We start from the raw sequence: 225,879 nt of genomic DNA on the forward strand, positions 1-225,879 counted from the left end.
CACAGCGCCCGCGCCTCCACCGGCCAGCGCTTCGCGGTGGCGGACCGGCAGGACGACTGGACGGCCATCTGGTACCTCGGCCAGAAGGCCTGGTTCCACAACCCGCCCTCCGACCCCACCGCCGTCCCCGCCAAGGGCCCGCTGGTAACTCCTCTCAGGCCGAGGACCAGGGTGTACGGCCGCGCGTTCCCCGAGCAGTCCGCCTACAAGCTGGCGTCGTACCAGCCGCTGGCCCCGCTCCAGTACAAGATCGGCCCCGGCCAGACGTACACGGTGGGCGACACGATCACCGGCTCCTACTACGCCGCGGGCGCCTTCAGCCCGGCCAAACACGTCACCACGACCGGACAAACCCGCTACTACCAGATCCAGCTCGGTCACCGGGTGATGTTCGTCATGGCCAAGGACGTGCGCCTGATCCGCTGAATTTCGCCCCGCGGGCCACTCAGTGCGCACGGGCACTCCAGGAAGACGATATGGTTTTCCCGTAGCCCGGCGCACGTCGCCCTGGGTTAACGCGGAAGTGGCTCAGTGGTAGAGCATCACCTTGCCAAGGTGAGGGTCGCGGGTTCGAATCCCGTCTTCCGCTCGGAGCAAGACTCCAGGGTGGAGTGGCCGAGAGGCGAGGCAGCGGCCTGCAAAGCCGTCTACACGGGTTCAAATCCCGTCTCCACCTCGGCGACCGGCGGACCCCTCGGGATCCGCTAAAGTAAAGGCAGCACCACGCGGAAGTGGCTCAGTGGTAGAGCATCACCTTGCCAAGGTGAGGGTCGCGGGTTCGAATCCCGTCTTCCGCTCTGAGTTTCTAACTCAATATGGACGATTAGCTCAGCGGGAGAGCGCTTCCCTGACACGGAAGAGGTCACTGGTTCAATCCCAGTATCGTCCACCACAATGAGAAAACCCCCGGTCGCGACCAGCGCCGGGGGTTTTCTCCTGCTCGGGCTTGAGCATGGTGCCGCGCTGACTTCGATCCTGCGAGTTGATCAAATCGCGCTGTTGGAGGCCCGCCCCGCCCGGGGTGACCCCCGGGCGGTCGGTGGTCGGTCATTGGGCCGAGCCTGGGCCACGTCCGCGCCGGCCCGGCTCAGCCGCCTGCTGCCCCTCACCCTGAAGATGAGCTCCCGTCATAGACTCCCGCGGACCACGTTCCGGGCCTGGCGCCCAGGTCGGCGGCCAATTCCAGGGCGACGTCGTACCTGACCAGCTCCTGAGCCACGTACCTGCCGTCGCAGGTTCCCTTCCGCTTGTCGACCACGGCGCAGCCGTCCAGTGACGCCTGTCCGATGAGTTCGGTGGGAGGGAAGACCCACACGCGGATGGACTGGCGCCCGGCCGACCATGTGGACGGGAGCGAACCCCGGTCGTAGGCGTGCCGAGCCATGCCACCCTGGCACCGGCTGACCTGCCCCGCGCGGCTGCCCTCGACGGCCGTGACCACCCACGACTGCGGGTCCGCGCAGGTGACGACCACAGTGGTGGCATGGCTGGCCGGCTTGACCTTGATGTCCATTCCGGTCGCGGACATCGAGGTGAGCACAGCCCCGATCCTGGTCAGGCCATCGATACTGGCCGGCAGATCGGGCACGCGCGACGGTGCCGCGGAATCCACGCTCGACGAGGTGACCGGAGCGGCAGGGGTCGTCGCCGTCCCGGGCAGCGTCCAGATCACCACGGTCGCTGCGGCCCCCGCCAGCGCCGCGCCCGCGCCCCATCGGGCAAGCCTGCCGCGCCTGCCCCTCCGTACGATCTCGGCCACGTCCACGTCCCCTCCGGGTCCGTACGCCGTGCGCTCGGCGAGCAGCTCGCGCAGGTCGTCTTCGGTATGGTTCATTGCTCCACCTCCATCAGCTCGATCGCCGGTTGCACCCGCAGCCGCGCCAGCGCCCGCCCCAGCTGCGTCTTGACCGTGCCCAGCGAGCAGCCGAGCACGTCGGCGCACTGCGGCAGCGTCAGGTCCTCGAAGTAGTGCAGGACGATGACCGCGCGCTGACGGTCCGACAGCCCTCTGATCGCCGTCCAGAGCGCGTCCTTCTCGCCGAGCTCGCCGGCGAAGTCGCCGCGGGCGGTCGTGTCGGGAAGCGACTCCGTGGGCACTTCGCCGCGCCATCGTCTGCGCCACCAGGAGGCGTGCGTGTTGGTCAAGATGCGATAGACGTACGGGTCGGGATCACCCTCGATGCGCCGCCACACCTGCCAGGCCCTGGCCAGCGTCGTCTGCACCAGGTCCTCGGCCGTGCCCCAGTCACCTGTGAGCGCATAGGCGGTACGGCGCAGCCGCCCCGACCGGGCTGTCACATACTCAGCGAATCCTTCCATCACCGATCACTACTCGCCGGGGAGCCCGAACCGGATGACAGCCGCCACAGGGATTTCTCACCGTGCCTGCGCCATCGCCGTACGGTGGCGACATGCCAGGGGCCGTGACGATGATGCCATGTGGCGATGGCGGGGCGTACCGGCGAAACTCACCGCCGCTCCCCGGGCACCGAGCTTGTCAGCCCGACGTGCTCGGTGCCAGGTTCGGCCGAGGGCGCCCTCGCCGCGATGAGTTCCGGCCTGGTCGCGGGTCTGTTCCGGTGACCGTCGTTGGGCGTCTTACGACGCGCCCAGCATGAGACACCACGGAGGACACTATGACGACCGCGCTGCCCGGCCGCCCGCCCATCGTCGACCTGGCCACCTGGCAGGCCGCCCGGGACGAGCTCCTGGTCCGGGAGAAGGCCCACACCCGCGAGGGCGACGCCATAGCCGCGGCTCGCCGCCGGCTGCCGATGGTGGAGCTCGACGGGACGGTCGAGGTCGTCGGACCCGACGGCCCGGTCCCGTTCCTGGACCTGTTCCAGGGCCGCGACGAGCTCGTGGTCTACAAGCACATGTGGTACGACGGCGCGCCGCACCAGGGGCAGTGCGAGGGCTGCACCACCACGGCCTGGCACCTGAAGGACGCCGTCTACCTCAACGCCCGCGGCGTCTCGTTCGCCATCCTGACCACGGGCCGATGGGACGAGGTGGCCTCCTACGTCGAGTTCATGGGCTACACCCAGCCCTGGTACTCGGTGCGCGGTGTGGAGGAGCCGGTCGGCGGCAGCATGGGGTACCTCACCTGCTTCCTGCGCGACGGCGACCGCGTGTTCCTCACCTACTCCACGACGGGCCGTGGCAACGAGCGGGTCAGTGGTTCCTTGGGCCTGCTCGACATGACGCCCTACGGCCGCGGCGAGGCGTGGGAGGACAACCCCGAGGGCCGGCCCGAGGGGCGCGGCCCGTCCTGGAGCTGGCGCTCGGACGCGGACGGGAATGCCGTCTGGGGCCCGACCAGCCGCCCCGTGCCGCAGTGGACCCGCCCCGGCGCGACCCCCGCGCAGACCCTCGGCCGGCACGACCACCACCACTGACAGGCCTTCGTCGCCGACGTCGGCGTCAGGTGCCGGGCGGAACCTCCGGACGGTGCGAGGCCCAGCCCGCGCGCTCGGTCGGTGGGGGTCGTCCGGAAGGTGCCGGAAGGTGAAGGACTCCTGCGGCGGCGCAGGAGTTTCACCTGTTCGCGGTAGGTCATACGTGGGAGCAGCCGTTGCCGGCCGGGGCCAGCGTGGCCAGATAACCTCGGAAGACCACGGTCATCTCCCCGTTCCGGAACACCTCCGCAAGCGTGCGGTGACACCAGTCGCGCGCTTGCTCGGCGCTGTCGTCCCCGCGTGCGATGGCGCTGTCGACGTTGACCTCGCCCAACACATAACGGAGGTAGTCGTCGAGTGACATCTGTATCGGGATCTCAATGTCGGTGTAATCGAGCAGGCGCAACCCCGTCCCCTCCAGACGCAACGCCTGTACGACCAGCGGCCGCCATCCGGATACTGATGGAAACCGCTGCTGGAACGACTTGAACCACGTCGCCAATGCGTCGCCTGTCCGCGAATACCGGCCTTGCGAGAAGTCGTACAGAAGAAAGGTTCCTTCTGGAGTCAGTACGCGGGCCACCTCGGCAAGGGCCGACGAAGGATCGGTGTAGTTCAGCGAACCGGCGGCGGCGACCAGGTCGAACGACGCCGCGGCGAATGGCAGCCCTTCCGCTGCGCCGAGGACGAATCGAGCGGACGGCGCGACGGATCGTCGGTGCGCAAGCATCGCCGGGACCGGCTCCAAGCCGATCACATACTCGGCCAATGGTGCGAGCGCGGCAGTGGACGCGCCGGCACCGCATCCGATATCCAGTGCTCGCCCGACCGGGCGCTTCAGGCAAGCCGACTTGAGAATCTGCTGATGCACCGGAGGCCGGTCGAAGGCATAGCTTGCGGCCAGCCGTTCGCTGTCATAGACGCTCTTCATGGCTCCTCCGAGATCGGCATCGGATAAGCAAAGGATCACGCCGCATGCCTTTGAACACGTGGCTGCGGCTGGGCGGTGCTTACCCCCGGACGCCCTCACCTTCCGAGAACGCCGGGCAGTACTGCCAGACGAATTCCAGCCACGGCGGGGCCACCCCCGTGAAGTGCGCCCAGGTGCCCGGTTCCGCACCGGGGTAGTCACCACTCACCTCAGAAAGGAACGTCAGCGTGAAGCCTTCCCGGATCAGGCTGTTGACTATCCGGCTCAGCGTCTGCCTGTACTCCCTGGGTTCGCGGATTCGGCGGCCGGTCTGCTTACGGTCGTAGACCCAGGCCTGGTCGGGATAGCTGGTCGCGGCCTCGTCCGTGTAGGAGTGCTTCAGCGTGTAGCCCTCCCCGTTCCACGAGTGGTGAGTGAGCCCGGAGAAGAATGGGTTCGCGCACATCAGGTAGTAACAGCCGCCTTCGTCGACGACTCTCGCGACCTCGCGGAAAACGATCCGGGAGTCCGGGACGAAGGTCAGCGAGTACGGATGCCAGACCAGATCGAACGAGGATTCGTCGAGGGCCGACAGGTCCCGCATGTCCCCTTGGATCGTACGGATGCCGACGCCGTAATGCTCGGCGGCCAAGCGGTCCCGCTCCAACTGCCCGGACGAGATGTCGAGAACCGTCACGTCGGCTCCGAGCAGAGCGAAAGCCGCAGACTGCTGCCCGCCTCCTCCCGCCAGGCAGAGCACCTTCCGGCCCGCCAGGTCGCCGGCGATGCCCAGCCTATCCAGGCCCAGATAGGCCTGGGCCTTCTCCGCGTCCAGGTCGAGCATGGGACGGGTGAACAACGCGTCCGCCGCCACAAGGGCTTCCCAGCGGTCCTCGTTGTAGTGGTAGACCTCGTCCTGCACGGTAGAAACCCTATCTGTCGCCCAACGGCCGGGACGAACCATATTCGGCCGGGCCTTGCTTGTCGCGGGTAACAGGCGTCAACGTGGCTCGCGCCTCGTGTCTTCATCGGCGACGGCGAGGTGATCGTGCAACTCGGCATGCCGGAACTGGTAGACCGGTCCGGCAGCGCGCAACAGCCCGAGGCGGTGGGCATCATCGAGGAAGGGCATGAGTCGGCGGGGTAGCCGGCGAAGCATGGCCAGCCGGAGAACGGCAATGGTGAAGACCAGCCAAGCATGATGCTTGCCGGTCACGAGTCCGCCGGCGAGTCCGACGATCAGCCCCTGCAGGAATCCGGATACGAATGCGTCCCTGGAGCCCACACTGGACGCGTATGCGGGCACGAACACGGCCCCGAATATGAGCGCCGTCACCAGTCCGGAAAAGATTGTCTTGACGAAGGTGAGTGCCCTGTCAGCGCCCCACGTGGAGACAGCACTGCTGGCAGCGCGGGTCAGGGCAGGTCGCTCCGCCATGGCGACGAGCCCGAACGCGATCCCACCCGAGACCGCAAACAAGACTCCGTTAACGATGGCACTCGCGAAGGCCTCTTCCAGAGAAAAAGACCGGGCGGCGAATAGGAGCGTATAACTTGGCAGAACAGAGAATCCGAAAAAGAAACCTACCAGAAGGCCGAACCAGGAGCCGAAGAAGATCTGACTTCGGATGCGATGAGCGCCGGCTGACATTCTCCTCTGGAGACGAAGGTGGACACATCCAGGGGTGTCCTTGAACCATCCCTTGGCAAAGAGGCAGGAGACGACCCCGACCGGGAGCCCTGCAAGTAGCCCAAGGACGACCGCGGCCATGATCCCTGGGTACAGGTTCCAATAGGACCAGAGCCCGTACAGAAGTCCACTCAGCAGCCCTGTGACCATCCCGACCACAAGCCGCACTGCACCGGGTCGGAGGGTGTAACCGGCCAGGCGCCACCAGGCGAGGTCGCGGGAGTCACGGGTGAGGCGGGCGAGATAGGTCAGCCAGCGCCTCACTTGGTCGGGATCCCATTTCCGGTGAGGTCTGAAGGGCTCCGCGGGATCGTCCGACGGCAGGCGCGATGCGATAAGCGCGGGGATGAGCTGATCAAAGAGATGGGCACGCAGTGAGGGCGGATCCCGCAACCGGAGGTCGTGCAAGATCGGACCCGGGTCGCGTCTGGCAAGGATGTACGTGGCATGGATCAGCCACAGGCCCAGCGGGGTGGAAGCGATGCCGACCAGCGCCGGCGCGGCCTCCTTGCGTAGCGCTGCGAGAACCTCCGTCCAGGTGGGCCTGGGCTTGGGAGGAAGGCAAGCCTCCAGGTAATCGGCGGCCACATCGGGGGTTAGTGGCTGAGGTTCGATGACCGCCGCCGCGGTGAGAACATCCTCGTTCGCCTCGACCGCCTGCCTGAACTCGGTGGAGCGGCTGGTGAGGATCAGCTGGTCGGACTCGTCCATCGAGCTGTTGAGCGCGGCCAGCATCTTGGTGCGGGCATTCTCGGGCAGTTCGTCCAGCCCATCGAGTACGGGCAGAATCTCGCTGCCCTCCGCCAGGGCACGCGGCGCGTCCGAGCCGGGCTTTTCTGCGCGTATATCCGGGTAATCCATGCTGAGGCACTTCCCCAGCCAGTCGTGGAGCCGTGGGTAGGTTTCGGTGTCCCAGCGGGCCGCTGACAGGAATACCGGGACGGGCTCGTCCGGCTGGCGGGTCCGGATGAGTTCGCGCAACAGTTGCACCGCCAGAGTCGTCTTCCCCGAGCCCGGGCCGCCGAGAATCACCAGGCGTCGACATCTCAGCGCACGGAAGCCGCTGGTCAGGTGGGCGATGTCGGCGCCCTGGCCGCTGAACGCCAGTACGCCGCCGGCGATCAAACGGGGATGGTCCATGAGTTCGTCGTGTTCGGTGAGCCGCCAGGGGACGGGGATCGGGTGCGGGTCGCCGAGTGACCGCAGGGCGGCCTCGTGCTTCCACTGTGCGCCCACCTGCCGCGCCAAGATGTCCTTGACCCGTTCGATATCGCCGGTGGCCAGGGGCAGGGCCCGCTTTACTGCCTTCTGCCCCACGGCGAAAAGCACCTTCGCTGCCGAGAGCAGGAATCCGACCACCGCTACGATCGTCACTGCCAGCTGTACGTTTTTCAGCGAGACAACAGCGATCCAGATCATCACGGCGACCAGTGCCACGCCTGCCACGAGCGCCGCGGCCCGCCACCGAGAGCCCCATTGGCGTCCCATAGTCCCATCCTGCGAACGGTCGGCGTCGCCGCGTAACTGTGCGGCCCCAATCGAAAGGTTGATCATTAGGAAAGAGTCGCGCTCTGGTTCACGCGCAGGCCACGGCCGCCACAACCGGTGACCGGCTCGGCACGGTGTCCTTGCGGTCAGGCGTCCCCGGTCTGAGGGCCGGGGCGAGGCGAGCGCGGCTTCCACCAGACGTTCAGGTCAAGGAACTGCTCGCACTCCGCCGGAAGGGGTACGGACGGCCAAGATCGACGTGAGGTGTATGCACGCCGGATGAACTGTGCCTGAACGCTGATGATCTTCCGTGGCGGATGCCCGGCCCATGTCCCTAGCCTTGGCGATCATGGACTTACTGGATGAGTTCGTGGCGGTGCGGGAGACCGCCACCGCCTCGAACGGGCTGGTGACCGTGGAGGTGGACGGCACCTCCGACCTCACCGGGCTGAAGCTCGACCCGCGAGCCCTGCGGTTGCCCGCGGCCGAGCTGGCCGAGGCGATCAGGGAGGCGTTCGGCCGGGCCCGTACGGCGGCCCGGCAACGCGCCACCGAGGCCATCCCGGAAGTGCTGAAGCAAGACTCGCTGGAGCTGAACAGCCTGATCGACAAGGTCAAAGCCGACGCTCAGGAGGGCGTGAGCGAGCTCCTGGCCACCGTCAACGAGCTGACCCAGCGGCTGGATCGGTTGAAGCGGCAGTGAGCGAGAGGTTCGACGGGATCCTCCAGGTCGCCTCCTCGCGCCGTACGAACAGCAGGTTCTGATGGGGCTGGAACTGCCGGAAGCGCTCCGCCCACTGGTGCCGCTGACCGGTCACACCTGGACCGACAGCGACGAGGTGGGCCTGGCCGGCGCCGGTATGCGGCTGGCGCGGTTCGGCGACGACTCCACGCGCACCGCCGCCGAGGCCGACGACCTGACCAGCTGGGTCCGCAGCCGCAACGACAGCGAAGGGGTGCGGGCCTTCCACGACGACTGGCGAGACGAGACCGGCCTGGCAGCCGAGGGAGAGTCGGTCTCCGGGACGACCGTGCTCATCGGGCTCGCGTTGCTCGCCGCCGCCGTCATCGTGATCGTTTACAAGCTGACAGTCCTCTACTCACTCATGCGACTGGTGATGCGGCTGTCGGCGACGATATTCCTGCCGGGCGCCGGAGCAGCGGCGTACGAGGCCGAGAAGATCGTGGCGACCAGGCTACGCGGCACCTTCGGCGAGATGTTCACGCGCATGGTGCTGCGTCCGTTGGTCAAGGCGAGCGAACGCCTCGGCGCTCCCATGGCGCGAAAGCCGGGGCGGTGGCCGGCGTCCTTCCACGGCGACCGCCTGCACGCCGCCGCACGCCGTGTCGACCTCGGCAAACTCGGCGTGTCGAACCCGGTGTGGCGGACCGATCGCCGATTCCTGTGGCGCGGCGACGATCGACACCCCGACGAGATCTTCGAGAAGGGCTTCCATCCCAAGGGGGACCGTGTGACTTTGTCGATGCACCAGGATCAGCCCTATGACTCCGCATTCGTGTCGACGACGAGGAGCCCCAACTTGGGCCTCCTCCGCCAACAGGATTACCGGTACCTCATCGACGCTCCCGGGGGCCTCAACCTGAACCGGACGTTGCGGAGGAACAAGCTTCGGAACGGTTATCCGGACGAGCGGGAAGTAGCCTTTCCCGGCGGCATCGACCGCCGCTACATCGTCGGCGCGCAGGAGGTCCGGAGGGGTCGCGGCACCTACCGCAGGTTCATCCCCAATCCCCACTACGACCCCGGGAGCTGATCGCCGATGATGGAACCACCCCCGATCAGCGACGAGTTGCGTGCGGCGGCCCTTGCGAACCCCGGCCAGTGGCTCTACGTCATCGACGAGTATTTCGACCCCGAGGGCGAGGTGCCGCCGTTCGGCGTGGCGGGCGCCTGGCAGGTGGACGAACTCGGCCAGATAGCAGAGTTCCGCCCAAATCCGAACTACCGCCCTTCACCCCTCACCCTCGGCTACCCCGAACCGACCGACGAGCTGGACGCCGCGATCCAGCTCGGCTCCGCCGGCTACCTCGACGACGGCGAGATCGCCCCTCTCTTCCTGGACACCGACGTGCTGACCGGCGTCGGTGACGATGACCGCATCCCGCTTTTCGGCGACCACGGCGACAATGGCGACCGGGCCGCGCACGCGTACACGGCCCGGGATCACCTTCCGGCGACGCTCCCGGAAGGCGTACGAGAGTGGCGCGGCATCCGCGGCGGCGATTTGGTCGCCCTGCTCCCCCCAGGGGCCGGCGTCGCGATCAACCCCGCCACGTTCGGAGTCCACCTTCCGCGCGCCGATTTCGACCGGCTCCGTCCCTGATCACGGGCCCGCGAGGGGTCACAGCATGCGTTCGACGGCCTCGGACGACTGCTCGGACACGTGCTCGGCGCCCCTGTGGTTGCCGGACATGATCAGGACCTGCTCCGACACGGTGCCGTACCCGTCGGCGACGCCATGCCCCTTAGCGAACAGCCGCTCGACGAGGTCCTGGTAGATCGGTCCGGCCTGGGAGCCGAACTCGCCGCTCCCCCACGGGTCCTCCGCGGCGGACAGGTCGGCCTGCAGGGCCGTCACCTGGTCGCGCAGGGTGTCGGACAACCGGCGGAATTCTGAGACCGCCGTGGCGAGATCGCTGTACGAGACGTCCACCTCGCGCATGGCGACACCTCCCGGGCCCTGGGGACTGATCAAGTCTAGGGGCCTGTGGGGGCCGAGAAGTACCGAGAAGTTCCGCCTCCCCGTCAGGCGATCATGGGGCGAAAGCGTCCTGGAAGGGCGCCCGAGCGGAGCGAGGAGGGCTTCACGTTCGCCACCGTCGCCTCCGACCTCGTCCACCTCGAACAGGCGGCCGCCGCGCACCTGAAGGCCGCCAGGGACGGCTGAGGGGTCAGGGCCAGGTCCTCGCCTCCGCCTCGAACCGGTCGCTCTCCGCGGGCAGCACGCAGAGCAGGTGCCCGCCGGGCGCCCGCAGGATGCGGCACTCCTGCCACCGTGACACCTCCGTCGCGCCGAGCGCCAGCAGCCGCCGGGTCTCGGCCTCGACGTCGTCGGTCTCGATGTCGAGATGGAGCCTCGGCGCGTCGTCCACCGCCTGGACCGCCACATCCAGACCGGGAACGGCACCGTGCAACGAGGTGAACTGCTCGTACCCGGGAAGCGGGTGCGCGCTGGCCCCCAGCGCCGCGGCCCAGAACGCCGACGCCTGCTCGGCCTCGGAGGCGGGGGTGTCGATCAGAAGGGCATAGACCCGGCTGCGATGCATGTCGATCATCCTAGCCCGGGAGAACCTGTCCGAAATGTCGCCTTATGCGAAGTTTCGAATGCTCTGTGTGCATACACGGTTTATGTACGGGTAGCGCCGTTGCAGTGGCTCCTCACAGGAGGAAACCGTGGACATCAACATAGGCCAGGGCATCACGGATGCCTGGCGGCAGATAGCGACGTTCGTTCCGAAGCTGGTCGCGTTCCTGGTCATCCTCATCATCGGATGGATCGTGGCCAAGGCGCTGCAGAAGATCGTCGACAAGGTGCTCGAGCGCGTCGGCTTCGACCGGGCGGTGGAGCGCAGCGGCGTGCGGCGCTGGCTGGAACAGAGCAAGTACACCGCCCGGAGCCTGCTCGCCAAGATCGTCTACTATGCGATCCTGCTGGTCACCCTGCAGCTGGCCTTCAGCGTGTTCGGGCCGAACCCGATCTCGTCGATGCTGAACAGCGTGGTGGGCTGGCTGCCCGCGGCCCTGGTCGCCATCGTGATCATCGTGGTGGCGGGCGCGATCGCCATGGGAGTCAGGGACATCATCGCCGGTGCGCTCGGCGGGCTCACCTACGGTCGCTGGGTGGCGACCGCCGCGGCGGTCTTCATCTGGGCGCTGGGCATCATCGCCGCGCTCAACCAGATCGGGGTGGCCACCACGGTCACGACTCCGGTGCTGGTCACGGTCCTCGCCACCGTCGGCGCGATCGTGGCGATCGGCATCGGCGGCGGGCTCGTCCGCCCGATGCAGCAGCGCTGGGAGCGCTGGCTGAGCCGGATCGAGCGGGAGGCCCCGCAGGCCAGGGCGCACGCGGAGGCGTACCAGCGGGGGCGTGAGGACGCCCGCACGATGGCAGGGGAGCCTGTAAGCACCACCCCGGCGACCCCGGGAGCTCCGGGCGCTCCGACCGCCCCGAGCACCCCGCCGCGCTCCGAGATGCCCCCGGACTGAACCGTCTCCCCGCCTGACCCGGGCGGATCGGTCAGGCGGGGAGGCCGTCTTCCAGGAAACCCGCTTCGCGGGCCAGCCAGCAGACCGCCGTCAGCCGGAGCGCCGCCGCGTCCGGCTCGCCGGTGAAGATCCAGTCGCGCTCCCGCAGCTCGTCGAGGAAGCCCAGCAGGTAGTCGCCCAGGGTCTCCCGGTCCAGCGGGATGGCGTCGCGCAGCACCGCCGCGTGCTGGTCGACCGCGGCGACCAGGCCGGGGTCGCCGTCCATCCGGGCGAGCTGGGCATCGCCCAGCGTGTTCATCAGCCAGCGCAGGGGCGAAACCGCCCAACCCTCCTCAAAGACCACCAAACAACCTTAAAGCATCCCCCAAGGTCAGTGGCCCTCCGCGTCGATGTCGGCGAGCGTGCGGCGGGCCACCGCGAAGGCGGCGTTGGCGGCCGGAACCCCGCAGTAGACGGCCGTCTGGAGCAGCACCTCCTTGATCTCCTCGCGCGTGAGCCCGTTCCGCAAAGCCGCGCGGACGTGCATGGCGAGCTCCTCCATCTGCCCCCTGGCCACGAGCGCGGTGAGCGTGACGCAGCTGCGGGCGCGCCGGTCCAGGCCGGGCCGGTTCCAGATGTCGTTCCAGGCGTAGCGGGTGATCAGCTCCTGGAATTCGCGGGTGAAGTCGGTGGTGGCGGCGACCGCCCGATCGACGTGCGCGTCCCCGAGCACCTCCCGCCTGGTGCGCATGCCCGCCGCGAAGGCGTCCTCGGCCGGCTCGTCGCTGCGCAGGTGGCCCAGGAGGGCGGCGGTCACCGCGTCGGGGCGCTCCACGTTGGCCAGGTGCGAGGCCCTGGGCACCACCGTCAGGGACGCGCCCGGGATGTCGCCGGCCAGCGTGAGCGCGTGGTCGAGCGGCGTGGCCGGGTCCTCGGAGCCGGCGATCACCAGCGTGGGCGCGGTGATCTCCCCCAGGCGGCCGGTCAGGTCGAAGGCGGCGATGGCCTCGCAGCAGGCCGCGTACGACTCGGCGTCCACCTCCACGAACCGGTCGAACACCCCCTGGCCGTCGAAGCCGGGGGTGAACCAGCGGGTCCTCAGCGTCGGCACGAGCGCCGCGAGGCCCTTGCCGCGCACCAGCGCCGCCCGCTCCAGCCACGGCCCCGGCTCGCCGAACTTGGCCGACGTGCAGCACAGGACCAGGCTGCGCACCCGGTTCGCAGCTTTGACGGCGATGGTGGAGGCGATCGCGCCGCCGAGCGAGACGCCGCCGACCGCGAACCGCTCGTCCCCGACGAGCTCCAGCACGGCCCGCGCCAGGTCGTCGATGGTGAACCCGGCCGCGGCCGGGGCCGAGCCGCCGTGACCCGGCAGGTCGTACCTGAGGACCCGCCAGGACTCGGTGAGCGCGGGGAGCTGGGGCTGCCAGATCTCCACCGTGGTCCCGAGCGAGGGCCCGAGCACCAGCAGCGGCGCACCGGCCGGGCCGTCGATGCGGTGGTGGAGTTTCACGGTTGCTCCCGGTAGGTGGCGAGGATGCGATCAACGAGCTCGGGGGCCGCCCCCAGGTAAGCCGCAGGATCGAGCAGGTCGGCGTGGTCCTGCAGCGGGCCCTCCGCGGACAGGGCCTCGTCGAGCGCTTTGCGGTCGAGGTGGGCGGCCAGGCGCTCGGCGAGCAGCCGGCCGCCGGTCAGCTCGGCGTTGGCCCGCATCCGGTCGGGGAAGACCCGCAGCCCGGCCACCAGCTCGGCGGCGGTCTCGGCCGCGCCGCCCGTCAGGCGCAGCGCCTCGCGCAGGGGCAGCCACTCCGCCTGCCAGGCCCCCGCGGCTCGCTCGTGCTCGCCGACCTGCCCGAGGATCTGCGCGTACGCGGGCACCTGGAACGCGGCCGACCGGACCAGGACGGACAGGGCGGGATTGCGTTTCTGCGGCATGGCCGACGAGGAGCCGGCCGACGACTCGGCCACCTCCCCCACCTCGGTCTGGGCCATGAGGACGATGTCGGTGGCCGGTTTCCCGAGCGCGCGGGCCGTGGCGGTGAGCGCCGCGCCGAGCTCGGTGACGGGAGAGCGCTCCGCGTGCCACGGCATCGGGGGCGCCGCCAGTCCGATCTCCTCGGCGAACACCTCGGCCAGCAGCAGCGCCGTGCCCGCATCGGCACCCCGCACGCCCGCTGCCGGGGAAGACGCACCCGCGTGCTCGGCGAACGCGGCCAGGGTGCCGGCCGCGCCGCCCAGCTGGGCCGGCAGCCGCAGCTCCCGGAGCCGGGCCCGGGAGCGCATGAGACCGGCCAGCCACCCCGCCGCCTTCAGCCCGAACGTGGTCGGCACCGCCTGCTGCCCCAGCGTCCGCGCGGCCATCACCGTGTCCCGATGCCGCTCGGCCAGCTCGCTGAGATCCCGCATGATCGCGCTCAGATCGCCCACGATGCCGCGGATCGCCCGCGTGGCCACCAGCATGGCGGCGCTGTCCAGGATGTCCTGGCTGGTCGCCCCCCGGTGCACGGACGACGCCGCGCCCGGCACGGCCCGCCGCAGGTCGGCCACCAGGGGCACGACCGGGTTGGCCGACTGGCGGGCCCGCCGGGCCAGGTCGGCCGGGTCGAGCACCAGCGTGGCGGCCGTCCTGTCGATGGCCGCGGCCGCCTCAGAAGGGATGAGGTCCAGCCGTGCCTGGGCGCGGGCGAGCGCCCCCTCGGCCTCCAGCATGGCCCGCAGCCAGGCCGCGTCCGAGGTGATCGCCTCCGCCCGCGTCCCCGCCCAGACCGGGGCGAGCAAGCCGCCGTCAGAACCCACGCGGTCCACCTCCTCAGTCAAGCCATCATTCACGGCAGGCCCACGTAGTTCTCGGCCAGGGTGGTCGCCGCCGCCTCCGACGAGGTCACGTAGTCCAGGTACGACAGCTGCAGCCGCCGCGCGTACGGGTCCTCGTCCTCGAACGTGTGCAGCAGCGTCGTCATCCACCACGAGAAGTGCTGCGCCCGCCACACCCGCTTCAGGCACGCGTCGGAGTAGCCGTCGAGCAGCCCGGTCGAGCCGTCCGCGAAGTACGCGGCCAGTGCCTCGGTCAGCACGCGGACGTCGGCCACGGCCAGGTTGAGCCCCTTGGCGCCGGTCGGCGGCACGATGTGGGCGGCGTCGCCGGCGAGGTAGAGCCGCCCGTACTGCATGGGCTCGGCCACGAACGCCCGCATCGGCGTGACGCCCTTCTCCATGATCTCGCCGGTCGTCAGCGTGAAGCCGGGCACGCTCTCCAGCCGGGCCTTCAGCTCGGCCCAGATGCGCTCGTCCGGCCAGTCCTCGACCCGCGCGTCCGCCGGGACCTGCAGGTAGAAGCGGCTGACGGTGGGCGAGCGCATGCTGTGCAGGGCGAAGCCGCGCTCGGTCCTGGTGTAGATCAGCTCTTCCGACGAGGGCGCCACTCTGGCCAGGATGCCCAGCCAGGCGAAGGGATAGTCCCGCTCGTAAACGCTCAGAACGCCCTCCGGGATGGCCGGCCTGGACACGCCGTGGAAGCCGTCGCACCCGGCGATCACGTCGCAGTCGAGCCGCTCGCCGCCGAAGGTCAGGTAGGGCCCAGAATCCAGCTCGGACTCCAGCGAGTGCGCCTCCACGTCCGTGACCTCGAACCTGATGTCGCCGCCCGCCGCCAGCCTGGCCGCGATCAGGTCCTTGACCACCTCCTGCTGCCCGTACACGGTGATGGACCTGCCCGGCACGAGCTTCTCGAACGCGATGCGGTGGCCCGCGCCCCCGTACCTGAGCTCGATGCCGTGGTGCGGCAGCCCCTCGCGCAGCAGGCGCTCGCCGACGCCCGCCTCGACCAGCGTGTCCACCGTGCCCTGCTCCAGCACCCCGGCCCGCACCCGCCGCTCGACATAGTCGCGGCTGCGCTTCTCCAGCACCACGGAGGTGATGCCGCGCAGGTGGAGCAAGTGGGAAAGGAGCAGCCCGGCGGGGCCTGCCCCGATGATCCCGACCTGAGTTCGCATGAGGGAAGCATCCTGCCTCGACCGCTCTTGGCCGAGATTCTCCTTCCACTCAGTGGAAGAATGGCTCCATGGCAGGCGGGGCCCGGGAGGGCGGGCGCTCGGTGACGTCCAAGGTGCTGGCCATCCTGGGCGCGTTCGACTCCGCCCATCCGCAGCTCACGCTGACCGACGTGGCCCGGCGCAGCGGGCTGCCGCTGAGCACGGCGCACCGGCTGGTCGCCGAGCTGGAGGAGTGGCAGGCGCTGAGCCGCGCGCCCGACGGGCGGCTGCGGGTCGGGCTGCGGCTGTGGGAGCTGGGCCAGCTCGCGCCCGGCCGGCTCCACGACCTGGCCCATCCGTGGCTGCAGGAGCTGTTCGCGACCACGCGCGAGAATGTGCACCTGGCCGTGCGCGACGGGCTCGAGGTGCTGTACGTGGACAAGGTGTACGGCCGGCGGGCGGTGCCGATCGTGTCGCGGACGGGCGGCCGGCTGCCGATGCACCCGACGGGCGTGGGCAAGGCGCTGCTGGCGTACGAGCCGGACTGGTTCGTGAAGTCCTACCTGGCGCGCAAGCTCGAACGGCCCACCCCGCACACGATCACCGAGCCGGGCCGCCTGGCCAGGGAGCTGGCCGTCGTACGGGCCCAGGGGTACGCGCTGACGTACGAGGAGATGACCCTGGGCACCTGCTCGGCGGCGGCGCCGATCCTGGTGGACGGGCGGCCCGTGGCGGCCCTGGGCATCGTGCTGTCCTCACGGCGCGCCCGCGAGCTGCCCCAGCTGATCGACCCCCTGCTGAGCACCGCGGCGGCGATCGCGACGGCTATTCCCCCAGCCGCTGGATCCGGTCCTTGAACAGGGTCGTGGCGATGGCCGCCTTGTGCGGCTGCCCCTTGAGGAACGCCTGCGCGAAGCTCTTCGCCTGCTCGTAGGTGACCTTGGCCGGCATGGGCGGCTCGTTCGGGTTCACGTCCACGTCCACCAGCGCCGGGCCGTCGTGCGCGAGCGCCTGGCCGATCGCCATGGCGACGTCCTCCGACTTGGTGACCTTGGCCCCGAACCCGCCGCACGACCTCGCCCAGGCCGAGAAGTCGGCCTCCGGCTCCGGGAAGCGCACCCCGTGCTCCGGGTAGCCGAGCACCATCTGCTCCCACAGGATCTGCCCGAGCGAGTTGTTGTTGTTGATGATCACCTTGACCGGCAGCCGCTGCTGGACCGCCGTCAGGAACTCGCCCATCAGCATCGTGAACCCGCCGTCTCCGACGTACGCGATGACCTGCCGTCCGGGGTAGGCGTGCTGCATGGCGATGGCGTACGGCAGCCCCGGGGCCATCGTCGCCAGCGTCCCGGACAGGTAGAACTGGCGCTCGCCACGGATCGTCCAGTGCCGGGCGGCCCAGGTGGCGATGGTGCCGCTGTCGCAGGTCATGATGGCGTCGTCGGTGGCGAGCTCGTCCACGATGGACACGACGTACTGGGGCGCGATGGGATCCCGGTCCGGGTTCTCCAGAGCGTCCATGTCCGCCCGCCACTTGTCCATCATCTCCTGATATTTCCGCAGGTGGGCGTGGCGGTCCCGGGCGGTGAGCAGCGGCAGCAGCGCCCGCAGCCCCTCCTTCGCGTCGCACACCACGGGCACGTCGGTCGCGATCCGCGCCCCCGCCCTGGTCGGGTCCGCCTCGAACTGCACCACCCGCGCCTGCTCCGGCAGGAACTTGGAGTAGGGGAAGTTCGTGCCGACCATGAAGAGCACGTCGGCCTCGTCCATCAGCTCCTCGCTCGGCCGGGTGCCGAGCAGCCCGATCCCGCCCGTCGTGTACGGCGAGTCGTCCGGGATGACCGCCTTGCCGGGCAGCGTCTTGGCCACGGGAGCGCCGAGCGCCTCGGCCACGGCCAGCACCTCCTGCCGGGCGTGCAGCGCCCCCTGCCCGACGAGCATGGCGGGGCGCCGGGCGTTGTTGAGCACCTCGGCCGCCCATTCGACATCCTCCTGGCGCGGCAGGCCGGACGGGCGGAGGTAGAGCGGCGCGGTCTCCGGCAGCCGCGCCGGGGTCACGGCCCGGTACGGGGCCATCCCCGCCTCGGCCACCTGCAGGTCGTTGGGCAGCGTGAGATGGGCGACCCCGCGCCGCGCGTAGGCGGTCCTGATCGCCAGGTCCACCAGCGAGGGCAGCTGCGCCGGGTTGGTGATCATCATGTTGTACTCGGCCACGTCCTCGTACAGCCGGTCGAGGTGCACCTCCTGCTGGTAGCCGGTGCCCAGCACGGACGTCTCCTGCATGCCCGTGATCGCCAGCACGGGCACGTGGTCCAGCTTGGCGTCGTAGAGGCCGTTGAGCAGGTGGATGCCGCCGGGCCCCGAGGTGGCCAGGCACACGCCGATCCGGCCGGTGGCCTTGGCGTAGCCGGTGGCCATGAAGGCGGCCGCCTCCTCGTGGTGGACGAGGACGAAGCGCACCCGGTCACGGTGGCGCCGCAGCCCTTCCATGATGCCGTTGATGCCGTCGCCCGGCATGCCGAAAACGGTGTCGACACCCCACTCGGCGAGCCGCTCTACCAGGGATTCCGCTGCGATTCGAGCCATGGGAGCCGCTCTACCCCGCTTCGCAGGTCGCAGACGCTTTTACCAGATTCCTTGTCATTTCTAGGCATTCGCGGGTAGAGGGGCGTCATGCGCATTCTGGTCACGGGAGCAACGGGCACGCTGGGCGGCGCCCTGGTGCCCGCGCTGCTCAGGTCGGGCCACCGGGTGCGGGCGCTGAGCCGTACCAAGCGCGAGACCCGCGGGAACGTCGAGTGGATGTGGGGCGACCTCGTCTCCGGCAACGGCCTCGCGGAGGCCGTACGCGACGTGGACGTCATCGCGCACCTGGCCACCGGCGGCCGAAAGGGCCGCGGCGCCGTGGACGTGGCCGGGACGCGCAAGCTCGTCGCCGCCGCCCGCCAGGCGGGGTACCCGCACCTGCTGTACGCCTCGTGCGTCGGGGCCGACAGCGTGGCCAGCGGCCACCTCCGGCACAAGCTGGAGGCCGAACGGCTGATCTCGGAGAGCGAGCTGGGCTGGACGATCCTGCGCTCCACCCACTTCCAGCAGACGCTCGACCGGCGGCTGAGCGACTTCGAGTCGCTCCCCGTGCTCGCCGTGGACCGCTCGATGCCCTGGCAGCCGGTCCACACGGGCGAGGTGGCGGCCCGCCTCAACGAGCTGATCGCCGCGGGCCCCGCGATGGACGAGATCGAGTACGGCGGCCCCCAGGTGCTCAACACGGACGAACTGGTCAGGACCTGGCTGGAGGCCAAGGGCCTGCACCGCCCCTGCCTGCCCGTGCGCTTCCCCGGCAGCCTGTACGCGGCCCAGCGCGCCGGCGAGCTGCTGACCGACGCCGAGCCCAAGGGCCGGATCACCTGGCACGACCACCTCTTCCCGCAGCCGGTCGAGGTTTCCGACGACTTCGCCTCGGAGCACACCGCTTCGCCCACCAGCCCCGCCAACCAGCCGGAGCAGGACCCCGACCTGCACGTCTACGGAGGCGACGAGGGCTACGAGCGCCCCACCCGCGGCTGACTCCTTTACGTAGTCGTTACGTAACGCCCCCTTGATGGGCATTCGGCTACCTATGTACGGTCCTTTCATTGCCACTTAACAACTTGTTCAGTGCAGCCAATCGAGAGGTTCGATGACGGAGTCGGAGAACGCCCGCTTGGGTGCGCGAATCCGCGCCTACCGCAACATGCGCCGCATGACCGTGCGCGCACTCGCGGCGGAGGCCAGGGCGAGCGCGAGCTTCATCAGCCAGCTGGAGCGCGGGCAGACCAGCTCCAGCATCGGGATGCTCAGGCGAATCGCCTCGGCTCTCGGGCTCACGGTCGCGGATCTGTTCAACGAGGAGGACGAGGTCGGCCACCGGGTGGTGCGCCGCGACGCGCGTCCGGAGCTGCACACGGCTCCCGGCACGCGCAAGTTCCTGATCTCCCAGCGCCCGCTCCAGAACGTGGAGGTGTACGCCGGGGAATTCGATCCGGGCTCGTCCACCGGGGACGAACCGTACACCCACGGCGACTCCCAGGAGATCTTCCTGGTCATCCGCGGGCGGATCACTCTCTGGCTCGGCCCCAACGGCTCTGCCGCCGCACACGTGCTGGAGCCCGGGGACACCGTGGAGTACCGCACGTCGGTCCCCCACCGGATCGTCAACGAGAGTGACGAGACCGCCGAGGTCCTCTGGGTGGTCGCCCCACCTACTACATCCTCCTGAACCCCAGCTATACCTGCAACAAGGGGGTAACCCATGCCGAAGCACCCAGCGCGACTGGCCGCCATGGCCGGCGTCGCGGCTTCGCTCCTGCTCGCGACCGCCTGCGGAGCCGGCTCTGCGGCGCCCGCCTCGATCGACCTCGGGTCGGGACCCGCCAAGTCGGGCACGATCAAGAAGGACGCCCTGAGCGGCCTCAACATGACCTTCGTCTCCTACGGAGGCGTCTACCAGGAGGGCCAGCAGAAGGCGGCGGTGGACCCGTTCGCCCAGGAATCGGGCGCCAAGATCCTCCAGGACGGCCCGACCGACTACGCCAAGATCAAGGCCCAGGTCGACTCCTCCAACGTCACCTGGGACGTGATCGACGCCGACTCCATCTGGGCCGATGCCCAGTGCGGCAAGCTGCTCCAGCCGCTGGACTACGCGATCATCGACAAGTCCAAGGTCCCCGAGGGCCTGTCCGGCCAGTGCACCGTCCCGGCGATGCAGTACGGCATGGTGCTCGTCTACAACAAGGACAAGTTCGGCGCCAACCCGCCCAAGGGCTGGAAGGACTTCTTCGACACGACGAAGTTCCCCGGCAAGCGCGCCATCTCCGGCAACCCCGGCGACTCAGCGCCCGGCCCGTTCGAGGGCGCGCTGATCGCCGACGGCGTGGCGCCAGACCAGCTCTACCCGCTGGACGTCGACCGGGCGACCAAGAAGCTGCAGTCGGTCCGCTCCAACCTGGTCTTCTGGAAGACCGGCGCCGAGGCCCAGCAGCTGCTGGAGTCCGGCGAGGTGGACATGGGGATGGTCTGGAGCGGCCGGGCCTACGCCGCCGTCAAGAACGGCGCGCCGTTCCAGATCGCCTGGGACCAGTGGATGCCGATCATGGACTCGCTGGCCGTGCCGAAGAACGCCAAGAACCCGAAGGCGTCGATGGCGCTGATCAACTACTACCTGGGCGCTCAGCAGCAGGCCAAGCTGACGGAGCTGACCTCGTACTCGCCGATCAACACCGACGCCAAGCCGAGCCTCGACCAGACCGGCCAGGCGTTCCTGACCACCGCTCCGGGCGTCCCGGAGAAGGCACTCAAGATCGACTCCAAGTGGTGGGCCGAACACCAGCCGGAGATGATCGAGAAGTGGTCGGCCTGGCTCGGCGGCTGATCGCGGATGGCCTCCACCCTGCAGGCGGTCGCCCCGCCCGCCGCCGCCAGGCAGCCGGCGGACCCTGAGCGCCGCCCGGCGCTCCTGGTCCTGCCGGCGCTGGTGGCGCTCGCCGTCTTCTTCCTGTTTCCGCTGATCTCGATGGTGATCAGCGCGTTCACCGATCCGGTGCCCGGTCTGGGGAACTTCACCTGGTTCTTCAGCGAGTCCCAGAACCTGCGGGTGCTCGGGCGCACGTTCACCACCGCCCTGTGGGTGACGGTGGTCGCGCTGATCCTGTCGTATCCGTACGCGTACGCCATGACGATCGCCGGCACGCGGGCCAGGGCCGTGCTGACGCTGCTGGTGCTGGTGCCGTTCTGGACCAGCCTGATGGTGCGGACCTTCGCGTGGGTGATCCTGCTGCAGGACACCGGCGTGGTGAACGACCTGCTCGGGACCATCGGGCTGGGTCCGTTCAGCCTGATCCGCACCCAGACGGGCGTCGTGATCGGGATGGTGCAGCTGCTGATGCCGTTCATGGTGCTGCCGCTCTACGCGGTGATGAGCGGGATCGACCGGCGGCTGCTCACCGCGGCGGGCAGCATGGGAGCGCGGCCCGTCAAGGCGTTCCTCGACGTCTACGTGCCGTTGTCGCTGCCCGGAGTGTCGGCGGGGTGCCTGACCGTGTTCATCAGCGCGCTCGGGTTCTACGTCACGCCCGCGCTGCTCGGCTCCCCCACCGACGCGCTGCTCTCCCAGCAGATCTTCACGCAGGTCAACGGCCTGCTGAAATGGGGGCGCGGCGGCGCCATGGGCGTGGTCCTGCTCGGGCTCACGCTGGCCATGATCGCGCTGCTGGCGGTCACGCTGCGCCGCGCCGGGAAGAAGGTGACCGGATGAGCGCCCGGGTGGGACGCGGGGCGCTGTGGGCGTTCTGCGCGCTGGTCGGCGTCTGGCTGGTGGCCCCCGCGCTGATCGTGGTGCCGCTCAGCTTCACCTCGAAGGCGTCGCTCAAGTTCCCGCCGGACGGCTGGTCCACCCGCTGGTACGAGCACTTCTTCGGCGACCCGGCCTGGATGTCGGCCCTGTGGACCTCGCTCGAGGTGGGCCTGCTGGTCACCGTCGTCGCCACCACGCTCGGCACGGCGGCGGCGCTCGGCCTGACCCGGGCCAGGATGCGCGGGCTCGCGCTGGTCCAGGGGTCGATGCTGGCCCCGATGATCGTGCCCGGGGTCGTGCTGGCCATCGGCGTCTACGCCGTGTTCCTGAAGCTGCAGCTCGTCGGGACGCTCATGGGCTTCGTCATGGCGCACACCGTGCTGGCGCTGCCGTTCGTGATGATCCCGGTGACCGCGTCGCTGAGCGGGTTCGACCGGCGGCTGGAGAGCGCGGCGGCCAGCCTGGGCGCGGGCCGCTGGACCACCTTCCGCACCGTGACGCTGCCGCTGGTCGCCCCCGGCGTGGCCGCGGGCGCGCTGTTCGCGTTCGTCACGAGCTTCGACGAGGTGGTCGTCTCGCTGTTCATCCAGAGCCCCTACCTGCAGACCCTGCCGGTGAAGATGTACGCGAGCGTCACCCGCGAGACCGACCCGACCATCGCCGCGGCGGCCACGATGATCATCGTGCTGACCACGAGCCTCGTCCTGATCGCCACCTTCTTCGTCGCCAGGAGGTCACGTGCCCACCAGTAACGATCTCGCCGCCCGCGGCGCCGGCATCGAGCTGACCGGACTGACCAAGCGCTACGGCGACTTCGTCGCCGTGGACGACGTCTCGCTGTCGATCAAGCCGGGCGAGTTCATCACGCTGCTCGGGCCGAGCGGCTCGGGCAAGACGACCACGCTGAACATCATCGCCGGCTTCGACCACCCCACCACCGGCGAGCTGACCGTGGACGGGACCGCCATCGCCGCGACACCCGCCCACAAACGGGACATGGGCATGGTCTTCCAGCACTACGCCCTGTTCCCGCACATGACGGTCGCCGAGAACATCGCGTACCCGCTCAAACAGCGCAAGGTGCCCAAGGCCCGCCGCGCCGAGCTGGTCGCGGCCGCGCTGGCCACCGTCCACCTCGGCGAGTACGGCCACCGCTACCCGCGCGAGCTGTCCGGCGGCCAGCAGCAGCGCGTGGCCGTGGCCCGCGCCATCGTCTACAGCCCGCGCGTGCTGCTGATGGACGAGCCCCTGGGCGCGCTGGACAAGAAGCTGCGCGACTGGCTCCAGCTCGAGATCAAGCGCATCCACGGCGAGCTCGGCACCACGTTCGTGTACGTCACGCACGACCAGGACGAGGCGCTGGTGCTGTCGGACCGGATCGCGGTCTTCAACCGCGGCCGCATCGAGCAGGTCGGGCCCGCCGAGGAGCTGTACGAGCGACCCGCCACGCTGTTCGTGGCCCGCTTCCTCGGCGAGTCGACGATCCTGCGCGGCGACGTCACGCCCGACGGCATCGGCGTGTGCGCGCGGCTGCTGCGGGCGCCCGGCAGCCTGCCCGGCGGCCCGTCCGACAGCCTGGCCAACAAGGCGGGCGCGCTCGTCGTACGCCCGGAGCGGCTGGCCGTGCGCGAGGCGGGTTTCTCCCCCGATTCGGAATGGAACGCCCTGCCGGCGACCGTCACCGGCGAGATTTACCTGGGCTCCAGCAGGAAGCTGGAGCTGAGGCTGCCCGACGGCTCGTCCGCGCTGGTGCGCGAGCAGGCCGGCAGCCTCAGCGACGCCCGTGGCGGCGACGAGGTCACCCTCACGTGGCGCGTCGCCGACTCCGTCCTGCTGCCCGACTCGCCCGATGTGGAGGCTGTGCTCACGTGAAAGGCATCCCGCTCACCAAGGACTTCGCCAACGGCGGCGTCTCGTTCTGGTACCGGCAGATCGGCCTGCCGGACCGGCGTCCCCCGCTGCCGGGGTCGCGCTCGTACGACGTGGCCATCGTCGGCGGCGGCTACACCGGCCTGTGGACCGCGTACTACCTGAAGAAGGCCGAGCCGGGGCTGCGGATCGCGATCCTGGAGAAGGAGTTCGCCGGGTTCGGCGCGTCGGGGCGCAACGGCGGGTGGCTGTCGGCGGAGTTCGCCGGGTCGCGCAAGCGGTACGCCAAGGCGCGCGGCCGGCAGGCGATGATCGACCTGCAGCACGCGATGTTCCACGCCGTGGACGAGGTCATCGAGGTGACCCGCGAGGAGGCCATCGACGCCGACATCCACAAGGGCGGCCTCGTCCACGTCGCGACGAACCCGGCCCAGCGGCGCCGGCTGCGCGCGGAGCTCGATGACCTGCGTACCTGGGGGTACGGCGAGGGCGACCTGCGGCTGATGGACCGCGACGAGCAGCGCGAGCGCGTGCAGGTGGCCGGCACCCTGGAGGCCACCTACTCGCCGCACTGCGCCCGTATCCAGCCCGCCAAGCTGGCCGTCGGCCTGGCCGAGGCGGTCGCCCGGCTCGGGGTGGACATCTTCGAGGACACCACGGTCACGAAGATCATCCCGCGGCGGGACGGCAGCCAGGCGGCGGCGGTCACCACGCGCGGGGCGGTCACGGCGGACTACGTCATCCGCGCCACCGAGGGCTTCACCGCCTCGCTGGCCGGGCAGCACCGGCAGTGGCTGCCGATGAACAGCTCCATGATCGTCACCGAGCCGCTGCCGCCCGAGGTGTGGAAGCACATCGGCTGGCAGGGCAACGAGCTGCTCGGGGACGAGGCGCACGCCTACATCTACGCGCAGCGCACCGCCGACGACCGCATCGCGATCGGCGGGCGGGGGGTGCCCTACCGGTACGGCTCGCGTACCGACGTGCGGGGCGCCACGCAGCCGCAGACGGTCGCGCTGCTGTGGCGGATGCTGGTCAAGCTCTTCCCCGCGGCGGCGGACGCGCGGATCCAGCACTCCTGGTGCGGCGTGCTGGGCGTGCCGCGCGACTGGTGCTCGACGGTGCACCTGGACCACGCGACCGGCCTCGGCTGGGCGGGCGGCTACGTCGGCAGCGGCGTCACCACCACGAACCTGGCCGGCCGCACCCTGCGCGACCTGGTGCTGCGCCAGGACACCGAGCTGACGGCCCTGCCCTGGGTGGGCCGCCAGGTGCGCCAGTGGGAGCCCGAGCCCTTGCGGTGGACGGGGGTGCAGCTCATCTACGCGCTCTTCCGCGCCGCCGACCGGCAGGAGAACGACCACGGCACCACGACGTCGCCGTTCGCGCGGCTGGCGAACCTGATCTCCGGCCGCTGACGCGTCTCCCCTGGAGCGTGCTCAACGCTCCGGGGACCCGGCGCGCGCTCAGGGCTCCCCTGGCCCGGCGCCGCGCCAGGGGTTGTAGTCGACCTCCAGCGGCTCCTGCGGCGGCCGCTCGGCCTCCGGCACGTGCTGGAGGTTGACCCGGATGCGATACCACACGCTGCTGCGCCCCCGCATGCCGTCGACCAGCACGTCGGCGGGCTCCAGCCGGGCCGCGACCGCCGGATGGCGGGCCTTCCACCGCTCGAACCCGGCCAGCGCCTCCTCCTTGTGCTCCGCCCGCGCGATCTCGATGACGGGCATGGTCTGCTGCCGGCCCCCCGTGCCCTTGGGCGGCTTGGGCGCGGGCCCGAGCTCCTCGGCCAGCGCCAAGAGCCCGTCGAGCGAGCCCGGGTGCAGGTCCATGTCCTCCCACGGGTCGCCGGCCTCGGCCAGCCGCTTGGCCACGGTGTCGATCGTGAACGCCTCGGGGCGGCAGCCGGGCACCTCGTCCCACGTCAGCGGCGTCGAGACCCGGGCGTCGGGCACGGCCCGCACGGAGTAGGCGGAGGCCACGGTGCGGTCGTAGGCGTTCTGGTTGAAGTCGACGAACACGCCGTGCCGCTCCTCCTTCCACCACCGGCTGGTGGCCAGCTCGGGCGCGCGCCGCTCGACCTCGCGGGCCACCGTCTCGGCCGCCTTGCGCACCTTCGCGAACGGCCAGCGCCGCTCGATGCGGGCGTAGACGTGGAACCCTCGCGAACCGGACGTCTTGGGCCAGGCGACCAGCCCGTGATCGGCCAGCACCTCACGCGCCACCTGCGCGGTGGCCAGCACGTCGGCCCACTCGACGCCCGGCACCGGGTCGAGGTCGATGCGCAGCTCGTCGGGCCTGGACAGGTCGTCGGCGCGCACCGGATGGGGGTTGAGGTCGACGCACCCGAGGTTGACCACCCACAGCAGCTGGGCCAGGTCGGTGCAGACGACCTCCTCCGCGCTCAGCCCCGAGCGGTATTTCAGCTCGGCCACCTCGATCCAGTCGGGCCGCTTGGCCGGGGCGCGCTTCTGGAAGAACGCCTCCTGCTCGATGCCGTGCACGAACCGCTTGAGCACCATCGGCCGCCCGTGGACGCCCCGCAGCGCCGCCTCGCCCACGGCCTGGTAGAAGCGGATCAGGTCGAGCTTGGTGTGGCCGGACTGCGGGAAGACCACCTTGTCGGGGCTGGTGACGCGGACTTCGTGACCCGCGACCTCGATGTCAGGCATACGGTCACGATACGCGGGGCCACCGACAAGGCTCGGAGCACCGGTGCGGCGGGCGCCAAAGCTCAACGGGCGCGAAGGCTCAGGGTGCCAGCTCGGCGCGGCGGGCCTGGCTGCGCGACTCCAGGTAGGCCAGGCCGAGCTGCCGGTGCCTGGCGATGGCCGCCCGGTTGTGCTCGAGCGCCTGCTCCGTACGCCCGAGCCGGAGCGCGAGCTCGGCCAGCACGTCCTGCACGCAGCCCAGGGCCGCGCTGCCCGTGCCCAGGACGATGGGCTGGTCGGCGATCGGCAGCAGCCGCTCGTACATCTCCCCGGGGTCGGGGGTGCCGAGCTGGGCGGCCACCAGACCCCAGACCGGGAAGAAGAAGTCGGCCGACCAGTCCTCCCGCAGGTCCACGCCCCACCGCCCGAGGAGCTGCCGCGCCTGCTCGGTGCGGCCGACGTCCAGGGAGGCCAGGATGGCGAGCGGGCGCACCATGCTCATGAGCGGCTGATCGCCCGCGGCCACCAGCTCGTCCAAGAGCTCCGCCACCCGGCCCTGGCCGCGCCGGCAGGTGTAGAGGACGCCGAGGCGGCGGGCCTCCTGGCCCCACAGGCTCGCCCCGAAGGAGATCTTGGGGAAGTGCTCGGCCAGCGCCTCCGCCTCCGCCCATCGGCCGTGCAGGGCGTGGTCGGCGGTCTGCGCGACGCGGACCATGGCCTCCAGCTCGGGCCGGGCGACCTCGTGCAGCAGCTGCTCGCAGCGGGCCAGGTCCCTGCTCCACTCGGCCAGCTCGCCCGCGCGCAGCAGGCACGCCATGCGCAGCACCCGCGCCACCAGCCTGGCCTCCCTGGGCAGGCCGGGAATGGCCAGCATCTCCTCGGCCGCCGCCAGCCGCTCGGGGTTGCGGCCGGGTACGAAGCTCGCGATCACGTAGTTGTTGAGCGCCCTGGCCAGCAGCATGGGGTCGCCGGAGCGGCGGGCCAGGCCGACCGCGTCGAGCGCCAGCCGCTCGCCCTCGGCGCGCCGGGGGCCGTAGTGCAGCTCGATGCCGAGCGTGCCCAGGAGCGCGGCCCTGGACCGGTCGTCGAGGTCGCCCGCCAGGAGGTCCTCCAGGATCGCGACCATGTCCTCGTCCACGATGCCGTACGGTCGCCAGTTCCACACCGACAGGCCGCCGAAGACCGAGACCGCCGCCACCAGCGCGTCCCGGTCGCCGAGCCGCTGGGCCTGGGCGACGGCCTCGGTCAGGTCGCGGTAGGTGCCTTCGGCGTCGCCCGTGGTGCGCCGGGCCTGGCCCAGCTCGGTGAGCACGCGGCAGCGCTCGGGCGAGTCGCCGGGCGGCAGGTGGTCGAGCGCCAGCTCCCACAGCTGCACGGCCTCCTGGTAGCCGTGGCGTTCCGCGGCCTGCGCGGCGGCCCGGGTGGCGTACGTGACGGCCTTGGGCGCGCCGCCCAGCCGGGCCGCGGCGGCGAAGTGGCCGGCCAGGATCGCCGGGTCGGCGCCGGGCAGGGTCTCCAGGTGCCCGGCGGCCCGCAGGTGCAGGCGGGCGCGGTCGAGCCGGGTGAGGCCCTGGTCGAGCGCCTGCCGTACGAGGGCGTGGGAGAAGCGGTAGTCGGCGACCCCGGCCGGCATCTCGGCCAGCAGCCCGGCGGCCAGCGCGGGCTCCAGCCGCGACATGACCTCCTCGACGGGGCGGTCCACGAGGGCGGCCAGCAGGTCCAGCTCCACCTCCCGGCCCGCGACCGCGGCGGCTCTGAGCAGGTCCCGGGTGGGCTCGGGGAGGCGGGCCAGGCGGCGTTCGATGACGTCGCGGGCTCCGGGCGGGACGAGGTGGCGCTCGCGTTCGGGCAGGCGGAGCAGCTCCGTCAGGTAGAACGGGTTGCCGCCCGAGCGGTCGAGCAGCTCCTGCGGGTCGGCCGCCACGTCGCGCAGGCGCAGGTAGTCGCGCACGCCCGAGGCGTCGAACGGCGCCAGCGGCAGCCGGCGGCCCTCCCTGGCCAGCGCGCCCAGGGTCTCGCGCAGTTGCTCGGGGTGGTCGCCCGGCTCGGGCCTGAGCGTGGCCACGACGAGCGCGGAGGTCCTGGCCAGCTCGCCGGCGACGTGGCCGAGCAGCTTCAGCGAGGAGGCGTCGGCCCAGTGCAGGTCCTCCAGCACCACGAGCAGCGGGCCGGTCCGCAGCTCCGCCAGCACGGCGTCGTACAGGTCGAACAGCTCGGCCTGCGGGGACGGCGGGATCAGGCCCGCGCGGGTCCACGGCCAGAACGCGGGGGCCGTGCCGCCGTCGAGGCAGCGGCCCCACTCCACCCGGAAGCCCCTGGCCGTGGCCAGGTCGGCGACGGCCCTGGCCAGGCTCGTCTTCCCGATGCCCGCCTCGCCGGTGACCAGCGCCAGCCCGCCCCTGCCGTGTCGGGCCCGCGCCAGCAGCCCCTCCAGGACCCGCAGCTCGCCCTCCCTGGCCACGAGCCTGTCGGACCCCGGCCCTGCGGGAACGGGCGCGGGAGCGGGGTCCTGGATGTGCGCCGGGTTGAGCTTGGGGCCCGGGTCGAGCTCGGGCGCCTGCTCGAACACCGCCTGCTCCAGCCGCCTCAGCTCGGGCCCCGGCTCGATGCCCAGCTCGTCGGCGAGCAGGGCGCGCACCTTGCGCAGCGCCGCGAGCGCGTCGGCCTGGCGGCCCGCCCGGTACAGCCCGAGCACCAGCAGCCCCCATGCCCGCTCCCGGTACGGGTGCGCCTCCGTCAGCGCCTCCAGGTCGGGCACGCTCGCCTCTCCGAGCGCCAGCCGGGCCTCCAGCCGGTCCTCCTCGGCCACGAGCCGCAGCTCGTCCAGCCGCGCGGACGCCGCCGGCGCCAGATCGGGGAACTCGGCCAGCGGCTCCCCCCGCCACAGCGCGAGCGCCCTGTCGAGCGTCCGCGCGCCCTCCGCGTGCCGCCCCTGCCTGACCAGGCGCGCCCCGTCGGCGGCCCACGCGGCGAAGCGGCCCACGTCCGTCTGGCCGGGCGTGACGTCCAGCACGTAGCCGGGCTCGCGGGTGAGCAGCACCCGGGGCGGCGTGCGCGGCTTGCGGTCCGGCTCCAGCACCCGCCGCAGATGCGAGACGTACGCCTGCAGCGTCGCCGTGGCCTTGGCCGGCGCCTCCCCCGCCCACAGCTCCTCGATCAGCCGGTCGAGCGGCACGACGCGGCCGGGCTCGAGCGCCAGCCTGGCCAGGACCGCCCGCTGCTTGCGGGTGCCGAGGTCGAGCCGGTTGCCGTCGCCGTCGTCCACTTCAAGCGGACCGAACAGTCTGAACTCCACGAACCCCAAGTCAACCTCAAATACTTCCCAAGTGCCGAAACGCATGCTTGATCCATGAACGAACTGAAGAACTTGACCACCGGCCGCGTGCTCCTCCCCGGCGACGAGGGTTTCGACGAGGCGCGCAGGCCGTGGAACCTGGCCGTCGACCAGCGGGTGCGCGCGGTCGTCGAAGCGGCCGACGCCGACGACGTGGCGGCCGCGGTCGGCTACGCCCGCCTGCACGGGCTGGCGGTGACCGCGCAGCCGAGCGGCCACGGCGCCTCCGGCGACACCGAGGGCACGATCCTGCTGCGGACCGGCGGCCTGGGCGGAGTGGAGATCGACAACGGGGTGGCGCGCGTCGGCGCGGGTGTGAAGTGGGGCGAGGTGCTGGCGGCGGCGAGCCCGCTCGGGCTGACCGGCCTCGCGGGCAGCTCCCCCGTGGTCAGCGTGACCGGGTACACGCTGGGCGGCGGGCTGAGCTGGTTCAGCAGGAAGTACGGCTTCGCCGCCGACAGCGTGCGGGCCTTCGACGCGGTGGACGCCGGGGGCCGGCGGATCCGGGTGACGGCCGAGCGGGACCCCGAGCTGTTCTGGGCGCTGCGGGGCGGCGGCGGCGACTTCGCGGTCGTGACGGCGATGGAGTTCGACCTGCGGCCCGCCCCCTTCCTGTACGGCGGGCGGATCACGTGGCCGATCGAGCGGGCGCCCGAGGTGCTGGCCGCCTACCGCGAGGTCACCGCGACCGCGCCGGACGAGCTGACGGTCTGGTTCGACCTGCTGCAGATCCCCGGCGGGCCGGGGTTCGTCATGATCGACAGCACGTACCTGGGCCGGGACCCGGGCACGCTGCTGCGGCCCTTCGAGCTGATCGGCGGCGCACTCAGTGACAACCGGCGGCTGCTGCCGGTCGCCGAGCTGGGCTCCATCTGCGACGAACCCACCGATCCCCAGCCCGGCACCAGCCGGTGCGAGCTGCTGACCGGGCTCGACGACCAGGTGGCCGGCGTGCTGCTGGGCGAGCCGATCGACCCGATGATCAGCGTGCAGATCCGGCACCTGGGCGGCGCGCTGTCCAGGCCCGCCGACGGGGGCGGCGCCGCGGGGCACCTGGACGAGCCGTACCTGATCTACGCGATCGGCGCGCCCACCGAGGCCACGGCCGAGCGCCTGGAGCGGCTGGGCAAGGCGCTGGTGCCGTTCAGCAGCGGGCGCAGGCCGTACACGATGCTGCACGGTGGCGAGCAGGCCGCGGCGGCGTTCCCGAGCGAGTCGCTGGCCCGGCTCCGCGACCTCAAGCGCTCCCGCGACCCGCACGGCGTCATCCGAGCCAACTTCCCCGTGCTGGCTTGACCCTGCTCAGAGGCCGGTGAAGTCGCCGTGGCGGCCCGCGCCCGCGGCGAAGCGGGCGGCGCCGCCCACCGCGTCGGGCAGCGAGACGAGCCCGTGGCGCAGCTCGTTCCGCATCGCCTCCTCCTCGCCCAGCCCCTCCTGCTCCAGCGCCGACAGCCGGTCGCCACGCAGGCAGGTCTGCGGGAAGCGGGCGATCTCGCGGGCCAGCTCCTCGGCCTGCCGCCGGGCGGTGCCGGTCGGCACGAGCCGGTTGGCCAGCCCCCACTCGTACGCCTCCCGCCCCTCGACGGGCCGGCCAGTGAGGATCATGTCCATCGCCCGGGAGGCGCCGACGAGGCGGGGCAGCCGTACGGTGCCGCCGTCGATGAGCGGCACCCCCCACCGGCGGCAGAACACCCCGAAGACCGCTCCCTCCTCGGCCACCCGCAGGTCGCACCAGAGGGCCAGCTCCAGCCCGCCCGCGACGGCGTGCCCGGCCACGGCGGCGATGACCGGCTTGGACAGGCGCATCCTGGTCGGGCCCATCGGCCCGTCGCCGTCCTCGCCGACGTGGTTGTCGAGCGCCTTGAGGTCGGCGCCGGCGCAGAACGTGCCACCCTCGCCCCACAGCACCGCCACGGCGGCATCGGAGCCCTCGAAGTCACGGAACGCGGTCACCAGCGCGTCGGCCGTCTTGCGATCGACCGCGTTACGCGCCTCCGGCCTGCTGATCACCACGGTGGTGACCGGTCCCTCGCGCTCCACGCGTACGGTCATGCGGCCCTCCTCGGGGAAACGTGCGGATATTCCTCGGGGACCTGCCGAGCGTACGCTCATGCGACGGCCCCTGCCAGCAGCGCGCCGAAGTGGTCGCTCGCAGGCACATCATTGCGACGCAGCGGGCCCTGCTCGGCGCATCGGCTGGAGTGCGGGCGAACAGTCAGTGGCTGCCGAGATGCTGCAGGCGGACAGGCTCCATCAAAGCAGTCTTGGCGCCCTCGAAGTCCGCCAGACGGATGGCGACGGTCGCCACCGCCAGCCGTTCGGGGAGCACAGTCGCGAATTTGAGTCCTGTGACGGCCCGACGATCGACGTCGGGGAGAACGAGAAGTTCTCCGTCGCCGATGCTCGTCCTCGCCGCCTTCCAGACAGCCGGGGTGAGGTCTTGGCGGAGTCGTACCGCGAAATCGGTCGGCCGTTGTACCGGGTCGGCGATCGAAGGCAGCGTGGCGGCCAGAGTCGCATTGGCACGGTAGCCGGCCCAGGTCCACCAGCGCACATCCAGGCCATTCCTGGTGATCAGAGTTCCGCCGGGGTGCACGATGGCAGGGGCTTCTTCGCGCCAGTCCGCCAAGCAGGCCTGCGCCCGGCGGGTGAGCGACACCGGTGGGTCGGCGCCGAGCAGGACCTCTCGCATCGCGCGTGTCAGGGCGAACGGCAGGCCCGCGACGCCGCTGCCGGTCCACTTGGCCACTCCACCGCGGTCAGCCGGTTCGACGAAGGCTCGTTTGCGGGTCCAGTCGATGAAAGTGACCCGCCAGCTCTGGCCGCCCAGCAGCAGCAGGCGCGGGCCTTGCCGTTCTTCGGTCAGCACCGAGACATCGACCTGCCCGATCTCCCGGCGCCCGGCGAGTACGGTGAACTGAGGAGGCGCGGTGAAGGACGCGGTCAACTCGATGAAATGCCGTCTCCCGAACCGCTGCTCGGCCTCGGGACCGACGAACAGCATCCCGCCATCCTGGTCGAGGAAGCCGGTGTTCACCATGTGACGCAGGATGGGCGCAGCCGACCGGTCGAAGGGCGCCAACCCGTTCCATTCGTCTTCCCACAGCCGGTCCCCGATCCGGTGCTGCTGAAGAGCGACGGCGAGAATTTGCTGCGCGACCAGATGACGCGGCTCGGGTGGCGCACTCACCGGTTCCACCCAGCCGCGTCCCCACAGCAGCAGCAAGCCGGCGGCTTGCAGGAAAGCGTCCCTTCTGGTCGCGAGAAACAGGCAGTTGCGCACGCTGCCGGCGCGCCGCCCGGTGCGGCCGATACGCTGCAGGAAGGACGCGACACTGGCAGGCGCGTCGATCTGGATGACCCGGTCCAGGTCGCCGACGTCGATGCCGAGCTCGAGTGTCGAGGTCGAAACGATCACACAGTCGCGTGCTTCGGCGAAGGCCTGCTCCGAGCGGGCCCGTTCTTCGGCCGACAATGAGGCGTGAGAGAGGAACACCCGGACCTCGCGGGCGCTGAGCGCTGCCCCGAGTTGTTCGACCTGGCGCCGCGAGTCGCAGAACACCAGGCGTTTCTCGCCCCGGTGCAGCGCCGCGATCAATTTTGCCGCGTTGTCCAGCGAGCCGACGTAGTCGAGTTCGACCTCACCGGGAGGGTGACCTGAGGGCCTCGCTTCGGGCGCTACGACACGGCCGGTCCGCTTTCCGGCGCCTGCTCCCTGGAGCCAGGTCAGGAGCTGTTCGGGGTTGCCCACCGTGGCCGACAGCCCGATCCGCTGAATCGGGTGGCCTGCCAGCCGCTCCAGCCGCTCCAGTACGGCCAGCAGATGCCAGCCCCTGTCATCGGCGGCAAAGGCGTGGACCTCGTCCACGACGACCGCCCGGATCCGTCCGAGGAGTTGACCGTGATCGGTCTTCACTCCGATCAGCATGGATTCGAGCGATTCGGGAGTGGTCAGCAGGATGTCCGGCGGATCCGTCCTGATCCGTTGCCGACGCGACTGGGTGACGTCTCCATGCCAGACACCGGCTCGACGCCCCAGCCACTCGGCGTACGAGCCGATCCGCGGGGACAGGTTGTTGAGCAGCGCTTTCAGCGGACACAGGTAGAGCACCGACAGGCCGGTCCACCCGTTCCGCTCCATCGCCGACAGCAGGGGGAAGCACGCGGCCTCTGTCTTGCCCCCGGCGGTCGGGGCGAGCAGGACGGCGTCCTCGCCGTCCATCAGCGGTGTGATCGCGGCACGCTGCAACGGGCGCAGATCCGGCCAGCCGAGGGTGTTGACGACATGGTGCAGGACGACCGGATGAAGCCGATCCGCCACGTCCGTCATTCGACGTCCAGGTCGACGTCGTCCGCCGCGGCCACGAAATTGCGTTCGGTCTCGGTCAGCTCGCCCTTGGCCAGTGTGAGCCGGTAATGCAGGCGCGGGTCGAAGTCGTCGAACTGGTCGATGCGGTCGAGCACGTCCCCCACGAGCTTCTTCAGGAACAGGCGGGGCGCCACGCCGACCTTGCCCCCGAGCGCTCCGCCGACCGCGGACGCCAGGTCTGCGACGTAGGCGTCATCGGCTACCGTCTTGATCCGGTCCGAGGCGCCCGCGGCGTACAGATCGCGGATGGTGATGCCGAGGTCGACCAGCGACTCCAGGGTGAATCCGGGCAGTCTGAGCTGGATCGCGCGCGGGTTGTCGAAACGTGGATCGGTGGTGAAGTCGGTCGCCAGCCGCTGAGCGAGCGGAGCCAATCGCTGGACGCCCTGCTGGCCGTCGTAGAACGCCGGGGTGCCGGTGATCAGCAGGTACAGGCCCGGGAACCGGCCGGAGTGCACCTCGTCGATGAGTTGCCGCAGCGCGTTGAGCGCCTTGTCGCGGGCGTCAGACCGCACCCGTTGCAGGGTCTCCACTTCGTCGAGCACGACGAGCAGGCCGGGGTGTCCGCTGTCTCTCAGCACGGTGAGCAACCCCTGCAGGAATCCGAGCGCCCCGAAATGGTCAAGGTCTCCCCGCACGCCGGCCGTGCGGCGGGCCGCCGCGGCGACATGCGGCTGCCCGCCCAGCCAGGCCAGGATCGCGGCGGCGGTCGCTTCGTCACCTGCCAGCGACGCCGCCCGGTAGCCGCGCAGCGCCGTCGCGAAGGACGGCGCCTGCCTCGACACCTCGGCCAGCCGGGCCTCGAGCAGCTTCTCCACTGCTGCGGACAGCTCATCCTCACTCGCGCCCGCCGCCAGCGCGTCCTCTTCGAGCGCGTAGAACCAGGCGTCCACGATGGATCGCAGGGCGCTGGGCGGGAAGCTGGCGGTGGAGATCCGCTCGGTCAACCGCCGGTAGACGGTCTCCAGCCGGTGCAGGGGCGTCTCGCTTTCAGAGATCTGGATCTCCGAAACGGCGAAGTTACGCCGTTTCGCCCGCTCTCCCAGCCATCGCGCGAGGAACGTCTTGCCCGAGCCGTACTCACCGCGGACGGCCTTGAACACCGATGCCCCGGAGGCACAGGCGTCAAGCTCGGCATCGAGGGCCGATTCGAATCGGGCCAGCCCGGTGGCGAGCAGGTCCAGACCGCTTTCGGGTACGGCACCGCGCCGGAGCGCGTCGATCACCGCGCGCCGCCGCGCGCCGCTCACCTGTGACAACCGACCGTTACCCATCCCCTCAGTATCGTGCCAGCTCGAACTGCTCCTGGAGCAATCCGGTGTTCAGACGCAGGGTCCGCCCGTCCGGCAGCGTCTCCAGCACCTGCACGCCCTCATAGTTGAGCAGCTGACGCAGCACGGCTGCGAAGCCGTCGGCACGCGCGGTCAGGTAGCCGACGCGCTGGGCGAGCGCGGTGGACGGCAGCGTGCCCGAATCGAGCAGCACCAGGATCGCCGATCTGACCTTGTCCATGGGCGGCTTGCGGGCCAGCAGATTCACCTGCTCGTTGAAGATGTCCGATGCGAGAAGGGCTTCGACGAGCATGTCGTCGGCCGACCTCAGCTTGGGGGTGAGCAACGTGTCCTGCCCGCCCGCTTCCAGCACCACATCGAACAACGCGTCATGGGTCGGCTGCGGGACCTTCGTACGCTTGGCCGGCTTCTTCGGTTGGGGAGCCGTCGGCGGAGTCACCGCGGATGGGGTCGCCGCCGGTTGCCGCAACGACCACCAGCTCGGATGCTGGTCGCCGAGTTCCCTCCATCCCTTGGGAGGTTCGGCGCCGAACGGCAGGAAGGCCAGAACCGGAATGGTCACCTCGGCCGGCGAGGCACCGCCGTGGTAGCCGGCCTTCTGCGAGGTGTAGCGGGAGTCGGCGTCCCACAGAGCCACGATCGCGCCATCGGTTTCCGGCCACACCACCCGCGGCCCGGACAGCAGAACCTCCGCATCCAGCAGGTTGCCGCCTGGCCTCCGATGACGGGCTGAGTCGACGGCCTCGCCCACGGCCTTGGCGCCATGGCGGTCCACGACATGCCCATGATCGCTTGTCATGATCACTGCCATGCCCTGGTCGGCGGCAGCGCGGAGCAGCTCACGCAGCATGCCGATCTGGTCGAGCCGCCAGGCGCCGTCGCCGAGCTTCTGCTCCTTGGCGAGCCGGTCATCGATGGTGTTCAGCACCACGGCGACATGGGTCTGCGGGTCGGCGAGCGCGTCGGCCAGCGCGGGACCGAAGGAATCGCCGGCGGTGCCGCCACGCAGGTCGTCCTTGTGGAAGACGGCAGCCGGCGCTCCGCCCCAGAACCGGTGGGCAGGAAACAACCGCTTCTCGTCCGCCTGTGTCCCCCTCATGAGCTTGCCCGCGAAAAGAGACGTCCGCGACACGGCGGTCAGCGTGGGAAGTGCGGCGGCCATGGCTCGGCGTCGCGGCTTGTCCTGAGCGTCGGCGAGGGGATCGTATTCGGCCCAGTGCCTGCGTAGTTCCTCACCCAGCTCGCAGGCGATGGCCGCACTCATGCCGTCCAGCACCAGAAGGAGGATCCGGCGTCCGGTCTTGGCGGCCACCACCGGCCGGACGACCCGGTGCAGGAAGGTCTCGACGGTCAGCATGGAGCCGGGGTCGGTGCCGGCCGAGGTCCAGCCGGCCAGAGCCGTCGCGAATGAACGGTCGACGGCGTGCCGCCGCTCGCGTACGCGGACGCCCAACGTGTCGTAGACGGCCTTCACCGACGGCTCAGGGTCCCCGCCGGATTCGAGGTGCTCCAGGGCCTGGTCCACCCAGCCGGTTTCCGTGACGTGGCGTTGTACCGCCGCGGCGACGGTCTCCGTCTCCTCGGCGGGGTCGGTGGCCAGCCACTGCGTCAGCCGCTGTGCCATCCGCACGCGATCGATCCGTACCCGCGCGTCCGCATCGGCCGCCAGCCGATGATCGTCCAGTTCCTGCATCGCTTCCGCGATCGCTTTCGGTTCCTCGCTCGCCAGGGCCAGGCCGGCCTGTGCGAAGCGCGCCTTGAGCCCCGAAGCCAGGATGGGGCTGGCCGCCGCCTGTGCGTCCGCGCCGAGCCGGTGGCTCAGTGCCTCGGCTCGATCCAGCACCATGGTGGAGATCCGCCGCGCGCGGCGTGCCCGCTCCTCGTCCGGGTCGCTACGGCTGACGCCGAGCAGCACGGTGACGAACTCCTCGCACGCGCGCCCGAACGCCATCGCGAGCACGTCCAGCGCCTCGCCCGCGGCGGGCGGATGCTCGCCGAACCACCTCTCGGCCCGCCCGCGCCCCCGGTGGCTCTGCGCATCCGCTTCCGCATGCTGCCAGAGGGCCGCGCACACCAACCCGAACGGCACGGCCTCGGCACCATGCTCGGCAGCCACCAGGGCCCGGAGCGCTCTCCCCGCCGCCCCTGCCTGATCGTCCTCACCGAGGAAAGCAGCCAGCCCATCCCGCTCCGGCGCGCGCAAGGCGAGCAGTGTTTCCGGGCCTCCGGAACTGAGCGACCACGACAGCAGGGCGTAAATGTCCAGGTTGTCGCCGAACAGCTGGTCATGATCCGTTGCGTAACGCCCGAGCCGGAGCCGTCGGGTCGCGAGTTCGGAAAGCGCGACCCGGCGGGGGAGCAAGCCTCCGGCCACCTGCGGCCAGCCCCCGGGCGGGGTGGCATCCAGGAGCGCTTCCGCCGCCCAGTTCGCCTCCTGCAGCCCGGGATCGATCCCGTCCGCGCCGAAGGCCTGCTGCACCACGTTCCACCGGTCGACGGCCTCGACCCGCTGCTTGTGCACCCGGGCGAGGATCGCCGGATCGAGCTCGGACTGTTCGCGATCGGTCAGCACCACGAGCAACGCGGGAGCCTCCTCGCCCGCGCCCAGGTGGTCCAGGACGAGTTCGTGCACGGCGAGCGGCGAGACCGCGGTCGCCACCCGCGCCCGCTGCCCCGACGCCCACGTCACCTCGGCAGGGCCATCCCATTGAGGGTCGGACCGCAGCACCACGACTCGGCGCCCGCGCTCCAGCGCGGCCGGCAGGGAGGTCTGTGACGTCAGGTACTGGGTGACGGTCGAGGCGCTCAGCCGTACCGTTCCCGGCGTCGCGCTGCCAAGGACGCTCATCAGTCCACGACCCGCCAGGTGATCTCGACGGCGGTGCCCGGCGGCAGGGCGGCCAATTCCTCCCGGAGGTCGGCCACCGCCCTGGCCGCAATCGTGCGCCGACTGCCAGACCTGCGCTTGCCCTCCACCGGCACGGGCGGGTGGCTGCTGCCCCCGGCCAGATCGACGTTGTCGGGTCCGGGCACGGGCGGCTGCGGCTTGGGCGGAGGCGGCGGGTCGGCCTGGTTGCGCTTGATCAGCGCGGTGATCTCGCGTCTGGTACGGTCCAGCGCCTCGATCAGGTCGGCCGTGCGCTGATCCGCACGGGCGACGCCGCGCAGGGACTCGAGCAACGCGTGGCCTTCCGTACCCTGCCCTGAGGCGAGGTCCAGCGTGTCCCATGAGGCCGCGGCCAGCGCCTGGGCCACCGCATGAGCCTTCGTGATGGAGGTGCCGTACCGATCCGGGCTCACTGGCCCGAGGTCGACGCGAGCGAGCGTCTCGATCGTCTTCTTCGCCGACGTGGCCCCCGCCCCCGCCCGTCCCGTGGCCACCAAAGACTTCAGCAGGTCAAGCGACTTTCGGGCGATCATCAGACGTCCCGACTCGTCCGTCTCGTCCAGACCGAGGAAGGCGGCATGCTGCTCCAACTGCTCGACCAGGGTGGTGGCGGCCTCCTGCTGCCTGCGGGCAGCCTCCAGGATCTGCCGGGCGAACTGGTGCACCATCCTTCCGCGGCGTAGCGTCGGCGCCTTCTCCCCGAAGATCGCCGCGAATCGCTCTTGCGCGGTGGCCCAGTCGTGCTCTCCGGGAAGCGGCTGGCTCCGCAGGGCGTCACCCTGCTTGATCTGGGCGAGCTCGGGCGAGGGATCGAGCGGCACTCCGCCGCGCACCCACACCCTGTCGTCCATCTCGGCAAAGGAGGCGGCGACCAGGTTGGCCAGGAATGGCTCCAGACCCATGGGGTTCGGTCTGTCCATCCAGTCTGTGAGGTGGATCAGGCTGAGGTCGCCCGTGACTCCCTCGGTCTGCGCCATGCGCCGGAAGTGGTCCGCCCAACGCTGGGAGAGCTCGAAGTACGCCTCCTTCTGCTGCCCAAGGCCCAATGGACCGGCCACCCGCTCCACCAGCTTGCGTTCCTTGGCGGGGACTTCGGCCTGGTTGTCACGGGCTTCCGCCGCGGCCCGGACATAGGTGAAGACCGTTCTGGCGTCCGCCGGCTTGACGGGGACCCTGCTGCCGTCCGGGTCGAAGTCCGGGTGGGCGGGAAACTGCGAGGCCAGTGCCTTGGCCACGATCTCCCTGAGGGCCTCGTGCATCGACTGGCCGAGCGAGAGCTTGAGACCATGGACGTCGCGCAGGGACATGAGGTGCTCGTCGAACCCTCCCTCGACGTCCGTCTCCATCTGCATGGCCAGGCCGTACGCCTGCTTGAAGGCGGGCTTGAGGTTCTTGAGCAGCGCCTCCAGCTGGCTCTCCAGCAGCCCCTTCGCCCTGGCCCGGTTGTCAGGGCTGAGATGAGCGGCGTACTGCGTGGCGAACCGGTTGTCGTCGGCGAGGGCCTTGTCGATGATGACCAGGCGCTTGAAGTCGTCCATCCGCTGGGCCGACAGATGGCAGGGGATCCAGGCGAGGGTCCTGGTGCGCTCGCGCTGCCGCTCAGCGAGACGTTGCAGCCGGTTGACGTCTTCTCTGGGCCCGTAGCCGTTCTCGTCGAACGGCAGGTCGACGACGATCCGCCACTGGCCGTCCACCTGCGGTTGCAGATCGTGATCGAGCAGTTCGTCCTCGTCGGCGATGTTGCCGAAGACGACCTCGGCCGTGCGGCTGGAGCCACGCCAGACGAAGCGCAGCTCGTCGGCGCCCAGCCGGGCGTCGCCGTGGTCGATGCCGAGCTCGTCCATGAGCAGCTTCTTGGCGAGCGCGATCCGGTTGCCGGGGTTGTTGTTGACCGCCGCGTTGGCGATGACCGTGTCGACGTCGATACCCGTGAGCTCCAGCCGGACACGGGCGGTGGGCCCCGTGCCGGACTGCTTGATCTCGGGGAAGCGGGCCGCCCACTCCGTCACCTTGTTGGCGATGATGCCCACCTCGCTACCAGGGATCGGCGCCGTCACCGAGCCGTGGTTGAGCGCGCCGAGGCGGCGGATCGTCAGGTCGCTCAGCGCCGACGCGCTCGGCGCCAGCGCCGACAACAGCAAGGTGCAGACAAGCTGGTTGTCGCCGATGAACACCTTGCAGCGCTGCGCGAGCTGCGGGTCCGCGAGGGTCTCGGGACGGTGCAGGAACTGCTCGACGTCGTCCTCGGTGACGCCCGCGGAAGACAGCAGGTAGGGCCGCATCTTGCCCCTGTACAGCTTGTCGGCGGCCTCGAAGACCACTTTCAGGCTGTCGACGAACGGCTTGTCGCCGCCGTCGGCGATCACCGGGTAGAGCTCCCCCACGGGAACGAGCTGGCCCAGCCGGAGATCGTCTCGGTGGTCGGCGAGCAACTGGCCCATGAGCTTCAGGCCTGTGCGAGAACGCTGCAGGGCCGAGGAGATGTGCACCAGAGTGTCCATGAAAGCGGGCGAGAACGGGTAGGTGAGCCGGAAGGACTCCTCGTCCGCCCCTGTGGTGCCCTGATCCGAGCCGAGCAGGGTGTCCCACACCTGCGGGCCTATCTTCTTGGTCAGTGCGAACGCCGCATCGACCAGGTGTTCCTTACCCGGATCCGCCTTGAGCAGGCGGGAATGCGCGATCTGCGGGAGGTTGCGATCCTCCAGAGCGATCTTGTCGAAGCGTCCGGAGGCCAGGCTCAGCGTGTCCTGGATCGACGCCTCCGCCGCGCCCGCGTCCAGCTCTTCACCGACCAGCTCCCGCAGGTCGCGCTGGCGCGCGATGAACGAGACGACGGGGATGGCCCGCCGCTCGTCACTGCCCTCGACGAAGTTGGTGATCTTGCTGGCTTCGCGGGCGACGAACTTCTGGTCGTGGATGAGCGTGGCGAGCCAGAGGATCAGCTCGTCCAGGAAGAGGATCAGCCCGTGGTAGCCGAGAGACTTGGCGTGCTGGGCGATCACGGACAGGCCGGCGTCCAGGGAGATGAAGCCGTGCTCGTCCTCGGCCGCGTTCTGCGCGAAACCGGGGAGCAGGCTGGTGCTCGCGTCGTGAACCAGCTTGGCGCGCAGTTCCGCCGGGGTGGTGGGATGCACCAGGTTCAGGGCGTCGCCTCCGTCGTGCGACTCCTCCGCGGCCAGCGCCTGGTCCAGCAGCTCGGAAGTCCAGGCGAAGGACTCGCCCCACTCGTCTTCCTCGCTGTCGACCCCACCGCCCAGGCCGTTGATGACGGCGTCGTCACCCATCTTCGCCCGCATTGCCCGAATGTCGGTGAAGAGGGAGTCCGTCCGGTAAACCTGCGGTGTGGGCGCCTCGGGATGCAGCTTCTTGATGTGGCTGACGTAGCCGCCGAGCACCCTCTGCTCCATGGCCTTGGCACCCAGCATGTGGTAGGGCACCAGCAGGAACTTCTTGCCGTCGTTGACCAGCCACTCATGCTTGGTCAGCACCTTGTCGAAGTCGCCCATGGCGCGGGCGGTCTGGTTGCCGCTGAGCAGCGCGTACAGCACGGCCATGAAGTGCGACTTACCAGCACCGAACGATCCGTGCAGGTAGGCCGCCTTGGACGTGTGCCCGTCCAGCGCCGCCTTGATCAGGTCCAGCGCCTCTTCGAAGTTCTTCTGCAGGCGCTCGGTGACCACATAGTCCCTCAGCGCATGCTCGGCGCCCTCCGGAGTCACCGCCTCGGCCAGCCGCAGCACGAAGTCTGAGGTGGAGATCGACTCCTTGATGTCGATCACATCGCGGAGCAACGGCTGCTGGGCCATGGGGGTGCCAACCTCTCCTTCGCTGCTGTTCACGAGTCTTCCCTGATCGCCGCGCACCAGGTCCGCACGAGACACGTCCACGTTCGGCAGTGCCCTTTACCTGGCATTTCGCCACGGTCATCAGCCAACTTGCGCTTGACGAGGACCCGTACGGTCACTGATACTGAGGGCGTCCGAGAGGACGCTAACACTTCTTTGCCGGACGTAGGGGCCGGTGGTTACGTGAAAGCTGAGGGCGGGTCCTGAGGACCCGCCCTCAGTCGTATGCGGACCGCTCATGGTACGAGCCGGCTGGAGATGGCCTGCACGAGCGGGAACCCATCCGGCATGGAGCCCGCCGCCACGGCCACGTAACGTTCCCCGATCCCGCCCCAGTCGTTCCTGGGCAGCCGCACCAGCACCGTGGAGCCATCGGGCAGGAGACCCTTGGCCGCGCCCGTCCCGGGGACGATCCCGGTCACCTCGACGAGCATGGGGGCCAAGACCGGCGACTCGCCAGGCGTCGGTGCGTCCAGTCCGCCCACCAGCCGCAGACTCCGTCTGGCGTGCTGGACGAGGATCTCCCGCCCGACGCGCATGTTGTCCACGGGGATCTCCAGCCGCTCGATCACCCCGTCGGCCAGGCGGATCTCTGCCCTGGTAGGGCCGATGCGACCGCTGACGACCGCCGTCATCAGCTCGGGAGAGGGACCAGCCGACCTCGTGCCGGCCAGCGCGAGCTCGGGCAGCTCACGCCGCCACTCCCCCGCATCGACCCCCGCCGGGTACAGGGAATGGACGCTGCCACGGGCCGGAGCGCGCCCGCCGAACTCGGTGAGCGACGCGATGCCCTGAACACCACAAGAATGTCGAAGCCGCACCAGCTCCACCCCGGAGCGATGGACCGTTCCGACCACTGTCCAGGAGTAGCACCGATCCCAGCGGCGAAACGCGAAGTCGGCCACCTTGTCCCGGAGCCCGTGACCGAACATTCCACCCATGCCCGTCATGGTGCGCAGCGCCGCCTGACCGAGCAGCAGCCAGTGGTCGAGCCGGCGGTCGTGCACGGTGGAGGAGGCCGCGGCGTAGACCGGGACGCCCAGGTCGTGTGCGAAGCCGAACATGGGAATGAGATCGGCGTCCTTGCTGAGCAGCACGATCGCCCGCGCGGGGGAGGCCGCGTGCCGAACCGCGTACGCCTCGTCGGCGATCGCGCGGGCGCACAGCACGTCGACCTGCTTCTCCTCCATCGGGCCGTAATCGTCCCGCAGGTAGCCCTCCGCGACGACGCCCCCGTCCGCCCTGATCCGCTCCGCGAAGTCGCAGTTGATCTGCAGAGCCGTGCTCATCCGGGAGCCGCGTGCCGCGTTGCCCTGCGACCGGGTGGCCACCGCGGCGATCACCTTCTCCACCGCGAAGCCGTACGCGGCCAGCGCTTCGCGCACGCCGGGAACGCTGGGGTAGCGCGGCTTGCCGAGAACTTCCTTAGCCTGACCGGCGAGGTTGCGGCTGTCGATGATCACGGACGCCGGGACCGGAGTGTGAAAGGAGATCAGACCGCTCATTCCCCGCGCCCCCAGCCAGTCTTTACCGCAGCATCAACGACTCCAAAGCAAAATAATAACAACCTCCCCGTGACTCACGTCACAACACCGCGCCTGGGCCGAGCGTAGTCGGTTTGCATGCGACACATGCATGAAAAGCATTATGCTTGCATTATGGATGCCACCTTGCAGGTCAGAGGACTGGATACGGAAGTGGTCGCCGAGCTGAAAGCGCGGGCCGCGCGTAAGCGCATGTCGCTGTCTGCGTATGTGGCTGACATCCTTACCGAGGTCGCCGCCACTCCCGCTCCAGACACGATCAGAGAGCGACTGGAGTCTCTTCGGTCGCTCGGCGGCGGGGCAAGTCACGACGACGTCGTGACCGAGATACGGAAGATCCGCGAGTCGTGATCGTCATCGACAGTTCGGCGCTCGTCGAGGCTCTGGCTGGAGATGCTCCCGCGGACGAGCTGCTCGTGCGCATCGCCGAGAACCGGCTCCACATCCCCTACCTGCTCGACTACGAGTTCCGCAACGCCATGCGCAGCCTGCTCCTCGGCGGGAAGATCAGCGAGGCTCGCGCCGAGGGAGCACGGATCGTCAAAGCGGGCCTGCCCTTCACCCGTCACGCCGACGACGTGACCGCCGACCGCGCCTGGGACCTACGAGCCAACTTCAACGGTTACGACGCCACCTACGTCACCCTTGCCGAGGCGCTGGACTGCACGCTGGTCACCACGGACGAGAAGATCTACAAGGTGGCCCGCAAGTACATCAACGTCGACCTCTGCTGATCTCTCGATCGGTTCAGCCGTGCAGCTCGCCCAGCGCTCCGTCACTTCCTCGTCCGGCTGCCCCGGACCGGCCTGGCCGGGCCCCATGCGCGCAGGTCGTCCAGGGCGCCAGTGCCCCTGACGGAAATTTCTCACTCAATTCATAGACCGAACGCATAACAGGGCCGCTGGGGCGACGCAGAACATCCTCTGGGTCCGATACAGGATCCTCGACAGAGATCGCTTCTTCGTACTGCCGCTAGACTGACGATCCAAGACGACGCAAACCACATGGTGCCGTCCGGCTTGCTCAGCACGGCCGGGCGGCACCACTCGGCTGAATCGGATTCGCGATGCAGCATATGGAGCACCACTATCTTCTGCTGGTGTCGGAGTGGTTTGCCGACTCCATGAGCCTCACCTTCTCCCGCGGCTTGGACATCGACCGAGTGGCGGCGGCTTTCGGCGACCTCGGCAAAGGCCATTACCACACTTATCCAGAGGCGGTTCAGGAGGGCTACGAGGCGTTCGAGGCAGCCGGCGGTATCGGGTGCACGGCCATCGTAGGTGAATTGGGCGCGTGGACCGTGACAGTCGAACCCTACGGTTACCAGGGCAACCTCTGGCACGTGCTGCGGCAACTGTCGGAGCCCGACAGAGCGATCAGCGTGTACTGCGGGCACGCAACGTACAATTTGAGCTACGTCGTAAAATCCCAAATGATCGCGGACCTCAGACTGTGGAATTATTCACAGAGGTCGGCCGGGGAGAGCAGCGAGCTGGACCCATATTTAGAAGGACTGGACTTTCCCGAAGATGATCATATTGTCAAGGCGTCCGCTCTTGCGCTGTGCGAACGCCTCACCGGCGAGCGTCTCGACGACGACTGGCTGAACCGTAGGCATCGCTGGTTGATATGGGAGGATCTGAACTGAGCTTGCCTTTCAACCGGTGCGGCGGGGTTTACGCAACGCCTCCACAAGAACACGACAACAACGTCTGCGTAACTGACGCAGGGCTGATGCGTTTTCACGTGGTGAGACCGAGTAGCTGAAGACCGTCGTCGGGGTGGCTGCGGTAGTGGTCGGTGGCAGCAGCGATGTTGGTCCAGCCGATCAGGCGGGCCAGGCCGATAGCCAGGTTGCGGAGGCTGGCCATGATCCGGGGTGCGGTGCCGGTGCGGACGCGGGAGGCGTCCTCGGAGTAGGTGACGTCGCGGATGTGGTGCAGGGCCTCGATGTTCCAGTGTCCGCGGATCAGGGCGGAGAGTTGGGCGTGGGTGACCCGGCCGAGTGGGAGGCTGGTGACGGCGTAGATCGTCACGATGGTGGTCTTGCCGGTGCGGTGGTCGATGCGGCGGCGTTTCACCTAGATGGCCTGGGCGACGTGGGGGAAGGGCAGTCCGGGGCGGACGGTGCAGATCTTCATGCGGCGGATCTCGCGGCGGCCATGCCCGGTCTCGTCGGTGCGGTCGTTGAGGATGGCCTCGCGCCAGGGCGAAGCCTTGAGCCGGCGGTGCACGCACGAGCCTGCATGTCCACATAAGCAGCTACATCACTCGCCGGGACCTTGTTGGCTTCGCCCGTCCGGGCGGCTGAATCAGGCCCGCGCCGTCGGCCATATCTGCATTGGAGAGCATTTCAAGCATCCGCACCGATACGACATCTTTTCGAGGTAGCGACTCACATCCTGGCCGTAACGCTGGAGCAAACGCGATGCCACGAACGGAATCACTTCTCGGATCGGCGCGACTACCGAGAATGGCTAGGAGTTCTTAACACCGCTTCTTTGAGCGCTTAGGATGGTTGCGTGTGTAGCGCTTCGCGCGTTCTTGTTTGTACGCCTGATCGATGGTCCAGATGTAGTACCACTTGCCGTCGCGAAGTGTCCGGGCGCTGTTTTGACTGATCGCTTGGACAATGCTCCAGAGTCCACCGGTGGCTCCCATGACTCCCAGTGCAGCGGTAAGAGCTGGACCATACACGGCAGTGAGTGTCGCTCCCGTCGTTCCCAGTACGGCGCCGGTCGCGGCGAGCGCCCTAGTCCTCTGGATCTTAGCCATCTCGGCCTGGCATTCTTGGATCTGCTCCCGGATCTCCAGGCCAATTTTGGTCAGGGCTACTTCGGTCTGAACGGCGTCTTGGGCTTGGTCGAGCTCAAGGAACTTCTTGCGTAGGTAGGTACGGAAGCCCTCATAGGATCCGAATTCCTCGATAGTGATCTTACTGAAGTCTCGAAGTCCTACACCGTCGATGAATGGCAGCTTGATCTCTAAGATCGGTCGGACGAGTCGGCTTTTGACGGGCCCTTCGCCTGACGCCTCGATCGCGCGTCGTCCTTTGAGGAAAAAGTCAACCGCCTGAGCCTGATGGATCGACCTGGCCTTCCCGGTAGGGCGTCCATTCCTTACCTGCTGGGTGCGAAGGCAGTAGTTGGGTAGGTACCACGTCAGCCCGGCTTGCAAGAGGGGTTCGGCCTGCAGAATCCAAGTCCCAAGCTGCGCCAGATCGAGCGTTCTGATGCCGAAGTAGTCCTCGTGCCACTCTCGTCTGGGCTCTTCGCGGACTGCTACGTGGGCGAGCATCGATGGCGGTACATCGGCCACATTGATCCCTGAGAGATCGGGTTTGCCGCCCAAACGCCTCCCCTTGGCATCGTAGCGGATTCCGGTCTTCCCGATCTCGTGATACTTTCCACCCCGACTGTCTGATAGGAGGAGAGTGTCGGAGATGAGCGAAACGCGCTTTGTGATAGAGGCGAGGTCGCTCCCTTCGAAACCGAGACTCACGTCGAACTGTTGTTCGCTGAGTGATCTCATGCCTCGCAACGTTGCCGCGCCCTGGTCCCAGAAGTAGGTCGCGTACTTTCTTGCCACTTGTTCCGGTTGGTCACCTTGGTGCACGCTGCGAAAGAATTGTTGCATGTGCCCAGCTATGACCCCATCCTGGATTGCCCGCCGCCTCCATAGCCGCATTTGTTCATCGTACGTCTTTGATCTCTCTGTGGCATGCCTAGTTCAATTGCCGCCGACCGACTCTGGCTCGGTGAGGGATCAACCCAGAGCTCCGTCACTTCCTGGTCCGGCTGCCCCGAACCGGCCTGGCTGGGCCCCATGTGCGCAGGTCATCGTCTGTCAGGCCGTGCTCCTGCTGGATCTGCTGACGGTAGGCGGCGAAGAATTCCGCAGGCGACCCGCTGTAGGCGATGTCGAACTCGTTGTGCCACTGGTAGAGCCACGGTTGGAGTTCGAGCAGGCCGGCGAGGAACGGTTTGATCTCCTCCGCCGTCATGGGGTGGTTGGTGAAATAGGTGGCCAGGGCTTGGGCCTGCTCCCTGTGGTCCCATCCGGCCCAGCCGTAGAGGCCAGGGGTCTGGGTGTTGGTGTCCCCGTAGGAGATGAAACGCTCCTTCGGCACATCGAGCTTGCCGCGCGCCGACCAGTAGGAGGAGCGCAGGAAGTCGGCGGAGGCGTACTTCGGCGGCACCGGGATGGAGTCGCGGATCTGCTTCTTGGTCTTGACTTTGGGATCGTCGGAGAACTCGGGCGCGGCGTCCTCCTGGCGCTGCAGATCCCAGACCTCCTCCCAGTCCTGACGCTTCTTCAGGCCGCTCGGCTTGTAGCGGAGCGCGGCCAGGAAGGGCACGTGCTCAGTGGAGATCAGGTCGGTGACGACCGCGAGGAGGTCACGACGTGGCGCGTAGATCGCGGCGACGGAGACGAAGTCCTCGTCGCGGGACAGGGTGTCGGCCAAGCGGGGCAAGGTGAGGATGGCCGGCTGACCGTTGTCGTCGAACCAGAGCTCACGCGCCTCCATCCGGTCCAGCAGCCAGGAACGCAGCGCTTTCTCCTGGAGCACGTCCCAGCCTTCGGTGGCCCAGCGGCGCTTGTACTCGGGACGCTCGATCATGCCGATCGCGCGAGAGGACTTGATGGCGTCGATCCGCTTCTGGACGACTTGCTTGTACGGCTCGGGCCAGTGCTCTGGGATTTCAGGGGCCCGAACGTAGCCGTGTCCCTTGAACCAGCCGTCCGTGGCTTCACCCCTGGCGACTTTGCGGGCCAGCACGATCTCAAATGCACGTTCGCCAAGCGCAATGTCGGGCACGCTCTCCTCCAGCGCGCGCAAATCCTCGGGATGCAGGCTGTAGAGCGCGTAGACCTGCCAGTCCAACTCTTCTTGAAGTGCGACCATGCGACGACGGATGACTTCCCATCTGGCTTTGGCTTGTCGCAATGCGGCTGTTGTGGGAGTCCCGGCAGCAACAACCGCGGTGGGCGCTGTCACCGCGAGTTCCTGTGCGAGGGCGTCGATCGCCGTCGCCAATTCGGTCGGATATTTGGCGGGCACCGGGAATTCCTGAAGCTTGGTGCCGGTGAACTCATAGTGAGTCATCCACGCCTCGGACACCCAGCGGTTGCCGCCGCCGCTGTTGTTGTCCATGCCGCCTTTGGCCTGGCTCACCATCTTGAGCCAGAAGCCTGCCGTGGAGCTATTAAGGAGGCCAAGCAGGCGCAAGTGTTCTTCTTCGGTCGCCCTCTCCCTAAGCTTGATCACCGGTGCAGATTGCTTGAATACCTTTCCGCCCCGGTCCAGCACGAAGTGGTTCAATCTAGACACGAACGAGAACGCGATCGACAGCGGCGCCTGGAACCGCTTGGGGAAGAACATACTGTGGTCGAACCAACGCAGTCCCCGCTCCTGCGGCGTCTGACCGAAGTCCACTCGGCGTTGGAGGACGATCCGGTTCGGCCACAAAAAGCACGGCTCCAGTTGCGTCAGATCCCGCGCCATTCCCCTTTCATCATAAGGAAAGAATGTGACCACGGGCGCATCGACTACGAAATCCCTAACTCCGTCACCCAGAACCACGGGAACGCAGCCCAAATCTAGCGATCGCGTCCTAGCAGCGACCGCAGTCAGATAAAAGGCATCGTCGAGCCCTGTATGGGTGGTCCGTCCGACTGCCTCGCTCAGTGCGCCCAGCCGAGCCGACGACGCTTGGTTCAACTGCTCGACCATCTCCAGACCACCGTCGGTCAGGATCCATGGCTGCTTGCCGAGATATCGATCTCGTCCAAGGTCTTCCACCGATACCCATTGGCTAATCGATCCAGGTTGGTCGATTTGATTAACGATGGCACTCCAGACTGGTCCATCTTCGCCATTCTCTGGGATAGATAGCTCATCCTGAATCCTACGCACCGTTCGCACTCTTTCGGCCCGTAGACGCCCAGAGCGTCGTGTGCCAATAAGGATGACCGTCGGCGTACCATGTCCGGGGATGTAAGCGCCTGACGTGTCGATGACTTCAGTAAGCTCAATTTTTTGGGCGAAAAACTCTTCGATCAGCTTAGTGCCGAACTCTCGCTTCATGAAGGAGTTGGCGGTGATCTGCCCAACCATGCCAAAGCCACGCCCGTCGGCGTCACCCCGCTTGGCCAATTCGAAGAACCGCTGCGCAAACGGCACCGAGAGTGCGTAAGTCCCCGCGCACGCGTCATACAGGTCCCGGTAGAGCTCGTTGAGCTTCTTGTCCTTCACGGTGACGTACGGCGGGTTGCCCACCACCACGTGATAGCGGGCAGACTCCAGAATGCGCGGGTGCTCGTGCACATCCTCAGTCGAGTACGCGAAGTCAGCGAGAGCGTCCTCCCCCTCTTCGCCGTCGATCACCAACTCCAGGCTGCCCTGGCCGAGCTTGCCCGCCAGCCCCATCACGGTCTGGCGTGCCTTGATCAACGAGTCGCCGACGGCCAGATGGATCGGCCAGTCGTACTTGGATGTCTCCTTCATCGTCCGCATCCCGGCAGCAGCCATCGCTGCGATCAGCAACCGGAACCGGGCGATCGCCACCGCGAACGGGTTGAGGTCCACCCCGTGAACCGAGTCCAGCGCCAGCCTTACCCGCTCGTAGGGATCCCGGTGCCCCTGGTGCTCGCCATACAGCTTGACCAGCCGCCGGAACGCGCCGAGCACGAAGTGCCCCGACCCGCAGGTCGGGTCGATCATCTTCAGCTCTTCGTACCCGAACTCCCGGATCGCGGGCTCCATCGTCCGGTCGAGGATGAACTCCTCGACGAACTCGGGCGTCTGCAGCAGGGCATACGTCTTCCGCGCGTCCTCGGACATCCACTGGTAAAGGTCACCGAGGAATCGGGTGTCCCACCCTTCGGTGCCATCCTCATTCAGCGGATCGGCGAAGTCGTGGACCAGCGTGCCCGTCTCGTCTCGCCGCCGCCAGAACTCGACGAGGTCCCGCGCACCGTCGTGCGAAATCGGGATGTGGAAGAGCGGGTTGTGCCTGCGGTTGAACAGCAGCGCGCCGGCCTGCCCCTCACCCAGCTCTGCGAAGGCCTTCTCCAGCCACCCGCGATACGTCGGGTCAGGGTCCTCCTCGACATACGCCTCATAACGGGCCTGGGCGAACTCTCGCCGCTCAGTATCGGGAGCAGTCACATAGGGCTCGGCAATGAGCAGGTTGTCCTCGCAGAAGCGCACGAACACGGTGCCCAGCACCCATGCGACGGCGACCTGCGTGATCCGCTCGTCCAGCCAGGAGCTCCACGTCGCAGCGGTCCGCCCCAGCTTGCGCGCCTCGTCGTACTCGGCCCGCAGCCGAGCCCCGACCTCGGGCAACGCCTTGACCTGCTTGGCGAGGTCGGTCTCTACCGCCTTGACCTGGCCCTTGAGGTCATCCCGCAGCAGCTCGCTGTCGATCAATTCGCCTCTCCCGCTCCCAAAAGCCCGCCCCGGTGGGCGTTGCGCACCCACGAGTCGGGCAACTCGATCCACTCCCCCAGCCCCGCCTGGTGAGGCACGGCCACCGCCCCGAGCCTGGGCTCCCGTGCGGGGTCGCCCTGCGGGCACAGCAACCACAGCCCTCGCCGGCCGAGCCGGGCGGCTGCCGCCAGCCGGTCGAGCACGCCCATCGCGTCGTACCGGGCCAGGACCGCGGCATCCGTTAGCAGCACCGGCCCGGAGCCGGAGTCGAGCATCGTAACGATTCTCGGCTCGACCCGCCCCCACGCGGTGCGGACGTACTCGGCGAACTTCAGGGCCGCCCTGCTGCCCGCCTCGGCGACGTCGGCCCGCAGAATCGTCTCCCACGTCGGCTTGGTCCCCGGCGGAACCAACTCGTGCATCGTTTCCAGGAACAAACTCGTTACCGACACCACCTGTGCGCCGAACCGGCTGCCCGACAGCTCGTCGGTGGCGATGGGGCTCAGCACGGCCCGTACGGTGAGAGCCCGGAACCCGTCGCGCCCGGCCGATGTCGTCAGCCGCTCCTCAGCTCGCAGCGCGTTGGCCATCAGCGGGTCGTCAACGTAGCGGCCGGCAGCGCTCAGCCGTGTCACTTGCCGCCAGGCGCCGACCGTCTGGTAGCTCGACTCCGGCGTCGTGCGGGCGGGAAGGTAGCGAAGGGTTTTGGTGTCCTCGCGCGTGGAGAGCACGAGGCCGAAGCCGGCGTCACCGAGGGCCTTGGTAAGCCGACCCCCAGTGGGCAACTCCGGCTTGCCCTGGTAGGTGATCTCCGGGAAGCGGGCGAGAACCCGGTCGTGGATCTCCGCGACCGTCAGCCCCGGCTGGCGCTCGTCCGGCATCCCCGGGATCAGACGCACCAGGCCTGCCTGCGTGAGCCGTAGCGCCCGCACCAGGGACAAGTCACGACGATAGATCTCCAGCCGTGGTGTGACGGCGGCATTGCGGGAAGCGCCGGCCGCCACGGAGACCATGCGGCGTTCGTCCCAGTCGATCGTGCCGGGCGGCAGCGTGATCGCGCCCAGCTCGCTCAGCACCAGGGCGGCGGTGGGGAGAGTGTCGAGCTCGGCCAGCCGATCGGCGACCTTGCCGAGACGCTGCGCGTAGTCGAGCAGGCCCGGTGCGGAGGGGGTGTCGGGTCCGTCGTCCTCACCCACCTCCAGCGCCAGCAGGCCGGCGCCCAACACCTCGTCCTTGGCGGCGCGGTTGGGCAGATGCCGGAACTGGCTGCCCGCGGGATCGAGCTGCTCGATCTCGACCACTGCCCGGATGGCGGCCAACGCCAGGGCCCGGCGCCGCTCGCGCCCCTGCAACCGAGTGCCCCGCCGTACCACCAAAGCGTCGGCGATCTCCGCGGCCGAGGCGACCCGTCCCAGATCGGCCAGCAACTCCAGGATTTCCTCGCGGAGAGTGGCGATGACCGGGAGTTTCTTCCAGCGCAGCCGCTGGACTTTGAGCATTTGCGGGATGCGCCCCGTGCTGAGCCCGAGCGTTACGGCGACGTCTTTCTGCTTCGGCCAGACCCCGACTCCTGAAGGCAGCTCGCCGCGCTCGTTGGGGAGGCGCAGGAGCAGCCGTACCATCTCCACCTCGTTGCCGTTGGCGCCGCCCCTCTTCAGCTCGGGCACCAGGAGCGAGGCGAGGGTGTCGAGGCTGACCGAGCGGAGGCTCCGCTGCGGGAGCAGATCCGCGCTCCCGTCAATGGCCAGGCTGTCGACCAGGGCGGCTTCCGCCTGGCTGACTTGTTCCAGCTCCTCGTCGGCCTGGCGGCGGCCTTCCGGGCTCAGCGGGGAGACAGGGACGGCGCGCAAGCGCTCTCCCCACTCACGCAGGCGGCGCTGGATCTCGCTGCGGGTCTTGGCGCCCAGGCCAGGAGCGTTGACGAGGCCACGTTGGCTGAAGTCGAGCAGCTCACCGACGGTGGTGATGCCCAGGCCGTAGAGGAACTGCTCGGCGGCCGGGGTGAGGCCCGCCGCCGACAGGTGGGTCTCGCGGGCGACGGCAGCGGCGATCAGATCGCGCTGCTCCGCTGCGGATACGGGCTCGGCTTCGTCGATCGTCGCCGGTGCAGGCCGACTCGTGTCGGGGTGCTTGGAGGTCCGCGAGACAGGGGCGGCCTCAGCCAGGTCCAGGAAGATCTTCTTCCAGGCGTCCCGCATGGGCTTGAGCTCGGGGAAGCGCTGCGAGACATCACGGTTGAGCGCCTTGCGGAAGAAGGCCGCCAGTCCGTCGCGGACAGCAGGGTCGAAGGCGTCGACGGCGACCGTCGGGGAGGGGTGCTCCTCCGGGTCGGTCTGGCGGGGCGAGACCTTGCCGTCCCCCCATTGCGGAAGCTCACCCGAAGCCATCTCATGGAGAGTCGCAGCCAAGGCGTAGCGCTCGGCATGTGCGTCGTAGACCGACCGGGTCAGCGTGCCGATGAAGGGGTCGAGGTAACCGTCGGTCCCTGCCTCGACCTCCTGGACCGGGTAACCGGCCAGCGAGAAATCGATCAGCACCAGCTCGCGGGTGCGGTTGGGGCGCACTCTGATCGCGATGTTGTCCGGCTTGATGTCCCGATGCCAGACGCCCTCACCTTCCAGGAAGTCGACGGCGCCGAAGAGATAGTCGCCAAAAGCCTCCAGCTGGTCGATCTGGAGCCGTCCGCCTTCACGGAGTTGCCGCGCGACGGTCTCCTCCCTGCGGCGGCTGACGGTGCCCGGCTCCGGGACGGCGGGGTCGCGTTCGTCGCCGACATATTCCAGGGCGAGCGTGGTACGACCACCGACGATCAGCGGCTCCTTCTCCACGAGCTGGATGACGCGGGAGTCGGCTCGTAGCCGTCTCATCACCTCGGCCTCGCGAATCAGCACCTCACCACGGCCGTCCGACAGGGCCACCTTCAGCACGGCCAGGCCGGCTCGGGCCTTGCCGTGGAGGTCGTGGACGAGATAGGCACGACTGGTCGAACCGGTGCCAAGCCTCCTGCGCACCTCCCAGCGTCCGCCCAGGACATCACCTGTGACGGCTTCCAGCGGATCCTTCTCCTGAGCCTGGAGGCCAGCGACGTCGGCCGACCCGGCTTCCGGCGCGGTCAGCGAGTCCTCGACGCATTCCAGCATCTCCAGGAACTCGTCAACCGACGAAAGCCGCTGGCTCGGCTGGTAGGCCGTGGCCGCCTGCACCAGCTCGTCGATGTCCTGCGACAGGCCGTCGACCACCGCGCTGGGGCGCAGCCCCTCTCCTGTTTCGAGCTGGGCCAGCACCTCGGCCTGGGTGGCCGCCGGTGGCCGGTCGGTGGCCAGCAGGTAAGTGATCACACCGAGCCCGTAGACGTCCAGGGCGATCGAGTCAGGCTTCTGCGCGGTCAGCTCGGGCGCGAGGTAGGGGTCGGAGCTCTCCGCCACGTGCATCGTCGACAGAGCGGTCGGAGCGAACCTCGTCCCGCCCTGCGACTGTCCGCCGCTGCGGTGAGCGATCTGCCAGTCGGAGATCTCCAGCCGAGGCGCGAGCCAGGCGGCCTCCTCACCGATTGCCTGTCCTTCTGGCCCTCGGTTGCGTGGAATCACATGGATGGAGTGAGGAGCGAGAGCGCGATGGTGGATGCGGCTGGAGTGCGCCGAGCGAATGGTCTCCGCGAGCTGTCGCACCAGAGACATCCGGGCCAGGATGTCGAGCTTGTCGCCGTACTGGACGAGGTATTCGTCCAGGCGCAGCGTGTGGGGGTGATAGTCGAAGATCAAGGCCGGGCCGGCCGAGTGCCCGGACGGGTCGTACTGCTTCAGCTGGACGACCCCGGGGTGCGTGAAGCGCCGCAGGACGGCGGCCTCCCGGCGGGCCGCGTTCTCCACGGACTGGCGGATCGACGCGTCCGAGCCGCGCTCGCGGAGATAGATGCGGACTCTCGCCAGCTCGGGCAGCTCGCTGTGGCGTGCCAGGTAGTCCGCCCAGGTAGGGCCGGTGTCGAAGGACTTGCGCTCAAGAAGGAAGGGACCGACCTTGTATTCGGCGTCGCTCCGCCGGATCCCGATTCTGTCCAGGGAGCCCTTGATCTCACGCGAGTCGGTGAGAGTGATCCTTCGCTGCTCGTAGCGAGCGGGCTCCTTCAGCATCCGCACCAGTTCGTCGATCTTGTAGACGCCGTTCTGGTCGTTCGGGGACAACCGCACCTGCAGCGACGGGTCCGTGAAGCAGACCGCCGCGCCGACCCAGACGCGTTTGCCGTGCCTGCCCAGGAGAGACGCGAGCTCCTTGGCCTTCTTGTCGGTCAGGTGATACGGGTTGCCGTGCGGCACCCGGCGGCCGTTGGGTGTGGTCTGCACCCAGGTGCCGTTCTCGGTGCTGACGCTGCCGTGCCAGTCCTTCAGCTCGATCAGGTGAACGCCGCCAGGGGTGACGACCAGCAGGTCTACCTCGCGGACGTGTCCCGCCTGAGCGGTGAAGGTGAAATTGGACCAGGCCCGCCAGGGCTCGGAGTCGGGCAGCTTCTCACGGATGGCTTCGAGGCCACGACGCTCATGGTCGAACTCGGACTCGGTGACAGTGGTCCACCGGCCTTCGAGCATGCGCTGACTCCGATTGTCGATGTGCCTCATCGGCCGCCCAATGGGGCCGGATCGTCGGAGAAAGCTTATCGGCGAGGTGCGACAAAGAAGGGCCTCGCGATGGAACCTCCTACTCTTACATCTCCCCGGCCTGACGACGAGCGAAAAGACAAAGCAGGACCATGCCTCACGTATCGCGGGTCCCGCGTCGCTTCTTTCGAGCTGCGGGCGCCGTGTACGGCTCCGTGCCATGCACGGTGAGTCGCCACACGCCGGACCCTCTCTGACTGGCTGCGCTGCACATCGATGGCGGGCAGGCTTTTGTCAGCTCGACGCGCTCCTCGATCTTCGACTCTGCAGGCATCAGAAACCTCTTATGAGCCGGCATGCATGTGAATCTTCGCCCATACCTTGTGGCCCACCTCGTCGTTGCCTTCATAGCCGACTTCGTCTGCGATCGCGGCGACGAGGGCCAATCCCCGGCCGCACTCCGCGTAGGTCCGGCACAGTGGACCGAGGCGAGGGACGCCACCCCAACCGCAGTCATATACCGCAATGGTGATCACGTCGGTCGAGCGGGCGATCTCGACGATCAAGGTTCCATGAGGGCGACCACTCGCGGTGTGCTGGATGGCGTTGGCGGCGAGTTCGGCGACGACCTGTTCGGCGTCGTCCTGGCAGGAGGAATCCGTCAGGAGGTACCGGGTGAAGTGGCGAGCGTGAGGGATGTGGTCGGGAGCACCGGGAAATGTGCGTCGCCAGGTCAGACCTCCAGGGTTCAGGTCGATCATCGCGTCGACGAGCGCGCGCTGGGCAGCTCCCGGCTCGCGTTGCTTGGGGACGAACACAGTGGCGGCCGCAGTGGTCTCGGGCATCGGTTCCTCCGTGGGCATGTCAGAGGTTTGTTCGGCATCAATACGCTGCTCGTCGGGCACACCACGTGGAGCCCCACGAGAGCTTCATGGATGACGCGCACAACATCGGCGCTCACATCCGCGTGACCTTTGTTTCTACTAAAAGAAGCCGACTCAACCGCTCGTTCTTGACGCCGCCATCGTAGCGCACATCCACATGGTTCACCATGGTGAAGTATGGGTCTTCATGGGTATCTTCGGTTCTGCACAGTGATCTACCGTCCCGTCGTGATCGAGTGGCGTCTCAACCAGCCCAAGTGGGTCCAGGTGGCGAACATCATCAAGGAGAGGATCGCCGCGGGCGACTACCAGGTAGATACGCCAGTGCCCAGCGAGCACCAAATCGTGCAAGAGTTCGGCATCGCTCGCGGCACGGCCCGCAAGGTTCTGCAGCGACTCCAGGAGGAAGGTGTCATCTACTCCGTTCGGGGTCTGGGCTCCTTCGTCTCGCCCTCACAGGAGGATGGTCGGTGAGATTCAGGCGAGATTGCACTTCCCACCTGATCGAGGCGGCCTCTCCCCGGGCCACCTCGGTGGCGTACGGCCCAGCATCTGACGCGCCTCGTCCATGATCGCCTACCCAGAGGCTCGGGCACGGATGCCGAAGTGGGCGAACGGCGCGTCGAACTGTATGACGGTCAGGCCAGTCCAGACCTTGCGGGAGCGGAACATGAGACAGGGCTGACCGACGCCTTCGTCGATCTGCTCGCTCGCCGGCCCGGCGGTTTCACTTCGGCTTGTCCAACAGGAGGGGTTTGAGCTGGCGGAAGAATTCGGTCGCGTCCGCGAGAGAGTCCCGGCCTGGCGCCCCTTCCATGATGTTGACGGTGAGAAGACGCTTGTAGTCGGGGGTCCATCCGTAGACGAAGGCGATGGTCTCGTCCTGGGCGTTCTTTCTCCGCGCCGCGAAGCCCGGCCCGAGTTCATCGGACAAGTCCTTCCCCCGGGTGGACAGCTTGGTGTTCTCCAAGTCTTCCGCGTCGTTTGGAGATGGGTCGAACACTTCGATCAAGAGGCCTTGGGTTTCTTCGGTGTCGGATTTCTCGCTCACAGTGCACGACTCGAAGCTTCGACCCATGTCCATCTTCGTCCCGAAGGCCTTGTAATCATTGAGGCCGGTTGCGATCTTGATGGCATTTGCCGAGATCAGGTCGCACTCTCGCGGGGTGGCGGTCACATTACCGAGTGGCCGGGTATCCGGCGGCGGAGCGGGAGGAGATGTGCACCCTCCCACCTGAACAAGGATTACAAGGACGGGGAGCACTAATGATCTAAGTCTCATGAGCCATGTCCGGAATAGTATTTTTCTGCGCCCCTGAAGCCAGCCTCGATGGATTCATCCGGACGACCGAAGACGCGACCCGTCTCATTCAGATTCAACCACTCCTCGTAAGCCTCGCGCTCGTCGGCATTCATATCGGCCCAGGACTTGATCTCCCCGTTCACCAAGAAGTGGCCTTTCGAGCCCGGAGAGAAATCCTTGTAGCGGTATGGGTGCGTCTTGGCGGGCACGGATCCGTCCCCGAACAGGCCGTGGCGCATCATCGTGGCCGCCGTGAGATCGGTGAACATGTGCTTGGCCGCTCCCATCGCGGTGTCCGCGTCCTGGCGAGCCTGGTCCTCGTGGCTGGACTTGATCTTTCCGAAGATCGCGCTCTTGGCCTCGTCGACCAAGAGCCCGACGAACTTCCCCTGCGGCCCCGGGGCCAGCCCCACGACCTTCTCCGTCATCTCCTTGAAGGCGGCGACGCGTGCATCGTTCTCCTTCGCCTCTCCGATCTTGGAGATATTGGCGGCATCGGCGATCACCCAGGTCGTCATGCCAAGGCCGCGCGTCGCCCTGGAGAATTCCGCGCCTCCGCTGCGGCTCATGCGCTCTTCGAGGATGTCCTGCCGTGCGGCGTCGAGTTGCTTTTGGGTGGCCTCCGGGTGCGACTTCCGCCATTCCGCGAAATCAGCGTCGACCTCCTTCGCGACCTTCGCAGCCAACTCGTCCAGCACCTTGGCGGAATACAGTCCGTGCGCGGCGGCCACGCTCTGAAACGCGTCGTCGTCTGCGAACGCCCATGTCATCGCCTTCTTGACCTCTGACGCATTGAACTTGGCACCGTACGGCCCCGCGCCTAGCAGGTTCTTGTCCGGGTCCGCTTCTGTCACCACGGCCGGCGTTTTCTCGCTGAAGGACTGGAGATCGCGATGCAGATCCCCGGTGTATTGGGCCAAGATCTCGCCGAGGTTGCCACGGGTATTGGGAAGATTCTTCTGGACCTTGGCATCGCTCCAGAAGTGAGCCGCCCACGAGGCGATCAGGGCGGACTTGTAGCCGCGCGAATTGCCCGGCGGCAGGTCGTGATCGCGGAATTCCGTGCTGGCCGCCTCGATGGCCCAACCGAGATCCTTGTCAGCGTCGCCATCCCAGTGGTGCTGGCGCATCAGGTAGGCCAGCGGCTTTCGCTGCGGGTCGGTGAAGAAGTCCTGGGCGACGGCGGGATGGTGGGCGAGTGCCACCAGGGCCGTGCCCATGGGGCTGAGGTCGCCGGGCGAGATGTCCTTGGGGCCGGGCTTCGCCCAGACGTCTCGCGGCAGGCTCGGGTCGGGCGGATGGGCCACGTCCTTGTCGTACAGCTTCCGGACCACCGTGAGCAAGAACGAGTGGTCGAACTGGCCGTCCTGAAGCAGCCTTTTCACCGCGAACGCGTCCTGCGGGTTCTCGATGCCCTCGACCAGTTGATCGGCATAGTCATCGGCCGGCTTCATCGGGCCCACCCCGCGTGAAGCCGTGCCAAGGATCTTGCTGAGCATGGTCAGGAGCCTGTCCTGGGTCCGGACGTCGCGTTGGTCCGGGCGGCCCGACTGCGGGAGGCCGACCCCATACACCTTGTTGATCAGGGCCTTGAGCTCGCGCGGCGGTATTTCCTTGGCGAAGGCGATCGCGAAGTACGGATCGTTCTTGTGCCGCTCGATCTCGGCCACCGTCTTGGCGTCGAGCGAGTGGGTCCTGATCTGTTCCCGTAGCTCTGTGGCCAGGGCCTTGGCCGAGGCCGCGCCCTCGGCGGGGGACTTCGACAGCCAGTCGGATTCGTTGGCCCAGAGAATGCCGGCCTTGCCGGATTTGCGATCGGGTTCGGCGAGTATCAGGTCGAGACGGCCCTGGAGCGCGGGAATCTGCTCGCTCATCTGCCGGCCGATGGCATGGGCCGGGCCGTACAGCTCGACACCCAGCGCGGTCACGGCCCGCTCCACCTGGAGACCGACGTCCGGGATAGTGCCGCTGACGCGCTTCATGCCGTTGATCAGTTGCGTCATCAGCGTGGGGTTGATGCCGACCATTGAGCTCATCGAGGAGCCGCTCCCTTGCCCGGCCCGGACGGCTGCAAGGAGTCCAGCACAGACATGGCCCGCGTGAACAGGTCCTTGAAGCCCCGGTCCCACGCGCGCAGATCGGCGGCGAGCCTGTCGCCCGCCTCACCCTTGAGCGCGCCGTCATCGACCAGGCGAACCAGCGCGATCACGTCATTCGCATGCTCATCGCGTAATCGTTCGATCTGACGCCGGGCGGCGTCAATTTCTTCCTTTGTCGCCATCATCGCCCGATCTCGTGGAGGTGGGAGATACCGGGGTCGATGGCATGGTAACTACAGGGAAGATTGGGTTAAAGCGGAATGCCGCATACTCAACGAGATGGCTATAGATGGGAGACCATGGCCGCCAGTAGCTGGATACATATCTCACTTGCATGTACGTCCGAACCATTCGCGAGTACATGCCCGAGCAACCGTCCCCGACCCGAGGTCGTGCCGATCCTCGAAGCCGCCGATTGAGGGTCAGCGGGCTGTCACGAGCGAAGGGCGCCATTGCGCATACCGCAGTATGCTTGATTCATGGCGGATACGACACGCATCACGGTGACGCTACCGAGTGACCAGGTTGCTGAGCTCAGGAAGCTCACCGACAACGTCTCCGGCTATGTCGCCGAGGCGGTGGCACGTCAGCTGCGGCATCAACTCCTCGGCGCCGACCTGCTGAGTTACCAGGAGGAGCATGGAGAGTTCAGCGAGGAGGAGCTGACTCAGGCCCGCTCCAGGATATTCGGGGCGGCAGGCCTCGATGGTTCAGCGGGCGCGGCGTGATCGAGCACGTCGAAACCGTCGTCCTGGACTCCCAAGGGGTCTCCGCCTGGATCGCACAGGATCGCAAGATTCTCGCCATGTTCCAGGTTTTCCAGACCATGGGCGCCGATTTCGTCATCGGCGCTAACACCATCGTGGAAGTCAGCCACACGCGGGTGAACATGCCTCGACTGCACTGGGCGCTCTCCCGCGTCAAGGTCGAGCCTGTAACCGAGAGTGCGGCGAAGGCGGCTGCGAAGCTGCTCAAGGGAGCAGGTCTGCACGGCCACAAGTACGCGATCGACGCGACGGTCGCCGAGGTGGCACTGCGCCAGCCGGGCCCGGTGGCCATACTGACCTCCGATGTCGACGACATGGCCCGACTGTGCGGCGACCGTGTCCGGCTCATCGGCATCTGAGCTCATCGGCCTGTCTAGTCGGAGATACGGCTAGTTGTGGTACCCGGTGGGGAGGTCTGGTATGCCGAGGGCGGCCAAGAGTTGGAAGAGCACGTCCTCGGCGAAGACGCCTTTGGCGTCCAGGGCGGTGGTTACTGCGGCGGGGTCGGGCGTGAGGCCGGCTTCTCTGGCCCATGCGAGGGCTGATGGTGCGGCTGCGGAGCCGGGCGGCCCCGCAGCCGTGTAGAGGCGGTCGAGCGCCGCTTGGCGGCGTCGCTGGTACTCGGCGGGGTCCTCGGCATGATGCTCGCCGTTTTCGTCCCAGGACTGGGCCGGTCCGTCGGCGGGCAGCGAACGCCAAGTGATGCCGTCGGCCATGAGCCAGCCGCCCCAGTGGCCGGCCACGGGGCTGCGGCCGAGGAGCTGGACGCCCTCACTGTGCTTGATGACGGCTGCCAGGACCGGGTGTCCTGCCTGCTGCATCAGCCCTGTGAGCAGGCCGTCCCAGGCGTGGGGAAGGGTCGGCGAGTCCCAGCCGGCGGGGCCGCGGTCGACCTGCACGGCACGCCATCGGTCCGGTCCCTGCCAGTGCCAGCTGGCGTTGGCCGCCGATTGCCGCAGTGCCGGGAGCCCGGTCAGCGGCTGGTTCGCACGCGCCACGATGTAGGTGCCCCAAAAGCCCATGTGCGCCCTCCAGGTCTGCCCGGCATGCCCGCCTGATGAGTCAGCGCTGGCCGTCAGCTGAAGGACTCACATTCGTGGTCGAGGTCCACGACCATCGCCTGACGGTGACTATACCATTACGCTAAGTTGACATGGCGGGCGTGTTGCGGATCAGCGGACGGACACTGGCTGCCCGGCTCCAGACAGCGCGGCGCTGTTGCCGGCGTGTCGAGCCGGCGTTGGCAACGGGACCTCCGATACATCAGGAATCCGCCAAGATCGCCCGAGCCCAGAGGTCCCGTTGCCCGCTGATTCTGCCATCAGTGTCATTGTCCGTACCATCCGGTCGGTCGCCGTCCGGCCGCGAGGTCACCGTTCTGCGTGTGTGACAGGTGCCTGAGTCTCCGATAAGAGCGTGGCACTGCATCAGCCGGGCCTTGTGGCCATTCTGACCTCCGATGTCGACGGCATGGCCCGGCTGTGCGGCGACCGTGTCCGGACTCATCAGCATCTTGCCCTGCCGACGGAGCTGAACGAGATGTGAACTACTGGCGCGTGAGGAGACCCGACTCGCATAGCCGGTTGAAGGCACCCCCGATATCGCTGGGGGTGAAGAGCCGCTGCTTACGAGAACTCCAGGCGGCCATCTCGCTCACAAGAGCGCCGTGGTCGGCGACCACTCCCGATTTCGAGGCCAGATACTGAACGGTCGCCAGCAACTCCATGCCCTCGGGATACTCGTAACCCACGACAGCACGGCGGACCGACTCCCATGCTCGCTCAAACGCCAGATCCTCGGCAACGGCTGCTTCCGCTGCAGCGGCTGCTTCCGGCTGAACCTGAAGCACGGCTCTTGCGCCCAGAGTGCCGTCCCCGTAACCGAGAAGGTAGTGGCCCTCCATGGCCGCCAGTTCCTGGTTGAGCCGGACGGAGAAGGGGCCGTAAATGTGTGGAGTGAAGCGCAACCCCAGGTCCAGCCCGGCGCACTGGACGAGATAGGGAATCTTGTGCGCCTCCAGCAAGGACAGTCGGGGCGTCATCGACACGCCGGACTCGAAGGCAAGAGCCACGTACCTGGACAGGGTGGCGATCAATCTACTCCGAGCGGGTGTGAGGTGGGGCTGGTCTGCGCCCGTCACCATGTCCCGTGGATGAGGCGTTCCCAGCCCATAGAGGCGGACGTCCACGTCAAGGCTGCCAAGCTTCTCCAGGATCAGTGGGCGCACAACGGACCATTGCAACCCTCCATTCCCACAGCCGAGGGGAGGCACGGCGACGCTCCGGATCTCTAGATCGACGAGGAGGCGTGCCAGGTCGTCCAGGCCGGCGACGATGTCGTCAAGCCGGGAGCGTTGCCGCCAATGACGCTTGGTCGGGAAGTTGAGGACCCAGCGATCCGTGCCCGCGAGCCGCACGGGAAAGATCTTTCCGGGTCGAAGCTCGCCACGAGCGCAAGCCTCGGCGTAGGTGGCGAAGACCTCCGGGAACGCCCGCTTGAACTGAAGCGCTATGCCCTTGCCCATGACACCGACCAGGTTGACCGTGTTGACGAGCACCTGAGCATCATCGCGCAGCAAGTTACCGCTGACTTCCCTGATCACTTCAGTTCACCCCCTCACCAATTATCCCTGATCGAATGTGTTTTCGATACCGTTCTAGAAGTACCAGTGTGCTCTGACCTCCGCGGAAGGACGATGCCCCAGACCTTCGAGGGTCTTGCGGGCGACCGCGGCCACGGACTCGGTGTGAGCGTACACACGGGAGAAAACCATCCACGGCACGCGCTCATGAACCAGTAGTTCGGCCATGCGGCGTTGCACACGAGACCCGTCCTCGTCGGTGTTGGCCCAGTACTCCGCCTCCATGAGCGCCCAATCTATATGGGTGGCCAGTTCACGCTGCGTGGTAGTGAACCGTGCAGTGGCGAGTGCCGCGTTTCGATCACTCGCCACCCAGGCAAGGTTCGATGCGGCAATCGCCGAGAGCCGGGTCACCAGGTAGACGAGGGGCGTTTGCCCCTGGTCGTAGCCACGGACCCCACCGCTGTTGATCCGGTACAGCATGGGCGAGCGCGGAGCGAAGTAGAAGGGTACGTAATCGGCGACCACACCCAACGGACCCAAAGGGACCGACCGTGTTCTCCGAAGCTCCTTGATCCCCTGCTCAGCACACTCTACGACCAGTGGCGGCTGAAGATTGTCGGCCACCAGCCCGGTCCGGGCAACGCTCCCCAGATTGTCTACGTGGGTGAAGTGCAGCAGCCACGGATCTTGCACGTCCATCATCGACCAGCAGCATAGCCTTGGCCCGTCGAACCCTGCTGCCGGTTCATCTGTCAGGCCCTCAGATGGTTCGCCGTACCAATGCTCGTGTGGATCCAGGTTGTCAGAGCGTGACAGCTCCCGAAACGAGGTTGTCGAACAGCTCCGAGCCCTCCTCCGGGCGGTCGATGCCGCGCAGCGGGCCGTGATCCGCGAGGTGGGTCTCGGCGTAGAGGCGGGCCACCAGCGCCTTGCGGCCGTCGTCGAGGCCCCACGTGGCCTGGTCCTCCAGCAGGGCGGCGGCGTACACGTCGGCCATGAACTGCGCCAGCGGATACAGCCGCTCCTCCGCCACCGCGGGCTCCAGCGCGGCCCACGCCGAGACGGCCTTGGCGAGGTCGTCGATGCGGGCGTGCACCAGGTCGGAGGTGGCCAGGTCGCGCAGGCGGTCGAGGAAGGGCAGGTGGGCCTGCTCCTTCACCATGGCCCGCCGGACGTCGAGGCAGAGGATGTTGTCGCCGCCCTCCCAGATCGGGTTGACCTGGGCGTCGCGCAGGAGGCGGGCCACCGGCCACTGCTCGATGTAGCCGTTGCCCCCGTGCACCTCGATCGCGTCGCTCGCCGCCGTCACGCCGAGCCGGGCGGCGCGCAGCTTGATCAGGGCGGGGGCGATGCGCAGGCGGGGGCCGGCGAGGCCGTCGAAGGCGAGCGCCTGGGCGGCCTCGACCTCGACGATCAGCTCGCTCAGCTTGCGGCGCATGAGCGGCTGGTCGATGAGCGGCCGCCCGAACGCCTCGCGGGACCGGGCGTAGCAGATCGACTCCACGAGCGCGCGCCTGGCCACGCCGACGCCCATCATGGCCACGCCGAGCCTGGAGGCGTTGGTGAGCTTCATCATGGTCCCGAGCCCGGAGCCGGAGCCCTCTCCCGAGAGAGGGAAGGCCTCCGCGTCACTGAACTCGACCTCCGCCGAGGCGACCGAACGGGTGCCGAGCTTGTCCTTGAGCCGCCTGATCCGCACGCCGTTGCGGCTTCCGTCCCGCCGGTCCCACAGCACGAGGAACGGCGACACGTTCCCGTCAGGGCGCCTGGCCAGCACCACGAACGCGGATCCGTTGGCGTTGGAGGCGAACCACTTGAAGCCCGTCAGCAGCCACGCGTCGCCCGCGGGCTCCGCCGTGGCCTCCAGCGCGGCCAGGTCGGAGCCGCCCGTCCGCTCGGTGAACATCTGAGCGGCCTCGCCGGAGTAGTAGCCGTTGGCGAAGATCTCCCGCACCCGATCGCGTACGTCCTCGGGCGCGTACTTCTCGGCGAGGGAGACCACCATGTCCCCTCCGGTGCCGAGCGCGCAGCCCATCCCGATGTCGGCTTGATCGAGCAGGTACGTCCAGGCGGCGGCGAGCGCGGCCGGGTTCGCCCCGTGCGCCCGGGCCTCGGCGGCGAAGGACGGAGAGGTGAAGTTGTCCTCCATGAGCGCCCGCCGGGCCGCGTGGAACGACGGCGGCATGACGACCTCGCTGACGTCCCTGCCCCACTTGTCGTACTTCTCCAGCCGCGGCGGGTTGCGGTCGGTCTCCTCGGCGCACTCGGCCACGAGCCCGCCCATCAGCGCGCCCAGCCGGTCCAGGCGCGGCTCCGCCCAGGCGAAGCCCTCGCCCAGGTGGCGCCGCATGAGCAGGCGCAGCGTGGGATCGCAGGTCCACCAGTTGCGCCCGGCGGCGCCCTGGTAGCGCTCGGTGGCGTAACGGTCGCTGCGGTCGAAAGGTTCGATGAGATAGCGCCCCATACTCGCGAGTGTTACATATACTCGACACGCGATGGAAGAGCGTAACACCCTGAGTGCCAGATCGGCCGTGCTGAGCGCGCTGCTGGGCAGCCACCCGCCCCGGCTGCCGGCCCGGCAGCTGGTGCGCATCGGCGCGCTGTTCGGCATCGCCGAGGGCACCGTACGGGTGGCGCTGTCGCGCATGGTCGCGGCCGGCGACCTCCTCCAGGACGGCCGCTTCTACACGCTGTCGGAGCGGCTCGCCGAGCGCCAGGCCAGGCAGGACGAGAGCCGCGACCCGCACACCAGGCCGTGGGACGGCACGTGGGAGGTCGCCGTGGTCACGGCGGAGCGGCGCGCGCCCGCCGACCGGGCCGCGTTCCGGGCCATGATGACCGCGCTGCGCCTGGCCGAGCTGCGCGAGGGCACCTGGATGCGGCCCGCCAACCTGGTGCGCGCGTGGCCGGAGGCCGTCACGGCGCAGTGCACGCTGATCGACGGCCGCCCGCACGACGACCCCACTCCCCTGCTGTGGGACCTGGACGGCTGGGCGGCCGAGGCCCGCAAGCTGGAGCGGGCCCTCGACCGCACCTTTGACCGGGCCGGCGGCCTGGCCGAGGGCTTCCTGGTCTCGGCCGCCGTGCTGCGCCACCTCCTGGCAGACCCGCTGCTCCCGCGGGAGCTGCTGCCGACCGGCTGGCCGGGCGCGGAGCTGCGCGCCCGCTACGACGACTTCGACCGCCACTACCGCGAGGTGCTGTACGAGCACCTCAAGGACTGAAAACCGTTAGAGGGGCACGCCGAAGATGATCCGGCGGTTCCTGAACTCGGTGACGCTCCACAGCTTGCCGCCCTGCACCGTCAGGTCCTCCGGCCCGATGGGGAACCCCCGCGTCTCCAGCTTGCCGTCGGTCTGGACGAGCAGCTTGCCGTTGGCGTTCGCGCCGGCCGCCTGGCTCAGGTACCACTTGCCGCCCCACGAGATGGCCCCCTGGATCTTGGGCTGTCCCATCACGAAGGCGTCCTCGGGCTCGCCTCCGGCCAGGCCCAGGGGCCAGCGGCCCACCCAGCCGCCCGGGTCGTTCTCGCGGTACTCGCCGGTGACCAGCCGCGGCGTGCCGCCGCTGCGGTCGATCGAGACGAACGAGAAGAGCGGCCCCGGCTTCGCAACCTTCCAGAAGTCGGTCTGCGGCATCACGTACCGGTAGCCGAAGGCGTGGAACTTGCCGCCCTGCCGCCCGACCCGCGTGGGGTCGCCCAGGTCGTTCTGGGCGGTGCGCAGGTCGAGCACGTGCTTCAGGTCGAAGACGCGCAGCCCCCGCTTGGTGTCGGCGATGTAGACCAGGTCGCCGTCGCACGCGATGCCGCCCGCGTGGATGTTGATAGGCCCGTACGAGCCATCAGGTTTCGCCTCGACCAGCAGCGCATGCTGATATTTCAGGGTTTTGGGGCTGAGAAAGGACACCCTGATGCCCCGCTCACCCACCTCCGGCTTGAAATACCAGGATGCCAGAAACGCCGGCACCCCGATGGAGCCCGACTCGTCCGAGCAGGTCAGCCCCTGCGGGTACCAGTCGACCGTGTCCTGGTCCTTGACGTCGAACGCGTACCACTCGGACGGTTTCGGGCTCATCGCCCCGAGCGCGCCCGATGCCCCCTTGCGGGTCGCCATCCTGTTCGCCTGCGCCAGCACCGCCTCGACACCGGCGCCGCCGATCTCCCCCGCCAGCTTCGCCGCCCCTTCGGCCAGGTCGCCCGTTTCCCTGCGCAAGGCGAAAGGTGCCTTGTTCGTGGGTACCATCCCCGTTGCCGCCATAACTTCCTCGCTTTGCCGTCCCTTGACCTAGTTTGACGGACGGAGTGCGAGAGAAGTTTGCCTTCAGGGCCACAAATGCACCGGAAGCCCCGACAGTGACAGCTCACGGTAACGCTGTACGAGTCGTTCCCGGTCGCCCTGGAAACGTTCCAGAGCCTCCCGCTGCCAGGCCGCGCCCGTGCGGCGCAGCCGGGTGCGCTGCGCGATCACATCCAGCGCGCCGTCGGCGTCCGACGGCGTCACCCCCGCCGCGAGCAGCCCCTCCCGCGCCTCGGGCAGCAGGCGGAGCACCAGGTCGGCGGCCTCGAAGTCGACGTCGGAGCCGGGCCAGGAGAGCTTGGCGTCCAGCCCGTCCATGGCGGCGCGGTAGAAGTTCTGGTACGCCTCCCCGAACCGGAAGCCGGTCAGGTCACGCTCCGCCTGCGACAGCGTGAGCCCGAGCAGGAACGCGGTGTTGGCCGCCATGTCCGCGCACGACGGGCCCGCCGGCAGCGCCCGCATCTCGATCCGCAGGTGACCGCCGTCGGCCGGGTCGTAGACGGGCCGGTTCCACTGCCAGATCGTGCCCTGGTGCAGCCGCAGCTCCGGCACCTCGTACGGCTCCGCGTCGTCCCTCAGATCGGGCACCACGGGGTCGTAGTCCCGCACGTACCGCTCGAACAGCTCATACGCCCCCTCACGCACCCAGTCGGAGCCGAACGTGACCCGCCCGTCCCTGCGCTCGCGCCGCTGCACGTCCCGGTCGTCGGCGGCCTCCTCCATCAGCGCGATGCGCGTCTCCTCCCACAGCCGCCTGCCGAGGAAGAACGGCGAGTTCCCGCAGGCGGCCAGCACCGGGCCGATGGCCAGCTGGGCGGCGTTGAACAGCCGGGCGAAGCGGTCGGGCGGCGTGCGGATGTGCACCTGCCAGGAGGTGTTGGCGCTCTCGAGGATCACGTCCTCCACCGACAGCTCCAGGTCGTCGATCTTGACCAGGAACGGCTCCAGCCGCAGCCGCCTGATGCCCCTGCTCATGGCCCGGTAGCGGTTCTGGTCGCTCATCGCGCCGACCGTGAAGTCCTCGGCGTCGAGCGTGGGCAGGATGCCGATGGGCAGCGCGCCTCCGCCCTCCACCGCCCCGTCCACCTTGACGATCGTCTCCTGCACCTCGCCGCTCAGCCGCTCGAAGGGCCGGCCGGCCAGCGGCGTCGGGGTCAGGTTCACCTCGATGTTGTAGCGGCCCAGCTCCAGCACCACGCGGGGGTCGCCGAGGGCTTCGAGCACCTGGCTGTTGCGGGGCAGCGGCCGGCCCCGCTCGTCGATCAGGAAGAGCTCCAGCTCGGCCCCGACCGTCGCCGGGCCCTGGCCGAAGCCGGGGGTGGCGAGCAGCTCGCGCAGGACGCCGAGCTGCTCCCGGATCCGCTCCCCGAAGGCGGCGTACTCCGCCTCGGAGAAGCGCTCCTTATCTAGATCTCGTCCCATCACCCCCTTCTGTCCTATTCACCAGGCTTGACACCTCACCAATGGATAGATCCCCTGTCCTCCAGGAACGCCCCGGTAGGGCCGTCGGCGTCGAGGGTCGCGAGCCGCACGGCGATGGCCGCGCCCTGCTCGGCGGTCTGGAACCCGCTGTGCCCGTTGAGGTCGGTGGCGCAGTAGCCGGGATTGGCCGCGTTCACCTTGATCGGAGTGTCGATCAGCTCCTTGGCATAGCTGACGGTGACCATGTTGAGCGCGGTCTTGGAGGAGTTGTAGGGCATGATGTTGACGTCCCAGAAAGGGCTCTCCCGGTCCATCGCCATGGTCAGCGAGCCCAGCTCGGACGTCATGTTCACGATCCGGCCGGCCTCCGACTCCCGCAGCAGCGGCAGCATCGCGTTGGTGACCGTCACCACGCCGAACACGTTCGTCTCGTAGACCTCCCTGAGCACCCCGGCGGGGGTGGCGCTGGGACGCGGGTCCATGAAGCCGCCGGTGATCCCGGCGTTGTTCACCAGGATGTCCAGCCGGCCGTACTCCTGCTCGACCCACTTCGCGGCGGCGGCCACGCTCGCCTCGTCGGTCACGTCGAGCCGCATGTACGGCTGCCCCAGCCGCTCCGCGGCGGCCCGCCCGCGCTCCTCGTCACGCGCCCCCACGATCGTGGTGACACCCTGCTCGGCCAGCAGCCGCGCGATCTCGTAGCCGATCCCCTTGTTGGCGCCCGTGATGAGGGCAATCTTCGTCATGCGTCCACGTTCGCCCAGGTCACAGCGAGTTCGGGAGAGGTCTGGAGAGGCTGGTATCACCGGTACCACCCAAGCGCGGCCGGACATCACTGAGGATGGAGGCATGAACCGCGACGAACTCGCCGACTTCCTGCGCGTCAGGCGCGCCCGTGTCACCCCCGCCGAGGTGGGCCTGCCGGGCGGCGAGCGGCGCCGCACGCCGGGCCTGCGCAGGCAGGAGGTCGCGCAGCTCGCCGGCATGTCGATCGACTACTACATCCGGCTGGAGCAGGGCCGGGGCCCGCACCCGTCCAGGCAGGTGCTCAACGCGCTGGCCAGGGCGCTCATGCTGGGCCGTGACGAGCGCGCCCACCTGCTCCACCTGGCCGGACACGCGGTGGAGACGCCCCGGATCAGGGAGGACCTGCCCGAGAGCCTGCTGCACCTGATCGGGTTCATGGAGGAGGTCCCCGCGTACGTGCTGGACGCCAGGTACGACATCCGCGCCTGGAACCCCCTGGCCAACGTGCTCATGGGCGGCCTCGACACCGTGAGCCCGGACGACCGCAACGTCATCCGCTGGGTCTTCATGTCCCCCCACATCGCCGAGTATCTCAGCGACGAGGAGAAGGGCCGCTTCGCCCGCTCCTCCGTCGCCGACCTGCGCGCCGCCGCGGGCCGCTACCCCGACGACCGCAAGATCCAGGCGCTGGTGGCCGAGATGCTCGCGCTCAGCCCGCACTTCGCCGAGCTGTGGGCCAGGTACGAGGTCGAGATCCGCAGGGAGCAGCGCAAACAGGTCACGCATCCGCTGGTCGGCACCATCGACGCGATCTGCCAGGTCATGCCCGTGCCCGACCGCGACGACCTCCGCCTCGTCCTCTACACCACCGAACCCGGTTCGCCCTCCCACCAGGCCTTGCGCGACCTGCGGCAACTGACCCTAAGCTCATGAGATGCGAGCGGTTGCGTTTGACATCTTCGGCGGTGAGCTCGACGTGCGCGAGCTGCCCGACCCATCCCCCGCCCCGCACGGAGCGGTGATCAGGGTCGAGGCGACGGGGCTGTGCCGGTCCGACTGGCACGGCTGGCAGGGGCACGACCCCGACATCAAGATCCTGCCCCACGTGCCGGGCCACGAGCTGGCCGGCGTCGTCGAGGCGGTCGGCTCCGACGTGCGCGGCTGGCTGCCGGGGGCGCGGGTGACGGTCCCGTTCATCTGCGCCTGCGGCTCGTGCCCGTCGTGCGCCACCGGCGACCAGCAGGTGTGCGAGCGGCAGACGCAGCCCGGCTTCACCCACTGGGGCTCGTTCGCCGAGTACGTGGCCATCGACCACGCGGACGTCAACCTGATCGCGATCCCCGAGGACATGGACTACGCCACGGCGGCCGGGCTCGGCTGCCGCTTCGCCACCGCCTTCCGCGCCGTGGCGCAGGTCGGCGAGGTGCGGCCGGGCGAGTGGGTCGCGGTGCACGGGTGCGGCGGCGTGGGCCTGTCGGCCGTGATGATCGCGACGGCGGCCGGGGCCCGCGTGGTGGCCGTGGACATCAGCACCGACGCGTTGCACCTGGCGGAGCGGGCGGGCGCCACGCACTTCGTCAACGGTTCGGCCGGGGACGTGGCGGCCCAGGTCAGAGAGCTGACCAGGGGCGGCGCCCACGTGTCGATCGACGCGCTGGGCAGCCCGCAGACCTGCGCCGCCTCCATCGAGAGCCTGCGCCGCAAGGGCCGCCACGTTCAGGTGGGGCTGCTGCCGGGAGGGCCGACGCCGGTGCCGATGGGCCGCGTGATCGGCCATGAGCTGCGGCTGCTGGGCAGCCACGGCATGGCCGCGCACGCGTACCCGCCGATGCTGGAGATGATCAGGGCCGGGATCCTCCATCCCGACCAGCTCGTCACCCGCACGATCGGGCTGGCCGACGCCGGCAAGGCGCTGGCCTCGATCGGCTCGGTGCCGGGCGTCACGATGATCACTCCTCGAGTTCCACTCTGAGCGTCCTGAGCACGAGCGCCAGCATGGTGTAGTGGGCCACCAGCACGACCAGCTCGATCCGGCCCGGCTCGTCGTAGCGGTCGCAGAGCGCCGTCCAGGTGGCGTCGGTCAGGTCGCCGATGGAGTGGAGGTCGTCGGCGACCTGGAGGATGAGCTGGTCCTCGACCGGCCAGAGGGCGTCCGGGTGGCTCACTGAGGCGATCTCCAGGTCGGTGAGCCCGGCCGCGCTGCCCAGGCGCGCGTGGTGGGCCCACACGTAGGCGCTGCCGGTGTGGTAGGCGGTGCGCAGGATGGCCAGCTCCCGGTCGCGGGCGGGCAGCGTGCCGTCGAGCAGCGCGCCGCCGAAACCCAGCCACCCCTTGTAGAGCGCGGGGTGGCGGGCCAGCGTGGTGAACACGTTCTGCGGGTTCGCCTTCGTGAAATCGTCCCATTCTTCGGGCGGGAGGGGGCGTACGCGTGGTTCCATGTCCATGACCATTCCACAAAAGCGCATGTTTGGCCTGACGGTTATTTGGCAGGACTTTTCACATCCGGGTCAATAAGTCAGGATTAGGAAGCCCGCAGACGTTGCAAGCCGGCCGACCGCAAGGACGCATGGTGATTCGAACGTTGCTCGCTGAGGACATGAACCTGGTACGCGGGGCGATCGTGGCGCTGCTGGCTTATGAGGAAGACATCGAGGTCGTGGCCGAGGTCTCCAGGGGAGATCGCATCCTGGCCGCGGCCAGGGCCACCCGGCCCGACGTCGCCGTCATCGACATCGCGTTACCCGGCAAGGACGGGCTCACCGCCGCCGGCGAGCTGCACGCGAAGCTGCCCGAGTGCGGGGTGCTCATCCTGACCGGCGTGGGCACGCCGGGCCTGCTCAAGCAGGCGCTCGACGTGCACGTACGGGGCTTCATGGCCAAGGACGCCCCGCCCGACCGGCTGGCGGACGGGATCCGCCGGGTGGCCGAGGGAGAGCGGGTCATCGACTCGGAGCTGGCCATCGCGGCCATGCGGCCGCCCGAGGCGCCGCTGACGCCGCGCGAGCTGGACGTGATCGGGGCCGCGGCGGACGGGGCGTCGATCGGGGAGATCGCGGCGTCGCTGTTCCTGTCGGAGGGCACGGTACGCAACTACCTGTCCAAGACGACGGCCAAGCTGGGTGCCCGCAGCAGGATCGACGCCATCCGCATCGCCAGGGAGTCAGGCTGGATCTAGGCCGATCACCTCCAGGCCCGTGTGCGCGGCCAGGAAGGCGAGGGCGTCCGCCGCCAGCGCGACCGACCTGCTGGCCGCCCGCGCGCCGTGGCCCACGTCCGGCTCGTGCCGGAGCAGGATCGGCCGGTCCCCGCCGGCCGCCCACTGCAGGGCGGCGCACATCTTGCGCGCGTGCATCGGATCGACCCGTGTGTCGCCCGCCGAGACCGTGAGCAGCGTCGCCGGGTAGTCCGTCCCCTTTCTGACGTGGTGGTAGGGCGAGTAGGCGAGCAGCCAGCCGAGCTGTTCGGGGTCGTCGGGGTCGCCGTACTCGCCGGTCCAGGAGGGGCCGAGGCCGCCGAGGTGGTAGCGGGCCATGTCGAGCAGGCCCGCCGAGCACACCGCCGCCGCGAACAGGCCGGGCCGCTGGGTGAGGGCCGCGCCGACGAGGAGGCCGCCGTTCGACTCGCCCCAGATGCCGAGCTGCCCGGGGGTCGTCCAGCCGTCGGCGATGAGCTTGCCGGCGGCGGCCGCGAAGTCGTCGAAGACGTTCTGCTTGCGCTCCAGCATGCCGTCCCGGTGCCACTCCTCGCCCTCCTCGCCACCGCCTCTGAGGTTGGCGACGGCCAGCACGCCGCCCGCCTCGACCCAGGCCAGGGAGTCGGCGGCGTAGCCGGGTCGCAGGGGGATGCCGAAGCCGCCGTACCCGGTGAGGATCGTGGGACGGGGGCCGCCCGCCGACGGGCCCGCCACCACGACCATGCGGACGCGGGTGCCGTCGGCCGAGGCGTACTCGATGTGGTGGCTGCGCACGGCGGGCCGGCTCACGCGGCCCGGCGGGGCCGACCAGAGGGTGGTCTCGCCGGTGCGGACGTCGTGGCGCCAGACCTCGGAGGGCGTGACGGCGTCGGTGTAGGCGAACCACGCCTCGGAGCCGCCTCCGGGGCGCGAGGTCAGCGAGGCGATCGTGCCGCTGCCGGGCAGCGGCACGGAGCCCAGCCGCTCGCCCGTGCGGGCGTGGTGGACGGCGATCTCCCCCACGGCGTGGCGGGTCCGGGCGACGAGCAGCCGGTCGCCGTCGAGCACGGTGAACGCGCCCAGCACCGCCTCCGGGTCCTCGGGGATCAGCTCCCGCCACGCGCCGGGCTCCGCCGGATCGGCCACGCAGAGCCTGCGCCGCGGCGCGTCCCGGTCGGTGACCAGGTAGAGGCGGCCGTCGCAGGCCACCGCGGCGGCCAGAGCGTCCGGTACGGGGCGGGGCTCGCCCCGGCCGCCCGGCTCGGCGAGCCAGAGCGAGCCGCCGGCCGAGATCGTCAGCCGGCGGCCGTCGGCGCTGATCTGCACGCCGTACCGGACCGGCCCTCGCGTGAAGACGGGGACGTCCGCCGCGTCGCCGATCGTGTGCAGGTAGACGCCCTCGTGGAAGCGCACGTAGTAGAAGGCCGCGCCGCCCGGCAGCCAGGCGACCGCGGAGTAGCGGCAGCCGCCGATGGGCCCGTCCACGACGGCCCCGGTGCCGACGTCCCTGACGTACAGGTCCGCCTTCTCGTCGCCCCGGCGCGAGATCTGGTACGCCAGCAGGCGCCCTTCCAGGTCGGGCTGCCAGTCGTCCAGGGTCGTGAGGCCCGTGGGATCGAGGTCCATGGGGTCGAGGACGACGCGGTCGCCGCAGTGGAGGACCGGGTGTTCCTGGGAAGTGGTCTGGCGCAGGTGGAAGCTCCGGTCGCCGCGCCAGACCGGCGGGGTGACCAGGCCCGTCTCCCTGAGCTCGGTGAGCCGGGCGAGGAAGCGCTCGCGCTGGGGCAGCCGGGCGGCGCTGTCGTGCCACAGCCGGTCCTGCTCGGCCAGCCAGGTCTTGGTGGCGGGGTCGTCGGGGTCTTCGAGCCCGCGGTACGGGTCGTCGATCTCGCCTGGCGTCGAGCTGCCGGGGAGGCGCTCGGCGCGCGGATACTTGTCCAGAAATTTCATGACACGGGCTCCGGGTGCCAGTGGCCGGCCAGGTCGGCGTAGAGCGGAGAGGTCCTGATCAGTTCGTCGTGGGTGCCGGTGGTCACCCGGCTTCCGTCCATGAGGAGGATGCGGCGGGCGCGCAGCGCGGAGGTGAGGCGGTGCGCGACGACGACGAGCGTGCCGCCGCGCCGCGCGAACGCGGTCTCCGCACGTGCTTCGGCGGCGGGGTCGAGGTGGCAGGTGGCCTCGTCGAGGATGACCAGGGGGGCGGGGGTGAGGTAGGCGCGCACGAGCGCGATGAGCTGGCGCTGCCCGGCCGACAGCGCCGCCGGGTCGAGGCGGGCCTCGTAGCCGCCCAGCTCGTCCACCAGCTCGCGGGCGCCGACGGCCGTGACGGCCTCGTCCAGCTTCCCGGCGAGATCGGGGGCGTCCTGCGTGCCGAGGGCGATGAGGTTCTCCATGAGGGTGCCGCGGAAGACGTACGCCTCCTGGGGGATCAGCACGCGGGCGGCGGGGTTGAGCCGGTCGGCGGGGACGCCGCCGACCAGCGCCTCGCCCGTATCGGGCTGGAGCATGCCGCTGACCAGGGCCGCGAGCGTGGACTTGCCGGCGCCGCTGGGCCCCACGACCGCGAGGTGGTCACCCTCGGGGATGGTGAGGTCCAGGCGGTCGACGACGGGGGCCGAGTGCGGGCCGTACGCGAAGGTGACGGCGGAGAGCCGCACGTCGCAGGCGCTGGGGCGGATCCGGGGCCGGGGCGGCCCGATGGACGGCCCGATGGGCGGGGCGGACGCGGCGATGCGGCCGAGCGTGGCGGCCAGCCGGATGCCGCTGACGCCGAGGCCCTGCACGAGGCCGCCGAGCGCGGGGGCCAGGGACTGCGTGACGTACGCGAGCGTGCCGGCGATCACGCCGGGGCCGAGGCCGCCGTCCAGCAGCCGCGGGGTGCCGGCCAGCACGAGAACGACCGGCAGCCAGCCGCCCACGGCCAGGGCCGCGGTGCGGGCGGCGGTCACCCGGGCGAGCGCGCGGGCGGCGGCGGCCTGCGCGCGGACCTGGCGATCCAGCCGCGCGGCCACGGGTTCGCGCAGGCCGCACGCCTCGATGTCGCGCAGGCCACCCGCCGTGGCCGTCATCTCGTCGGCCAGCCGTTCGTCGGCCAGCAGGAACGCCCGCTGCCTGCGTGCGAGGGCGGGCAACGAGGCCAGGAACAGCCCGAGCCCGATCGCGAACGGCGGCAGCACGAGCGCGAGCGCCTGCGGGGCCAGCGTCGCCAGGCCCAGCACCACGCCGGCCACCGTGAACACGAACCCCCTGACGGTCGTGACCACGGCCGCGAAGGCGTCCCTGGCCAGCTCGACCTGGAGCGTCGCCCTGGCCACCGCGGCGCTGTCGCGGCTCGCGCCCCGGTTCAGGGTCCCCTCGACGACGTGCGTCAGGAGGTCGTCCCTGAACGGCTCCGCCACCGCCGCGACCCCCAGCACGACCTGCCGCGCGGCCACCGCCCCGACCAGCCACGCGACGCCGAGCGCGGCCAGCCACGCCAGCCCGGTCGCGGGTTCGGCCCTGGCGAACCCGTCCTCGATGGCGCGGGCGACGGCGTGCCCGATGAGGAACGCGGGCGCCGCCTCGAGCACGGACCAGAACCCGATCGCGGCCAGCCGCCGCGGCTCCCGCCCCAAGGCCCGCCAGAACACACCCCGCGCCGCCTGCCGCCGTCGGACGAGCGCCTTCATGGTGTCGCTCCCTGGAAGACGGCGCGGTAGGCCGGGTCGCGCCACAGCACGTCGTGCGGCCCCCGGGCGCGCACCCTCCCGCCCTCCAGCCAGACGACCTGGTCGGCGCGGGCGGCCGTGGCGAGCCGGTGGGCCGCGATCAGCCGGGTACGGCCCCGCCGATCGGTGGTGAGCGCCCGGCCGACCTCGCGCTCCGTCACGGTGTCGAGGCTGGAGGTGGCGTCGTCGAGAACCAGCAGCCGCTCCCCCTGAGCGAACGCCCTGGCCAGGCCGATCCGCTGCCGCTCGCCACCGGACATCGGGGACTCGCGCAGGGGTGTGCCGTAGCCGAGCGGCAGCCGCCGGACGAACGCGTCCGCGCACGCCGCCTTCGCCGCCTCGACGGCAGGAGGCCCGGCGGCCGTGGTGATGGCCTCCGCCACGGTCTCGCCCACCAGGACCGGGCGTTCGAAGGCGTACCCGATGGCCCTGCGCAGCTCCTCCCGCGACAGCTCCCGCAGCGGGACCCCGTCGAGCAGGACCGTGCCGCGCTCCGGGTCGGTCAGGCGGCCTGCCAGGGCGGCCAGCAGGGACTTGCCCGCGCCGGACCGCCCGACGACGGCGGTCACCGAACCCCCGGGCAGCGTGAGGTCGCCGACGGTCAGGCCGTCCACCGCCACGCCGCGGAACTCGACCGTGCCCCGACCGGGCGGGAGTGTCCGCGTGCCGTGCGCGACGGGGGCGAGTTCGAAGATCTCGGCCACCCGCCCGGCGGCCGCCCGGGCCCGGGCCAGCCCGCCGACGTAGCCCAGAGAGGTGCTCAGGGACGCCCCGAGCACGGCGTAGCGGGCGGCGGCGTACAGCTCCCCGACCGTGAGCCGGCCGGAGGCGAGCATGAACCCCCCGACGATCAGCACCGCCACCTCCAGCAGCGGCACCACGAGCCCCGACTGGACCGCGGCCCCGGCGTTGGCCCGCCACAGCGACATGCCGTGGGCCCGCAGCCGGGGCAGCGGCTCCAGGACGCGCCGCGCCTCCTGGGCGGCGGTCCCCGCCGCGGCGATCGTGCGCGCCCCCTCCATGGCGTCCACGAGCCGGGCGGCGATCTCCCCCTGCACCTCCTGGTACCCGCCCGAGATCACCGTCGTCGCGCGGAGGAAGGCGCGCAGCACGAACAGGATGACGACGATGCCCACCCCGAGCGTCAGCGTCAGGACGGGCGCGATGAGCGTGAGCGCGACGAGCGCGCCCGCCGTGGGCACGAGCAGCGCGAGCGCGCCGGTCACCGTCTCCGGGGCCCGGCCCGCCTCCTCGGCGTTCAGTCCGGCCCGGGTGACCAGCTCGCCTTCCGGGAAACGCCGGGTGGCGGCCGGCCCGGCGCCGAGCACGTGGCGCAGGACGCCCAGCCGCAGCCTGGCCGCGGCGAACGCGCCGCAGGCGCCGCGGGCCCAGACGCCGAGGCTCTCGCAGAGCACGACGGCGGCGACAGCATACGCAGAGAGCGCCAGCCAGGACGAGCCGTCCGGCCGGCGCAGGACGAAGGCGTCCACGGTGCGCCCGACGAGGTACGGGACCGCCAGCTCACCGGCCGCGCCCACGAGCGCCGTGACGGCCAGGACGGCGGGCCAGGGGCCGCTACGCCGTACCGTCCCGATCACCAGCCGGTCACCCGCTAGCACCCGATGCCTCCTTGAAGTCGGCGTCCCCGCGCCGTGTGACACGGCGCGGGGACTGATATAGCGATCAGTGGCAAACCGCAACGCTGAGGTTGCTGGGCTTGCCCGAGTGACACGAGAGAACCGTCAGCGTGCTGCCACCACTGGCGACATCGCTGGCCGCGGGCGCCTCGAGACCCTGCAGGTCGAGAAGTACCATCCGTTACACCTCCTTCCGTGACTCGTAGGGGGCGGGCCGCCCGGGAGCGGCCGCCAGGAACGGCAGGTGGCCAGGCTGGTCGCCCAGGGCCGTGCCGAGGGCGAAGAGCACGCCCGCCGTTCCGGTCGCGAAATCCATGGAGAGGCGCAGCAGCTGGTCGCCGGGGAACGCCAGTCCCCCGCCGTACGGCAGCGCGTGCCATCTCAAGCCCTTGATGTGCTCCCGCGGGTCGCCCGCGCGGGCCGCGAGCATGCCCGCCCGGCCGGTGAACAGCCCCGACTGGACGAAGAAGCCGGCGTGCCCGGCCAGCCGCAGCTCGGCCAGCGCCGTCGCGAGCTCCTCGTCGTGGTGGTGCGCGAGGTAGCGCTCCAGCACGAGGGCGATGCCGGCCGACCCCTCGTCCAGGTACGGCAGCACCCGCCAGCCCTGGTTCACCTGGAGCGAGCCGTCCGCGGCGTGCCGGCAGCGCCGCAGGTCCTGCCGGAGCGCGGTCGCCGCCAGGTCGAGCAGGGCCCGGTCGCCGGTGCGCTCGTACGCGTGCAGGAACAGCAGCGCGGGCCCCGACGAGCCGTACATGAGCCCGGCCCTCGGATGGGGGCCGCCGCTGAGCTCGGGGACGGGTTCGGCGAGCCGCTCGGCGCAGATGTCCACGGCGCGCAGGGCGAGGTCGGCGCGGCCGAAGTCGAGGAGGTTCAGCCCGATGCCGGACAGACCGGAGAACAGCGCCGACTCCATCCGCTCCCATTTCTCGCGCAGGCAGACGTCGACCAGCTCGTGCGCGTGCTCGTGGTGTCCGAGCAGGCCCAGGACGTACGCGATGCCGTGCAGCCCGTCGTACAGGCCGAGCCCGGAGCCCTGGACGGGGCGCAGCGCCCGGTCGCGTAACCAGCGCTCGTACTCGGGGAACGGCCCGAGGCCGGCCCGGTGGAGCGCGAAGAGCACGCCGGCCGCGCCGTAGGCCAGGTTGAGCCCGCCGCCCGGCCGGAACTGGGCCACGTCGCCGGGGAAGAGCCGGTCGTCGCGCGCGGGCGTGGCGCCGGCCACGATGGCCCGGCACATCGCGTCCCGCAGCTCGGGCCAGGTGTCCGGCATGATCACGGGGTCGCCGTCCCCACCGATGGCCGCGACGGCGGCGTCCACCGTCGCCTCCGGCACGGGGAACGTCTCCTTGACGATCTTCCCCAGCTGGGCCGCCTTCGCCCGGTGCAGCGGCAGCATGATCGTGCACTGCGGCGCGAACAGGCCGAGCCGCAGGCAGGCCAGCGCGTAGCGGTCCACGTCCACGCCCTGGCGGTCGGGGGGCGCGATGAAGGCGGGATGGGCCAGCGCGGCGCGGGCCCCGTCCGCGACGAGGGTGGCGACCTCGTAGTCGATCAGCGCCACCCGGCCCTCGGCGGTCAGCAGGATGTTGTCCGGGTGCAGGTCGCCGAAGACGACCCCGCGTTCGTGCAGCGACTCGACGGCCCGCTCCACGCTCTCCAGCGTCTCGACCGCCCACGCCGTGTAGTCGGCCAGGTCCGGCTCGGTGCGGTCGGCGCGGGTCAGCGGGTAGCGCTGCACGAGCCGCCGCTGCAGCGGCGTCCCGTCCACGAACTCCTGCACGAGGAACTCGTGCTCGCCCAGGGCGAAGTAGCCGAGCAGCGCGGGCACGGCGGGCAGGCCGTCCAGGCGCCGGAGGATGTCGCGTTCGTGGCGGAGCCGGGTGAGGGCGTCGCGTCCGGCCGCGTCGAGCCCGGCGTGCGGCCTGGCCTCCTTGAGCACGACCCGCTCCTCCGTACGCGTGTCCCGCGCGAGGTAGACGCCGCCGCCGTTGGAGAAGTGCAGCACGCTCTCGACCCGGTACGGCAGCCCGGTCGTCGTCACGGCGTTGCGCGCGGCCAGATGCGGCTCCAGGAACCCGGGCAGCGTCGTCCACGGCGGCACCGAGAACGTCGCGCCGCGCACGTCGGGCACCAGCCGCCCGTCGCCGTCCTCGACGGCCAGCACGCGCTCGCCGGAGCCGGACAGGCAGTGCCGCTCGGCGAACCCGCCGTACCTGACGAACAGCGGGCCGGCGCCGTAGCGCAGGTCGCTGAGGATGTACGGGCCCTCGACGCCGCGCAGCAACTCGTCGAGCTCCTTCAGGACGAGCTCCAGTTGGCCCTCGTCCCTCGGGTAGACGGTGATCAGCTTGCCGCTGGACGCCCGGGAGGCGGCCTTGGAGTTGACCATGATCAGGACGGGGGTGCCGCGCAGGAACTTGAACGCGATCCGGCGCTGCAGGCAGTAGTCCCACACGGCGGCGATAGCCTGCTCGGCGTCCTCCACGCGGGCGGACACGTGGATCTTCCAGCCTTGGGCGGGCAGGGGCGGCTCGTTGTCGGGGGCGTAATAGCACCACGTGTCGGTCAGGGCGGTGGACCAACCGTCGGGCAGGGGTTCACGCAGGATGGGAAAGTCGGCGTCTTCGGCCGTGCCGTGTTCGAGCGAGTCGTAGAAACGCGGATCCACCAGGCAGTACAGCTCGTACTTGTCCATCTGGCGCCGACCTCCAAGGCGTTGTCCCTTAGAGATTGCCGCCGGGGAGGCGATTCGGTCTAGTTACACGCAACAACACCAAAATATGGTTATTGAAATTGCATTTGTGTGTTTTTCACAATTGGCTATTTCTTTCGTGGAACGTACGCACTGAAGGTGAACTGCCCGGTCCGGGAGGAGGTGGCCTCGAGCCAGCCGCCGAGGCCGGAGACGCGTTCGGCCAGGTTGAGCAGGCCCTGTCCCGCGTCTCCCGGGCGGCGCGGCGGGCGCACGCCGTCGTTCCTGATCGTCAGGCGGACGAGCTGGTCGCGTTCGAGGAGCTGGATCGAGCACTGCCGGGCCTCGGCATGTCTGAGGACGTTCGTGACACCTTCACGCAGGGCGTGTGTGAGCGCCTCCTCCACATCGCCCGGGAGGTCGGGGCAGGACATCTTGATCTGGCAGCGGACCCGTACCGACTCCAGGAGCGAGCGCGCCGAGCCGAGCTCCGCCGCCAGGGAGGAGCTGCGCAGGCCGTGGGCGACGGCCCGGACGTCGGCGGACAGGCTGCGCAGCAGCTCCAGCGTCTCGGACGACTCGTCCCGCGCCCGCCGGTCGCCCTCGGCCACGAGCCGCTCCAGGAGCTGCGCCTTCAGCACCAGGACGGTGAGCCGGTGGCCGACCAGGTCGTGCAGGTCACGGGTGAAGCGGCGGCGCTCCAGGGCGACGGCCTTGCGCATGACCTCGGTACGCGCCTTCGTCAGCCGCGTGACCTGCCTGCCCAGCGTCACCAGCGCGTACTCGACCAGGCCGAGCACCGGGCCGGCGAGCGCCCAGGCGGGATCGATCATCGCCCGCTCCGGCGCGGCCAGGATCACCGGGCCGCAGGCCAGGGCCAGCGCCACCAGCACGATCGAGCGGATCCGGGCCGCCATCACCAGCAGCGCGCCCGACAGCAGGGCGCACACCGGGGTCCACGCCGCGCCGAACACCGTCAGCGGCAGGTACGTCAGCCACGCCTGCACGGCCACGATCCACCACGAGCCCGCCCGCCGTACCGGGGTCTCCATGATGAACCTGACGTGCAGCGTCAGCAGGACGAACAGCGTCACCCCGCCCGCGATCCCCATCCCTGACCGCACCAGACCGAGCTGGACCGGCACCGTCACGCCGACCATCCCCGCCGCCAGCCCGAGGCCGCCCAGCCAGCCGGGGTTCTTCAGTTTGGAACGTGCCCACGACAGGAGCGCACGGTGTGTGGCTTCCACCTCACCCCCGGTATGCGGTTGGGCGCCGGATGCGGCCGTGTCGCGAGAGCCCGCCCGCCGTTGTCTCGCTTCTCCCTAATCGACCCGATTGGGCCCGCCCTGTAAAGGTCATTTCCGCTTTTGGCCACCCATGACTTCCCGTCGGACCCCCGGGTAACCAGACCAATCCGGCTCCTGCCCCTCGTCACCGTCCAGCCTGCCCGCAGACCACCGCAATGCCGCCCCTATGGTGGGCCTATGGATTACACCCGACTTGGCAACACCGGCTTGAAAGTTTCGAGGATCTGCCTGGGCATGATGAGCTACGGCGACCCCGCCAGGCAGGAGTGGGCTCTGGCGCGCGACGAGGCCGAGCCGATCATCCGCAGGGCAGCCGACGCGGGCGTGACCTTTTTCGACACGGCGGACGTCTACAGCCAGGGTGCGAGCGAGACCGTGACGGGCGAGGCGCTGCGCGCGATCTTCCGCCGTCGCGAGGATTACGTGCTGGCCACCAAGGCCTACTTCCCCATGGGCAAGGGCGCCAACGACCGGGGCCTGTCGCGCAAGCACATCCACGCGGCCGTTGACGCCTCGCTCGATCGGCTCGGCACCGACTACGTGGACCTGTACCAGATCCACCGGTGGGACGACGAGACTCCCATCGAGGAGACCATGGAGGCGCTGCACGACGTGGTCAAGGCGGGCAAGGCCCGCTACATCGGCGCGTCGAGCATGTGGGCCTGGCAGTTCTCCAAGGCGCAGCACGTGGCGGAGAAGAACGGCTGGACGAAGTTCGTCTCGATGCAGAACCACTACAACCTCCTCTACCGGGAGGAGGAGCGGGAGATGCTGCCGCTCTGCGCCGACCAGGGCGTGGGCGTGATCCCGTGGAGCCCGCTGGCGCGCGGCGTGCTGGCCAGGGCCGGCTCGTCCGCGACGACCGCGCGGACCGGGTCGGACGGGCGCATCGACTTCCTGTACGACCCGGAGAACGACAAGACGATCCTCGACCGGGTGGCGCACGTGGCCGGCGAGCGCGGCCTGCCGGCCGCCCAGGTGGCGCTGGCCTGGCTGCTCCACCAGCCGGCCGTGACCGCGCCCATCGTGGGGGCCACGAAGGACCGGCACGTGGACGACGCGGTGGCGGCCGCGTCGGTGTCGCTCTCGGAGGCGGAGCTGGCCCACCTCGGCGAGCCGTACCGCCCCCGTGAGGTGCGCTTCTGACGGTCCTGGATTGTCGGGGCCGACCTTTAGGGTTGTGCCATGCGGGCAAATGAGGAGGCGGCGTCGGCGCTGCAGGAGTACGCGGAGCTGTTCGCGCTCTGCGGCGGCGACGCCTTCCGGGTGCGGAGCTACCAGAAGGCGGCCAAGGCCATCGCGGGGTTCCCCGAGGACATCTCGGTGGTCGACGTGCGCAGCGTCCCCGGGGTGGGCGAGGCGATCGCCAAGAAGATGGAGGAGTTCCTGCAGCGCGGGAGCTTCCGGCAGCTCGACGACCTGCGCGGCCGGGTGCCCGACGGCGTGCGCGCGCTGACGCGGGTGCCGACGCTGGGGCCCAAGACGGCGATCATGCTGTTCGAGGACTACGGCATCGACTCCACGGTGGCCCTGCGCGAGGCGATCACCTCCGGCCGCCTCGACGGCGTCAAGGGCCTCGGCCCCAAGACGCTGGCAAACCTGCTCAAGGGCATCGAGCAGCTCGAGCAGTCCGGCCGCCGCGTCCACGTCGGGGTCGCCATGTCGCTGGCCGAGCAGGTGATGGCCTCGCTGGAGGCCGAGCGCATCGCGTACGCGGGCTCGCTGCGGCGGATGAAGGACACCATCGGCGACATCGACATCCTGGCGGTCGCGCCCGAGTCCATCATGACCGCCTTCCGCGCCCAGCCCTACGTCGCCGAGATCATCGCGGCGGGCGACAAGAAGACCTCGATCCGCACGACGTCCGGCATCCAGGTCGACCTGCGGGTGGTGCCCGCCGAGTCGTGGGGCGCGGCGATGCAGTACTTCACGGGCTCCAAGGAGCACAACGTCGCCATCCGGGAGATGGCGGTGAAGAAGGGCTGGAAGCTGTCGGAGTACGGGCTGTTCGAGGGCGAGCGGGTGATCGCCGCCGCCTCGGAGGAGGACATCTACGCCGCGCTCGGCATGCAGTACGTGCCGCCGCCCATGCGCGAGGACGGCGGCGAGGTCAAGGCGGCCCTGCGCGGCGAGCTGCCGGAGCTGGTGGAGCTGGGCGACCTGAAGGGCGACCTGCACACCCACACCAACCTGACCGACGGCATCGCCTCGCTGGAGGACATGGTGGCGGCCGGGCACGCCCGCGGCTACGCCTACTACGCGGTCACCGACCACGCCCCCGACCTGGCGATGCAGCGGATGACGCTGGACAAGGCGCTGGAGCAGCGGGGGCAGGTGGCCGAGCTCCAACGGAAATATCCCGACATGCGGATCCTGCACGGCACGGAGCTCAACATCGCTCCCGACGGGTCGGTCGACTGGCCCGGGGAGGTGCTGGCCGGGTTCGACGTGTGCGTGGCGTCGGTGCACTCGCATTTCGGGATGTCGCGCGACGAGATGACCCGGCGTTTCATCGCCGCCTGCGAAAACCCGTACGTGGACATCATCGGGCACCCGACGACCCGCAAGATCGGCAAGCGTCCGCCCGTGGACGCCGACTGGGACGCGATCTTCCGGGTGGCCGCCCGCACCGGGACCGCCATGGAGATCGACTCCTTCCCCGACCGGTCGGATCTGCCGTCGGACCTGGTGCGGCTGGCCAAGCACCACGGGGTGAAGTTCTCGATCGACAGCGACTCGCACGCGATCCCGCACCTCGCGAACCAGCGGTTCGGGGTGGGGCTCGCGCAGCGGGCCTGGCTGACCACGGACGACGTCATCAACACCTGGCCCCTGGACCGGCTCCTGACATTCCTCGGCCGCTGACCGCGACTCGGCCGGCGACCGGAAGCGCGCGCCGAGCTGGAGCTGGCGGCCCGGCTGTGCGCCAACCAGCGCGAACGCTCCGTGCTGCTGCGCAAGGCGGCCGCGCTGGGCTGACTTCTCCAGCTCCACCGGCCGGCTCGTACTGTACTGATGCCGCGCCTTGTTGTTGCCGTGGTGAGCGGATTCACGGGGCCGGTTCACCAGCACGCCGGGTGATCGCCAGAATCGCCATGTCGTCATCGCGCGGACCGCCGATCCAGCGCTCGACATCTCGTACCAGCACCTCGACCACCTCCTCCGGCTGCCGGAACGGGCCCCGGCCGGCGAGCCGGCTCACCGGGTCGTAGAACGTCCCGGAACGGCCTCGGGCCTCCGTCACCCCATCGGTGACGAGCAGAAGCGTGCTCCCGGTGGGGAAGGGCCAGTGGTCGGGTCGTGCCCGCGGTACGCCCAGGCGGCTCATGCCCAGAGGAAGACTCGGCTCCGCGGGATCCAGACAGGACACCGTGTCACCCTGAAGGAGGAACGGCGAGGGGTGGCCGCAGTTCAGCAGCCGTACCCGGTCCGCGTCCGAGGTGATCTCGCCGAGCACCGCGGTGACGAACCCCTCCATCCGGACGTTCTCCTCGCGCGAGGAGGCTTCCTTGATCAGTGCGCGCTCCATGCGCTCGGCCAGCATCCCGAGGTCGGCTTCCTGGTCTGCCGCCTCTCGGAATGTGCCCAGCAGGACGGCCACCGTGCCGACCGCGCCCAGGCCCTTGCCTCGCACATCCGCGATCAGCAATCTGGTGCCGTACGGCGTGTCTTGGACGGCGTAGGCGTCTCCGCCGATCAAGGCCTCGATCTGCGCGGCCTTGTAGACCGCGGCGATGGCCAGCGGACCTACCCGCGCCGGTGGTGCGGGCAGCACGGCGCGCTGGACGGCCTCGGCGACAGAACGCACCACTTGCAGCCGGCGGCTGTGGCCGGCGACCACGCGGTTCACCCCGAGGCCTATGAGCGCGGTGAACACCGCGCTGATCAAGGAGAGCGTGCCGACGGCATGACCGAAGTAGCCATCCTTGATCAACAACACCAGCTGGACCAGGACAACGGCCGCCGCGACCGCGATCGTGTGCCGTCGCGACAGCAGCGCCCCTGCCACCACGACGGCGGCGCCCAGCAGGTAGTCGCCCCAGTAGTAGCGCGGCGACAGCAGGTTGAAGACGGAGCCGATGACGATCATGGCGGCCGGTATGAAGGAGACGTACCGGGGCAACCTCGTGGAGAGTGGGTTCATCCGCGCCCCGATCCCGCAGCCGATCGACCTGTGGGGGAAGGCCGCATGACGTCCTCTGGTGGTCCCTGCACGCCATTCCCTCAGGTGCCGGATCTGATCCTTTTCTAGTGAATGTCGAATCGCCTGTCGAGGCGACACTCCCAGGGCGCCGTGGGAGCCGGCCCTTCAGGCGTCGAACCCGGCCTGGAGATCGCGGTCGTCGCCTATTCGAACAGGGACGTGTCTCCCGTGCCCCGGCGGAGAATCTCGGGTTCCCCCTGCGAGAAGTCGACGACGGTCGTCGGAGTGGCGCCGCATTCGCCGGAGTCGATGACCGCGTCCACCACGTGGTCGAGCCGCTCCTTGATCTCCCAGCCCTGCGTCGAAGGTTCGGTCTCGTCGGGCAGCAGCAGGGTACTGGACACCAGCGGCTCGCCGAGTTCGGCCAGCAGCGCCTGGGTGACGACGTGATCTGGGATGCGGACGCCGACCGTCTTCTTCCGGGGATGCAGCAGTCTCCGCGGCACCTCCTTGGTCGCGGGAAGGATGAACGTGTAACCGCCGGGAGTCGCCGCCTTGACCTGGCGGAACAGGGCATTGCTCAGGTGAACGAACTGGCCGAATTGGGCGAAGTCACGGCATATCAGGGTGAAGTGGTGGTCGCTGCCAAGGCCGCGGATCTCCCTGATCCGGTCGAGGCCCTCCTTGTTGCCCGGTCGGCATCCGAGGGCATAACACGAGTCGGTGGGGTAGGCGATGAGCCCGTCCGCCCGCAGGATCTCGACGATCTGGCTGATCAGGCGAGGCTGGGGGTTGTCCGGATGAAGATCGAAGTATCTGGCCACGCCTCGGATCCTAGGGTCCGGCAAACCGTGGCATGACAGGCGACCCCAGGGCGGTGCAGTCTCACCGCCCGGCAGCCTCTCCTGATTCAGGTGGTTGACGTCGGCGAGGAGGGCCAGTCCCCCGGTTCCATGGGCCCTGCCGGGGGTCGGGATGAGGGATTCGAGGCTCATCCCATGCCGGGGAGCGGTAGGCCGATCAGCGGCCGGCTCAGCCAGACGCTCGGCTGGGGCCCGGTGAGCGTCACCTGGTCCGCGATGTCCTCGTCGCCGAGTTCCGCGAGCGCGCCACCGCGGCACTCGCACGCCTGGACGAGCCCGCCGTCCACCCCGCCTGGGCGTCCGGCGGATCAGTACGGGTGGTGGTTCGGCTTGTTCGCCCAGGCGGCGTAGGCCTGGGCGCCGAGCTCGGGATAGATCTGCTCGATCCGGATCTTGCGCTGGTCGAGGGGCCGCTGGAAGTCCTCGTACTGGAAGGCGTCGTCGAAACCGATCTTCCTCGTCGCCTCGAGGTCGGAGCTGAAGTGGACCGCGTCGATCCGCGACCAGTAGATGGCGCTCATGCACATCGGGCACGGAGCCCCGCTCGAGTAGAGGGAGTATCCCATGAGCATCCGGGCCCGCTCGGGCAGGAGGTCGGGCGATCCTTCCGGGCGCGGCACGAGTTCGAGCGTCGAGGCGTTCAGGCGGTCCTCCGCAAGGGAGGGCGCCTCCGGGTTCAGGATCTGTATGGCCTTGCGGATGGCCTCGATCTCGCCGTGCGCGGTCGGGTCGCCGGTGAGCAGGACGCGGTTCTGCCCGCGGGCGAGAATCTCCCCGTCCTTGGTGATGACCGCGCCGAACGGGCCGCCCCAGCCGTTCACAACGGACTCCGTGGCGAGTCGAACGGCTTCGGCCATGAATTCCTTCGGTCCCATCTCATAACCTCCGGCAGGTAAATTACGGCTGAAATTTCGTCATGATCGACTGCCGTGCCCGAGCCATTGCCGTCATGCTTCTCCGGGCGGCCGTGGACTATACTTTCCCAGGTGAAGCCTGGTTCGAACCGTGGGGCCTCTGATCGCGGCGTGACCGTGGTCATTTCGTCAAAGGTTCGAGAAGGCCGCGAGGATGATTATCGCCGCTGGCAGCAGAAAACAAATGAGAGCATGCGCTCATTTGTCGGCTTCGAGGGGGCGGAGGCTTATCCGCCGATTCCCGGCGAGCAACCCTCCTGGGTGTCTGTTTTTCGTTTCTCGGATATCGCCCGGCTGACCGGGTGGCTGAATTCTGAGGCGCGCAGGGCGCTGCTCGACGAGGTCCGGCCGCTGCTGGAGGAGCCGCCGGCGATGGAGGTCCTCGCGGGAAGGACGCCCGACAGCGAAGCGGTCACGGCGGTGATCTCCCACGACGTGCGGCCGGGCCGCGAGGGCGACTACACGCGCTGGCAGGACAGGGTCCACAAGGCAGAGGAGAGGTTTCCCGGCTTCCTCGGATTCGAGGCGTTCGCGCCCGTGCCGGGCGTACAGCCGCACTGGGTGGTCATGACCCGGTTCGACACCCGCGAACACCTTGAGAGCTGGCTCGCGTCCGACACCCGCAGAAAGCTCCTGGACGAAGGTCGCGACTGCGTCATCGACTTCGACGTGCGCACCGTCAAGTCGGCGTTCGGCGGCTGGTTCCGGTTCGGCGGCGGAGCTGCCGGGGAGGGCGCTCCGCCCAACTGGAAGCAGGCCATGTGCGTGCTGCTGGCCCTCTATCCGACCGTGATGGCACTCAACCTGACGGTGAGCCGGGTGCTGACCGGCGCGCGCCTGCCCCCCTACCTCGTCCTGTTCATCGGCAACGTGCTGAGCGTCGCCATCCTCACCTGGGTCCTGATGCCGCTCGTCAACAGGGCCTTCGCGGCATGGCTGCGTCCCGGCGTGCCCCACTCGTTCCTCGCCGGCGCCGCCGGAACGCTCGTGATCGTGCTGTGCTACGCGTTGTCCGTCGCCGTCTTCGCCGTGATCACCCGTTAGCGGTAGTGGCAGGCGCGTCCACCTGGTGGCTGTCCGACATGGCGCTGGGCCGAGACCTCGAGGGGTTATTCGTCAGGCGAGGCCGGTTACGGCATGGTGATGTTCCGTGTTCCCCGGCGGCGTGGCGACTCCAGCGCCAACGGCTGTCTGTGGGTTCCTCAACCCCGAGGTCGAGCGGGAAGGCCACCATGACCCCTTACCCTCCCCCGGCGGAAACGGTCAGGAAACACCCCCCGCCCTACAAAGGATCCCGCACATCACGAAGGGATCATCACCATGAGTCACGCCATTACGGCACGCCTCGCCGGTCTGGCCTGCGCGATGCTGACGCTGGCCGCCGCCACGCCCGCGACCGCCGCCACCCCCGAGGTAGCCAATGTGCAGCAGGCCCTGGACGCACTCGCCCGGACCAGCGGGGTGGTGGGGACGATCGGGGAGGTGTACGTGGACGGGAAGCGCGTCGGCCAGGGCTCGGCGGGTTCGCGGCTGCTCAACGGCAAGGGCGGGCGCATCCCCTCCGGTTCCCACTACAGGATCGGGTCGCAGACCAAGCTGCTGACGGGGACGGTGGCGCTCCAGCTGGTCAAGGAGGGCAGGCTGGAGCTGGAGGACAAGCTGAGCGATCTCCTGCCGGAGGTGGCGAGCCAGGACATCGTGGAGCGGGCCGACGAGATCACGGTACGGCAGCTCATCCGGCACACGTCCGGCATCCCGAACTGGTTCGCTCCCGATCTGGTCGACATATACGACTTCACCACCTATTACCCGCCGATCGACCTGGTGAAGAAGTCACGAAACCAGCCGCGTACCGGGGAGCCGGGCGAGAAGTTCTCCTACTCCAACACCAACTACACGCTGCTCGGCATGATCATCGAGAAGGTGACCGGCCGCTCGCTGGCCTCCGAGTTCGCCCGCCGGCTCTTCGTACCGCTCGGGATGAGCCGTACGTACCTGCCGGTCAAGCCGCCGCAGGGCATCGAGGGCCCGCACGGGCACGGCTACAGCACCGATGACCAAGGCCAGGTGCACGACATGGACCGGCTCAACGCCAGCTACGGGAACGGCTCCGGAGGCGTGATCTCCACCTCGCGCGACATCAGCGCCTTCTACCGCGCCTTCGGCCAGGGCAAACTCCTCCCGCCGACGCTGCAGAAGCTGCTCACCGACCCGCCGGAGAACGCCCCTTCCCAGCCGCCCCTGTGCGGAGGCGAGCCGGAGCTGCGGGTCATCGCGGGCGGCACCGCCAGCTTCACCTCCGTCACCTTCAGCTCCCCTGACGGCCGTATCCAGTTCGCGACGTCCACCACGACCAACACCCAGGACCCGGCCGCCATCGGCCGAGCCATCAACCAGACGGCGAAGGCCGTCCTCTGCCCCGGCAAGTAGGACCGACCGCCTGCCTGCCGCCCAGGTGAGCACACGCGCCCCCGCGAGGCCGAAACCCACCGAGCCGGTGCCGACCCAGGCGACACCGCACCCCATCCAGCTGAGCCAAATCCGGCCGAGCCCGATCCAGCCGACGAGGAGGCGCGACTCGCCGCCCGAAGAGCGCAGCCAGCCGACACGAGTGCGCCACCCGCCCGCCGCCCGCGCCTCTCGCACGTCGCCACCTCCGACCCCAGCGAGCTGACCGGGCGCCGAACGGCCGGACGCGGGGCGATGAACGCGAGCCTGCGGACGCGGGACGGCGGGTGCGGGGCAGCGGGACGCGAGCCGGGCGGATGCGGAGTTTCGGATCCGAGCGGGCAGGTGCGGAGCGGACTCGTGCGAGCGGGCGGGTGCGAGCGGACAAGCGTGAACGGGCGGGTGTGTGGGCTGGTGGGAGCGGTGCCGGGGCTCGTTGTGGGAGGGGCGGCTGAGGGTAAGGGGCGGGGTGGAGGAGTGGAACGTTCCCGTACCGGTCGGACAGAATTCGGCAACGAGGGGCGCCACAGGACAGCGTGAAGGGATTAATGGTTTACAGGTAGGAAATAGCTCTTACGGAGGCGGTGTCCATGAAGCAAGCACTGGCGACGATCGTGAAGCCGCTGCCCGACCACCTGTTCAGGGTGCACGGCGCGAGCGCGGAGATGCGGTGGGAGGCCATGTCGGGGCAGGGCTACCACACTCCGAACGACCGCTTCTTCGTGCGCAACCACACCGCCACGCCGATCATCGACGTCACCACCTGGCGCCTCCTGGTGCACGGGGCGGGCGTTCGATGTCCGCGTGAGTTCGGCTACGACGAGCTGCGGGCCATGCCGTCCCGCACGCTCGACGTGGCCATCGAGTGCGCCGGGAACGGGCGGCGCTTCTACGGCACGCAGCAGCACGAGGCCGCGCCCGGCACGCAGTGGGGGCTCGGGGCGATCGGCGTCGCGCGGTGGCGCGGGGTGCCGCTGAAGCACCTGCTCAAGCAGGCCGGGGTGCTGCCGAGCGCCGTCGACGTGCTGCCCACGGGACTGGACGCGCCGTTCGAGGGGTACGGGCACGTACGCCGGCCGCTGCCGATCGACAAGGCCATGGACGACGTCCTCGTCGCCTATGAAATGAACGGCGAGCGCCTGCCGCCGGACCACGGATTTCCGGTGCGGCTGGTGGTGCCGGGATGGGCGGGAATAGCATCGATCAAATGGCTGGGTGAAATAGAAGTTTCAACGAAAGAGCTCTTCACGCCGTGGAACACGGTCTTTTACCCGGACGTCACGACGCAGCCGGTGAAGAGCGCGTTCGAACTCGCCTGGAATGCGCGCCTGCCCCGCTCCGGCCCGCACATCGTGCGCGGACGGTCATGGTCGGGGCAGGGCAGGATCGTCCGGGTGGAGGTCAGCTTCGACGCCGGGCTGAGCTGGCGCCCGGCCGAGCACCACGGACAGCACCTGGTCAGCGCCTGGCTGCCCTGGCACATTTCATGGGCCCCCCGGCGCACGGGGGCGCACGTGCTCATGGCCCGCGCCACCGACGAGACCGGGGCCACCCAACCCCTGGTCACGCCGCGTCATCCGTTCGGGTACCACTTCGACGCGGTCGTACGGCACCCCGTCGACGTGGTCAATGGATAGGTAATTGTCACCGACCGAGGCTGAGCTGGACATTCGCTAAAAGCTGGTACGGCGTACCTGAATTCATCTGAAAGACTCGCGCGGAAACCTTCCAGAAATCCCATCGTGCGACGCTGCACAGATCACGGGAAAAAGGAGAGCAGATGCGCCAGCTGACCGCACTCGACGCCCAGTTCCTCAATGTCGAGACCGCGACCACCGCCGCTCACGTGGCCGGGCTGGCGATCCTCGACCCGGCCGACGGCGCGGTCAACAGGGCCGCGCTGGCCGAGCTCCTCCTCGAACGCCTGCACCTGTCGCCCGCCCTCAGCCTCCGGCTCGCCGCGGTGCCGCTCGGGCTGGACCATCCGTACTGGGCGGAGGACCCCGCGTTCGACCTCGGCAACCACCTGTTCGAGCTGACGCTGCCCGCCCCGGGGGACGACTGGCAGCTCGCGGACGCGGTGGCGGAGATCCACGCGCGGCGGCTGGACCGGGCGCACCCGCTCTGGGAGATGCACCTGATCAACGGGCTGGTGGACGGCCGGGTGGCCGTCTACACCAAGGTCCACCACGCCGCCATCGACGGCGTCTCGGGCGCGGAGACGCTCGCCACCCTGCTCGATCTCACCCCGGACGGCCACCTCAAGAGGCGCGACATCCCGACCGCGAGCGCCGACCGCCTCCGCCGCTCCGGCCCCCGTCCGACGCCCGCCGCCGTCCACGTCCAGGTCGCGAACGACACCCGCCCGACACCCGCCCCCGTCCACGTCGCGAACGACACCCGCGCCCCGGAGGGCGTCCCAGGGCTGGCCGCGATGCTGGCCGGGGCGGCCATGCGGACGGCGACCCACCCCGTGCGGGCCGTCCAGTCGGTCGTCAGGGCGGCCGAGGACCTCGACGCCATCCCGCTGGCGGCGGGCATCCCGGGCGCGAAGCTGATCGCCAAGGCCGCGCGGCTGGTCGCCGGCGACCGGCACGACCGCCCCGAGCTGCCCAGCCTCACCGTCCCCCGCACTCCGTTCAACGGCCCGATCAGCGCCCGCCGCCACCTCTCGTTCGGCTCGCTGTCGCTCAAGGACGTCAAGAACGTCGCCAAGGCCCACGGCATGAGCGTCAACGACATCGTCATGAGCCTGTGCACCTCGGCCCTGCGGTCATGGCTGCGCGAGCGCGACGCGCTGCCGGAGGCGCCGCTGATCGTCGCCGTGCCCGTGGCGATCCGTACGGCCGGGGCCAAGGACCTGGTCGGCAACCAGATCTCGGCCATGGTCGCCCCCATGCCCACGAACGTCCCCGACCCCAAGGAGCGGCTGCAGGCCGTCGGCTCCGTCATGGGCCGGGCCAAGCGGCGTTTCGCGCTGGCCCCGGCGACCTGGCTGAGCGAGCTGTGCTCGGTGCTGCCCGCCCCGCTCACCAGCCTGGCCACCCCGGCGATCTTCCGGCTGGCGGGCATGGCGTTCCCGCCCATCAACCTCATCATCAGCAACGTCCCGGGCCCGCAGTTCCCGCTGTATCTGTGCGGCGGGCGGGTGCTGTCGTACTACCCGCTGTCCGTGCTGACCGACGTGAGCGGCGGCCTCAACATCACCTGCTTCTCCTACGACGGCATGCTCGACTTCGGCATCGTGGCCTGCCCCGAGCGGATGGACGACGTGTGGGGCCTGCTCGGCCACCTGCGCACGGCGCTGGAGGAGTTGCTAGACGAGCGAGTGGGCGATGAGTTCCGCGACGGCGTCGGGATCGATCTGGTGGCCCGTTAGCTGGCAGAGATTTTCCTGGTAGAGCAGGACGGCGGCGAACGTGGCCGCCGCCACCTCCAGCCGGGCCAGGTCCCCGCGCGCCCCGGGCAGCGCCAGCTCCAGCGCGAACCTGGAGCGCCTGATCAGCTCGCCGTTCAGCCGCCCGAGCCGTTCCTTGACCGAGCCGTGCGTGTCGGCCTCCCTGAACAGGATGCGCCGCATCGCCGGCGAGGCCCGCAGCGGCAGGCCGCGGGCGAGCTTGGACAGGGTCCGCGCCGGATCGCCCGGCACGGCGTCGACCTCTCGCCCCTCCTCGACCAGCGTGCGCTCGTCGACCAGAGCCACCAGGACGTCGATCTTGCGCGGGAAGTAGTGGAAGATCAGCCCTTTGGGCACTTTCGCGAGCCGCGCGATGACCGCGGTCGGGGTGGCCTCATAACCGCCGCCCGCGAACAGCTCCTCGGCCGCGTCCAGGATGCGCGTGCGCGCGTCACCGATCACCACAGCTCGCACCATAGCGTCACCCGCGACCGCCCCGCCATCCCGCGGAAGCGAGACACCCGTGTCCACCCGGCGCCGATCGAGGGGGTGCCATCGGGCCTGCTCAAGGGAGGTGCGGATAATGGCGGAATGAGATCGATAGGCACCACGGAGCTGTCCGTTTTCCCGATATCGCTCGGTACGAATGTCTTCGGCTGGACCGCCGACAAGGAGTCCTCTTTCGCCGTCCTGGACGCGTACGTCGAGGGCGGCGGCAACTTCATCGACACCGCCGACGTCTACCCGTACTGGGTGACCGGCGAGTCCACGTCAGAAATGATCATCGGCGAGTGGATGCACGTGCGCCGCAACCGTGACTCGCTCGTGCTCGCCACCAAGGTCGGCATGCTGGAGGGCCTGACCGGGCTGTCCCCCGCGACGATCCGGACGGCGGTCGAGGACTCGTTGCGCCGGCTGCGTACCGACTACATCGACCTCTACTGGGCACATGTGGACGACCACGACACGCCGCTGGTGGAATCGCTGGCGACGTTCGACGCGCTGGTCCACGAGGGCAAGATCCGGTACGTCGGCGCGTCCAACTACGGCGCGGACCGGCTGGCCGAGGCCCTCAAGACCTCCAGCGACGAGGGGCTGACCCGTTATGTGGCGCTGCAGCAGCAGTACAACCTGGTCGAGCGCGGCTACGAGAGCGAGCTGCGGGACGTGGTGGCCCGGGAGGGGCTGTCCAGCACGCCGTACTTCGGGCTGGCGCGCGGCTTCCTGACCGGCAAGTACGCGCCCGGGGTGACGATCGACAGCCCGCGGGCCGGAATCGCGGCCGAGTACCTGCAGAAGGAGCACGGGCGCCGGGCACTGGAGGCGCTGCTCAAGGTGGCGGCCGAGCAGGAGGTGGCCCCGGCCACGGTGGCGCTGGCCTGGCTCGCCGCCCAGCCGACGATCACGGCCCCGATCGCCAGCGCCCGGGACGTGACGCAGCTCCAGCCGCTGCTGGCGGCCGCCGAGCTGACCCTGACGGAGGAGGAGCTCGCCCTCCTGAACGAGGCCTCCCAAGCCTGACGCATCCGACAGGCCGTGCCCGCACGCCGTCAGCGGGCGCGGTCCGCCAGGGAGACGCACAGAGCGCGCAGGTCGGCGGCGTCCGGCAGGTGCTCGTCCATCACCGCCACCGCCGCCGCGACGTACCGCTCCGCCTGGGCCTGCGCGGCGGCCCGGCCGCCGGCCTCCTCGACGAGGCGGGCGGCGTGGTGCACGGAGTCCTCGTCCGAGACCCCCTCCGCGAGGAGGTCGGAGAGCTCTCGGGCGGCGGGGTGGTCGGCGGCGAGGGCCGCGAGGACGGGGAACGTCTTCTTGTCGCGCCGCAGGTCGGAGTAGACGGGCTTGCCCGTGACGCGTGGCTCGCCCCAGATGCCCAGCATGTCGTCGACGATCTGGAACGCCACCCCCAGATCGCGCCCGGTCTGCCACATGAGGTCGCCGAGCTCGGGGGCGCCGCCCAGGGCCACCCCCGCCGCCGCCGCGGCCGCCAGCAGGCCGCCCGTCTTGCCCGCGACCATCTCCGTGTATTCGGCGATTGTGACCGCCTTGGGCCCGCGCCACGGCCGGTTCTCGAAGGCCATGTCGGCGGTCTGCCCGTTGACGAGCTCGATCAGCGCCGTCGACAGGTACGTCATCGCCTCGGGCCGCCCGGCGAGCTGGCCGACGGCCAGGGCCAGGAGGGCGTCGCCGGTCAGGAGCGCCGGCCCGACCCCGTACGCCTTCCAGAGGGCCTCCCGGTGCCGCCGCCGCTCGTCGTGGTCGATGATGTCGTCGTGCGCCAGCGAGAAGGCGTGCACCAGCTCCACCGCCACCGCCGCCGGGAGGGCCGACTCGGCGGTGCCGCCCACGGCCTCGGCGCTGAGCATCGCGATGGCGGGCCGCACACCCTTGCCACCGTCGCCTTGGTGCGGCCTCCCGTCGGCATCCGACCAGCCCAGCGCGAACGCGGCCATCCGGGCGCCCTCCGGATGCAGGACCGAGACAGCCTCGCGGAGAGCGGGTTCGAGCAGACCCCGGCAGCGGGCCACAGCGCCGCCGCCCATGGGATGGCTGAGATTCAAACGGTGCTCCTACCCCGGTACGATCTTGAATCTACATGCACAAGCATGTGATACTCCACCCATCGATTGACATTTGTCAGGAAATGTCCACGGCGTGAGACGGACACGGTACGCGATGGAGGAAGCACTCGTGGCGATGGAGGCCGCCCCGCGCGACAGGCAAACCGCCACCCCCTCCCAAATAACGACAAATCGGACAATTTATTATAAATCACTTTTTTCGCGATAAATGTCCGCCTTGCAGAGATCGCATCCTAGATCCGGGAGCGCAGCCATGCCGCACGCCAAGGAACGTCCGTGACCAAGCCCGAAGTCGTTCCCTTTTACCGGGCCATCCCCCGGCTGGTGAGGAACCCCGCCATCGAACTGGCCCGGATGGGCACCGACGCCGCCGGGCGGGTCGTCCGGCTCGACCTCGGCCCCTTCCGCCCTTACCTGATTTCGCATCCGGACCACGTCCAGCAGGTGTTCAAGACGGACTGGACCAACTTCGTGCGCGCGGGCATGTTCTGGCAGCCGCTCCAGCGCCTGATCGGTCAGAGCATCATGGGCGAGGGTGAGGCCTGGGCGTCCGCCCGGAAGATCCTCCAGCCGCTCTTCACCGCGCGCTACACGGCCGCACTGGCCGAGGACATGGCCGACATCATCGCCGAGCGCATCGTCGAGCTCGACGACTACGCGCTGACCGGCCGCCCGATCGACGTCGAGCACCAGATGACCTCGATCGTCAACCAGGCCGTCATCAACCTGCTGTTCGGCGGCCGGATCACCCGTGACACCGCCGAACGGCTGGCGCCCGAGTTCGCCACGTGCGCCAGCTCGATCGGCTTCCGCATGCTCTTCCCCTCCGCGCCGTATTCGATCAGGGTCCCGGGCGACCGCGCCTTCCTGCGATCCACGAGGAAGATCCACGAGATCATCAACCCCCTCATCGAGCGGGCGCAGCGCGAGGACACTGAGGGCAAGGAGAGCAAGGAGGTCGTCTCGGCGCTGCTCGCGGCCAGGCTCGAGAAGGAGGGCAAGGCCGACCTGCGGCAGATCCGCGACGACCTGGTGAACGTCTACGGCGCCGCTTCGGAGAACACGGCGATGTCGCTGATGTGGCTGTGGGCCGTGCTGGACGACCACCCGGACGTGAACGCCCGGCTGCAGGAGGAGATCGACCGTGTGATAGGCGGCGGCCCGGTGCGGCCGTCGCACGTCGCCGAGATGCCGTATCTCCGCATGGTCCTGCAGGAGCTCGTGCGGGTCTACCCGAGCGCCTGGGTCGTCCCACGCCAGACCGTGGCGGACACGGAGATCGGCGGCGTCCGGATCAAGGCCGGCTCGCAAGTGCTGGTCAGCCCCTACGCCACCCACCGGCTGGAGGAGTTCTGGCCCCGGCCGACGGAGTTCGACCCCGAGCGCTGGGACAACGAGAAGTCCGAACGCCGGCACCGCTACTCGTTCATCCCCTTCGGCGCGGGACCGCACGTCTGCCTCGGCCAGCACCTGTTCTATATCGAGGCATCTCTGTTGATCGCCAACCTGTTCACCAGGTACCGGCCGGCGCTGCCCTACCCGCAGAAGCTGACGCCCCTGGTGGGGGGAGCCACCTTGCGGCCCAAGGAGAAGCTCTTCCTCCAGCTGCACCCGGTCGAACGGAATCGTGCGGCGTGAGCATCGGCGAAATGGCGGACAGCACCGCGGCAGCGGAAGAACTCGTCCAGAGCCTCATGCTCAGGCCGTGGGGGCAGGTTTCGCCCTCGGTCTACGAAACCGGCCGGCTGGTCTCGCTCGCCCCCTGGCTGACCGGCCACCTGAAACGCATCGAGTACCTGATCGACACCCAGCGGCAGGACGGCGCCTGGGGCGCACCCGACGGGTACGGCGTGGTGCCGACCTTGAGCGCCACCGAGGGGATCCTCTCCGCTTTGACGCGCGGGGACCTGGACACGGACCGCGAGCGCCTGGCGGGTGCGGCGGACCGTGGCCTGCGGGTGCTCGCCACCTGGCTGAGCGGCCCGCTCGAGCTGCCCGACATGCCGGCGATCGAGCACATCGTCCCCTCCCTCGTCGACCGCATCAACCAGCACGTCGAGGGCTTACCGGGCCGGGCGCCGATCCCGTTGCCCGAGGCCATGAGCTACGACACCCTCCACGCCGTCAGATCCTGGGTCAAGTCCGGCATGGAGGTGCCGCAGAAGCTGCTCCACGCCCTGGAGATCGCGGCCGACGAGGCCGCCGGAGCGCCCGGCATCCGGCCCACGCCCATCGGCAGTGTCGGCGCCTCGCCCGCGGCGACCGCCGCCTGGCTGGGCGAGGGCGGGGGACCCGACGCGCACGAGCCTGCCCGCGGACACCTGGAGGCGGTGGTCCGGTTGTACGGCGGCCCGGTGCCCGTCGGACTGCCCATCACCGTGTTCGAGCGAGGCTGGGTGCTGAGCTGGCTGCTCCGGGCGGGCGTGCCCGTCGAGGTGCCGCCGGAGATGGTGGCCGACATCAGAGCGGCCATAGGTCCGGCCGGCACGCCCGCGGGATCCGGGCTGCCCGCCGACGCCGACACGACGTCCGTGGCGCTGTACGCCCTGGCGCTGCTCGGCGCGCCGCACGAACCGGACAGCCTGTGGGGGTTCCGCTCGGGCACCCACTTCTCCACCTGGCCCGGCGAGCAGGGCGTCTCGGTCAGCGTCAACGCGCACGTGCTGGACGCCTTCGGCGAGTACGTCCGCCGCAGGCCCGCCGCCGCACCGCGCTACGACGAGACCATCGCCGAGCTGGCCGCCTGGATCCGGGATTGCCAGGGTCCGGACGGGAACTGGACGGACCGGTGGCACGCGTCGCCGTACTACGCCACCGTCAGCTGCGCGCTGGCGCTCGACGCCTTCGGCGGAGAGGTCTCGCGGGAGGCGGTGCGCGCGGCCGCCGAGTGGACGCTGGAGACTCAGCGGCCGGACGGCTCCTGGGGCCGCTGGGAGGGCACGGCGGAGGAGACCGCGTACGCGATGCAGATCCTGCTGCTGACCCGAGGACGTACGGATCCGCGGCACATCCGTGCGGCGGAGCGGGGTCAGGAGTACCTGTCACGCTCGACCGGCGGCGACCACCCCCCGCTCTGGCACGACAAGGACCTGTACGTCCCCCGCGCCGTGACCCGCGCCGCGGTGATCGCGTCGTCGCACCTCAGCCGGCAGGCCCGGGCGCAGGCGCGCTAGCTCCGATGAGCTCCGGCTCAGACGGTCCAAAAATCACCGCCGTCGAAGTAGAAGCCCCAGGTGATCATCATCTGGCGGCGAAGATCTTCTGCCACGCCCGGACAGGACTGCGCGAGCCGGTCCAGCGCCGGGTCACATGCCTTGCGTTCGTCGGCGATCAGTTCCCGCAGAGCGTGCTCGTCGAGCCCGAGCATCTGTGCGTTCAGGTCCGCCCATTGGCGGTCGCGGTTGAAGGTGCGAAGGTCGTTGACCAGACGCATGACCCGTTGAGTCGCGTTGGCGGCGTCGATGATCGCCGGCAGGTGCTCGCGAGTGGCTTCCGGTTCGTCGGTGCTGATCAAACGGGAGACCCCGACACAGGTGGAGCCGAAGTTCGCCGCATTACCCAGATACTCCTGCACGGTGGGTGCGGCGCCGGTCTGCCGGGCCGCGGTCTTCCAATCCCATTCCCGCGCCATCGCATCGAGCATCGCGGCCGACTCGGTGCGCCATACCGGTCCCAGATGACCGAACGCGGGCGCGTGAGCCAGGTCGTCGCGGATGCGAGCGAGCGGCCGGGCCAGGGGCGTACGCGGGTCGTCGCCGGCGATGACGTCCTTGCATTCCTCGACGATGGCCTGCACCTGGGATCGCTCTGTCGCATCACGGTCGATGGCCGCGTCGAGCGGGAAAATCCAGAACGCCAGCCGGGAGGGACTCCGCAACACGCCCGGGTCATGGCGCGGGGTGCCATAGACCATCATGTTCGCGATCTGACCCGGGGTGTCGGCGAACTCACCAGTGTCGAAGAGTTCGGGGTAGCACGCGGCAGTGCTGCGAAGGTCACGGGCACATTCCGCCGCGCGGGCGGACAGCGCATCGGACGAAAGCTCGTCAGGGAGGGACGGCGAGGGGCTCATGACGGCTCCTGTCAGGTACTCCCAGTCAAAAGGGATACCAGGGTTGGAAACTGCACATTGTTCGGAATCGGTTAATGATCACACCGCGACTGAGATGACACAACGCGGAGGCGCCCACGGCACACTCCGACCCGGCGAGCGGGGGGGCAGAGCCCGATCTCCGTGGCGGGGAAGCGGGGTTCCGCCGCCCCGCGTCCCGAAGCACCCGATCGCGGAGGACGGGAGCCAGGCCGGCGCATCCGGGCTCGGTCGGCGATGACGGCGGCGTCGCGGGCATCGATCTTGCCCTCGCCGCGGAGGTGTAGAGGCGCGGCCCAGCTGTGGCGAGCCCGCCAGCCGGTGTGATTGGCCAAGAAGACGGTCTGCGAGGTTGTTACGAATGCTGAAATGACTGCAGGTAGGGCTGGTCACTTGCGGCGTATACCGACACTCCACATCTTTGGGTGAAAAGTTGACTAATAGGCTGTCAGAACCTGACATCTGTGATTAATGTTTCTTGAGAGGCGCTTTGCGAGTGCGCTAGAGTTCCTTGATCGATACTGTATGTAACCTCGCCGCACGTAAGGTGTCCGGCAGACCAGATATGACTTGCACAGGGTGGGTATGATAATGCGCTTCCGCAAGACGGGGCTGCGGACCAAGATCACGGCTCTGCTGCTCTCCCTGGCGGCCTTGTGGGTCTTCGCTGCGTGGGTCACCCTCCGCGAGGGAGTCAACCTCCTGTGGGTCTCCCAACTCGACTCCGCCATTGCGACCCCCAGCGACCCGGTGCTCTTCGGCCTGCAAAAAGAGCGCCGGCTTTCGGTCGTGAGGCTGAGCGAGAAGACCCCCCAAACCCGCAAAGAGCTCGAAACACAGCGTAAGCAGAACGACCGCGTCATCGCCGCTTTCCAGGAGTCGGTCAACGCCGGGCTGGTCAGCTGGGCGTTGGACGATCAGGGCGAGAAGCGGCTCGCCGACCTGCTCAAGCAGCTCGAATCGGTCAAGGAGATACGCAAGGCCATCGACGCGGGCAAGCTTGACCGCGTACAGGTGATGACCGAGTACAACGACGTCATCGACCCCATCGACCGTCTCTACGGGTCGATGGCGACGCTCGACGACAAGGAGGTCGCCAAGGACGTCCGTACCCTCATCACTCTGAGCCGCGCCAGCGAGCTCCTCACCCGGGAGGACGCGCTGCTTGCCGGCGCGCTCGCCGAGGGGCGGCTGACTCCCGCCGACCAGGCACAGTTCAGCCAGGCCGTGGGCGCCTGGCGGATCGTCGCCGGACAGGCCGCATCCGAACTGCCCGATTCCGAAAGGGCCGCCTACGACAGGCTGACCAAGAGTCGGCCGTTCGTCCAGCTCCAGACCATGGAAACGCAGGTCATGGAGCATGACCCGGCCGCTCTGAACCTGCCGTTCACCGGTGACGAGTGGAAGTCGGCGACCGAACGCTTCCTGACCGACTTCAACGGCATGGTGCTCGGCGCGGGCGACCGCATGGTGGACCGGATCGTGCCCGTCGCCGTCAACGTGATCGTCCGGCTGGTCCTGGCCGGTGGTCTCGGGCTCATCGCCGTCATCGCCTCGATCATCCTGTCCATCACCACGGCCCGCGACCTGCTCGCCCAGCTGCAGAAGCTGCGCGACGCCGCGCACGAGCTGTCCGACGACCGGCTGCCCGGCGTCGTCGAGCGCATCGGCCGCGGCGAGGACGTCGACCTGGCCAAGGAGGTGCCCGCGCTGGACTTCGGCGACGACGAGATCGGCCAGGTGGGCCAGGCGTTCAACACCGTGCAGCACACCGCCGTCAGCGTCGCCGCCGAGCAGGCCGAGCTGCGCCGCAGCATCCGCGACATCCTGCTGAGCCTGGCCCGCAGGACGCAGGGCCTGGTCCACCGGCAGCTCACCGTGCTCGACGTCATGGAGCGCCGCGAGACCGACCCCGAGGAGCTGAAGGAGCTCTTCCGGCTCGACCACCTGGCCATCCGCATGCGCCGCAACGCGGAGAACCTGATCGTCCTGTCCGGCTCGGCCCCCGCCCGTACGTGGCGCCGCTCGGTCCCCATGGTCGACGTCGTCCGCGGCGCGCTGGCCGAGGTCGAGGACTACACCCGCGTCACGCTCATGCCCATGGGCGACGTCGTGCTCGTCGGCCGCGCCGTCGGTGACGTCATCCACCTGCTCGCCGAGCTGATCGAGAACGCCGTGTCGTTCTCGCCCCCTTACACGAACGTGCAGGTCAGCGGCCAGCTCGTGGCCAACGGGTACGTGATCGAGATCGAGGACCGGGGCCTGGGCATGAAGCCCGAGGACCTGGACTCCGCGAACGAGCGCATCGCGGACCCGCCCGAGTTCCGCATCACCGGCACCGCCCGGCTGGGCCTGTACGTGGTCAGCCAGCTGGCCAAGCGCCACGAGATCCAGGTGGTGCTCAAGGCGTCGCCGTACGGCGGGACGACGGTCGTGGTCCTGCTGCCGCAGGAGCTCGTACAGCTCGATCCCACGCCCGAACCGCAGGACGGCGGGCGGCGGGAGCGGCTGCCGCGCCGGACGACGGCGGTGGCCGCGGCGGCCACCGGGGCGGCCACCGCGTCGCGGCCGGTCACCGGGGAGAACGTGCGGACGCTCAAGCCCGCACGCCCGATGCCGGTCCCGGCGCCGACGCCGGTCCCCCAGCCTGCCCGCCCGATCACCGCTGTGGAGACACAACCCGAAACGCCAGCCGAACCGGAGCAGAAGTCTGTGACCGAGTTCACGTCGAACGGGCTCCCCCTCCGGGTGCCCCAGGCCAACCTGGCGCCAGCGCTGCGGGACGACACGCCCACGCAGCCCGACTTCGAGGAGGACGATGACGAGCGCTCGCCGGAGGAGATCCGCGCGATGATGGGATCTCTGCAGTCAGGCACCCGTCTTGGCCGCACCGAAGCCGCCAAGATGCTGGATGAGCAGTCTGGAGATGAGGCATGACCCCTACCTCCGGCACCGACCTGAACTGGCTGCTCGACGACCTCGTCGGCCGTGTCAAGGAGGTCGAGCACGCCATCGTGCTGTCGTCCGACGGCTTGCTGATGGCCTCCTCCGCCGCGTTGCAGCGGACCGACGGCGAGCACCTGTCCGCCGTCGCCTCCGGGCTGCAGAGCCTGGCGAAAGGCGTCTCGGACCACATTTCCGGCGGCTCCGTGCGGCAGACGGTCGTGGAGTGGAAGAACCAGTTCCTCATCGTGACCACGGCGGGCGAGCGCGCCTGCCTGGCCGTCCTGTGCGCGCAGAACGCCGACATCGGGCTGGTCGCGTACGAGATGGCGATGATGGTGGCCCGCGTCGGCCAGTACCTCACCTCGGGCGCCCGCAACGCCGAGGCCGTCGCCAGGAGCGACCGGTGAGAGGCGCGGACGAACCGACGGATGAACACTGGGTGGATCCGGAGATCATCCGGCCCTACGTGGTCACCCGTGGCCGTACGCAGCCCGTGCACGGCCGGTTCGACCTGATCTCCATGGCCCTCGCGGTGGGCCCGCCACCGGGCCCCGACGCCGGGCTCGACCCGGAGCACCTGCGCATCATCCAGCTCTGCCGCGAACCGAAGTCGGTCGCCGAGATCGCGGCATACCTCGACCTGCCGGCCGGCACGATCCGGGTGCTGCTCGGCGACCTGTTCGACCGCGAACTCGTCTCTGCCCAGGAACCACAATCCGAGGTGGACATGCACGACATGAAGATGTACAGGGCGGTGCTCGATGGTCTTCGCTCGCTCTGAGCGTCCGCGCCTGCCGACGGCGATCAAGATCCTGATCGCGGGCGGCTTCGGCGCGGGCAAGACGACGATGGTGGGGGCTGTCTCCGAGACCCGGCCGCTGCGCACCGAGGAGGTCCTGACCGACCGCGGGATAGGCGTGGACGACATCTCCTCGGTGGAGGCCAAGCGCACGACCACCGTGGCGATGGACTTCGGCCGGATCACGCTGGGCAACGACTACGTCCTGTACCTGTTCGGCACACCCGGCCAGGAGCGTTTCTGGTTCGTGTGGGACGAGCTGGCGGAGGGGTCGCTGGGGGCCGTCATCCTGGCGGACACGCGGCGCCTGGCCGACTGCTTCCCGTCGGTCGACTATTTCGAGCGGCGCGGGACGCCGTTCGTGGTGGCCGTCAACTGCTTCGAGGGATCGACGTCGTTCGAGCTGGACGAGGTACGGCTGGCGCTCCAGCTCAACCCTTCCGTCCCCATCATCATGTGCGACGCCCGCAAGAAGGACTCGAGCCGCGAGGTCCTGATCGCCCTGGTCAAACACTCGGCCCGGCTCCGCGCCGAACCGGTCGGCAGCTAGCCCCCGGGAGGCGCCCGTTCATCAGGGGCGCCTCCCGGGGTTTTCAGCGGAAACGGTCCGTCGCGGCGACCACCTCCGCCACCATGTCCCTCCCGCCGTGTCCCTCGCCGCAGACCACGAGCTCGCTGCCCGGCCAGCTCTTGTGGAGCTCCCAAGCGGTCTCGAGCGGCCCGCTCACGTCGAGCCTGCCGTGGACCAGCACCCCCGGGATCCCCTTCAGCAGGTGAGCCTGCTCCACCAGGTCGCCCTTCTCCGGCAGGAAGCAGTCATTGCCCCAGTAGTGGGTCACCAGCCGCGCGAACGTCATCCGGAAGACGGGATCCTGGAAGCGCGGGTTCGGCTGGTACTGCGGGTCGAGGCTCACGTGGGTGTCCTCCCAGTCGCACCAGTCGCGGGCGGCCTTCTCGCAGGTGCTCGGGTCGGCCAGGAGCCTGGCGTAGGCCGCGGCCAGGTTCCCGTCACGGTCCTGCTCCGGCACTGCGTCGCGGAAGCGCTCCCACTCCTGGGGGAAGACCCGTCCCACGTCCCGGGTGATCCACTCGATCTCCTTGCGGCGGCTCGCGGTGACCGCCATCAGGATCACCTCGCTCACCCGTTCCGGGTGCCGCTGCGCGTAGGCCAGGCTCAGGGTCGAGCCCCACGAGGCCCCGACCAGCTGCCACTTCTCGATGCCCAGGCGCGCCCGCAGGAGCTCCATGTCGGCGATGAGGTGGTGGGTGGTGTTGACCGACAGGTCGGTCTCCGGCAGCCCGGCGTTCGGCGTGCTGCGCCCGCACCCCCGCTGGTGGAACAGGACGATCCGGTACGCCTCGGGGTCGTGGAAGCGCCGCCAGTTGGCCGAGAACTCGCCCCCGGGACCGCCGTGCACGATCAACGCCGGCTTGCCCGCCGGGTTGCCGCTCACCTCCCAGTAGACCTGGTTGCGGTCGCCCACGTCGAGCATGCCCTGGTCGTACGCTTCGATCGGAGAATACATAGGCGCCAAGGTAACGCCCGCCGGGCTTGGGGACGGCGCCGTGACCGTCCTCAAGGCGCTTCGTAGCGCAGGTTGAGCACGCCGGTCTCGAACGTCTCGGACGTGACCAGCTTCAGCGCGTGGGTCGGGCCGTCCTCGAACAGCCGCTGCCCATGGCCGACGGCGATCGGGTGGACGAGCAGGTTGAGCTCGTCGAGCAGCCCGTTGGCCAGCAGCCACCGCACGGTCGTCGCGGAGCCGGACATCTGGATGTCGCCGTCGACCTGCTCCTTGAGCTCGCGCAACCTGGCGGCGACGTCACCGTTGACGACGGTGGTGTTCTCCCAGTCCGCCTTCTCCAGGGTGCTTGACACGACGTACTTGGGAAGGGCGGTGAAGGTCGCGGCGATCTCCTTGTCGCTCTCCGCCGACGTCCAGTACGCGGACCACTCGTCGTACAGCTTGCGGCCCATCAGCATCGCCGCCGCGCTCTGCATGCCCGCCTCGACGACGGCGCCCATCTCGTCGTTCCAGTACGGGAAGTGCCACTGGTCGGGCGACTCGACCACGCCGTCGAGGGAGATGAAGAAGCTCGAAATGATCTTAGCCATGGTTCCGTTCCTTGCGTCTTGGAGGAGTTCGCCCCGTTCGGCGTGCTCAGAGCATAGGCAGCGAGGAACGCGCGCATCTTGTACAGAAGCGACAGCGCCTCCGCCGGATCCCCACTGGCACCATGGATCCCGTGACCATCGAACTTGTGGAGCACTACACGAAGGCGACCTCCGAGAGCACACGCCTCACGAGATCGCCGCACGGCATGTTGGAGTACCGGCGTACCCAAGAGCTGCTGAGACGCACGTTGACGCGGCCGCCGGCGCGCATCCTCGACGTCGGCGGCGGCACGGGGATATACGCGCAGTGGCTGGCCGCGGACGGCTACGACGTGCACCTGGTCGATCCGGTGCCCGCTCACGTCGAAGCCGCGGCGGCCCTGCCCGGCGTCACCGCGGAGCTGGGCGACGCCCGTGAGCTCCGTGCCCCGGATCAGAGCGCGGACGTCGTCCTGCTGTTCGGCCCGCTCTACCACTTGACCGAAGCGGCCGACCGCTCCCAGGCGCTCGCCGAAGCCCGGCGGGTGCTGCGTCCGGGAGGCCTCGTGGTGGCCGCCGCCATCAGCCGCTACCTGTCGCTCCTGGAGACCGGCACGACAGGACGGCTCACCACGGAGATGGCGCCCGCGGTGCGGCATGTCATCGCCACCGGGGACTACGACGGGCACGTGGGCTTCATGCCCACCCATTTCCACACCGCGGACGAGCTGAGAGCCGAACTGGAGAGCACGGGGCTGAAGGACGTGCACGTGTACGGAGTCGAAGGGCCTGCCTGGCCTGCTCTGGACGTCGCCGGGGAACACGGATTCGATCAGCTTGTGGACGCGGCGCTCCAGTGCGCCCGTGTCGCCGAGCAGGACCCTCTGATGATCAACGTCAGTGCCCACCTTCTCGCCGTGGCCGCCGTACCGCCGCGCTGATCAGCCCAAGGGTCTCTTCCGGGCCGTCAGCACTTCGAGGCGCACCGGTTCCAGGAACCGGCCGGTCGGGTCGGCGGCGAGCAGAGCCTCGGCGATCGCCCGCTCGAAGGCGGGCCGCCGATCGCCGAGCAGCCGCCGCAGCGGCAGCGACGTCGAATACAGGTAGCCGATGATCCGTTCCGCCGTCCACGACCGCTCGAATTCATGGACCTCCCGGGCGACGTGGGGAAACGGCGAATCAGCCAGCACCGCCCCATGCGGCCTGGCCGGGGTCCCGGCACCTGTCTCGGGGAGCGGGCCCAGGAACCGGTGCTGCACCTCTTCGATGGCGTGCTGCCAGGCGGTGATCGGCCGCGCCAGGCAACCGTCATTGGCGATCACCACACCGCCGTCGTCCTCCACCATGCCGGCCAGCGCCTCCAGCACCCGTTCCCGCTCCATCCAGTGGAACGAGCGCCCCATGGTCACCAGCCGGAACCGTCCCAGCCCACCCGGCAGGTCCGCCGACCCGAAAGCGCGGATCAGATCGTCGAAGAACACTCTCGGATAACCCGGACGAAACCGTGCATAGAACCGACCCGTCCCAGCGAACAGCCCCTGCGGGATCATCCGAAGTTGTTGGTCTGTTCGTTGTGGTCACCGATCTGCACGCCCTTCCCCTCCTGGATGTGCACCACGGCCCCGGAGCCGGGCGACGTCCGCGCCTCGCGCTCACCGTTCCCGGGCGCCTGCCGCTGCCGGATCCAGCCGGTGACGGCGAGCGTGAGGGCGGCCAGCTCGCAGAACGCGGCGATCACCCCGGCCGGCCCCGCCGCCTTGTCCATCCCGGCCACCGCGACGTACGCGCCCAGCCCCGCCGCGACGACCGCCCCGGCCGCCACGGCGGTCCACATCAGCACCCGCCACTTCATATCTCGCATCATTCGCCCGGACCATGATCGATGCCTATACGGGGCTGGTTGTTAAGACCTTTCCGATACGTGGTGGCCAGGGTTATCGCCTTGACGGCGGGCGGCGCGCGAGAGAAATGTGGAGCAAGCCAGGGGGGCGAGTCGGCGTGGGCGCGTACAGGGGACATTCCAGGAGACCGGCGGCACGCTCGGAGGAGCGGGCCCAGCCGGCGGCTCAGTCGCTGTCCGCGCAGGCCCGGCCGGACCCGGCGCCGCTCGGCGTGTCGGCGCACGAGCAGGCGGCACGACGCCTCGAGGAGCGGCGCAAGCAGATCGCCGCGGAGCTCGACCGGCTCACGGCGGCCGTGCGCGGGCTGGAGGAGCGCGCGCCGTCGCCGAGCCGGTCCGCTCGGGCGCGGAAGCTCCTGACCGAGATCAAGAGCCTGGAGGCGGAGCTGCGGCGGCAGCCCGCGCGGCACCCGTTGGCGGCCGTCCTCCTGCAGGAGGACACGCCTTCGGCGAAGGCGTCGCGCCTGAGAAGACGGGTGGAGACGGTCATCGCCCAGGTGCCGGGCTCTCGGCCGGAGCGTGAGCGGCAGCCGGTACGAGGCGAGACCACGCTACCGAAGGGCGCCGAGTCGCCGGCCTCGGTGGAGACCGAGCCGCCGAAGGGCGCCGCGTCGCAGGCCGCGGCGGAGACCGTGCTGACCGTCGGGCGGCAGTCCGCGGACGGCGTCACCGTCAAGGAGACCTTGCTGGGCGAGCGGACCCGCAGGGTGGACATCAGCGGCTCCTGCGGCGTGGTGGTCGGTTCGGGCAACCGGCAGCACAACCACTTCCACTACCAGCTCGCCGACCGCCCGATCTCCCTGGCGGAGGTCCTCACCGCGACACCCGCCCACGAACGCGCCCTGGCCAACCTCGTCGAGAACCCCTCCAGCGCCCGCGCCAACCGCGCCATGCGCTCCCTCCTCGGCAAGGAGGCGGCCAGGGTCATGGCCCGCGACGACGCCGTCACCGCGAGGTCGGTGCCGAAGCGCGTCCGCCTGTCGGGCGTCCTCGGCCCCGGCGGCGAGATCGTGGTACGCGGCTCCGCGGGCGTCGTGGTCGGCCGGGGCAACGTCCAGAACAACCACTTCCACTACCGCCTCGAACGGCCCGACGCGCTGCTCGCACGAGCCCTGGCCGAGAACGAGGGCGCCATGCGGGCGATCGGCCAGATGTATCGAGACCCGGCGGGCCGGATGACCGACCGGGACCTGGGCGCGATGTTGACGCGGCTCGTCACGGCGAAGAGGCCGGCGGCCGACGTCGTCCAGGGCCACGGCGGCCGGACCGAGCGCGTACCGGACGGCCGCGGCGTCATGATCGGCTCGGACAACGTCCGGATCGACGAGGTCCACTCCCCCGGCCGTTCCGGATGGCGCGTGATCCTCAGGAGCGCGGCCGATCAGAACGTCCCGGCCAAGGCCGTCACCAGGCCGTCGGTCGACAGCGAATCCGGGCAAAGGCGCCACTCGTCCTCGTCCCGCAACCTGAGCAGGGACAGGTGGTAGCCGTCGCGTAACACGCCGACCGCGAGCTGCGCCCGGCGTACGCCGAAGCTCTTGCCGCGCCGCCGCCTGCCGAGGCGGGTCACGACGGTCACCTCGGTCACCAGCACGCATCCGTGCACGTCGTCCGGCCAGGTCACCTTGGCCAGCTCCGTCCCGAGATCGCCCGGGCCGAGCGGGGTGAGGGGGATGGCCAGAAGGGCGTCCGGCGGCACCTCCGCCAGCGGGTCCAGGGGGTAGGCGACCCCGAGATAGGTGTCGCGGTCGGTCAGGGCGTACATGCGGTGCGCCCCGTCCCATCCCTCACCGGCGGCGTCGCGCCCGGCCGCGATCACCGCGGCCGTCAACGCGTCGCGACCAGCCACGAAGGCATCATCCCCCTCGAAGGGCGAGAGGGAAAGCGCGGCCCGTTTCGAGCACTACGCCCGCCGCCTACCGGCGCTCCTTCGGCCGCCGTGATCACCATGAGGGGCCGGTGGGCAGCCCCTGACGACGTCCGATCCGCGCGATGGAGGAGCGGGCTCGGCGGGTCAGCGCAGGGTGGCGGTGAAGGTGCGGCCGTGGGAGTGGCGGGTCGTCGCCTGGACGAGGGTGCCGCCCGGCACGCGCCGTACCGTCACACCCTCGTCGGCCGCCTCCAGCCTGAGGGGCGCGCCGGTCAGGACGACGTTGACGCGGTCGCGTTTCATCGTGGGGTCCGACAGGGCGACGACCGTGCGCTCGCCAGACTTGACGATGACCGAGGCGGGGCCGTCGACGATCAGGTGTCCGGCGTGGCGGGGGCCGTCGGAGAAGACGTTGGCGGCGACGATCCCGAGCGCCTTGTGCCTGACGGCCTGCACGTGCCGGTCGTTGGCCAGGACGGTCAGCGGGCCGTCCGCGTAGCGGCGCAGGCGGGCCTCGGTCGCGTTCGGGACCAGGGCGTAGGCGAGTGCGGGGACGTCGCCGGTGGCGGGGTGGGCGATCGAGGCGGTGAAGACGTTCTTGGTCACGCCGGTGTCGGGGTTGGACGTGCGCACGACTCGGCGGCTGCGGGTCACCGTCTCCAGCCCGGCCGCGACGGTCTGGCGGGTGAGGAAGGCGTACCCGATCGCGGTGGCGCGGGTGCCGTTGGCGTAGCGCAGCCAGCGCGGCGGCGTGGTGTCGCCCGGCTGCCAGGCCCGGCCGCCCCAGCTCTCGCCGGTGAGCGCGACCGCGTCGCCCGGGGCGGCGATGCGGCTGTCCACGGTGGTCACCGCGGCCCGGCCGCCCTCACCGGAGACGCCCGCGGCCAGCACCACGATCTCGTCGTCGAGCATGAACCAGGACTTGGTCGCGCGGGCGTTGCGGTAGGCGACGAAGTCGTCGGGCAGGATGCCCGCCTGTTTGGCGGTGTAGGCGGCGTCGTCGGACTGGACCATCCCGGCCGCGCCGTACGCGCCGAGCGTCGCGCCGCCGGAGAAGACGTTCCCGGCCTTGGGGAAGTACACGTAGGTGTTCTGGGACTCCGAGGAGGAGGTGAAGTTCAGCGGGTGGCCCGGGTTCTCGTACCAGAGCCGGCCGTACAGCTCGGGCACCGTGCGCCGCTCCTCCACCGGCGCGGTGATCCCGGCCAGCCGGTACGGCGAGACGGCCGTGTAGTAGTCGACGCCGAACACCTCGCGCTGGTCCTCCCCCGCGAGGTAGAGGTAGTACGCGCCGTCACCCTGGAACCAGGGCATGAGGTTCTCGCCGCTCATGTACTCGTATTTGCTGATCCGCTCGGAGCTGCGCGCCAGGGCGAAGGCGTAGCCGGGCCGTCGGTGGACGGTCCTGTCCATGGAGTTGAACGCCACGCAGCGCGCGGACGGATTGAGGTCGGCGGCCGGGATGGCGGAGTCGGCGCGGATGGCCGCGTACCGGGCGACGCTGACCGGGGAGACGAAGGCGGCCGTGTCGGCGGCCGGCAGGAACCTGACGTACTTCTTCAGCGCGAGGGCCTCGGCGCCCTCGACGTGGTCGGCCAGGTCGGCGACGGCCTCCACGACCACCCCGACGTCGGCGTAGCCGGTGGTGGTGCGCGAGGCCGCCCGCCCCTTGACGATCTCCATCATCCAGCCTTCGAAGATCAGCGGGGCGAAGCCGTCGGCGACCCAGCGGTACACCACGCCGGCCAGGTCCTCGGAGGTGCCGCCGCTCGTGGCGCCCTCCAGGGTCTTGAGGGTCTGGACGACGCGGGTGAGCAGGGCTTTCCCGTAGGAGCCGGTGTAGGCGACCGAGTGGTGCTGGATGAAGGAGCCGTCGCGGTAGTAGCCGTCGGTGTTGCCGTGCTGGAGGTTGTAGGGGTCGATCGTGGCGAAGACGGTGGCCTGGTCGGAGATGGCCTTGCCGACGCGGGCGTCGTCGCCGGTGAGCGCGCCCTGCACGATCCGGTTGGCGGTGATGTCGGCCAGGTTCGCCCCGGTGTGGAAGCGCGAGTCGAGGTCGACGTCGCCGTTCTTGCCGTTGCGCAGGTAGGCGTCCATCGAGGCGATGTACGTCGCCGTCAGGTCGGGCCGGTCCTCCCGTACGCGGTCGGCCAGCAGGGCCAGGGTCCTGCTCACGTGGGTGGAGATGCCGATCTCCCAGTTGTGCCAGTTGCCGTAGTAGCCCGCCGACTGGTCGCCGTAGTAGCGCTCGTGCAACCACTGCAGACCGTCGAGGACCCGCCGCTGGACGGCGGTGTCACCGTCGAGCTGCCCGGCCGGCGTGCGGGTCGCGAGCGCGATCTCGAACAGGTACTGGTACGCCAGCCGCAGGTTGGCGTCGTCGGTGCCGAGCCTCAGTCCGGAGAACAGCTCCCCGGTGCCCGCCTGGTCCATGGCGGTCAGCCGCTGCCGGGCGGTCGCGGTGATCGACGCGAGCTTGCCGGCGACCTCGGGCCGGGCGTTGACGTCCGGGGTGCCCGCGAAGATCGCCACGGTGTTGGCGAGCAGCCGCGCGTGGTCGATCCCCGCGGCGGCGCGTACGGGGCCGGCCGCGGCGAGCAGGCCGGCGGCGGGGAGCAGGGAGAGAACCTGGCGGCGGGACATGTGCGGCACGGCGAGCTCCAGGCCGTTGGGGGGATATGCCGGGCTCACCATACATGATCCCTTTCGCCGGGCCAGGAGGCGAAATCCATGCTCCCAGCCCGGCGGCACGTCAGGGCTGAGCGACACCGAGGTTGACCGGCAGCGACAGCGGGCCGATCGTGAAGAACGACGGGGAGTACGGGATGTCGTCGGGGTCGATCGCGAGGCTGAGCCCCGGCAGCCGCCGGTACAGCGTGGCGAGCGCCAGCCGGCTCTCCAGCCGGGCCAGGGGCGCCCCGATGCAGTAGCGCGGGCCGTGGCCGAAGCCGAGGTTCCCGGTCTGCTCGCGGGTGATGTCGAACGCGTTCGCGCTCTCCCCGTACTCCACCGGATCGACGCCGCTCGCCTGGTAGACCACGCCCACGGCCTGGCCCTTGGGGATGTGCACCCCGGCGACGGTCACGTCCTCCGCCGTGAAACGGAAGCTGGTCATCATCACCGAGTGGCGGTAGCGCACGGTCTCCTCGACCACGTCGGCCCACCGCTCCCCCGCCTTGGCCAGCGCGAGCTGATCGGGATTCCGGGCCAGCGCCACGATGGCGTACCCGAGCAGGTGGACGGTGGTCTCGTGGCCGGCGACGAGCATGATCCACAGTACGCCGACCAGTTCGTCGGTGGTGAGCTTGTCGCCCTCGTCGCGCGCCTGGACCAGGCCGGAGGTGAGGTCGTCGCCCGGCTCCCGCTGCTTGCGCTCCACCAGTTCGTGCAGGAAGGCCTGGAGGTCGTTCTGCGTCGCGAACGCCACCTCCGGCGGGGTGGTGTGGGCGAGCAGCGTGGAGGTCCAGTTCCGCAGGCGGAGCCGGTCCTCGGCGGGGATGCCGAACAACTCGCAGATCACCCACATCGGCAGCGCCTCGGTGAAGGCGGGCACCAGGTCGACGCCGTCGCCGGCGGCCACCACCTCGTCGAGCAGCTCATCGATGATCTGCTGGATCCGCGGCTCCAGGGCCTGCACCCGGGACGGCGTGAACGCGCTGCTGATCAGACCGCGCAGGCGCCTGTGGTCGTCGCCGTCCATGGTGGACAGGTGACCGCCCTGGATGATGGCGCGCAGCGGCCAGTCCTCGGGGATCGATCCGTCGTGCAGGGCGGGCCAGTGCCGGGGATCCCTGAGGAAGGTCCTGTTGTCGCCGGCGAGGATCTCCCGTACGGCCTTGTGGGTCAGGGCCAGGTAGGCGGGCACACCCCCCGGGAACTCCACCTCGACCACGGGAGCGATCTCCCGGAACCGGATGCAGGTGTCGAGCGGGTTCTCGTCCACGGCGGGGAACGAGGGGAGGTTCGTTGTCATTTGCCGCCCTTAGGGAGTAAGTCGGTAAGTGACCAGCCGTCCCATCAAATATCCGCAGTGATCAAGAAACAACAGGGGCCGGTGTTCAGTGACGTGATGGTTACCTTGCGTTCGACCGTGCTGGTCGGGGGTTCAGACCGACGGGTTCTCGGCCGCCCGGCGGGCGCGGGTGGCGCGGGTGAGGGGATGGTCAGCGCCTGAGGCCCGCTCGCGGACCGGGAGCAGGACGGCGGCGGACGGGTCTCCCGCGCGGCCGGTGAAGTCGGCGTGCGGCTCCCTGGCCAGCAGGGTCTCGTTGGGATGCTCTCTGCCCCAGGCGCGTTCGAAGAGCGGGATCAGGTCCGCGAGGCGGTCGCGCGCCTCCCGTGGATCACCCGCCTCGCCGATCCAGTTGGTGAGGTCCCGGGAGGCGGCCAGGGTCTCGGGAGGGCCGTTGCCGCTGCCCGCCTCGCCGAACGTCACGGCCGTTCTGGCGGACGCCTTCGGCCTGACGGGCGATCCCGTGGAGCACGGTTATCGAAAGGTCGATGACCACTCCTACGAAATCGAAGAAGGGCTCGGCTTCTTTCGTCTCAGTTTTCCCGACGACCTCGACCGGCGTACTTTCGAGGCCGTCGACCCGGTCGACGGGCAGGTGAAGAGCCGCATCGGCGCGATCCGGCTCGGGGACGGCCCGGTGATCACGCCGGAGGTCCTGGAGATGATGGCCGCGGTCCCCACCGACGCCCGTACCAAATTTCTCCGCCCCGGAGGCGGCTGAGGTCAGGCGGGCGGGGTCAGTCCGAGGGACGTGATCAGGGCGATCATCTCGTCGCGGTAGATCGCGGCCGGATCGCGCGTGAGCGTGCGCAGGTGGCCGTAGATCTCCAGCGCGACCAGGCCGTGCATGCGGCCCCACACCCGTAGCGTGAGCGCCACCGCGTCCGGCGGCAGGTCCGGGAACGTGGCCTGGATGTCCGCCGCCAGGCCGGGGTCGAAGTCGGACCAGGTGTAGGAGCCCGGGCCCGGCCCGGTCCAGGCCGCCGCGACCAGGCCCGTGAGCCCCCGGCATGCCCGGTGCTCGGCCTCGTTCGCCGGGCCGTCCTCCGGGGGCTGGTAGCCGGGGACCGGGTCGCCGTAGATGAGACGGAAGCCCTGCGGGTTGGCCAGGGCCCACTCGCGTACGGTCTGCGCCCAGGCCAGGACGCGGCCGCCCGGGTCGGCGGCGGGAACGGCGTCGCGGGCGGACTCCGCCCTGTCCACCAGGGCCGTGTAGAGGTCGGCGATGAGCGTGGTGACCAGGTCGTCGCGGGTGGCGAAGTAGCTGTAGATCGCGCCGGCCGTCATGCCCATGTCGCGGGCGATGGCGCGCAGCGAGATGGCGTCGGGGCCGCCGGCCGCCATGAGCTTGAGCGCGATCTCCTTGATCTCCGCCGTGGTCTCCGCGCGCAGCCGCTCGCGCCTGGTCATCGTCGTCTGATCACCCACGCTTGACAGTCTACAGCGTTGGGCTACTGTTCCCCGTGTATGAATTGAACGGCGTGTAGAAAGTTCGCGCCGTGTAAAGAGAGGGGATTCCCGAGTGACGCTTGCCACCTCTCGTGCGCCGACCGGCGTGGGCGGTTCCGGGCCCAGGCTGGCGCTCCTGGCGTTCACCCAGCTCATCGTGGCTCTCGACTACAACATCGTTTACGTGGCGCTGCCCGACATCGGGACGGCGCTGGGCTTCAGCGCGCGATCCGTGCAGTGGGTGGTGAGCGCGTACGCCATCGGGCTCGGCGGGCTGCTGCTGCTCGGCGGCCGGGCCGTGGACAAGCTCGGCGCCCGTCGCACGTTCATGCTCGGACTGGCGCTGTACGGCGTGGCCTCCCTGGCCGGCGGGCTGGCCCCCGGCTCCGGCGTGCTGATCGCCGCCCGCGCCGTCCAGGGCGTCGGCGGGGCGCTGCTCACCCCGGCCACGCTCGCGCTGATCTACCGGGGGTTCGAGGAGGGGCCCGCGCGCAACCGGGCGCTGGGCGCCTGGGGCATGGCCGGCAGCGCCGGACTGGCCGCCGGGTCGCTGCTGGGCGGCGTGCTCACCAGCGCCCTGGGCTGGGAGTGGGTGTTCTTCGTGAACGTCCCCCTGGCCGTCGGCGCCGTCCTCGCCACGCCCCGGCTGCTTCCCTCCGACGGCCGTCCCGCGTCCGGACTGCGCGGGTTCGACGTGCCGGGCGCGCTGCTGGCGACGGCGGGGTCGACGCTGGTGGTGTTCGGTCTGGCGAGCGGGCCGGAGGCCGGATGGGGGTCGGTGCGCGGCGCCGGGTCGCTGGTCGCGGGCCTGGCGCTGCTGGGGCTGCTGGTCCTGGTCGAGGCGCGTGGCCGGGATCCGCTGATCCCGCTGCGGCTGGTCCGGCGGCGCGGCCCGGCCACCACGATGGTGGTGATCGCCGTGTTCCAGGGCACGCTGGGCGGCGCCTACTACGTGCTCACCACGTACCTGCAGCCGGTCCTCGGCTACAGCGCCCTGGAGGCGGGGCTGACGTTCCTGCCGCTCACCCTCGTCTGCATGGCCGCCGCGCTGAAGGCCGCCCCGGTGATGCTCGGCAGGTGGGGGATCCGTACGACGCTCAGCGCCGGGATGCTCGGCGCCGCAGCCGGGATCGCCCTGCTGACCGCGGGCATGCCCGCGGGCGGCGGCTTCTGGACGCTGATGCCGGGCAGCCTCGTCTGGGGATTCTTCGGCGGCGTGGCCTTCGTCGCCCTGTTCGCGGCGGCCGGCGCCGGGGTGGCTCCGGAGGCGCAGGGCGTCGCGTCGGGCCTGGCCAGCACGGCCAAGGAGGTCGGCGGCGCGATGGGGCTGGCCGCCTTCGTCGCCGTCGCCACCGCCTCCTCCTCCGACCTGCTGGGCGGGCTGCACGCGGCCGGTTGGGCCGCCGCGGCCGCCACCGCCCTGGGCGGCCTCGCCGCCCTGGCACTCGAACCGAACCGAACCACGGAAGGAATCACGTCATGATCGACGACCTCATCGGCAGGTACCTGGACGTCTGGAACGAGCGCGACGCCGCCGCCCGGGACCTCCTGATCAAGACCGTGCTCACCGACGACTCCGTCTACTCCGACCCCGACTACGCCGGGCTGCGCGGGCACGCGGAGCTGTCCGAGGCGATCGGCCGGGCCCAGGAGAACTTCGGCGACCTGGTGTTCACCCTCGGCACGCTGATCGGCGCCCATCACGACACGGCACTGTTCACCTGGCGGCTCGGCGCGCCGGGCTCGGACACGCCGGTGGCCACCGGCTACGACGTCGTGGAGTTCGCGGGCGACCGCATCAGCCGCGTGGTCGGTTTCTTCGAATGAGGCTCCTTGTCAGGCTGGATTGACAGCGGCGCGCCTGTCAGTCTAGCTTGACAAGCATGCGAACTCTCACACCTGCGGGCCCCGCCCCCATCGCGGGGCCCGGCGACCCGACGCCCAGCCGGCTGCTGCTGTGCGGGGTGGTCGCCGGGCCGCTGTTCGTCGTCGCGTTCCTCGTCGAGGGCGCCCTCCGCGCCCACTACGACCCACTGCGCCACCCGGTCAGCTCGCTCGCGCTCGGGCCGGGCGGCTGGGTGCAGGCGGTCAACTTCGTCGTGGCCGGCCTCTTGACGCTGGCCTTCGCCGCCGGGCTGCGGCGGGCGCTCCACAGGCTCTGGGGCCCGGTCCTGGTGGGAGTCTGGGGCGCCGGTCTGATCGGCGCCGGGGTGTTCACCACCGACCCGGTGAGCGGCTACCCGCAGGGCACCCCCGACCTGCTGACCGAGTTCGGCAGCACGCACGCGGCGCTGCACGACTACCTCTCGCTGGCGGGATTCGCAGCGCTGATCGCGGCCTGCCTGGTCTTCGCGGTCGGGTTCGCGCGGGACCGGAAGCTCGGATGGGCGGCGTACTCGGCCGCCAGCGGGGCCGGGTTCACGGTCGCGATGGCGCTGGCCACGATCGCCTTCAGCCAGAACCCGGCGCTGGTCGCCCACGGCGGGCTCTTCCAGCGCGTGGCGGTCACCATTGGCTGGGCCTGGCTGACCCTGCTGGCGCTCCGGCTGCTCAGGCGGCGACCCGCCGGGCCGCGAACACCAGCAGGACGACCGCGGCGACCGTCATGATCACGTTGCTGGTCAGGTCGGCCGCCGGGCTCGCGGGCACGATCACCTTCCACGGGAACGAGTGCCACGCATACGTGAGCATGGCCCCCGCCGCGAGCGCCAGCCGGTGCGCGTCCGACCAGCCGGACCGGCGCGACCAGCGCCTCACCAGGACGCCGACCCCGGCGAACAACATCAGATAGAGCAGCACGCTCAACCACGCCGGGACCGGCAGCCCGGCCAGCCAGGGCGACAGGCCGGTGGGATCGCACGCGTAGAGGAGCACGAAGAACGCGCCGGCCACCAGGGCGAACGCGAACACCGCCCACGGGCCGGGCACCGTACCCTCGACCGTGGGGACGCTGCGGCGCAGGCGCAGGCCGAGCACGACGAGCGCGACGACCAGCGCGCCGGCGCCGGCGTACTGGAGCGGCGAGGCGAACCAGCCGCCGTAGATGCCCGTGCCGACGGCGCCCAGCACGAAGAAGACCGCGAAGACCACCGACACGACCCGGAGGCCGACCTTTCCCAGCCACGGCGTGGTGCGGCGCGATCCGGCGAGCGTCTCCACGACCGCGATCGGGACGCTGATGCTCCAGATCGTGTGCACGCCGACCATGAACAGCAGCCAGGGCACCCCGGTCCCCAGCGCGGGAACGTAGCCGTAGTCGAGGATGCGCACGCCGTACCAGTTCTGGTTCCACAACGTCTGGGTGAAGAACGCCTCCTCGAACATCCCGTACGCCAGCGCCCACGCCAGGATCGTCGGCCGGCCACGCCCGGTCCGCCGGGCGACCTCGCGGATGACCAGCGCGCCGGCGCCGTACAGGAAGGTCGTGGAGATCAGCGTCACGACATCGGTGAGCGCGATGTTCCCCATCAGGAACTCGGCGGTCAGGGGCGCCACGAACCACAGCCCGATCGCGGGCGCCACGCGAGCGAGTAAGGGCATCTGGTGAGTCGTTGTCACGAACCCCAGATAACACCACTTCGAGTAAAGTTACAATTGATGTAAAGATGTTCGTGATGTAACCACCCATCAGGCGCACGTGCTTGACGACGGCCGTGGCCCGGCGGATCTTTGCAGGTAGGAGGTCGCCCATGACCGAGAACGAGCTGCTGTCCGAGCGGGTGGCCGGCGGGATCCTGCCGCGGGTGCTGACCACCTTCGACATGGTGGCGATCTTCGTCTCGATCGTCCTGTTCATCACGAACGCCGCCGTCATCCAGTCCGCGGGCCCGGCCGCGTTCGGGTGGTGGATCATCGCGTTCGCGCTGTTCCTCGTCCCGTGCGCGATCGTCACGGGCCAGCTCGGCGCCATGTTCCCCGGCGAGGGCTCCATCTACCTCTGGACGACCAAGGCGTTCGGGCCGTTCTGGGGGTTCTTCGCCGGGTTCTGCGCCTGGTGGCCGGGCGTGCTGGTGATGGTGGCGACCGGGACGCTGACGATCTCATTCCTCGGCTACGTCTTCCCCGCGCTCGGCGAGCTGTCCGTGGCGGCACAGGGCGGGCTGATCGTGGTGATCCTGCTGCTCGCGGCCGTGCTGGCGGTCCTGCGCTTCCGGCTGACGCAGAACGTGGTGAACGTCGTCTTCCTGGCGTACGGGCTGGCGATCCTGCTGATGTTCGCGGCCGGGATCGCGCACCTGGCCCAGGGGCACGCGGCGGCCACGAACCCGTGGGACTTCGCGGCCTGGAGCCCGTCGGCCGAACACGGCCTCAACTTCGCGAGCTGGAGCTTCTTCGGCCTGGCCGTGCTGGCGCTGCTGGGCGTCGAGGTGCCGCTGAACATGGGGGTGGAGATCAGGCAGGAGCGGGCCGTGACCCGGTACCTGCTGTGGGGGTCGCTGGCCGTCATGGTCGCCTACCTGGTCGCCACCTGGGGCGTGATGGTGTCGGTGCCCGCCGGGGAGGCGGCGGACATCACCGCCGTGGCCGAGGCCGTGGGGATCGGGCTGGGCGACTGGGCGGGCAAGCTGGTCGCGCTCGTGCTGGCGGCCATGTTCTTCATCATCACCGTCGTCTACAACTACTCCTTCGCCCGGCTGATCTTCGTGTCCGGGCTGGACCGGCGGCTGCCGAAGGCGGCCAGCCACGTCAACGCGCAGAAGGTGCCGGACGTGGCGGTCTGGATCCAGACCGTGCTGGCCGGGGTCTTCACGGTGGCGGCGTTCGTGGTGGTGCCCTTCGCCTCGGCGAACACCGCCACTGGGCCCGCCGACGCGCAGACCGAGGTCTACAACGTCCTGCAGGCCGCGGTCACCGTGATCTGGTGCCTGTCGATCGTGGTGCTGTTCGTGGACGTGCTGATCATCCTGCGGCGCTACCGCGAGCAGTTCGAGGCCCGGCGGCTGGCCTCGCCCGCGGTGTTCTGGGTGGCCTCCGTCGTGGGGGCGCTGGCCTCGCTCGTGGGCGTGGTGGCCACGCTCTCCGGGTCGTGGACGCCGCTGATCTCCAACGACGCGGGCAAGGTCACGCTGTTCGGCGCCGAGATCGCGTACGGGATGTGGTTCTGGCTGGTCGGCGGGATCGCGCTGGCGTCGCTGCTGGTGGGCGCCCTGCTGTACCTGGTCGGGCGCCGGGCGCCCGCCTGAGGCCGGGCGGCACGGCGAAGGGCCCGGCCTCGCGGGAGGCCGGGCCCTCGGGTGCAGGCGCCTTCGGAGGGGAGGGGTGAGGCGCCTTCAGGGGGAACGTCAGTGCTCGGTCGCCTTCTCCGCGCCGACGCCGGTGAGGGAGCGGACCTCCATCTCGGCGTACTTCGCCGCGTTGTACTCCTTGCTGAGGATCGTGCCGAGCCACCCGCACAGGAACCCGATCGGGATCGACAGGATGCCGGGGTTGCTCAGCGGGAACCAGTGGAAGTCCACGCCGACGATCAGCGCGGTCGGCTTGACGCCGGCCGGGGGCGCCGGCGCTGAGACCACCGGCGAGAAGATGACCAGGATCAGGGCCGAGATCAGGCCGCCGTAGATGGCCGAGACCGCGCCCGTCGTGTTGAACCGCTTCCAGAACAGGCTGTAGAGGATCGCGGGCAGGTTGGCCGAGGCCGCGACGGCGAAGGCCAGGGCGACCAGGAAGGCCACGTTCTGGCCCTGGGCCAGGATGCCCAGGCCGATCGCGACGGCACCGATGACCAGGGCGGCGACGCGCGCCACCACGACCTCCTGGCGCTCGCTGGCCTGGCCGCGCTTGAAGACGTGCGCGTACAGGTCGTGCGAGAAGCTGGAGGAGGAGGCCAGCGTGAGGCCCGCCACGACGGCGAGGATCGTGGCGAAGGCGACGGCGCCGATGAGCGCCAGCAGGATCGTGCCGCCGACCGAGCCGAAGATCTCCTGGCCGATGCGTTCGGCCAGCATCGGCGCGGCCGTGTTGCCCGCCGCGTCACCGGCGACGATCGCGGTCTTGCCGACCAGGGCCGCGGCGCCGAAGCCGAGGACGAGGGTCAGCAGGTAGAACACGCCGATGATGCCGATGCCCCACAGGACCGACTTGCGGGCGTCCTTGGCGGTGGGGACGGTGTAGAAGCGGATGAGGATGTGCGGCAGGCCCGCGGTGCCGAGCACCAGCGCCAGGCCCAGGCTGATGAGGTCGATCTTGCCGGCCAGCCCCTGGGCCTCCGTGCCGTACTTCAGGCCGGGGATCAGGAAGTTGCCCGGGTTCGCCTTGGGGCCGCTGGTGGTGGCGGCCTGGCCGAGCAGGGCCGACAGGTTGAAGCCGAACTTGCCCAGCACCAGCACCGTCACCAGCGCGGCGCCGCTCATCAGCAGCACGGCCTTGACGATCTGCACCCAGGTGGTGCCCTTCATGCCGCCGAAGACCACGTAGACGATCATCAGCGCGCCCACGCCGACGATGGTCCACGCCTTGCCCGCCGGGGAGGTGATGCCGAGCAGCAGGCCGACCAGCGCGCCCGCGCCGACCATCTGGGCCAGCAGGTAGAAGATGCTGACCACGATGGTGGACACGCCCGCCGCCGTGCGCACGGGACGCGGGCTCATCCGGAAGGCCAGCACGTCGGCCATGGTGAACTTGCCCGAGTTCCGCATCAGCTCGGCGACCAGCAGCAGCGCGACCAGCCACGCCACCAGGAACCCGATCGAGTACAGGAACCCGTCGTAGCCGGACAGCGCGATGATGCCGGCGATGCCGAGGAAGGAGGCCGCCGACATGTAGTCGCCGCCGATGGCCAGCCCGTTCTGCACGCCGGTGAACGACCGCCCGCCGGCGTAGTAGTCGGCGGCCGTCTTCGTCTGCCGGCTCGCCCAGAACGTGATCCCCAGCGTGGCGGCGACGAAGGTGAGGAAGAGGATCATCCCCAAGGTGTGGGAGCTCACTTGGTCTTCTCCTCAACCTCGTGGCGGAGCTTGTCGGCGATCGGGTCGAGCTTCTTCTCGGCGTGCCTGGCGTACGCCCACGCGATGAGGAACGTGGAGACGAACTGGAGCAAACCGAAGACGAGGCCGACGTTGATCTCACCGAGCAGCTTGATCCCCATGAAGCCGCGCGCCCATCCGGACAGCACCACGTAGAGCAGGTACCACGCGAGGAACGCCACGGTCATCGGGAACGTCCAGGCGCGGAATCGCCGTTTCAGATCCTGGAACTCACTGCTCTCCTGAACTTCCTCATAGACCGATGCGTCATGTTCTTTAGTAGTCACGAGACCTCCACTGTGATGCGGATCACGCCCAACGTAAGAGCGCAACCTACCCGTCGTGGAGGCCCCTGGTGACGTTGTTCGGCGAGTCGCTGGGGTCCGGCGATTAGTTGGGGATGGCTTGCGGTGAAAGGTCTGTTGAGCGCGACGAGCGGTTGATCGCTCGTTTCATCGGGGCGCCTCCACGGAGAGCGCGAACAGGTGGAGCTGGGGCCGGGTGAGCGCGGGCAGGGTGAGCGAGCGCAGCTCCCTGGCCGGGTCGAGCGCCGCCTGCACCTCGAACAGCCCGACCCGCAGCGAGTTGGCGCCCGTGCGGCCGTGGCGGTGGGTGCAGCGGATCACCTCGGAGGCCCCCGCCCCGGGCTGGCCGCCCCAGTCGGGCAGGACGAACGGCACCTGGGCGGTGGTCCCGTCGGCGTACGCGGCGGTCAGCGTGGAGGTGACGGCCCCGGAACTGGCCGCGCCCAGCAGCCGGACCTTGGCGTACTTCCCGGACGGCACGGCGATCGTCTGTCCCTGGCCGGCGACGTTGTTCCCGGCCCCGTCCCCGTACGCGGGGAAGACGAAGCTCAGGCCCTCGTGGACGAGCGGCCCGGCGGGCGGCAGCTCCTCGGCCGGATAGGTGTAGCCGGACCCGTCGAAGTCGCCGTCCGTCATCGCCTCGTGCGTGGAGACCCCGTCGTTGCCGAAGTACGCCGACAGGTCCACCGGTGTGGTGGGCCCGGGAGGCGGGATCGGCGGCAGCCCCCAGGCCTCCCCCGGCTTGCTCACCGGCACAGGTCCGATGACCGGGTCGGGCCGCGCGCCCGTGTGGACGAGCACCTCGCTCCCCTTGCCCAGGGCGATCTCCACGACGCCCTCCCCCAGGTCCTTCACCCGAGCGGGACGGCCGTCGGACAGCACGGCGGTGACCGGCCCGTCGAGCCCGTGCTTGAGCCTGAGCGGCGCCCCCGCCACGCTCCTGATGCGGATGAACGAGGTGCGGCCGCCCTTGCGCACGGCCGAGACCAGGAACGCGCCCTGCGTCCGGAAGTCGTGGATCGCGACGTCCGCCCACGAGGCGGGCACGGCCGGGAAGACGCGGACGATCCCGCCCCAGCTCTGGCAGAGCATGTCGTGGAGGGACTGGGCGGCCGACAGCGGCGTCTCGATGACCGGCCCGGCCTCGGCGTAGTGGGTGTTGGCCGTGCACGGGTAGCGGGCGGCCGGGTCGAAGAACCGGTCCAGATAGGACAGCGCGGTGTCGCCCCGGCCCATCATGGCGTAGAGCGAGGCCGCGCCGGTGTAGCTGTAGCCGCGGTGCGCGCCCGTCAGCGACTGCCAGTGGGCGACCGACTTCTCGATCAGCTCGCGCTGCTCCGGCTGGTCCCAGTTGACCAGGTAGAGGGGGTAGATCATGAGGAGGTGGGAGTAGTGGCGGTGCGACTGCGCGTACGGCGTGCTCGCGCCGATCATGAAGCCGTCGGCGCCGGCCGGGTAGTCCACGAGCGTGTCCAGCACCTCCCGCCACTTCGCCGCGAGCGGGTCGTCGATCCCGAGCCGCTCGGCCGACTCGATCAGGGTCCGGCAGCCCCACCGGATCAGCGCCAGGTCGTAGTTGGTGTCCTGGGGCGGGGTGACCGGGTATTCCGGTGAGAGCGTGCTGGGCAGGTGCAACCTGCCGTCCGCGCCGGCGGCCAGGAAGTGCAGGTAGTAGTTGATCGCCCGCCGCAGCAGCGGGAAGACCGTGTCACGCAGCAGCTTGTCGTCCATGGTGTGCCGGTAGGTCAGCCACACGTTGTGCAGCGCCCACGTGAGGTCGCCCACCTCGGCGCCCGTGCCGGGCGCGCCGACGCTCCGGTTGCAGAACATGTCGGAGCTGCGTCCCAGCCCGGCCGAGTCGGCGCGGTAGGCGGCGGGCACGTTGGCGACGAGCTGGTCGCGGTTGCGGTCGAGCGTGCTGGTGAGCGAGTCGAGCTCCAGGTGGTTGGAGCCGTGGATGAGCCAGTACTCGAGCTGCACGTTGAGGTTCCACCACACCGCCGGCCACGGGGTGGACTCCAGCCAGGGGCCGGTGGTGGCCATGACCGGGCCGCCCGTCCGGCTGGCGGAGGCGACCTTGTAGAGCTGGATCCAGTAGAAACTCTGCAGCCGCTGGTCGGGCAGGGAGACGAAGCTCTTGCCGTAGAAGTCGTGCCACCGGTCGCGGTGCCGCTTCCGCGTGATCCCGTACGGCGGCGCGTTCCGGATCCTGGCGAGCGCGCTCTCCTGGGCCTCGGTCGCGGACGGGAAGCTGTGGCCCACGGTGACCAGGAGCGTCCCGTCCTTGACGCGGTAGGCGGTGGCGGTCTGGCCGCCCCCGGTGAGCGGCTGGAGCGCCTGCTCGACGTCGCCCGCGGTCGCGGTGGTCCAGGGCGGGTTGGGCGTGTAGCCGCTGGGCGGGGCCTCGGAGACCGATCGGGGGCTGACGGCGTCCTCGGGGTGGAAGGTCCAGCGGACCTGCTCCTCGCCGCCGGCCTCCGCCTTGGCGACGAGGACTTCGTCGTGGATGAACGCGGAGAAGGACAGCTTGCCCTTGTCCGTGGTGACGGTGCCGGTGACCTCGGCGTCCCACAGGCTGAGCCGCAGGTCGATCGCCGTGATCGTGCCGACCGGGTCGAGGGTGACGTGGCCGACGGGCAGGCGGCAGGTGCCCCAGCCGCTGCCGAACTGGGGCCGGTGGTCCTGGACGCGGCCGTGCTGGACGGTGAAGCGGATCTTGTTCTGGCCGGGCTCCTGGTAGACCATGCTGCCCAGCAGGCCGTCGCCGAGAAACGGGCCCTCGGACCAGGTCCTGGGCATCCTGCCCCAGAGCAGGTCCTGGCCCTTCATGAACTCGGCCCAGGGCACGCGCTGCCGGAGCTGCCAGCCCCGGGCCGCCCCGGTGGGCTCGGCGGGCTCGGTTTCCGCGAGCGCCGGGGCGGCGGGGACGAGGGCGAGGCCTAAGCCGCCGAGCACGGCACGGCGGGTCGGGTCGTGAGAGGGGGGTGTCATGCGGGACCTCACAGACGAGACATCGGGTCTTTCGCCTGTATGACACGCAAGATGACCTTAGTCAAGGGTGGTCAACCGAAATTCATCGGATGCATCACCCCTTAACAGCGCCCGCGGTGAGCCCTTCGACGATGTAGCGGCGGATGGCGGCGAACAGGACGAGGGTCGGCAGCACCGAGATCACGGTGGCCGCGGCCATGGAACCCCAGTCGATGTCGTACTGGGTGATGAAGGAGTTCATGGCGACCGGGATGGTCTTGGCGTCCTCGCTGTCGATGAACGTGATCGCCAGGAACAGCTCGTTCCAGCACTGCACGAACGCGAAGATGAACGTGGCCGCGATGCCCGGCAGCATGACCGGGATGACCACCCGCACCATGGCCACCAGCCGCGAGGCGCCGTCCACCTGCGCGGCCTCCTCCAGCGCGACCGGCACCCGCTCGTAGAAGCCGCGCATGATGATCGTGGCGAACGGCACCAGCATGGCCACGTACACCAGCATCAGCCCGGCGAGCCGGTTGAGCAGGTCGAGGTCGGACATCAGCAGGTAGAGCGGGCCCAGCGCGATGAACAGCGGGATCATCTGCGTGACCAGGAACGCCAGCATCAGCGCGCCCCGGCCGGGGAAGGCGAAGCGGGCGAGGGTGTAGCCGCCCAGCACGCCGATCGCGGTCACCACACCGGCCGCGACGAGCGAGACGAGCAGGCTGTTCAGCAGGTACGCGCCGAAGTCCGCGAACGAGAACAGCTCCTCGTAGTGCTCGAACGTCAGGTTGCCCGGCCAGTACCTGAGCGGCATCGAGAAGATCTCGGACTTGGGCTTGAGCGAGGTGACGACGATCCAGTAGAGGGGGAAGAGGGTGATCAGCAGCCAGGCCGCCAGCACGACGACCTTCGCCCCAGTCTTCAACACGGTCGCGACACGTCTCATCTGGATTTCTCGAATCTCGTCGCGTTCAGGTAGAAGACGCTGAAGGACAGCAGCAGGCCCAGGATGAGCAGGCCCACCGCGCCCGCCCGGCCGTAGTCGCCGCCGATGACCTGCTGGATGAGGAAGGTCGTGATGATGTCGGTGCCGCCGGCCGGGCCGCCGCCGGTCATCGAGTAGATGAGGTCGGGGAAGTTGAGGATCCAGATGATCCGCAGCAGCACGATGAGAGCGAGCGTGGGCCGGATGTGCGGCAGCGTCACGTGCCAGAACTGCCGCAGCCGCGACGCGCCGTCCACGGCCGCCGCCTCGTACAGCTCCTTCGGCACCGACTGCAGGGCGGCCATGATCATGATGGCGAAGAACGTGACGCCGTACCAGATGTTGGCCACGATCACCGAGGTCATCGCCCACCCGGGGGTGGCCAGGAAGCCGATGCGCTGGTCGATGAGGCCGGTCTTGAGCAGCAGGTCGTTGATCACGCCGAACTGCCCGTTGAACATCCACCGCCACAGCAGCCCGATCAGGAACCCCGACATGGCCCAGGGGAAGAACACCCACGCCTGGTAGAGGCCCCGCCCGCGGAAGTGCCGGCGCAGCAGCAGCGCCAGCCCGAAGCCGAGGAAGAACTGGAAGAACAGCGAGACGACCACCCACGTGCCGGTGTTCCGCAGCGCCGTCCAGAACCGGTCCTCGGCCAGGACGGCCCGGAAGTTCTCCAGGCCGACGAAGGGCGTCGAGGTGATGTCGAACAGGTTGTAGCGCTGGAAGGCGATGACCGTGCCGCGGATCATCGGGTAGTACGTGAACAGGGTCACGAAGACCACGCCGGGCAGCAGGCACAGAGCGATGAACCTGGCCCGGCGGGCGGTGAAGAGCCTCATGAGACCTTCTTGGCCTGGTCCGTCCAGAAGGCGTCCCACGACTTGAGCACCTCGGCCGTGGTCTTCTTGCCGGTGATCAGGGCCTGGACGTCACGGTCGGAGTCGACGAGGAACTGGCTCCAGCCCGGGTAGTCGACGGGCCTGATCGTGATCACCTGCTTGGGGTCCTGCTGGGCCTGCAGGTACGCCTTCCACGCGCCCTGCGAGAACTGCGGGTCGCTCTGGGCCTGCTTGGAGATCGGGATGAGCGAGTTGCCCTTGGCGAAGGCGATGCTCTGCTTGGCCTCCGAGAGGAACTGGACCAGCTTGACCGCCTCCTTCGGGTGCGTGGTGAAGGAGGTGGCGCCCCATCCGGCGTAGCCGACGGGCTGGAAGGCGTATCCGGACGGGCCCTTGGGGATGGGGGCCGTCGACCAGGCCGACATGCCGCTCTCCTGGACGGTCTTGATCACTTCGGGGTCCTGGATGAGCATGCCGGTGACGCCCGAGGTGAACCCCTGGACCATCTCGGGGTAGCCCCAGGAGACGGAGTCGGGCGGCGACGCCTCCTTGAAGATCTTCACGTAGAGGTCCATGGCCTGGGCGGCCTCGGGGGTGGAGAAGATCGTCCGCTTGTCCTTGAGATAGAACGATTTTTCGGGATTCAGGGCTTCGCCGTTGTACGCGCTGATCATCATGACCGCGTAGTCGGCCCCGCCCTTGCCGCCCCGGAACGAGTAGCCGAACCGGTCGCCCGAGGTCATCTTCTTGCCGGCCTCGTAGAGCTCCTGCCAGGTGGCCGGCGGCTGCGTCATGCCCCGGTCCGTACGGTAGAAGATCGTGCGCTCGTAGAAGCCGTACGGGATCAGGTACGCCTTGCCGCCGACCTCGACGGCCTTCTTCTGGGCCAGCTCGGTCAGGTCCGACCAGCCGGGCCACTCCGTGGTGGGCAGCTCGGCCAGCCAGCCGTTGTTGGAGAAGGACTTGGCCGTGTGGTCGCGTACTTCCAGCACGTCCAGGTCCTTCTTCGTCTGCAGGATCTGGGTGATCTTCTGGTCGGCGCTGTCGAGCGGCGGCGAGATCAGCTCCACCTTGATGCCCGGGTTGGCCTTCTCGAAGTCCTTCAGCAGCGTTTTGATGAGCTTCGTGCGTTCGGGACTGGTCAGGCTCTCGATCATGCGGAGCCGTACCTCGCCGGGGGACGACGAGCCGGAGCCGCAGCCCGCGAGCAAGAGCGTGGCGGCGACCGCGGCCGCCAGGAGGGGGGTTCTCATGCTGAGCCTCCAGCTTCAGACAGCGCTGTCAGTCACGCGCTGTCAGTCACGCTAGGCGACCGACCCCCTCCAGCGCTAGACCGAGATCCTTGATCAACGTGTCCGCGGGCTCCAGGCCGACCGAGAGCCGCACGAGGCCGACGGGGATGCCCATGGTGGCCCGCACGCTCTCCTCGGTGGACAGGGCGGGGGCGTTCACCAGGCTCTCAAAACCACCCCACGACACCCCAATCCTGAAATGTCTCAACTTGTCGAGGAAGAGTCCGACCTCCTGGCGCGATTCCGTGTCCAGCACGAGGCTGAACAGGCTGGAGAACCCCGACATCTGCCGCTTCGCGAGGTCGTGCCCCGGATGGGACGGCAGCCCGGGGTGGTTCACCGCCCGCACGGCCGGATGCCCCGTCAGGAACTCGGCCACGGCCAGCCCCCGCTCCTGGTGCGCGGCCATCCGCACGGGCAGCGTGCGCAGCCCCTTGATCACCTTGGCCGCGTCGTGCGGCGACATGGCGGCCCCGTACAGCTGGTACTCGGTCAGCGCCAGCGGCCTGATCAGCCGGGACGGGCCCACCACGACGCCGCCCACGAGGTCGCTGTGCCCGCCGATGTACTTCGACAGCGAGTGCACGACGAGATCGACGCCCATGGTCAGCGGCTTCTGGAAGATCGGCGTGGACCAGGTGTTGTCCATCACGCTCACCAGCCCGCGCTCCCGCGCCCACGCGGTGACCTCGGCGATGTCGACCACGGCGTAGGCCATGTAGGAAGGGGACTCGAAGTAGAGTAGACGGGTGCTCGCCCTGATAGCGCTGTCACACTCCGCGAGGTCGTTCACGTGCGTATGCGTGACCCCGAACTTCTCCAGGTAGCGCAGGAACTGGGTGGTCGGCCCGTACACTGCGCCCAGCACCAGCACGTGATCCCCGGCCTTGACGAGCGAGGAGATGGTCGCCGAGATGGCCCCCATTCCCGACCCGAAACACTTGGCACGCTCTCCCCGCTCGAGCGCGGCGAGCTTACGCTGAGCGAGATCGACCGTCGGGTTGGTCCCCCGCCAGTAGACGTACCTCTCGTCCTCGTTCCTGATCGCCTCGCCGAGCTCCTGCGCGCTCCCGAACGTGAAAAGCGAGTTCTCGAACACCGGTGGGTTGACCGCGCCCAACGCCCAGGGCTCGTCCTCGCCCAACCGGCCACAGATCCATTCGTCATCCATGGGGGCAGACTATGACAGCCAGGGATCTGGGTGACCGGGCGGCCTCCCGGGGTGAAACCACTCGCAAGCCGACCATGGCCGACGTGGCCAGGCACGCGGGCGTGAGCCTCAAGACCGTCTCCCGCGTGGTCAACCAGGAGCCGCACGTCCGGGCCTCGCTGCAGGAGCGCGTGCAGGCGGCCATCAGCGCGCTCGGCTACCGCCGCAACGAGGCCGCCGCCCGCCTGGCCAGGGGCGCGACCATGCTGACGCTCGGGCTGGTGATGGAGAACATCTCCAACGAGTTCTACTCCCGCCTGGCCGCCGCCGTGGAGTCCGCAGCGGCCCGGTACGAGGCGCTGGTGGTGTTCGGCTCGTACGAGGAGAGCGCCGACAAGGAGCGCATGCTCATCGAGTCCATGTACGCCCGGGGCGTGGACGCCCTGATCGTCGTCCCCTCGGCGGCCGATCACTCGTGGCTGGCCGAGCACGCCTCGCTCACCACGGTGTTCGTGGACCGCGTGCCCCCGGGCCTGGAGTCGGCGGACGTGGTGCTGCTGGACGACGTGCGGGGCGGCCGGGCCGCGACCGAGCACCTGCTGGCCCGCGGCCACCGCCGGATCGCGCTGGTCTCGGACGACGAGGGCATCAGCTCGGTGCACGACCGCGCGACCGGCTACCGCGCGGCCCTGCGCGCGGCCGGGCTGACGGCCGACGACGCGCTGACGGTCCGCGGGCTCTTCGACCCGTGGCGGGTCTCCCACGAGGTGAGCCGCCTCCTGGACCTGCCCGACCCTCCGACGGCCTTCTTCGCCACCAACAACCGCGCCGCGATCGGCATCCTGCAGGCGCTGCGGGAACGTCCGGAGCGGCCCGCGTACGTGAGCTTCGACGACTTCGCCCTGGCCGACGTGTTCAACCCCGGGGTGACGGTGGTCCGCTACGACACGGCCCGCCTGGCCCGCAGCGCGGTGGACCTCCTGCTGAACCCGTCGCCGTCGCCCCGCCGCGTCAAGGTCCCGGTCGAGCTGGTGGCCAGAGGCTCGGGCGAGCTGCCGCCCTCCTGAACACCATGCGTGAGCGGCGTTCGTCTCGCTAGGGTCGAGTTGTGCCTCTTCCCGCCGCCGACCTCGCCCGGCTTCTTCGCAACCGGCCGGAGCTGGCCGCCGTCCCCTCCGCCGAGGCGCTCGAACGCCTGCTCGCGGCGCCGGAGCTGGCCGTGCCCGCCCTGCTCGCGCTCGACGCCGACTGCCACCTCGTCAGCCAGGCGCTGCAGATCCTGGGCGGCGAGGCCGGCCGCGCGGCGCTGGCCGAGCTGCTCCACGACCCCGGCGACCGGCTCGGCGAGACGATCGAGACCCTGGCCGCGTGGGGCCTCGTGACCCTCGACGGGGGCGGCGACGGGGGCACGGTGAGATCCCCGCACCCGCAGGGGCTGTGGGCGAACCCGTTCGGGCTGGGCCGGCCGTTGCGCGAGCTGACCGCCGAGGATCTGAAGTCCCTGGTCAAGGGGCTGGGCGGCAGACCCAAGGGCCGCAAGTCGGAGGTGCTCGCCCAGGCGGCGGAGATCGTGCGCGACGGCCGGGCCGTCCGCACCCGCGCCGCCGCGTTGCCGCGCGAGGCGGTGGCGCTGCTGGAGTCGATGGCGGACGGGCAGCCGGTCTTCCAGCACGCCGTCTGGTACGGCACCGTCGATGCGGACCATCCGGTCACGCGCCTGGCCGAGGCCGGGTTCGTGGTGCGGGACGGCTGGGAGTACGAGATGCCCATGGAGGTCGCGCTCGCGCTGCGCGGCGACGGCTGGAAGCCGGAGCTCACGGGCCAGCCGGACGTGCCGTCCGTGGAGCTCACCGGGCCCGCGGACGGGCTCGCCGCCGCGCTGGCCGCCGTTGACCAGGTGGAGGCGCTGATCGAGCTGACGGGAACGCAGCCCATCGCCGAGCTGAAGGCGGGCGGGGTGGGCGCGCGGGAGCTGAAGCGGGTGGCCAAGGCGCTGGACGTTCCCGAGCAGGCGGTCGTGCTCTGGCTCGACCTCGCCTTCGGCACCGACCTGATCGCCTCCGAGGCCGGCGAGAGGCTGGCCGGCACCACGCTGGCCGACGAGTGGCTGGGCCTGGATCCGGCCTCGCGGTGGCAGGCCCTGGTGGAGTCCTGGCTGGCGATGCCGCAGGCGGCCACGTTCAGGGTGACGGGCTGCTGCGAGGAGCACATGACGCCGCAGGCTCCGCCGTACCAGTTCGAGAGCGGGGCCGGCGAGATCCGGCGGGCCGCGCTGCGCGTGCTCCGGACGCTGCCTCCCGGGCGGGGGTCGAGCCCTGAGGGGTCGCTCCCGGCCGTGGGCTGGCGGACGCGGGCGGTCAAGGAGTTCGCGCCGGCCGCCGCCGAGTTCGTGACCGCCGCCCTGCGCGAGGGCGAGCTGCTCGGGATGGTCCAGGAGGGTGCGCTGACCGAGCTCGGCCGCGCCCACCTCGACGGCGCCGGCGTGGCCGGCCGCTTCCCCACGCCGACCCACACCGTGACCCTGCAGAACGACCTGACCGCGATCGTGTCAGGGGTGCCCGCGCCGCAGCTGACCGCGTTCCTGAACGGCTGCGCCGACCTGGAGTCACGCGACCGGGCCAGCGTGTGGCGCTTCTCGCACAAGAGCGTGCGCCGGGCGCTGGACGCGGGGGCGACGGCCGACGGCCTGCTCGACGAGCTGGCCCGCGTCGCCGCCAAGGCCGTCCCCCAGCCGCTGCGTTACCTCGTCACCGACGTCGCCCGCAGGCACGGCGCCGTCCGCGTCACCTCCGCCGCCTCCGTGGTGACCGCGGAGGACCCGGCGCTCATCACCGAGCTGTGCGGGACCAGGGCCCTGCGCAAGCTGGCGCTGCGCGCCATCGCCCCCACGGTCGCCCTCAGCGCCCTGCCTCCCGACGAGACCCTCCAACTGCTGCGGCAGGGCGGCCACGCCCCGGTCGCCGTGGCCCCGGACGGCACCATCAAGGCGGAGGCGCCCCAGCGCCGCCGCCTGCCCGTGGAGCCCGACCCGGCATGGGACGCCACCGCGATCCTCCAGGGCGGCGAGCCCGGCACGCCCGCCGAGGCCCTGTCCGTGGCCTCCGTCACCGGCGAGCCGATCGTCATCGTCTGGCAGCGGCGTGAGCACTACATGGAGGACATCGAGCTCACCCGCGGCACGGTGTCCGGCTACTGCCACGACTGCGGCGCCGAACACACCTTCCAGCGGGCCCGGATCAAGGAGGCGCATCTGCCCTGATCGCCGGCGGGATCACTGGCGGGATCACTGGTGGGATCACGACGAGCGGGGGCGCCAGTCGCCGCGGTCGAGGTCGAGGTCCTCCGGGGTGTGCAGCCTGACCATGGTCCTGGCGACCCCGGGCGGCACGCGGTGCGGGGTCAGGAAGGACACTGACACCATCACCGCGAACGCGATCGGCACCGTCCACGCCGCCGGCTGGCCCAGCAAGGCGCCGGCGGGCCCGTCGTACGGACCGGCGACGATCGTGACGAGCACGGCCGCGCACGCGAGCCCGCCGCCCACGAACAGCCCGGCCAGCGCCCCCGTGGTCGACAGGCGGCGCCACCAGATGCCCAGCACGAGCAGCGGGCAGAACGACGAGGCCGCCACCGCGAACGCCAGCCCCACCACGTCCGCCACCGGCAGCGCCCGCGCCCACAGCGCCAGGGCCAGCGGCACCGCGACCGCCATCAGCGTGGCGATCCTGAACGAGCGCACGCTGCCCTTGAGCAGGTCCTGCGCGATCACCCCAGCCACGGACACGGTCAGCCCCGACGACGTGGACAGGAACGCGGCGAACGCCCCCGCCGTCACCAGCGCCGTCAGCAGCTCGCCCAGCGTGCCGCCGACCATCCGCGCGGGCAGCGTCAGGACAACCGTGTCCGTGCGGACCAGGTCGGGCGCGTAGAGGCGGCCGAGCCAGCCGTACACGGCGGGCATCAGGTAGAAGGCCCCGAGCAGCGACAGCACCACCAGCGTCGTGCGGCGGGCGGCCCGGCCGTCCGGGTTGGTGTAGAAGCGCACCAGTACGTGCGGCAGCCCCATGGTGCCCAGGAACGTGGCCAGGATCAAGGAGTACGTCGAGTACAGCCCGTACTCCTTGCCCCCGGCCAGCGGCACCTGCCAGGTGGCCGCGTCCTGCGGGCCGACCGCGGGCGCGCCGTCGGCCTTCCACGCCATCAGCAGGAACACCAGCGGCAGGGCCAGCGCCGTCAGCTTGAGCCAGTACTGGAACGCCTGCACGAACGTGATCGACCGCATGCCGCCGGACAGCACGTTCACCGCCACGACGACCGCGACCAGCAGGCCGCCCACCCACACGGGCGCGCCGGTGATCTCCCGCAGCACCAGGCCCGCGCTCTGGAACTGCGGCATCAGGTAGAACCAGCCGATCAGCACGACGAGCACGCTCGCGGTGCGGCGCACGGCCATCGACTCCAGCCTGGCCTCGGCGAAGTCCGGCAGCGTGTACGCCCCCGAGCGCCGCAGCGGCGCCGACACCAGCACGAGCAGCACCAGGTAGCCGCCGGTCCAGCCGACGGGCAGCCAGAGCATGTCCACGCCGAACGACAGGATGAGCCCGGCTATGCCCAGGAACGAGGCCGCCGACAGGTACTCGCCGCCGATGGCCGAGGCGTTCCAGAGCGGGCTGACGGTGCGGGAGGCGACGTAGAAGTCGGAGGTGGTGCGGGAGACCCTGATCCCGAACGCCCCGATCAGCACGGCCGCCACCACCACGATCAGGACCGCCGTAAGGCTCATCGGCGCTTGACCAGTTCGGCGAAGTGGCGTTCGTTGCGCTCGGCCTGGCGCACGTACAGCCAGGCGCCGATGACGAAGGCGGGGTAGATGAGCCCGGCGAGCACCGCCCACGGGAGCGGGACGCCGAGCAGGTGGACCGAGCGCAGCTCGGGGATGAGCAGGAACAGCAGCGGCAGCCCGCCGACCACGCACGCCAGCACCGTGCAGACGAACAGCGCCAGCCGGACCTGGGTGCGCAGGAACGAGCGCATGTAGACCTCGCCGAGCCTGGTCTGCTCGTCGATCTCCCGGGTGGCCGGGTAGCGGGGCCGGCGCGCGGCGGCCGTACGCGGGCTCATCACGGCCACCCGGCGCAGGGTCTCGCGCCGGGACGCCTCGGCGCGGGGCAGCGGGGCCCGGCGCCCGGGACGCGGTTCAGGGCTCATCACGACCTCGCCTTTCTGGCTCTGCGCACCAGCAGGTCGCGCAGCTCGCGCGTGTGGCGGCGGCTGACCGGCAGTTCGGTGTCCCCCACCCGCACCGTGCACTTGCCCGAGTCGATGTGCAACTCCTCGATGTGCTTGACGGCCACCAGATGGCTCCGGTGCACGCGGACGAACCCGGCCGAGGCCCACCGCTCCTCCAGGGTGGCCAGCGGGATGCGCACCAGATGGCTGCCCGTCGCCGTGTGCAGCCGCGCGTAGTCCCCGTGCGCCTCGACGTAGATCACGTCGGCGCTGGACACGAACCGCGTCACCCCGCCCAGTTCGACCGGGATGGTGTCGGTCTCCCCCGCCTCCGCGGGCACGTCGGCCGAGACCGCCACCCGCCGGATCGCCTCCGCCAGCCGCTCCGGGCGTACCGGTTTGAGCAGGTAGTCCTCGGCCTTGATCTCGAACGCGTCCACGGCGTGCTCCTCGTACGCCGTCACGAACACCACCCGGGGCGGGTTCGCGAACTGCGACAGCAGCCGCCCCAGCACCACGCCGTCGAGCCCGCGCATCCGGATGTCGAGGAAGACCGCGTCGATCGGCCGGCCGTCGGCGATGGCGCGGTCGAGCAGCCGCAGCGCCGCCGCGCCGTCCCTGGCGGTGGCCACCTCGCCGATGCGGGGGTCGGCACGCAGCAGGTACGACAGGTCTTCGAGGGCAGGCAGCTCGTCATCGACCGCGAGGACCCGTAGTTGCGCCATAGACAGTGATAAAACCGACAAGAAAGATCGAGGTCAACGGGCAGAGACACCTGGGTGATATTTCGGCAACCTGATGTTGACCTTGGTGCCCGCTCCCTGGGCGGTCTCGACCACGAGGCCGTACTCGTCGCCGTAGACCTGGCGCAGCCGTTCGTCCACGTTCGCCAGCCCGACGCCGCCCGTGGGGGCGATGTCACCTGCGAGGATGCGGCGCAGCCGGTCGGGGTCCATGCCGAGCCCGTCGTCCTCGACGCTGATGCGGCACTCCGCCCCGGCGTCCTCGGCGATGATCGTGATGCGGCCGACGCCGTTGCGGCTCTCCAGGCCGTGCCTGACGGCGTTCTCGACGAGCGGCTGCAGGCACAGGAACGGCACCGCGACCGGCAGCACCTCGGGCGCGATCCGGAGCGTCACCTGGAGCTGGTCGCCGAACCTGGCCCGCTCCAGGATCAGGTAGCGGTCGATCGAGCGCAGCTCCTCGGCGAGCGTGGTGAACTCGCCGTGCCGGCGGAAGGAGTAGCGGGTGAAGTCGGCGAACTCCAGCAGCAGCTCCCTGGCCCGCTCCGGGTCGGTGCGCACGAAGGAGGCGATCGTGGTGAGCGAGTTGTAGATGAAGTGCGGGGAGATCTGCGCCCGCAGCGCGCGTACCTCGGCCTCCATGAGCAGCGTGCGCGAGCGGTCCAGCTCGGCCAGCTCGAGTTGCGAGTCCACCCACCCGGCCACCTCCTGCGCGGCCCTGACCAGGCCGGCGGAGGCGTCCTGCCCGTAGGCGGCCAGGGCGCCCACGACCCGGTCGTCGGTGGTGAGCGGCACCACCACGGCCTGGCGGATCGGGCATTCGAGCAGCTCGCAGTCGATGGTCAGCACCTGGGTGCGGCCGTCCTTCAAGGTGGCCGCCGCGTGCTCGAACGCCTGGTCGGCGTGGTGCTCGCCGGCGCCGTCGTAGACGAGCAGCCGCTCACCGTCGGTGATGGCCAGCGCGGCCGAGCCGAGCAGCGCGCGCAGGTGCCGCGAGGCCCGCTCGGCGCCGTCGGCGGTCAGCCCGGCCCGCAGCGGCGGACCGGCCAGCGAGGCGGTGTGCAGGGTCTCGAACGTGGCCCGCTCCGCCGGGCTGGTGCCCAGCTCGCGACGGCCCCGCATGACCCGCCAGAGCACGATCGCGGGCACGCTCACGAGCACCGCGACCACGGCGACGCCCACCACGTACTCCACGCCGCCAGAGCCTAGCTTCGCTCACAGAGCCTTCGCTATCAGGTCCGCGTACGACTCCGCCTCCTCGGTGGAGTCGTACGCGGTGCGCGGCCAGAAGAAGCCGCGCAGCCCGTCCTTCCTGTTGCGCGGCACGATGTGCACGTGCAGGTGGGGCACGCTCTGGCTGACGCGGTTGTTCATGGCCACGAACGTGCCGGCGACCTGCAGCCCCTCCTCCACCGCCCGGGCAACCGCCTGCACCCGCTCGAAGAACGGCCCCACGTCGGTCAGGTCGGCGAGCGTCTCCACGTGGATCCTCGGCACCACCAGCACGTGCCCCTTGAAGACCGGCCGGACGTCCAGGAACGAGACCGCGACCTCGTCGGAGTGGACCATGGTCGCCGATCGCTCACCCGCGATGATCTCGCAGAACAGGTCAGTGCTCACCGCCCGACCCTATCCGCCTCATCCGCGGGGCCGCCCCGCCCGCTCGGCGAAGGCCGTCCAGCTCGTCACGTTGGGCGCCGACCACTCGGCGGGGGCGTGCAGGAAGTGCTCGCCCACCCGCTCGCGCAGCCGCTGCGGCACCTCGGCCACCTTGGCGCCCCGGCAGTGGTAGACCAGCCCGCCCGCGCGCTGCCCCATCGCCATCCACGGCAGCCACGGCGAGACCCGGCACCACGAGAACACGCACGGCACGTCCGGCACGCCCGAGTCCAGGTCCTTGGCCGAGGCGAAGAACTGGAACAGCTCCATCGCGCGGTAGGTGTCGTTCGCCGAGTTGTCGGGGTAGTCGGCGACCTTCAGGGGCGAGGGGTAGGCCAGGCGGATGTCGATGTTGTAGACCACCTGGTCGCCCAGGCGGGTCGTCGGCACCGGGTAGGCGCCGAGCCGCTGGTTGACCGGGTCGTTGAAGACGTGCTGCACCTCGACCGTCCGCTCCGTGAGCGGGTTGTCCCAGGTGTCGAGCACCTCCCTCGTCTTCGGGTCGAGGTAGAGGGCGGCCTCCCTGGTCAGCAGCTGCCAGCCGCCGTCGGCCTCGACCGCCCTGGCCACGTTCAGCCCCTCGAACCCGAACAGGTGGTGCGGCCCGCCGTCGTCCTGCCAGCCGTACACGTCGCCGGTCCAATAGGAGATGGTCTCCGCGCCGTCGGAGGAGGCGCGCACCCGGATGAAATCCATGATCCCCACAGTAACCGGGCGGCGCTCTACTTGACCGATACGGTGAAGACGGCCTCGCCCGACTGCTGCCTGCTCTGCTCGTCCGGTGGCGTCGTGGCCTGGCCGCACCGCCAGCAGTCGTACAGTTTGATCTCCGTCGTGCCCGGGCGCTTGCTGTTGAAGACGAAGTAGGTCGTGCCTCCGGCGCCGACCCCGCCGCCCTCGGTCTTGTGCTCCTCGCTGATGAACGAGGCGACCTTCGGGTCCGGCACGGCGACCAGCTTCCACTCGTCGCCCACCGACGGGTTGTCGGCGACGGCCAGCGAGAAGCGCTGGCCGGGGCGCAGCTCGACGGGCACGGTGGTGCCCTTGGCGCCCTTGACCACCGTGCCGAAGTCGCTCACCGCTGAGCCTCCGCCGCACCCGGCCGCCAGCAGGGCGAGCGTGGCGGCGGCGATCGTTCGACGCATCACCACGGCAGGGTATCTGCCCGTGCGGGCGCCGGCCGTACCCGTCCCCTTCTACCGGTGCGTGTGGCGGTTGCGCCGCAGCATCATGCGGCGGACGACGAAGGCGATCACGGCGCCGGCCGCGGCGACGAGCAGCACGGGCCGCTTGCGCGCCTGCCCGGCGGCGTCCTTCACCTGGTGCGGCGTGCCCTCGCGAACCTTGCCCGCCACCTCGGACGCCTTCTCCTTGACGGATCCGGCCATGCCCGCGGCCCTGTCCTTGGCGGTCTCGGCCACATGGGCGGCCCTGGCCTTGACGTCGGCCTTGGCCGCCAGCGCCCCGACGGTCTCGCCCAGCTCCCTGCGGGTTTCCTCGATCTCTTTGCGCACGTTGCCCTCCTCGTGGTGACCTGTCCCGCGTGCCGTCTCACGCGTGTGGTGCGTCCTGCTGTGGTGGTGATGACGCGGCGACTCCGCCTCGGCCCACTCGCGTTCCAGGGCCTGGGCACGCTCGTCGTCGTAGGGGGGTTCGGGGGCGAATGTCTCGTGTGCCATCCGCTCCTGCTCCACCCGCCGGGCGTTCTCGGCCGCGCCCGGCCTGGTCGGCGGCACGTTGATGGACTCCCATTCGGTCGGCGTGCCCACGGTCTGCCTCCGGGCGCCGACGTTTCCGGCATATTGCTCGCTGTATCCAGGGTCGGTCTCGCTCATCGCCGCGCCCTCTCCTTGACCATGTCGATGTCGGCCCTGACGCTCGCGAGGGTCTCCGACGGGACCGGCGACCCGGCGCGTCGCACCTGGCCCTTACCGACAAGGCCGAGCAGCGCGGCGATGACGAAGAGCAGGCCCGCCACGATGGCGGCGGCGGCCCACGCCGGCAGGACCAGGGCCAGCAGCAGAATGACGGTGGTCACGAGTGCGGCGCCGCCGAAGAACGCGGCCATTCCCGCCGCGCCGAACAGCCCCGCTCCGAAGCCCGCGCGCTTGCCTTTTTCCGCCAGCTCCATCTTCGCCAGGCGGAATTCGTCCCTCACGAGCCTGGAGAACTGCTCGGAGAGGTCGTTGACCAGCTTGTGGGTGTCGTTCACAACGCTCGCCTCCTCCGCTGAGGAAGGCGACTACCCAAACAAACGGCCTTCTATCATGCGGTTTTACCGCTTGGCGACCTTGAGCAGAAATCCGAGGGCCGACAGCACCGGGTCTTTCTGCACTTCGCACCAATTGTCCGGCTGCTTGGGCTTGCTCCACGGAGAGGGGAGCTCGCACGAGGGAGCCTGCGGCTTGGGCCGCTCACACCACGATCCGGGAGGGTTCATACCAATATGCTACAACTTCAGGTGGGGCTTATATAAGCCTTTCCTCACCTCTTGCGCAGATGAGGTGGATTAGCGCCGCCACCCTCCGGTAGGGGTCGGTCCGGCCCGCGCGTTCCTCCACCGCCAGAATTTCGTCAATTTCCTCGGGGACGGGCGCTCCGTCCGGCGCGGCGTCGCAGAACACCCGCACGCCGTACCACTGCGGCACCTCCAGCCCCTGTACGGCCAGCCGCCGCGTGAGCTCGTCGAGCCGGTCGGCCCTGGCTGGGACGCCGAGCCGGTTGACGTAACCGGTGCCCTCGAACGCCTGCAGCGCCCCCGCCCAGTCGCCCATGAGCCCGTTGCGCATGGCGAGGGCGTCGCCGTTGCGCACGAGGAGCGACAGCCGGCCGCCTGGCGCGAGAAGGCGGGCGAGGTCGGCGAGCAGCGGGTCGGGGTCGTCGAAGTACATCAGCACGCCGTGGCACAGGACGATGTCGAAACTCCCCGGCCCGAACAGCTCCCGCAGCCGCCCTGCCTCGGCCTGGACCGTCCGGATGCTCATGCCCGGCTGGATCCCGGCCTCCAGGAGGCGGAGGAGGTCGCGGGAGGCGTCGAGGGCGGTGACGTGGTGGCCCCTGGCGGCCATCCTGAGCGCCTGCGTGCCCTGGCCGGAGCCCACGTCGAGGATGCGGCAGGGGGTCTTGGGGAGGTGCGCGGCGAGCTGGCGGGTGACGAGGTCCTGCCGGACGATGTCCCGCAGCGCCCCCAACCGGGCCGCCCACCTGCCCTCTGCCCCTGAGAACCTCATGTGCAGGATCCTAGGCGGACCCGATCTTCCCCTCCTCGCGGGCCCCCGGCCGCGGGCGCGGCGGCGGGGAGGCGCCGACGCGGTAGCCTGCCGGGGTGCTGGTACACGGGGTCTGGGCGGCCGGCGGGCTCGCCTTCTGGGCGGAGATCGCCGAGGCCGGCGACGCGTCCCCCGGGGCCGCCCCGCGCCGGCCGCAGCGCCATCCGACGGGGCCCGCGCCCCACCCGTTCGCCTCCTCCGCGTCCGGCGTCGCCGCCACGCTCGGCCTCGACGACCCGCCGTCACGGACGCTGGAGCTGCTCCTGCCCGGCTCAGCCAAGGAGCCGCTGCCCTCGCCGGAGACCGGCCGGCTCGCGGAGACAACCCGGCCGCGGCTGCGCCTCTGGCAGGTGCCCGCCGTGGTACCGCCCGTCTCGGAGGCCCTGCACGTTCTGGACGGGCACACCGGCACCGCGACCATGCGCCACTGGGCCGCCGTGGCGGCCTTCGCCCGCGACCTCGTACGCCGGGGCCGCGTCATCCCGCAGCTCGTCCCCTCGCCCACGAGCCGCGACCGCGAGCCCGAGGACTCCCCCGAGGACTCGATGGCCATGTGGGCCGTGCCGGAGGCCGACGCGCGGGCCGTGTGGCGGCCGGTGGTGACCGGGGCCGACGCCGGCTACTTCCGGGAGCTGGCGCTGGCCATGCCGCCCGCGTGCCGTACCTCCCAGGTCGAGCGGCCGTCCGCCGGCGTCCTGCTCGACGCCCTTGAGACGTTCGCCGACGCCCTCGTCCGCCAGACCCTCATCGAGCCTCTGGTCGCCCGGCCCAGGACGCTGCACGAACGCTGGCTGGCGGCCCTGACCGGCGCCGCGCCGCAGTGCCCCGACGTGCCCGGGCTGCGCGAGGAGCTGGAGCGGTGGCACGAGAGCGTCGCGTCGGCCGAGGGCGCGACCCGGGTGTGCTTCCGGCTGCTGGAGCCCGCCGACACCGAGGACTGGCGGGTCGAGCTGGCGCTGCAGGCCGCCGACGACCCCAGCCTGTACGTCCCCGCGGCCCACGTCTGGACCGGCGAGACGGTGACGGGGCTGCCCGGCAGGCCCGAACGCGACCTGCTGGCCGGGCTGGGCCGGGCCGTCCGGCTCTACCCGGAGCTCGACCGCGCCCTGCGCGGGCCCACGCCGAGCGAGCTGGCGCTGGACACGGCCGGCGCGTTCGGGTTCCTGCGGCAGGCCGCGCCCCTGCTGCAGGCGGCCGGGTTCGGGGTGCAGCTGCCCCGCTGGGCCGGGCGTACGAGGCTGGGACTGAAGCTGACCACCAGGGCCAAGGCGCAGACGGCGGCCACCGGGCAGGGGTTCGGCATGCGGGAGCTGGTCGACTTCCGCATCGACCTGGCGCTGGGCGACGAGACGATCAGCGAGGCGGAGCTGGCCGAGCTGGCCCGGCTGAAGGTGCCGCTGGTCCGGGTGCGCGGCCAGTGGGTGGAGCTGGACGACCGGCAGCTCAAGGCCGCGCTCAGGGCCGTGGAGGGCGCCCGTACGGGGGAGGCGAGCGCCGCCGACCTCCTGCGTCACGTGGTGCAGGAGGACGACGCCGAGCTGCCGCTGCTGGAGATCGACGCCGACGGCGTGCTCGGCGACCTGCTGTCCGGCCAGGCCGAGCGGCGGCTGACGCCCATCGCGACCCCCGCGGGGCTGGACGCCACGCTCAGGCCCTACCAGGAGCGCGGCCTGGCGTGGCTCAGCTTCCTGTCGGAGCTGGGCCTGGGCGGCGTCCTGGCCGACGACATGGGGCTGGGCAAGACGATCACCACGCTGGCCCTGCTCGTCCACGAGCGGGCCGGCGCGCCCACGTTGCTCGTCTGCCCGACGTCCCTGGTCGGCAACTGGCAGCGGGAGGCCGCCAGGTTCGCGCCCGGCCTGCGCGTCTACGTGCACCACGGCAGCGGGCGCGACGCGGCGCTGATCCCCGCCGCCGATCTGGTGATCACCACGTACGGCACCGCCCATCGCGACCTCGAGACGCTCAAGCGGCACGAGTGGCGCAGGGTCGTGTGCGACGAGGCGCAGGCGATCAAGAACAGCGGCACGCTCCAGGCCCAGGCCGTGCGCTCGATCCCCGCCGGCGGCCGGCTCGCCCTCACGGGCACCCCGGTCGAGAACCACCTGGCCGAGCTCTGGTCGATCATGGAGTTCGCCAACCCGGGGCTGCTGGGGCCGCGTTCGCGGTTCAGGACCCGCTTCCAGGAGCCCATCGAGGCCCAGCAGGACGAGCAGGCCGCGCGGGCGCTGAAGCGGGCGACGGGCCCGTTCATCCTGCGCCGCGTCAAGACCGACAAGTCGATCATCTCGGACCTGCCGGAGAAGCTGGAGGTCAAGGAGTGGTGCCCGCTCACCACGGAGCAGGCCACGCTCTACCAGGCGGTCGTGGACGACATGCTGGCCAAGATCGACGACAGCGAGGGCATCGAGCGGCGCGGCCTGGTCCTGGCCACCATGGCCAAGCTGAAGCAGGTCTGCAACCACCCGGCCCACCTGCTCAAGGACGGCTCCCGCCTGGCGGGCCGGTCCGGCAAGCTCACCCGGCTGGAGCAGCTGTCCGAAGAAATCCTGGCCGAAGGCGAAAAAGCCCTGCTTTTCACGCAATATGCGGAGTTCGGCACCATGCTGCAGCCGTACCTCGCCCAGCGGCTCGACACCACGGTCCTGTGGCTGCACGGCGGCCTGCCGAAGAAGACCCGCGACCGCCTGGTCGACCGGTTCCAGAACGACGAGGAGCCGATGCTGTTCGTGCTGTCGCTCAAGGCGGCCGGGGTCGGGCTCAACCTGACCGCCGCCAACCACGTCGTCCACGTGGACCGCTGGTGGAACCCGGCCGTCGAGGACCAGGCCACCGACCGGGCGTTCCGCATCGGGCAGCGCAAGAACGTGCAGGTGCGCAAGCTCATCTGCGCGGGCACCCTCGAGGAGCGCGTCGACCAGATGATCGAGCGCAAGAAGGCCCTGGCCGAGCGGGTGGTCGGCACCGGGGAGGACTGGCTGACCGACCTGTCGACGGAGGAGCTGCGCGAGGTGTTCAGGCTCACGGCGGAGGGGGTGGGCGGATAGTGCCGGACTGGTTCCAGGCCACCAGGCCGATCAAGGTCGAGGGCGGCATCAGGGCCCGCACCCAGCGCGGGACCATCGGCTCCACGTGGTGGTCCAGGCGTTTCATCGACATCCTGGAGCGCGTCTGCGACAAGGGCCGGCTCTCGCGGGGCCGCTCCTACGCGCGCCAGGGCCAGGTCCTGTCGATCGACCTGTCCCCCGGCGAGGTCAGGGCCGCCGTCCAGGGCTCGCGGCGGGAGCCGTACGCGATCGTGGTCAGGATCGAGGCGTACGACGAGCGGCGCTGGGCCGTCATCGAGGAGGCGATCGCCGAGCAGGCCGTCCACCGGGCCAAGCTGCTGGCGGGAGAGATGCCGCCGGAGATCGAGGAGCTGTTCGCGGCGCTCGGGATCGACCTGTTCCCGCGCGATCTCGACATGGACTGCTCGTGCCCCGACTGGGGATTCCCGTGCAAGCACCTGTCGGCGGTGCTCTACCTGCTGGCCGAGTCGTTCGACGACGACCCGTTCCTGGTGCTGGCCTGGCGCGGCCGGACCCGGGAGCAGCTGCTCGGCTCGCTGGCGGAGGACGCGCCCAGGCTGGAGGTGCGGGACGTGCCGTTCGCCGACCGGCTGGCCGACTTCTACGCGCCCGGCGCCACGGCGCACCGGCCAGAGCGCCGCCCCGCGGCCGCCGCTCCGGACCTGCTCCTGCGCGTCTTCCCGCCGCCCGCCGACCTGGCCCGCGCGCTCACCCCGGCGTACCGGCGGCTCGCCGACTCCTGAGGCCCCGGGTGGTCAGCGGTCCTCGAAAGAGGCGGGCACCATCACGCGCACGCCGTTGGGGACCACGCGCAGCCGGATCGGGGTGCGCAGCCGTACCTCGCCGTCCACGTCGGCCGCCATCGGCGGGTCGGTCTCCAGCAGCATCTCCCGCCCCACCACGAACGGCCCGCCGGCCATGCTGCGCCACCGTCCGGTGGTCGCCCTGATCAGCGTCTCGCCGAGCAGGCGCAGCTTCTTGCCCGAACCGAGCTGGTAGGCCACCAGCATGCCGTTGTCGATGCTGATGTCCTTGGCCACCTGCCAGCCGCCGTGGAAGCGGCCGTTGGCGATGTTGAGCTGGTGGGTGAGCAGCTCGTGGCGCTGCCCCTCGACCGTGATGTACGCGCGGAACGGCGTGTGCCCCGGCAGGATCGTCAGGGCGGTCAGCGGGTAGGCCGGGCGCCCCACGATGCGCTTGAGCCACGGCTTGACCTTGCCCGCCACCTCGACGGACACCCCGAAGCTGGCCAGGTTGGCGAACGGCCGGTCGTCGGCCATCCCCAGGTCGATGTCGGCCACCTTGCCCTCGGCGAACACCCTGATCGCCCCCGCCAGGTCGAGCGGCAGGCCGAGGCTGCGGGCGAAGTTGTTGGTGGTGCCCAGCGGGAGCACCCCGAGCGCCACGTCGCGGTGGGCCACATGGCGCACGGCCGAGGAGAGCGTGCCGTCGCCGCCGCCCACGACGAGCAGGTCGGGCTCGGTGGCCAGGGCCGCGTCGAGCAGCTCGCGCAGCCGCTTGGGGTTGTAGACCGACAGCTCCACCAGCGGCTCGAAGCCGAGGTTGTGGATCTGCTCGATCACCTCGAAATAGTGGCGGCGGCCGCGGCGCGAGCGAGTGTTCACCACCACTGCCACCTTGCGATCTCTCCGGATCGCCTCGGTGTGCTCGTCTTTGGTGCGCAATTCGCTCATGGTCACCAATGGTAGGCGCAGACCGCGCTGCCTATGGTCGGCCGCCGGCACGCGGAAGGCCGCCGGGACACCCCGGCGGCCTTCTTGATCGTTACTTCTTCGGCGGGACGACCTGGACGATGGCGCCCAGGTTGCCCGGCAGCGGGCTCACCAGCTTGAACTGCACGCCCAGCGCCTTGCCCTCGTCACCGGGGTTGCCGGTGCCGAGCACCGAGCCGGCGGCCACCTGGCCGTACAGCTCCGTGGCGGGGGTGCCGTCCTGGTGCACCACGCGAGTGCTGTACGTCTGGTCGCCCTTCGACGGCACGACCACCGAGGCGTCGGAGTCACGGTAGTAGAGACCGTTGCCGATCGCCTCAAGGCCCGGGAACCAGGTCTTCGCGTCGGTGAAGGCCGGGACGCCCTTCAGCGCGGGCAGGTCCGTGCAGTACGCGCTGAACGGCTCGTCCGCCGCCTCCAGGCACTCCTTGAACGGGTACGTCTTGCCGAACCCGAACGCGGCGTTGGACGACTGGACGCGTCCCTGGAGGTTCTTCTGCAGCGTCGGGTCCTTCTCGGCCGCGGTCCCGGTGCGGCGCAGCGGGTCGAAGTGCGAGTCCACGACCAGCAGGCTGCCCTTGGGACCGAGGCTCGGCGGGAGCCTCAGGGTGCCGGCGACGTTGTTGTTGATGAACGTCGAGTCGCGGTACCACACCAGCAGGCCCGGCGCGTTGTACTTCAGCTTCTGCACCTTCCACGCCCCGTCGCGGAGGTAGTCGGTGTCGTAGGTGTACTGCAGGCCGTTGTCGAAGCCGTCGAAGTTGCGCCACTCGGCCAGGTAGAACCGGGAGATCTCGCGACTGCCGTTGTTGCGGGTCCAGCCGGTGCCGCTGGTGTTGGTGAACGTGCCGCCGACGGCCTTCCACCCGTTGTCGCCGCCCTCGACGTCGTCGCTCCACACGGCCGTGCCGCCGTTGGTGAGCTGGAAGTCGTCGGCGTGCCAGCCGCGCTCCTGGAAGGCGGCGTCGGTGTTGTACGCCATCCGCAGCTTGATCGTCTTCCCGGCGAACGGCGTCAGGTTGACGTAGTCGTGCCGCCAGCCGCCGCTGTCACCGGTGAGGCCGTACTTCTTCTCGCCGAACGCGTGCAGGTTCTTGTTCGGGTCCGGGTAGTCGTCGGGCGTGCTGACCTCGGCGCCGGCCTCGTCGAAGACCTTCTGCTGGGCCCAGGTCTGGCCGCCGTCCGTCGAGACCTCGACGAAGCCGAAGTCCCAGTCCTGCTCGATCACGTAGTTGTTCCACATCCAGAACTTGAGATCGGTCCCGGCGGGGACGGGCACGTCGCGGGTCACCGTGAGGTTGGCCCAGTCCTGGTCGAGACCGCTCCACCAGGCGTTCGAGCCGCTGTGGACGTCGATCATCTTGAGCGGCGTGGAGGCCAGGTTGACCCGGACGCCGTCCTCGGTGAGCTTCGGCGTGCGCGAGGACTGTCCGACCGTGACGAGCTTGGAGGCGTCGCCCGGGTTGAACGTCTTCGGGTTCGCCCAGCCGAGCACCCACTTGTCCCACAGGCCCATGTGCGACGGCATCGACTGGAAGATCGGGCCGGAGTGGGAGCCGCTGGACATCAGGTCCCAGAAGTCCACGGCCGAGCTGGCCTGGCCCGAGGTGTCGTACAGGTCGGGCAGGCCCAGGTCGTGGCCGTACTCGTGGGCGAAGACGCCGACGCCGGAGTCCTCGGGCTGCACGATGTAGTTGGAGATCCTCTTGTCGGTGCCGGGGATCTTGTAGCCGCCGGCGACCGCGCTGGAGTGGGCCCAGATCGCGTACGTGCCCTCGGCGCCGCCGTCGGAGGACTTGTCCTTGCCGGCGTGCACCAGCACCAGGTGGTCGATCACGCCGTCGGGCTCGTTGAAGTTGCCGTCACCGTCGGCGTCGGCGACGTCTTCGACGTCGTAGTCGGCCCACGGGAAGCTCGGCTGGGCCTTGACCAGGCTCTCCACCACGTCGATCGGCAACTGCTGGGCGCCGCGCGGGTTGTCGGGGTGGCCGGACATGTCCTGCGGAGGAGCGCCGCAGGCCGCGGCGCCATACCAGGCCTCGGAGTGCGGGACCTTGATCCAGCCGGCCGCCGAGCCGGTGACGGAGTAGGCGCCCTTGGACATCTCCTCGTACATCTTCTTCATCGTGTAGCCGGAGATGTCGATGCCGGGCTTGCCGTCGCGCGGGTCCTTCAGGTCGGGGCGGACGCGCTCGGTGATGCCCTTGTCGGTGTAGAGCATCTTGTTGAAGTGCGCGGGGCTGAAGTCCTTGACCCAGAAGGAGTTGTTGTCCTTGTGCGGCAGCGTGGCCGGGTTGGGGATGTTGTTGTGGAGCGGCCCGTTCTTGAGCGTGCCGGGCGGCTCCACGACGCAGTCGTTCGCCTCGCTGTCGGTCGTGCGCGGCCGGTTGAAGCCCGAGAAGTCGTCGTTGGCCTGCTCGTTGAACTCGACGAGGATCGTCAGGAGCTTGGCCGTGCGGGTCTGCTTGGAGTTCTTGAAAATCCATTCAGCGGGATTGCGGCCGGTCCTGATGGCCTCGTTCTCGCGGGCGGCGAGAATGCGGCCGGCTGCCGGGTTTCCACTGGTGAACTTGCGGTCGAACTTCTGTGCCGGACTGAGCGAGCGCTGGTTCTTGTCGTTGACCGACGGCTCCTGCCGGTCCTTCTCGACCGCCGGAGAAGCGTAGTTGATGTAGTAGTCCGCGGCGGTGGGCTCGTAGTTCGCGACGGACGCCGCCTGAGCCGTGGGCGCGGACAGGGCGGCGCCGAGAAGGGCGACCGCCGGCAATGCTGCTAATAAGCGCTTCGTGCTGGGCACCAGGAACCCTCTCTGCCCGGGGTCGCCGGGCGCATGGCCATAGGGGTGTGCAATGCCGGACGTTAGAGGGTGTTTCAACGAATAGTAAAGTACGTCGTTGAAATGTGATCAAAGGGGGACATTTAGCGCACCGTTGGCATAAGGAATCAGAACAATATGAGCCCCGCCACGATCCCGCCCGCGACGGCGCCGCCATAACAGATCACCGCGATGACCAGGTCGAACCTGGCGATGCCGAGCACCTCCTCGCTGGTGAACCTGATCCGGTGCGCGGCGTGGAAGAGGCACAGCACGGCGACCCCGAGCAGCGCGAGCCGTACCGGCACGGGGTCGAGCAGCGCGCGCAGTTGCTCGGGGGCGGGCCAGTCGACCACGCCGAGCGGCATGAGCACCCCGAAGAGCAGCACGAGCACCGGCAGCACGAGCGCCGCCACCACTCCCCCGCCGCTGAAGAGCAGCCACAGGTACGGCTCCAGGGTGCGTCTCATGGCGACCTCAGGATGAAGTAGGCGATCAGGAGGGAGATCGCCACCCAGGCCGAGTGGTTGCCGCCCTGGATCATCCAGGCGGGCACCCGCCAGCCGTCCAGGCGGACGACCGTGGCCTTGGGGGCGAGGTTGAGGAACGTGATCGTGTGGAAGACGGTCGCGGCCAGCGCGAGCACGTTGATCGCGATCATCCACGGCCGGGCGGCCAGCTCGGCGAACTCCTGGAGGGCGCCGCCGCGCACCGCGTCGGCGAACATCAGCACGAAGACGATCGACCAGGCCACGAAGACGCTGGTCAGCTCGCGCAGCACGAACATCGCACAGTGGCGGGTGCGGACGAACCAGAGGTTGTCGCGCGGCGGGCGGTAGGCGGTCGTCATCGCCTGCTCCACGGCAGGACCGAACGCAGGGCGGCGGTCAGCTTGTAGCGCTGGATGGCCTCGGCCGGGTCCACGTGCTTGGGGCAGACCCGTGTGCACTCGCCGACGAACGTGCACCCCCAGACGGCGTCCTCCTGGTTGAGCACGTCGAACCGGTCGCCCATGTCGCGCGAGTCCAGGTTGTAGCGCTGGGCGAGCGCGATGGCGGCCGGGCCGAGGAAGTCGGGGTCGAGCACGTAGACGGGGCAGGCCGAGTAGCAGAGCAGGCAGTTGATGCACATGCTGTACTGCTTGTACGCCTCCAGCTGCTCGGGCGTCTGGGCGTACTCGGCGGTCAGCGGCAGCTCCTCGCCCTCCCTGATCAGCCAGGGCCGCACGGACGACAGCTTGGCCAGGAACCCGTCGATGTCCACGACCAGGTCCCTGATGACCGGGAAGCCCTTCAGCGGCTCGATCCTGATCGGGCCCGCGCCGAACTCGGTGAGGAAGGTGCCGCAGGTCAGCCTGGGCTCGCCGTTGACGGTCATGCCGCACGAGCCGCACACGCCCATCCGGCACGACCAGCGGTAAGACAGGCTGCCGTCGAGCTGGTCCTTGATGTGGTTGAGGCCGTCGAGGACCGCCCAGTCGGCCATGAGCGGCACGTCGTACCCCTGGAACACCGGCTCCTCGTCCTCGCCGGGCCGGTACCGGGCCACCTCGACCCTGATCGTCGCCGTCCCATCAGTCACGTCCGTACACCCTTTCTCCCGGAGGCCAGCGGGTGATCGTCACGGGGAGCAGCCCGACGGACGGGGTGCCGTCGGGTGCGCGGTGCACCAGGGAGTGCGCGAGGTAGGCGGCGTCGTCCCTGGCCGGGAAGTCGGTGCGCTGGTGCGCGCCGCGCGACTCCTGCCGGTTCAGCGCGCAGGCCACGATGGTCTGCGCGACCTCCAGCATGGTGTGCAGCTCCTGCAGGTTGATCAGCTCGGTGTTGAACGCGGTGCTCGTGTCGTCGATGCGGACCTCCTCGGCGCGCTCGCGCAGCTCCGCGAGCGTGTCGACGGCCTTGGTGAGCACGTCGCCCGTGCGGTAGATGCCGGCGGCCCCTTCCAGGGTGTGCTGCATCTCCTCGCGCAGGTCGGCGATCCGCTCACCGGTGCTGCTGCCCTCCCGGACGCGTTCCAACCGGCGCCGCTCGTCGGCCCCCTGGCTCCGCACGGCGGCCGGCTCGCCGTCCCGGTGCGACCTGGCGAACCCGGCGGCGGCGATCCCGGCCCGGCGGCCGAAGACCAGGCACTCGGGCAGCGAGTTGGAGCCGAGCCGGTTGGCGCCGTTGATGCTCACGCAGGCGGTCTCCCCGGCCGCGAACAGCCCGGCGACGGGGGTGGCGCCGTCGATGTCGGTGTGGACGCCGCCCATCATGTAGTGCACGACCGGGCGCACCGGGATGAGGTCGGTGGCCGGGTCGAGGTTCTGGTAGCTGCGGCACAGCTCGCGCACGAACGGGATGCGGGCGTCGATCTTGCCCTCGCCCAGGTGGCGCAGGTCCAGGTAGACGACCGGGCCGTACGGGGTGTCCACCGTGCGGCCCTTCTGCTGCTCGTGCACGAACGCCTGGGAGAGGCGGTCGCGCGGGCCCAGCTCCATGCTGCGCAGCTTCGGGGTGGGCGTGGGCTTGCCGAGGTCGTAGTCCTGCAGGTAGCGGTAGCCGTCCTTGTTGATCAGCCAGCCGCCCTCGGCCCTGGCCGCCTCGGTGATGAGGATGCCGGTGAACGGCAGGCCCGTGGGGTGGTACTGGACGAACTCCATGTCCTTCAGCGGCGCTCCCGCCCGGTAGGCCAGGGCCATGCCGTCGCCGGTCTTGATGGCGGCGTTCGTGGTGAAGGGGAAGACGCGGCCGCAGCCGCCGGTGGCCAGGATGACGGTCCTGGCGGCGATGGTCTCGATGCGGCCGGTCCTGATCTCGACGGCCACGACGCCGTGGACGCGGCCGTCGTCGACGACGAGCTTGGTGACGTACCACTCGTCGTACCGCAACACGTCCTGATATTTCAGGGTTGTTTGGAACAAGGTGTGCAAGAGGTGGAAGCCCGTTTTGTCGGCCGCGTACCAGGTGCGCATCTTCTTCATGCCGCCGAACGGGCGGACCGCCACGCGCCCGTCGCTCTCCCGGCTCCAGGGGCAGCCCCAGTGCTCGAGCTGGATCAGCTCCTCGGGCGCCTCGGCCACGAACGCCTCGACGGCGTCCTGGTCGCACAGCCAGTCACCGCCGGAGATCGTGTCGTAGCAGTGCTCGTCGAGCGTGTCGCCGACGCCGATCACCCCGGCGGCGCCGCCCTCGGCGGAGACGGTGTGGCTGCGCATCGGATAGACCTTCGAGACGACCGCCACCTTCAGGGACGGGTCACTCTCGGCGACCGCGACGGCCGCCCGCAGGCCCGCTCCGCCTCCTCCGACGATGAGCACGTCGATCATTACGTCACTTCCCGTGGTCGGGTTGTATCGGGTCCTTCACCCGTTTGCCGTCGTGCCGGATGGCGGACAGGTGGATGCTGCCGTCGTGGTACTCGTGCCGGATCCGGCGGCAGCCGCAGTCGAAGAACTGGTCACGGATCACCAGGCCGTAGCCGTCGTCGTCGACGAGGCGCTCACCGCCGGACTTCTTCCCGCAGGGGGCCGTCTCGGGGGTGAAGGGGATTCGCGTGCCTGACATCGCCGATCTCCCTAGATAGGCGAAATTTCATGATCAGTCGGGATTCTCCGGGCGAGGCTCGGCCTCGGAGGCTTCGTCGTGCTCGACCCCGTGCTGGACCCCGTGCTGCTCCACTGGGGGCAGCTCCGCCTGCTCGCGGGGGTAGTGCAGGTCGAAGGCGGGCCGTTCGGAGCGGATCGGGGGCATGCTGACGAAGTTGTGGCGCGGCGGCGGGCAGCTGGTGGCCCATTCGAGGGAGCCGCCGTACCCCCACGGGTCGTCGAGGGTGACCTTGGGCGCGTACTTGGCCGTCTTCCAGACGTTGTAGAGGAACGGCAGCGTCGAGGCCCCGAGCAGGAACGCCCCGGCGGAGGAGAACTCGTTGAGCGCGGTGAAGCCGTCGCCCGGGCTGTAGTCGGCGTAGCGCCTGGGCATGCCGAGCATGCCGAGCCAGTGCTGCACCAGGAACGTGGTGTGGAAGCCGATGAACAGCGTCCAGAAGTGCACCTTGCCGAGGCGGTCGTCGAGCATCCGGCCGGTCATCTTCGGCCACCAGAAGTAGAAGCCGGAGAACATCGCGAACACGACCGTGCCGAAGACGACGTAATGGAAGTGCGCGACCACGAAGTACGTGTCGCTGATGTGGAAGTCGAGCGGCGGCGAGGCCAGGATGACCCCGGTGAGCCCGCCGAGCAGGAACGTCACCAGGAACCCGACGGCGAAGAGCATCGGCGTCTCGAAGCTCAGATGGCCCCGCCACATCGTGCCGATCCAGTTGAAGAACTTCACCCCGGTCGGCACCGCGATGAGGAACGTCATGAGCGAGAAGAACGGCAGCAGCACCTGGCCGGTCGGGAACATGTGGTGGGCCCACACGGTCATCGACAGCCCGGCGATGGTGATCGTCGCGCCGACGAGCCCCAGGTAGCCGAACAGCGGCTTGCGGCTGAAGACCGGGATCACCTCGGAGATGATCCCGAAGAACGGCAGCGCGATGATGTAGACCTCGGGGTGGCCGAAGAACCAGAACAGATGCTGCCAGAGCAGCGCGCCGCCGTTCTCGCTGTGGAAGACCTGCGTGCCCAGCTTGCGGTCCGACTCCAGCACCAGCAGCGCCGCGGCCAGCACGGGGAACGCCATCAGCACCATCATGCTGGTCAGCAGCACGGTCCAGGTGAACAGCGGCACCCGGAACATGGTCATGCCGGGCGCCCGCATGCCGATGATCGTGGTGATGAAGTTGACCGAGCCGAGGATCGTACCGAGACCCGACAGCGCCAGGCCCATGATCCACAGATCGCCGCCGATCTGCGGCGAGTACAGCGCCGTCGACAGCGGCGTGTAGGCGAACCAGCCGAAGTCCGCCGCCCCGCCCGGGGTGAAGAACCCGGCCACCACCATCAGCCCGCCGAACAGGAACATCCAGTACGCGACCGCGTTCAGCCGGGGGAAGGCCACGTCGGGCGCGCCGACCTGCAGCGGCATGACCACGTTCGCGAACCCCGCGAACAGCGGGGTGGCGAACAGCAGCAGCATCACCGTGCCGTGGATGGTGAACAGCTGGTTGTACTGCTGCTGGTTGACCAGCTGCATGCCGGGGGAGACGAGCTCGGCCCTGATGACCATGGCCATGAGGCCGGCCACGAGGAAGAACCCGAACGAGGTGATCAGGTAGAGATACCCGATGACCTTGTGGTCGGTCGTCGACAGCCAGGAGGCGAGGACGGTCCCGGTGCGGCGGCGCCTGACCTGCTCGATCGAGGTCTCGCGAACAGTCGTCACGGCTGCTCCCTCCAGTGCGGAGTGCTACCTGCGACGGACCGCTGGACGCCGCCCACCTCAGGCGCGATTCGGCTACCTGCGGCGGACCGCCGGATGCGGCCCACCATGGCCTGCCCCGATCTACCCATTCCACGCCAAGCAGCGCCGCTCGGGAAGACGTTCTTTGACATTCGCACCGGAAGGTTTGACATGCGGGCGCGGCATGCGACCCATGCGTGATCGTCGCTGGTGGATCGGTTGAATCCGGCCTAGCGTTTCCAGGCGTGCCCATGACGCTCGGATTTCACCTGCCCAACGGCTACGCCGGCGCCGACCGGCGCGGCGCCGCCAGGATCGCCGCGCTGGCGGAGGAGCTGGGCTACGACTCGCTGTGGACGGCCGACCACGTGGTCCTGCCCAGCCCCCGGGTCGATCCCTCGCCGCTCGAACCCGGCGCGCCGCTGCTGGACGCCGTGGTCTCGCTGGCGTTCCTGGCCGCGCACACCGAGCGGATCCTGCTGGCCACCGGCTGCGTGGTGCTGCCCCAGCGCGACCCGCTGGTGCTGGCCAAGCAGCTGGCGAGCGTGGACGTGCTCAGCGGCGGACGGCTGGTGTTCGGGGCCGTGGCCGGCTACCTGGAGCCGGAGTTGCGCGCGCTCGGCGTGCCCCTGGAGGGCCGCGGCGAGCGGACGGCCGAGTACCTGCGGGCGATGCGCGCGCTGTGGGAGCAGGAGGAGCCCGCCTTCCACGGCCGATATGTCTCGTTCGAGGGTGTCGACGCCCACCCGCGCCCGCTCGGACGCGTGCCGGTCGTCATGGGCGGCCACACGCGCGCCGCGCACCGGCGGGCCGCCGAGCTGGCCGACGGCTGGTACGGCTGGATGCTGGGCCTGCGGGCGGCGGCGGCCCAGATCGAATCCGTACGCGCCGAGGCCGCGGCGGCGGGCACCACCCTGCACATCTCGGTCACCCCGGCCCGCCCCCTCGACCCCGGGACCGTGCGCGCCTACGCGGACGCGGGGGTGGACCGGCTCATCCTGGCCCACCGCCCCGGGCTGTCCCTGGCGGAGGTGGAGGATTTCCTGCGCCGCAACGCCCCCGGCCGCCTCCTCGCCTGACGCGCCACATGTCCCACATTGCGGATATCCGCGGGCTCACCGGGTGAGGTCTTCTATCCTTCGTAGCCGGACCCGACTTCGGAGGAGAAGATCCCGTGACTGCTCAGGCTGACTACGCCGCCCTCGTCCAGCGAGGGCTCTCGCTCGACCTCACCAGGGGCAAGCCGTCGCCGCGCCAGCTCGATCTCTCCAACGACCTGCTCAAGCTGCCCACGTCCTACCGGGCGGCCGACGGCACCGACGGCCGCAACTACGGCAACCTGCAGGGCCTGACCGAGCTGCGCGAGCTGTTCGCGCCGCTGGTCCAGGTGCCCGCCGGCCAGCTCGTCGTCGGTGGCAACTCCAGCCTGGCCCTGATGCACGACACGATCGTGCACGCGCTGCTGACCAGGGTGCCGGGCGCCGCGCGGCGGTGGGTGGAGGAGCCGGAGGTCACGTTCCTGTGCCCGGTCCCCGGATACGACCGGCACTTCACGATCACCGAGCGGTTCGGGATCAAGATGGTGCCCGTCCCGATGAACGCCGAGGGCCCCGACATGGACGTGGTCGAGCGCCTGGTGGCCGCCGACGCGAGCGTCAAGGGCATCTGGTGCGTGCCGAAGTACAGCAACCCGTCCGGCGTCACCTACAGCGACGAGACGGTCCGCAGGCTGGCCGCCATGCCGGCCGCCGCGCCCGACTTCCGGATCTTCTGGGACAACGCGTACGCGGTGCACCACCTCACCGACACCCCGGACGAGCTGGCCGACCTGCTCGCGCTCGCCGCCGAGCACGGCGACGCCGACCGCGTGTTCGTCTACGCCTCCACCTCCAAGGTGACGCTGGCGGGCTCCGGCGTGTCGTTCTTCGGCTCCTCGCCCGCGAACGTCGAGTGGTTCCTGCACAACACGGGCAAGCAGTCCATCGGCCCCGACAAGCTCAACCAGCTCCGCCACGTCGAGTTCCTGGGTGACCCGGCGGGCGTGGCCGCGCACATGCGGCGGCACGCGGAGCTGATCGGGCCGAAGTTCGAGCTGGTCGACAAGGTGCTGACCGAGCGGCTGGGCGACCTCGGCACCTGGACGAGCCCCGCGGGCGGCTACTTCATCAGCCTGGAGGTGCCGCACGCCGCCGAGGTGGTGGCCAGGGCCAAGGCCGCGGGCATCGCGCTGACGCCCGCGGGCGCGACGCACCCGTACGGCAAGGACGCCGCCGACCGCACGATCCGGATCGCCCCGACCTTCCCCGGGCTGGACGAGCTGGAGCAGGCCATCGAGGGCCTGGCCGTCTGCGCCCGCGCGGTGGCGGAGGAACTGGGCTGAGCTAGCGGCCGTTCCTGAAGCCGAAGATGTACTCGCGCGTCTCGCTCGGATGGAACGAGACGCCGACCCCCGGCTCGAACACGGCGTTGTCGCGCGCGCAGTAATAGAGGCCCTCCCACACGGCCAGGGCCTTCTCCCTGGCCGGGGCCTCGACGGTGTCGCGCTTCCTGGCGCCGTACGAGCCGAGCACGTTCAGCAGCCCGAGCCCCCAGAACAGGCCGGTCAGGCAGAACGGGGCGAGCAGCACCTCGCCCCACTTGGGGTCCTGGCCCATGGCGATGACCAGCGACACGACCAGGTGCACCAGGGCCGCCACGAGGAGCAGGAGATAGCCCTGGTTCCTGGCCCACGGGGTGTAGTGGCGGCTGGGGAACGACAGCCAGACCGCGAGCTGCGTACGGCTCATGACGTGTTTCGAGGCGCCCAGCGCCGCCGCCGTGGGCAGGTCGGCGACCTCGCGCACGCCGGGCAGCCGCACTCTGCCGATCTTGTACGTGGTCCCGGAGGCCACCGCTCCGGGGACCGCGGCGACCTGGTCGGTCTCCGAACACACCGGGCACCTGACTTCCACCTGGGCAGTTTGGCCTTAAGTAACGACCTGCGCAAACCGGGAGGCGGAGCGTGTCCGGCCGGACCCTCCGGCCGAGTGGTTTCCACCTAAAGTGCATGGTGTGAAGCCGATTGATGCGTTGGTGAGCTCTCTGCCCGAAGGTCGTGTCCTGACCGACCCGGATGTGATCGACTCCTACGCCCGCGACCGGACGTTCGTGGCGCCGGGCAAGCCGCTCGGCGTGGTGCTGGCCGCCTCGCGCGACGACGTGGTCACGACGTTGAGGTGGGCCACCGAGCACCGGGTGCCCGTGGTGCCACGGGGCGGCGGCTCGGGCCTGGCGGGGGCCGCCGTCGCCGGTGACGGCTCGATCGTGCTCTCGCTGGCCAGGATGAACGCGATCAGGGAGCTCTCCCCCGCCGACGAGATCGCCGTCGTCGAGCCCGGCGTCATCACCGCCGACCTGGACAGGGCCGCCAGGGAGCACGGGCTCATGTACGCGCCGGACCCCTCGTCGTACGAGATCTCCACGATCGGCGGCAACCTGGCCACGAACGCGGGCGGGCTGCGGTGCGTGAAGTACGGCGTGACCAGGGACTCGGCGCTCGGGCTCGAGGTGGTGCTGGCCGACGGCCGCGTGATCGGCACCGGCCGGCGCACGATGAAGGGCGTCACGGGCTACGACCTGACCGGCCTGTTCGTCGGCTCCGAGGGCACGCTCGGCGTCATCACCGCGGCCACGGTCCGGCTCAAGCGGGCGCCCACGGCGCCGCCGGCCACGTTCGCGGCGGAGTTCGGCTCGCTCCGGGACGCGGGCGCGGCGGTGTCGGCGATCATGGCGGCGGGCTGCCAGCCGTCCCTCATGGAGCTGATCGACCGCGCCTCGCTGGAGGCCCTCGACGACTGGCTCAACATCGGGCTCGAACCGGACACGCAGGCCACCCTGATCGGCCAGTCCGACGCCACCGACAGCCAGGCCATGGTCGAGCGCATGGAGCGGCTGTGCCTGGAGAACGGCGCCTCGTTCGTGGCCGTGTCCTCCAGCCCGCAGGAGGCCGAGGAGCTGATCAAGCTGCGCCGGCTGGACTACCAGGCCAAGGAGCGGCTCGGGGCGTGCCTGGTGGAGGACGTGTGCGTGCCCCGGTCCCTGCTGCCCGACATGATCACCGCCATCGAGGAGACGTCCGCGCGGCACGGGGTGAAGATCCTCACGGTGGCGCACGCCGGCGACGGGAACCTGCACCCGGTCTTCATCTTCGACCGCGGCATGCCCGAGCCGCCGGCGGAGGTGTGGGCGGCGGCGGACGAGGTGTTCACGCGCGCGCTGGAGCTCGGGGGCACGCTGACCGGGGAGCACGGGGTGGGCCTGCTGAAGCGGCGCTGGCTCGACCTGGAGTCGGGGCCGGTGGTCACCGAGGTCCAGCAGGGCATCAAGGCGGTCTTCGACCCCCTGGGGATCCTCAACCCGGGCAAGGCGATCTAGCTCTGGCCTGGAGAATCTCGGACTGTGGGCACCTTGACCAAGCCGTGACATTGGGGCCGGAAGCCCGTCCGACCTGCGACGAAGGGCTTACAGCGGCCTGACTTCCTTCGTCAAAACATGAAACTTCTGACAGGTCCGGCAGACGTCCCAACCATCACGCTGGTAGCGTTTTGCCCCATCTAATGGGTTGTAATGGGGGTCCGACGTGAATCAGTTCCAGCCGTTGGCGGCGGACGATCCGCGGCGGCTGGGGGCGTATGAAATCGTCGCCCGGCTCGGCGAGGGCGGCCAGGGCGTTGTCTATCTGGGTAAGAGCGACTCCGGGGAGCAGGCAGCGGTCAAGCTGCTGCACAACGCCCTGGTGGCCGACGCCGACGCCAGGACGAGGTTCCTGCGCGAGGTGGCGGTGGCACAGCGGGTGGCCAGGTTCTGCACCGCTCCAGTGCTCCACGCCGACCTGGATGGCAGCCGTCCGTACATCGTGAGCGAGTACGTCCCGGGCCCGTCGCTGCGTGAGATGGTCATCAACGAGGGGCCGCGGCGGGGTGCGGCGCTCGAACGGCTCGCGATCAGCACGGCCACGGCGCTCGCGGCCATCCACCGCGCCGGCATCCTGCACCGCGACTTCAAGCCCGCCAACGTCCTGATGGGGCCCGAGGGTCCCGTCGTGATCGACTTCGGCATCGCCCGCGCCCTGGACTCGCCCGGCGCGACGGCCACGGGGATGGCCATGGGCACGCCCTCGTACCTGGCGCCCGAGCAGCTCAGCGGGGCTGCGGTGTCGGAGGCGGCCGACGTGTTCGCCTGGGGCGTCACGATGGTGTTCGCGGCGACGGGCAAGCCCGCCTTCGGCGCCGACTCCATTCCCGTGGTGATGAACCGGATCCTCAACGAGGAGCCGGAGCTCGGGCGGATGGAGGGCGTGCTCGGGGAGCTCGTCGGCCTCTGCCTCTCCAAGGACCCCGCGCAGCGGCCCAGCGCGGACGAGCTCATCGTCCGCCTCACCGGCCAGCCGGCCCCGAAGTCCGCCATCGAGCCGGTGACGGGCCAGCAGCTGATCGGCGGCGCCGCCGCCGGTGCGGGTGTGGAGGGTGGCGCCCCTGCGGCGAAGGGCCAGGACGTCTACCCGGGCCCCTGGACCCAGCCCACCGGCCCCGTCCCGCCCGTCCCGCAGACGGGCCCGTACGGCCGCCCCGCCGCGGCCGCCGCCCAGGCCGCGTCCCCCATGCCGGGCAACCAGCCCCAGGGCACCCAGCAGCCGGGGACACCTGGTATGCCCGGAACGCCCGGTGGTCCGGGGACCCCCGGTGCGCCTCAGCCCGGGATGCCCGCCGGCTCCCAGCCGGGTATGCCCGCCGGGCCGGTCGGCTCCCACCCCGGAATGCCCGGCAACGGCCCGCAGGGTGCGGGCGCACCCGGAATGCCACCGCAGCACGGTGCGGCCGCGCAGCACGGTGCTGTCGCGTCCGGGATGCCGCCGCACGGCCCCGGCACGCCTCAGGGCCAGTCGCCCTTCCAGGGGGGAACGCCGGGCGGACCGGGCAGGCCCGGAGCGCAGGGCGGTCCCACCCGTCCCGGCGGCCCGTCGGGCCCCGGTGACAGCGCGCCCGCGAAGCAGCGCCGCACGCTGACGCTCGCCCTGTCCGGAGCCGCGGCCGCCGCCCTCCTCGTGGTCGTCGGCGCCGTGGTGGTGCAGGCCAACACCAAGGAAGTCCCGGTGGTGGCCGTCGGCAACTCCTCCAACAAGACCAGCGGCGACGGCTCCGGCGGCGGCCAGCCCGTCGACCCGCCGCCCGGCGACCAGACCCCGGTGCCGCTGCCCACGGACACCTCGGTGTCGGTGCCCACCCTGAGCATCGATCCGACGGAGAGCAAGAAGGCCAAGCACACCAAGCAGCCGGAACCCATCGCCGAGGTCCCGAACCCGGTCACCCAGGCACCCCAGCCTCAGACCACGACCAAGCGGCCGCACCCCACGCCCAAGCCGTCCGAGACCAAGACGAAGAAGAAGCCGTCCGACATGGTCGACCCCGTGGTGGAGCCGCCGCTCGGCGAGTCGACGGACCAGCCGGGCACCGGCACGACGGTCCCGACCCGTCCCAGCAGCAAGCCGACCAAGACCTATGGTCCGCGCAAGCCGAACCCGTACAACGCGGCGTCAGTGTGCGGCTCCGGCTACAAGGTCATCGACTCGCGCTCCATCGCGACCGGCAACGCCACCGTCTATCTTCTGTACAACTCCGGTGCGGGCAAGAACTGCGTGGTCACGATGTCGCGCATGCTGTACCCGGAGAAGGCGCAGATGAACGCCATCCTTCAGGTGAAGGGTGGCTCCAGCGCCAGCAACCCGGGCAACTTCACCGCGTACGCCGGCCCGATCCGTCTGCCCGGAAAGCAGAAGTGCGTGATCTGGGGCGGTTCTTGGGGCGGCCAGACGTGGAAGTCCGGCTGGAGCCACTGCACCTGACCTGACGACGACATCCGCTGAAAAGGGCCCCTTGTACGGGGCCCTTTTTGCGTTAGCGTAGTTGACGTGATCGTCAGGTCTTCGGTGCCGACGTCCAGAGGCAGGCGGACGCGGGCCGCGCTGCTGCAGGCTGGGCGGGAGGCGTTCGAGGAGCACGGGTACGACGCCGTGCGGATCGACGACGTCTGCGGGCGGGCCCGGGTGTCCCACGGCACGTTCTACACCTACTTCGATTCCAAGGAAGCGCTGTTCGGCGAGGTCGCGGCGGCCGTGGTCGGGGAGATGTTCGCGGCCAGCGTGGTCGGCGCGGCGGCGGACCCGGACGATCCGTACGCCCGGATCGAGGCGGCCAACCGGCTCTACCTGCGGGCCTGGGCGGCGAACTCGCGGCTGGTGCGGATGGTGGAGCAGGCGGCCACGTCCGAGGAGAGGTTCGGGCGGTTGCTGCTCGAGCTGCGGGAGGTGTTCGTGCGGCGGGGCGCGGAGGGGTTGAAGCGGCTGCAGGAGCAGGGGCTGGCCGATCCGGAGCTGGATCCGCGGCTGACCGCCGTCATGCTGGGCGGGATGGTGGAGCACTTCGCCCACGTGTGGCTGGATCTCGGGGAACGGGCCGACGAGCAGGTGGCGGTCGATCACCTGACGCGGTTGTGGGCCAGGGCCATCGGGTTGACGGGAACGTCAGGTTTGCGGGAGGAAGGCGCGTGATCAGGAGCAGGCTCGACACCGAGGGCGACGACTATCGCGGGCGCCGGGAGGCCATGCTCGCCAAGCTGGGCGAGCTCGACGCCGAGCACGCCAAGGCGGTGGCCGGGGGCGGCGAGAAGTACGTCGAACGGCACCGCAGGCGCGGCAAGCTCCTGGCCAGGGAGCGGATCGAGCTGCTGATCGACCCGGACTCGCCCTTCCTGGAGCTGTCGCCGCTGGCCGCCTGGGGCAGCGAGTTCCCGGTCGGGGCCGGAATGGTGTCGGGGATCGGGGTGATCGAGGGCGTCGAGTGCGTGATCACCGCGAACGACCCCACGGTCCGCGGCGGCGCGTCGAACCCGTGGACGCTGAAGAAGTCCCTCCGGGCGGCCGACATCGCGCTGCGCAACAGGCTCCCGTACGTGAACCTGGTCGAGAGCGGCGGCGCGGACCTGCCGACGCAGAAGGAGATCTTCATCCCGGGTGGCCAGATATTTCGCGACCTGACCCGGTTGTCGGCGGCGGGCGTTCCGACCATCGCGCTGGTGTTCGGGAACTCCACGGCAGGCGGCGCGTACGTGCCCGGCATGAGCGACTACGTGGTGATGGTGCGGGAACGAGCGAAAGTGTTCCTGGGCGGCCCGCCCCTCGTGAAGATGGCCACCGGGGAGGAGTCGGACGACGAGTCCCTGGGCGGGGCCGAGATGCACGCCAGGACCAGCGGCCTCGCCGACCACCTGGCCCAGGACGAGCACGACGCGCTGCGGATCGGGCGGCGGATCGTCCGTTCCCTCAACTGGCGCAAACAGGGCATGAGCCCGCAGGCGGCGCGGGAGCCCGGATATCCGGCCGAGGAGCTGCTGGGCATCGTCCCCGAGGACCTGAAGGTGCCGTTCGACCCCCGCGAGGTGATCGCGCGCGTGGTGGACGGGAGCGAGTTCGAGGAGTTCAAGCCGCTGTACGGCGCCTCCCTCGTGACCGGCTGGGCGCGCGTCCACGGCTACCCGGTGGGCGTGCTGGCGAACGCGCGCGGCGTGCTGTTCAGCGAGGAGTCGCAGAAGGCCACCCAGTTCATCCAGCTCGCGAACCAGTCGCGCACTCCGCTCCTGTTCCTCCAGAACACGACCGGTTACATGGTCGGCAAGGACTACGAGCAGGGCGGCATCATCAAGCACGGCGCCATGATGATCAACGCGGTGTCCAACTCGACCGTCCCCCACCTCACCGTCGTCATGGGCGCCTCGTACGGGGCGGGCAACTACGGCATGTGCGGGCGCGCGTACGAGCCCCGCTTCCTGTTCAGCTGGCCGAGCGCCAAGTCGGCGGTGATGGGCCCGGCGCAGCTCGCCGGGGTGCTGTCCATCGTGGGCCGCGCGTCCGCGCAGGCCAAGGGGCAGGTGTACGACGAGGAGGCCGACGCGGCGATGCGCGCGATGGTGGAGGCCCAGATCGAGGCGGAGTCGCTGCCGTTCTTCCTCTCGGGCCGCCTGTACGACGACGGGGTCATCGACCCGCGCGACACCCGTACCGTCCTGGGCCTGTGCCTGTCGGCCGTCAACAGCGCGCCGGTGCCCGAACCGGCGGGATTCGGGGTGTTCCGGCCATGATCGCCCGCCTGCTCGTCGCGAACCGGGGTGAGATCGCCCGCCGCGTCTTCCGCACCTGCGGGTCGCTCGGCATCTCGACGGTCGCCGTCTTCTCCGACCCCGACGCGGACGCGCCGCACGTGGCCGAGGCAGACCTGGCCGTTCGGCTGCCGGGCGCCCGACCGTCCGACACGTACCTGAACATCGGCCGCATCCTGGACGCCTGCCGCGCCTCCGGTGCGGACGCCGTACATCCCGGATACGGCTTCCTGTCCGAGAACGCGGAGTTCGCGCGGGCCGTGCTGGACGCCGGGCTGGTGTGGGCCGGGCCGCCGCCCGAGGCCATCGCGGCCATGGGGTCCAAGGTCGAGGCTAAGCGGCTGATGGCGGAGGCGGGGGTGCCCGTGCTCCCCTCGCTCGACCCGGAGGCGCCCGGGGAGTTCCCGGTCCTGGTCAAGGCGTCCGCCGGTGGGGGCGGGCGCGGCATGCGGATCGTCCGCGAGGCCGGGGAGCTGGCGCGGGAGGTCGAGTCGGCGCGGCGGGAGTCGGCGGCGGCGTTCGGCGACGGGACCGTGTTCGTGGAGCCGTTGCTGGAGAACGCCCGGCACGTCGAGGTGCAGGTGCTGGCCGACCGGCACGGCACGGTGTGGACGCTGGGCGAGCGCGAGTGCAGCGTGCAGCGGCGGCACCAGAAGGTCGTCGAGGAGTGCCCGTCGCCGGGGATCTCGGCCGAGCTGCGGGAGCGGCTGTGCGAGGCGGCGGTCAGGGCCGCGCGGAAGATCGGCTATGTCGGGGCCGGGACCGTGGAGTTCCTGGTCAAGGGGGATCGGGTGGCGTTCCTGGAGATGAACACCCGGCTCCAGGTCGAGCATCCGGTCACCGAGCTGGTCTACGGGGTCGATCTGGTGCGGCTGCAGCTCGAGGTGGCCGAGGGGGCCGCCCTGCCCGCGACGCCGCCCGAGCCTGCCGGGCATGCCGTGGAGGTGCGGCTTTATGCGGAGGACGGGGATTATCTGCCGCAGAGCGGGGTGTTGCGGCGGTTCGAGGTCTCCGGGGAGGTGCGGGTGGATTCGGGGGTGGAGTCCGGGTCGGTGATCTCGCCGTACTACGACCCGATGCTGGCGAAGGTGATCGGGTACGGGCGGGTACGAGCGGAGGCGGTGCGGAAACTGGTCACGGCGCTCCGACGGGCGAAGCTCCACGGGGTCGTGACAAATCGCGATTTACTGGTAAAAATCCTGACAAATTCGGCCTTCGGGGCGGGCGACACTCACACCGGCTTCCTCGCCCCCGGCGGCCCTCTTGACGGCAGCTCCCGGGACGGGCCCGGCGAGCTCCCGGTGCTGGCCGCCGCGCTCGCCATGGCCGCCGAGAACCGCCGCCGGGCGACGGTGCTGGCGGGCCTCCCGAGCGGCTGGCGCAACGTGCGCTCCCAGCCCCGCCGGGCCCGCTTCGAGGAGGCCGAGGTCGTCTACGACCCGCTCCCCCAGGGCGTCACCGTGATCAGCGCGGAGCCGTACGAGGTGATCCTGGAACGCGACGGCGTCCGGCACACCTTCGAGGTGGCCCGCTACGACGAGGACCGCAAGGTCTACGTCGACCACGTCGGCGGGTGCGCCGAGCTGACCCCGCTCCCCCGCCTCCCCGAGCCGGTCGAGCACGTCGCGCCCGGCTCCCTGCTGGCCCCCATGCCGGGCAGCGTGCTCCGGATCGAGGTGGAGCCCGGCGACCGGGTGACGAAGGGGCAGCCGGTGCTGGTGCTCGAGGCGATGAAGATGGAGCATCGGATCGCGGCGCCGTCCGACGGCGTGGTGTCGGACGTACACGTCGAAAAGGGCCGGCAGGTCGAAGCGGGCGCGGTGCTGGCGATCATCCAGGAGGAGACTGCATGACGAGCCTGGTGCACAAGGACCTGGCGGCGGGCGTCGCGACCGTCACGCTGGACTCGCCGCCCAACCGCAACGCCCTGTCCGTACGGCTCCTCGCCGACCTGTCCGACCGGCTCCACTGGGCGCTGGCCGAGCCGGAGGCCAGGGTGATCGTGCTGACCGGCACCGGGAAGGTGTTCTGCTCGGGCGCCGACCTCAAGGAGCAGAAGGCCTCGGGCGCGGCGGTGACGGCGTCGTTCCCCGACGTGCTCACGCTGATCTGGGAGAGCCCGAAGCCGGTCATCTGCCGGCTGAACGGCACGGCGCGGGCGGGCGGGCTGGGCCTGGTGGCGGCGTGCGACTTCGCGATCGCGCCGCTGACGGCGTCCTTCGCCTTCTCCGAGGTACGGCTCGGCGTCGTGCCCGCCATGATCTCGGTGCCGGTGCTGCGCCGGGTCGAGCCCCGGGCGGCGGCCGAGTACTTCCTGACCGGCGAGGTGTTCGACGCGGCCCGGGCGGCGGAGATCGGGCTGCTCTCGCGGGCCGTCCCGGAGGACGAGCTGGACGCGACGGTCGCGCACTACACCGATCTGCTGATCAAGGGCGGCCCCGAGGCGCTGGCCATCACGAAGCGGATGGTGCGGGAGGTGCCCGCGCTGTCGTTCGAGGAGGGGCTGCGGCGGATGACCGAGCTGTCGGCCGAGCGCTTCACCTCGGAGGAGGGGCAGGAGGGCATCGCGGCGTTCAGGGAGAAGCGGCCGCCCAGGTGGGCCGCCCGATGACGCTGCGGATCGCGAACTGCAGCGGCTTCTACGGCGACCGCCTCTCGGCCGCCAGGGAGATGGTCGAGGGCGGGCCGATCGACGTGCTCACCGGCGACTGGCTGGCCGAGCTGACCATGCTCATCCTCGCCGGGAACCGCCTCAAGGGCCGCCCCGGGTACGCGCCGACGTTCCTCCGGCAACTGGAGGACGTCCTAGGCCCTTGTCTCGATAAATCCATCAAAATCGTGACGAACGCCGGCGGCCTGGACCCGGCCGGCTGCGCGGAGGCCGTACACGACCTGGCCACCCGCCTCGGCCTCTCCCCCACGATCGCCCACATCACGGGCGACGACCTCACCGGCCGCCCCCTGGACCTGACCAACGCCGACACCGGCGAACCCCTCACCGCGACCCCCCTGACCGCGAACGCCTATCTCGGCGGCCGCCCCATCGCCACCGCCCTCGCGGCGGGCGCGGACGTGGTGGTGACCGGCCGCGTGACGGACGCCGCCCTGGTGACCGGCCCCGGCATCTGGCGGTACGGGTGGGGGCCCGGCGACCTGGACCAGCTGGCGGGCTCGGTGGTGGCGGGACACGTCATCGAGTGCGGCTGCCAGGCGACCGGCGGGAACTACGCGTTCTTCCAGGACGTACCGGACCTGGCGCACTGCGGCTTCCCCATCGCCGAGCTGAACGCGGACGGCTCCGCCGTGATCACCAAGCACCCCGGCACCGGCGGGCTGGTCTCGGTCGGCACGGTCACGGCGCAGCTCGTGTACGAGCTCGGGGGCCCGCGCTACCTGGGTCCTGACGTGGTGGCCCGCTTCGACACGATCACGCTCACGGACGACGGGCCCGACCGCGTCCTGATCTCGGGTGTCCGGGGTGAGCCGCCACCCGACACCCTCAAGGTGGCCGTCAACTACCTGGCGGGCTACCGCAACACGATGACCCTGGTGCTGACGGGCCTGGACGTGGCGGCCAAGGCCCGGGCCGCCCAGGACGCCCTCTGGGCCCGCGTCCCCCGGGACTCGTTCGACCGGGTGGACGTGGAGCTGACGGACTCGGGCCTGCTGCGGATCACCGTCATGGACGCCGACGAACGCCGGGCGGGACGCGCGTTCTCCTCCGCCGTGGTGGAGACGGGGCTCGCCAGCTACCCCGGCTTCTACGCCCTCACCCCACCGGGAAACGCCACACCGTACGGGGTCTACTGGCCCGTCCTCGTCCCCGCCTCGGAGGTCCACCCCCGGATCTTCATCAACGGCGACGAACTCCCTCCCACCGCCCCCGACACGCCAGGAGCCGGGCCCGCGACCGGGAGCGGCGGTCAGGGGCTCCGGCCTCCGGGCGCGGCGGAGACGGCGAGCGCAGCAGGCGACGCAGCCCAAGCCACCACCCCGCACCCCGCACCGGCCGTCCTCTCAGCGCCGGGTCGGCGAGAAGCGGCACCACACGACCCGGCGCTTGCGAACGGCGAGCAAGAGGCCGGGAGCGACGCGCAAGAAGCCGGGAGCGGCCGACAGGGGCTCGGGCCCTCAGGCGCGGGGCAGGCCTCGGTGGTCGAGGCTCAGGTGCGGGTGCCGTTGGGGTGGATTGCCGGGGCGCGGTCCGGGGACAAGGGCGGGAACGCGAACCTGGGCGTCTGGGCCGACACCCAGGAACGGTACGACTGGCTGGCCGCCCACCTCACCCCCGACACCCTCCAACGCCTCCTCCCAGCCCTCGCCCCGCACCGCGTCGACCGCTACGAGCTCCCCGACATCAAGGCGCTCAACTTCGTCATCCACGGCCTCCTCGGCAGAGGCGTGGCCGCGAGTCCCAGGATGGACCCGCAGGCGAAGGCGTTGGGCGAGGAGCTGCGGGCGAAGGAGGTGGACATACCTCCGCACCTACGAGATTGATCGCCAGCCCAGCAGCCCGGCCCCGAGGAGCCCGGCGCGTACGCCGAGGGACGACGCCACCACCTCCGGCGCCCGCCGGAAGGCGAGCCGCCCCGCCAGCCGCTCCCGCAGCGGCACCAGCAGCGCGTCCCCCGCCAGTGAGACCCCGCCCCCGATGACGATGCGCGCCGGGTCGAGCACCAGGGTGTACGTGGCCAGCGCCAGGGCGAGCGTGTCCACGGCCGACGACCACACCTCCGCCGCCCGCTCGTCCCCCTCGGCGGCCAGGCGCACCACGTCCGCGGAGGTGCCCGATCCGTAGCGTGCCGCGATGGCCCCGCCCGACGCGTACGCGGCCAGGCACCCGCGCTGCCCGCACCCGCACGCCAGACCGTCGGGCCGGACCGGGATGTGACCGATCTGCCCGGCGAAGCCCCCGGCTCCCCCGTACAGCGAGCCCGACAGGACGACCGCGCCCGCGATACCCGTACCGATGGGGAGGAACAGGACGTCGTCCCCGCCCGTCCCGAAGGCCAGCTCGGCCTCCCCTGCCGAGCGAACGTCGTGCCCGAGCGCCACCGGCAGGTCCACGTCCGCGAACGACGAGACGGGCACGTCCCGCCACCCGAAGGCCGCGGAGTAGACGGCGTGGGTGGGCGTGACCAGCCCCGGCACCGCCAGCCCCACGGCGAGCGGGCGGCGCCCGGCGCGGGGCCGCGCGAGGTCTGCGACGAAGGCGGAGATGGCCGCGATCACCTGGTCGGCGCCGCGAGGCGTCGCACGTCGCTCGAAATGAAGAATTGTCCCGTCCCGGGCGACAAATCCGCCTTTGAAGGTGGTACCGCCGACATCGACCGCAACGACGTAATCCAATCGTGCCATCGTGCCATCGTCCCCTAGGGTGCAGCCATGGCCATCCGCCGCCTCACCCACGAGGACCTCGACGACTGCACCCGCCTGGCCAAGGATCGCGACTGGCCCCCCGAGCGCCACAAGTGGGGCCTCCTGCTCGAGGTCGGCGAGGTGTACGGCATCGACGCCCCCGACGGCGACGGCCTGGCCGCCACGAACATCCTGACCTGCTACGGCGACGACCAAGCCGTTGTCAGCATGGTCCTCACCGCGTCCAGGTACGCCAGGCAGGGGCTGGCCCGGCGGCTCATGGAGCACGTGATGGAGCGGGCCGGCAGCCGTACGGTCTCCCTCTTCGCCACCGACAACGGCCGCCCCCTGTACGAGCAGATGGGGTTCCGGACCGTCGGCGGGGTCGTCAAGCACACGGGCGTGTTCGCGGGCGAGCCGTCGGGCCGGACCCGCCCGGCCACGGAGGCCGACCTGGACGAGATCGTGAAGCTGGACGCGGAGCTGTTCGGGACGGACAGGTCGGCGCTGCTGCGGCGGATGTTCGGCTTCGGCGAGCGGGTACGGATCGCGGACGGCGGCTTCGGCCACTGCTGGCGCAATGACGACAACGCCGTGATCGGCCCGGTCGTGGCGCGGGACGAGGAGACCGCGCGGGCGCTGATCGCGGACCTGGCGCTGGACGTGGGCGGCGAGGTGCGCATGGACCTGGACGAGGCGATGGACGGCCTGGTCGCGTGGGCGGTCGCGCACGGCATGGGCCACCCGTGGCGGACCGCGAGGATGGTCCACGGCGGCGACCTGCCGGGCGAGCGCGCCTGCCAGTTCCTGCCGTTCATGCAGGCGCTGGGCTGACCGCACGGCGCCAGGCGACGGGATGGCGTCGGGTTGACCGGGTGTGCGGCGCTCTCGTAGGGTCGGGCGACCAGAATATGATTCTGCCGAAGGGCGATCATGACCTCCACCCACATCGACGTCAGCGCCATCGACCTCGCCGCGCTCGGCACGTGGATGGACGCCCAGGGCCTGCCCGGCGGCCCGATCACGGGCGTCGCGCCGGTCCTGGGCGGCACGCAGAACGTCATGGTCCGCTTCGAGCGCGGCGGCCGCCCGTACATCCTGCGCCGGCCTCCCCTGCACGCCCGCAGCAGGAGCAACGAGGTGCTGCGCCGCGAGGCGCGGGTGCTGGCGGCGCTGCGCGGCACGCCCGTGCCCGCGCCCAGGCTGGTGGCCGCGCAGACCGAGCGGGAGCCGGTGTTCTACCTGATGGAGCCGGTCGACGGGTTCAACCCCTCGACGGGCCTGCCGGAGCCGCACGCCTCCGACGCCGCGATCAGGCACCGCATGGGGCTGGAGGCCGCGGCCGCGCTGGCCGAGCTGGGGCGGGTCGATCCGGGGGTGCTGCCGGGGTTCGGCAGGCCGGAGGGGTTCCTGGAGCGGCAGGTGCCGCGCTGGCTCAAGGAGCTCGACTCGTACGACGAGCTGGACGGCTATCCGGGCCCCGACATTCCGGGTCTGCCCGAGACGGCCGGCTGGCTGGTGCGCAACCTGCCCCGGACGTTCACCCCGGGGATCATGCACGGCGACTACCACTTCGCGAACCTGATGTTCGCCTGCGACGGCCCCCGCGTGGCCGCGATCGTGGACTGGGAGATGAGCACGATCGGCGACCCGCTGCTCGACCTCGGCTGGCTGCTGGCCACCTGGCCCAGCAACAACGGCCACGTCCCCGGGCTGCCGGAGCCGCGCGAGCTCATCGAGTACTACGCGGCGCTGTCGGAGCGCGACCTGTCGGCCATCGGCTGGTACGCGGTGATGGCCTGCTTCAAGCTCGGCATCGTCCTGGAGGGTTCGCATGCGCGGGCGTTCGCGGGAAAGGCACCAAAGGACATAGGGGACGTACTACACGAAACAACCCTGCAACTGTTCGAACGGGCACATCAGTTTATGGACGGCATTCTCGGCTGATTTCCGGAAAAACGATCACTTCTTAACCCCCGAGTCGTACAATTGCGCGCAATTGCACCTGTTATCGGGGAAGGATCGTCATGCGAATGCGGTTCCTCGGCTCCACCTCGGAGGCGGGCGCCTGTCCCACCCTGTACGAGACCGATCGCGGCACCATCGTCGTGCAAGGTCTGCAAGTCACCGACGCGGAGGCGCTCGCGGACCTCCGTGACGTGCTCGACGGCGAGACCGCTGTCGAGGTTCCGCGCGAGCTCATCACCGAAATCGCCCGCCGGGTCCTCCCCGACGGCCCGGCAACCGCTTTCCCGACCAGCGGAGGAATACCCTCGGCCACCGCTTGATCACAATTGCGAGTGACACTGGCATGATCCACGCAAGCAGGGCTAGCCTCTTGCGGCGTGACGTCGTTTCAGCAGGCGCGCATCGACCTTGGCGGCCAGTTACGACAGCTGCGCGAAGCCGCGCACCTGTCGGGCAAGGAGCTGGCCCAGCGGCTGGGCTGGCAGCCGTCCAAGGTCTCCCGCCTGGAGAACGCCCGGCAGACCGCCACGGAGGATGACGTGGTCGTGTGGGCGCAGGCCGTACGCGCCTCGCCCGACACGACCGACGAGCTCATCAGGCAGGCCATCGCGCTGCTCGAACGGCACGACGACTGGAAGCAACGCCACCGCAGCGGCCTGGCCGCCCTCCAGGAGGACATCCGCGACCTGGAGGCGCGTACGAAGCTCTTCCGCGTGTTCGAGCCCGGCATCATCGTGGGCCTGCTGCAGACCTCCGAGTACGCCAGGCACGTCTTCCGCAAGGTCAAGCGCCTCTACAGCGCGGCCGACCAGATCGACGCGGCGGTGCGGGTGCGGATGCAGCGCCAGGAGATCCTGTACGACCGGACGCGCACGTTCAGGTTCGTGGTGACGGAGGCGGCACTGCGTACCTCCCTCGCCCCGCCCGAGGTGATGCGCGGCCAGCTCGACCGATTACTCGCCGTCAGCACGCTGCCGAACGTCGAGTTCGGCGTGATCCCGTTCAGCACGGAGCTGCCGTCGAGCCCGATCAACGGCTTCTGGATCTACAACGAGGCCATGGTCGGGGTGGAAACCATGACGAAGGACCTGATCCTTCGCGATCCCGATGACATCGGCTTCTACGTCCGGGCCTTCGATGACTATGCGAAGGTGGCGGAGTTCGACGAACCCGGGAGGGAGGTCATCATCGGAATTCTTCACGATTACCGCAAACAAACATCACATTAACCGCAGCAATTGCTTGCCTCCCCACCCAAGATCGTGCAATTCTGTCGCGAGACGTTGCGGAGGTGACGCATGATGCTTGATACCGCGCTCTGCCTCGAGCGATTCGCCTGGCACGCAGGTCGTCACGCTGACCTGACCATCCAGAGCCTCGCCCTGTCGAGCGACCCGGCCTATGTGTCGGTCCGCAATCGCTTCTCGGCCACGCTGACGGAGACGGTGACGTGCTCGGATGAGGGCGCGTACATCACCTCGTGGGGCTACCGCCTGGGCACCGCCGAAGACGTCGAGTCCGCCGCCGCCCGCCTCGCCTTCCTCCTCGCCGCCCTCCCCGCCTGACCGTTCATCCCGCTCAGCCCGAAACACGGCTTATGGCCTCCGACGCGTAATTACGGCCCTGCGCCCCGCAGCCACCACCAACTGGCCTCGGCACGCGCCCTCCGGCAGGGAGTCCCACCACGGGCCCACACCGCCCACACCCACGCCCCAGCGCCTCAGGACGCCTCTCGCGCCGACCGGGCGGGCGAAGGGGGGTAGGAGGTCGCAGCACCCCTTTGGACGCCGCTCGATGCCGCCCGCCCGTCTCCCGGGTGCGCGGTCGCGGGCGGCGCCGCCGGAGCGGCGAGCCGGGCCGGTCAGCAGCCGGCCTTGTAGAGGATCTTCTGCACCTCCGGCCGGTCCACGTTCTGCGCGGTGACGATGGTGGCGTCCGTCGGGATCGACGGCGTGACCTGCTGCCCCTTGACCGCCGCCACTGCCTGCTCCACCCCCTTGGCCCCGATGTCCCCGGGCAGCTGCGCGATGAGCGCCTGTACGACGCCGTCCTTCAGCTGCTTCACCTGCGCGGGCCCCGCGTCGAAACCCACCATCTTGACCTGCCCCAGCTTGCCCGCCTGCTGGAGGGCGGATCCGGCGCCGGTGGCGGAGTTGAGGTTCGCGGCGAAGATCCCCGCCAGGTCGGGGTCCTTGGCCAGAGCGGCGTTGACGATCTTGGAAGCCTCGCCGACGTCGTTGTGCGAGTACTGCACGCCCAGGAACGTGATCCCGGGATGCGAAGCCTTGATCTCCTCCTCGAATCCCTTGATGCGGGCGTCCACGGTGCTCACGCCCGGGTCCGTGGAGATGACCAGCGCCTTGCCCTTGTCGCCGATCTGCTCCGCCAGCGCCTTGGCCGCCGCCGCCCCGCCCTTGACGTTGTCGGTGCTGATCCTGGACAGGCCGATGCCCGGGTCCTCGACCACCGTGTCCACCAGGATGATCTTGATGCCCTGCTGTTTGGCCTGGGTCAGCGGCGCGATCATGGCCTTGACGTCGGTCGGCGCGATGAGCATGGCGTCCGGCTTGCTCGCCACCACCGAGTTGACGATCGGCGTCTGCAACGTCGGGTCGAACTTCTGCGGCCCCTGGACGTCCAGCGCCACGCCCAATTCCTTGGCCTTGGCCTTCGCCCCGCAGGCCATGGTCTCGTAGAACTCCTCGCCCGCCAGCCCCTGCACGAGCGTCACCCTGACCTGGCCGCCGCCTCCGCTCTGCCCGCCGCCCTGCCCGCCGCAGGCGGCGATCGTCAACAGCAGCGTTCCCAGAGCTGCCACAGCCTTGCGCATCGTGGTGCCTCCTCCTACTGGTCCCGGGCCCTGCGCCTCCACTGGTCGACGTAGACGGCGGCGACGAGCACGGCGCCCACCACCACCTGCTGCCAGAACGGCCGCACGCCCAGGATCTGGAAGCCGTTCTGCAGCACGACCGGGATGAACACCCCGATGACCGTCCCGGCCACCGTCCCCACGCCGCCGAACAACGAGGTGCCGCCGATCACCACGGCGGCGATGGCCTGCAGGTTGTCGGTGGAGTGGGCGGACACGCCGGTGATGCCGTACTTGGCGAGCGACAGGTGCCCGGCCAGCCCGGCCAGCAGGCCCGCCAGGCCGTACACCTTGATCAGGTGCCGGCGCACGGCCACGCCGCCGCGCCGTGCGGCCTCGGCGTTGGACCCGATCGCGTACGTGTGCCGCCCGAAGCGGGTCCAGGCGAGCATGAGCGCGAGCGCGGCCGTGATGGCGGCGCAGATCCACACGATCAGCGGTACGCCCAGCCAGCGCGCCAGCCCGAGACCGAGGTTCAGGTCTGTGGGGGCGCGCAGATCGACCCCGCCGGTGAGCAGCAGGGCCCCGCCGAGCGACATGCCCAGCGTCCCGAGCGTCACGATCAGCGCGGGGATGCGGCCCAGGGCGATCAGCACGCCGTTCAGCACGCCCCACGCCAGCCCTGTCACGAGGGCGGCCAGGGTGCCGAGCGCGAGCGAGCCGGTGGCGTCCATGACCTCGGCGGCCGCCACGGCCGAGAACACCAGCACCCCGCCCACCGACAGGTCGATCCCCGCCGTGATGATCACGTACGTCATGCCGGTGGCGAGCAGCAGCAGGATGGCCGCGTCGCTGACGAGGTTGAGCAGGTTGAACGAGGTGGGGAACGTGGTGGGCGCCAGGATCGAGAACGCCGCCAGCAGCGCGACCAGCACCAGGCCGATCCACACGACCTGCAGCTCCCCCAGCCGCACCCCCTTCATACGCCGCCCTCCCGCCCGGGCTCCGCGCCGTCCCCATCCCGTGCTTCGATCGCGCCGGTCATGGCCCCGACCAGCTCCTCCATCGAGACGCGCGCGGTCTCGAAGCGGGCCACCCGGCGTCCGAGCCGCAGCACCTCCACCCGGTCGGACACCGCCATCACGTCCTGCATGTTGTGGCTGATCAACACCACGGACACGCCCGAGTCGCGCACCCCGCGGATGAGGTCGAGCACGCGCTGGGTCTGCACGACCCCGAGCGCGGCCGTGGGCTCGTCCATGAAAACCACCCGCCGCGCCCACGTCACCGCCCTGGCCACCGCGACGCCCTGCCGCTGCCCGCCGGACAGGCCGGAGACCGGCGCGGTCTGGGACGCGAGCCGCACGCCGAGCCGTTCGCACGCCTCGCGCGTGGCCCGGCGCATGGCGGCGTTGTCCAGTACGCCGAGCAGGCCGAGGAGGCCGGGCCTGAGCAGTTCCCTGCCGAGGAAGAAGTTGGCCGCAGGGCTGAGGTCGGCGCAGAGCGCGAGGTCCTGGTAGACGGTCTCGATCCCGGCGCCCCTGGCCTCCTCGGCTGAGCCGAACGCCACCGGCTCGCCGTCCACCTCGACCGTCCCGGCGTCCGGCCGTTCGACGCCCGAGAGGATCTTCGCGAGCGTGGACTTCCCCGCGCCGTTGTCGCCGATCAGCGCGACCACCTCGCCGGGCCGCAGGGTGAAGTCCGCGCCGCGCAGCGCCTCGACGTGGCCGTAGCTCTTCATGATCCCGCGGGCGGCGATCAGTGGTACGGCCATAAGAACATCAAGAAGCCGATTGACATCGTTGTCAAGGCCGCGCGGCCGTCAGGGCACCCGCGATCCCGCCGCGAGATCGTGGTAGGCCTCCCACAGCTCGCCCAGGAACAGCCGGCCGAACCGCACCAGCCCCGCGGCCCCGTCGGGCCCCCACGTGCGGAACGTCGTCAGCTGGTGCAGGAAGTCCGGCAGGTGGATGCGGATGATCCCCGCGGCGACCACCTCGGCCTCCGCGTCGTCCGCCGGGCGGGTGTGCCCGCTCAGGATCCGGACGTACAGGGTGGAGGTGTCGGACCACATGTCGGCCCCGGGGTCGTCGTGCACGTCCTTGACCCCGGTGAGCGTCAGCGGAGCGTCCCCGTCGCCGGTGAAGTGCAGGCGGTAGAGCATCCGCCGCCGGGCCGGGTCCTCTCCCGCCACGAACAGGTTGAACGACCCGCCCTCCACCCGCAGGCGGCCGCCGCCGAGCACGGGACAGGTCACCCACCCGGCGGCGGACGCCTCGTGCCCGGCGTCGGCCACGAACCGTTCGACGTCGCCGGCGGTGATGGTCAGGTGGACCGCCAGCGGGTGCCCGTTCGCGCGTCCCAGCCGCTCGCCCTCCTCCGGGTCGGCGGAGCCGGGCATGACGTGGCCGCGCATCTCCTCGGTGAAGCTCAGGCCGGACGAGACCTCCGCGCGCCGCGCCGCCGTCCGGGGCGCGGTCTCCAGGACGTGCTCGCAGGCCCGGTCCGAGATCGCGGCGATGGTCAGCGAGGGGTTGACGCCGACCGGGCCGGGCACGCAGGCCCCGTCCAGGACGTACAGGCCCGGATGCCCGAACACCTCGCCGTACTCGTCCACGACGCCCTCCGCGGGGTGGCGGCCCATCGGGGCGCCGCCGAGCGGGTGCACCGTGATCACCTTGCGGGCCAGCCACAGGGGGTTGTCGCGGTAGCCGGCCCGCAGGACCCGCGCCATGTCCCGCATGACCGCGCGCATCGTGGTGAAGTACGGCATGGACGTGGCGGTCGTCCAGTCGACGTCGAGGTAGCCGCGGCGCAGGCGCATGACGCCGTCGGGGACGTCGCGGCCCATGCCGAGCAGGCCCAGCGACCCGTCGGACAGGTGCCCGTCGCCGAGCAGCGCGGCCAGTTCGGCGTTGATCCGGCTGCTCGGCGAGTGGCTCAGCAGGGCCCCGATCCTGCGCAGCACGAACCTGCCGGCCCTCCTGGCCTGGCCGCGCACCCCGGCGAACTCCCCCAGCCACTCGGCGAAGGGCGGGTAGCCCGCGTCCTCGACCAGGAAGCCCCGGCGGTCCCCGTGCCCCGAGTCGGCCGCGTCCGGCACCCGGATGGCGCTGGTGATCACGGGTCCGCGGCTGCCCTCCAGCGAGCGGTGGCGGCCCGCGCCGTCGCGGGCGTCCGTGACCAGGGTGAGGAGGTCGCCGTTGCCGCTGAAGCGGGCCCCGAGCATGGGGCTCAGGCCGGGGAACTCCGAACCGCAGGTCAGCAGCAGGTACGTCGTCCCGAGCGTGCCCGCGGCCAGGACGAGCCGGTCACAGGTGATCGTGCGCTGGGGCAGCCGCCGGGTGTTGACCCGCCGCCGGTCCTCGCGCGGTTCGTGCACCACGTAGCTCACGGCGTAGCCGCCGCCGGGAGCGGGGGCGAGCCACCGTACCTCGTGCAGGGTGCGCAGGTCGGCACCGGCGTGCCGGGCCGCCGACAGGTACGTGTGGTCGAGGGAGTTCTTGGCGCCGTCGTTGCAGCCGAGGTCGCACTCGCCGCGCAGCCGGCACGTCGTACGCGGCAGGCCGTGCAGGTTGCCGTACTCCGGGTCCGGGATGGGCAGCCCGGGAGCGGGATGGCCGCCGGGCTCCGGGGCGAAGGCGACGGCCAGCGGCGGCAGCTCCCACTCCAGCCCCAGCCGCCCGGCCGCCTCGCGCATGGCGAGGGTCTTGGCCGTGGTGTCGTACGGCGGCTGGCCGAGGGGGTAGCGCTGGGGCTGGAGCAACCGCTCCACGGCGTCGTAGTGCGGGTCGAGGTCGGCCCGCGTGACGGGCCAGTGCTCGTAGCCGCCGCCGGGCAGCGGGCTCTCCTTCACGAACCACCGCTCCGGCTTGCGCAGCAGCACATTGGCGTAGATGAGGGAGCCGCCGCCGAGCCCGCTGGAGACGGCCGCGCCGAGCCCGCGGAAGCTCCACAGGTCGAACAGGCCGTACAGGCCCTCACTCGGATCCCACAGGTTGCGCGCCATCGCGGCGGGCGCGCGCGGGAACGACCCCGGCGGGTACGACCGGCCGCGCTCCAGCACGACCACCCGAAGCCCCGCTTCCGCGAACCGGTAGGCCGCCACGGCGCCGCCGAACCCCGAACCCACCACGACGACGTCGGCGTGCTCGCGGGCAGGACGTCTTGCCTGGTCAGAACCGTTATGGCGCATTATCTCTCCCTCGTCCGGACAGGTCCGAAAAGTCGGGGAGATGTAGAATGCAAGAGTAACCGATCGGTGAGCTGAGCACCGGAACCAGGAAGTCCAGGAGTCCAGACCAGGTCTGCCGGCCCGGGGCCGGCAGCGGCCCGAGATCGTGGCGATCGGTATGCATGGACGACCCGCTACACACGAACGCGTCGTACCCTTCACCGCCGGAGACGGCAAGAACCTGCGCCTCGTCAACGTGCGCGGGCACGCCCCGCCGGCCAAGGCCCCGGTCCTCCTCGTGCACGGCGCGGGGGTCCGGTCCAAGGTGTTCCGTGCGCCGGTGCCCGCCAGCGTCGTCGACATGCTCGTCTCGCAGGGCTACGACGTCTGGCTGGAGGACTGGCGGGCCAGCATCGACCTGCCGCCCAACCCGTGGACCCTGGACCAGGCGGCGGGATACGACCACCCCGCCGCGGTGCGCAAGGTCGTCGAGGAGACCGGGGCCGACCGGATCAAGGCGATCATCCACTGCCAGGGCTCGACCTCGTTCATGATGTCCGCGTGCGCGGGCCTGGTGCCCCAGGTCGACACGATCATCACGAACGCGGTGTCCCTGCACCCGGTCGTGCCGCGCTGGTCGCGGGCCAAGCTCCGGTACGCGGTGCCGGTCACGCGCAGGTTCCTGCCCTACCTCGACCCGTCCTGGGGCGACCACCCGCCGCCCGGCGCGGCCGCGCTGATCACGCAGCTGGTCAAGGCCGCCCACGCCGAGTGCGGGAGCACGGTGTGCAAGCTGGTCAGCTTCACGTACGGCAGCGGGTGCCCCGCGTTGTGGCGGCACGAGAACCTCGGCGCGGCCACGCACGACCTCTGGATCCCGCACGAGTTCGGCCCGGTGCCGCTGACCTTCTTCCGGCAGATGGACAAATGCGTGCGCAGCGGCCATCTGGTCAGCTACGAGCACATCGACGGCCTGCCGGACGACTACACGGCGCAGGAACCGCGTACCGACGCCCGGATCGTCTTCCTGGCGGGCGAGCTGAACCGCTGCTTCCTCCCGGAGAGCCAGCGCCGGTCCTACGACTTCTTCTCCCGCTTCGCCCCCCACCACTCCTTGCACCTTCTCTGCGGATACAGCCATCTGGACGTGTTCTTCGGCGAGCGCGCCCACCGCGACGTCTTTCCGCTGATCATCGAGGAGCTGGCCGGCACGCCGGCCCGGCACAGGGGGGACCGATGACCTTCACCGCACGACGCCGGCGCCCAGCCGGCAGAGTCGCCGGCCGATTCGCCAACGTGGACGGCATCCCGTTCCGGATGCCGGTGGGGACGCGGAGCAGCCCGGCGCTCATCGCCGCCTACCCGATCGACCCGCGCGGCGCGCGTGAGGCGCTGCCGGAGGAGCTGAGCCCGTACCGGATCCGCGGCGAGGGAGTGCTGCTGATCGCGGTCGTGGACTACCAGGACACCCCGATCGGCACGTACGTGGAGTTCTGCACGGGGATCCTGTGCACGCCGGGCGGCCGGCCCGCCCCGCCGCTGCTCCCGCTGCTGCTCCGCTCGACCTTCGGCACCGGCGTCTACATCGGCGACATGCCGGTGAGCACCGAGATCTCCGTCAAGGGCGGCCTCGGCATCTATGGCATGCCCAAGCGCCGCGCCTCGCTCGACTTCGTGACCGACGGGTCCACGGTCAGCAGCCAGTACGACCTCGACGGGCGACTGGTCATGCGCGTGGACGTGCCGCGCCCGCCGCGGGCGTGGCTGCCGATGCGGTTCACCGGCATCGGCTACGCCTCCTTCCGCGGGATGCTCTGGAAGTCGTCCGTCACGCTCTGGGGCCGGATGGGCCTGTCGTGGGGCGGCGGCCCGGAGAGCCGGCTCCTGCTCGGCGACCACGAGCGGGCGGACTGGCTGAAGCGGCTGGACATCCGCGACCGGCCGTTCCTGACCGCCTTCATCCCCTCCGTGCGCGGGGTGCTCCACGACCACGTGGAGGGCTGGTTCCACACCTCGGCCACGCCGCCCCCGCCACCCCGGAAGGGCCTGGAGTCCGTGGTCGGGCTGGGGCTCGGGCAGGACCGGCTGCCGCCTCCCGACCGCGCGTCGACGGACCGCCTCCTGGGCCTGCCCCGGCCGCGCGAGTACGCCACGCCGATGCCGTAGCCGACCGCCCGCAGCCGACCACTCACAGAAAACCCGCCGCCGACCGCCCACGGGGAGATCCGATGAAGCACCGACTCCGTATCGCCGCGCGCCTCACCGCCGCCTCCGCCCACGCCACCGCGCCCGCGCCCGAACGCGCCGAAGCGCCCGAACGCGTCCGGCCGCCCGCCGGACGGGAACCGCCGGTCGCCGGGGCCGGCTATCGCCGCTCGTGGTTCTGGACCGCCTACGACGCGCTGGCCCGGGCGCTCGACCACCGCTTCGGCTGGGACCGGCTGCCCACCCCGCTCGGCCTGGCGGTCCTGGTGGGCATCCGCAACCGGCTGCGCAAACAGAACCTGTACGACACCGGCCGCCTGCCCTCCGTCGGCCCGCCGCCGCCCGCCCCGGATCCAAAGGGCTACGACGAACGGCGCACAGCCGACGGCTCGTACAACGACGTGGACCATCCGGCCATGGGCATGGCCGGGACCCGGTTCGGGCGGAACGTCCCGTTGGACCACGCGTACGCCGAGCCTCCCGAGCGGGTCATGACGCCGAACCCGCGCACGATCAGCCGGCGGCTCATGACGCGGACCGAGTTCCAGCCCGCGCGCTCCCTCAACGTCCTGGCCGCGACCTGGCTGCAGTTCATGATCAGGGACTGGTTCAGCCACGGGATCAGCCCGTCGGAGGACCCGTGGACCATCCCGCTGGAGCCGGGCGACGACTGGCCCGAACCCCTGCTGACGATCCCGCGGGTCCCTCCCGACCCGACCCGCCCGCCCGGCTACGAGGGCCCGGCGACCTCGCTGAACACCCTCACCCACTGGTGGGACCTGTCGCTGGTCTACGGCCTGAGCGACGAGGAGCAGCGCGCCCTGCGCACCGGAACCCGGGGGAGGATTCGCCATCGCCCGTCCGGGACCAGGGCGATGGCGGGCGGCAAGGCCGACCCGACCCGCGAACCGGGCTTCTGGCTCGGCCTGGTGATGATGCAGGGGCTGTTCGAGCACGAGCACAACGCCATCTGCGAACGGCTGCACGCCGAGTATCCGGCCTGGGGCGACGACGAGCTGTTCGAGCGCGCCAGGCTGATCAACGCCGCGCTCGTCGCCAAGATCCACACCGTGGAGTGGACGCCCGCGGTCATCAGCCACCCCACGGCGGTGACCGGCCTGCGGGCCAACTGGTGGGGCCTGGCCTCCGAGCCGATCAACAGAGCGCTGGGCAGGATCAGCCGGAGCGAGACGATCAGCGGCATCCCGGGTTCGCGCACCGATCACTTCGGGGTGCCGTTCAGCATCACGGAGGAGTTCGCGGCCGTCTACCGGATGCACCCGCTGATCCCTGACGACTACCGCCTGCGCCACCTGCGCGACGACTCCGCGATCCGCAACACCACGCTGCGCGAGCTGTCCGGCCCCGCCGCGCTGCGGGTCGCCTCGGCCATCTCCGCCGCCGACCTGCTGTACTCCTTCGGGACCGAGCACCCGGGCGCGATCGTCCTGCACAACTTCCCGCGCCTGCTGCAGGAGTTCGAACGCCCCGACGGCAAGCTGGTGGACCTGGCGGCCACGGACCTGATCCGCTGCCGGGAGCTGGGCGTGCCCCGCTACAACGAGTTCCGCAGGCTGCTCAACCTGCCGCCGGCGAGCGGGTTCGACACGCTCACGGACGACCCGGCGCTGGCGGAGGAGCTGCGCGAGGTGTACGCGGACCGGCTGGAGGACGTCGACCTGGTCGTGGGCATGTTCGCCGAGAAGCGCCCGGAAGGGTTCGCCTTCAGCGACACGGCCTTCCGGGTCTTCATCCTCATGGCCTCGCGGAGGCTCAACAGCGACAGGTTCTTCACCCCTGACTACGCCGAGCGCGTCTACACGAGGGCAGGGCTGGACTGGATCGCGAACAGCAGCATGGCCTCCGTGATCCTGCGCCACCATCCGGAGCTGCGCCCGGCCCTGCACCGCGTGGGGAACGCGTTCGCGCCGTGGCGCCGGTCCGGCGTCACGGCCTGAGGTGCCGTCCCCGCCGCGTCAGGCGAGCCGGTCGTCGTCCGACGGCAGATTGACGCCCGCCGCGGCGGGGACCGGCATGCCGGCCTCCACCCAGGCCAGCAGCTTCGTGCCGGGGCAGTCGGTGTTGCCCACCTGAAGGTGGGCGCGCTTGGCCAGCGTACGGCCGGCTTTGGCGCAGGCCTCGTCGTACAGGGCGCGGATCGTCATCTTCACGGCGTCGGTCGGGCTGTTCATCCCGATGTAGGCGCAGCCGATGCCGCTGACGTTGTGATCCGTGGCGTGGGCTCCCCGCACGTCCCAGCCGCGGCCCTCGTACACGGTGCCGTCGTCCCGCACGAGGAAGTTGTACCCGATGTCGTTCCACCCCCGCTCGTCCATGTGGAAGTCCTGGATCTGCCGCGGCGTCTGCGTCGTCGGTCCCTCGCTGTGGTGGACGACGAACTCGGTGCGCTTCGCCCACGGAACCTTGACGACGGCGTCCGGGTCTCTCGGCGGGCGGGCGTTCCAGGCACTGCGCTTGACGATCTTGATCGCCATGATCTCTCCCCCTAGTTAAGTGCTCGACTTTTCGCAGGTTAGGCAGCAGAGGAGCGGGAGAGAGAAATGCGACGCGCGGGGATGCCGGGATCGTTGGCCATATTTCATCCTGTCTTGGGCGACTTGGGCCTTGATGGGCAGATGACCCGAGAATGTGCTGGTTGATGGGTAGGGGCACCGTCAAGGCGCCCCTTTCCCGTTACGCGGCGCAGTCGTAGAGGCCGTCCTGGCCGTCCACGGCCTTGCAGTTCTGCTGGACCCAGGTGGTCACCTCGGTGTTGCCCCGGCCCGGACCGCCGCGGTCGCCGCCCGACAGAACGTAGCGGAGTTGCCCGGAGGAGGTGAGCTCTTTGAGGCGATCCACGGTCATGGCGGCGTCGCTGCCGGTGAAGCCGCCCATGGCGAGCACGGGCCTGCCGGTGGACAGGATGGTCGGCGAGGCCTGCATGGCGCTGTTCACCGCGACCAGCCAGGTGGCCTTGCCCTGGTTCGCCAGGAGGTACTTGACCATGGAGTCGCTCATCCCGCCGCCGGGGCCGCCGCCCATGAAGCCCGCCCGGCCGGTCCGTGCCGTCCCATCGCCCGCGTCCTGCCCGCCAGGCTGTTCCTGACCGGGCAGCTGCCCGTCAGGCAGCTGGCCGTCAGGCAGCTGGCCGTTGGGTGTCTGGCCGCCGGGGAAGTCGCGGCCGGGGAACTGGCCGCCCGGGAACTGACCGCCCCGGAACTGACCGCCCGCGCCGCCGCCCATCCGGCCGAAGCCCATCTGCCCCGCGTTCGGGCCGGCGGTCGGGTTCGTCCCGTTCACCTGCGACCCCAGCGGCGTGACGGCGTACGCGGCGGGCCCGGCCAAACCGGCGACCACCGTGGCCGCCAGCGCGAGGGCGGCGATCCTGACCGTCACCTGCGCCCGTACCCTGGCCAGCACCAGCACCACCACGGCCGCCAAGGTCGCCCCGAGCACGACCCAGGCCAGCCACGGCGCCCAGTCGGGCGTGCGGCGCAGCACCACGAACGACCAGCCGCCCGTCAGCGCCACCGCCAGCGGCAGCACCCAGGCCCAGGTCCGCGAGCGGCGATACTCCTGCCACATGGCCACCCCGCCCAGTCCGCACAGCGCGGCCACGGCGGGCGCCATCGCGGTGGTGTAGTACGGGTGGAAGGTGCCGCTGGAGAAGCTGAACACGACGTAGTGGACGACCAGCCAGCCGCCCCACACCAGCCACGCCGCCCCGGACGGGCCCTCGATCCGGCGCACCCGCATGACCGCGGCGAACGCCAGGGCCATCACGCAGAACGGCAGCAGCCAGGAGATCTGCCCCGCCAGGACGTCGTTGAACAGCCGCCCGGCCCCGGACTCCCCGCCGAAGCCGCCACCGCCGCCGCCACCGGTTCCACCGCCGGGGCCGCCGCCCTGGCCGAAGATCCGGCCGAGCCCGTTGTAGCCGATCACCAGGTCCCAGACGGAGTTGTCCGTGGAACCGCCGACGTACGGCCGCGAGTCGCTGGGCCAGAGGTCGACGATCACCATCCACCAGGCGCTCGACACCAGCATGACCAGGCCGGCCGCCAGCAGGTGCCCCACCCGCCTGAGCCACGGCACGCGGGCGCACAGCAGGTACGCCGGCGCGAAGGCCGGCACCACCAGGTAGGCCTGGAGCATCTTCGCATTGAAGGCCAGCCCCACGAAGAGCGCGCACACCAGCAGCGGCCGCAGGCGCCCGGTACGCAGCGACTCCAGGCAGAACCAGGCCGCCAGCACGAGCAGCAGCACGAGGATCGTGTCGGGGTTGTTGTCCCGGTTGATCGCCACGGTGATCGGGGTGAGCGTCATGACCACGGCCGCGACCAGGGCCGCCGCGTCGGCGTACGTCCTCCCGGAGCAGGCGCGGCGCACGGCCGAGTAGACGAGGCCGACGGCGGCCACCCCGGCCAGGGCCTGCGGGAGCAGCATGCTCCACGTGCCGTAGCCGAAGATCCGCGCGGACAGCCCCATCACCCACAGCGCCAGCGGCGGCTTGTCCACGGTGATGAACGACCCGGCGTCGAGCGCGCCGAAGAAGAACGCCTTCCAGCTCTGCGTGCCGGACAGGACGGCGGCGGCGTAGTACTCGTTGGCGTTGCCGCTCAGCCCCCACGCGTACAGGACGAAAGCGGCGGCGAGCACCGCCCACATGGCGGGCCGCGACCAGCGCGGGTCCTCCTCGGCGCCCAGCAGGACGCGTGCGGGCAGGCTGCGGCTCGTGGCGGCCCGGTGCCCGGGCCGCATGGCGGTGGCGGTCATCGTGCCGTCCTCCGCCTGGGGTTGAAGACCCACACGCGCAGCAGCAGGAAGCGGACGAGCGTGGCCGCCGCGTTGGCGATGATGACCGCGACCAGCTCCACCCCGTGCGAGACGCCGGCGGGAAGCAGCGCGAGGCTCCCCGAGGTGAGCGCCAGCCCGACGAAGAACGCGATCAGCCCCTCGAACTGGTGCCGCATCGCCCCGACCGAGCCCTTGACGCCGAACGTGAAGCGGCGGTTCGCGGCGGTGTTGGCCACGGCCGTGACCAGCAGCGCGACCGCGTTGGCGGCCAGCGGGGAGACGATCTGCCGCAGCAGCGAGAACAGCGCCAGGTACGCCAGCGTGCTCACCACGCCGACGATCGCGAACCTGGGCAGCTGCTTGGCCATCCCCTTCGGCAGCTCGGCCCGCTGGACCCGGGCCGGCACCGGGATGCGCGCCGCCCCCGACAGCGTCTTACGCGCGACCCTGGCCAGGCCGCGCAGGTCGTCGAGCGCGGTCTGGATGATGTCGACCCGGCTGTCCGGATCGTCCACCCAGTCCACGGGCACCTCGTGGATGCGCAGCCCGTGCCGTTCGGCGAGCAGCAGCAGCTCGGTGTCGAAGAACCACTGCTCGTCCTCGACGCCGGGCAGCAGCGCCTGCGCGATCTCCGTACGGACGGCCTTGAACCCGCACTGCGCGTCCGAGAACCCGGCCCCCATCACCGAGCGCAGCAGCAGGTTGTACGAGCGGGAGATGAACTCGCGCTTCGGCCCCCGCTCGACCCGCGACGCCCTGGCCAGGCGGGTGCCGATGGCCAGGTCGCTGTGGCCGGACAGGAGCGGCGCGACCAGCGGGAGGAACGCGTCGAGGTCGGTGGACAGGTCCACGTCCATGTAGCTGACGACGTCGGCCTCACTCTGCGACCAGACCAGCCGCAGCGCCCGGCCGCGGCCCTTCTCGTCGAGGTGCACGGCCCGCACGTGCGGGAGCTCCTGGGAGAGCTCCGTGGCGATCTGCCAGGTGTTGTCGGTGCTGGCGTTGTCGGCGATCGTGATGCGGAAGCCGTAGGGGAAGTTCCCGGTGAGGTACGTCTGCAGCCGGGTGATGCTCTCGCGGAGCGCCCGCTGCTCGTTGTAGACCGGGACGACCACCTCGACCAGGCGCGTCCTTACTGCTGTTATCTCCATGCAGCCAGCTCACGGGTCGGGTCTTTAACGGGACTTATCCGATTCTGAGTTACGCATGAGAGTTCCGGGAAGGTCCATTGTCGCGATCGCTCCACCACCGGGCGCATTCGCCAGACGTACCTCTCCCCCGGCCTCCGTGACGGCCTGCGCCACGATCGCCAGGCCCAGCCCGGATCCGGGCAGGCCACGGGCGGACGGGGAGCGCCAGAAGCGCTCGAAGACGTGCGGCAGCTCCTCCTCCGGCAACCCTGGGCCGTGGTCCCGCACGGACAGCCGGCCGTGCGACAAGGACACCTCGACCTGGCCGCCGGGGCTGAATTTCGCGGCGTTGTCGATGAGGTTGAGCACGGCGCGTTCGAGGGAGGTGGCGCTGCCGACGACGTACCAGGGCCTGAGGTCGCTGACCACCTCGGCGCCGCGCAGCCTGGCCCGCTCGACGGCCGCCGTCACGACCTCGTGGAAGGGCAGCTCGACGTGCGGCTCGTGCTCGGTGTCTCCCCTGGCCAGCTGGAGGAGGTCGGCGACGAGCGTGGACAACTCGGCGAACTGGGCCTTGACGTTGGTGAGCAGGCGTTTCTTGGCCTCGGGGTCGAGGCTGCGGCCCGTCTGCTCGCTGCGGAGGAGGAGGTCGATGTTGGTGCGCAGGGTGGTCAGGGGGGTGCGCAGCTCGTGGCCGGCGTCGGCGACGAGCTGTTTCTGACGCTCACGGGAGCCGGCCAGGGCGGTGGTCATGGCGTTGAAGGAGGATGAGAGCCGGGCGATCTCATCGTCGCCTTCGACGGGGATGTGGGTGTCGAGGTCCTCGGTTTGAGCGATGTGCTCGACCGCCTCAGTGAGGCGGCCCACGGGGCGCAGCGCGGCGCGGGCGATGAGCAAACCGGCGGTCGCCGCGGCCAGCACCCCCAGCGCGGCCACCGCGCCGAGAAGCAACGCCACCATCTTCAGCGTGTTGCGCAGCTGACCGAGTGGGACGGCATCCATCACAGCCATGCCCGGCCCCACGTTCTCGGTGAGGATGCGCATCTCCGTGCCGTCGTCGGTGACCCCGTTGTGCCAGTGCTTCGCCCCCGGGCTGGCGGCCACCCCTTTGTCCTCCTCGGTGACCACGAGAGCGGCGCTCGTGTAGCACGGAGGACGGTCATCGGCGAAGATGAGCTGAGTGGTGCCCGGCGGGCCGTAATGGTCCTGGGGGTTCGGGACCGGGCCGCACTCGCGCTGGAGCCACTCCAGCTGCCCGCGTGGACTCTTGCCGGGCGGGTTGCCGAGCTGCCGGTCCACCTGCTCGTACAGCTGGTGCCGGACGATCATGAAGCACGCACCCGCGCTGACCGCCACCGCCAGGGCGACGGCGACCGCGACCAGGAGTGTGAGGCGGGTGCGGAGGCTGCGCCAGATCACGGCGTGGCCCGTAGGACGTACCCCACCCCGCGCACCGTGTGGATCACGCGGGGCTGCCCCCCGGCCTCGGTCTTGCGCCGCAGGTACATGACGTACACGTCGAGCGAGTTGGACGTCGGCTCGAAATCGAACCCCCACACCTCGCTGAGGATCTGGTCCCTCGTGAGCACCTGACGCGGGTGCGCCAGGAACAGCTCCATCAGCAGGTACTCGGTCCGGGTCAGGTCCAGCCGGCGGTCGGCGCGCGTGACCTCCCTGGTCGCCAGGTCCATGCGCAGGTCGCCGTACGTGAGCGTGTCGGCGCCCTCGGCGGGGCTCGAGCTCAGCGCGCCCCGCCGCAGCAGCGCGCGGACGCGGGCCAGCAGCTCGTCCAGCTCGAACGGCTTGACGAGGTAGTCGTCGGCCCCCGCGTCGAGCCCCGAGACCCGGTCGCCCACCGCGTCGCGGGCGGTGAGCATGAGGACCGGGATGTGGTTGCCCGAGGCGCGCAGGCGCCGGCACGCGGTCAGCCCGTCGAGCCGGGGCATCATGACGTCGAGCAGCACGGCGTCGTAGGTGTCGGCCGCGACCGCGTCGAGCGCCGCCTGCCCGTCGTTGGCCGTGACGACCTTGTAGCCCTCGAACTCCAGGCTCGACTGCAGCGCCTCGCGCAACGCGGGCTCGTCGTCCACCACCAGCAACCGTGCAGGCTCACTCATGCGACAAACGCTAGAGGCTCATCATGAAAACCTGATAAACGCCATCATGCGCGTTCCATGAGATCACCACGCCACAGGCATCGCCTTGAGCCCGAAAATGGGGCCGTCGCTCTTGATCGGCAGCTCCTCGTCCGACACGGTGACCCGCAGGCCGGGGATGCGCTCGAACAGCGTGCGCAGCGCGATCTCCATCTCGGCCCTGGCCAGGTTCTGGCCGAGGCACTGGTGGACACCGTACCCGAACGCCACGTGGTGGCGGGCCCCGCGTTCGACGTCGAACTCGTCCGGCCGCTCGAACGCCCGCTCGTCCCTGTTGGCGGAGGCGCCGAGCACGAAGACGCCCTCGCCCTTCCTGACGAGCTGTCCGTCGATCTCCTGGTCCTCGACGGCCACCCGGTCGAACGCCACCCAGTCCACGACCGAGTGGAAGCGCAGCAGCTCGTCCACCGCCATGGGCCACTTGTCCGGGTTCTCGCGCAGCGCGGCGAGCTGGGCGGGGTGGCGCAGGAGGGTGAGGGCGGAGAGCGGGATCATGTTCGCGGTGGTCTCGTGGCCCGCGACGAGCAGCAGGAAGGTCACGCCCACGAGCTCGGCATGGGTGAGCCGGCCGCTCTCGATCAGCCGCCCGAGCAGATCGTCCTTGGGCTGCTGCTCCGCCTTGGCGACCAGGGTGTCGAGGTAGTCCCTGAGCCCCATGATCGCGGCGAAGCTCGCGTCGGGGCCGTCGGCGCTGGAGAGCATCTCGCGGGTGCGCGACTGGAAGAACTCGCGGTCGTCGACGGGGACGCCGAGCAGCTGGCAGATGACCAGCGACGGCAGCGCCAGCCCGAACGCCTCCACCAGCTCCGCCTCGTCGCCCTTGGCCAGCATGTCGTCGATGAGCTCGTCCACGGTGCGCTGGATGCCGGGCCGCAGCTCCTTGACGCGCCTGACGGTGAACTCGGGGATGAGCAGCCGCCGGAACCGGCCGTGCTCGGGCGGGTCGAGGTCGATGAAGTGTCCGATCGCGAACTCCTTCGCCGCGGCCCGCTCCTCGGGGGTGGGCGGCTCCGGTCTGAACGCCCAGTTGGGGTGACCGGGGGTCGCCGGGTTGGTGCTGATGCCCGTGCCCGACAGGACCTGTTTGGCCGCGGCGTGCCGGGTGACGAGCCAGACGTCCCCGCCGGGGAGCGAGGCTCGTACGAGGGGGGCCTGCTCGCGCATCCGCTCGTACTCGGGCGGGGGCGCGAACGGGCAGGTGCGCTGGACAGGGAAGGTTTCGGCCATAGTCTGCTCCCGTACAAGCCGGATCGCATTGCTTACTTACGCGAAAGTAAGCAATCGTGGGCCGGTCGTCAAGTGATGGGAGCGGGATGGCAGGGCGGCGGACGGACACCAGGGACCGGATCCGGCAGGTGGCGCTGGAGCTGTTCGCCGAGCAGGGGTACGAGCAGACCACGCTGCAGGAGGTGGCCGAGCGGCTGCAGATCACCCGGCCGGCGCTCTACTACCACTTCAGCACCAAAGAGGCGATCCTGGAGAGCGTCGGAGAGCGGCTGGCCGAGTCGATCGACGAGCTGGTGGAGTGGGGGCACGCGCAGCCCAAGACCCCCGAATCGAGGCGGGAGATCCTGCGGCGGATCGGCGAACTGCTGGAGGGGCAGTGGCGTCCTCTGTTCAAGTTCGCGCAGGTCAACCAGGGTGTGATGCAGGGCCTGCCGGCCGGTGAGCGGATGCAGGCCGGGATCGTCAAGATGGTGTCCCTGCTGGAGGATCCGGAGTCCGGCCCGGTGCGGAAGTTCGAGGCCCGGCTGGCGGTGTTCGCGGTGATCCTGGGCAGCGTGCCGTTCCTCTTCGACCTGGACGTGCCGGAGGCGGAGCGGTCGGCCGTGGCCATGGAGGTGGCCACGAGGCTGATCTCGGAGGATTAGCCCAGGAGATCAGCCCAAGGCGCAGCGGGGTCAGCGCTTCAGCACCGACATGGCCGCGTTGTGGCCGGCGATGCCGCTCACGCCGCCGCCCCTGCGGGCGCCGGCGCCGCACATCAGGATGCGCTCGTGCTCGGTCTCCACGCCCCACCGCTCGCCCTCTTCCGCGTACGGCCAGCTCAGGTCGGTGTGGAAGATGTGGCCGCCGGGCAGCCCGGCCTCGTTCTCGAGGTCGACCGGGGTCTTGGCCTCGGCGCACAGGGTGCCGTCGGGGGCCCTGAGCAGGCATTCCTCGATGGGCTCGGCGAGGACGGAGTTGATGGAGGCGAAGGTGGCGTCCAGGGCGGCCTTTCTCGCCTTATCCGGATTTTTCCGGAAAAGGCGGGCGGGCATGTGGAGGCCGAACAGCGTCATCGTCTCGGCCCTGCCCCTCAGCCCCGACCCGAGGATGGACGGGTCGGTCAGCGAATGGCAGTAGACCTCGGCCGGCGGCAGCTCCGGGATCTCCCCGCGCGCCGCCTGCCCGTAGGCCGCGGCGAGCTGGTCGCGGCTCTCGTTGATGTGGAACGTGCCGCTGAAGGCCGCCCGCGGATCCACGGACGTGTCCTTCAGCCGGGGCAGCCTCGTCAGCACCATGTTGACCTTCAGCTGCGCGCCCTCCGGCACCTCCCCGGGCCTGCCCAGCACCCGGTCGAGCACGGCCGGCGGCAGGTTGACCAGCACGTGGCCGCCGTTCACCGTGTGCTCGCCGCCCTCGTCCGCGAACGTGACCTCGCCGGACGGCGAGATCCCGACGATCTCGGCCCCGGTCCTGATCTCGGCGCCCGCCCGCCTGGCGGCCGCCTCGAGCGCCCCCGAGACGGCGCCCATGCCGCCGACGGGGACGTTCCACTCGCCGGTGCCGTCGCCGATCACGTGGTAGAGGAAGCACCGGTTGGCGAGCAGGTCGGTGGCGGGGTCGGCGAACGTGCCGATGAGCGCGTCGGTCAGCACCACGCCGCGCACGGTGTCGTCCCCGAACCGCTCCTCCACGGTCCGCCCGATCGGCCGCCTGAACAGGTCCCGCCACGCCTCGGGGCCGACGAGCCGTTCGACCTCGGCGGCGGACGGGAGGGGTTCGAGCAGCGTGGGCGCCAGCGCCTGCGCCACGCGCGCGGTCATGGCGTAGAAGTCCTGCCACGCCTCGTGGTCGGCCTCGCCGCCGGTGACGCCCCTGAACGAGGCCGCCGTGGCCGCCGCGTCCTCGTTGTCGACGAGCAGGCCGGTGTCGCCCTTGGGCGTGTACGAGGCGTAGCGGCGGCGGCGCAGCTCCAGGTCCAGCCCCAGGTCACGGACGATCGCGGAGGGCAGGAGGCTGACGAGGTAGGAGTAGCGCGACAGCCGTACGTCGACGCCGGGGAAGGCCCGCGTGGAGATCGCCAGCCCGCCCACGTGGTCGTGGCGTTCCAGGACGAGCACGCTGCGCCCCGCTCCGGCCAGGTAGGCGGCCGCCACCAGCCCGTTGTGCCCGCCTCCGGCCACGATCACGTCATACGACCCCATCACCGCACCATACGACCCCACCCACACCATCCGTCAACGCTCACTCTCGGACATTTCTCCCGATCCGCCGGGTCACTGGCGGGCGCCGCACCCCCTGTGTGATCCTCAGGTGGACCGCCATCTGATCAGCGCCGCAAGCTGCTGGGTTCCGCACAAAATCCCGTAAAATACGTTTTTCGCCCTAGTAGGCCAGGACCCACCCAAGGAGCACGAAACTCACCATGCGCAGCACCCCCGACTCCGTTCTGCAGCCGTCCGACGAGGTCGCCGAGGCCCTGGCGAGTGGCGCGCCCGTCGTCGCCCTGGAGTCCACGATCATCTCCCACGGGCTGCCGCAGCCGCGCAACCTGGAGGTGGCGCGCGAGCTGGAGGGGATCGTGCGGGCGGCCGGCGCCGTCCCGGCCACGATCGCCGTGCTGGACGGCGTGCCCCGCATCGGCCTCAACGAGGTGGAGTTGGAGCGCATCGCGACCGAGTCCGGCCTGCGCAAGCTGGGGCAGCGGGACCTGCCCGTGGCGGCGGCGCTGAAGGCCAGCGGCGCCACCACCGTGTCGGCCACGTCGTTCCTCGCCGCCCGCGCCGGCATCCGCGTCTTCGCCACCGGCGGACTCGGCGGCGTGCACCGCGGCTGGACCGAGGACCAGGACGAGTCCGCCGACCTCGACACGCTGGCCCGCACCCGCATCACCGTCGTCTGCGCCGGCGTCAAGTCGATCCTCGACGTGCCCGCGACGCTGCAGCGCCTGGAGACGCGCGGCGTGACCGTGGCGGGCTACCGTACGGACACCTTCCCCGGCTTCTACCTGCACTCCTCCGGCCAGCCGATCGAATGGCGGATCGAGTCGCCCGCCGACGCGGCGGAGATCATGCGGGGCCAGGACGCGCTCGGCGGCCAGGAGACGGCGCTGATCGTCGCCAACCCCGTCCCCGTGGACCAGCAGCTCGACCCCGAGCTCCATGACCGCGTGCTGGCCGAGGCGCTGGCCGCCGCCGAGCGGCAGGGCGTCAAGGGGCAGGCGATCACGCCGTTCCTGCTCGGCTACCTGGTGGACGGCACCGGCGGGGCCTCCCTGGAGGCCAACCTGGCCGCCGTGCGCGGCAACGTCGCCCTGGCCTCGCAGATCGCCCGGTCATGGGCGCGCCCGTGACGGACGGAGTGACGGGCGGGGCCCTGCTCGTCATCGGCGACGTGGTCACCGATGTGGTGGCGTTGCATGGTTCGCCGGTCATGTCGGGCACCGACACGGCGGCCGACATCGTCCTGCGCCCCGGCGGCTCCGGCGCGAACACCGCCGCCTGGGCCGCCCGCCTCGGCGCCGACGTGCGCCTGCTGGCCAGGCTCGGCTACGACAGCAGCGAGTGGCACACCACCGAGCTGGCCAAGACGGGGGTCCGGCCGCACGTCTCGGTCGATCCCGACCGCCCCACCGCCGTCGTGATCGCGATGGTGGACCGGAGCGGCGAGCGTACGATGCTCACCAACCGCGGCGCGGGCGGCCTGATCTCCGAGGCCGACTGGGACCCGGCCCTGCTCGACGGCGTCGCCCGGCTCCACCTGTCCGGCTACCTGCTGTTCGCGGAGGGCGGGCTGCGGCTGGCCAGGCTGGCGATGGCCGAGGCCGCCGCCGCCGGGATCGCGATCAGCGTCGACCCGGCCTCCACCGGCCCGCTGCGCGACTTCGGGGTCGAACGTTTCATCCGCGAATCCGCCCCCGCCGGCCTGATCCTCCCGAATCTTGATGAGGCCCTCTTGCTGAGTGGAGCCACGACGGCGGAGCGCGCCGCCGTACTCTTGAGTGAGACATACGGCACAGCGATCGTGAAGCTGGGAGCACGGGGCGCGCTGGCCGCCGTGGACGGCGAGGTCGTCGCGGCGGCGGCAGGTGTGTCCACCGAGGTCGTGGACTCGACGGGAGCGGGTGACGCGTTCGCCGCCGGGTACCTCACCGGGGTTCTGCAGGGTGTCGGCGAGGAGGCGGCTTTGGAGGCAGGTTGCCGTGCTGGTGCCGCATGTGTGGCCCAGGTGGGCGGTCGGCCACGGTACGGTTTGGATCTGAACCGTCTTTACCCTATTCACACTGATTGATAGCTTGCCGCGTAAGCTACACCATTAGCCACACGCGTTTCGGTCAGCACCGCGCGGCTCACTGGGGAGGATAAGGTCCGCCGATGGAAGTCGAGTCATCGATCTGCCTGAGCGACCTAGTCCCTGCTCTGCGCTGGAGCCGCCCGCAGCAGGTGGCCGAAGCACTGGCCGATCCGCGGCTGCCGGCGGGATGGTGGCACTCCCTCGCGCTGTCGAGGGCGCTCGGCACGGCGGGGCTCGACTGGATCTGCGAGCGGCTGGCGCGCCTGGCCTCCTCGCGCTGGGACCATCTGCCGCTGGCCGACCTGCTGCCCGCGCTGACCGTCCACCACATCGATCCGGCGCTGCCGGGCTGGCCCGAGGACACCCGTACGGCGATCACCGGGCTCGGCGGCTGGCAGCGGCTGCGCCGCCTGTCCCCCAGCGACCTGGGCACGCCGTCGGCGACGCCCGAAGTGGTGATCGGCTCCGTCTTCCGCGAGATCCTCGGCCGCATCCCGGCCCAGCGTGCGGCCCCCGCGGCCGATCACCCCGAGGTCACCCGGCCGCTCGTCCGGGGCACGGGCTCCTTCCCCGTCCAGGCCGATCCGGTGCCCCAGACCGGCATGTTCGCCGCCCAGAGCGGCGCCGCCGCCGAGCAGCGCCCCGACGCCGCGCCGCAGCGCCCGGCCGCCGCCGCGGACCAGCGCCAGACGGGCTCGTTCCCGGCCCAGCAGCCCTCGGGCACCGGCCCCCAGGCCGCCCAGGGGCCGGACAGCGGCCGCCAGACCGGCTCCTTCCCCTCGATATCCGACCGCCCTGGCGGTCCCTCGCAAGACCGCCAGGTCGCCCCCTCGCCAGACCGCCAGACCGGCCCGTCCCAGGACCGCCAGACCGGTTCCTTCCCGGCCCAGCCGGCGCCGGACGCCGGTGGGCCGGCGCGGCAGACGGGGTCGTTCCCCGCGCAGACCGGCTCGTTCTCCGCGCAGCCGCAGAGCGGCTCGTTCCCGGCGCAGGGGTTCGCCGGCGAGGGCCGCCCGGCCCCCGGCCAGCCCGACCGCGCCCCGCAGCGCCCCGCGAGCCCCCAGTCCGACGCCCAGCCCGGCGCCCGCCAGGACAACAGCTCCGCCCCCGGCGGTCCCAGCACCGGGTCGATGCCCGCAGTCCCGGGTGGTCCCAGCACCGGGTCCATGCCCGCGATCCCGGGCGGTCCCAGCACCGGGTCGATGCCCGCCGTCCCCGGCGGCCCCAGTACGGGATCCATGCCCGCCGTCCCCGGCGCGCCGGGCGCCTCCAAGAGCAACGGCACCCCGAGCTACGCGGCGCCCGTTCCCACCGCTCCGCCGGCCCCCAGCAGCCCCGTGCCGACCGACGCCGACCACGCGATGGTGCGGGTCGTGGACAACCTGTTCCGCAGCCTGGACAAGCTGGAGCTGGCGGTGGCCGTGCACCGGCTGTTCGCCGAGGACCCGGTCAGCCTGCGGACGCTCGCCCACAAGATGCTGGTCGACCGGGACGCGCTCTCCCAGGCCCAGCGCACGGCAGAGGAACGCGTCCTGCACTGGCTGCGCTCCTCGGAGTCCGCGCCGGTCACGGGCCACATGTTCCGCCTGACCGAATGGCTCGGCGCGGCGGCCACCGAGGACCAGCTGATCGGCGCCGACCCGGCCCACCCCGTGACGGTCCCCTCGCTGCGCACCCCGCTGTGGCGCGTGCTGGTGACGCTCATGCCCGACCGCCGCTTCCAGGACGGCTGGCTGGTCGTGGGCGACCTGCACCGCCTGCAGGACCGTACGAGGCAGTTGCTGGCCTCGAGCCCGCCCGACGCGGACGTCGTGGAGCTGATGGGCGAGCTGGGCATCCGCGCCCACTCCGCCAAGGCCTGGTACGACGCCCTGCCCCAGGAGACGAGCGGCGACCCGGTGGCCGAGGCCCCGTCGCCCGCCCAGCCCCTGCCCCGCCGCACGCCGGGCGCCAACGGCCACCACCACCGGGGCGGCCAGCCCATCCCGCCGACCCCGGCGAACTCGATCGACCCGTCCGCGGCCCTGGCGACGCTCTCGGCGCTGTCGGGCGGCCGTTCGCCGATGCTCTCCGGGAACCTGGCGGGCAATCCCCCGACGCCGCCTCCGCCGCTGCCGAGCCCGTCCTCGGACCCGCGCCGCTGGCAGCGCATCGAGGTGACCCCGGAGCACCTCAGGGGCGGCCCCGTGCCGGTGCCGGAGGGCTACGCGGCCCAGCTCGGCATGCGCCCCGGCACCCTGCTGTCGGTGACCGGGCCCGGGGACAACGCCATCGTCCTGGTCTGGCAGGGCCACCAGCCGGTCTTCGACTCCCTCCAGCCGGTGCTGATGCGCCTGAACGCGCGCCCCGGCGACCAGGTCTACGTCACGGTGGACGGCTACCGCCTGGAAGCCCAGCTGACGGGCTGAGCACTCGCCCTGCCGTTCAAAGGGGCGCGTCGAACAGCCGCAGCCGGTAGGCGGTGGCGGCGGCCTCGCCCCGGGTGGCGACGCCCAGCTTGGCCAGGATGTTGGAGACGTGCACGCTCACGGTCTTCGCCGAGATGAACAGCGCCTCGGCGATCTCCCGGTTGCTCCGCCCGTTAGCCACCTCCCGCAGCACCTCCAGCTCACGAGCCGTCAGCCCCAGCGGAAGCCCGTCGGCCGCCTCCTCGGCGCCCCCGATCCTGGCCCGCCGCCCGAAGGCGTCGAGCTGCTCCAGCAGCGGCGTCGCGCCCAGCCGGGCGGCCAGCTCCCGCGCGCGGCCCAGCCGCTCCGCGGCCTCCTGCCGGTCGCCGTCCGCCAGCGCCGCCTGCGCCGCGCCCACCAGGCACCGCGCCTCGGCGTACGGCTGCCGCAGCGCCGCCCACGCCCCCGCCGCCCGGTCCCAGGCCTCGAACCGCCACGCGGGCGGCTCGGCGGCGCCGTCGTCCGGCTCGGGACCCGTCAGCGCCGTGTAGGTGAGGTGCTGCGCCCGCTGGAGGTCGCCGTCGGCCTCGAGCTCCCGCCCCAGCGCCCGCAGCCGCGTCAGGAGGGCCGCGCCGAGTTGCGCCACCGGCGTGCCCACCCCGGACCCTTGCCGCGGCACCACGGAGCCGAGCAGGTCGGCGATGGTCACCAGCACCGGCCAGGAGTAGCGCGGGGTCTCCACCAGATCGCGCTCCTCCAGGGCCTTCGCGGCCACCTCCACCGCGGCCTCGAGCTCCCCGCGCGCGTGCAGCAGCCGCACCTCCCTGCACAGGTGCGGCAGGACCGTCTGGTCGCGGTAGGTCCCGCGCGACAGCACGCTCCGCGACGACCCCAGCAGCCGCTCGGCCCGGTCGAACTCCCCGCGCGCCAGCGCGATGTCCGTGGCGAACCCCTGCAGGCTGGCCTGGTAGGGAGCCGGCGGCGCGAGGTCGAGCGCGTGCTCGACCACCTCCAGCGCGTCGTCCCACTGCCCCAGTGACACCAGCGGCTCGGCCAGGTTGATCGACAGGAACGCGCCGGACGTGCGGGCCAGCCCGTACTGGCGGGCCTCCTCGATGCCGTCGCGGGCCACCTGCGCGGCCCGCTCGTGGCGGCCCGCCCCCTCCAGCGCGTCGGACTCGGAGATCGCGCAGCGCATCAGCGCGTTGTACGCCTCGTCGCCGCCGGCGAGCCTGCGCGCCTCCGCGAACGCCTCCAGCTGCGCCTCGATCTCGGAGAAGCCGAATCGCGCCCAGGTGAGGTCGATCAGCGCGTGCGCCTCCACCTTGCGGTCGCCCAGCTCATGGCCGATCTTCATGGCGAGCCGGCTCGTGGCGAGCCGCTCCGACCAGACCTCCCGCCCGTGGAGCATGCGGGACAGGGTCTCCAGGACCTGGGCGTGGAGCTTGGTCGGCCGGTCGGAGGCGACCAGCGCGGCCGCCTCGCGCAGGTCGTCGACGTAGCCGGAGCGGCCCAGGTCGTAGCGGGTCAGGCCGCGCTGGCGCAGCAGCTTGGCCGCCCTGATCGGGTCGGCTTCGTGGTCGATCTCGGCGAGGGCGGCGCCGGCCAGGGCGATGGAGCGTTCGTACTCCCCGGCGAGGTGCGCGACCGTGGCCGTGTTCCTGAGCACGTCGATGCGGTCGCAGCCGATGCGCTCGGACGCGTCGGGCACCTGGTCCCACAGCTCCAGCACCCTGGACAGCATCCTGAGCTGCTCGTCGTAGGCGGTGGACCTGCGGGCGACGCCGGCCGCCTGCCAGGCGCTGACCAGCGCCCAGGTGGCGTCGTGGGCGGAGTGCCAGTGGTGGGCCAGCTCGATCGCGCCGCGCGGGGCGGGCAGGATCGACAGGTCGCGCTCCAGCGCCTCGGCGAAGCGGGTGTGCAGGCGGGTGTGCTCGCCGGGCAGCAGGTCGTCGTGGAGCGCCTCGCGGATCAGCGCGTGCCGGAAGCAGTAGCCCTCGCCGTCGACGGTCAGCACGTTTCCCGCCACGGCGGGCCGCAGCGCGCTGGAGAGCGCGTTCTCGTCGAGCCCGGCGACGGCGGAGAGCAGGTCGTGCTCGATGCGCTGCCCGCCGGCGCTGGCCACGCGCAGCAGCTCCTGCGTCTCGGCGGGCAGCCGCTCGACGCTGGCCAGCAGCAGGTCGCGCAGCGACTCCGGCAGCGCGACGCCGCCTCCGTCGCTGAGCAGCGCCTCCACGAACAGCGGGTTTCCCTCGCTGCGCGCGTAGATCAGGTCCATGTCGGCGGGGGACGGCTCCCGCTCCAGGATGCCGGCCGCCTGCGCGACGGCCTCCTTGCGGGTGAGCCTGCGCAGCTCGACCCTGCGCACCCGCTCGACCCGGCCCAGCTCGGCGAGGAGCGGGCGCAGGGGGTGGGTGCGGTGCAGCTCGTCGGTGCGGTACGTGACCACGATCAGCAGGCCCGCCGCGGTCGGCTGGTAGCGGACCAGGAACGACAGCAGGTCGCGGGTGGACCGGTCGGCCCAGTGGGCGTCCTCGACGATCAGCAGCACGGGACGCTCTTCGGCCAGCCGCTCCAGCAGCCCCAGCACCTGCTCGAACAGCCGCGCCCTGGCCTCGGGCCCGTCTCCGTCCGGCTCCCCGAACTCGGGCAGCAGCCGCGCCAGCCCGCGCGTGGTGCCGCCGGGCACGAGCGCCGCCACCCCGTCGCGGCCCAGCTCGCGCACGAGCCCGCGCAGCACGGCGGTGAACGGCGCGAACGGCAGGCCCTCGGTGCCCAGCTCCAGGCACCCGCCGACGAGCACCAGCGCGTCGTCGGCCCGATCGGTGAACTCCTTGATCAGCCGGGTCTTGCCGACCCCGGCCTCGCCGCCGACGAGCACGGCGGACGACGCCCCGGCACGCGCCCCGACCAGCGCGTCGCCGAGAGCGGCGAGCTCACGGGCGCGCCCGACGAAGCGGGGACTGACGGCATGGATACTCACGCCCTAAGAATGCCATCAGATCACGACAGAATTCCCGGCCGGGCTAGCGCAGGACCTTGCGGAAGAACGTGGCAGAAGCCTCGTAGCCCAGCGCGTGGTAGAACTCGGGCGCGCGCCGCGTGGCCATCGCCACGTAGCCCGCCTCCCGCGTGCGAGCCCACCGCTCGAACTCCTCCAGCAGGGCCCGGCCGATCCCCTGCCGGCGCGCCCCGGAGCCGACCATGGCCTCCTCGACCCAGGCCACCGGCCCGTTGGCGAACAGGGTCAGATGCACGAACCCCAGCAGGTAGCCCTGCACGCGCCCGCCCACGACGGCCGCGAGCAGCAGGGCGTCCTCGTTCGCCAGCAGCTCGGGCAGGGCGGCGTCGAAGGCCCCGCGCTCCGGTCTGAACGTCAGACCGAACTCGCGCGCCAGCGCGAACACCTCGTCCGCGTCCGCCTTCTCCGCCCTCCTGATGAGAAGATCGTCAGCCGTCATGACTGACGACACTAGATCGTCCGAGGTCGCGGACGCAAACTCCCTCGATTCGCCCCGCCGAAAACGTTCAGCCGGAAACGGTCAGAGGTCGCCCAGGCCGAGCTGCCGGGCGATGAGCATGCGCTGGACCTCGCTCGTGCCCTCACCGATCTCCAGCACCTTGGCGTCGCGGTAGAAGCGCCCCACGGGGAACTCGTTCATGAACCCGTACCCGCCGAACACCTGCGTGGCGTCCCGCGCGTTGTCCATGGCCGCGTTCGACGAGACCAGCTTGGCGATCGCGGCCTCCTTCTTGAACGGCGCCCCGGCCAGCATCTTCTCGGCCGCGTGGTAGTAGGCCAGGCGGGCGGTGTGGGCGCGGGCCTCCATGTCGGCGATCTTGAACTGGATGGCCTGGTAGTGGCCGATCGGATGGCCGAACGCCTTCCGGTCCCTGACGTACTTGAGGCTTTCGTCCACGCACCCCTGGGCCAGCCCCACGCTGAGCGCGGCGATCGCGATGCGGCCCTCGTCGAGGGTCTGCAGGAACTGGGCATAGCCGCGGCCGCGCTCGCCCAGCAGGTTCGCGGCGGGGACGCGGCAGTCGCTGAAGGACAGCTCGCGGGTGTCGGAGGCGTTCCAGCCGACCTTGGAGTACTTCTTCGACACCGTGAACCCGGGCGTGCCGCTCGGCACGAGGATCGTGGAGATCTCCCGCTCGCCGGTGATCGCGGCCACGCCGACGACGGCCGTGATGTCGGTGCCGGAGTTCGTGATGAAGGCCTTCGTCCCGTTGATCACCCATTCGGGCCCGTCCAGCAAGGCGGTGGTGCGCATCCCGCCCGGCACGTCGGACCCGCCGCCCGGCTCCGTCAGGCCGAACGCGCCCAGGGCCGAGCCCGAGGTCAGCTTGGGCAGCCAGTGCTCGCGCTGCTCGGCGTCGCCGAACCGGTAGATCGGCATCGCGCCCAGCGACACCGCGGCCTCCAGGGTGATCGCCACGCTGGAGTCGACGCGGGCCAGCTCCTCCAGCGCCACGCACAGGGCGAAGTAGTCGCCGCCCATGCCGCCGTACTCCTCCGGGAACGGCAGCCCGAACAGCCCCATGGCGCCCATCTGCCGCACGATGTCGTACGGGAACTCCTCCCGTTCGTAGTAGTCGCCGATCACCGGCGCGACCACCTCGCGGGCGAACGACTCGACGGTCTTGCGCAGCTCTTCGTACTCGTCCTTGAGCATGGTCAGCCTTTCGACAGCGCCTGTACGACGCGGGAGGGGCTGGGCCGGCCGAGCAGCTCCGCCAGCCAGGTGCTGGTGGACACGAGCTTGCCCAGGTCGAGCCCGGTCTCGATGCCGAGCCCCCGCAACATCCAGACCAGGTCTTCGGTCGCGAGGTTGCCGGTGGCGGACTCGGCGTAGGGGCAGCCGCCGATGCCGCCCGTGGAGGCGTCGATCGTCGTCACGCCCGCGCTCAACGCGGCCAGGGTGTTGCCGAGGGCCTGGCCGTAGGTGTCGTGGAAGTGCACGGCGAGCCGCTCGGGGCGGCGGAACGCCTTGATCAGCGCGGTCACGTGGCCGGGCGTGCCGACCCCGATGGTGTCGCCGAGCGACAGCTCGTAGCAGCCGAGCCCGAGCAGCCGCTCCCCGACCGAGACGACCTGGGCGATCGGCGTCGGCCCCTCCCAGGGGTCGCCGAAGCACATCGACACGTACGCGCGCACCCGCACGCCGTTGTCCAGCGCCCCGGCCACGACCGGCTCGAACATCTCGAACTGGCTCTCCAGGCTGCGGTTGAGGTTCTTGGCGGCGAACGTCTCGGTGGCGCTGGCGAAGATGGCGATCTCGTCCACGCCGCGTTCCAGGGCCCGGTCGAGGCCGCGCAGGTTGGGGACGAGGACCGGGTAGCGCACGCCCGGCTTCCTGCGCAGCCGGGCCAGCAGCTCGTCGGCGTCGGCGAGCTGCGGCACCCACTTCGGGTGCACGAAGCTGGTCGCCTCGATCACCTTGTGCCCGGCGTCCGCGAGGCGGTCGATGAACTCGGCCTTCACCTCGACGGGCACGATCGAGGACTCGTTCTGCAGGCCGTCGCGCGGGCCGACCTCGTAGATCGTGACCTGTTGCGGAAGCCCTTCCATCGGGTAAGGCATTACGACTCCTCTGTGACCACGGCGAGAACCGCGTCCATGTCGACCGGCTGGCCCGCCTGGACCGCCAGCTCGGAGACCACGCCGTCGCGTGGGGCGGTGACGGTGTGCTCCATCTTCATGGCCTCGACGATCACCAGCGGCTGGCCTTCGGTGACCCGGTCGCCGGCCTGGGCCTTGACCACCAGGACGGTGCCGGGCATGGGGCTCCTGACGACGCCGTCGCCCGTGGCCGCCGCACCGGGCCGGTCGCCGGGGTCGCCGATGAGGTGCCGGGTGAGCGCCCACGCCGCGCCGTCCGTGCCGAGCCAGAGCGTGTCGGCGTGGCGTACGCGCAGGTAGTGCTCGGTACGGCCGCCGATCGTGACGGTCAGCTCCCCGTCGCCGAGCCGGATGCGCGCGGGCACGATCTCATCGTTTATCCGGACTTCGGCGGATTCTTCGGGCAGGCCGCGGACCTGGACCGCGTGCACCCCGTCCCTCGACTCCAGCCGCCACGTCGTCCAGGCCCGCTCGCCCACCCGCCAGCCGTCCGTGACCTCCCACGGGTCGTCGCCCCGGGGCAGAGCGGCGTGGAAGGCGAGCGCCGCCGCCGCGAGCACGTCGCCGGGCACGTCCGCGGGCGGGACCAGTTCGGGCAGCACGCGCTCGACCAGGCCGGTGTCCAGCTCGCCCGCCTTGACCGCCGGGTGTTCGGCGAGGGCCCGCAGGAACGGGATGTTGGTGACCACGCCGAGGACGGCCGTGCGGGCCAGGGCGCGGTCGAGCGTCCTGAGCGCCGAGGCCCGGTCCGGCGCCCAGGCGACGACCTTGGAGAGCATCGGGTCGAACTCGCTGCCGACGACGCCGCCCTCGACCAGCCCGGAGTCCACCCGTACGACCGGCGCGGGACCGCCCGGAACGCCGCCGTCCGGCTCGCGCAACGCCAGCACGCGGCCGCCCGTCGGCAGGAAGCCGCGGGCCGGGTCCTCGGCGTAGACGCGGGCCTCGACGGCGTGCCCGTCGATCCGCACGTCGCCCTGCCCGAACGGCAGCGGCTCCCCCGCCGCCACCCGCAGCTGCAGCTCGACCAGGTCGAGCCCGGTCACCAGCTCGGTGACGGGGTGCTCCACCTGAAGACGGGTGTTCATCTCCATGAAGTGGTAGGAGCCGGTGGTCCCGTCCACGATGAACTCGACCGTGCCCGCCCCCACGTAGCCCACCGAGCGCGCGGCCTCCACCGCGGCCGAGCCCATGCGGGCGCGCGTCTCGGGGCCGACGAAGGGCGAGGGCGCCTCCTCGATGATCTTCTGGTGCCGGCGCTGCAGGCTGCACTCGCGCTCGCCCAGGTGCACGACGTTGCCGTGGGTGTCGGCCAGGACCTGCAGCTCGATGTGGCGCGGGCTCTCGACGTACCGCTCGATCAGCAGGGTCGCGTCGCCGAACGCCGCCCGCGCCGTGCGCCGGGCCGACTCCAGGGCGTCGGGCAGCTCGGCGGCCGACCGTACGAGCACCATGCCCTTGCCGCCGCCGCCTGCGGAGGGCTTGATCAGCGCGGGGAAGTCGCGCCAGGATTCCAGCGAGTCGCCGGGCTCGGCCCCGCCGGGCACGACGGGCACCCCGGCCGCCGACACCGTGGCCTTGGCGCGGATCTTGTCGCCCATGGCGTCGATGGCCTCGGGCGGTGGCCCGACGAACACCAGCCCGGCCTGCGCGCACCGCCGCGCGAACGCGGCGTTCTCGGCGAGGAACCCGTATCCGGGGTGGACGGCCTGTGCCCCGGACGCCAGCGCCGCCCCGACAATTGCCTCAATATCCAGATATTTCGGCACTTGGTGGGAGCGGTCGGCCTCCAGCACGTGCCGGGCTCCGGCGTCCGACGCCGTGTGCACGGCCACCGACGTGATGCCGAGCCGGCGCAGCGTGCGGATGACCCGTACGGCGATCTCGCCCCTGTTGGCGATCAGAACACGGTCGAACAACATGCGTCACATCCGGAAGACGCCGTAACCGGCGGGCTCGAGCGGGGCGTTGGCCGCCGCGGACAGCGCCAGGCCGAGGACGGTGCGGGTGTCGAGCGGGTCGATCACGCCGTCGTCCCACAGCCTGGCCGTGGAGTAGTACGGGTTGCCCTGGTGCTCGTACTGGGCCCTGATCGCGTCGGCGTCGGCGGTGCCGACCGTGGTGAGCACGTTCGCGGCCTGCTCACCGCCCATGACCGAGATGCGGGCGTTCGGCCACATCCACAGGAACCTGGGCGAGTACGCCCGCCCGGCCATCGCGTAGTTCCCCGCCCCGAAGGACCCGCCGATCACGACGGTGAACTTGGGCATCCGCGCGCACGACACGGCGGTGACCATCTTGGCGCCGTGCTTGGCGATGCCGCCCGCCTCGTAGGCCTTGCCGACCATGAAGCCGCTGATGTTCTGCAGGAAGACGAGCGGGATCTGGCGCTGGTCGCACAGCTCGATGAAGTGGGCGCCCTTCATGGCGGACTCGCTGAACAGGATGCCGTTGTTGGCCACGATCCCCACCGGATGGCCGTGGAGGTGGGCGAACCCGGTCACGAGGGTCGAGCCGTACTCGGCCTTGAACTCCAGGAAGCGCGACCCGTCCACGATCCTGGCGATCACCTCGTGCACGTCGTACGGCTGGCGCGTGTCGGCGGGCACGATCCCGTACAGGTCGCGCGGTTCGTGCCGGGGCGGCTCGGGCGCGATCGTGTCCCAGGGCCGCGCGGCCGAGCTCCGGCGCGGGGCCAGGGTGGAGACGATGTCGCGGACGATGGCCAGCGCGTGCGCGTCGTCCTCGGCCAGGTGGTCGGTGACGCCGCTGACCCGCGCGTGCAGGTCGCCGCCGCCCAGCTCCTCGGCCGTGACCTCCTCGCCGGTGGCCGCCTTCACCAGCGGCGGGCCGCCCAGGAAGATCGTGCCCTGGCCGCGCACGATGACGGCCTCGTCGCTCATCGCGGGCACGTACGCGCCGCCCGCCGTGCACGAGCCGAGCACGGCGGCGATCTGCGGGATGCCGCGGGCGGACATGGTGGCCTGGTTGTAGAAGATGCGGCCGAAGTGCTCGCGGTCGGGGAACACCTCGTCCTGCTTGGGCAGGAACGCGCCGCCCGAGTCGACGAGGTAGACGCACGGCAGGTGGTTGTGCAGGGCCACCTCCTGCGCGCGCAGGTGCTTCTTGACCGTGAGCGGGTAGTACGTGCCGCCTTTCACGGTCGCGTCGTTGGCGACGATCACGCACTCGCGGCCCGAGACCCGGCCGACCCCGGTGATGATCCCCGCGGCCGGCGCCTGGTCGTCGTAGAGGCCGTTCGCGGCCAGCGGCGACAGCTCCAGGAAGCGGGAGCCGGGGTCGAGCAGGCCGTCGACGCGGTCGCGCGGCAGCAGCTTGCCGCGCTCGACGTGGCGCAGGCGCGAGCGCTCGGGGCCGCCCCGGGCGGCGACCTCCAGCCGCTCCAGCAGCTCGGCGGCGACCCGCTCGTTGAGCTCGACGTTGCGCTTGAACGCCTCGCCGCCGGGATCGGCGGACGACTTCAGCACCGGCCACTCGCTCATGACGCCCCTCTCATAGCTCGAGATGTTAGTCATCATTAACGTAGTCGTCTAGCATGTGAGACGTGACCACTACCGCCCCTACCCGGAATCGCCGCAACAGGCGCGGGGAGATCCTGGAGGCGGCGGCCCGGCTGTTCGCCGCGCGCGGTTTCCACGGCGTCTCGATCGAGGACATCGGCGCCGCGGTCGGCGTCTCGGGCCCCGCGCTCTACCGGCACTTCAGTGGCAAGGACGCGCTGCTGTCGGAGATGCTGCTCGACGTCAGCTCGCGGCTGCGCGAGTCGGCCGCCGCGGTGGTCACCTCGTACCCCGATGCCCAGGAGACGCTGGACGCGCTGCTCAACGTGCAGATCACGTTCGCTCTCGAGCAGCCGGCGCTGATCACCGTGCACGACCGGGAGCTGGGCAACGTGCCCGAGCCCGAGCGGCGCCAGATCAGGCGGCTGCAGCGGCTCTACGTCGAGGAGTGGGTCACCGTGCTGGCCGAGCTGCACCCGGCGTGCCCGGCGGCGCGGCTGCGGGCCGCGACGCACGCCGTGTTCGGGCTGCTCAACTCCACGCCGCACAGCGCGGGCGAGCTGGGCGCGGGGGACATGCGGCCGCTGCTGCACGCCATGGCGCGCGCGGCCGTCACCGCCGCTGTTAGCGCTCGCTAACTTCCAGGGATCTGCCCGAAATGCCCTTCCCGTGCCAACTATCTAGATATATCGTCAAGATATCTCGATAGTTGGAGGTAATCATGGAAGAGCCTGACTTCTGGGATGCCCCGCACCCCCACCCCCCGTTCCCCCCGCACCCACCCGGTCCACCGCCGGGCCCACCACCGGGCCCGCCGCCCGGTCCACCGCCGGGGCCGGGCGGCTTCGGCCCGCCGTTCGCGCCGCCCCCGCCCGGGCCCCACTTCGGCACCGTGGTCCACTGGGAGACGCCGCCTCCGCGGGTGCGCCGCGGCGACGTCCGGGCCGCCCTGCTGGCGCTGCTCCTCGAAGGGCCGCAGAACGGCTACCAGATGATCCAGGGCATCGAGGAGCGCAGCCACGGCGTGTGGCGGCCCAGCCCCGGCTCCGTCTATCCGGCGCTGCAGCAGCTCGAGGACGAGGGCCTGGTGTCCGGCGACGAGTCCGGCGGGAGCCGTACGTACCGGCTGACGGAGGAGGGGCGCGGCCAGGCGGCCAGGTACGCCGACGAGGCGCCGTGGGACGAGGTCGCCCGCACGGCCGTGCCACCGGACCACCACGAGCTGCGCCTGCTCTGGGCCCAGCTCAACGAGGCGTTCTCCCACCTGGTCCACACGGCCGACGAGCGTCAGATCGCGGCGGCCAAGGAGCTGATCAAGAAGACGCGCAAGTCCATGTTCCAGATCCTGGCGGAGGGCTGAGATGGCGGCGGACGCGGCGGTCGCCGTGCGCGGCCTGCGGAAGACGTACGGGAAGGTCGAGGCCGTCAAAGGCGTCGACTTCGAGGTGCGCCCGGGCGAGGTGTTCGGCTTCCTCGGCCCCAACGGCGCCGGCAAGACCACCACCATCAGCATGCTCTGCACGCTGGTGAACCCCACCGGCGGCAGCGCCACCGTGGCGGGCCACGACGTGGTCAGGGACCGTGACGAGGTCCGCAGGAACATCGGCCTGGTCTTCCAGGACCCCACCCTCGACGGCTACCTGAGCGCCGAGCAGAACCTGCGCTTCCACGCCGAGCTGTACGGCGTGCCCAAGAGCATGGTCGGCGACCGGATCCGGCAGGTCATGGAGATGGTCGCGCTGTGGGACCGCAAGGACGCCAAGGTGATGACGTTCTCGGGCGGCATGAAGCGGCGGCTGGAGATCGCCCGCGGCCTGCTGCACTCCCCGCGCGTGCTCTTCCTCGACGAGCCCACCGTGGGGCTCGACCCGCAGACCCGCTCGGCCATCTGGGGCTACATCAACCAGCTGCGGCTCCTGGAGGACATCACCATCTTCATGACCACGCACTACATGGACGAGGCCGAGTACTGCGACCGAATCGCGATCATCGACCACGGCGAGGTCGTCGTCATCGACTCGCCCGAGGCGCTGAAGGCCAGCGTCGGCAAGGACCGGGTGCAGATCCAGACCCCCGACGACGCGGAGGCGATCAAGGCGCTGCGGGAGCGGTTCGGGCTGGAGGCGGCCGTGCGCGAGGGCGCGGTGACGTTCGCGGTGGCCTCGGGCGAGGAGTTCGTGCCGAAGCTGTTCGCCGAGCTCGGCATGCCGATCAAATCGGTGAGCGTGTCGCGGCCGTCCCTGGACGACGTGTTCATGTCCTACACCGGCTCCACGATCCGCGACGCCGAGGCCGGCGACGGCAACATGGCGTTCATGAGAGCGATGGCGAGGCGATAGTCATGGCGACAGAGGCCATCAGCGTCCGCGTGCCGGTCCGCAGCGCCGGTCACGACCTGCGGGCGATCAAGGTCGTGCTCCACCGGGAGATGCTGCGCTTCGTCAACGACCGCACCCGCATGGCGTCCATGCTGGTGCAGCCCGTGCTCTGGCTGTTCGTCATGGGCACGGGGCTCGGGTCACTGGTGCGGGGGGCGATCCCCGGGATCGACTACCGCACGTTCATGTACCCCGGCATGATCTCCATGACCGTGATCATGACCGGGATGTTCTCGGCCGGTTCCATCGTGTGGGACCGCGAGTTCGGCTTCCTCAGGGAGATGCTGGTCGCGCCCGTCTCGCGCGGGGCGATCGTGGTCGGCAAGTGCCTGGGCGGCGCCATCGTGGCCACCGGGCAGGGCATCCTCATCCTGGCCATGGCGGGGCTGGTGGGGGTCCCCTACTCGCCCGCGCTCTTCGTGACGCTGCTGGCGGAGATGTTCCTCGCGGCGTTCACGATCACGGCCTTCGGGGTGATGCTGGCCGCCCGGATGAAGAACATGCAGACCTTCTTCGGTCTGATGCAGATGGCGATCATGCCCATGATGTTCCTGTCGGGGGCGATGTTCCCGCTGGCCAACCTGCCGTCGTGGCTGCACGTGCTGACCGTGGTCAACCCGATGACGTACGCGGTGGACCCGCTGCGCCAGGCGGTCTTCTCGCACCTGGACGTGCCGGCGCAGGTCGACGCGGTGCTGAACCCCGGGGTCCGGTGGTTCGACTTCCAGGTGCCGGTGATGCTCGAGCTCGGCCTCGTGGCGGCCCTGGGGCTGGCGCTGCTGGGGGTGGGGATCGCGGAGTTCAGGCGGGCGGAGTAGACGGCACGAGGCCCGGGGCGGTGTGTCCCGGGCCTCGTCCTTCGGTCAGATCAGCGCTTCACCCGGACGTAGTCCGAGCGGCTGGTGGCGCCGTAGGTGTCGTCGTCACCGCCGAACACGAACCGCCAGCGGCCCGAGTTCCAGCCCTTGACCTTGGTGTAGAGCCCGCCGCCGTCGTTCGACCAGGTCGTCTTCACGTACTGCCACTTCTTCGAGCCCGCGGGCTTGAAGAACAGCGCGACCTTGCCCGAGTAGCCCTCCCAGGAGCCCTCGTCGAAGACCTGCAGGCGGCCCTTGAACTTCAGGTACTTGCCGCGCTTGACCGGCTCGGGGTACGCGTTGAACTTGATCAGCCGCGTGTCCGCCTTGGACGCCGTAGGAGGCGGCGCCGGCTCGTTGACCTTGACCCAGTCGGCGTCGCTGACCGAGCCGCGGATGCCGCGGGTGCCGCCGTACTCGGCCCGCCACCAGCCCGAGGTCTCCGCGGGAGCGGAGGCCCAGAAGCGGCCGTCGCGGCCGGTCACGTCACTGGTGACGTACTCCCACCTGGACGAGCCGTCGGCCTTGAAGAAGATCGAGACCCGCTCGCCGGCCACGCCGCCGCGGTCCTCGACCAGCAGGGCGCCGCTGAATGTGAGCCGGTCACCCTTGTCCACGGGCTCCGGGCGGGCGTCGAAGCCGGCGATCCTGCTGCTCAGGACGCCGCGCCTGACGTCGACCCGGTCGGTGTCGCTGACCGAGCCCTTGGCCGCGGAGGTGGCCGCGAACTCGGCCCGCCACCAGCCCGTCTCGTCGGCCCGCACGGTGGCGCTGAACCAGCCGTTGCCACCGGTCGTCACCTTGGTGACCTGGCGGTAGGCGTCGGTGCCGCGCTCGCGGAAGGTGATGGCGACGCTCTGGCCGCCGTACCCCTTGTCGTCGGCGAGGAGCTGGCCGGAGACCTTGATCAGGTCACCCTTGTCCACGGAGTCGGGGCTGGCGTCGAAGTCGACGATCTTGGTGTCGAGGACCTTCTTGACCGAGACCTCGAACGTGCCGCCGCGGGAGGCGCCGCCGGCGACGGCGAGCCAGCTCCACGTGCCGACGTTCGTGGAGTCGAAGGACCTGGTGCCGGACCACTTCGTCCAGTCGCCGTCCTTGGTGGACGTCAGGTCGACGGGCTTGCCGACGCTGATGTCGCCCGGGGGCTTGAGCTGGAGCTCGGCCTTGTCGGCCCCCTTGGTGGCGAAGCCGAACGTGGCCGTGACCGCGCCGTTGGTGACGTCGATCGGAGAATTGGGACTGATCCCGACTCGGGTGATGACGGGATCCGCGGCCGCCGTCGCAGCGGAGGGAGCCATGACCAGGGCTCCGGCTCCGAGCGCTATGGCAAGGGCGGCCACACGAATGCGTTGTAACATGCGGGTTCCTTCCAGAGACCCAACGGTTCAACGCGGCATTGAGGGTGCCACGTGTGTCAATTAAGTAGACGTACGCGCCGACCGGAAGGTTTAGGAATCTGACAAACCGTTATATGCCGGGGTCAAACGGACCGGTCCACAACATGTCAGCCACGTCCGGCAGACGTCGGCGCCGATGAAAGACATAATCGAGGTGTGGCGCGCGACACAGTTGAGACTCATTTCACCCAGGCGGTTGCGACGCTGAAGGCGGGCCCCGCGCGAGATCCGGGGCTGCCGGTCCGCGAGGGCAGCTCGCTGACCGGCGAGCAGTGCATGAAGCTGTTCCAGCGTCAGCTCGACAGCCGCCTGCTGGACATCGCGGCCCGCTGGCTGCGCGAGCGGGACGAGGGCTACTACACGATCGGCTCCGCCGGCCACGAGGGCAACGCGGCCGTCGCCGCCGCCCTGCGGCCCACCGACCCCGCCCTGCTCCACTACCGCTCCGGCGCGTTCTACCTGACCAGGTCCGAGCAGGCGGGCAGGCTGCCCGAGCAGGGCATCCGCGACGTGCTGATGGGCCTGGCCGCGGCGGCCGACGAGCCGATCGCGGGCGGCCGGCACAAGGTGTTCGGCCATCCCGACCTGGCCGTCATCCCCCAGACCTCCACGATCGCCAGCCACCTGCCCAGGTCCGTCGGCGTGGCGTTCGCCATCGAGCGGGCCGCGGCGGCGATCGGCGATCAGGCCCGCTGGCCCGCCGACGCGGTCGCGGTGTGCAGCTTCGGCGACGCCTCGATCAACCACGCGAGCGCCCTGAGCGGCTTCAACACCGCCTCCTACGCCACCTACCAGGGCCAGGCGATGCCGCTGCTGCTCGTGTGCGAGGACAACGGCATCGGCATCAGCGTCCGCACGCCCAAGGGCTGGGTGGAGTCGGCCCTGCGCCGGCCCGGGATCGAATACTTCGCCGCCGACGGCTGCGACCTCGCCGCGGCGTACGACGCCGCCGTCCGCGCGGCCCGGCACGTCCGCGAGCGCCGCTCCCCCGCCTTCCTCCACCTGACCACCGTGCGGCTCATGGGGCACGCCGGCTCCGACGTCGAGCAGGCGTACCGCACGCAGCGCGAGATCAGGGCCGACCTGGAGCGCGACCCGCTGGTGCGCACGGCGCAGCTGCTCGTGGAGGCCGGGCAGAGCACGCCGGAAGAGCTGCTCAGGACGTACGAGTCCCAGCGCGAGCACGTGCTGCGGATCGCGCTGGAGACGACGCGCAGCCCGCGGCTCGGCTCCGCCAAGGAGGTCATGGAGCCGATCGCGCCGCGCAAGCCGGAGCTGATCGCCAAGATCAGCCCGATGGCGGCCCCGGCCCCGGACCGGGAGAAGGCGTTCGCCGGGGCGCTGCCCGAGCACGACAAGCCGATGACGCTCTCGCAGGCCATCAACCGCACGCTCGCCGACACGCTGGCCGTCTACCCCGAGATGACCGTGTTCGGCGAGGACGTCGCCAAGAAGGGCGGCGTCTACGGCGTGACCAGGGGGCTGCAGAAGCGGTTCGGCGCCGCCCGGGTGTTCGACACGTTGCTGGACGAGCAGGCCATCCTGGGGCTGGCGCTCGGCGCCGGCGTGTCGGGGCTGCTGCCCGTGCCGGAGATCCAGTACCTCGCCTACCTGCACAACGCGCTCGACCAGATCCGGGGGGAGGCGGCCACGCTGTCGTTCTTCTCGCGCGGCTCCTACACCAACCCGATGGTGGTCCGGGTGGCCGGGTACGCCTACCAGAAGGGGTTCGGCGGCCACTTCCACAACGACAACGCGGTGGGCGCGCTGCGCGACATCCCCGGCCTGGTCATCGCCTCGCCCGCGCGCCCCGACGACGCGGCCTCCATGCTGCGCACGTGCCTGGCGGCGGCCCGCACGTCCGGGTCGGTGTGCGTGTTCCTGGAGCCGATCGCGCTCTACCACACGCGCGACCTGTTCGAGGAGGGCGACGGGGGCTGGCTGGCGCCGTACGCGGCGCCCGGGCGCTGGCCGGAGACGCACGTGCCGATCGGGCAGGCGCGCTCCTACGGCGACGGGCGCGACCTGACGATCGTGACGTTCGGCAACGGCGTGCGGATGAGCCTGCGGGCCGCGGTGCGGCTGACCCAGGAGGGGTACGGCTGCCGCGTGCTCGACCTGCGCTGGCTGGCGCCGCTCCCGATGGACGACCTGCTGCGGGCGGCCGAGCTGACCGGCAACGTGCTGATCGCCGACGAGACCCGGCACACCGGCGGCGTGTCGGAGGGGATCATTGCGGAGCTGGCCGACGCCGGGTTCACCGGGAAGCTGGCGCGGGTGACCTCGTCCGACAGCTTCATCCCCCTGGGCGGGGCGGCCGAGCACGTGCTGCTGTCGGAGGCGGAGATCGAGCAGGCGGCGCGCAAGCTCCTGGGGTGACCGCCGCGGGCTACGGGTTCGAGCGGGCGACGGCGCCCCTGATGCACGTGGGCTTCGACCAGGCGACCGTCGAGCTCTCCGAGACGCGCAGCAGGACGCCCACCAGGAAGCAGTAGCCGGTGCTCGGGTCCAGTCCCGCGACGCGGGTCGTGGTGGCGCCCTGGCCCAGGGCGGTGACGGCCTGCTCGCCCCTCTTGAGCGGGGAGCGCTGGAGGACCACCGGGTAGCGGCGGGCGGCCGCGGGGAGCGTCCACTTCAGCTCGACGAGGGCGCCCTGGTCGGCGGTCACCTTCAGGCCGCGCGGGGTCAGCGCGGCGACGGACTGCTTGTCGATGGCCTCGGTGTCCCGGGTGCCCGGCTCGGACGCCGAGGGCTGGGTGGTCTGTGATGGCTCGTTCTGCTGGAGCGACAGGTAGACGGCCGCGCTCGTGCCGCCCACGACGACGGCCGCCACGGCGGCGCCGATCACGAGGCCCCGCGGCAGGCGCCCCCCTCCGCCCGGCGCGGTCATCCCGCCCCGCCCCGGCGGAGTGGTGGCCGAGGCGATCGCGGGTGGTGTGGGCACGCCCGGATGCCCGCCCCCAGGGAGGCCGGCGATTCCGGGCCCGTGCCGGCCGGTGGCGTGCATGCCGCCGGTGCCCGCCGCCCGCGCTTCCGGCGCGAACGGTGACGGCTGCGCCTCCGGCGCGAAGGGCGACGGCCGCGCCTCGGGGGCGAACGGCGACGGCCGGCCGGGGCCGCCGGGCAGGTGGTTGCCGGTGGTCGGGAGATGGTTGCCCGTGGATGGCAGGTGGTTGCCCGTGGTCGTGTGCTGGGGGCTCCCCGGGGGCTGAGGGCTCCCCGGGGGCTGGGGTTCGCCGGTGGGCGGGTCGTCGAGGCGGGGGCGGGGCACCGTGGACATCGCCGGTCCCGGGCCGGGGTCCTGGCCCACCAGGTCGGTCACCGGCAGGCCCAGCTCGGCCTGCACCTCCTGCAGCCGCCGGGCGAGCTCCCGCGCCGACCCGTACCGCACCTCGGGCTGCTTGGACATCGCCCGCATGACCGTCTCGAGGACCGGCGGCGGCACGTCGGAGCGGTTGATCGGGGGCGGCTCGACGCTGAGCACCCGGTACATCAGGGGCGCGATCGACGGGTCCGTCGGGTTGTGGAAGGCGGGCTGGCCGGCCAGCAGGTGGTAGAGGGTCGAGCCGAGCGAGTAGATGTCGGTCGAGGCCGAGTGCGGCTGGCCGGTGAGCACCTCGGGGGCGGCGTGCAGCGGGGTGAACGCCTGCGACGTGGCCGAGATCTCCGAGGAGTCCACGACCCGGGCCACGCCGAAGTCGGCGATGGCGGGCTCGCCGTACCGGGAGACGAGGATGTTCTGCGGCTTGATGTCGCCGTGCAGGACCCCGGCCTCGTGTACGGCGGCCAGCGCCCCGGCCAGCTTCACCCCGGCCCGCAGCACGTCGGGCACCGGCAGCGGCCCCTCCTTGCGGACCCTGTCGCGCAGCGAGCCGTTCTCGAAGTAGTCCATCGCGATGTACGGCTTGCCGGAGCGGGTGACGCCGGTGTCGAAGACGGTGACGACGTTGGGGTGGCCGGTCAGGCGGCCGGTGAGCTGCAGCTCGCGCTGGAACCTGCGCATCGTGCGCTGGTCGACCCGGTCGACGGACAGCACCTTGAGCGCCACGACCCGGTCGAGGCGCTCCTGGTAGGCGCGGTACACGACGGCGAAGCCGCCCTGGCCCGCCTGATCGAGTACCCGGTAGCCGGGCGCGTCCTCGACTGGCAGCACGGCACTCCCCCCTGTTGCAGGCGAGTTTAGTGCGAATTTTGGGGGTTAGAGCGGATTCATGAGGTACGCGCCGAAGGCCGCGGACGCGACCGACACCAGCAGGAAGAGGAACACGTAGAACCCCCCGGGCAGGAACGTCAGCCTGGCCAGCTGGTCCGCGTCGGAGTCTCGCGCCTGCCGCCTGCTCCGCTTGCGCTGCAGCTCGATGATCGGCCTGATCCCGCCGAACAGCAGGAACCAGACCGCGACCAGGGCGACGACCTGCTGCACCTCGGCGGGCGCGTACATGATCAGGGCGAACACCGCGCCGCCGGTGGCGAGCAGGATCAGCGCGCCGTACAGGTTGCGGATCAGCAGCAGCATGCAGACCAGGAACAGCAGCACGCTCCAGATCAGCAGCGTGATGTGCCCCATCTCGGTCAGCCAGGCGGCGCCCAGCCCCAGCAGCGGAGGCGCCACATAGCCGGCGAGCGCGGTCAGCACCATGCCGGGCCCGGTGGGCCTGCCCCTGGTCAGCGTCACGCCGGAGGTGTCGGAGTGGAGGCGGATGCCTTCGAGTTTGCGCCGGGTGACCAGCGCCATCAGCGCGTGGCCGCCCTCGTGGGCGATCGTGATCAGGCCTCTGGTCACCTGCCAGGGCATGCGGAAACCGACGAGCACGAACGCGGCGAGAGCCGAGACCCCCACGACCCAGGGGTCGGGGTCAGGCTGAACCTTGATCAGGTGGGCCCAGAGCTGTTCCATCGAGGAGAAACCCTATCCAGGTAGAGTCTCCTGCGTGGCCACAGAACAAGATTCTGACGCCCGGATTCCGGACTGGTGGCGCGGGCTCGGGTTGCCCGGCCTGATCGACCTGCACGTCCACTTCCTGCCGGAGCGGATGGAACGGCGGGTGTGGCACCACTTCAGGCACGGCGGCCCGCTGATGGGGAACGGCTGGAAGATCGAGTACGAGTGGCCGGCGGAGGAGCGGGTCGCGCTGCTGCGGGCCATGGGCGTGCGCACGTTCCCCGCTCTCGCCTACGCGCACAAGCCGGACATGGCGCTCGATCTCAACGCCTGGACGCTGGATTTCGCCCGCCGTACACCTGGATGCCTCCCTTCGGCGACCTTCTACCCCGAGCCTGGCGTCGTGGAGTACGTGCGCCGGGCACTGGAGGACGGGGCCAGGATCTTCAAGGTGCACCTGCAGGTCGGCGGGTTCGACCCGCGGGCCGCCGAGCTGGACGAGGTCTGGGGGCTGCTGGCGGAGGCCGGGGTGCCGGTGGTGACGCACGCCAGTTCGGTGCCCGTGCCGGGCGGGCACATCGGCCCCGGGCCGATCGGCGAGGTGCTGCGCAGGCATCCGCGGCTGCGGGTGGTGATCGCGCATCTGGGGATGCCGGAGTACGACCCGTTCTTCGAGCTGGCCGCCCGCTACGAGCGGGTCGCGCTGGACACCACGATGGCGTTCACCGACTTCGCCGAGCTGGGCATGCCGTTCCCCGCGCGGCTGCGGCCGGCATTGCTTGATCTGGGCATTTCAGGCAAGGTGGTGCTCGGTAGTGACTTCCCGACGATTCCATATCCTTACGCCCATCAGCTCGACGCGCTCGCCCGGCTCGACCTGGGCGATGCCTGGTTGCGGGCGGTGTGCTGGGGCAACGCAGCGGCCATGATCTGATAGAGGAGTGAACGATCGGCACGTCGCGCTCATCGGCGCTTTCTACGACGCTCTGGGGCGCGCGGACTTCGCGGCCATGGAGCGCTGCTACCACCCCGAGGTCAGCTTCGGCGATCCGATCTTCCAGGAGGTCGAGGGGCGTGACCGCGTGATGACGATGTGGCGGCTGCAGCTCGGCGTGCGCGACGGCCTCAGATCCACCTACGGCGACGTGACGGCCGACGACTTCACCGGCACCGCGCACTGGACGTCCCGCTACACCTTCTCCAGGACCGGGCGCCAGGTCGTCAACGAGATCGACGCGCTGTTCAGGTTCGAGGGCGACCTGATCGTCCGCCACCACGACGAATTCGACTTCAGGCGCTGGTCGAAGATGGCGCTGGGCAGGCCGCACGGGCTGCTGTTCGGCTGGACGCCGATGTGGCGCAAGACCATCAGAGACCGCGCCACGCAACGGCTCGACGAGCTCTCTTAGGTCCAGGGAGGGCCATGGCCAGGGTGAAGGGGTTCAGGCGCAGCGGCGACGTCCACGAGGAAGCGCCCGAGCACTCGATGGACCCGCGTGCCACGGAGGAGCGGCCCTACCGGCCGACCGTCATCGACAACGCCATCTACCGCGACGGCAGGCGCGTCGACACCCCCGGCTCTCTGGCCGACGCCTTCGAGCGGCTCAAGGAGATGCCGGACAGCATGGCCTGGATCGGCCTCTACCGGCCGAAGGAGTGGGAGCTGGTCAAGCTCGGCGAGGAGTTCGAGCTGCACGAGCTGGCGCTGGAGGACGCGATCGTCGGCTCCCAGCGGCCCAAGGCCGACCGCTACGGCGACACGCTGTTCGTGGTGCTGCGGGCCGCGCGCTACCTGGACGACGTGGAGGAGGTCGCGTTCGGCGAGGTGCACGTCTTCATCGGCCCCAACTTCGTGATCACCGTACGCCACGCCGAGGCCCCCGACCTCCAGGCCGTCCGCAAGCGCATGGAGTCCGAGCCCGAGCTGCTGCGGCAGGGCCCGCAGGCCGTCCTGTACGCCATCCTCGACGCCGTGGTCGATGGCTATGCCCCGGTGGTGGCCGGGCTGCAGAAGGACATCGAGGAGATCGAGGTCCAGGTCTTCGGCGGCGACCCGTCGGTGTCGCGGCGGGTCTACGAGCTGTCCGGCGAGGTGATCGAGTTCCAGCGGGCCACGGCGCCGCTGGTGGGCATGCTCCACGCGTTCATCGCGGGGGCCTCCAAGCACGGGATGAACGACGAGCTGCAGAGCTACCTGCGTGACGTGGCCGACCACGCGATCACGGTGTCGGAGCGGATCTCCGCGTTCCGGCAGATGCTGCAGGACATCCTGGTCGTCAACTCGACGCTGGTGACGCAGGCGCAGAACGCGGAGATGGCCCGGATGACGGAGGCGAGCATCCAGCAGGGCGAGGAGGTCAAGAAGATCTCCGCCTGGGCCGCCATCCTGTTCGCTCCGACGCTGGTCGGAACCATTTACGGGATGAATTTCGATTTCATGCCGGAAACGCACTGGGCATTCGGGTACCCATTCGCGATCGTGCTGATGGCGGCCGTCTGTCTGACCCTTTATCTCGTCTTCAAACGCCGCGACTGGCTCTGAGCGTCACCACGTGGCCCCGATCACGATCCCGACCACGATCAGGGCCACCAGGGTGACGCGGATGGCGGCGGACACCTCGCGATCCTCAGCCGTCCAGTCCCACGTGCGCTTCCAGCCGCTCGAGCCGCTGGACGAGGGGCTGCAGCTCCTGGCGGACGGCGGCGGACAGCATCGCCTGGACGGCGGCGGGCCGGCCCTGGTCGCCCTGGGCCTCGGCGTCCTGCTGCGTCTGCGCCCGCAGGTGGACGTACCCGGCCAGGGCCGCCACCACGGCGCGCCTGGTGAGCCTGGGCTCGGCGCCCAGCCCGCGCAGGACCTGGCCGGCGGTCCCGTCGGGCTCGGCTACGAGACCGAGCAGGAGGTGCTCGCAGCCCACGTAGTTGTGGCCGAGTGAGGTCGCCTCCGTGACGGCGAACTCCAGCGCGTTGGCCGCCGCCCCGCTGAAGTTGCGCGGCTCCGAGCCGCCGGCCGCGCCGGGGGCGGGCTGGTGGCGGGCGAGGTCGCGTCCGACCTGCTCGGGGTCGATCTCCACGGCCCGCAGGACGTGCAGCGCCAGGTTGGTCCCCTCGCTCAGCATGGCGCCCAGCAGGTGCTCGGTGCCGACGGCTGCGGCCCCTTCCGCCCTGGCCTGGTCGGCGGCCAGTTTGAGGACGGTGCGCGTCCTGGGCGTCAGGTGCCTCAGCGCCCCGGTCGGCTCTTCGAGGTCGAGGTCGCTCAGGACGGTCTCCCTGATGGCGGTCACCCGGCGGACCGCCTGCTCCAGCGCGCGCTGGCACACCGCCGACACCGGCACCCCGGCCTGCTTGACCGCTTCCGCGAGTTCGTCCGGCAGGTAGACGTTAATCTTTGGCATACCCCTACGATAACCCCCATGGGGTTACACACGTCAAGCGTCGGGGAAATCGGTCAGCGCCTGTTCGGCCTCCCTCACCGCGGCCTTCAGCTGAGCCGCGAAGAACCCCACCCGGTCCGGGCCGAAGCGGGCCGAGGGGGCCGAGATCGACAGGGCGGCCAGGGCGACGCCGTTCCCGTTGCGGAGGGTCGCGCCGATGGCGGAGACGCCGCGTTCCGTGCCGTCGATGTTGAGCGCGTAGCCGCGGGCCCTGACGTCGTCGAGCTCACGGGTCAGGGTCGCGCGCTCGTGGTCGGAAAGGTCGGGGTAGAGGTCGCGGAGCTGGTCGGGGGGCAGGGTGGCGAGCAGGACCTTGCCGCCGGAGGCCCGGCGGGCGGGCAGGATCGTGCCGCGGCGGTCGCCGACGTGCAGGATCTGCGACGACTCCACGCTGTCCAGGAAGCGCACCTCCGTCCCGACCCGGAGCATGAGGTTCACGGTCTCCGCGGCCCGCGCGCACAGCGCCTCCATCGCCGGCCTGACCCGGGCGCGCAGCTCGCGCAGGACCGCCCCGCCCGCGCCGGCCTGCGTCGAGGTGAGGAACGGCCCCGGCAGGTACGTGTGCTGCTCGTCCTGCACGGCGAAGTCGCGGTAGACGAGCATGGCCAGCAGGCGGTGGGCGGTCGAGCGGGCGATGCCCAGCTCCCTGGCGACGTCGGCGACCTTGAGGCGGCCCTGGTCGCGCAGCATGTGCAGGAGCAGCAGCACGTTGTCGACGGAGCCCAGGGCGTAGGCGGGCCTGTTCTTCATAGCAGAATGCTAGTGCCGTATACAGAATCACCTCCTAGCGTGGGCTCCATGAACCCAGAGGAGAGGCTCTACGCCGACTTCGCGGCGGAAGACCTGATCCCGTTGTGGACGCAGGTCGGCGACCTGATGCCGGAGCACCCGAAGCCGAAGGCGCGCCCGCACGTGTGGGAGTGGAAGACGCTCTACCCGCTGGCCGAGCGGGCCGGCGAGCTGGTGCCCGTCGGGCGCGGCGGGGAGCGGCGGGCCATCGCGCTGGCCAACCCCGGCCTGGGCGGGATGCCGTACGCGACGCCGACCCTCTGGGCGGCCATCCAGTACCTGGGGCCGCGCGAGGTCGCCCCCGAGCACCGCCACACCCAGAACGCCTTCCGCTTCGTCGTCGAGGGCGAGGGCGTCTGGACCGTCGTGAACGGCGACCCGGTCGCCATGCGGCGCGGCGACTTCCTGCTGACTCCCGGCTGGCACTTCCACGGCCACCACAACACCACCGACGCGCCCATGGCCTGGATCGACGGGCTGGACATCCCGCTCGTGCACCACACCGACACCTCGTTCTTCGAGTTCGGCCCCGACCAGGTCACCGACGTGACGACGCCGAGCGTGTCGCGTTCGGAACGGCTGTGGGCGCACCCGGGGCTGCGTCCCGTCTCGGCGCTGCAAGCCACGCCCAGCTCGCCGATCGCCGCGTACCGCTGGGAGCACACCGACCGGGCGCTGGACGAGCAGCTGGCGCTGGAGGACGAGGGCCACCCCGGGACCGTCGAGCCCGGCCACGCCGCCGTCCGCTACACCAACCCCACCACCGGCGGCGACGTCATGCCGACGATCAGGGCCGACTTCCACCGGCTGCGGGCGGGGACCGCGACGGCCGCGCGGAGAGAGGTGGGGTCGTCGGTGTACCAGGTGTTCGACGGCGAGGGGTTCGTGACCCTCGACGGCGCGGAGCGGCGGCTGTCGCGCGGCGACCTCGTCGTGGTGCCTTCGTGGTGCGCGTGGTCGTTCCGCGCCGAGACCCGTTTCGACCTGTTCCGTTTCGCTGACACGCCCGTTTTCGAGGGCCTGCGTCAATATCGAGAGGAGTTCGTGTGAGGCTCGCGACGCTGCGGCTGCCGCACCGTACGACCGCCGCCAGAATCGACGGCGACCTTGCCGTGGAGGTCGGCGCGCCCGACGTCGGGGCGCTGCTGGCCGATCCGCGCTGGCGGGAGGTGGCGGCCGCCGCCGACGGGCCCCGGCATCCCCTGTCCACGGCCGGCCTCGCCCCCGTCGTGCCGAGGCCGGGGAAGATCGTCTGCGTGGGGCTCAACTACCGCAACCACATCCTGGAGATGGGGCGGGAGCTGCCGGAGCATCCGACTCTGTTCGCCAAGTTCGCCGAGGCGCTGGTCGGGCCGTACGACGACATCGCGCTGCCCGCCGTCTCCGACGCCGTCGACTGGGAGGCCGAGCTGGCGGTGATCATCGGCACGGCGGCCCGGAACGTGTCGCCCGAGCAGGCGGCGGCCTCCATCGCCGGCTACTCGGTGATCAACGACGTGACCGCCCGCGACTACCAGTACCGCACGCTGCAGTGGCTCCAGGGCAAGACCTTCGAGTCGAGCACGCCGTTCGGCCCGTACCTCGTCACCCCGGACGAGCTCGAGGGCGTGACGATGACCATGCAGTGCGAGGTGGACGGCGAGGTGGTGCAGGAGACGGACACGTCCGACCTGGTGTTCGGCCCGGCCGAGCTGATCTCGTACGTGTCGCGGATCATCACGCTCCAGCCCGGGGACGTCATCGCCACCGGCACGCCCGGAGGCGTCGGCCACGCCCGCAAGCCTCCGCGCTACCTCGCCGACGGGAACAAGGTCGTGACCCGGATCGCGGGACTCGGCGAGCTGGTCAACGTGGCACGCCGAGATGCCTGACCTGGGCTGGACGGACGCCGGCACCGCGTACTTCGAGGCACAGGTACGCGGTGCCGACCTCGGACGGCCGAGCCGGCTGCCCGGGTGGTCGGGACGGCACGTGGTGGCGCACGTCGCCGCGAACGCCCGCGCTCTGGGCAGGCTGGTGCACTGGGCGCGTACGGGTGAGGAACGCCCGATGTACGCCTCGGCCGAGGCCCGTGACGCCGAGATCGAGGACCTGGCCGCCCGGCTGGACGCCGCCGCGCTGGAGAGCCTGGCCAGGGAGACGTCCGAGGAGCTGCGCGACGCCCTGGACGAGCTGTCCGGGGACCGGTGGGAGGCCCGGGTGCGGACCGCTCAGGGGCGGCTCGTGCCCGCGTCCGAGGTGGTGTGGCTGCGGACCCGCGAGGTGTGGGTGCACGGCGTGGACCTGGGCGGGCGGTTCGAGGATCTGCCGGGCGAGCTGGTGGACGCGCTGGTCAAGGATGTGACGGCGCTGTGGGCACGGCGCGGCGAGGAACCCGCGATGGTCCTGCGCCCCACCGACCGCCTCACCACCTGGCCATCCGATGGGGACGGCCTGCCGGAGGTGCGGGGAACGGCCGCCGAGCTGGCCGCCTGGGTCACCGGGCGCGGCCCCGCCCCCGACCCCGCCGCCCCCGCCATCGGCCGCTGGCTCTGAAGGCCCGGGCTCTGAAGGCCCGGGCTCTGAAGGCTCGGGCCGGGCGCGGGCGTCGTCGGTGGAGAGGAGTGCTCGTGGTCGAGGTGGTCGTCGTCGGAGGCGGCATCGGCGGGCTGGCGGCCGCCTTCGCGCAGGCGAGGGCCGGGCGGACGGTCCGGGTTCTGGAGCGGTCGGCCGAGTTCGGCGAGGTGGGCGCCGGGTTGCAGCTCGGCCCCAACGCCACCCGCGTGCTCCACCGCTGGGGCCTGCTGGACCAGGTGATCGAGAGGGGTGTGCTCCCCCGGCGGCTGGTCTTCATGGACGCCCTGACCGGTGAGGAGCTCACCCACCTCGACCTGGGCGAGGGGTTTCGGCACCGCTACGGCGGCCCCTACGTGGTGGCGCACCGCGGCGACCTGCACGCCGTCCTCCTGCGGGCCTGCGCGGCCGCGGGCGTGGAGCTGCTGAACGGCCGGCACGTCGAGCGGGTGGACGCCGGAAGCGCCAGGGCCCGCTGCGCGGACGGCGAGGTGCACGAGGGTGACGTGGTGGTCGCGGCGGACGGCCTGCAGTCGGTCCTGCGGGCGCAGCTCGTCGCCGACCAACTCCACGATTCCGGATTTGTCGCTTATAGGGGCACCCGTCCGCTTCCGGAGGACTTCGACGTCTCCGACGTGGTCGCGTACCTGGGCCCCGGCTGCCACTTCGTCCAGTACGCCCTGCGCGGCGGCGAGCTGCTCAACCAGGTGGCCGTCTTCCGCGGCCCCGGCGACCTGGAGGCGGCCTTCGACGGCTGCTGCGACGCGATCGGCAAGGGCCTGCCGTACCTGTGGCGAGAGCGCCACTGGCCCATGCTCGACCGCCCGCCCATCGGCACCTGGGTGCGGGGCAGGCTCGTCCTCCTGGGGGACGCCGCCCACCCCATGCTCCAGTATCTGGCCCAGGGCGCCTGCCAGGCCATCGAGGACGCCCACGAGCTGGCCGAGCAGTCGGCGGCCGGCGACTGGGACCGGGCGCTGGCCGCGTACCAGGAGATCCGCGTGCCGAGGACGGCGCGCGTGCAGACGACGGCGCGGCTGTGGGGCGACATCTGGCACGTGGACGGCGTGGCCCGGGTGCTGCGCAACGAGCTGTTCCGGACCAGGGACCCGGCCGGCCACGACTACGTCGACTGGCTGTACGGTGGGCCGCGTCCAGCGGTCCGCCACAGATAGCGGGTCTGCGTCTACGGCGGGTGAAGCGTGACGGGGCCGTCCGGGGTGTGGACGGTCAGCGCGTCGCCGGAGACCGACACGCGCGGATCGGCCGCGCCCGGCACGATCACGGTCAGCACGCTCGGGGCGGCGGGGGACACCACGGTCGCCACCTCGGCGGTCCGCAGGTAACCGGTCGAGACCAGCCCGGGCCGCACCCCCTGCTCCTCCCCCGGGAGCTGCAGCAGCGTCACCCGCCAGTCCCCGTCCCCGAGCACCACCCGGCCGTCGCCCCGGGAGACCACCTGCAGCGACGGGTCGAAGTGCCACAGGCTGCGCAGGGTCCCGCCCTCGACGGAGTCGTGCACGGCCATCAGGTCGGGCCCGTGGTTGACGAGGACGCGCCGGGTCCTGGTCACCCCGTAGGCGTCGTCGGCCAGCTCGAAGGACTGGCGCGACGGCTCGACGGACGATCCGACGAGCCGCGTGGCCGTCCCCGGACGGAAGGTCCCGGCCACGACGGGCACGTTGTGCGCCTCGGGCGAGCGCGTCCACTCCACGTACCCGGTGCGCTCGTAGGAGTGGAACCCGGCCTCGACGAGGATCCGGCGGCCCTGGGCGCCGTAGGTGACGCCGAGGTGGTCCTCGTGCCCGTGCAGCCGCCGCCCGGGCCCGAACCTGATCGAGTAGAACGCGGACCGCGGGTCGTCCCAGGCGGTCCTGCCGAAGACGTACCCGCCGTCGAACACCCGCACCACCGGCCCCTCGTGCGGGAATCCGTCGGCGCGGGTGTCGGCCGGGCTGTCGCCGATCGGGGCGAGGCGGCCGTCGGGCTGGGTGGCGTGCGCGACGTACGCCTCCAGCGCGGCCCGCCGGGCGATGAGCCGCTGGGGCGGTGCGGCGCCGCTCTCGCCGATCGCCCGCAGCGCCGTGCCGAGCCGCCGGTGCACGTACAGGCCGTAGCGGGGGGCCTGCTCCTGCAGCACCCCCTGAGCGTCGATGGCCAGCTCGGCGGAGGCGGTCATCCTGCGGATGGCCAGATCGCGCCAGCGTGCCCGGCCGAGCCGGCAGCCGACGACGAGCAGCCCGATGTCCTGGTCCAGGCCGTGGTTGTGGCCCGCGCGGTAGAGCGACGAGTCGGCGAGGATCTCCCCGTGCTCGGCGAGGCTGTTCCACAGTGCCCGGCTCCGCACGTGCTCGCTGAGGCACACGAGCGCGGGGGCGCGTAACGCGACCGCGTGCTCGGCCCACGCCCACGGGCTGACCTCGCGGCCGCCGTGCGGGTTCTCGCGGATCCAGTGCTCGGCCAGGCTGCTCGCGCGGTCGAGGTACGCGGGCTCGCCCGTGCGCTCGTACTCGGCGACCAGCCGGCCCATCCAGCGCAGCGTGTGCAGGTTCAGCGCCCAGGAGCGGTTGCCGTGCGGGTTCGCGGTCCAGTCGACGTCCGTGCCCAGCTCGACCGGCGGCAGGCCGACGAACGTGACCTGCCCGCGCATCACCTCCTCCACCTTGATCAAGGGAAACTGGTCGCTCAGGCAGATGGCTTTGCCCGAGATCGCACGCCAGAACACGTCGGGACTCCTGTTTCAGGGCGCGCGAAACCCACGCGCCGGCGTCGGAATGCTCTAGCGGGGACCCCGGTCGGTCCAGCCCGCCTCGATCACGCGCTCTGTGCCCGGGGACGGCCCGTCGTCGGTGCGGGAGAGCACCTGCGAGGTCGCCGGGTCGATGACGAGCGTCCGCTGGGTGCCGTCGGGCAGCGTGTACGAGAACGCCTCACCGCGGTCGCGCTCGCCCAGGTAACGGACCTCGGGCAGGTCGGCGAGCGCGCGGTAGGCGGCGGCGCGCACGGCGGGCGGGGACGGCTTGGTCCACAGCAGGCCGCTGAGCGCGTCGGCGAGCAGGCCCTTGGACGGCAGCATGCCCGCCACCCGCTCCCTGAGCGCGTCCGGGTCCGTGGGAAGGCTCTCGATCTGCTGGAACGTCAGGTCACGCCCCGCCATGCTGAACGCCGACCGTCCCTCGACCTGCGTGATCCGGCCGTGTTCCAGGGTCCACGCCCGGCCGTCCCTGGCCGCCCAGAGCCCGACCACCTGGGACCCGTCCCGGACCTTCTTGATGTGCCAGTACGTCCCGTCCGGAACGTGGCCCGAGGCGGCGGTGCCGGCCGCCGCCAGCAGCACGGATCGTCCGGAGGGTGCCGGTTGATAGATCACGAACGCCGCCGCCAGGGCCATCGCCACGGCGGGGAGCACCAGCCACGACAGCCGCCTGCGCCTGCGCGCCGCCGCCACCCGCCGCCACACCCTGGCCTGGGCGTCCGGATCGGACCGCGGCCGGCCGTACAGGTCCTTGATGTGCTCCATCTCATCCACGGACGAACACCTCGATCTCGCCGAGCAGGGCGCGCAGCTTCTTCCTGGCCCGGTTCAGGCGGGACCCGACGGTGCCGTACGGGATGCCGAGCGCGGTGGCGATCTCGTCGTGGCTCAGCCCGGCGAGCGCGACGAGCAGCAGGACGTCGCGGTCGCGGCGGTCGAGCTCGGCCAGGGCGGCGGCCAGCTCGGGCCGCAGGCTCTGGGCGCTGACGCGGCGGGCGACCGAGTCCTCGTGCCCGGGGGACTCGGGGTCGGGGGCGCAGCGGCCGAGCGCGCGCAGGGTGCGGGCCTCCAGGCGGCGGTGCTTGCCGATGAGGTTCGTGGCGATGCCGTACAGCCAGGCGCGCACGTTCGCGCGGGCCGGGTCGTACTGCGCCCGCTTGCGGAACGCGGTGAGGAACGTCTCGGCCACGACGTCCTCGGCGTGATCGGGGCCGAGCCGCTGGGCGACGTAGGTGTGGATCTCGCCGAAGTGGGCGCCGAACACCGCGGCGAAGCCGTCGGCGTCGTCGAGAACGTTCGGCGGCGAGCTGCGCGTCCCCCCGTGGACGTGCGCGCGAGCCGTCCATGCCGCCGGCGTCGCGATGGTCTCCCCCGTCATGCGCTGCCTTCCGGTGAATCAGTGGTCATCTCTTATCACCCGATGCACCGGTTTGCTTTCACGCTCTCATTCCAGAAAACGGCGGACGTCCGCGATCTCGGCGTCGAGCAGGCCGTCCGGCAGCTCGTCGAACGGCTCGACGCTCGCCCGCGCGCCCTTGCGCCCCCACACGCCCCTGATCACCCCGCCCACCAGCACGACCGGCCGCAGGATGCCTCCCCCCGGGAACACCTTCCTGGCGTGCTCGGCGGCCAGGATCGGGTCGCGGCTGCGCCACCCCATCAGGTACTCGTCGAAGGCGGGCGCGAGGCGGGCCACCGGCTCCTCCTCTGTGCGGG

198 protein-coding genes and 4 tRNA genes (2 of these 202 running past the window's edge) are annotated in these 225,879 nt (G+C 70.5%); 88 read left to right on the forward strand and 114 right to left on the reverse strand.

The window, feature by feature from the left end; translation table 11 throughout:
• From ACWDRB_RS00255 to ACWDRB_RS00275, 5 genes are all read left to right on the forward strand, one after another.
• Positions 1–426, forward strand: the 3' end of a protein-coding gene (locus ACWDRB_RS00255) for an N-acetylmuramoyl-L-alanine amidase (RefSeq protein WP_449891240.1). 1,746 nt of this gene lie to the left of the window's left edge; the window shows 426 of its 2,172 coding nt (coding positions 1,747–2,172); the start codon falls outside the window, past its left edge; the stop codon is at positions 424–426.
• 91 nt (positions 427–517) lie between these two features.
• Positions 518–589 (forward strand) — tRNA-Gly (locus ACWDRB_RS00260).
• Between the two features lie 16 nt (positions 590–605).
• Positions 606–676, forward strand: a tRNA-Cys gene (locus ACWDRB_RS00265).
• Positions 677–725: 49 nt separating this feature from the next.
• A tRNA-Gly gene (locus ACWDRB_RS00270) sits at positions 726–797 on the forward strand.
• Positions 798–817: 20 nt separating this feature from the next.
• A tRNA-Val gene (locus ACWDRB_RS00275) sits at positions 818–892 on the forward strand.
• A gap of 213 nt (positions 893–1,105) precedes the next feature.
• On the opposite strand, the gene ACWDRB_RS00280 is transcribed toward ACWDRB_RS00275, so the two are convergent.
• Both ACWDRB_RS00280 and ACWDRB_RS00285 read right to left on the reverse strand, forming a co-directional pair.
• The gene (locus tag ACWDRB_RS00280) at positions 1,106–1,834 is read right to left on the reverse strand and encodes a hypothetical protein (protein WP_449891241.1); all 729 of its coding nucleotides are present in this window, start codon (positions 1,832–1,834) and stop codon (positions 1,106–1,108) included.
• A complete protein-coding gene (locus ACWDRB_RS00285; RefSeq protein ID WP_449891242.1) occupies positions 1,831–2,319 on the reverse strand; it encodes a SigE family RNA polymerase sigma factor in 489 nt (162 codons plus the stop codon). Before ACWDRB_RS00285 ends, ACWDRB_RS00280 begins: the two co-directional genes overlap by 4 nt.
• A 317-nt stretch (positions 2,320–2,636) precedes the next feature.
• Between ACWDRB_RS00285 and ACWDRB_RS00290 the strand changes: the two genes are divergently transcribed.
• On the forward strand, positions 2,637–3,398 hold the full coding sequence (locus ACWDRB_RS00290) for a DUF899 domain-containing protein (protein WP_449891243.1): 762 nt from the start codon (positions 2,637–2,639) through the stop codon (positions 3,396–3,398).
• A gap of 157 nt (positions 3,399–3,555) precedes the next feature.
• Here ACWDRB_RS00290 and ACWDRB_RS00295 read toward each other — a convergent pair whose 3' ends face one another.
• From ACWDRB_RS00295 to ACWDRB_RS00305, 3 genes are all read right to left on the reverse strand, one after another.
• Positions 3,556–4,329 carry a class I SAM-dependent methyltransferase gene (locus ACWDRB_RS00295; protein WP_449891244.1) on the reverse strand — a complete coding sequence of 258 codons (774 nt, stop codon included), beginning with the start codon at positions 4,327–4,329 and terminating at the stop codon, positions 3,556–3,558.
• Between the two features lie 79 nt (positions 4,330–4,408).
• Entirely contained in the window at positions 4,409–5,230 is an 822-nt protein-coding gene (locus tag ACWDRB_RS00300; protein ID WP_449891245.1) for a class I SAM-dependent methyltransferase, read from the reverse strand.
• Positions 5,231–5,308: 78 nt separating this feature from the next.
• Positions 5,309–7,435: an NACHT domain-containing protein gene (locus ACWDRB_RS00305; RefSeq protein WP_449891246.1), complete on the reverse strand. Its 2,127-nt coding sequence runs from the start codon at positions 7,433–7,435 to the stop codon at positions 5,309–5,311.
• A 400-nt stretch (positions 7,436–7,835) separates the two neighbouring features.
• On the opposite strand from ACWDRB_RS00305, the gene ACWDRB_RS00310 reads away from it, so the two are divergent.
• The 3 genes from ACWDRB_RS00310 to ACWDRB_RS00320 all read left to right on the forward strand — a co-directional run bounded on the left by ACWDRB_RS00310 (position 7,836) and on the right by ACWDRB_RS00320 (position 9,831).
• Positions 7,836–8,189: a YbaB/EbfC family nucleoid-associated protein gene (locus ACWDRB_RS00310; protein WP_449891247.1), complete on the forward strand. Its 354-nt coding sequence runs from the start codon at positions 7,836–7,838 to the stop codon at positions 8,187–8,189.
• A gap of 61 nt (positions 8,190–8,250) precedes the next feature.
• Positions 8,251–9,261: a scabin-related ADP-ribosyltransferase gene (locus tag ACWDRB_RS00315; RefSeq protein ID WP_449891248.1), complete on the forward strand. Its 1,011-nt coding sequence runs from the start codon at positions 8,251–8,253 to the stop codon at positions 9,259–9,261.
• Positions 9,262–9,267: 6 nt separating this feature from the next.
• Entirely contained in the window at positions 9,268–9,831 is a 564-nt protein-coding gene (locus ACWDRB_RS00320; protein WP_449891249.1) for a type VII secretion system-associated protein, read from the forward strand.
• 18 nt (positions 9,832–9,849) lie between these two features.
• Here the strand turns inward: ACWDRB_RS00320 and ACWDRB_RS00325 are convergent, their stop codons facing one another.
• A complete protein-coding gene (locus ACWDRB_RS00325) occupies positions 9,850–10,170 on the reverse strand; it encodes a hypothetical protein (protein WP_449891250.1) in 321 nt (106 codons plus the stop codon).
• 93 nt (positions 10,171–10,263) lie between these two features.
• Here ACWDRB_RS00325 and ACWDRB_RS00330 point away from each other — a divergent pair, with 93 nt between their 5' ends.
• Complete coding sequence (locus ACWDRB_RS00330; protein ID WP_449891251.1) at positions 10,264–10,395, forward strand: hypothetical protein; 132 nt, start codon at positions 10,264–10,266, stop codon at positions 10,393–10,395.
• A 4-nt stretch (positions 10,396–10,399) separates the two neighbouring features.
• On the opposite strand, the gene ACWDRB_RS00335 is transcribed toward ACWDRB_RS00330, so the two are convergent.
• The gene (locus ACWDRB_RS00335; protein WP_350722068.1) at positions 10,400–10,774 is read right to left on the reverse strand and encodes a VOC family protein; all 375 of its coding nucleotides are present in this window, start codon (positions 10,772–10,774) and stop codon (positions 10,400–10,402) included.
• 133 nt (positions 10,775–10,907) lie between these two features.
• Between ACWDRB_RS00335 and ACWDRB_RS00340 the strand changes: the two genes are divergently transcribed.
• Entirely contained in the window at positions 10,908–11,717 is an 810-nt protein-coding gene (locus ACWDRB_RS00340) for a mechanosensitive ion channel family protein (RefSeq protein ID WP_449891763.1), read from the forward strand.
• A gap of 31 nt (positions 11,718–11,748) precedes the next feature.
• Here ACWDRB_RS00340 and ACWDRB_RS00345 read toward each other — a convergent pair whose 3' ends face one another.
• Genes ACWDRB_RS00345 through ACWDRB_RS00360 form a run of 4 tightly spaced genes read right to left on the reverse strand, consistent with a single transcriptional unit; the run spans position 11,749 to position 15,688 of the window.
• Positions 11,749–12,060, reverse strand: coding sequence for a DUF6401 family natural product biosynthesis protein (locus ACWDRB_RS00345; RefSeq protein ID WP_449891252.1), 312 nt, complete (start codon positions 12,058–12,060; stop codon positions 11,749–11,751).
• Between the two features lie 27 nt (positions 12,061–12,087).
• Entirely contained in the window at positions 12,088–13,209 is a 1,122-nt protein-coding gene (pcaDC, locus tag ACWDRB_RS00350; RefSeq protein WP_449891253.1) for a bifunctional 3-oxoadipate enol-lactonase/4-carboxymuconolactone decarboxylase PcaDC, read from the reverse strand.
• A complete protein-coding gene (locus ACWDRB_RS00355; RefSeq protein WP_449891254.1) occupies positions 13,206–14,492 on the reverse strand; it encodes a lyase family protein in 1,287 nt (428 codons plus the stop codon). Before ACWDRB_RS00355 ends, pcaDC begins: the two co-directional genes overlap by 4 nt.
• 29 nt (positions 14,493–14,521) lie before the next feature.
• Positions 14,522–15,688 carry a 4-hydroxybenzoate 3-monooxygenase gene (locus ACWDRB_RS00360; protein WP_449891255.1) on the reverse strand — a complete coding sequence of 389 codons (1,167 nt, stop codon included), beginning with the start codon at positions 15,686–15,688 and terminating at the stop codon, positions 14,522–14,524.
• Positions 15,689–15,756: 68 nt separating this feature from the next.
• On the opposite strand from ACWDRB_RS00360, the gene ACWDRB_RS00365 reads away from it, so the two are divergent.
• Positions 15,757–16,524, forward strand: a complete 768-nt coding sequence (locus ACWDRB_RS00365) for an IclR family transcriptional regulator (protein ID WP_363965228.1) — start codon at positions 15,757–15,759, stop codon at positions 16,522–16,524.
• Here the strand turns inward: ACWDRB_RS00365 and ACWDRB_RS00370 are convergent.
• Complete coding sequence (locus tag ACWDRB_RS00370; RefSeq protein ID WP_449891256.1) at positions 16,493–18,253, reverse strand: thiamine pyrophosphate-dependent enzyme; 1,761 nt, start codon at positions 18,251–18,253, stop codon at positions 16,493–16,495. The two genes, ACWDRB_RS00365 and ACWDRB_RS00370, sit on opposite strands and share 32 nt — an antisense overlap.
• An 87-nt stretch (positions 18,254–18,340) precedes the next feature.
• On the opposite strand from ACWDRB_RS00370, the gene ACWDRB_RS00375 reads away from it, so the two are divergent.
• From ACWDRB_RS00375 to ACWDRB_RS00405, 7 genes are all read left to right on the forward strand, one after another.
• Positions 18,341–19,234: an SDR family oxidoreductase gene (locus ACWDRB_RS00375; RefSeq protein ID WP_449891257.1), complete on the forward strand. Its 894-nt coding sequence runs from the start codon at positions 18,341–18,343 to the stop codon at positions 19,232–19,234.
• Between the two features lie 112 nt (positions 19,235–19,346).
• A complete protein-coding gene (locus ACWDRB_RS00380) occupies positions 19,347–19,925 on the forward strand; it encodes a helix-turn-helix domain-containing protein (protein WP_397365442.1) in 579 nt (192 codons plus the stop codon).
• 33 nt (positions 19,926–19,958) lie between these two features.
• Positions 19,959–21,077, forward strand: a complete 1,119-nt coding sequence (locus ACWDRB_RS00385) for an ABC transporter substrate-binding protein (protein ID WP_449891258.1) — start codon at positions 19,959–19,961, stop codon at positions 21,075–21,077.
• A gap of 6 nt (positions 21,078–21,083) precedes the next feature.
• Positions 21,084–21,959 carry an ABC transporter permease gene (locus ACWDRB_RS00390; RefSeq protein WP_185077486.1) on the forward strand — a complete coding sequence of 292 codons (876 nt, stop codon included), beginning with the start codon at positions 21,084–21,086 and terminating at the stop codon, positions 21,957–21,959.
• On the forward strand, positions 21,956–22,750 hold the full coding sequence (locus ACWDRB_RS00395) for an ABC transporter permease (RefSeq protein ID WP_192786195.1): 795 nt from the start codon (positions 21,956–21,958) through the stop codon (positions 22,748–22,750). The genes ACWDRB_RS00390 and ACWDRB_RS00395 overlap by 4 nt, the downstream gene beginning before the upstream one ends.
• Positions 22,737–23,870, forward strand: coding sequence for an ABC transporter ATP-binding protein (locus ACWDRB_RS00400; RefSeq protein WP_363965239.1), 1,134 nt, complete (start codon positions 22,737–22,739; stop codon positions 23,868–23,870). Before ACWDRB_RS00395 ends, ACWDRB_RS00400 begins: the two co-directional genes overlap by 14 nt.
• Entirely contained in the window at positions 23,867–25,285 is a 1,419-nt protein-coding gene (locus ACWDRB_RS00405; RefSeq protein ID WP_449891259.1) for an NAD(P)/FAD-dependent oxidoreductase, read from the forward strand. The genes ACWDRB_RS00400 and ACWDRB_RS00405 overlap by 4 nt, the downstream gene beginning before the upstream one ends.
• 48 nt (positions 25,286–25,333) lie before the next feature.
• On the opposite strand, the gene ligD is transcribed toward ACWDRB_RS00405, so the two are convergent.
• A complete protein-coding gene (gene ligD / locus ACWDRB_RS00410) occupies positions 25,334–26,536 on the reverse strand; it encodes a non-homologous end-joining DNA ligase (protein ID WP_449891260.1) in 1,203 nt (400 codons plus the stop codon).
• A 79-nt stretch (positions 26,537–26,615) separates the two neighbouring features.
• Positions 26,616–29,810 carry a BTAD domain-containing putative transcriptional regulator gene (locus ACWDRB_RS00415; RefSeq protein WP_449891261.1) on the reverse strand — a complete coding sequence of 1,065 codons (3,195 nt, stop codon included), beginning with the start codon at positions 29,808–29,810 and terminating at the stop codon, positions 26,616–26,618.
• Positions 29,811–29,864: 54 nt separating this feature from the next.
• On the opposite strand from ACWDRB_RS00415, the gene ACWDRB_RS00420 reads away from it, so the two are divergent.
• A complete protein-coding gene (locus tag ACWDRB_RS00420; protein ID WP_449891262.1) occupies positions 29,865–31,145 on the forward strand; it encodes an FAD-binding oxidoreductase in 1,281 nt (426 codons plus the stop codon).
• A gap of 6 nt (positions 31,146–31,151) precedes the next feature.
• On the opposite strand, the gene ACWDRB_RS00425 is transcribed toward ACWDRB_RS00420, so the two are convergent.
• The 6 genes from ACWDRB_RS00425 to ACWDRB_RS00450 all read right to left on the reverse strand — a co-directional run bounded on the left by ACWDRB_RS00425 (position 31,152) and on the right by ACWDRB_RS00450 (position 43,747).
• Positions 31,152–31,901: a crotonase/enoyl-CoA hydratase family protein gene (locus tag ACWDRB_RS00425; protein ID WP_449891263.1), complete on the reverse strand. Its 750-nt coding sequence runs from the start codon at positions 31,899–31,901 to the stop codon at positions 31,152–31,154.
• Positions 31,902–32,064: 163 nt separating this feature from the next.
• Positions 32,065–34,179: a DEAD/DEAH box helicase gene (locus ACWDRB_RS00430; RefSeq protein WP_449891264.1), complete on the reverse strand. Its 2,115-nt coding sequence runs from the start codon at positions 34,177–34,179 to the stop codon at positions 32,065–32,067.
• The gene (gene brxD, locus ACWDRB_RS00435) at positions 34,176–35,492 is read right to left on the reverse strand and encodes a BREX system ATP-binding protein BrxD (protein ID WP_449891265.1); all 1,317 of its coding nucleotides are present in this window, start codon (positions 35,490–35,492) and stop codon (positions 34,176–34,178) included. Before brxD ends, ACWDRB_RS00430 begins: the two co-directional genes overlap by 4 nt.
• A gap of 4 nt (positions 35,493–35,496) precedes the next feature.
• Entirely contained in the window at positions 35,497–38,358 is a 2,862-nt protein-coding gene (gene pglZ / locus ACWDRB_RS00440; protein ID WP_449891266.1) for a BREX-2 system phosphatase PglZ, read from the reverse strand.
• Positions 38,358–42,236, reverse strand: coding sequence for a BREX-2 system ATPase PglY (gene pglY / locus ACWDRB_RS00445; RefSeq protein WP_449891267.1), 3,879 nt, complete (start codon positions 42,234–42,236; stop codon positions 38,358–38,360). The genes pglZ and pglY overlap by 1 nt, the downstream gene beginning before the upstream one ends.
• Before the next feature lie 242 nt (positions 42,237–42,478).
• Positions 42,479–43,747, reverse strand: a complete 1,269-nt coding sequence (locus tag ACWDRB_RS00450; RefSeq protein ID WP_449891268.1) for a hypothetical protein — start codon at positions 43,745–43,747, stop codon at positions 42,479–42,481.
• Positions 43,748–43,900: 153 nt separating this feature from the next.
• Here ACWDRB_RS00450 and ACWDRB_RS00455 point away from each other — a divergent pair, with 153 nt between their 5' ends.
• The 3 genes from ACWDRB_RS00455 (at position 43,901) to ACWDRB_RS00465 (ending at position 45,434) form a co-directional block, all read left to right on the forward strand.
• Positions 43,901–44,137, forward strand: coding sequence for a FitA-like ribbon-helix-helix domain-containing protein (locus ACWDRB_RS00455; protein WP_449891269.1), 237 nt, complete (start codon positions 43,901–43,903; stop codon positions 44,135–44,137).
• The gene (locus tag ACWDRB_RS00460) at positions 44,134–44,520 is read left to right on the forward strand and encodes a type II toxin-antitoxin system VapC family toxin (RefSeq protein ID WP_449891270.1); all 387 of its coding nucleotides are present in this window, start codon (positions 44,134–44,136) and stop codon (positions 44,518–44,520) included. The genes ACWDRB_RS00455 and ACWDRB_RS00460 overlap by 4 nt, the downstream gene beginning before the upstream one ends.
• Positions 44,521–44,861: 341 nt before the next feature.
• Positions 44,862–45,434 carry a DUF6461 domain-containing protein gene (locus ACWDRB_RS00465; protein ID WP_449891271.1) on the forward strand — a complete coding sequence of 191 codons (573 nt, stop codon included), beginning with the start codon at positions 44,862–44,864 and terminating at the stop codon, positions 45,432–45,434.
• Between the two features lie 94 nt (positions 45,435–45,528).
• Here the strand turns inward: ACWDRB_RS00465 and ACWDRB_RS00470 are convergent, their stop codons facing one another.
• From ACWDRB_RS00470 to ACWDRB_RS00495, 6 genes are all read right to left on the reverse strand, one after another.
• Entirely contained in the window at positions 45,529–45,867 is a 339-nt protein-coding gene (locus tag ACWDRB_RS00470) for a hypothetical protein (RefSeq protein WP_449891272.1), read from the reverse strand.
• Positions 45,868–46,020, reverse strand: coding sequence for a hypothetical protein (locus tag ACWDRB_RS00475; RefSeq protein WP_449891273.1), 153 nt, complete (start codon positions 46,018–46,020; stop codon positions 45,868–45,870).
• A gap of 253 nt (positions 46,021–46,273) precedes the next feature.
• Entirely contained in the window at positions 46,274–47,374 is a 1,101-nt protein-coding gene (locus ACWDRB_RS00480; protein WP_449891274.1) for a hypothetical protein, read from the reverse strand.
• 193 nt (positions 47,375–47,567) lie between these two features.
• Positions 47,568–51,221: a BREX-2 system adenine-specific DNA-methyltransferase PglX gene (gene pglX / locus ACWDRB_RS00485; protein ID WP_449891275.1), complete on the reverse strand. Its 3,654-nt coding sequence runs from the start codon at positions 51,219–51,221 to the stop codon at positions 47,568–47,570.
• Positions 51,218–55,804 carry a BREX system serine/threonine kinase PglW gene (pglW, locus tag ACWDRB_RS00490; protein ID WP_449891276.1) on the reverse strand — a complete coding sequence of 1,529 codons (4,587 nt, stop codon included), beginning with the start codon at positions 55,802–55,804 and terminating at the stop codon, positions 51,218–51,220. The genes pglX and pglW overlap by 4 nt, the downstream gene beginning before the upstream one ends.
• A gap of 353 nt (positions 55,805–56,157) precedes the next feature.
• On the reverse strand, positions 56,158–56,718 hold the full coding sequence (locus ACWDRB_RS00495; protein WP_449891277.1) for an ATP-binding protein: 561 nt from the start codon (positions 56,716–56,718) through the stop codon (positions 56,158–56,160).
• A 207-nt stretch (positions 56,719–56,925) separates the two neighbouring features.
• On the opposite strand from ACWDRB_RS00495, the gene ACWDRB_RS00500 reads away from it, so the two are divergent.
• Positions 56,926–57,171, forward strand: coding sequence for a GntR family transcriptional regulator (locus ACWDRB_RS00500; RefSeq protein ID WP_449891278.1), 246 nt, complete (start codon positions 56,926–56,928; stop codon positions 57,169–57,171).
• Between the two features lie 253 nt (positions 57,172–57,424).
• Here ACWDRB_RS00500 and ACWDRB_RS00505 read toward each other — a convergent pair whose 3' ends face one another.
• The 3 genes from ACWDRB_RS00505 to ACWDRB_RS00515 form a co-directional block, all read right to left on the reverse strand.
• Positions 57,425–57,874 (reverse strand): hypothetical protein, encoded by a 450-nt coding sequence (locus ACWDRB_RS00505; protein ID WP_449891279.1) that lies wholly within the window; start codon positions 57,872–57,874, stop codon positions 57,425–57,427.
• Positions 57,875–57,975: 101 nt separating this feature from the next.
• Entirely contained in the window at positions 57,976–60,036 is a 2,061-nt protein-coding gene (locus ACWDRB_RS00510; RefSeq protein WP_449891280.1) for a hypothetical protein, read from the reverse strand.
• On the reverse strand, positions 60,033–60,284 hold the full coding sequence (locus ACWDRB_RS00515) for a hypothetical protein (RefSeq protein ID WP_449891281.1): 252 nt from the start codon (positions 60,282–60,284) through the stop codon (positions 60,033–60,035). Before ACWDRB_RS00515 ends, ACWDRB_RS00510 begins: the two co-directional genes overlap by 4 nt.
• 294 nt (positions 60,285–60,578) lie before the next feature.
• On the opposite strand from ACWDRB_RS00515, the gene ACWDRB_RS00520 reads away from it, so the two are divergent.
• Complete coding sequence (locus ACWDRB_RS00520; protein ID WP_449891282.1) at positions 60,579–60,827, forward strand: hypothetical protein; 249 nt, start codon at positions 60,579–60,581, stop codon at positions 60,825–60,827.
• Complete coding sequence (locus ACWDRB_RS00525) at positions 60,824–61,225, forward strand: DNA-binding protein (RefSeq protein WP_449891283.1); 402 nt, start codon at positions 60,824–60,826, stop codon at positions 61,223–61,225. The genes ACWDRB_RS00520 and ACWDRB_RS00525 overlap by 4 nt, the downstream gene beginning before the upstream one ends.
• Positions 61,226–61,255: 30 nt before the next feature.
• Here ACWDRB_RS00525 and ACWDRB_RS00530 read toward each other — a convergent pair whose 3' ends face one another.
• A complete protein-coding gene (locus tag ACWDRB_RS00530) occupies positions 61,256–61,888 on the reverse strand; it encodes a hypothetical protein (protein WP_449891284.1) in 633 nt (210 codons plus the stop codon).
• Positions 61,889–62,282: 394 nt separating this feature from the next.
• Here ACWDRB_RS00530 and ACWDRB_RS00535 point away from each other — a divergent pair, with 394 nt between their 5' ends.
• Complete coding sequence (locus tag ACWDRB_RS00535) at positions 62,283–62,411, forward strand: hypothetical protein (RefSeq protein ID WP_449891285.1); 129 nt, start codon at positions 62,283–62,285, stop codon at positions 62,409–62,411.
• Position 62,412: 1 nt separating this feature from the next.
• Here the strand turns inward: ACWDRB_RS00535 and darG are convergent, their stop codons facing one another.
• From darG to ACWDRB_RS00550, 3 genes are all read right to left on the reverse strand, one after another.
• Positions 62,413–63,468 carry a type II toxin-antitoxin system antitoxin DNA ADP-ribosyl glycohydrolase DarG gene (gene darG / locus ACWDRB_RS00540; protein ID WP_449891286.1) on the reverse strand — a complete coding sequence of 352 codons (1,056 nt, stop codon included), beginning with the start codon at positions 63,466–63,468 and terminating at the stop codon, positions 62,413–62,415.
• A 54-nt stretch (positions 63,469–63,522) separates the two neighbouring features.
• Complete coding sequence (darT, locus tag ACWDRB_RS00545) at positions 63,523–64,152, reverse strand: type II toxin-antitoxin system toxin DNA ADP-ribosyl transferase DarT (protein WP_449891287.1); 630 nt, start codon at positions 64,150–64,152, stop codon at positions 63,523–63,525.
• 100 nt (positions 64,153–64,252) lie between these two features.
• Positions 64,253–65,914 carry an acyl-CoA dehydrogenase family protein gene (locus tag ACWDRB_RS00550; protein WP_449891288.1) on the reverse strand — a complete coding sequence of 554 codons (1,662 nt, stop codon included), beginning with the start codon at positions 65,912–65,914 and terminating at the stop codon, positions 64,253–64,255.
• 31 nt (positions 65,915–65,945) lie between these two features.
• On the opposite strand from ACWDRB_RS00550, the gene ACWDRB_RS00555 reads away from it, so the two are divergent.
• Positions 65,946–66,674 carry a PaaX family transcriptional regulator C-terminal domain-containing protein gene (locus ACWDRB_RS00555; protein WP_449891289.1) on the forward strand — a complete coding sequence of 243 codons (729 nt, stop codon included), beginning with the start codon at positions 65,946–65,948 and terminating at the stop codon, positions 66,672–66,674.
• Positions 66,675–66,680: 6 nt separating this feature from the next.
• Here ACWDRB_RS00555 and ACWDRB_RS00560 read toward each other — a convergent pair whose 3' ends face one another.
• The 3 genes from ACWDRB_RS00560 to ACWDRB_RS00570 all read right to left on the reverse strand — a co-directional run bounded on the left by ACWDRB_RS00560 (position 66,681) and on the right by ACWDRB_RS00570 (position 69,916).
• Positions 66,681–67,664 carry a hypothetical protein gene (locus tag ACWDRB_RS00560; protein WP_350722108.1) on the reverse strand — a complete coding sequence of 328 codons (984 nt, stop codon included), beginning with the start codon at positions 67,662–67,664 and terminating at the stop codon, positions 66,681–66,683.
• 108 nt (positions 67,665–67,772) lie between these two features.
• Positions 67,773–69,170, reverse strand: a complete 1,398-nt coding sequence (locus tag ACWDRB_RS00565) for a glutamate--cysteine ligase (protein WP_449891290.1) — start codon at positions 69,168–69,170, stop codon at positions 67,773–67,775.
• Between the two features lie 35 nt (positions 69,171–69,205).
• A complete protein-coding gene (locus tag ACWDRB_RS00570; RefSeq protein ID WP_449891291.1) occupies positions 69,206–69,916 on the reverse strand; it encodes an SDR family oxidoreductase in 711 nt (236 codons plus the stop codon).
• Positions 69,917–70,019: 103 nt separating this feature from the next.
• Here ACWDRB_RS00570 and ACWDRB_RS00575 point away from each other — a divergent pair, with 103 nt between their 5' ends.
• The gene (locus ACWDRB_RS00575) at positions 70,020–70,850 is read left to right on the forward strand and encodes a helix-turn-helix transcriptional regulator (RefSeq protein ID WP_350722113.1); all 831 of its coding nucleotides are present in this window, start codon (positions 70,020–70,022) and stop codon (positions 70,848–70,850) included.
• Position 70,851: 1 nt separating this feature from the next.
• The gene (locus tag ACWDRB_RS00580; protein WP_449891292.1) at positions 70,852–71,889 is read left to right on the forward strand and encodes a zinc-dependent alcohol dehydrogenase family protein; all 1,038 of its coding nucleotides are present in this window, start codon (positions 70,852–70,854) and stop codon (positions 71,887–71,889) included.
• Here ACWDRB_RS00580 and ACWDRB_RS00585 read toward each other — a convergent pair.
• On the reverse strand, positions 71,867–72,361 hold the full coding sequence (locus ACWDRB_RS00585) for a carboxymuconolactone decarboxylase family protein (RefSeq protein ID WP_350722116.1): 495 nt from the start codon (positions 72,359–72,361) through the stop codon (positions 71,867–71,869). The genes ACWDRB_RS00580 and ACWDRB_RS00585 overlap by 23 nt on opposite strands.
• Positions 72,362–72,483: 122 nt before the next feature.
• Between ACWDRB_RS00585 and ACWDRB_RS00590 the strand changes: the two genes are divergently transcribed.
• Positions 72,484–73,092 carry a response regulator gene (locus tag ACWDRB_RS00590; RefSeq protein ID WP_397365424.1) on the forward strand — a complete coding sequence of 203 codons (609 nt, stop codon included), beginning with the start codon at positions 72,484–72,486 and terminating at the stop codon, positions 73,090–73,092.
• On the opposite strand, the gene ACWDRB_RS00595 is transcribed toward ACWDRB_RS00590, so the two are convergent.
• The 6 genes from ACWDRB_RS00595 to ACWDRB_RS00620 form a co-directional block, all read right to left on the reverse strand.
• Positions 73,078–75,039: a prolyl oligopeptidase family serine peptidase gene (locus ACWDRB_RS00595; protein WP_449891293.1), complete on the reverse strand. Its 1,962-nt coding sequence runs from the start codon at positions 75,037–75,039 to the stop codon at positions 73,078–73,080. The genes ACWDRB_RS00590 and ACWDRB_RS00595 overlap by 15 nt on opposite strands.
• Complete coding sequence (locus ACWDRB_RS00600; protein ID WP_449891294.1) at positions 75,036–76,757, reverse strand: ATP-binding cassette domain-containing protein; 1,722 nt, start codon at positions 76,755–76,757, stop codon at positions 75,036–75,038. Before ACWDRB_RS00600 ends, ACWDRB_RS00595 begins: the two co-directional genes overlap by 4 nt.
• Positions 76,754–78,415 (reverse strand): ABC transporter ATP-binding protein, encoded by a 1,662-nt coding sequence (locus ACWDRB_RS00605; protein ID WP_449891295.1) that lies wholly within the window; start codon positions 78,413–78,415, stop codon positions 76,754–76,756. Before ACWDRB_RS00605 ends, ACWDRB_RS00600 begins: the two co-directional genes overlap by 4 nt.
• Before the next feature lie 64 nt (positions 78,416–78,479).
• The gene (locus ACWDRB_RS00610; protein ID WP_355195039.1) at positions 78,480–78,611 is read right to left on the reverse strand and encodes a SapB/AmfS family lanthipeptide; all 132 of its coding nucleotides are present in this window, start codon (positions 78,609–78,611) and stop codon (positions 78,480–78,482) included.
• A 3-nt stretch (positions 78,612–78,614) separates the two neighbouring features.
• Positions 78,615–81,128: a class III lanthionine synthetase LanKC gene (gene lanKC / locus ACWDRB_RS00615; RefSeq protein WP_449891296.1), complete on the reverse strand. Its 2,514-nt coding sequence runs from the start codon at positions 81,126–81,128 to the stop codon at positions 78,615–78,617.
• Between the two features lie 125 nt (positions 81,129–81,253).
• Complete coding sequence (locus ACWDRB_RS00620; RefSeq protein ID WP_449891297.1) at positions 81,254–82,375, reverse strand: sensor histidine kinase; 1,122 nt, start codon at positions 82,373–82,375, stop codon at positions 81,254–81,256.
• Positions 82,376–82,612: 237 nt separating this feature from the next.
• Between ACWDRB_RS00620 and ACWDRB_RS00625 the strand changes: the two genes are divergently transcribed.
• Positions 82,613–83,581: an aldo/keto reductase gene (locus tag ACWDRB_RS00625; protein ID WP_449891298.1), complete on the forward strand. Its 969-nt coding sequence runs from the start codon at positions 82,613–82,615 to the stop codon at positions 83,579–83,581.
• 39 nt (positions 83,582–83,620) lie between these two features.
• Complete coding sequence (polX, locus tag ACWDRB_RS00630) at positions 83,621–85,300, forward strand: DNA polymerase/3'-5' exonuclease PolX (RefSeq protein WP_350722131.1); 1,680 nt, start codon at positions 83,621–83,623, stop codon at positions 85,298–85,300.
• Between the two features lie 184 nt (positions 85,301–85,484).
• On the opposite strand, the gene ACWDRB_RS00635 is transcribed toward polX, so the two are convergent.
• From ACWDRB_RS00635 to ACWDRB_RS00650, 4 genes are all read right to left on the reverse strand, one after another.
• Complete coding sequence (locus ACWDRB_RS00635) at positions 85,485–86,525, reverse strand: PP2C family protein-serine/threonine phosphatase (RefSeq protein WP_449891299.1); 1,041 nt, start codon at positions 86,523–86,525, stop codon at positions 85,485–85,487.
• 257 nt (positions 86,526–86,782) lie between these two features.
• A complete protein-coding gene (locus ACWDRB_RS00640) occupies positions 86,783–87,403 on the reverse strand; it encodes an L-threonylcarbamoyladenylate synthase (RefSeq protein WP_397365415.1) in 621 nt (206 codons plus the stop codon).
• Positions 87,404–87,570: 167 nt separating this feature from the next.
• Complete coding sequence (locus ACWDRB_RS00645) at positions 87,571–87,729, reverse strand: hypothetical protein (protein ID WP_449891300.1); 159 nt, start codon at positions 87,727–87,729, stop codon at positions 87,571–87,573.
• A 21-nt stretch (positions 87,730–87,750) separates the two neighbouring features.
• Entirely contained in the window at positions 87,751–88,317 is a 567-nt protein-coding gene (locus ACWDRB_RS00650; protein ID WP_449891301.1) for a nucleoside deaminase, read from the reverse strand.
• Positions 88,318–88,467: 150 nt separating this feature from the next.
• Between ACWDRB_RS00650 and ACWDRB_RS00655 the strand changes: the two genes are divergently transcribed.
• From ACWDRB_RS00655 to ACWDRB_RS00670, 4 genes are all read left to right on the forward strand, one after another.
• Positions 88,468–89,400, forward strand: a complete 933-nt coding sequence (locus tag ACWDRB_RS00655; protein ID WP_449891302.1) for an antibiotic biosynthesis monooxygenase — start codon at positions 88,468–88,470, stop codon at positions 89,398–89,400.
• A gap of 276 nt (positions 89,401–89,676) precedes the next feature.
• Positions 89,677–90,786 carry a serine hydrolase domain-containing protein gene (locus tag ACWDRB_RS00660; protein ID WP_449891303.1) on the forward strand — a complete coding sequence of 370 codons (1,110 nt, stop codon included), beginning with the start codon at positions 89,677–89,679 and terminating at the stop codon, positions 90,784–90,786.
• A gap of 608 nt (positions 90,787–91,394) precedes the next feature.
• The gene (locus ACWDRB_RS00665) at positions 91,395–92,441 is read left to right on the forward strand and encodes a sulfite oxidase (protein ID WP_449891304.1); all 1,047 of its coding nucleotides are present in this window, start codon (positions 91,395–91,397) and stop codon (positions 92,439–92,441) included.
• A 143-nt stretch (positions 92,442–92,584) separates the two neighbouring features.
• Complete coding sequence (locus ACWDRB_RS00670) at positions 92,585–94,183, forward strand: wax ester/triacylglycerol synthase family O-acyltransferase (protein ID WP_449891305.1); 1,599 nt, start codon at positions 92,585–92,587, stop codon at positions 94,181–94,183.
• Here ACWDRB_RS00670 and ACWDRB_RS00675 read toward each other — a convergent pair.
• Positions 94,121–94,666 carry a TetR/AcrR family transcriptional regulator gene (locus ACWDRB_RS00675; RefSeq protein WP_350722143.1) on the reverse strand — a complete coding sequence of 182 codons (546 nt, stop codon included), beginning with the start codon at positions 94,664–94,666 and terminating at the stop codon, positions 94,121–94,123. The genes ACWDRB_RS00670 and ACWDRB_RS00675 overlap by 63 nt on opposite strands.
• Positions 94,667–94,792: 126 nt before the next feature.
• Here ACWDRB_RS00675 and ACWDRB_RS00680 point away from each other — a divergent pair, with 126 nt between their 5' ends.
• Complete coding sequence (locus ACWDRB_RS00680) at positions 94,793–95,722, forward strand: aldo/keto reductase (RefSeq protein WP_449891306.1); 930 nt, start codon at positions 94,793–94,795, stop codon at positions 95,720–95,722.
• A 29-nt stretch (positions 95,723–95,751) separates the two neighbouring features.
• Here ACWDRB_RS00680 and ACWDRB_RS00685 read toward each other — a convergent pair whose 3' ends face one another.
• Positions 95,752–96,762, reverse strand: coding sequence for a polyprenyl synthetase family protein (locus ACWDRB_RS00685; RefSeq protein WP_449891307.1), 1,011 nt, complete (start codon positions 96,760–96,762; stop codon positions 95,752–95,754).
• A gap of 297 nt (positions 96,763–97,059) precedes the next feature.
• Between ACWDRB_RS00685 and ACWDRB_RS00690 the strand changes: the two genes are divergently transcribed.
• Both ACWDRB_RS00690 and ACWDRB_RS00695 read left to right on the forward strand, forming a co-directional pair.
• The gene (locus ACWDRB_RS00690; RefSeq protein ID WP_449891308.1) at positions 97,060–98,421 is read left to right on the forward strand and encodes a cytochrome P450; all 1,362 of its coding nucleotides are present in this window, start codon (positions 97,060–97,062) and stop codon (positions 98,419–98,421) included.
• An 11-nt stretch (positions 98,422–98,432) separates the two neighbouring features.
• Positions 98,433–99,956 (forward strand): prenyltransferase/squalene oxidase repeat-containing protein, encoded by a 1,524-nt coding sequence (locus ACWDRB_RS00695; RefSeq protein ID WP_449891309.1) that lies wholly within the window; start codon positions 98,433–98,435, stop codon positions 99,954–99,956.
• 17 nt (positions 99,957–99,973) lie between these two features.
• Here the strand turns inward: ACWDRB_RS00695 and ACWDRB_RS00700 are convergent, their stop codons facing one another.
• Positions 99,974–100,855, reverse strand: coding sequence for a terpene synthase family protein (locus ACWDRB_RS00700; RefSeq protein WP_449891310.1), 882 nt, complete (start codon positions 100,853–100,855; stop codon positions 99,974–99,976).
• 609 nt (positions 100,856–101,464) lie between these two features.
• Here ACWDRB_RS00700 and ACWDRB_RS00705 point away from each other — a divergent pair.
• The 4 genes from ACWDRB_RS00705 to ACWDRB_RS00720 are packed head-to-tail and all read left to right on the forward strand — an operon-like array spanning position 101,465 to position 105,168.
• Positions 101,465–103,810: a nitrate- and nitrite sensing domain-containing protein gene (locus ACWDRB_RS00705; protein ID WP_449891311.1), complete on the forward strand. Its 2,346-nt coding sequence runs from the start codon at positions 101,465–101,467 to the stop codon at positions 103,808–103,810.
• Entirely contained in the window at positions 103,807–104,226 is a 420-nt protein-coding gene (locus ACWDRB_RS00710) for a roadblock/LC7 domain-containing protein (protein WP_185077532.1), read from the forward strand. Before ACWDRB_RS00705 ends, ACWDRB_RS00710 begins: the two co-directional genes overlap by 4 nt.
• Positions 104,223–104,600 carry a DUF742 domain-containing protein gene (locus ACWDRB_RS00715; protein WP_185077533.1) on the forward strand — a complete coding sequence of 126 codons (378 nt, stop codon included), beginning with the start codon at positions 104,223–104,225 and terminating at the stop codon, positions 104,598–104,600. The genes ACWDRB_RS00710 and ACWDRB_RS00715 overlap by 4 nt, the downstream gene beginning before the upstream one ends.
• Positions 104,581–105,168, forward strand: coding sequence for a GTP-binding protein (locus ACWDRB_RS00720; RefSeq protein WP_355195007.1), 588 nt, complete (start codon positions 104,581–104,583; stop codon positions 105,166–105,168). The genes ACWDRB_RS00715 and ACWDRB_RS00720 overlap by 20 nt, the downstream gene beginning before the upstream one ends.
• 43 nt (positions 105,169–105,211) lie before the next feature.
• Here ACWDRB_RS00720 and pip read toward each other — a convergent pair whose 3' ends face one another.
• Positions 105,212–106,144: a prolyl aminopeptidase gene (gene pip, locus ACWDRB_RS00725; RefSeq protein ID WP_449891312.1), complete on the reverse strand. Its 933-nt coding sequence runs from the start codon at positions 106,142–106,144 to the stop codon at positions 105,212–105,214.
• Between the two features lie 50 nt (positions 106,145–106,194).
• Entirely contained in the window at positions 106,195–106,734 is a 540-nt protein-coding gene (locus ACWDRB_RS00730; RefSeq protein WP_449891313.1) for a dihydrofolate reductase family protein, read from the reverse strand.
• A 131-nt stretch (positions 106,735–106,865) separates the two neighbouring features.
• Here ACWDRB_RS00730 and ACWDRB_RS00735 point away from each other — a divergent pair, with 131 nt between their 5' ends.
• On the forward strand, positions 106,866–107,654 hold the full coding sequence (locus ACWDRB_RS00735; RefSeq protein ID WP_449891314.1) for a class I SAM-dependent methyltransferase: 789 nt from the start codon (positions 106,866–106,868) through the stop codon (positions 107,652–107,654).
• On the opposite strand, the gene ACWDRB_RS00740 is transcribed toward ACWDRB_RS00735, so the two are convergent.
• Entirely contained in the window at positions 107,655–108,263 is a 609-nt protein-coding gene (locus ACWDRB_RS00740; protein ID WP_449891315.1) for a hypothetical protein, read from the reverse strand. It abuts the gene before it with no gap.
• Positions 108,260–108,565: a hypothetical protein gene (locus ACWDRB_RS00745; RefSeq protein WP_355194997.1), complete on the reverse strand. Its 306-nt coding sequence runs from the start codon at positions 108,563–108,565 to the stop codon at positions 108,260–108,262. The genes ACWDRB_RS00740 and ACWDRB_RS00745 overlap by 4 nt, the downstream gene beginning before the upstream one ends.
• A gap of 146 nt (positions 108,566–108,711) precedes the next feature.
• Between ACWDRB_RS00745 and ACWDRB_RS00750 the strand changes: the two genes are divergently transcribed.
• Positions 108,712–110,100: a hypothetical protein gene (locus ACWDRB_RS00750; protein WP_449891316.1), complete on the forward strand. Its 1,389-nt coding sequence runs from the start codon at positions 108,712–108,714 to the stop codon at positions 110,098–110,100.
• Here the strand turns inward: ACWDRB_RS00750 and ACWDRB_RS00755 are convergent.
• The 4 genes from ACWDRB_RS00755 to ACWDRB_RS00770 form a co-directional block, all read right to left on the reverse strand.
• Positions 109,995–110,462 carry a hypothetical protein gene (locus ACWDRB_RS00755; protein ID WP_449891317.1) on the reverse strand — a complete coding sequence of 156 codons (468 nt, stop codon included), beginning with the start codon at positions 110,460–110,462 and terminating at the stop codon, positions 109,995–109,997. The genes ACWDRB_RS00750 and ACWDRB_RS00755 overlap by 106 nt on opposite strands.
• 165 nt (positions 110,463–110,627) lie before the next feature.
• Entirely contained in the window at positions 110,628–113,177 is a 2,550-nt protein-coding gene (locus ACWDRB_RS00760) for a polysaccharide lyase family 8 super-sandwich domain-containing protein (protein WP_449891318.1), read from the reverse strand.
• A gap of 58 nt (positions 113,178–113,235) precedes the next feature.
• Positions 113,236–114,456 (reverse strand): cytochrome P450 family protein, encoded by a 1,221-nt coding sequence (locus tag ACWDRB_RS00765; protein ID WP_350722173.1) that lies wholly within the window; start codon positions 114,454–114,456, stop codon positions 113,236–113,238.
• A gap of 132 nt (positions 114,457–114,588) precedes the next feature.
• On the reverse strand, positions 114,589–114,918 hold the full coding sequence (locus tag ACWDRB_RS00770) for a hypothetical protein (protein WP_449891319.1): 330 nt from the start codon (positions 114,916–114,918) through the stop codon (positions 114,589–114,591).
• On the opposite strand from ACWDRB_RS00770, the gene ACWDRB_RS00775 reads away from it, so the two are divergent.
• Complete coding sequence (locus ACWDRB_RS00775; RefSeq protein WP_449891320.1) at positions 114,890–115,216, forward strand: hypothetical protein; 327 nt, start codon at positions 114,890–114,892, stop codon at positions 115,214–115,216. The two genes, ACWDRB_RS00770 and ACWDRB_RS00775, sit on opposite strands and share 29 nt — an antisense overlap.
• A 2-nt stretch (positions 115,217–115,218) precedes the next feature.
• Here the strand turns inward: ACWDRB_RS00775 and ACWDRB_RS00780 are convergent, their stop codons facing one another.
• A complete protein-coding gene (locus ACWDRB_RS00780) occupies positions 115,219–115,923 on the reverse strand; it encodes a TetR/AcrR family transcriptional regulator (RefSeq protein ID WP_449891321.1) in 705 nt (234 codons plus the stop codon).
• A 94-nt stretch (positions 115,924–116,017) separates the two neighbouring features.
• Between ACWDRB_RS00780 and ACWDRB_RS00785 the strand changes: the two genes are divergently transcribed.
• The 3 genes from ACWDRB_RS00785 to ACWDRB_RS00795 are packed head-to-tail and all read left to right on the forward strand — an operon-like array spanning position 116,018 to position 118,553.
• Positions 116,018–117,427, forward strand: a complete 1,410-nt coding sequence (locus tag ACWDRB_RS00785) for an MFS transporter (RefSeq protein ID WP_449891322.1) — start codon at positions 116,018–116,020, stop codon at positions 117,425–117,427.
• Positions 117,424–117,771: a nuclear transport factor 2 family protein gene (locus ACWDRB_RS00790; RefSeq protein ID WP_449891323.1), complete on the forward strand. Its 348-nt coding sequence runs from the start codon at positions 117,424–117,426 to the stop codon at positions 117,769–117,771. The genes ACWDRB_RS00785 and ACWDRB_RS00790 overlap by 4 nt, the downstream gene beginning before the upstream one ends.
• Positions 117,772–117,827: 56 nt before the next feature.
• Positions 117,828–118,553, forward strand: coding sequence for a DUF998 domain-containing protein (locus ACWDRB_RS00795; protein WP_449891324.1), 726 nt, complete (start codon positions 117,828–117,830; stop codon positions 118,551–118,553).
• Here the strand turns inward: ACWDRB_RS00795 and ACWDRB_RS00800 are convergent.
• Positions 118,495–119,484 (reverse strand): hypothetical protein, encoded by a 990-nt coding sequence (locus tag ACWDRB_RS00800; RefSeq protein WP_449891325.1) that lies wholly within the window; start codon positions 119,482–119,484, stop codon positions 118,495–118,497. The genes ACWDRB_RS00795 and ACWDRB_RS00800 overlap by 59 nt on opposite strands.
• 149 nt (positions 119,485–119,633) lie before the next feature.
• Between ACWDRB_RS00800 and ACWDRB_RS00805 the strand changes: the two genes are divergently transcribed.
• Positions 119,634–121,127, forward strand: coding sequence for an APC family permease (locus tag ACWDRB_RS00805; protein ID WP_449891326.1), 1,494 nt, complete (start codon positions 119,634–119,636; stop codon positions 121,125–121,127).
• Positions 121,128–121,226: 99 nt separating this feature from the next.
• Here the strand turns inward: ACWDRB_RS00805 and ACWDRB_RS00810 are convergent, their stop codons facing one another.
• The 7 genes from ACWDRB_RS00810 to ACWDRB_RS00840 all read right to left on the reverse strand — a co-directional run bounded on the left by ACWDRB_RS00810 (position 121,227) and on the right by ACWDRB_RS00840 (position 130,477).
• Positions 121,227–122,846, reverse strand: a complete 1,620-nt coding sequence (locus ACWDRB_RS00810; RefSeq protein WP_449891764.1) for a solute symporter family protein — start codon at positions 122,844–122,846, stop codon at positions 121,227–121,229.
• Positions 122,847–122,863: 17 nt separating this feature from the next.
• A complete protein-coding gene (locus ACWDRB_RS00815) occupies positions 122,864–123,193 on the reverse strand; it encodes a DUF485 domain-containing protein (protein WP_350722185.1) in 330 nt (109 codons plus the stop codon).
• Between the two features lie 165 nt (positions 123,194–123,358).
• Positions 123,359–126,202, reverse strand: coding sequence for a glycosyl hydrolase family 95 catalytic domain-containing protein (locus tag ACWDRB_RS00820; RefSeq protein WP_449891327.1), 2,844 nt, complete (start codon positions 126,200–126,202; stop codon positions 123,359–123,361).
• A gap of 94 nt (positions 126,203–126,296) precedes the next feature.
• Positions 126,297–127,133: a carbohydrate ABC transporter permease gene (locus ACWDRB_RS00825; RefSeq protein WP_449891328.1), complete on the reverse strand. Its 837-nt coding sequence runs from the start codon at positions 127,131–127,133 to the stop codon at positions 126,297–126,299.
• The gene (locus tag ACWDRB_RS00830) at positions 127,130–128,014 is read right to left on the reverse strand and encodes a carbohydrate ABC transporter permease (protein WP_350722188.1); all 885 of its coding nucleotides are present in this window, start codon (positions 128,012–128,014) and stop codon (positions 127,130–127,132) included. Before ACWDRB_RS00830 ends, ACWDRB_RS00825 begins: the two co-directional genes overlap by 4 nt.
• Positions 128,011–129,267, reverse strand: a complete 1,257-nt coding sequence (locus tag ACWDRB_RS00835; protein ID WP_449891329.1) for an ABC transporter substrate-binding protein — start codon at positions 129,265–129,267, stop codon at positions 128,011–128,013. Before ACWDRB_RS00835 ends, ACWDRB_RS00830 begins: the two co-directional genes overlap by 4 nt.
• 46 nt (positions 129,268–129,313) lie before the next feature.
• The gene (locus ACWDRB_RS00840) at positions 129,314–130,477 is read right to left on the reverse strand and encodes a trans-sulfuration enzyme family protein (RefSeq protein ID WP_449891330.1); all 1,164 of its coding nucleotides are present in this window, start codon (positions 130,475–130,477) and stop codon (positions 129,314–129,316) included.
• Between the two features lie 11 nt (positions 130,478–130,488).
• Here ACWDRB_RS00840 and ACWDRB_RS00845 point away from each other — a divergent pair, with 11 nt between their 5' ends.
• A complete protein-coding gene (locus tag ACWDRB_RS00845; RefSeq protein ID WP_364239116.1) occupies positions 130,489–131,523 on the forward strand; it encodes a LacI family DNA-binding transcriptional regulator in 1,035 nt (344 codons plus the stop codon).
• A 41-nt stretch (positions 131,524–131,564) separates the two neighbouring features.
• Positions 131,565–133,715: a helicase-associated domain-containing protein gene (locus tag ACWDRB_RS00850; RefSeq protein ID WP_449891331.1), complete on the forward strand. Its 2,151-nt coding sequence runs from the start codon at positions 131,565–131,567 to the stop codon at positions 133,713–133,715.
• A 36-nt stretch (positions 133,716–133,751) separates the two neighbouring features.
• Here ACWDRB_RS00850 and ACWDRB_RS00855 read toward each other — a convergent pair whose 3' ends face one another.
• The 11 genes from ACWDRB_RS00855 to ACWDRB_RS00905 form a co-directional block, all read right to left on the reverse strand.
• On the reverse strand, positions 133,752–135,239 hold the full coding sequence (locus ACWDRB_RS00855; protein ID WP_350722197.1) for a sodium/solute symporter: 1,488 nt from the start codon (positions 135,237–135,239) through the stop codon (positions 133,752–133,754).
• On the reverse strand, positions 135,236–135,664 hold the full coding sequence (locus tag ACWDRB_RS00860) for a hypothetical protein (RefSeq protein WP_350722198.1): 429 nt from the start codon (positions 135,662–135,664) through the stop codon (positions 135,236–135,238). The genes ACWDRB_RS00855 and ACWDRB_RS00860 overlap by 4 nt, the downstream gene beginning before the upstream one ends.
• The gene (locus ACWDRB_RS00865) at positions 135,664–136,410 is read right to left on the reverse strand and encodes a LytR/AlgR family response regulator transcription factor (protein ID WP_350722200.1); all 747 of its coding nucleotides are present in this window, start codon (positions 136,408–136,410) and stop codon (positions 135,664–135,666) included. Before ACWDRB_RS00865 ends, ACWDRB_RS00860 begins: the two co-directional genes overlap by 1 nt.
• 33 nt (positions 136,411–136,443) lie before the next feature.
• Positions 136,444–137,622, reverse strand: a complete 1,179-nt coding sequence (locus ACWDRB_RS00870; protein WP_192786257.1) for a histidine kinase — start codon at positions 137,620–137,622, stop codon at positions 136,444–136,446.
• A gap of 21 nt (positions 137,623–137,643) precedes the next feature.
• The gene (locus ACWDRB_RS00875) at positions 137,644–138,048 is read right to left on the reverse strand and encodes an HIT family protein (protein WP_449891332.1); all 405 of its coding nucleotides are present in this window, start codon (positions 138,046–138,048) and stop codon (positions 137,644–137,646) included.
• 18 nt (positions 138,049–138,066) lie between these two features.
• Positions 138,067–138,783, reverse strand: coding sequence for a DUF1838 family protein (locus tag ACWDRB_RS00880; RefSeq protein WP_363965359.1), 717 nt, complete (start codon positions 138,781–138,783; stop codon positions 138,067–138,069).
• Between the two features lie 26 nt (positions 138,784–138,809).
• A complete protein-coding gene (locus ACWDRB_RS00885; RefSeq protein ID WP_397365473.1) occupies positions 138,810–139,232 on the reverse strand; it encodes a protease inhibitor I42 family protein in 423 nt (140 codons plus the stop codon).
• Positions 139,233–139,283: 51 nt separating this feature from the next.
• Positions 139,284–139,922: a DUF3618 domain-containing protein gene (locus tag ACWDRB_RS00890; protein ID WP_449891333.1), complete on the reverse strand. Its 639-nt coding sequence runs from the start codon at positions 139,920–139,922 to the stop codon at positions 139,284–139,286.
• Complete coding sequence (locus tag ACWDRB_RS00895; protein ID WP_355194954.1) at positions 139,919–140,299, reverse strand: phage holin family protein; 381 nt, start codon at positions 140,297–140,299, stop codon at positions 139,919–139,921. The genes ACWDRB_RS00890 and ACWDRB_RS00895 overlap by 4 nt, the downstream gene beginning before the upstream one ends.
• Before the next feature lie 63 nt (positions 140,300–140,362).
• On the reverse strand, positions 140,363–140,527 hold the full coding sequence (locus ACWDRB_RS00900) for a hypothetical protein (protein WP_355194952.1): 165 nt from the start codon (positions 140,525–140,527) through the stop codon (positions 140,363–140,365).
• A 28-nt stretch (positions 140,528–140,555) separates the two neighbouring features.
• Positions 140,556–141,317, reverse strand: coding sequence for a methyltransferase domain-containing protein (locus ACWDRB_RS00905; RefSeq protein ID WP_449891334.1), 762 nt, complete (start codon positions 141,315–141,317; stop codon positions 140,556–140,558).
• Positions 141,318–141,412: 95 nt separating this feature from the next.
• On the opposite strand from ACWDRB_RS00905, the gene ACWDRB_RS00910 reads away from it, so the two are divergent.
• On the forward strand, positions 141,413–144,403 hold the full coding sequence (locus tag ACWDRB_RS00910; RefSeq protein WP_449891335.1) for an SNF2-related protein: 2,991 nt from the start codon (positions 141,413–141,415) through the stop codon (positions 144,401–144,403).
• Positions 144,403–145,167, forward strand: coding sequence for an SWIM zinc finger family protein (locus tag ACWDRB_RS00915; protein ID WP_449891336.1), 765 nt, complete (start codon positions 144,403–144,405; stop codon positions 145,165–145,167). Before ACWDRB_RS00910 ends, ACWDRB_RS00915 begins: the two co-directional genes overlap by 1 nt.
• A 12-nt stretch (positions 145,168–145,179) precedes the next feature.
• Here ACWDRB_RS00915 and ACWDRB_RS00920 read toward each other — a convergent pair whose 3' ends face one another.
• The 8 genes from ACWDRB_RS00920 to ctaD all read right to left on the reverse strand — a co-directional run bounded on the left by ACWDRB_RS00920 (position 145,180) and on the right by ctaD (position 154,278).
• Positions 145,180–146,118: a diacylglycerol/lipid kinase family protein gene (locus tag ACWDRB_RS00920; RefSeq protein WP_364239134.1), complete on the reverse strand. Its 939-nt coding sequence runs from the start codon at positions 146,116–146,118 to the stop codon at positions 145,180–145,182.
• Positions 146,119–146,209: 91 nt separating this feature from the next.
• On the reverse strand, positions 146,210–148,924 hold the full coding sequence (locus ACWDRB_RS00925) for an immune inhibitor A domain-containing protein (protein WP_449891337.1): 2,715 nt from the start codon (positions 148,922–148,924) through the stop codon (positions 146,210–146,212).
• Between the two features lie 176 nt (positions 148,925–149,100).
• Positions 149,101–149,442 (reverse strand): fumarate reductase subunit FrdD, encoded by a 342-nt coding sequence (gene frdD / locus ACWDRB_RS00930; RefSeq protein WP_449891338.1) that lies wholly within the window; start codon positions 149,440–149,442, stop codon positions 149,101–149,103.
• Positions 149,439–149,822, reverse strand: a complete 384-nt coding sequence (locus tag ACWDRB_RS00935) for a hypothetical protein (protein ID WP_449891339.1) — start codon at positions 149,820–149,822, stop codon at positions 149,439–149,441. The genes frdD and ACWDRB_RS00935 overlap by 4 nt, the downstream gene beginning before the upstream one ends.
• The gene (sdhB, locus tag ACWDRB_RS00940) at positions 149,819–150,553 is read right to left on the reverse strand and encodes a succinate dehydrogenase iron-sulfur subunit (RefSeq protein WP_350722219.1); all 735 of its coding nucleotides are present in this window, start codon (positions 150,551–150,553) and stop codon (positions 149,819–149,821) included. The genes ACWDRB_RS00935 and sdhB overlap by 4 nt, the downstream gene beginning before the upstream one ends.
• On the reverse strand, positions 150,546–152,279 hold the full coding sequence (gene frdA, locus ACWDRB_RS00945) for a fumarate reductase (quinol) flavoprotein subunit (RefSeq protein ID WP_449891340.1): 1,734 nt from the start codon (positions 152,277–152,279) through the stop codon (positions 150,546–150,548). The genes sdhB and frdA overlap by 8 nt, the downstream gene beginning before the upstream one ends.
• Before the next feature lie 4 nt (positions 152,280–152,283).
• A complete protein-coding gene (locus tag ACWDRB_RS00950; RefSeq protein ID WP_350722223.1) occupies positions 152,284–152,517 on the reverse strand; it encodes a hypothetical protein in 234 nt (77 codons plus the stop codon).
• Between the two features lie 33 nt (positions 152,518–152,550).
• Entirely contained in the window at positions 152,551–154,278 is a 1,728-nt protein-coding gene (gene ctaD, locus ACWDRB_RS00955; RefSeq protein ID WP_449891341.1) for an aa3-type cytochrome oxidase subunit I, read from the reverse strand.
• A 269-nt stretch (positions 154,279–154,547) separates the two neighbouring features.
• On the opposite strand from ctaD, the gene ACWDRB_RS00960 reads away from it, so the two are divergent.
• Together ACWDRB_RS00960 and ACWDRB_RS00965 are read left to right on the forward strand one after the other, a co-directional pair.
• Positions 154,548–155,375, forward strand: a complete 828-nt coding sequence (locus ACWDRB_RS00960) for a TIGR03619 family F420-dependent LLM class oxidoreductase (RefSeq protein ID WP_449891342.1) — start codon at positions 154,548–154,550, stop codon at positions 155,373–155,375.
• A 95-nt stretch (positions 155,376–155,470) separates the two neighbouring features.
• Positions 155,471–156,676 (forward strand): aminotransferase class I/II-fold pyridoxal phosphate-dependent enzyme, encoded by a 1,206-nt coding sequence (locus tag ACWDRB_RS00965; protein ID WP_364239146.1) that lies wholly within the window; start codon positions 155,471–155,473, stop codon positions 156,674–156,676.
• 1 nt (position 156,677) lies between these two features.
• On the opposite strand, the gene ACWDRB_RS00970 is transcribed toward ACWDRB_RS00965, so the two are convergent.
• The gene (locus tag ACWDRB_RS00970; RefSeq protein WP_449891343.1) at positions 156,678–157,247 is read right to left on the reverse strand and encodes a hypothetical protein; all 570 of its coding nucleotides are present in this window, start codon (positions 157,245–157,247) and stop codon (positions 156,678–156,680) included.
• Positions 157,248–157,347: 100 nt separating this feature from the next.
• Between ACWDRB_RS00970 and ACWDRB_RS00975 the strand changes: the two genes are divergently transcribed.
• The 7 genes from ACWDRB_RS00975 to ACWDRB_RS01005 all read left to right on the forward strand — a co-directional run bounded on the left by ACWDRB_RS00975 (position 157,348) and on the right by ACWDRB_RS01005 (position 167,982).
• On the forward strand, positions 157,348–158,709 hold the full coding sequence (locus ACWDRB_RS00975) for an FAD-binding oxidoreductase (protein WP_350722232.1): 1,362 nt from the start codon (positions 157,348–157,350) through the stop codon (positions 158,707–158,709).
• A 205-nt stretch (positions 158,710–158,914) separates the two neighbouring features.
• A complete protein-coding gene (locus ACWDRB_RS00980; protein ID WP_449891344.1) occupies positions 158,915–161,176 on the forward strand; it encodes a protein kinase domain-containing protein in 2,262 nt (753 codons plus the stop codon).
• A gap of 66 nt (positions 161,177–161,242) precedes the next feature.
• The gene (locus ACWDRB_RS00985; RefSeq protein WP_449891345.1) at positions 161,243–161,881 is read left to right on the forward strand and encodes a TetR/AcrR family transcriptional regulator; all 639 of its coding nucleotides are present in this window, start codon (positions 161,243–161,245) and stop codon (positions 161,879–161,881) included.
• Between the two features lie 53 nt (positions 161,882–161,934).
• A complete protein-coding gene (locus ACWDRB_RS00990) occupies positions 161,935–163,467 on the forward strand; it encodes an acyl-CoA carboxylase subunit beta (RefSeq protein ID WP_449891765.1) in 1,533 nt (510 codons plus the stop codon).
• Complete coding sequence (locus tag ACWDRB_RS00995; RefSeq protein WP_449891346.1) at positions 163,464–165,338, forward strand: ATP-binding protein; 1,875 nt, start codon at positions 163,464–163,466, stop codon at positions 165,336–165,338. The genes ACWDRB_RS00990 and ACWDRB_RS00995 overlap by 4 nt, the downstream gene beginning before the upstream one ends.
• Complete coding sequence (locus ACWDRB_RS01000) at positions 165,335–166,096, forward strand: enoyl-CoA hydratase-related protein (RefSeq protein WP_449891347.1); 762 nt, start codon at positions 165,335–165,337, stop codon at positions 166,094–166,096. Before ACWDRB_RS00995 ends, ACWDRB_RS01000 begins: the two co-directional genes overlap by 4 nt.
• Positions 166,093–167,982 carry an acyclic terpene utilization AtuA family protein gene (locus tag ACWDRB_RS01005; RefSeq protein ID WP_449891348.1) on the forward strand — a complete coding sequence of 630 codons (1,890 nt, stop codon included), beginning with the start codon at positions 166,093–166,095 and terminating at the stop codon, positions 167,980–167,982. Before ACWDRB_RS01000 ends, ACWDRB_RS01005 begins: the two co-directional genes overlap by 4 nt.
• Here ACWDRB_RS01005 and ACWDRB_RS01010 read toward each other — a convergent pair.
• Positions 167,971–168,843, reverse strand: coding sequence for an ROK family protein (locus ACWDRB_RS01010; protein ID WP_449891349.1), 873 nt, complete (start codon positions 168,841–168,843; stop codon positions 167,971–167,973). The two genes, ACWDRB_RS01005 and ACWDRB_RS01010, sit on opposite strands and share 12 nt — an antisense overlap.
• 27 nt (positions 168,844–168,870) lie before the next feature.
• On the opposite strand from ACWDRB_RS01010, the gene ACWDRB_RS01015 reads away from it, so the two are divergent.
• The 5 genes from ACWDRB_RS01015 (at position 168,871) to ACWDRB_RS01035 (ending at position 172,376) form a co-directional block, all read left to right on the forward strand.
• Positions 168,871–169,677, forward strand: a complete 807-nt coding sequence (locus ACWDRB_RS01015; protein WP_449891350.1) for a GNAT family N-acetyltransferase — start codon at positions 168,871–168,873, stop codon at positions 169,675–169,677.
• A gap of 99 nt (positions 169,678–169,776) precedes the next feature.
• Positions 169,777–170,790, forward strand: coding sequence for a phosphotransferase family protein (locus ACWDRB_RS01020; protein ID WP_449891351.1), 1,014 nt, complete (start codon positions 169,777–169,779; stop codon positions 170,788–170,790).
• 86 nt (positions 170,791–170,876) lie between these two features.
• The gene (locus ACWDRB_RS01025; RefSeq protein WP_449891352.1) at positions 170,877–171,131 is read left to right on the forward strand and encodes a hypothetical protein; all 255 of its coding nucleotides are present in this window, start codon (positions 170,877–170,879) and stop codon (positions 171,129–171,131) included.
• A 57-nt stretch (positions 171,132–171,188) separates the two neighbouring features.
• Positions 171,189–172,040 carry a helix-turn-helix domain-containing protein gene (locus tag ACWDRB_RS01030; protein ID WP_363965403.1) on the forward strand — a complete coding sequence of 284 codons (852 nt, stop codon included), beginning with the start codon at positions 171,189–171,191 and terminating at the stop codon, positions 172,038–172,040.
• Positions 172,041–172,109: 69 nt separating this feature from the next.
• Positions 172,110–172,376, forward strand: a complete 267-nt coding sequence (locus ACWDRB_RS01035) for a hypothetical protein (protein WP_192786285.1) — start codon at positions 172,110–172,112, stop codon at positions 172,374–172,376.
• 296 nt (positions 172,377–172,672) lie between these two features.
• Here ACWDRB_RS01035 and ACWDRB_RS01040 read toward each other — a convergent pair whose 3' ends face one another.
• Genes ACWDRB_RS01040 through ACWDRB_RS01055 form a run of 4 tightly spaced genes read right to left on the reverse strand, consistent with a single transcriptional unit; the run spans position 172,673 to position 177,815 of the window.
• Complete coding sequence (locus ACWDRB_RS01040; protein WP_449891353.1) at positions 172,673–173,641, reverse strand: ABC transporter substrate-binding protein; 969 nt, start codon at positions 173,639–173,641, stop codon at positions 172,673–172,675.
• A 14-nt stretch (positions 173,642–173,655) separates the two neighbouring features.
• Positions 173,656–174,603 (reverse strand): ABC transporter permease, encoded by a 948-nt coding sequence (locus tag ACWDRB_RS01045; protein ID WP_355194914.1) that lies wholly within the window; start codon positions 174,601–174,603, stop codon positions 173,656–173,658.
• On the reverse strand, positions 174,600–175,394 hold the full coding sequence (locus ACWDRB_RS01050; RefSeq protein ID WP_449891354.1) for an ATP-binding cassette domain-containing protein: 795 nt from the start codon (positions 175,392–175,394) through the stop codon (positions 174,600–174,602). Before ACWDRB_RS01050 ends, ACWDRB_RS01045 begins: the two co-directional genes overlap by 4 nt.
• Positions 175,395–175,442: 48 nt before the next feature.
• Positions 175,443–177,815: a GMC family oxidoreductase gene (locus ACWDRB_RS01055; protein ID WP_449891355.1), complete on the reverse strand. Its 2,373-nt coding sequence runs from the start codon at positions 177,813–177,815 to the stop codon at positions 175,443–175,445.
• A 157-nt stretch (positions 177,816–177,972) separates the two neighbouring features.
• Between ACWDRB_RS01055 and ACWDRB_RS01060 the strand changes: the two genes are divergently transcribed.
• From ACWDRB_RS01060 to ACWDRB_RS01070, 3 genes are all read left to right on the forward strand, one after another.
• On the forward strand, positions 177,973–179,034 hold the full coding sequence (locus ACWDRB_RS01060) for a hypothetical protein (protein ID WP_350722257.1): 1,062 nt from the start codon (positions 177,973–177,975) through the stop codon (positions 179,032–179,034).
• Complete coding sequence (locus tag ACWDRB_RS01065) at positions 179,031–179,960, forward strand: acetoacetate decarboxylase family protein (RefSeq protein WP_449891356.1); 930 nt, start codon at positions 179,031–179,033, stop codon at positions 179,958–179,960. The genes ACWDRB_RS01060 and ACWDRB_RS01065 overlap by 4 nt, the downstream gene beginning before the upstream one ends.
• A 62-nt stretch (positions 179,961–180,022) precedes the next feature.
• On the forward strand, positions 180,023–181,957 hold the full coding sequence (locus ACWDRB_RS01070) for a peroxidase family protein (protein ID WP_449891357.1): 1,935 nt from the start codon (positions 180,023–180,025) through the stop codon (positions 181,955–181,957).
• A gap of 18 nt (positions 181,958–181,975) precedes the next feature.
• Here the strand turns inward: ACWDRB_RS01070 and ACWDRB_RS01075 are convergent, their stop codons facing one another.
• The 6 genes from ACWDRB_RS01075 to ACWDRB_RS01100 all read right to left on the reverse strand — a co-directional run bounded on the left by ACWDRB_RS01075 (position 181,976) and on the right by ACWDRB_RS01100 (position 189,309).
• Positions 181,976–182,494, reverse strand: coding sequence for an N-acetylmuramoyl-L-alanine amidase (locus ACWDRB_RS01075; protein WP_449891358.1), 519 nt, complete (start codon positions 182,492–182,494; stop codon positions 181,976–181,978).
• A 199-nt stretch (positions 182,495–182,693) separates the two neighbouring features.
• Complete coding sequence (locus tag ACWDRB_RS01080) at positions 182,694–184,775, reverse strand: ArnT family glycosyltransferase (RefSeq protein WP_449891359.1); 2,082 nt, start codon at positions 184,773–184,775, stop codon at positions 182,694–182,696.
• On the reverse strand, positions 184,772–185,947 hold the full coding sequence (locus ACWDRB_RS01085) for a bifunctional glycosyltransferase family 2/GtrA family protein (protein WP_363965425.1): 1,176 nt from the start codon (positions 185,945–185,947) through the stop codon (positions 184,772–184,774). Before ACWDRB_RS01085 ends, ACWDRB_RS01080 begins: the two co-directional genes overlap by 4 nt.
• Before the next feature lie 24 nt (positions 185,948–185,971).
• Positions 185,972–187,345: a HAMP domain-containing sensor histidine kinase gene (locus ACWDRB_RS01090; protein ID WP_449891360.1), complete on the reverse strand. Its 1,374-nt coding sequence runs from the start codon at positions 187,343–187,345 to the stop codon at positions 185,972–185,974.
• On the reverse strand, positions 187,342–188,043 hold the full coding sequence (locus tag ACWDRB_RS01095) for a response regulator transcription factor (protein ID WP_350722270.1): 702 nt from the start codon (positions 188,041–188,043) through the stop codon (positions 187,342–187,344). The genes ACWDRB_RS01090 and ACWDRB_RS01095 overlap by 4 nt, the downstream gene beginning before the upstream one ends.
• A 63-nt stretch (positions 188,044–188,106) precedes the next feature.
• Complete coding sequence (locus ACWDRB_RS01100; protein WP_449891361.1) at positions 188,107–189,309, reverse strand: cytochrome P450; 1,203 nt, start codon at positions 189,307–189,309, stop codon at positions 188,107–188,109.
• A gap of 86 nt (positions 189,310–189,395) precedes the next feature.
• Between ACWDRB_RS01100 and ACWDRB_RS01105 the strand changes: the two genes are divergently transcribed.
• Positions 189,396–189,953 carry a TetR/AcrR family transcriptional regulator gene (locus tag ACWDRB_RS01105; RefSeq protein ID WP_449891362.1) on the forward strand — a complete coding sequence of 186 codons (558 nt, stop codon included), beginning with the start codon at positions 189,396–189,398 and terminating at the stop codon, positions 189,951–189,953.
• A 30-nt stretch (positions 189,954–189,983) separates the two neighbouring features.
• Here the strand turns inward: ACWDRB_RS01105 and ACWDRB_RS01110 are convergent, their stop codons facing one another.
• The gene (locus ACWDRB_RS01110; protein WP_449891363.1) at positions 189,984–191,492 is read right to left on the reverse strand and encodes a phytoene desaturase family protein; all 1,509 of its coding nucleotides are present in this window, start codon (positions 191,490–191,492) and stop codon (positions 189,984–189,986) included.
• A 221-nt stretch (positions 191,493–191,713) separates the two neighbouring features.
• On the opposite strand from ACWDRB_RS01110, the gene ACWDRB_RS01115 reads away from it, so the two are divergent.
• The 3 genes from ACWDRB_RS01115 (at position 191,714) to ACWDRB_RS01125 (ending at position 195,989) form a co-directional block, all read left to right on the forward strand.
• Positions 191,714–192,640: a pseudouridine-5'-phosphate glycosidase gene (locus ACWDRB_RS01115; protein WP_350722277.1), complete on the forward strand. Its 927-nt coding sequence runs from the start codon at positions 191,714–191,716 to the stop codon at positions 192,638–192,640.
• Entirely contained in the window at positions 192,637–193,578 is a 942-nt protein-coding gene (locus ACWDRB_RS01120) for a carbohydrate kinase family protein (protein ID WP_449891364.1), read from the forward strand. The genes ACWDRB_RS01115 and ACWDRB_RS01120 overlap by 4 nt, the downstream gene beginning before the upstream one ends.
• 83 nt (positions 193,579–193,661) lie before the next feature.
• Positions 193,662–195,989, forward strand: a complete 2,328-nt coding sequence (locus ACWDRB_RS01125) for a hypothetical protein (protein WP_449891365.1) — start codon at positions 193,662–193,664, stop codon at positions 195,987–195,989.
• 16 nt (positions 195,990–196,005) lie between these two features.
• Here the strand turns inward: ACWDRB_RS01125 and ACWDRB_RS01130 are convergent, their stop codons facing one another.
• The 6 genes from ACWDRB_RS01130 to ACWDRB_RS01155 form a co-directional block, all read right to left on the reverse strand.
• Positions 196,006–198,951 carry a helix-turn-helix transcriptional regulator gene (locus tag ACWDRB_RS01130; RefSeq protein ID WP_449891366.1) on the reverse strand — a complete coding sequence of 982 codons (2,946 nt, stop codon included), beginning with the start codon at positions 198,949–198,951 and terminating at the stop codon, positions 196,006–196,008.
• Positions 198,952–198,994: 43 nt separating this feature from the next.
• Entirely contained in the window at positions 198,995–199,429 is a 435-nt protein-coding gene (locus tag ACWDRB_RS01135) for a GNAT family N-acetyltransferase (protein WP_350722284.1), read from the reverse strand.
• A gap of 81 nt (positions 199,430–199,510) precedes the next feature.
• Positions 199,511–200,647 (reverse strand): acyl-CoA dehydrogenase family protein, encoded by a 1,137-nt coding sequence (locus ACWDRB_RS01140; protein WP_449891367.1) that lies wholly within the window; start codon positions 200,645–200,647, stop codon positions 199,511–199,513.
• A 2-nt stretch (positions 200,648–200,649) separates the two neighbouring features.
• Complete coding sequence (locus ACWDRB_RS01145) at positions 200,650–201,555, reverse strand: hydroxymethylglutaryl-CoA lyase (RefSeq protein WP_449891368.1); 906 nt, start codon at positions 201,553–201,555, stop codon at positions 200,650–200,652.
• Positions 201,555–203,516 carry an acetyl/propionyl/methylcrotonyl-CoA carboxylase subunit alpha gene (locus ACWDRB_RS01150; RefSeq protein ID WP_449891369.1) on the reverse strand — a complete coding sequence of 654 codons (1,962 nt, stop codon included), beginning with the start codon at positions 203,514–203,516 and terminating at the stop codon, positions 201,555–201,557. The genes ACWDRB_RS01145 and ACWDRB_RS01150 overlap by 1 nt, the downstream gene beginning before the upstream one ends.
• A gap of 3 nt (positions 203,517–203,519) precedes the next feature.
• Positions 203,520–205,097, reverse strand: a complete 1,578-nt coding sequence (locus tag ACWDRB_RS01155) for a carboxyl transferase domain-containing protein (protein ID WP_449891370.1) — start codon at positions 205,095–205,097, stop codon at positions 203,520–203,522.
• A 62-nt stretch (positions 205,098–205,159) separates the two neighbouring features.
• On the opposite strand from ACWDRB_RS01155, the gene ACWDRB_RS01160 reads away from it, so the two are divergent.
• The 4 genes from ACWDRB_RS01160 (at position 205,160) to ACWDRB_RS01175 (ending at position 208,311) form a co-directional block, all read left to right on the forward strand.
• On the forward strand, positions 205,160–205,753 hold the full coding sequence (locus ACWDRB_RS01160; protein WP_449891371.1) for an SACE_7040 family transcriptional regulator: 594 nt from the start codon (positions 205,160–205,162) through the stop codon (positions 205,751–205,753).
• Between the two features lie 83 nt (positions 205,754–205,836).
• Positions 205,837–206,475, forward strand: coding sequence for a PadR family transcriptional regulator (locus tag ACWDRB_RS01165; RefSeq protein ID WP_449891372.1), 639 nt, complete (start codon positions 205,837–205,839; stop codon positions 206,473–206,475).
• Between the two features lies 1 nt (position 206,476).
• Entirely contained in the window at positions 206,477–207,454 is a 978-nt protein-coding gene (locus tag ACWDRB_RS01170) for an ATP-binding cassette domain-containing protein (RefSeq protein ID WP_449891373.1), read from the forward strand.
• Between the two features lie 2 nt (positions 207,455–207,456).
• On the forward strand, positions 207,457–208,311 hold the full coding sequence (locus ACWDRB_RS01175) for an ABC transporter permease (RefSeq protein ID WP_350722296.1): 855 nt from the start codon (positions 207,457–207,459) through the stop codon (positions 208,309–208,311).
• 50 nt (positions 208,312–208,361) lie between these two features.
• Here ACWDRB_RS01175 and ACWDRB_RS01180 read toward each other — a convergent pair whose 3' ends face one another.
• Positions 208,362–209,711, reverse strand: a complete 1,350-nt coding sequence (locus ACWDRB_RS01180) for a hypothetical protein (protein WP_449891374.1) — start codon at positions 209,709–209,711, stop codon at positions 208,362–208,364.
• A gap of 195 nt (positions 209,712–209,906) precedes the next feature.
• Between ACWDRB_RS01180 and ACWDRB_RS01185 the strand changes: the two genes are divergently transcribed.
• Positions 209,907–212,129, forward strand: coding sequence for a thiamine pyrophosphate-dependent enzyme (locus ACWDRB_RS01185; protein ID WP_449891375.1), 2,223 nt, complete (start codon positions 209,907–209,909; stop codon positions 212,127–212,129).
• A gap of 10 nt (positions 212,130–212,139) precedes the next feature.
• Here ACWDRB_RS01185 and ACWDRB_RS01190 read toward each other — a convergent pair whose 3' ends face one another.
• Together ACWDRB_RS01190 and ACWDRB_RS01195 are read right to left on the reverse strand one after the other, a co-directional pair.
• Positions 212,140–213,903 carry a protein kinase domain-containing protein gene (locus tag ACWDRB_RS01190; RefSeq protein WP_449891376.1) on the reverse strand — a complete coding sequence of 588 codons (1,764 nt, stop codon included), beginning with the start codon at positions 213,901–213,903 and terminating at the stop codon, positions 212,140–212,142.
• A gap of 45 nt (positions 213,904–213,948) precedes the next feature.
• Positions 213,949–214,647 carry a M50 family metallopeptidase gene (locus tag ACWDRB_RS01195; protein WP_364239216.1) on the reverse strand — a complete coding sequence of 233 codons (699 nt, stop codon included), beginning with the start codon at positions 214,645–214,647 and terminating at the stop codon, positions 213,949–213,951.
• 34 nt (positions 214,648–214,681) lie between these two features.
• Between ACWDRB_RS01195 and ACWDRB_RS01200 the strand changes: the two genes are divergently transcribed.
• Genes ACWDRB_RS01200 through corA form a run of 3 tightly spaced genes read left to right on the forward strand, consistent with a single transcriptional unit; the run spans position 214,682 to position 217,174 of the window.
• Positions 214,682–215,566, forward strand: coding sequence for an amidohydrolase family protein (locus tag ACWDRB_RS01200; RefSeq protein WP_449891377.1), 885 nt, complete (start codon positions 214,682–214,684; stop codon positions 215,564–215,566).
• Between the two features lie 7 nt (positions 215,567–215,573).
• A complete protein-coding gene (locus tag ACWDRB_RS01205; RefSeq protein WP_350722306.1) occupies positions 215,574–216,041 on the forward strand; it encodes a nuclear transport factor 2 family protein in 468 nt (155 codons plus the stop codon).
• A 14-nt stretch (positions 216,042–216,055) separates the two neighbouring features.
• Positions 216,056–217,174 carry a magnesium/cobalt transporter CorA gene (corA, locus tag ACWDRB_RS01210; protein WP_397365335.1) on the forward strand — a complete coding sequence of 373 codons (1,119 nt, stop codon included), beginning with the start codon at positions 216,056–216,058 and terminating at the stop codon, positions 217,172–217,174.
• Positions 217,175–217,259: 85 nt separating this feature from the next.
• Here the strand turns inward: corA and ACWDRB_RS01215 are convergent, their stop codons facing one another.
• Complete coding sequence (locus tag ACWDRB_RS01215; protein ID WP_363965468.1) at positions 217,260–218,027, reverse strand: Clp protease N-terminal domain-containing protein; 768 nt, start codon at positions 218,025–218,027, stop codon at positions 217,260–217,262.
• Positions 218,028–218,060: 33 nt separating this feature from the next.
• Entirely contained in the window at positions 218,061–218,816 is a 756-nt protein-coding gene (locus tag ACWDRB_RS01220; RefSeq protein WP_449891378.1) for an IclR family transcriptional regulator, read from the reverse strand.
• Between the two features lie 48 nt (positions 218,817–218,864).
• Between ACWDRB_RS01220 and ACWDRB_RS01225 the strand changes: the two genes are divergently transcribed.
• From ACWDRB_RS01225 to ACWDRB_RS01240, 4 genes are all read left to right on the forward strand, one after another.
• The gene (locus ACWDRB_RS01225) at positions 218,865–219,905 is read left to right on the forward strand and encodes a cupin domain-containing protein (protein ID WP_449891379.1); all 1,041 of its coding nucleotides are present in this window, start codon (positions 218,865–218,867) and stop codon (positions 219,903–219,905) included.
• Positions 219,902–220,726, forward strand: a complete 825-nt coding sequence (locus tag ACWDRB_RS01230) for a fumarylacetoacetate hydrolase family protein (protein WP_449891380.1) — start codon at positions 219,902–219,904, stop codon at positions 220,724–220,726. Before ACWDRB_RS01225 ends, ACWDRB_RS01230 begins: the two co-directional genes overlap by 4 nt.
• Positions 220,719–221,390 carry a maleylpyruvate isomerase family mycothiol-dependent enzyme gene (locus ACWDRB_RS01235; protein WP_449891381.1) on the forward strand — a complete coding sequence of 224 codons (672 nt, stop codon included), beginning with the start codon at positions 220,719–220,721 and terminating at the stop codon, positions 221,388–221,390. The genes ACWDRB_RS01230 and ACWDRB_RS01235 overlap by 8 nt, the downstream gene beginning before the upstream one ends.
• Before the next feature lie 74 nt (positions 221,391–221,464).
• The gene (locus ACWDRB_RS01240) at positions 221,465–222,583 is read left to right on the forward strand and encodes an FAD-dependent monooxygenase (RefSeq protein ID WP_449891382.1); all 1,119 of its coding nucleotides are present in this window, start codon (positions 221,465–221,467) and stop codon (positions 222,581–222,583) included.
• An 11-nt stretch (positions 222,584–222,594) separates the two neighbouring features.
• Here the strand turns inward: ACWDRB_RS01240 and ACWDRB_RS01245 are convergent, their stop codons facing one another.
• The 4 genes from ACWDRB_RS01245 to ACWDRB_RS01260 form a co-directional block, all read right to left on the reverse strand.
• Positions 222,595–224,133, reverse strand: coding sequence for a heparinase II/III domain-containing protein (locus ACWDRB_RS01245; protein WP_449891383.1), 1,539 nt, complete (start codon positions 224,131–224,133; stop codon positions 222,595–222,597).
• Between the two features lie 54 nt (positions 224,134–224,187).
• Positions 224,188–224,937, reverse strand: a complete 750-nt coding sequence (locus ACWDRB_RS01250; RefSeq protein ID WP_449891384.1) for a hypothetical protein — start codon at positions 224,935–224,937, stop codon at positions 224,188–224,190.
• Entirely contained in the window at positions 224,930–225,541 is a 612-nt protein-coding gene (locus tag ACWDRB_RS01255; protein WP_449891385.1) for an RNA polymerase sigma factor, read from the reverse strand. The genes ACWDRB_RS01250 and ACWDRB_RS01255 overlap by 8 nt, the downstream gene beginning before the upstream one ends.
• 66 nt (positions 225,542–225,607) lie before the next feature.
• On the reverse strand, positions 225,608–225,879 hold the final stretch of the coding sequence (locus ACWDRB_RS01260) for a winged helix DNA-binding domain-containing protein (RefSeq protein WP_449891386.1). The gene runs 679 nt beyond the window's last position; only the last 272 of its 951 coding nucleotides appear in the window; its start codon lies beyond the right edge, outside the window — the gene reads right to left on this strand; the stop codon is at positions 225,608–225,610.

Source organism: Nonomuraea sp. NPDC003707, assembly GCF_053587055.1.

What these genes read in the sequence shown, in the direction of transcription:
- ACWDRB_RS00280 (WP_449891241.1), bottom strand. Translation starts at nt 1,834, where the DNA reads ATGAACCATACCGAAGACGACCTGCGCGAGCTGCTCGCCGAGCGCACG.
- ACWDRB_RS00285 (WP_449891242.1), bottom strand. Translation starts at nt 2,319, where the DNA reads ATGGAAGGATTCGCTGAGTATGTGACAGCCCGGTCGGGGCGGCTGCGC.
- ACWDRB_RS00290 (WP_449891243.1), top strand. Translation starts at nt 2,637, where the DNA reads ATGACGACCGCGCTGCCCGGCCGCCCGCCCATCGTCGACCTGGCCACC.
- ACWDRB_RS00295 (WP_449891244.1), bottom strand. Translation starts at nt 4,329, where the DNA reads ATGAAGAGCGTCTATGACAGCGAACGGCTGGCCGCAAGCTATGCCTTC.
- ACWDRB_RS00310 (WP_449891247.1), top strand. Translation starts at nt 7,836, where the DNA reads ATGGACTTACTGGATGAGTTCGTGGCGGTGCGGGAGACCGCCACCGCC.
- ACWDRB_RS00315 (WP_449891248.1), top strand. Translation starts at nt 8,251, where the DNA reads ATGGGGCTGGAACTGCCGGAAGCGCTCCGCCCACTGGTGCCGCTGACC.
- ACWDRB_RS00320 (WP_449891249.1), top strand. Translation starts at nt 9,268, where the DNA reads ATGATGGAACCACCCCCGATCAGCGACGAGTTGCGTGCGGCGGCCCTT.
- ACWDRB_RS00325 (WP_449891250.1), bottom strand. Translation starts at nt 10,170, where the DNA reads ATGCGCGAGGTGGACGTCTCGTACAGCGATCTCGCCACGGCGGTCTCA.
- ACWDRB_RS00330 (WP_449891251.1), top strand. Translation starts at nt 10,264, where the DNA reads ATGGGGCGAAAGCGTCCTGGAAGGGCGCCCGAGCGGAGCGAGGAGGGC.
- ACWDRB_RS00335 (WP_350722068.1), bottom strand. Translation starts at nt 10,774, where the DNA reads ATGCATCGCAGCCGGGTCTATGCCCTTCTGATCGACACCCCCGCCTCC.
- ACWDRB_RS00360 (WP_449891255.1), bottom strand. Translation starts at nt 15,688, where the DNA reads ATGCGAACTCAGGTCGGGATCATCGGGGCAGGCCCCGCCGGGCTGCTC.
- ACWDRB_RS00365 (WP_363965228.1), top strand. Translation starts at nt 15,757, where the DNA reads ATGGCAGGCGGGGCCCGGGAGGGCGGGCGCTCGGTGACGTCCAAGGTG.
- ACWDRB_RS00370 (WP_449891256.1), bottom strand. Translation starts at nt 18,253, where the DNA reads ATGGCTCGAATCGCAGCGGAATCCCTGGTAGAGCGGCTCGCCGAGTGG.
- ACWDRB_RS00375 (WP_449891257.1), top strand. Translation starts at nt 18,341, where the DNA reads ATGCGCATTCTGGTCACGGGAGCAACGGGCACGCTGGGCGGCGCCCTG.
- ACWDRB_RS00380 (WP_397365442.1), top strand. Translation starts at nt 19,347, where the DNA reads ATGACGGAGTCGGAGAACGCCCGCTTGGGTGCGCGAATCCGCGCCTAC.
- ACWDRB_RS00385 (WP_449891258.1), top strand. Translation starts at nt 19,959, where the DNA reads ATGCCGAAGCACCCAGCGCGACTGGCCGCCATGGCCGGCGTCGCGGCT.
- ACWDRB_RS00390 (WP_185077486.1), top strand. Translation starts at nt 21,084, where the DNA reads ATGGCCTCCACCCTGCAGGCGGTCGCCCCGCCCGCCGCCGCCAGGCAG.
- ACWDRB_RS00395 (WP_192786195.1), top strand. Translation starts at nt 21,956, where the DNA reads ATGAGCGCCCGGGTGGGACGCGGGGCGCTGTGGGCGTTCTGCGCGCTG.
- ligD (WP_449891260.1), bottom strand. Translation starts at nt 26,536, where the DNA reads ATGCCTGACATCGAGGTCGCGGGTCACGAAGTCCGCGTCACCAGCCCC.
- ACWDRB_RS00420 (WP_449891262.1), top strand. Translation starts at nt 29,865, where the DNA reads ATGAACGAACTGAAGAACTTGACCACCGGCCGCGTGCTCCTCCCCGGC.
- ACWDRB_RS00425 (WP_449891263.1), bottom strand. Translation starts at nt 31,901, where the DNA reads ATGACCGTACGCGTGGAGCGCGAGGGACCGGTCACCACCGTGGTGATC.
- ACWDRB_RS00430 (WP_449891264.1), bottom strand. Translation starts at nt 34,179, where the DNA reads ATGACGGACGTGGCGGATCGGCTTCATCCGGTCGTCCTGCACCATGTC.
- brxD (WP_449891265.1), bottom strand. Translation starts at nt 35,492, where the DNA reads ATGGGTAACGGTCGGTTGTCACAGGTGAGCGGCGCGCGGCGGCGCGCG.
- pglZ (WP_449891266.1), bottom strand. Translation starts at nt 38,358, where the DNA reads ATGAGCGTCCTTGGCAGCGCGACGCCGGGAACGGTACGGCTGAGCGCC.
- ACWDRB_RS00450 (WP_449891268.1), bottom strand. Translation starts at nt 43,747, where the DNA reads ATGAGCGGTCTGATCTCCTTTCACACTCCGGTCCCGGCGTCCGTGATC.
- ACWDRB_RS00455 (WP_449891269.1), top strand. Translation starts at nt 43,901, where the DNA reads ATGGATGCCACCTTGCAGGTCAGAGGACTGGATACGGAAGTGGTCGCC.
- ACWDRB_RS00465 (WP_449891271.1), top strand. Translation starts at nt 44,862, where the DNA reads ATGGAGCACCACTATCTTCTGCTGGTGTCGGAGTGGTTTGCCGACTCC.
- pglW (WP_449891276.1), bottom strand. Translation starts at nt 55,804, where the DNA reads ATGCTCGAAGGCCGGTGGACCACTGTCACCGAGTCCGAGTTCGACCAT.
- ACWDRB_RS00510 (WP_449891280.1), bottom strand. Translation starts at nt 60,036, where the DNA reads ATGAGCTCAATGGTCGGCATCAACCCCACGCTGATGACGCAACTGATC.
- ACWDRB_RS00515 (WP_449891281.1), bottom strand. Translation starts at nt 60,284, where the DNA reads ATGATGGCGACAAAGGAAGAAATTGACGCCGCCCGGCGTCAGATCGAA.
- ACWDRB_RS00520 (WP_449891282.1), top strand. Translation starts at nt 60,579, where the DNA reads ATGGCGGATACGACACGCATCACGGTGACGCTACCGAGTGACCAGGTT.
- ACWDRB_RS00530 (WP_449891284.1), bottom strand. Translation starts at nt 61,888, where the DNA reads ATGGGCTTTTGGGGCACCTACATCGTGGCGCGTGCGAACCAGCCGCTG.
- darT (WP_449891287.1), bottom strand. Translation starts at nt 64,152, where the DNA reads ATGATGGACGTGCAAGATCCGTGGCTGCTGCACTTCACCCACGTAGAC.
- ACWDRB_RS00550 (WP_449891288.1), bottom strand. Translation starts at nt 65,914, where the DNA reads ATGGGGCGCTATCTCATCGAACCTTTCGACCGCAGCGACCGTTACGCC.
- ACWDRB_RS00555 (WP_449891289.1), top strand. Translation starts at nt 65,946, where the DNA reads ATGGAAGAGCGTAACACCCTGAGTGCCAGATCGGCCGTGCTGAGCGCG.
- ACWDRB_RS00565 (WP_449891290.1), bottom strand. Translation starts at nt 69,170, where the DNA reads ATGGGACGAGATCTAGATAAGGAGCGCTTCTCCGAGGCGGAGTACGCC.
- ACWDRB_RS00570 (WP_449891291.1), bottom strand. Translation starts at nt 69,916, where the DNA reads ATGACGAAGATTGCCCTCATCACGGGCGCCAACAAGGGGATCGGCTAC.
- ACWDRB_RS00575 (WP_350722113.1), top strand. Translation starts at nt 70,020, where the DNA reads ATGAACCGCGACGAACTCGCCGACTTCCTGCGCGTCAGGCGCGCCCGT.
- ACWDRB_RS00580 (WP_449891292.1), top strand. Translation starts at nt 70,852, where the DNA reads ATGCGAGCGGTTGCGTTTGACATCTTCGGCGGTGAGCTCGACGTGCGC.
- ACWDRB_RS00585 (WP_350722116.1), bottom strand. Translation starts at nt 72,361, where the DNA reads ATGGACATGGAACCACGCGTACGCCCCCTCCCGCCCGAAGAATGGGAC.
- ACWDRB_RS00590 (WP_397365424.1), top strand. Translation starts at nt 72,484, where the DNA reads ATGGTGATTCGAACGTTGCTCGCTGAGGACATGAACCTGGTACGCGGG.
- ACWDRB_RS00595 (WP_449891293.1), bottom strand. Translation starts at nt 75,039, where the DNA reads ATGAAATTTCTGGACAAGTATCCGCGCGCCGAGCGCCTCCCCGGCAGC.
- ACWDRB_RS00600 (WP_449891294.1), bottom strand. Translation starts at nt 76,757, where the DNA reads ATGAAGGCGCTCGTCCGACGGCGGCAGGCGGCGCGGGGTGTGTTCTGG.
- ACWDRB_RS00610 (WP_355195039.1), bottom strand. Translation starts at nt 78,611, where the DNA reads ATGGTACTTCTCGACCTGCAGGGTCTCGAGGCGCCCGCGGCCAGCGAT.
- lanKC (WP_449891296.1), bottom strand. Translation starts at nt 81,128, where the DNA reads ATGGACAAGTACGAGCTGTACTGCCTGGTGGATCCGCGTTTCTACGAC.
- ACWDRB_RS00625 (WP_449891298.1), top strand. Translation starts at nt 82,613, where the DNA reads ATGGATTACACCCGACTTGGCAACACCGGCTTGAAAGTTTCGAGGATC.
- polX (WP_350722131.1), top strand. Translation starts at nt 83,621, where the DNA reads ATGCGGGCAAATGAGGAGGCGGCGTCGGCGCTGCAGGAGTACGCGGAG.
- ACWDRB_RS00635 (WP_449891299.1), bottom strand. Translation starts at nt 86,525, where the DNA reads ATGATCGTCATCGGCTCCGTCTTCAACCTGCTGTCGCCGCGCTACTAC.
- ACWDRB_RS00650 (WP_449891301.1), bottom strand. Translation starts at nt 88,317, where the DNA reads ATGGGACCGAAGGAATTCATGGCCGAAGCCGTTCGACTCGCCACGGAG.
- ACWDRB_RS00660 (WP_449891303.1), top strand. Translation starts at nt 89,677, where the DNA reads ATGAGTCACGCCATTACGGCACGCCTCGCCGGTCTGGCCTGCGCGATG.
- ACWDRB_RS00665 (WP_449891304.1), top strand. Translation starts at nt 91,395, where the DNA reads ATGAAGCAAGCACTGGCGACGATCGTGAAGCCGCTGCCCGACCACCTG.
- ACWDRB_RS00670 (WP_449891305.1), top strand. Translation starts at nt 92,585, where the DNA reads ATGCGCCAGCTGACCGCACTCGACGCCCAGTTCCTCAATGTCGAGACC.
- ACWDRB_RS00680 (WP_449891306.1), top strand. Translation starts at nt 94,793, where the DNA reads ATGAGATCGATAGGCACCACGGAGCTGTCCGTTTTCCCGATATCGCTC.
- ACWDRB_RS00695 (WP_449891309.1), top strand. Translation starts at nt 98,433, where the DNA reads ATGGCGGACAGCACCGCGGCAGCGGAAGAACTCGTCCAGAGCCTCATG.
- ACWDRB_RS00700 (WP_449891310.1), bottom strand. Translation starts at nt 100,855, where the DNA reads ATGAGCCCCTCGCCGTCCCTCCCTGACGAGCTTTCGTCCGATGCGCTG.
- ACWDRB_RS00705 (WP_449891311.1), top strand. Translation starts at nt 101,465, where the DNA reads ATGCGCTTCCGCAAGACGGGGCTGCGGACCAAGATCACGGCTCTGCTG.
- ACWDRB_RS00710 (WP_185077532.1), top strand. Translation starts at nt 103,807, where the DNA reads ATGACCCCTACCTCCGGCACCGACCTGAACTGGCTGCTCGACGACCTC.
- ACWDRB_RS00720 (WP_355195007.1), top strand. Translation starts at nt 104,581, where the DNA reads ATGGTCTTCGCTCGCTCTGAGCGTCCGCGCCTGCCGACGGCGATCAAG.
- pip (WP_449891312.1), bottom strand. Translation starts at nt 106,144, where the DNA reads ATGTATTCTCCGATCGAAGCGTACGACCAGGGCATGCTCGACGTGGGC.
- ACWDRB_RS00730 (WP_449891313.1), bottom strand. Translation starts at nt 106,734, where the DNA reads ATGGCTAAGATCATTTCGAGCTTCTTCATCTCCCTCGACGGCGTGGTC.
- ACWDRB_RS00740 (WP_449891315.1), bottom strand. Translation starts at nt 108,263, where the DNA reads ATGATCCCGCAGGGGCTGTTCGCTGGGACGGGTCGGTTCTATGCACGG.
- ACWDRB_RS00745 (WP_355194997.1), bottom strand. Translation starts at nt 108,565, where the DNA reads ATGAAGTGGCGGGTGCTGATGTGGACCGCCGTGGCGGCCGGGGCGGTC.
- ACWDRB_RS00760 (WP_449891318.1), bottom strand. Translation starts at nt 113,177, where the DNA reads ATGGTGAGCCCGGCATATCCCCCCAACGGCCTGGAGCTCGCCGTGCCG.
- ACWDRB_RS00765 (WP_350722173.1), bottom strand. Translation starts at nt 114,456, where the DNA reads ATGACAACGAACCTCCCCTCGTTCCCCGCCGTGGACGAGAACCCGCTC.
- ACWDRB_RS00790 (WP_449891323.1), top strand. Translation starts at nt 117,424, where the DNA reads ATGATCGACGACCTCATCGGCAGGTACCTGGACGTCTGGAACGAGCGC.
- ACWDRB_RS00795 (WP_449891324.1), top strand. Translation starts at nt 117,828, where the DNA reads ATGCGAACTCTCACACCTGCGGGCCCCGCCCCCATCGCGGGGCCCGGC.
- ACWDRB_RS00800 (WP_449891325.1), bottom strand. Translation starts at nt 119,484, where the DNA reads ATGCCCTTACTCGCTCGCGTGGCGCCCGCGATCGGGCTGTGGTTCGTG.
- ACWDRB_RS00805 (WP_449891326.1), top strand. Translation starts at nt 119,634, where the DNA reads ATGACCGAGAACGAGCTGCTGTCCGAGCGGGTGGCCGGCGGGATCCTG.
- ACWDRB_RS00810 (WP_449891764.1), bottom strand. Translation starts at nt 122,846, where the DNA reads ATGATCCTCTTCCTCACCTTCGTCGCCGCCACGCTGGGGATCACGTTC.
- ACWDRB_RS00820 (WP_449891327.1), bottom strand. Translation starts at nt 126,202, where the DNA reads ATGACACCCCCCTCTCACGACCCGACCCGCCGTGCCGTGCTCGGCGGC.
- ACWDRB_RS00825 (WP_449891328.1), bottom strand. Translation starts at nt 127,133, where the DNA reads ATGAGACGTGTCGCGACCGTGTTGAAGACTGGGGCGAAGGTCGTCGTG.
- ACWDRB_RS00830 (WP_350722188.1), bottom strand. Translation starts at nt 128,014, where the DNA reads ATGAGGCTCTTCACCGCCCGCCGGGCCAGGTTCATCGCTCTGTGCCTG.
- ACWDRB_RS00835 (WP_449891329.1), bottom strand. Translation starts at nt 129,267, where the DNA reads ATGAGAACCCCCCTCCTGGCGGCCGCGGTCGCCGCCACGCTCTTGCTC.
- ACWDRB_RS00840 (WP_449891330.1), bottom strand. Translation starts at nt 130,477, where the DNA reads ATGGATGACGAATGGATCTGTGGCCGGTTGGGCGAGGACGAGCCCTGG.
- ACWDRB_RS00845 (WP_364239116.1), top strand. Translation starts at nt 130,489, where the DNA reads ATGACAGCCAGGGATCTGGGTGACCGGGCGGCCTCCCGGGGTGAAACC.
- ACWDRB_RS00855 (WP_350722197.1), bottom strand. Translation starts at nt 135,239, where the DNA reads ATGAGCCTTACGGCGGTCCTGATCGTGGTGGTGGCGGCCGTGCTGATC.
- ACWDRB_RS00860 (WP_350722198.1), bottom strand. Translation starts at nt 135,664, where the DNA reads ATGAGCCCTGAACCGCGTCCCGGGCGCCGGGCCCCGCTGCCCCGCGCC.
- ACWDRB_RS00865 (WP_350722200.1), bottom strand. Translation starts at nt 136,410, where the DNA reads ATGGCGCAACTACGGGTCCTCGCGGTCGATGACGAGCTGCCTGCCCTC.
- ACWDRB_RS00880 (WP_363965359.1), bottom strand. Translation starts at nt 138,783, where the DNA reads ATGGATTTCATCCGGGTGCGCGCCTCCTCCGACGGCGCGGAGACCATC.
- ACWDRB_RS00885 (WP_397365473.1), bottom strand. Translation starts at nt 139,232, where the DNA reads ATGCGTCGAACGATCGCCGCCGCCACGCTCGCCCTGCTGGCGGCCGGG.
- ACWDRB_RS00890 (WP_449891333.1), bottom strand. Translation starts at nt 139,922, where the DNA reads ATGAGCGAGACCGACCCTGGATACAGCGAGCAATATGCCGGAAACGTC.
- ACWDRB_RS00900 (WP_355194952.1), bottom strand. Translation starts at nt 140,527, where the DNA reads ATGAACCCTCCCGGATCGTGGTGTGAGCGGCCCAAGCCGCAGGCTCCC.
- ACWDRB_RS00905 (WP_449891334.1), bottom strand. Translation starts at nt 141,317, where the DNA reads ATGAGGTTCTCAGGGGCAGAGGGCAGGTGGGCGGCCCGGTTGGGGGCG.
- ACWDRB_RS00920 (WP_364239134.1), bottom strand. Translation starts at nt 146,118, where the DNA reads ATGAGCGAATTGCGCACCAAAGACGAGCACACCGAGGCGATCCGGAGA.
- frdD (WP_449891338.1), bottom strand. Translation starts at nt 149,442, where the DNA reads ATGAGACGCACCCTGGAGCCGTACCTGTGGCTGCTCTTCAGCGGCGGG.
- ACWDRB_RS00935 (WP_449891339.1), bottom strand. Translation starts at nt 149,822, where the DNA reads ATGACGACCGCCTACCGCCCGCCGCGCGACAACCTCTGGTTCGTCCGC.
- frdA (WP_449891340.1), bottom strand. Translation starts at nt 152,279, where the DNA reads ATGATCGACGTGCTCATCGTCGGAGGAGGCGGAGCGGGCCTGCGGGCG.
- ACWDRB_RS00950 (WP_350722223.1), bottom strand. Translation starts at nt 152,517, where the DNA reads ATGTCAGGCACGCGAATCCCCTTCACCCCCGAGACGGCCCCCTGCGGG.
- ACWDRB_RS00960 (WP_449891342.1), top strand. Translation starts at nt 154,548, where the DNA reads ATGACGCTCGGATTTCACCTGCCCAACGGCTACGCCGGCGCCGACCGG.
- ACWDRB_RS00990 (WP_449891765.1), top strand. Translation starts at nt 161,935, where the DNA reads ATGCTCGCCAAGCTGGGCGAGCTCGACGCCGAGCACGCCAAGGCGGTG.
- ACWDRB_RS00995 (WP_449891346.1), top strand. Translation starts at nt 163,464, where the DNA reads ATGATCGCCCGCCTGCTCGTCGCGAACCGGGGTGAGATCGCCCGCCGC.
- ACWDRB_RS01000 (WP_449891347.1), top strand. Translation starts at nt 165,335, where the DNA reads ATGACGAGCCTGGTGCACAAGGACCTGGCGGCGGGCGTCGCGACCGTC.
- ACWDRB_RS01005 (WP_449891348.1), top strand. Translation starts at nt 166,093, where the DNA reads ATGACGCTGCGGATCGCGAACTGCAGCGGCTTCTACGGCGACCGCCTC.
- ACWDRB_RS01010 (WP_449891349.1), bottom strand. Translation starts at nt 168,843, where the DNA reads ATGGCACGATTGGATTACGTCGTTGCGGTCGATGTCGGCGGTACCACC.
- ACWDRB_RS01015 (WP_449891350.1), top strand. Translation starts at nt 168,871, where the DNA reads ATGGCCATCCGCCGCCTCACCCACGAGGACCTCGACGACTGCACCCGC.
- ACWDRB_RS01020 (WP_449891351.1), top strand. Translation starts at nt 169,777, where the DNA reads ATGACCTCCACCCACATCGACGTCAGCGCCATCGACCTCGCCGCGCTC.
- ACWDRB_RS01025 (WP_449891352.1), top strand. Translation starts at nt 170,877, where the DNA reads ATGCGGTTCCTCGGCTCCACCTCGGAGGCGGGCGCCTGTCCCACCCTG.
- ACWDRB_RS01035 (WP_192786285.1), top strand. Translation starts at nt 172,110, where the DNA reads ATGATGCTTGATACCGCGCTCTGCCTCGAGCGATTCGCCTGGCACGCA.
- ACWDRB_RS01040 (WP_449891353.1), bottom strand. Translation starts at nt 173,641, where the DNA reads ATGCGCAAGGCTGTGGCAGCTCTGGGAACGCTGCTGTTGACGATCGCC.
- ACWDRB_RS01045 (WP_355194914.1), bottom strand. Translation starts at nt 174,603, where the DNA reads ATGAAGGGGGTGCGGCTGGGGGAGCTGCAGGTCGTGTGGATCGGCCTG.
- ACWDRB_RS01050 (WP_449891354.1), bottom strand. Translation starts at nt 175,394, where the DNA reads ATGGCCGTACCACTGATCGCCGCCCGCGGGATCATGAAGAGCTACGGC.
- ACWDRB_RS01055 (WP_449891355.1), bottom strand. Translation starts at nt 177,815, where the DNA reads ATGCGCCATAACGGTTCTGACCAGGCAAGACGTCCTGCCCGCGAGCAC.
- ACWDRB_RS01060 (WP_350722257.1), top strand. Translation starts at nt 177,973, where the DNA reads ATGCATGGACGACCCGCTACACACGAACGCGTCGTACCCTTCACCGCC.
- ACWDRB_RS01065 (WP_449891356.1), top strand. Translation starts at nt 179,031, where the DNA reads ATGACCTTCACCGCACGACGCCGGCGCCCAGCCGGCAGAGTCGCCGGC.
- ACWDRB_RS01070 (WP_449891357.1), top strand. Translation starts at nt 180,023, where the DNA reads ATGAAGCACCGACTCCGTATCGCCGCGCGCCTCACCGCCGCCTCCGCC.
- ACWDRB_RS01075 (WP_449891358.1), bottom strand. Translation starts at nt 182,494, where the DNA reads ATGGCGATCAAGATCGTCAAGCGCAGTGCCTGGAACGCCCGCCCGCCG.
- ACWDRB_RS01080 (WP_449891359.1), bottom strand. Translation starts at nt 184,775, where the DNA reads ATGACCGCCACCGCCATGCGGCCCGGGCACCGGGCCGCCACGAGCCGC.
- ACWDRB_RS01085 (WP_363965425.1), bottom strand. Translation starts at nt 185,947, where the DNA reads ATGGAGATAACAGCAGTAAGGACGCGCCTGGTCGAGGTGGTCGTCCCG.
- ACWDRB_RS01095 (WP_350722270.1), bottom strand. Translation starts at nt 188,043, where the DNA reads ATGAGTGAGCCTGCACGGTTGCTGGTGGTGGACGACGAGCCCGCGTTG.
- ACWDRB_RS01100 (WP_449891361.1), bottom strand. Translation starts at nt 189,309, where the DNA reads ATGGCCGAAACCTTCCCTGTCCAGCGCACCTGCCCGTTCGCGCCCCCG.
- ACWDRB_RS01105 (WP_449891362.1), top strand. Translation starts at nt 189,396, where the DNA reads ATGGCAGGGCGGCGGACGGACACCAGGGACCGGATCCGGCAGGTGGCG.
- ACWDRB_RS01110 (WP_449891363.1), bottom strand. Translation starts at nt 191,492, where the DNA reads ATGGGGTCGTATGACGTGATCGTGGCCGGAGGCGGGCACAACGGGCTG.
- ACWDRB_RS01115 (WP_350722277.1), top strand. Translation starts at nt 191,714, where the DNA reads ATGCGCAGCACCCCCGACTCCGTTCTGCAGCCGTCCGACGAGGTCGCC.
- ACWDRB_RS01125 (WP_449891365.1), top strand. Translation starts at nt 193,662, where the DNA reads ATGGAAGTCGAGTCATCGATCTGCCTGAGCGACCTAGTCCCTGCTCTG.
- ACWDRB_RS01135 (WP_350722284.1), bottom strand. Translation starts at nt 199,429, where the DNA reads ATGACGGCTGACGATCTTCTCATCAGGAGGGCGGAGAAGGCGGACGCG.
- ACWDRB_RS01140 (WP_449891367.1), bottom strand. Translation starts at nt 200,647, where the DNA reads ATGCTCAAGGACGAGTACGAAGAGCTGCGCAAGACCGTCGAGTCGTTC.
- ACWDRB_RS01145 (WP_449891368.1), bottom strand. Translation starts at nt 201,555, where the DNA reads ATGCCTTACCCGATGGAAGGGCTTCCGCAACAGGTCACGATCTACGAG.
- ACWDRB_RS01150 (WP_449891369.1), bottom strand. Translation starts at nt 203,516, where the DNA reads ATGTTGTTCGACCGTGTTCTGATCGCCAACAGGGGCGAGATCGCCGTA.
- ACWDRB_RS01155 (WP_449891370.1), bottom strand. Translation starts at nt 205,097, where the DNA reads ATGAGCGAGTGGCCGGTGCTGAAGTCGTCCGCCGATCCCGGCGGCGAG.
- ACWDRB_RS01165 (WP_449891372.1), top strand. Translation starts at nt 205,837, where the DNA reads ATGGAAGAGCCTGACTTCTGGGATGCCCCGCACCCCCACCCCCCGTTC.
- ACWDRB_RS01170 (WP_449891373.1), top strand. Translation starts at nt 206,477, where the DNA reads ATGGCGGCGGACGCGGCGGTCGCCGTGCGCGGCCTGCGGAAGACGTAC.
- ACWDRB_RS01175 (WP_350722296.1), top strand. Translation starts at nt 207,457, where the DNA reads ATGGCGACAGAGGCCATCAGCGTCCGCGTGCCGGTCCGCAGCGCCGGT.
- ACWDRB_RS01180 (WP_449891374.1), bottom strand. Translation starts at nt 209,711, where the DNA reads ATGTTACAACGCATTCGTGTGGCCGCCCTTGCCATAGCGCTCGGAGCC.
- ACWDRB_RS01195 (WP_364239216.1), bottom strand. Translation starts at nt 214,647, where the DNA reads ATGGAACAGCTCTGGGCCCACCTGATCAAGGTTCAGCCTGACCCCGAC.
- corA (WP_397365335.1), top strand. Translation starts at nt 216,056, where the DNA reads ATGGCCAGGGTGAAGGGGTTCAGGCGCAGCGGCGACGTCCACGAGGAA.
- ACWDRB_RS01215 (WP_363965468.1), bottom strand. Translation starts at nt 218,027, where the DNA reads ATGCCAAAGATTAACGTCTACCTGCCGGACGAACTCGCGGAAGCGGTC.
- ACWDRB_RS01220 (WP_449891378.1), bottom strand. Translation starts at nt 218,816, where the DNA reads ATGAAGAACAGGCCCGCCTACGCCCTGGGCTCCGTCGACAACGTGCTG.
- ACWDRB_RS01225 (WP_449891379.1), top strand. Translation starts at nt 218,865, where the DNA reads ATGAACCCAGAGGAGAGGCTCTACGCCGACTTCGCGGCGGAAGACCTG.
- ACWDRB_RS01235 (WP_449891381.1), top strand. Translation starts at nt 220,719, where the DNA reads ATGCCTGACCTGGGCTGGACGGACGCCGGCACCGCGTACTTCGAGGCA.
- ACWDRB_RS01255 (WP_449891385.1), bottom strand. Translation starts at nt 225,541, where the DNA reads ATGACGGGGGAGACCATCGCGACGCCGGCGGCATGGACGGCTCGCGCG.